Below are 226,117 nucleotides of genomic sequence, written 5' to 3'. Positions count from 1 at the left end.
GCAGGCGTTGGTCAGGTCGGACACCACATGGGAGGACAGCACGACGGTCATCTGCGTCTCGGCCACCGCCACCATCAGGGAGCGCATGACATCGTGCCGGGCCACCGGGTCAAGGTTGGCCAGCGGCTCGTCCATGACCAGCAGATCCGGCCGTTTGGCCACGGCGATGGTCAGCGCGACCTGTGCCTGCTGGCCTCCGGAAAGCTTGCCGACCTTGCGGCTCAGCGGGATGTCCAGTTCCGCCAGCCGTTGCCTGGCCAGGGCGTCGTCCCAGCCCGGATTGAGATGGTGTCCGAAGCGGAGCATCTCAGCGACGGTGAAGCCGTCGTAGAGGGGTTTGTCCTGGGCCAGGAACGCCACCCGCGCGAGGGCCTCCGCCCGCTGCCCGACCGGTTCGCCGAAGACACGCACGCTGCCACGGGTAGGGGCGATCAGGCCGGCGACCAGGTGCAGGAACGTGGATTTGCCCGCGCCATTCGGTCCGACGAGTGCGATGACCCGGCCGGCGGGGACGGACATCGTGCAGTCGCGTAACGCCCAGGTGCCCCGATACCGCTTGGCGAGCCTCACGGCCTCCAGAGCGGTCGGGCTCTTCGCGGGGACGGCGAGCTCACCGCCCCCGCCGCCGAACATCCTCACTGTCCGATCCGCTGTCATGCGATTCCCTCCTGGACGGAGTCGGCGAGGACCGAGGCGAACAGCGCCTCCATATCTCCTTGGTCGAGCCCCGCCTCACGGCAGCCCCGCACCCACTGGGCGAGGTCGCGGCGGAGCCGGGTGTGATCGGCCGTGGATCCGCCGCCCAGGGACCGCCGCACAAACGTGCCCAGCCCGGGCCGGCCGACGACGAGGCCCTCGTGTTCCAGTTCGCGGTAGGCCTTGGCCACGGTGTTCGGGTTGATCGCGAGGTCGCTGACGACCTCTTTGATCGTCGGCAGCCGATCGCCCGGCATGAGCACACCGAGCCGCAAGGCGTGTTTGACCTGATGCACCAGTTGCAGATATGTCGCCACACCAGAGCTTGGGTCGAGGCGAAGCTTGATCACTGAAATACCCTTTTCATATTAGATTAGTAAAAGGGTATTAACGTCCAGGATCTTCGTCAACTCGGCCTCCTGGCCTCGCACGCGGGTCGTCGTGGCCTGAGAGCCCTCGGATTCGGTCCGCTTCAGGCTGCTGCGAGCGTGGACGTTCCGTACCAGAAGATGATCGATCTTCGAGCGGGTGGCGGCGGATGAGAAATGACCTGTGACCATCGGGCGCATCGGCTCGTCCTCTGTGATGTGACTGTCGTTTCAGCCCGGAGGCCCCCATCATCGAGGAGCTGTACCGCGAGTACTGGCCGCTCGTGTGCGGGTTCCTACAGCGGCGGACCCGGGACCCGCACCTGGCCGAGGACCTCGCACAGGAGACGTTCATCAAAGCCACCAGGGCCTTGTTCGGCTGGCGCGGTGAGAACCCGGGCGCGTGGCTGCTCGCCATCGCCCGCAACGTCCTCATTGACCACGCCCGGCGCCGCCGCCTGGAGCTGCCTTTGCCGGATCCCGAAGAGCTGGCGGTACCCGCGCTCAACGTCGCCGCCCTCGATGTCCGCCAGGCCCTTGAGCAGGTGCACGAACAGCATCGCAGGCTGCTCCAGCTGGTCTACATCGAGGGATTCTCGCTCGTGGAGGTGGCCGCGATGACCGGGAAGAGCACCGCGGCGGTGAAGACCGCCATCTGGCGGGCCCGCGCCGCCTTCGCCGACATCTACGGAGATGATGCATGACCGAACAGCCCGAACCACTGCAGATCCCCGAGTTCGACCCCAAGGCGACCCGGCGCGCCGTACGCCGCGGCATTCGCAGAACCGCCACGCTCGTGCTGGGCGTTCTGACGGTCCTCGCGCTCGTGGCCACGCTCGGTTCCACGCTGATCCAGACGCGCGGTGACCGAGAGCGGCGGATGGTCCACGTGCTCGGCACCGCGTTGCAGATCGCCAAACCCGCCTACACCTTCACGTCATGGACGTGCTGCCGGACGGACCCGCTGTCGATGTCCTTCTCGGTCACCGCGGCGCCGATGCGCGCGCACGGCGGGTTCGGCATGCAGAGCCAGCCGGATTTCACCGTACGGCAGAACCTGTTCGGCAGGGTGGAGGATCTGCCGTGGGCGCAGATGACGAACACCACGCTGACCACGGCGTTGTTCAACATGGGGACCTCGCTTCAGAGCAAGCCGGACATCCGGCGGGTTCTGGCGAGGCTGCCGCAGGACATGAACGCGCTTGCCGTGGTGGAGTTCGAGCGGCCGCTCCCAACCGACGCGCTGGTCGGCTTCACGCGGCAGTACAACGCGTGCCCGGAAACGGTGGTATACGAGACTCGACCAGGATCGGTGCCCATCAGCTGGGGCAGCAGCATGACAACATTCTGGGGCGTCGCCCCGCAAAGCGACGTGACCGTGTGCAGTGATGTTCCCCCCGAAGACTTGGCCGCTTTCCGGTCGTGGGTGAGAATCCTGCGGCAGCACGACGAGCCCAACCTGCGCCGGTTCGACCTGAACCTGGCGCGGCTGAGCAAGGCCTCGAGCGAAGGCCTCGCCTACGGATACGTTGATCAACTTGTCACGGTCAAGAAGCTCAGGGAGATCATCGAGGATCCTCGCGTTCGCGCGGTACGGCTGGCCGACGTGACCTTCGACCTCGACCGCCCCTGACGTGCTTCAAGTCCGGGCATAGCCGGGTCGGCGTGGGCGGTGGTGCCGGAGCCGTACGATCCGCCGTCCGGTCGCGAGCACCTGGTGGAGCGCTGGTCGGCCCTGGACGTCACGCGAGGCATACGGCGATCCCCGCCGTATGCCTCGCGATCGGGCCGAGGTGAACCAGGTTCTCCCGGCGGAGCGCTAGGAGACGCGCAGGTCCTTGCGCAGCTCGTGAGGGAGCGCGAAGCGCATCTTCTCCTGCACCGGCTCGACCTCGGTCACGTCGCCGAAGCCGCGGTGCGCCAGCCACGCGAGCACTTCCGCCACCAGCTCCTCGGGCACCGACGCGCCACTGGTGACGCCGACCGTGGTGACGCCTTCGAGCCACTCGTCGCGGATGAACGTGGCGTTGTCGACGAGGTAGGCGGCCGCGGCGCCGTAGTCCTTGGCCACCTCGACCAGGCGCTTGGAGTTGGACGAGTTGTCGGAGCCGACCACGATGACCAGCTCACACTCCTCCGCGATCTCCTTGACGGCGACCTGGCGGTTCTGGGTGGCGTAGCAGATGTCGTCGCTGGGCGGGTCGATCAGGTCGGGGAAGCGCTTCTTGAGCCGCGCGACGGTCTCGTTGGTCTCGTCGACCGACAGCGTGGTCTGCGACAGCCACACCAGCCTGCTGGGGTCGCGCACCTCGACCCGGTCGACCGCGTCCAGGCCGTCGACGAGCTTGATGTGGTCGGGAGCCTCGCCGCTGGTGCCCTCGACCTCCTCGTGACCTTCGTGTCCGATCAGCAAAATGTCGTAGTCCTGACCGGCGAATCTTCTGGCTTCGTTGTGAACCTTCGTCACCAACGGGCAGGTAGCGTCAATGGTACGCAACCCGCGCTGCTCGGCCTCGGCGTGCACGGCGGGCGAGACGCCGTGAGCGGAGAACACCACGATCTCCCCCTCGGGCACCTCCTCGGTCTCCTCGACGAAGATGGCGCCCTTGGCCTCGAGCGTCTTGACCACGTGTGTGTTGTGGACGATCTGCTTGCGCACGTAGATCGGCGCGCCATACTGCTCCAGCGCCTTCTCGACCGCCACCACGGCACGATCGACACCGGCACAGTAGCCGCGGGGCCTTGCCACGAGGACTCGGCGGGAAGAGACAGTCTGGAGCTCCATAGTCCATATGCTACGTGGAACGGCTGACCGGCCCGCGCGTGCGCCTGTGCCTGCGCTTTGCCAGACTGGCCGTCCACACTGACCTCCCAGGGAGACGTGCATGTCCCTAAGCGACGTGATACGCAACATCGCCAAGACTGTCACCAGCAAGGACGCGCTCAAGGAGAAGGCCCGCGACCTGCCGCTCCTGGTCGTCCAGACCACGCTCGGCGCGGCCGGGCAGGCGCTCATGCTCGTGGACCGGGTGAAACACTCGATCAAGGGTGACAAGGAAGAGAAGAAGGAAGACGTCGATTCGCGTCCTTCCGAGACGCCGGTCGTCGGCGCCGGAGAGGAGGCGAAGCCGGCCCGCAAGGAGCCGGTCATCTTCGCCCCCAGGCCGGAGGCCGCGCCCAACGGCACCGCCAAGACCAAGCCCGAACCGGTCATCTTCACCCCGGCGGGCAAGCCCGAGCCCGAGGCGGAGCCCGAGCTGAAGGCGGAGCCGGAGACCAAGCCGGAGACCAAGCCGCAGGCAGAGGCCGAGCCGAAGCCGAAGGCCGAGACCGGGCTCAGGACCGAGCCGAAGCCCGAGCCGAAGCCGCAGGTCGCCGTCGTGGCTGAGCCCGAGCCCGCCGTCGCCCAGCCGGTGGCCGCCGCCGAGCCGGAGCCCGAGGCGAAGCCGAAGGCCAAGCGGAAGCCCAAGCCGAAGGCCCCGCAGACGGCGAAGCTGGCCGAGGCCGTCGAGACGGTCCCGGTCGCGCGGGAGGAGCCCGCTCTGGGCGCGGGTGAGCTGGCCGAGCCGCTGCCCGGCTTCGCCTCGCTGACGGTGGCGTCGCTGCGCGCCCGGATGCGCGGCAAGAACGCCACGCAGATCGCCGGGTACCTCGCGTACGAGCAGGCGACCTCCGGCCGGCCCGAGGTCATCCGCATGTTCGAGAACCGTCTGGCCAAGCTGCACGCGGGCGAATGACGTCCAAGACCACGCCCGAGTCGCCGCTGCCGATCCGCACGGTCCTGCAGATGGTCGGCGGCTGGATCGGCAAGCTGGGCACGGTGTGGGTCGAGGGCCAGATCACCGATCTGAGCGCGCGCGGCGGCACGGTGTTCCTGACGCTGCGCGACCCGGTGGCCAACGTGTCCGCCCGGGTCACCGCCCCGCGCGGGGTGTACGAGGCCGCGATGCCCAGGCCCGCCGACGGCGCCCGGGTGGTGGTGCATGTCAAGCCGGACTTCTGGGTGAACCGCGGCTCGTTCGCCTTCACCGCGCTGGAGATCCGGCCGGTCGGCGTGGGCGAGCTGCTGGCCCGCCTGGAGCGGCTGCGCCAGTTGCTGGCGGCCGAGGGGTTGTTCGGGGCGGAGCGCAAGCGGCGGCTGCCTTTCCTGCCGGGCACGGTCGGGCTGATCTGCGGCCGGGACTCCGCCGCCGAGCGCGACGTGCTGGAGAACGCGCGGCGGCGCTGGCCCGCCGTGCGGTTCACGGTGGAGGAGGTCGCGGTCCAGGGCCCGTACGCGGTGGGCGAGGTGACCGAGGCGCTGGGCAAGCTGGACGCCGACCCCGCCGTCGAGGTGATCGTCATCGCCCGGGGCGGCGGGTCGCTGGAGGATCTGCTGCCGTTCTCCGACGAGACGCTGGTGCGCGCGGTGGCGGCCTGCCGTACGCCGGTGGTCAGCGCGATCGGCCACGAGCAGGACAGTCCGCTGCTCGACCTGGTGGCCGACGTGCGCGCGTCCACTCCCACCGACGCCGCCAAGAAGGTCGTGCCCGACGTGAGCGAGCAGCTCACGCTGGTGCGCCAGCTCCGCGACCGGGGCCGCAGGGTGGTGAGCGGCTGGCTGGACCGGGAGATGTCCTGGCTGGCCGCGGTCCGGTCGCGCCCCTCGCTCGCCGATCCGGTGCGCGAGCTGGAGCGGCATGCCGAGCGGGTCGACGGGCTGCGCGAGCGCGCCAGGCGCGCGCTGTCGGGCTCGCTGGACCGGGCCGGGGACGACCTCACGCACGTACGGGCCCGCCTGGTGGCGCTGTCGCCCGCGGCCACTCTGGAGCGCGGCTACGCGATCGTGCAGCGCCCGACGGGCGAGGTGGTGCGCCGCGCGGAGGAGGTCGCCCCTGGCGACGAGCTCACGGTGCGGTTGCCCGACGACCGCGTCACGGTGCGGGCCGAGCCGTGACGGCCCTGGCGAGGCCGCCGATCCCGGCCTTGACCTCGTCGATGGTCAGCCCGCGCTCGCACTGGTAGGCGATCAGGTGGGCGTTGACCGGGGCCAGCAGGGCGTCGGCCAGGTAGTGGGGGTCGGCGTCCGGCCTGGCCTGGGCCAGCAGCGCGGCCAGGTGGGTGTGGTGCACCCGGTAGGGGCCGCCGAACCTGGACGCGGGTGAGCCCAGCTCCACGAGCTGGAACAGGTCGAGCTGGGAGACGACGCGGTCGACCAGGGCCGTCAGGAAGGCCTCGGCCCGCTCGGCCGGCGCCGCACCGGGGCCCAGCGGCGGCGGGCCGCTGAGGAACGCCTCCTGGAAGCGGCGCTCCCGCTCGTCGATGAGCGCCCACACCAGGCCCGCCCGGTCGCCGAAGCGCCGGTAGACCGTGCCCACGCCGACCCCCGCCTCCCTGGCGACCTCGTCCAGGGAGAGCTGGTCGGCGCCGCGGCAGTCGATCATGCGGGCCGCGACCTCGATGATCTTCTGCCGGTTGCGCGCCGCGTCGGCGCGCTCGGGCTGGGACTGCCCCAACACCGGCAGCTGTCGACCTGCGCGCACGAAAACAGCATACGACCCGGAGGAATTTCCGGTTAAACTCTGCGGTTGTCCGAACCGGAGAAGTCTCCGCTTTCAGGAGGAACCCATGAGCGACTTCAACCAGCAGACCATCGAGGAGTTCCGCGCCAACGGCGGAAAGGTCGGCGGCTACTTCGAAGGCTCCGATCTGCTCCTGCTCACCACCACGGGCGCCAGGTCGGGCCGGCGCGTCACCACGCCCGTGATGTACCTGGAGGACGGCGGCCGGCTCGTCGTCATCGCATCCAAGGGAGGCGCCGACGACAACCCCGCCTGGTACCACAACCTGCGCGCCAACCCCGAGGTCACCGTGGAGGTCGGCACCGAGACGTACGAGGCCAAGGCCACCGTCGTGGACCGCGGGGAACGCGACCGGCTCTACGCCCGCATGGTGGAGAAGGCGCCGGGCTTCGCCGACTACGAGACCAAGACCACCCGCGTCATCCCCGTCATCGCGCTCGAACGGCTGACCTGACCCGCTCGTCGCTGAGCCGCTCGTCAGAAGGGCGCGTCGTCCTGCCCGCCGGGGTCGGCCCTGCGGGCCATCGCGGCCGCCAGCTTGACCCTGGCGCCCTGCAGCCAGTCCTCGCAGACGGCGGCCAGCTTCTCGCCGCGCTCCCACAGCTCGATCGACTGCTCCAGCGTGAGCCCGCCGGCCTCCAGGCGGCGGACCACCTCGGTCAGCTCCTCGCGCGCCCGCTCGTACGAGGGCGTCTTGTCGTCAGCCACAAGCCCACCCTAGTGCCGTCGCACGAGGAAAGGCCCCCGCCTCGGGCGGGGGCCTTCTCACGTGGTTGACAGCAGAACCGGCACCCGTCAAGGGCTGGCCCTTCCACGCGGAGGCTGATGCTAGCAGCGTCCGGACGGCTCAGGTGGCCGGCTTGGGGCCCTGCCGCAGCGCGGCGGCGAGCCGGCCCAGCTCGGTCCAGTCGGCGGTGCCGGTCACGACCAGCGTCACGTCGGGCAGCACGCGGACCAGGGTGCGCTGCTTCTTGTCCTCGCGGAAACGCCGCTCCCACGTCTGGCCGCCCACCTGCTGGGTGCCGACCGACTTGTCGGAGTTGGCCATGCGGTTGGCGAACCCCGCCGCGGGCTTCTCGTCGCTCTGGATGAACATCGCGTGCTCGCGCGCGGCCGTCGCGTAGCCGATGTGCAGGACCTGCGCGCCGTTGTCGCCCTGGGCGACCCGGCTGCTGTTGGGGATCCACCCCTCGGGGTCCTGGGCCGGCGACCACACCGCGTACGGGACCGTACGGGAGAAGTTGGCCACCGTGATGGAGTAGTCGCGCCTGGGGATGTGCTCCACGTCGCCCCGCGGCGTGATGAGCAGGAAGAGGCCGACCCCCGCCAGGCAGACGAGCACGGCTACCACATAGCCGTGGAGACCTTCGGTGAACCGTCGCACACTTGGCGAGGTTACCCGCTGATGGCGTCGGTCGCGGACCCGGCCGGGCGGAGGCGGCCGACGATCTCCAGGACCTCCTCGGCCAGGTTTCTGTCCCCCGACTGGACGATCTCGTTGACGGCCCCGGCGAGCGCCCCCGTCAGGACGACCACGAGCGCGTTCTCGTCGTCGAAGAGGGCGGCGTTCCGGCGCGCCCAGGTGCGGAGCCGGTCGCGCATGACGACCTCGAAGCCGGGCGGCCCGTCGCCGCGCAGGAACAGGGCGGCGAGCTCGCGCTCGGCCAGGCAGCCGTCGAGATAGGCGCGGGCGGCGCTGACGAACACCCGCATCGGATCGGTCTCGCCGGCCTCACGGGCGGCCCGCGCGGCCTGCTTGGTGCGCTGCGTCTGGCGTGACTGGAACTCCTCGAACAGCGTGAGGTAGAGGTCGGCCTTGCCGGCGAAGTGGTGGTAGAGGCTGCCGACGCTGGCCTCGGCCGCGGCCACCACGTCGGTCACGCCCGCCTCGGCGAAGCCCTTGGAGACGAACACGTCCCTGGCGGCGCGCAGCAGGGCCGAACGCGTGGCCGCGCCGCGCTCGGACGTGCGGGCTGTCACGGGCGGTTCCACATCGCTGCTCATGGCTGGCACATTATCCTCCGCTGACCGGGGATACAGGGACAACTACCATCGGGATAGTCGTCACGAGGAGGCCTCACCCATCATGTCCGATCAGACCTCGGTTCCCGAGCCGTTGGCCACGGGAGCGCACGCCCCCGACCGTAACCTCGCTCTTGAGCTCGTCCGCGTTACGGAGGCGGCCGCGATGGCCGCGGCGCGCTGGGTGGGCCGGGGTGACAAGAACGGCGCCGACGGCGCGGCGGTGAACGCCATGCGCCAGCTCATCAACACGGTGTCGATGAACGGCGTGGTGGTCATCGGGGAGGGTGAGAAGGACCAGGCCCCGATGCTGTTCAACGGCGAACAGGTCGGTGACGGCAGCGGGCCCGAGTGCGACGTGGCCGTCGACCCGATCGACGGCACCCGGTTGACCGCTCTTGGCATGCCCGACGCGGTCTCGGTCATCGCGGTGAGCGAGCGCGGGTCGATGTACGACCCGTCGGCCGTGTTCTACATGGAGAAGCTGGTGACGGGTCCCGAGGCGGCCGACGTGGTCGACATCGAGCGCCCGGTGGCCGACAACATCAGGGCGGTGGCCAAGGCCAAGCACTGCTCGCCCGCTGACGTCACCGTGGTGGTGCTCGACCGTCCCCGCCACGAGCAGCTCGTCAAGGAGATCAGGGAGACCGGGGCCCGGATCAAGTTCATCACCGACGGCGACGTGGCCGGCGCGATCATGGCCGCGCGCACCGGCACCGCCATCGACCTGATGCTGGGCATCGGCGGCACGCCCGAGGGCATCATCGCCGCGTGCGCGCTCAAGTGCCTGGGCGGCGTCATCCAGGGCAAGCTGTGGCCGCGCGACGACGCCGAGCGGCGCAAGGCGCTGGACGCCGGGCTGGACCTCGACCAGGTGCTGAGCACGAACGACCTGGTCAGGTCGGACGACGTGTTCTTCGCGGCGTCGGGCATCACCCAGGGCCAGCTGATGGACGGCGTACGCTACCGCGGCGGCGTGGCGATGACCCAGTCGCTGGTGATGCGCGGACGCTCGGGCACGATCCGCAAGATCGAGAGCGAGCACCAGCTGTGGAAGCTGCGCGCCTACAGCGCGATCAACTTCGACACCGCCGGCTGATCAGCGACGCTTGCGGCGGCGGGGCTGCTTGACCGAGACGTCGCCGACGAAGTTGGTGGTGCGGACCTCGACGACCGGCGCGCCGGGCTCCTCCGGCCCCTTGGTGAGCCGCGCGGTCTTGTCCTTGGTGACGCGGACGACCTCGAGCCCTTCGGGCACGCGGATCTCCAGCCCGCCGAAGACCAGGGTGGCGTTGATGACGACGCGCCGGTTCTGCAGGATCGCGTCGCGGAAGTCGAGCTTCGTGGTGCCGAACATGGCGGTGACGTCGAGCTCGGCGGGCACCACCCAGCGGCCGCCCCGCTGCTGCTGCCGGAAGAACGCGGAGACCGGCCTGTCGTCGAGGTTGAGCGGCTGCTCCTCGGCGGGCAGCAGGTCCTCGGTGAGCTTGACCAGCTCGCCGAGCGTGCGGGCCGCGTAGAGGACGCCGAGCCGCTCCTCCAGCTCCTCCAGCGTGAGCCGCCCGTCGGCGTGCGCGTCCTGGAGGACCTGCGCGATGCGCTCGCGGTCGGCGTCGGACGCCCGCAGCTCGGCGGGCTGCGGGAGGTCGTCCTTGCGGGGGCGGCGGGCCGACACCCACTCGTCGGCCAGCCGTTCGCCCGCCTCCTGCAGACGGGGGAGCCACGATCCCGGGCGTTCCTTCACGCCCCCCACGATATCCGGCGGGCCCGGCGTTCGGCCCGATCCCGGCGTCCCGAATCACCGGGCGGGAACGCCGCATCGCGGGGACGGCCGGGCGCCGGTGAGACGGACCCGGCCGAGTGCTGGTGGAGCGGCGATCTCAGGGACTAACCTGACCCAGCCTCACGTTAATTCCCCCCAATTCAGGAGGCCGCCGTGCCGTCTCCGCGTGATCGCCAAGCCCGCCTCGCCACCTTCATCGTGTACGCGGTCCAGGGCCTGTCCTTCGCCACCCTGCTCACCCAGGTCGCGCACCTGCAGGACAAACACGGACTGAGCACCGGGGCGCTGACCGCGCTGCTGCTCATCGTGCCGGTCTTCGCGGGCGTGGGCAGCGTGGCGGCGGGCGCGTTCGCCGCCCGCCTGGGCAGCCGGCTCCTGCTCCGCCTGGCCCAGCCCGCCGTCGCCGTCGCCGTCGTCCTCTCCGGCCTGGCTCCCGGCGTGCCTCTCCTGGTGCCGGCGCTGCTGCTGTTCGGGGTGGCGGTCGGCGCGGTGGACGCGGGCATGAACATGCAGGGCGTCGCGGTCGAGCGCAGGTACGGGCGGGCCGTGCTGAACGGCTTCCACTGCCTGTGGAGCGTGTTCAGCCTGGCCGGAGCGCTGTGGGTGGCGGCGGCGGGCGGCGCGCTGCCGCTGGAGGCGGTCATGGCGATCCCGATGGTGTTCGCCGTCGCGGGCTCGCTGCACGCCGGCCCCCGCCTGTACGCGCCGGAGGAGGAGCGGGCCGAGACCGCCGAGACCGCCGCCGCGACCAGGGTCCCGTGGCGGCCGATCATCCCGCTCTGCCTGGCGATGGGCTTCCTGTACGTGGGCGACGCGGCGGTCTCGAACTTCAGCACCGTCTTCATGCAGGACGAGCTGCTCGCCGACGCCCGGGTGATCCCCCTGGCCTACGCCGCGTACCAGGCCACCACGCTGCTCGTGCGGCTGGCCGGCGACGTCGCGGTCAGGCGGTACGGTCCCGCCACCGTGGTCAGGCTGGGCGGGGCGATCGCCACGCTGGGCTTCCTGGGGATCGTGTTCGCGCCAGGGCAGCCGCTGGCGGTGGTGGCCTTCGGGTTGACCGGGGTGGGGCTGTCGGTGGTGGCGCCGCAGTCGTTCTCGGCCGCGGGACGGCTGGACCCGGCGGGCACCGGGGTGGCGATCGCCCGGGTCAACCTGTTCAACTATGTCGGCTTCATCGTGGGCGCGGCCCTGGTTGGCGGGCTCGCGGACGCGGCGGGCATGCGCGCGGGGTTCGCCGCGCCGCTGGTGCTCGCCGCCGCCATCGTGGTCCTGGCCAAGGGGTTCGAGCCGAAGCCGGTGGCGTCGCGGCCGTGACGCGGGCGGCTCAGGGCGCCGTGACGCCGTCGGCTCAGCGCGGCGGGGCGACCTCGGCCAGGTCGACCGGCCGGCGCTCGCGGCGCGACAGTTCGGCCGCCTCGGCGACGAGCAGCGCCGCCAGCGCGTCGTCGACCGCGCACAGGCCGTCCGCGCCGCGCAGGAACGCGTCCAGCTCGGCCCGGTAGGCGTCGGCGAACCGGGTGACGAAGTCCGGCCAGGGCTCGCCTCCGGGGGTGAGGCCCTCGGTCGAGGTGAGCGGGGCGCGCGGGCCCAGGCCCACGGCCATCGTGCCCCGGGTGCCCGCCAGTTCCATGCGCACGTCGTACCCGGCGCCGTTGTAACGCGAGCCCTGCACGGTGGCGAGCGTGCCGTCGTCCAGGGTGAGCAGGGCGGCGCTGGTGTCGACGTCGCCCGCCTCGGCGAAGAACGCGGCGCCCCGGTTGGCCCCCGTCGCGTACACCGAGACCACCTCGCGGCCGGTCACCCAGCGCAGGATGTCGAAGTCGTGGATGTGGCAGTCGCGGAAGATCCCGCCGGACGGCGGGATGTAGGCGGCGGGCGGCGGCACGGGGTCGGCGGTGATCAGGTGCGCCCGGTGCAGGTCGCCCAGCTCGCCCCGGCGCAGCGCGGCCGCGGCGGCCGCGTACCCGGCGTCGAACCTGCGCTGGAACCCGATCGCCACCCGGTTGCCGCGCGCCGCCTCCAGCACCTCCAGCGTGCCCCTGACGTCACCGGCCACCGGTTTCTCGCAGAACGCTGGGACGCCCCGGCGGCAGGCCTCGAGGAGCAGCTCGGCGTGGGTGCTCGTGGGGGTGGCGATGACCACCGCGTCGGCGTCGAAGGGGTCGCCCGTCCTGCCGTGCGGCGAGGTCCGCACCGGGTCCGCCACGATCAGGTCGTCGACCAGGGGGTGGGCGGCCAGCGTCGCGGCGTGGAACGCGCCGATCCGTCCCAGCCCGAGCAGTCCCACGCGCATGATCCCTCCTCTGCCTGTGTAACCTCTAGATCCCTTTTTGTCCAGACATAAGGACTTTAAGCCCTCGGATCGTCTCCGCCGCGCGGCGCGCCGGCAGCCGGGCGAAGCCGGCCACCACCGCCGGCGTGCCGTCACCCTCGCGCATCGGCCCCACCGGCTCGGCCACCAGGCCCAGCTCCAGGGCCGCCGCCACCACCCGGTCCTCGTCCCAGCCAGGCGGCAGTTCCAGATAGACGTGCAGGCCCGCCTCGATGCCCCGGACCCGGACCTCGGGCAGCTCCCCGGCCAGCGCCTCCACCAGGGCGTCCCGGCGGCGGCGGTACTCCCGGCGCATCCGCCGCAGATGCTTGTCGTAGCCGCCGGTGCGCAGGAAGTGGGCCAGCGCGTACTGCTCGACCACCGGCGAGCCCAGGTCCAGCTCGCCCCGGGCGCGGCGGACCGCCTCGGCCACGGGGGCGGGGGCCACCACCCAGCCCAGCCGCAGGCCGGGTGCCAGCGCCTTGCTCACGCTGCCCGACAGGATCACCCGGTCGGGCGCGAGCCCCTGCAGGCAGCCGACCGGGTCCCGGTCGAAGCGGAACTCGGCGTCGTAGTCGTCCTCCAGGATGAACCGGTCGCCGTCACGGGCCCACGCCATCAGGGCGGCCCGCCGCGCCGGCGAGAGCACCACCCCCATGGGGAACTGGTGGGCGGGCGTGACCAGCGCCGCCTCGGCGCGCCGGGCCCGCAGCGCCGCCACGTCCAGGCCCTCCTCGTCCACCGGCACCCGGACCACGTCGGCGCCCGCGCGACGCAGCAGCGGAAGCTGGCGGGTGCTGCCGGGGTCCTCCACCGCCAGGCGGATCCGGCCGGACCCCGCCAGCACCCGCAGGATGAGGCTCAGCCCTTGGGCCACGCCGCCGACCACGACCAGGTTCTCCGGGCGCACGTCCGCCGCCCTGACCCGCCTCAGGTAACCGGCCAGCTCCTCGCGCAGCTCCGGGACGCCGCCGGGGTCGCCGTAGTCGAGGCCGTCGCCGGGCATCGTCGCGAGCACGTGACGGACCGCGGCCAGCCAGCGCTCGCGCGGGAAGAAGCCGAGGTCGGGCGAGGTCGGCCGGTGGCCGTAGTACGGGGCGCGGTCCGGGCCGCCCGGCGAGGGCTCGGCGCGGTGCGCGGCGGTCGGGGCGACCAGGGTGCCGGCGCCGACGCGGGAGACCAGGAACCCCTCCGCGACGAGCTGCTCGTACGCCTCGACCACCACGCCGCGGGAGACGCGCAGGTCGGCGGCGAGGTCGCGGGTGGCGGGCAGGCGGGTGCCGGAGGCCAGGCGGCCGTGGCGGACGGCGTCGCGCAGCTCGGACGCGATCTGCCCGGCGATCCCCCCAATTTCCCGATTTATCGGCACATGAAGGTCGGCCACAATGGTCCTCTGTTAGAGCGAGCGATTGGACTGTTTGGCAGGACCATTGTGCTCCTAGCCTGGCAGCATGAGAAACCTCGCAGGCATGAGAAACGGAGTCGCAGGCGCCGCCCTGGCCATGTTCTGCGTCGGGACGCTCGCGGGAGTGTCGGACCTGGTCGGGGACTACCCCGTCTACGGCGGGCAGGCGGTGCGCTACGCCTTCGCCGCCGTCGTCCTGGTGGCGGTCACCCGGGTCATGGGCCTGCGTTTCGTCCGGCTGACGGCGCGCGAGTGGCTGCTGCTCGGCGCGCTGGCCCTGACCGGGCTGGCGCTGTTCAACGTGTTCGTGATCGAGTCCGCCCGCGCCGCCGGGCCCGTGCTCGTCGGCACCGTCCTCGGCACCGTGCCGCTCTGGCTCTCCTTCGCCGGCGGCCGTCCCGCGCCGCGGCTGCTCGCCGGGGCCGGCGTGGTCGTGGCAGGCGCGACGCTGGCCACCGGGCTCGGCAGCGGCACGCTGACAGGCCTGCTGTGGGCGCTCGGCGCGCTGGCGGGCGAGATCTGCTTCTCCCTGCTGGCCCTGCCGCTGCTGCCGAAGCTGGGCGCGATCCGGGTGTCGACGTACGCGACCGTGCTGGCGGTGCCGGTGCTGGCCGTGATCGGGCTGGCGCGGGAGGGGTCCGGCATGCTGCGGGTGCCGACCCTGACCGAGGCGCTGGGGTTCGGCTATCTGGCCGTGGTGGTGACGGTGCTGGCGTTCCTGCTCTGGTACACCTCGCTGCCCAAGCTGGGGCCGGGCCGGGCCGGGCTGTTCGCCGGGCTCATCCCCGTCGGCGCGATCGTCACCGGCCTGGTGCTCGGCATCGCCACGCCCTCCGCGTACGACCTGGCGGGGGCGGGGCTGGTGATCGTGGGCATCCTGGTCGGGCTGGGCCGGTCACGCCCCCGTACGTCCGCGCGGATTCCCGCGCCCCCCAGGGGACGGACGGTGACCAGCGACGGCGTACCCTCTTAGCGGATCGAAAGGATGGACATGGCCGACTTCGACTACACCGACCTTCTCCCGCTGGGCGCCGACGACACGGAATACCGGCTGATCACCGCGGAGGGGGTGCGGACGGTCGAAGCGGCGGGGCGGACATTCCTGGAGGTGGAGCCCGAGGCCCTGCGGCTGCTCACGGAGACCGCCGTCCACGACATCTCCCACTTCCTGCGTCCGTCCCACCTGGCCCAGCTCCGCAAGATCGTCGATGACCCCGAGTCCAGCGGCAACGACCGGTTCGTGGCGCTCGACCTGCTGAAGAACGCCTCCATCTCGGCCGGCGGCGTGCTCCCCATGTGTCAGGACACCGGCACCGCGATCGTCATGGGCAAGCGCGGCCGTCACGTGCTGACCGACGGCCGCGACGCCGAGCACCTCTCGCGCGGCGTCTACGACGCCTACACCAGGCTCAACCTGCGCTACTCGCAGATGGCCCCGCTGACCATGTGGGACGAGAAGAACACCGGCAGCAACCTGCCCGCGCAGATCGAGCTGTACGCCGAGGACCCGCACGGCCACCCCGACGAGTACAAGCTGCTGTTCATGGCCAAGGGAGGCGGCTCGGCCAACAAGTCGTTCCTCTACCAGGAGACCAAGGCCGTGCTCAACGAGAAGCGGATGATGGCCTTCCTGGAGGAGAAGATCCGCTCGCTCGGCACCGCCGCCTGCCCGCCGTACCACCTGGCTGTGGTGGTCGGCGGCACGTCCGCCGAGTACGCGCTCAAGACCGCCAAGTACGCCAGCGCCCGCTACCTCGACGCGATCCCCACCGAGGGCTCCGGCTCCGGCCACGGCTTCCGCGACCTGGAGATGGAGGCCAAGGTCTTCGAGCTGACGCAGAAGCTCGGCATCGGCGCGCAGTTCGGCGGCAAGTACTTCTGCCACGACGTGCGGGTGATCCGGCTGCCGCGGCACGGCGCCTCGTGCCCGGTGGCCATCGCGGTCTCCTGCTCGGCCGACCGTCAGGCGCTCGCCAAGATCACCCCTGAGGGCGTGTTCCTGGAGCGGCTGGAGACGGACCCGGCGCGGTTCCTGCCCGAGACCACCGACGAGCACCTGTCGGACGACGTGGTCTCCATCGACCTCAACCGGCCGATGCCGGAGATCCTCGCCGAGCTGTCGAAGTATCCGGTCAAGACCCGCCTGTCGCTCACCGGGCCGCTGGTCGTGGCCCGCGACATCGCGCACGCCAAGATCGCCGAGCTGCTCGACCAGGGCGGCGAGATGCCCCAGTACCTGAAGGACCACGCGGTCTACTACGCGGGCCCGGCCAAGACGCCCGAGGGCTACGCGTCCGGCTCGTTCGGGCCGACCACGGCGGGGCGGATGGACTCGTACGTGGCGCGCTTCCAGGCGGCGGGCGGCTCGATGGTGATGCTGGCCAAGGGCAACAGGTCGGGGCAGGTGACCGAGGCCTGCCGGCAGTACGGCGGGTTCTACCTCGGCTCCATCGGCGGCCCCGCGGCCCGGCTGGCGCAGGACTGCATCAAGAAGGTCGAGGTGCTGGAGTATCCGGAGCTCGGGATGGAAGCGGTCTGGAAGATCGAGGTGGTCGACTTCCCCGCCTTCGTCGTGGTCGACGACAAGGGCAACGACTTCTTCACCGACACCACCGGGCCGGTGCTGACCATCGGCCGGCGAGGCTGAGCCCGGAGACCGGCGCCGGGCCGCGACCGGCGCCGGTCCGACGGGCCTTCAGGCCGCGACCAGCGCGCGGTGGGGGGCGACGACCGAGCCGTCGGGAAGCAGCAGGCCGGTGTCCTCGAACAGCACCACGCCGTTGCAGAGCAGGCTCCAGCCCTGGTCGGGGTGGGCCTTGACCACGTGGGCCGCCTCACGGTTCAATGCGTCAGCACTGGGACAGACGGGGAAGTGACTGCACATTTCGCACCTCTCAGATGGCGCTCCTGGTGGGCTGTGTCTCAGTAGGGCAGCCGGCGCCCCGACGGCGTGCGGAGGTCCAGTGAGTCCGGGGCCGGCCTGCGGGGCCGGCGGCGGACCTGAATCTGGCGCATCGTCCTCACGTCCTCTGGTCTTCGCTCGTCAACCTTCGGGCGGATGCCTCCATTCTGACGACCGGCACCGACAGTTCCGGCCTCTTCCTGAGGAATCCTTCCCGCTGCGTCCACCATGCCCCCGCGTCCTTACCACAGCCTTACAACCTGCTGACGGTGTCGGGCAGCACGCCTTTCAGGAGACCTGCGGGCGAATGGGCCGCCGCCGTAATGACTCATCCTGTCAGGTGACTTGACTTGGATTCGCAACAAATTATCGGCCCGGCCTCTACTGGTCGGTTTACACAAATAGGTAAGCTGCCAGGCATGCGTGCGCCCTCCGGTTACCTTCTCGCCGCGCGCTATCGGCTCGTGGAGCCGGTCGGACGCGGCGGCATGGGCACCGTGTGGCGGGCACATGACGAGCTGCTCAACCGGGAAGTGGCGGTCAAGGAGGTCCGCCTGCCCAAAGTCCTCGACGAGGAGTTGCGCGCCGAGTTGTGCGCGCGCACCGAACGCGAGGGCCGGGCGACCGCGATGGTGGCGCACCCGTCCGTGATCACGGTGTTCGACGTGGTGACCGAGGACGACCGGCCGTGGATCGTCATGGAGCTGCTCCGTGCCAGGTCGCTGGAGCAGGTCATCCAGGTGGAGGGCCCGCTGGAGCCGCGCCGGGTGGCCGAGATCGGCCGCCAGATCCTCGGCGCGCTCCGCGCCGTCCACGCCAAGGGCATACTCCACCGCGACGTCAAGCCCAGCAACGTGCTGGTCCTCGATGACCGCGCGGTGCTCACCGACTTCGGCCTGGCCGCGCTCGAAGGCGACGTCTCCATCACTCAAGCGGGCATCGTGCTCGGCTCGGCCGGCTACATCGCGCCGGAGCGCGTGCTCGGCGCCAAGGCCAGCCCGGCCGCCGACCTGTGGTCGCTCGGCGCGACCCTCTACACCGCCGTCGAGGGCCGGGGCCTGCACGGCAGGCGTACGGCCGCCGCCGCGCTCGCCGCGCTGACCAGTGGCGAGCCCATCCCGATGACCAAGGCCGGGCCGCTCGCGCCGGTCCTGGACGCGCTGCTGCGCATCGACCCCCACACCCGGCTCGACTCCGTACGGGCCTCGCTGATGCTCACCCGGGTCGCGGCGGGCGGTTCGGCGGAGGAGCCGCTGACCCCGCGCCGGCTCCCGCGCCCGGCGATGGCGCCGACCGCGCCCGCTTTCGCCCGCCGGCCCGGGCACCGCGGGCTGCACCGCGCCGACATGAGCACCCCGGCGCTGAGCGTCCCGCCGCAACGGCAGGAACGCCGCTCCGGTGAGGGCGTGCACCGCCGCCGGGTCGAATCCCGGCCGGCGCCATCGGCACCTGCCCGTTTCCTGACGACGGTGATAAAGTTGTTCCTTCCTCGGCGGTTCTGGCCAAGAGAACTTCGCAAGCGAGGGTAAAGCACTTCCCAAGCGAGAATCGATATCGTCTTCTCATGCCGGAACAGCAGACGCACCTGCTCGCGGAGCGGTACGAGCTCCTCGCGCCACTCGGCCGCGGCACCATGGGCACCGTGTGGCGCGCCCATGACCGCGTGCTCGGCCGCGAGGTCGCGGTCAAGGAGATCCGCCAGGACTCGGGCCTCACCGAAGAGCAGCGCGCCGAGCTGCGCGAACGCATGGTCCGCGAAGGCCGCATCGCCTCGCGCGTCAACCATCCGGCCGTCGCCGCCATCCACGACGTGATCGTGCACGCCGACCGGCCGTGGATCATCATGGAGCTCGTCGAGGGCCGCTCGATGGAGCAGGTGATCGACGAGGAGGGCCCGCTGCCGCCCCGGCTGGTCGCGGAGATCGGCGTCGACCTGCTCGGCGCGCTGCGCGCCGCGCACGCCCAGGGCATCACCCACCGCGACGTCAAGCCCGGCAACGTGCTCATCACCGAGACCGGGCGCGTGGTGCTCACCGACTTCGGCATCGCCAGGGCCGAGGGCGACCCGAGGCTGACCAGGACCGGCATGGTCATCGGCTCCCCCGGCTACACCGCGCCGGAACGTGCCAGAGGCGAGTACACCGGCCCCGAGTCCGACCTCTGGTCGCTCGGTGCGACGCTCTACTTCGCCGTCGAGGGCCGTCCCGCGTACGAGCGCTCCACCATCGCCGAGACGCTGGCGGCGCTGCTCAGCGAGAACGCCGATCCGCCCACCCAGGCCGGGCCGCTGCGGCCGGTGCTGGACGGGCTGCTGATCAAGGACCACAAGCGCCGGCTGAACGCCGCCCAGGCGGAGACCATGCTGCGGATGGTCGCCGACACGCCGGCCAGCGAGATGCCGGCGGTCACGGCCGAGACCTTCGCCGACCAGGAGCCCTCCGTGCCCCAAGCCCCCCGTCCCGGCTCCTCTCCGCGGCCGTCCGGCCCGGTTCCGGCCGGCGGCCCCGCCCAGGGAAGCGGGCCTGGCGGCCGTCCCGGCGCCGGTGCGCCGGGCAGCGGCCTCAACCACTTCAGCGCCGGTCCCGGCGCCGGTGACCGGCCGTACCCGCAGGCTCCTGCCGCGCGCGGCGGCTCCCATCCCGCCGGTGCGGGCTCGCCGGGCGGTGACCCGTACGGCGCGGGGCCTTCGGCAGGGACCGACCCGTACGGCCGTGCCGGTGGGGGCGGTGCGTACGGTGAGGGCCGGGACGCGTTCGGCGGACCGCCCACCGGCGGGCAGCCCGACCGCCCACAGGACCCCGAGCGCACCATCAGCATGATGCGCCCCAAGACCCCGCTCCCCCAGCCGCCGGGCTCCCAGGGCACGCGGCAGCACGGCGCGCAGTCCGACGAGGGCGCCTTCGCCACCACCCGGCTGCCCCGCAACCCGCTCGACTCACCCGGCACCCAGGTCTACCCGCCCACCCCTCAGGACCAGCCCGGCCAGCGGCCCCGGCCGGCGCCGCACCCGTCTGGCCCGCAGCCCACGCCGCACCCGGCCCCGCACCCGGCCCCGCATCCGCGTCAGCCCGGTCCCCAGGGCCCGCAGCAGCACGGCCCGCGGCCGCCGTTCCCGCCGCGCCGCCCGCCCGAGGCGAACGACGGGCCCGGCCTGGGCACCGACCTGTTCTCCATCGCCGGCATGGAGCAGCAGCCCCCGAGCAACCGCACCGGCATGCTGGTGCTCATGGGCGTCGCGGCCGCGGCCGCCGTGGTGATCGCGATCCTGGTCGTGGCTCTGCTGACGAACTGACCGGCTTTCCGTGGGTAACACTGGGAGGCATGAGCGAGTATCGCGTTGAATACGACTCGATGGGCGAGGTGCGCGTGCCCGCCGGCGCGAAGTGGCGTGCGCAGACCCAGCGAGCGGTGGAGAACTTCCCCATCTCCGGCCGGGCGCTCGAGCCCTCCCACATCGCCGCGCTCGGCCTGGTCAAGGCGGTGGCCGCCGAGGTCAACGGCGAGCTGGGGGTGATCGACGGGGAGCTGGCCGAGGCCGTCGCCCAGGCGGCGGCCGACGTGGCGGAGAACGAGCACGACGCCCATTTCCCCGTGGACGTGTTCCAGACGGGGTCGGGCACCTCGTCCAACATGAACGCCAACGAGGTCATCGCCACGCTGGCCGAGGAGCGGCTGGGCCGCCCGGTTCACCCGAACGACCATGTCAACGCCTCCCAGTCGTCCAACGACGTGTTCCCGACCTCGATCCACGTGGCGGCGGCCACCGAGGTCTCCTTCCATCTGCTGCCCTCGCTGGAGCACCTGGCGATCGCGCTGCGGACCAAGGCGGCCGAGTTCGACGACGTGGTGAAGGCGGGGCGGACCCACCTGATGGACGCCACGCCGGTCACCCTGGGCCAGGAGTTCGGCGGTTACGCCACCCAGGTGGAGCACGGCGTGGTCCGGGTGCGGCGGGCCCTGGACCACGTGCTGGAGCTCCCCCTGGGCGGCACCGCGGTCGGCACCGGGATCAACACGCCGCCGGGGTTCGCCGAGAAGGCGATCGCCAAACTCCGTGAGGCCACCGGACTCGGCTTCCGTGAGGCGGCCGACCACTTCGAGGCGCAGAGCGCGCAGGACTCCATCGTCGAGCTGTCCGGTCAGCTCAAGGTCGTGGCCGTGTCGCTGAACAAGATCGTCAACGATCTGCGGTGGATGGGCTCGGGACCCCGCGCGGGACTCGGCGAGATCAACCTGCCCGACCTGCAGCCGGGCTCGTCGATCATGCCGGGCAAGGTCAACCCGGTCATCCCCGAGGCCACGGCCATGGTCGCCGCCCAGGTCATCGGCAACGACGCCGCCATCACCTTCGCCGGCGCCTCCGGCTCCTTCGAGCTGAACGTCCAGCTCCCCCTCATCGCCCGCAACGTCCTGGAGTCCATCCGGCTGCTGGCCGCCGTCTCCCGCCTCCTGGCGGACCGCTGCGTCTCCGGCATCACCGCCAACGTCGACCGCCTGCGCGAGTACGCCGAGTCCTCCCCGTCGATCGTCACCCCGCTCAACCGGTACGTCGGCTACGAGGAGGCGGCCAAGATCGCCAAGCAGGCGCTCGCGGCGCGCAGGACGATCCGCGAGGTGGTCGTCGAACGCGGCCACGTCGCCGCGGGCACCCTGACGGAGGCCCAGCTCGACGCCGCCCTCGACGTCCTGTCCATGACCCGGCCCGCCTAGGTCCGGGGGCGGCATCCATGGAGGGCCGCTCGACTGTGTCGCGGGGCCCCCATGCCGCGCGCCGGTGGCCGGACCTTAGGGTCGGGGTCATGGCGAAGGAGCTGACGGGGCGGACCGCGCTGGTGACGGGGGCGGGGAGCGGGATCGGCGCGGCCTGCGCCCGGCGGCTGGCCGCCGGCGGGGCCCGGGTGCTGGTCGTGGACCGCGCGGCCGGCCCGGCCGCGCAGGTCGCCGCCGAGGTGGGCGGCGTGGCGGTGGTGGCCGACCTGGCGGACCCGGGGTTCGTCGGCGCGCTGCCCGGCGAGCCGGTCGACATCGTGGTCAACAACGCGGGGTTCCAGCACGTCTCGGCGATCGAGGAGTTCCCGCCCGAGGTGTTCTCGGTGATGCTCAGGGTGATGGTGGAGGCGCCGTTCCTGATCGCGCGGCGCGTGCTGCCGGGGATGTACGAGCGAGGGTGGGGGCGGTTCGTCAACATCTCCTCGGTGCACGGATTGCGTGCTTCGCCGTACAAGTCGGCTTATACGACGGCGAAGCATGCGTTGGAGGGGTTCTCCAAGACGCTCGCGCTCGAAGGGGCGCCGCACGGCGTGACCTCCACCTGCGTCTGCCCGGCGTACGTGCGGACCCCGCTGGTCGAGGCCCAGATCGCCGACCAGGCCCGGGTGCACGGCATCAGCCCCGAGGAGGTGGTGGAGGACGTCATGCTGCGCCCGGCCGCGATCAAGCGGCTGATCGAGCCGGCGGAGGTGGCCGAGCTCGTGGCCTACCTGTGCGGGCCCGGCGGCTCGTTCGTGACCGGCGTGTCCCTGCCCGTCGACGGCGGCTGGACGGCGCGCTGATGCCCGGGCGCTTCCTGGAGCTGCTCGCCAGGGAGGCGTCGGCGGTCGAGTTCGAAGGGCCCGTCGTCGAGGCCAGGGCCGCCGGCGCCGACCCGGCCGCCGTCGAGGAACTGGAGCGGGCCAAGGTCGAGGCGCTCAAGGTGCGCGGGCTGCTGCGCCGCAGGGCCAGGCGCGAGGCCGAGCTGTCGGCGCTGTACGACACGGCGGGCGACCTGTCGGCGCTGCGCGACCTGGACGCGGTGCTGGAGGCGATCGTGCACCGGGCCAGGCAGCTCCTGGCCGCCGACACCGCCTATCTGACGCTGCACGACCCCGACCGCGGCGACACCTGCATGCGGGTCACCGACGGCTCGATCTCGGCCAGGTTCCGGTCGCTGCGGCTGGCCATGGGGGCGGGCCTGGGCGGACTGGTGGCGCAGACCGCGATCCCGTACGCGACCGCCGACTACTTCGCCGACGACCGCTTCCGCCACGAGGGCCACATCGACGAGGCCGTCACCGAGGAGGGCCTGGTCGCGATCCTGGGCGTGCCGCTGCTGCTGGGCCGGCGGGTGATCGGCGTGCTGTTCGCGGCCGACCGCGCGGCCCGGCCGTTCCACCAGGACGAGGTCTCGCTGCTGGGCAGCCTGGCGGCGCACGCCGCGGTGGCGATCGACAACGCCCGGCTGCTGCAGGAGACCCGGCACGCGCTGGAGGAGCTGTCGCAGGCGCACCGCACCGCCAGGGAGCACGCCGAGGCGGTGGAACGGGCGGCGACCGCGCACGACCGGATGACCTCGCTGGTGCTGCGCGGCGGCGGCATCGAGGACGTGGCGGCCGTGGTGACGGACGTGCTCGGCGGCGAGCTGACCGTCCTCGACGACCTGGGCAGGCCGCTCGCGGGCGACGCCGCCGGGTTCGGCGCCGGGGTGGCGGAGGCGGCTCAGGCCTCGCGCGCGCTCGGCCGTACCGTGCGCAGGGGCGACCTGCGCATCGCGTCGGTGGACGTCGGCGGCGCGCCGCTGTGCACGCTGGTGCTGCGCAGCGACGACGCCGACGAGCGCATCCTGGAGCGGGCCGCGCTGGTCTGCGCGCTGCTGCTGCTGTTCCGCAGGAGCGTGGCGGAGGCCGAGGGGCGGGTACGGGGCGAACTGCTGGACGACCTGATCTCCCGGCCGGACTCCCCGGGGCTGCGCGACCGGGCCCACCGGCTCGGGGTCGACCTGTCGGCGCCGCACGTCGTGGTCGTGGCCCGGCACGAAGGGCAGCGGGAGCGGGCCGCGTTCTGGGCCTCGTCGCAGGCGGCGCTGGGGCGCGGGCTGGCCGCGGGGCGGGGCGACGAGGTGGTGCTGCTGGTGCCCGGCGCGGAGGCCGGGCCGCTCGCCCAGCGCGTGGCCGCCGAGCTGAGCGCCTCGCTGCGCTCCCCCGCGACGGCCGGCGCGGCGCGGGTCGGGCCCGGGCGGGCCGGAGACGTCGCCGCCGCCTACCGGGAGGCGCGGCGCTGCGCGGACGCGCTGGTCGCGCTCGGCCGCCCCGGCGACGGCGCGAGCGCCGCCGAGCTGGGCTTCGTCGGCCTGCTCATCGGCGAGGGCCGCGACGTGCGCGGCTTCGTCGCGGCCACGCTCGGCCCGGTGATCGAGTACGACACGCGCCGCGGCACCGCGCTGGCCGCCACGCTCGTGACGTATTTCGGCACCGGATGCTCCCCCTCGCGCACGGCCGAGGCCATGCACATCCACGTGAACACCGTCACCCAGCGGCTGGACCGCGTCGGCAGGCTGCTCGGCGACGGCTGGCAGGAGCCGGACCGGGCGCTGGAGCTCCAGCTCGCGCTCCGGTTGCACCGGCTCGGCCGCACAGGCGCCGGCGAGAGCGCGGGTTCCGCGCCCCGGTGAGCTGCGCCGGGGGTCAGTCCTTGAGGTAGCGGTGCCGGCCCGCGCGCGCCAGCCGGACCATGCGGCGCGCGCCGGGCAGGCGGCGGGCCAGCCGCAGCCAGGCGGTGTCGCGGCCGAGCGGGAAGCGCCGTTCCGGAGCGACGGCCGTGGCGGGCCGCGCCACCGCCCTGCCGTGCCGCAGCTCCACCGCGAACCGCAGCCCGAGCTCCTCCTCCGCGTCGCGCAGCGTCGCCAGCCAGACGCCGGGCCCCAGACTGTCCCTGCCGGGCATCCGCCGCTTGACCGGCACCTTGGCCACGAGCTGGCCGGCCAGCCTGCCGGGCACGCCCGCTTCGACCAGCGCGGGAGCCGACACCTCGCGCTCGCGCCGCCCGGCCGTGCGCAGCACCAGCTCCAGCGGCGGGCCGCCGCTCGGCGGCACGTACGGCACGGGCAGCACCACCCACAGGTGCTCGCCGAGCAGCTTGACGTCCACCCCCGGCGACACCAGCGCGATCGACTCGGTGAACGAGCGCGGCTCGACGGCCAGCCCCAGCTCCCCCATGTCCGTCCAGCACGGCACCACCAGCCGCGTCCTGGGCCGCTGGGCGAGCACGCCGAGGCAGTTGAGCGGGCCGTCAGGCCGCCGCACCCGGCTCCTGGCCTGGTGCGCGCCGCCGAACATGCGCACGTGGACCTCCCACTGGCCGGGCCGCAGCGGCTCGCCGTGCGCGGCCGCGGTCACGTCCACCCTGGCCTCGCCGAGGATCCGCACCCGGGCGTGCCTGCGCCCGTCCTGGGCCCTGTCCACCTGGTACGCGACCGGCAGGAAATGCACGTCACCGGTGCCGGAGTGGCGCAGGTAGACCTCGATGCGGGCGCGTTCGACGGCGCCGGTGACGTCGAGCACGCTCTCCGGCAGCAGCCTGGCGTCGACGGCGCGCGGCGGCTTCCAGAACAGCCGGTCCCCGTCCGTCAGGAACCGCTCCGGGCGGCCCTCCCCGTTCAGCACCTCCACGCTGAGGCCGAGCACCAGCACGTGCGCGTCCCAGCGGACCTCGGTCAGGTCGGCGCGCAGCCCGGCCCGCCCCGAGGAGTTGGCCAGCATGACGAGCTGGTCCAGCCGCCCGGCCCTGATGAGCGCGGCCACGGCCCTGAGCTGGACGGGCAGGTAGCGGTCCAGCCGCTCGGGGAAGCGCTCGGTGACGAGCTCCTGGACCATGCGGAAGTACGCGCCACGGTCGATCGAGGAGTCGGCGAACGCGGTCGTCAGGAACGGCCGCAGCACCGCCGAGCGGAACCAGTAGGCGTACATGCGGTCGCGCTGACGGCCCTCGCCCACGTACCCGTCGATGTCGCGCAGCAGGGCCCGCAGCTCGCGCACGGCGGTGCGCGGCTCCTCGGCGATCACCTCGCGGGCGCCCAGGTGGCAGCAGACGTGCTCGGCCAGGACCGCGATGACCTTGGCCCGCAGGTAGGCGCGGACCACGAACGCCTGCTCGGCGATGGCGCCGCCGGGGACGGCGAAGCCGAGCTCGTGCTCCTCCAGGAAGGCGCGGCGGTAGAGCTTGTGCGGGGTGAGCAGGGTGAGCAGCCGGTCGCGCAGGATGTCGGCGCGGGCCTTGCTGTGGTCGAAGGCGGTCATCGGCGGCCCGCCGTCGCGCACCAGCCGGCCGGCGAGCACGTCGGCGTCGGCCTCCACGGCCCGCTCGTACATGCGCTCCAGCGCCTCGCGCGCCAGCCGGTCCTGCTGGCCGAGGAGGAACACGTACTCGCCCTTGGCCGCGGCGAGGCCGACGTTGCGGCCGCGCATGGGGGAGCCCGTGTGCGGCAGGTGCAGCACGCGCACGTTCCTGCGCACGGCGGCGATGGTGTCGAGCCGTTCCGCGATCCCGTCCGTGGACCCGTCGTCCACGAAGATCACTTCGTATGCGTCCGCCGGCAGGCTCTGCTCCAGCGCGGAGCGGATGCACGGATCGGCTGAATCACCCGGGTTGTGGACATTGACGATCACACTGACCTTCACACCCATGCGGCCAGCGTGCGTGGTCCTTTCCGCGCGGGCGGGGCGGCTTGCCGATTACAGGAGGAAAGATGGCTTGTTAATACCATCCCCTGGCCTGCGAGTGCCCCCACGCTCCGCACGGGGTGCCGTAGCGGCCCTTGATGTAGCCGAGACCCCACTTGATCTGGGTGGCGGGGTTGGTCTGCCAGTCGGCGCCCGCGCTGGCCATCTTGCTGCCGGGCAGCGACTGCGGGATGCCGTACGCGCCGGAGTAGCGGTTCATCGCCCGCTCGTTCCAGCCGCTCTCCTTGTGCCAGAGGCTCTCCAGGCAGCCCCACTGGTCGGCGCCGAAGCCGAACGAGCTGAGCATCTCCTTGGCGACGGCCTTGTTGGAGCCGGGCGAGGGGGTGCTGCCGGGCGGGAAGTTGGCGGGCGGGAAGCCGTCGCCGCCGGGCGCCTTCTTCTTGATGACGATGGTGTCGAGGGGGTCGTTGTCCTCGCGCCCCTCCTTCAGCCTGTCGGCCTTCCACGCCTGCACGGCGGCGGCCTTGAGCTGGTCGGCCTCGGGGTCGGCGCCGGACATGTCGCCGCTGGCCAGGCGGGCCAGCTCGTCCAGCGAGGGGCCTTCGGAGACCGGGCGGTTGGCGTTCTCGACGGCGCGGTAGGCGACGAACCCTCCTCCGCCGAACACGACCACGGCGGACAGGCCGATGATCACCACTCGCTTGGGGCTCAGCCGCGAACGCTTGCGCGCGGCGCGCTCGGCTTGGCGCGTGGGGCGCTCGCTCACTCTCGGACCTGGGCTCACGGTCCATGAGCTTGCCCTGACTCAGGGGGTGGTCCGCAACCGAAACGGTGGATTCGTTTGGCACTCCCTTGGCTAACCAGCAGGTAAGCCCGCCTTTCTGATACGTGTGATTTTCGTCACACCAAGCTCGTTCACCGCTCGCCGACACTCCGGGGGGCGCGGCCGCTTTTCCGCATGGGGAAAGCGGTCCCGCAGGACATGTGCACCACGTCACAGTTGCGTCACGGAATGCGGGCATACACGACATAGCCCGATAATGTGCCCGTGGCTGGCATCCTCCTCGTCGAAGACGATCCCTCGGTCCGCACAGCGCTCGAACTCGCGCTGGCCCGCCAAGGGCACTCCGTCACCTCGTACACCACAGGCGAGGAGGCGCTCGACCACATCAGGGCCCGCCGCCCCGAGATCGCCATCCTGGACGTCATGCTGCCCGGGATCGACGGCATCGAGGTGTGCCGGCGCATCCGCAAGCTCGACCAGCTCCCCGTGATCCTCCTCACCGCGCGCGGCGACGACCTCGACATCGTGGTCGGCCTGGAGGCGGGCGCGGACGACTACGTGGTCAAGCCGGTCGAGCCGCGCGTCCTGGACGCCCGTATCAGGGCCATCCTGCGCAGGGCCGAGTCCGCCGCGTCCGACCGGATCACGTTCGGCGACCTGGTGATCGACCGGGGCGCGCTCAAGGTCACGCTGAGCGGCAAGGAGATCCACCTGACGCCGACCGAGCTGCGCCTGCTGCTGGAGCTGGTCCGCCACCCCGGGCAGGTGCTCAACCGGCGCTACCTGCTGCGCTCGGTCTGGGACCACACCCACGTCGCCGACTCCCGCCTGGTCGACGCCTGTGTGCAGCGGGTACGGGCGAAGATCGAGCCGAAGCCCGCCGAGCCGGTGTTCATCCACACGGTGCGCGGCTTCGGTTACCGGTTCAGTCCCCCGTGATCAGGCTGCCCGCCGGGTTCCGGGCCCGCCTGGTCTTCTTCTTCACCATGGTCGCCATGGCCGCCTCCGTCCTGGTGGCCACGATCGGCTTCGAGCTGGCCAAGTCGGCGCTGGTCAAACGGGCCGAGGACAGCGCCATCGACCTGGTGACCAGGGAGCTCAACCGGATCACCTTCCCCATCGGCAGGCTCAGGCAGGGCGAGGCGAAGCCCGGCATCCGGGAGCTGGCCGCGCTCGCCAACGCGCTGGACGGGCCCGGACGCAGCGTCGTCATCGAGTACGGCGACCTGCTGCACGCCGAGGGCCCGATGACGCTGGACGACGTGCCCAACGAGCTGCACGGCCGGGCCAAGCGGTTCGTCGTCACCCAGCGCAAGATGGTGAGCAACGAGCTCTGGCTCATCGTCGGCTCCGCCGTCTACCGCGACAACGGCCAGGAGCCCGAGGCCACCGGCCTGCGCGCGTTCGTCTTCTTCCCGATGCGCGACGAGGAGAGCCAGCTCGCCACCCTGCGCACCACGATGGCCCAGGGCGGGGTGGCCATCGTGCTCATCGCCCTGGTGCTGGGGCTGCTGTCGGCCCGGCAGGTGCTGCGGCCCGTCGCCCGGCTCAGCGCGGCGGCGCAGGCCCTCGGCCAGGGCCGCCTGGACACCCGCCTGCCCGTGCACGGCCAGGACGAGCTGGCCGAGCTGACCGCCCGGTTCAACGACGCGGCGGCCGCGCTGGAGCTGAGCGTGTCGGAGCTGCGCTCGCTGGAGGCCATGTCGCGCCGGTTCGTCGCCGACGTCTCCCACGAGCTGCGCACCCCGCTCACCGCGATGACCGCGGTGGCCGACATGCTCTACGAGGAGGCCAACCGGCTGCCCGAGGCGCCGGCGGAGGCGGTGCGGCTGGTGCTGCACGAGATCGAGCGGCTGCGCGAGCTGGTCGAGCACCTCATCGAGGTGAGCCGGTTCGACGCCGGCACCGCGACCCTCCACCTGGAGCCGGTGAACGTGGCCGACGCCGTCCAGGACTGCCTGGATGTGCGCGGCTGGACCGACCAGGTGCGGGTCAACGCCCCCGGCGGCCTCGTCGTCGACCTCGACCCGAGCCGGTTCGACGTCATCGTGGCCAACCTCGTCGGCAACGCGCTCAAGCACGGCGCCCCGCCGGTGCTGGTCAGCGCCAGAGGCACCGAGAACGGCCTGGAGGTGAAGGTGCGCGACCACGGCAAGGGCATCCCTCCCGAGGCGATGCCGCACGTCTTCGACCGCTTCTTCAAGGCGGGCGCGGGCCGCACCCGCAGCCAGGGCAGCGGCCTGGGCCTGTCCATCGCCCGCGCCAACGTGCACCTGCACGGCGGCACGATCTCCGTACGGGCCCAGAACCCGGGCACGCTGTTCACGGTCTGGCTCCCGCACCCATGAGGGCCGCAGCCGTGATCCTGGGCGCCGCGGCGGTGCTGCTCGGCGGCGTCGCCTGCGGCATCCCGCCCACCGGCGTGATCGAGCGGGCCCCGGCGCCCGTCATCGAGGTCCCGCCGCCGTCCAAGACCATCTACCTGCTCAAGGACGGCGAGCTGACCATGGAGCCCGCCGACGTCGGCTCCGCCTCGGTGGAGAGCCTCCTGCGCGCCCTGTTCGCGGCCTCCACCCAGCAGCTCGGCGAACTGGACACCGCCCTGCACGGTTTCGCCTTCGACGGCATCGAGGACTCGCTCAACCCGATCCAGCGCGACGAGGTGAAGCTGCCCAGGACCTCCACCCTGACCGTGTACGTGAAGGGCGAGGGGACGCTGAGCAGGACCGCCATGGCCCAGATCGTCTGCACCGCCCAGCAGGACACCGCCGTGCAGGAGGTACGGATCGTCCTCAGGCACGGAGACCGCGCCCCGAGGACGGAGCGCGGTCTGACGTGCGGCAAGCTCAGGTGAGCCGCTAGATGGTGAGGTCCTCCAGCATCTCCGTCACCAGCGCGGCGATGGGCGAGCGCTCCGAGCGGGTCAGCGTGACGTGCGCGAACAGCGGGTGGCCCTTGAGCTTCTCCACCACCGCCACCACGCCGTCGTGCCGTCCGACGCGCAGGTTGTCGCGCTGGGCGATGTCGTGGGTGAGCACCACGCGGGAGTTGGCGCCGATGCGGCTGAGCACGGTCAGCAGCACGCCGCGCTCCAGCGACTGGGCCTCGTCCACGATCACGAACGCGTCGTGCAGCGACCGCCCGCGGATGTGCGTGAGCGGCAGCACCTCCAGCATGCCGCGGTCGAGCACCTCCTCGATCACCTCGGGTGAGGTGACGGCGCTCAGCGTGTCGTAGACCGCCTGCGCCCAGGGGCCCATCTTCTCGCCCTCGGTGCCCGGCAGGTAGCCCAGCTCCTGGCCGCCGACCGCGTACAGCGGCCGGAAGACGACCACCTTCCGGTGCTGGCGGCGCTCCAGGACGGCCTCCAGGCCCGCGCAGAGGGCCAGCGCGGACTTGCCGGTGCCGGCCCGGCCGCCGAGCGACACGATGCCGATCTCCGGGTCCATCAGCAGCTCCAGCGCGATGCGCTGCTCGGCGGAGCGGCCGTGCAGTCCGAACACCTCGCGGTCGCCGCGCACCAGCCGCACCGACTTGTCGGGCTGGACCCGGCCGAGCGCCGAGCCGTTGGCCGACAGCAGCCGCAGGCCGGTGTGGGCGGGCAGGTCCCTGGCCTCCTCCAGGTCCGCGGTGCCGGAGTCGAAGAGCGACTCGACGTCCTCGGTGGTCACCTGGATCTCGGCCATCCCCGTCCAGCCGGACTCGATGACCAGCCCGGCACGGTACTCCTCGGCCGCCAGGCCGATCGAGGCCGCCTTGACCCGCATCGGCAGGTCCTTGGAGACGAGCACCACGTCCTGGCCCTCGGCGGCGAGGGAGCGGGCCACGGTGAGGATGCGGGTGTCGTTGTCGCCCAGGCGGAAGCCGACCGGAAGGATGGATGGATCGCTGTGATTGAGCTCGACCCTGATCGTGCCCTCCCCGGTGGGCATCGGACCGTCCAGCCGGCCGTGCTCGACGCGCAGCTCGTCCAGGTAGCGCAGGGCCTTTCTCGCGAAGTAGCCCAGCTCCGGATGATGCCGCTTCCCCTCAAGCTCCGTGATGACGACGATCGGCAGGACGACATCGTGCTCCGCGAAGCGGGTCATCGCCGCCGGGTCGGCCAGCAGGACCGAGGTGTCCAGCACGTAGGTGCGCTTGGCGGGACTGGTCGTAGGGTTGCTCGAGGACACTGCCACACGTTCTCCCCCGGGCGCCCGTGCGGGCGGGCACCCTGCAGACGAGGCGGGAATCGGACCGGGCCCGCGTCCCCGACCAGCCGTCGGCGCCGGACTCCGGCCCCCTCGGCTGAGATCGGCGCAAAGGCGGGCCCTTTCCGGAATGTCCGGCCTTTGGCCGGACACTTCCAACGTTACGTCCTGAGTACCAGGATGTCCCGTTAGGAACCGTAACGCCGGTGTCTCGCGGCGTAATCCCGCAGGGCTCGCAGGAAGTCCACCCTGCGGAAATCAGGCCAGTAGGCCTCGTGGAAGTAGAACTCGGAATGAGCGCTCTGCCACAACATGAAGCCCGACAGGCGCTGCTCGCCCGAGGTCCGGATGAGGAGGTCCGGGTCGGGCTGGCCGCGAGTGTAGAGATGCTCCGCGATGTGTTCGACATCGAGACCCTCGACGAGGTCCTCGATGCTCGCGCCCTTGCTCGCCTGCTCTTGCAGGAGTGAGCGCACCGCATCGGCAATCTCACGCCTTCCTCCATACCCAACTGCAACGTTCACAATCAGGCCAGGACGGTGTGATGTCACTTCTTTCGCGTTCTTTAGGACATTGGCCGTGCGATCGGGCAACAGGTCGAGCGCTCCCACCGGGCTGATCCGCCAGCCCTGCTCGACCAGCTCCTGGACCACGTCCTCGATGATGCGCAGCAGCGGCTCCAGCTCGTGGGGCGGCCGGTTGAGGTTGTCGTTGGACAGCATCCAGACGGTGACGACCTCGACGCCCGTCTCACGGCACCACGTGAGCAGCTCGGAGATCTTGTCGGCGCCCTTGCGATGCCCCTTGGCGACATCGGTCATGCCCATGGCGCGCGCCCACCGGCGGTTGCCATCGATGATCACCCCGACATGCCGGGGGATGCTGTCCTTGGACAGCTGGGCCTCCAGCCGGCGCTCGTACAGCCGGTAGACCAGGTCGCGCAGGCTCACGGAGTCCCTCCCCAGCGCTGCCGTTATATCGGTCGGAAGACCTGACAGGCCATTATCACCGCGTTTCACGCGTGCCCGTGCCCGTAACGCGGACCTTGCCCCGGTCTGTGGGTCCACCGGGGCCTCCGGCCTCGTCGATCAGCGCGCGTACGGAGCCCGCCCGCCGGTCTCCTTCCCTCACGACGGCTCACGAACCTCCTGGTCCAGGCCGTAGACGCGGACCGCGGTGCCGCCGAAGACCTGCTCGACGTCGGTGCCGCCGAGCAGCGCGTGCGTCACCTGGAAAACGGTCCGGTAGTCGGACGCCCGCAGCACCACCGGCCAGTCACTGCCGAACATCAGCCGCTCGGGACCGAACCGCTCGACCGCGTAGTCCACGTAGGGGCGCAGGTCCTCCACCGTCCATCGCTCGTGGTCGGCCTCGGTGACCAGCCCCGACACCTTCGCGAACACGTTCGGGTACGAGGCCGCGGTCGCGATCTTCGTGGCCCACGGCTCCCACTCGTGGTCCCTGATCCGCGGCTTCGACAGGTGGTCGACGACGAGCTTCAGCCCGGGATGGCGCTCGGCCACGGTGACCACGTGGTCCAGATGCCGGGGCAGCAGCGACACCACGTCGAAGGCGAGCCCGGCCGCCGCCAGCAGGCCCAGCGACTCCAGCACCCCGTCGCGCACCAGCCAGTCGGGGTCCTGCTCCTCGTGGATCAGGTGGCGCACGCCGGCGAACGCCGGATGCCGCCGGTAGCGGTCGAGGGCGGCCGCCGCCTCGGCCGGGTCGGTCAGGTCGATCCATCCGACGACTCCGGCGATGAACGGGTTGGCGTCGGCGTGCGCCAGCATCGCGTCCGTCTCGGCGAGCGAGTCGGCCGCCTGCACCAGCACGGTCCGGTCCACCCCGGCCGCCCGCAGCTCCGGGGCCAGGTCGGCGGGGGCGTAGGTGCGGTAGAGGACTCCCGACTCGGGGGTCAGCCACGGGTACTCGACGGTGTCGAGGTTCCAGAAATGCTGGTGCGCGTCGACGATCACACGCAGAACCTAGGATGCCCACGCCAACCGGGCAAGACCGCCGGTTTCCGAAGCTGTCGGGTGCGGTACGCTCCCAGGAGCAGCTAGCCAAATTTGGCTAGTGAAGGTCGGGAGGTTCGATGAAGCCGGTGCGGCTGCTGGTCCTGGGCGCGCTGCGCAGGCGCGGGCGCGCCCACGGCTACCAGGTCCGCGCGGATCTGGAGTCGTGGGGCGCGCACGAGTGGTCGACCGCCACCTCGGGCTCGGTCTATCACGCGCTCAAGAGCATGGCCGGCCAGGGCCTGCTGGTGACGCACGAGACGGTCGCCTCCGAGGCCGGAGGGCCGCCGCGGATCGAGTACGAGCTGACCCGGGAGGGCGAGCGGGAGTACCTCGACCTGCTCGGCCGGGCGCTGGCCGACCGCGAGCCGAGCCTGGACGTGCTGGGCGCCGCCGTCGGCCTCATCGAGGACCTCCCCCGGGAGCGGGCCCTGGAGTTGCTGCGCCAGCGGGCCCGCGCCATGCGCGAGTGGCGCGCGAGCATCACCGCGTACCTCCCCGAGGACACGGATCTGGCGACCTGGGGCCCGGTGGGCGAGGTGCTGTCGCTGTGGCTGAGCACCGCCGACGCCGGCGCCCAGTGGACCGACCGGATGATCCGCCGCCTGGAAGAGGGCGCGTTCACCATGGCCGACGAATAGGAGTCCCCCCGATGGCCGACGAGATCGCCATACCGCTGCTTCCCTGCCGCTCCATCGACGAGATGGTCGACTTCTACACGATGCTCGGTTTCCACCAGGCCTACTACCAGGTGCGGCCGAACCCGTACGTATTACTCAAGCGCGAGGATCTCCAGCTGGGCTTCTTCGGCATGCCGGAGGCGTTCAAGCCCGAAGACTCCTACGGCACCTGCGTGATCGTCGTGCCGGACACCGGAGAGCTGTTCGAGGCGTTCGCCGCGGGCATGCGCGCGGCGCACGGCAAGCTCCTGGTCTCCGGCATCCCCCGGATGACCCGGCCGCGCAGGCGGAAGAACGACGGCGACCACTCCGGCTTCGCCGTCATCGACCCCGGCGGCAACTGGATCCGCTTCATGGCCGCCCGCCCCCTGCCGGAGAAGGAGGAGGCCACGAGCAGGCTCGCCACCTCGCTGGACCGGGCGGTCGTGATGGGCGACTCCAACGGCGATCACGAGCGGGCGGCCCAGATCCTGGACGGCGCCCTGGAGCGGGACAAGGACACCGCGTCGGCGGCCGAGCTGCTGGAGGCGCTGGTCTACCGGGCCGAGCTCGCGGTCCGCGCCAAGGACCACGCCGCCGCCGGGCACGCCCTGGACCGGGCGCGCGCCCTCCCTCTGACCGAGGCGGAACGCGAGCGGCTCGCCCAGCCCCTGGCGGCCGTCGACGACCTCCGGGCCGTGCTGGGTCTCTGACCGGGTACGGCGCCTGCGCGGGTGTCGTGGCGGGAAAGTGAGAGCGCCGGCCGTCACGGGGACGACCGGCGCCGGGGAGGGTCAGGTCAGCCGAGGCGGTCGAGCAGCGCCCGGTGCTCCTCCCACAGCTCCTTGGGCAGGTGGGAGCCGAACTTCTCGAAGTGGGCCGGGATCAGCGCCGCCTCCTCACGCCAGACCTCGGGGTCGACGCTGAGCAGGGTGCGCAGGTCCTCCTCGGACAGGTCGAGGCCGTCGGTGTCGAGCGTGTCGGGCAGGAGCCCGATCGGTGTCGGGACGGCCTGGGCCTCGCCGTTGAGCCGGTCCACGATCCACTTGAGCACGCGGCTGTTCTCGCCGAAGCCGGGCCAGATGAACCTGCCGTCGGCGTCCTTGCGGAACCAGTTGACGTAGTAGATGCGCGGCAGCACGACGTCCTCGCGCCGGCCCAGCTCCAGCCAGTGGCCGAAGTAGTCGCCCATGTTGTAGCCGCAGAACGGCAGCATGGCGAACGGGTCGTGGCGCAGCTCGCCGACCTTGCCTTCGGCGGCGGCGGTCTTCTCGGAGGCGACGTTGGCTCCGAGGAAGACGCCGTGCTGCCAGCTCAGCGATTCGGTGACCAGCGGCACCGCGGTGGCGCGGCGTCCGCCGAACAGGATCGCCGAGATCGGCACGCCCTTGGGGTCCTGCCATTCAGGGGCGATGGTCGGGCACTGGGAGGCCGGGGTGGTGAAGCGGGCGTTCGGGTGGGCGGCGGGCTCGCCGCTGCCGGGCGTCCATGACCGGCCCTTCCAGTCGGTCAGGTGGGCGGGCGGCTCCTCGGTGAGCCCTTCCCACCACACGTCGCCGTCGTCGGTGAGGGCGACGTTGGTGAAGATGCTGTTGCCCCAGAGGGTCTTGACCGCGTTGGCGTTGGTGACCTCGCCGGTGCCGGGCGCGACGCCGAAGAACCCGGCCTCGGGGTTGATGGCGTACAGCCGCCCGTCGTCGCCGAAGCGCATCCAGGCGATGTCGTCGCCGATCGTCTCCACCTTCCAGCCGGGGATGGTGGGCTGCAGCATGGCCAGGTTGGTCTTGCCGCAGGCGCTCGGGAACGCGGCGGCGATGTAGCGCACCTCGCCGGACGGCGGGGTCAGCTTGAGGATGAGCATGTGCTCGGCCAGCCAGCCCTCGTCACGGGCCATGACGCTGGCGATCCGCAGCGCGTAGCACTTCTTGCCGAGCAGCGCGTTGCCGCCGTACCCGGACCCGTACGACCAGATCTCGCGGGTCTCGGGGAAGTGGCTGATGTACTTGGTGGAGTTGCACGGCCAGGGCACGTCCGCCTGACCGGGCTCCAGCGGCGCGCCGACGCTGTGGACGGCCTTGACGAAGCTGCCGCGCTCCTCGATGAGCCGCAGCGCGCGCTCGCCCATCCTGGTCATGATCCGCATGGACACGGCGACGTACGCCGAGTCGGTGATCTCCACGCCAACCTGGGAGATCTCGCCGCCGAGCGGACCCATGCAGAACGGCACCACGTACATGGTGCGGCCGCGCATGCAGCCCTTGAAGAGCTCGCCGAACGTCTCGCGCATCTCGTCGGGCGCGATCCAGTTGTTCGTCGGCCCGGCGTCCTCCTCCCGCTCGGAGCAGATGAAGGTACGGTCCTCCACCCGGGCGACGTCGCTCGGGTCGGAGGCGGCGTAGAAGCTGTTGGGCCGCTTCGCGAGCCGGGTGAACGTGCCCTGCTCCACGAGGAGGTTGGTCAGGCGCGTCCACTCCTCCTCAGAACCATCACACCATTCGATCCGGTCGGGTTGGGTAAGCGCGGCTATCTGATTGACCCATGTGACCAATTCGACATTGCTGGTCGGGGCGGGAACTTCCACGGTTACGGACACGACAGCGGCTCCTCCACTCTCTCAGGGCTCGCTCATCATCGACGACGACGACACCGGAAAGCCAATTGGCGTAGACCTCTCGGCTTCGGGCGTCACCGCAGGCAGCGGCCTTGACGATTCGGGGCCCCTACCCACCGCGACCGGCTTTAAAAGAGAATTCTCAGAGCACTGGTATATACCAATCCGAATGGTCTAAACCAATTCCCCAAATGGTTTAGTCCATTCTCAGGAATTGACGTCGGGCCCTTCGGCGCGGACTCGGTCGACATGCTGCAGCGCGTCGCGCAGATCGGCGAGCCAGGTGTCGGTGTTGCGGCCGACCAGGCGGACGCACCAGGCGAGGGCGTCGCTGCGGCTGCGGGCCACGCCGGCGGCGACCAGCGTGTCGAGAACCTGCCGCTCGGACTGCCGCAGCCTCGTCATGACGGGCACGGACAGTGTGGTGAACATCACAGTCCGGCCGGCGCAGGTGACGCCCCAGGAGACCTTCTGTCGGAACCTCCGCTCGGCCTCCTTGGCGATCTCTATCCGGCGCTCCCGCGTCTCCTCGCGGAAGCGGCCGATGAGGCCGTCGACGAGCGCGGCCCGCTCGTCCTCGTCCATGTCCCCGGGCGGCTCGGGCAGGGCGCCGACGACCGCGATCTCCTCGCGGTCCCGGGCGATCTCCGGCGCCCCGGTGAACCAGCCCTCGGGGAGCCGGCCGGTGAACCAGCCGCGCACCTGCGCGGTCGTGTCCGTTGTTTCCATGTAATTACCATTACACAGTTGCGTCGGAAATGCACCCCCGACGCCGCCGCCGTACCGGCGCAGGTGCGGGAGCCCGGGCGGGGGCGTAGTTTACGGAGCGTGGACCTGGATTTCGTCTGCCGCCACGCGGGCCGCCCGGCCACCGCGCTGACCCGCAGAGACGTGGCGCGGGCGCTGCTGGCCGTGCCCTCCGGGGTGGCGCTGGTGGCGCTGCCCGACCTGCGCAGGGCCCTGATGTCCGTCGGCAACCCGCTGACCCTGCCGTTCTGGGAGTCGGCCAGGACGGCGCTGGCCTCCATCGAGTCCGGCGCCGCCACGGTGGGCGACGTCCAGCGGTGGATCGAGTCGACCGGGACCGAGCCGATCCTCATGACGCCGAGCTATTTCGTCTGGCCGGATGAGGACGAACGCGGCCCGGTGGCGCAGGAGATGCACGACCTGCTCGTGGCCCACCTGGAGGAGCGGGTGCGCGCCGGCGAGATCGATCCCGACGCGCTCGCGTCCGGCGACCAGCGGGCCCGCAGGGCGTACGAGGAACTCCAGGAACGCTGGCTGGCCACGCCGCTGCCCGACGGGCGGGTGCCCGGGTTCTCGGTGAGCGACGAGCAGGACGAGGAGATGTTCTCCGCCTGGGACGAGGAGGAGGCGTTCGCGCTGTCGGAGCTGCGCCGCGTCATGGCCGAGCTGACCAAGCAGCCCGAGCTGCCGGTCGCCGAGCTGGACCGGGCCGCCGCCCGGCTGCGCGCGCTCCTGGCCGACGCGGGCTATCCGGGCGACGTGCTGCGGGCCTGCGCGGGCCTCGAAGGGGAGGCGATGCCCGACGACGACGCCGAGCTGTGGCTGACGGTGGCCGCCGGCATCGCCGGGCCGGTCGCCGACCTGCCGGAGGAGGGCCTCCTGCTGGAGGAGTTCGCCGACCTCGACCGCGAGGTCAGCCTGGAGGACGAGATGCTGGCCCATCTCTGCGCCATCCAGCACGCCGACTGGCTCGCCGCCGTCGCGGCGCTGGCCCGGAAGGGGCCTGGCGTGCTGGCCTCGCCCGAGCGGATCGCCCGCCTGATCGCCGAGTCGGAGGACATCGACGTCGACGAGCACGACCCGGGCGACCTGACCTCCACCGAGAGCCTCTTCGAGCCGGTGGTCGCGCTCTGGGCCTGTCTGGGCATCGTGGACGACAGCGGCGTGCTCACACCGCTGGGCTGGTGGGGCCTGCCCCAGGCGCTGGAGCGCGCCTGGTCACCTCGTGACTGAGGGGTCGAGCAGGTCCTGGTAGTCGGGGTGGCGCTCGATGTAGGAGGCGACGTAGCCGCACCGGGGCACGACCTTCAGGCCGGTGTCGCGGGTGAGGTCGAGCGCGTGCCCGATCAGCCGTCCCGCGAGCCCCTGCCCGCTGTGGCTCGGCAGCACCTCGGTGTGGGTGAAGACCACCTTGGTGGGCAGCAGAAGATAGTCGGCGAACCCGACGACCTCGCCGTCGACGAGGATCTCGAAGCGGCTCTTGCCGGGGTTGTCGACGACGTCCTCGGACATCTACTTGGCCTTGTCGTCTTCGAACTCGCGCTCGTGCGGCACCTCGATCTTGCCCATCTGCTTGTTCATCGACTTGACGAGGAAGTAGAGAGCGAAACCGAGGGCAGCCACCACGACGAAGCCGAGCAGGCCCGGGCTGACCTCACCAGCTGCTAGAACCATCACCCCTCCAGTCTGCCATCCGGGGGCCGTGCTCCGGTCGCCGGATCAGTGGCAGGCCGGCGACGCCTCCTCGGCGTGGATGCCGGCGAACAGGTCGTCCTCGGGCAGCTCGGTGTCGACCAGCGAACGGGCCAGGTGGTAGTCCTCGGTCGGCCAGATCTCCTGCTGCAGTTCGCGCGGGCAGACGAACCACCAGCCGTCGGGGTCGACCTGGGTGGCGTGGGCCATGAGGGCCTCGTCGCGGATCTGGAAGTAGTCGCCGCACGGCACCCTGGTCGTCACCTCCCACTTGGCGGGCCGGTCCTCCCAGCGGGCGATCCAGTCGCCGTAGGGCGAGCCCATCTCGCGCGCCCGCATGGCCTCGTGCAGCGCCTCGAACCGGGCCCGGTGGAAGCCCATGTGGTAGTAGAGCTTGAGCGGCTGCCACGGGTCGCCGGTGCCCGGATAGCGGTCGGGGTCGCCGGCGGCCTCGAACGCCTCCACCGACACCCTGTTCGTCATGATGTGGTCGGGGTGCGGGTAGCCGCCGTCGTCGTCGTACGTGAGGATCACATGGGGCCTGAACTCGCGCACGGCCGCCACCAGCGGCGCCGAGGCCACCTCCAGCTTCTGCAGGCCGAAGCAGCCCTCAGGCAGCTCCTCGTCCTCGCTCTCCGGCAACCCCGAGTCGACGAAACCCAGGAAACGCTGCCGCACCCCGAGGATCTCCCGCGCCCGGTCCATCTCGGCCCTGCGCACCTCGGCGATGTCGGCCACGATCTCGGGCCGGTCCATCTTCGGGTTGAGCACGGAGCCGCGTTCGCCTCCGGTGAGGGTACAGACCAGCACGTCAACGCCCTCACGGACATAACGCGCCATCGTCGCGGCGCCCTTGCTCGACTCGTCGTCGGGGTGGGCATGGACGGCCATCAACCTCAACGGTGCACTCACGGGCTCGACGTCTCCTCAGGACAGGGACCGATCAGTCGCCCAGAGAGGTAGTTTCTGCTGGGCGGTCGCGAGGGCATGACCCCCGCGGGCGACAATTGTCTCGGATAACGCCGAGGGAGTGCAGGGAGATTCCACCATGGCCACCAGAGATGTCGGGAACGGACCCGTTCTCGGCACCCCCGACGACTTCCCGGACCGTCCCGAACGCGGCGGCCGCCTCGTCGTGCACGTCGTCATCGGCGTGCTCGTGGCCATCGTCGCGGGCGGGTGGGGCTACGTCATGTGGTCGATGAACGGCAGCGCCAACGGCGCCGTCCCGCAGGTGGTGTCCTTCGCCGTCCTGGGACCGTCCGAGGCCGAGATCACCTTCACGGTGAGCAAGCCCGACGACCGCGAGGCGGTGTGCCGTGTCCGGGCGATGGACGTCCATCACGTGGAAGTGGGCAGCAAAGAAGTAAGAATCCCCCCAGCTGAGGGTACGAAGCAGGTCAAGGAACGCCTGGGCACGAGCGCCGAGGCGACTTCCGTCCACATCCAATACTGCAATCTCGTATAGTGAGACATTTGGGGAAGCGTTCGAGCGGCGGGCTTGTTAGCCTTTCGCAATTCCACCGTACGTGACCTTCAGTGATCTCAGGGCCCCCTAGGCAAGCAAGGAGAACCCGTGGCCGACTCTCGCGATGAGAACGTCACATGGCTGACGCAGGAGGCGTACGACCGCCTGAAGGGCGAGTACGAATATCTCTCGGGGCCCGGGCGCGTCGACATCGCCAAGAAGATCGAGGCCGCCCGGGAAGAGGGCGACCTGCGCGAGAACGGCGGCTACCACGCCGCCAAGGACGAGCAGGGCAAGATGGAGGCGCGGATCTTCCATCTGCGCCAGATCCTCGACAACGCGCGCGTGGGCAAGGCCCCCGCGGCCGACGGCGTCGTGGAGCCCGGCATGACCGTGACCATCCGGTTCGTCGGCGACGACGACGAGGTCACCTTCCTGCTCGCCTCGCGTGAGGAGAGCGGCGCGCCGATCGACGTCTATTCGCCCAAGTCCCCGCTGGGCGCCGCGATCAACGGCAAGAAGATCGGTGACAAGGCGACCTACAGCATGCCGAACGGCCGCCAGAACACCGTCGAGATCCTCGAGGCCGTGCCCTACATCGGCAACTGATGCATCCGGAACGGCGCCGCCGGGCCCCCCAAGGCCCGGCGGAACTCATGCGCGGTGGTTCCGGCATCCGCCAGGACCTCGGCTTCCTGCTGAGGTCCGGCAGGCGCCGTGACCACCGCCGCCTGATCCCGTTCATCGTGGTGACCCTGGTCGCCGTCCTCACCGCCGACGTCCTGCTGCTCGTGGAGCCCCGCGAGCCCGCGGGACCGGCCGCCACCGAGCCCGTACGGGCCCGCCAGACACCCCGGCAGAGCCTCATGGCCGACGCCAGGACCGTGCCGCCGGTGGCGCCCGCCGGCAAGCTCCACAAGCCGCACGTGTTCGTCGTCACCCGCAAGCCGTTCACCCAGGCGCAGTTACGGAAGATCGCCCGCCTGCCCGGGGTGCGCGCCCTGGAGCTGGCCGACGCGGCCAGCGTCAGGCTCGACGGCAAGCGGGTGCAGACCCTCGCCGTCGACCCGTCCACCTTCCGGGCCTACACGCCGAAGGTGACGGCGACCTCAGACCCGCTGTGGAGCAACGTGGCCGCGGGCGACGTCGCCGTCTCGTTCGTGCTCGGCAACGACGGCGGGCTCACCCTGCACCGCAAGATCAACGGCCCGGCGGGGCCGCTGCGCATCGGCGCCTACGCCACCACCGGCTTCGGTGCCGTGGACGCGATCGTGTCCAAGGAGACCGGCCGGGCGCTCGGGCTGCCCCGCGACAACGCGCTGATCATCAGCGCCCCCAGGACCGACTCGGCCAGGCTCCGCGACAGGGTTCTGCGCCTGCTGCCCAAGGGCACCCAGGCGGCCCTGGTCGATCCCGTGCGGCCGCAGGCGCGGGTCAGGGCCCGCGACTGGCCCTCCGGCGCGTTCATGACCGGGGAGCAGCTCACCGCCGCCCTGCGCGCCGCCGCCTCCAAGCTCGGCAGGCCGTACGTGTGGGGGGCTGAAGGACCTGACACCTTCGACTGCTCCGGGCTCGTCCAGTGGGCCTTCGCCCAGGCCGGGGTCAGGATGCCGCGGGTGACGCACCAGCAGTGGGTCACCGGCCCGCAGGTGCCGCTCTCCCAGGCGCACCCGGGCGACCTGCTGTTCTGGCGGCACGACCCGACCAACCCCGGCTACATCTCACACGTGGCGATCTACTGGGGCGACGGGAAGATGCTGCACGCCCCGCGCACCGGCGACGTGGTGAAGATCGCTCCGGTCAGCACCCGCAACCTGGCCGGCGTCGTCCGCGTGAGCCCGCAGGCGGCGGCCCAGGTCCGCTGAATCCCCCGCCCGTCCACGATCAACGTCCGCTCGCGGCGGTAGGGTGGCTGTTGGGACACAGGGGGGTGGTGCCGGTGAACCGGCTCGTCGAGGAGTCTTCGCCCTACTTGCTGCAGCACGCCGGCAATCCGGTCGACTGGTGGCCCTGGGGAGAGGAGGCCATGCGCGAGGCGCGCCGCCGCGACGCGCCGTTGCTGATCTCCATCGGCTACTCGTCCTGCCACTGGTGTCACGTGATGGCCCACGAGAGCTTCGAGGACCCCGGCACCGCCCGGCTGATGAACGAGCACTTCGTCAACGTCAAGGTCGACCGCGAGGAGCGGCCCGACGTGGACGCCGTCTACATGAGCGCCACCCAGGCCATGACGCAGCAGGGCGGCTGGCCGATGACCGTCTTCGCCACCCCCGACGGTCACCCCTTCTACTGCGGCACCTACTTCCCCCGGGCGCAGTTCCAGCGGCTCCTGACCGGGCTGCACCACGCCTGGGTCCACGACCGCGAGACCGTGCTCAAGCAGGGCGCGAAAGTGGTCGAGGTGCTCAACTCCGGCACCGCCCTGCCCAGCGGCCCGCAGCCCACGGCCGAGACGCTGGAGCGGGCCGTCGCCAACCTGCGCGAGTCGTTCGACCCGGTGCGCGGCGGGTTCGGCGGCGCGCCGAAGTTCCCGCCTTCGATGGTGCTGGAGTTCCTGCTGCGCTCGGGCGAGCGCGAGATGTCCGGCAGGACCCTGGAGGCGATGGCCCGCGGCGGCATCTACGACCAGCTCGGCGGCGGGTTCGCCCGCTACAGCGTGGACGCCGGCTGGGTGGTGCCGCACTTCGAGAAGATGCTCTACGACAACGCGCTGCTGCTGCGGGTCTACACCCACTGGTGGACGGCGACCGGCGAGCCGCTGGCCCGGCGGGTCGCGCTGGAGACCGCCGGCTGGCTGCTGCGCGAGCTGCGCACCCCCGAGGGCGGCTTCGCCTCCGCGCTCGACGCCGACAGCGAGGGCGAGGAGGGCAGGTTCTACGTCTGGACCCCCGAGCAGCTGCGCGAGGCGCTGGGTCCCGACGACGGCGACTGGGCGGTCCGGGTCTTCGACGTGACCGGCACGTTCGAGCACGGCACGTCGGTGCTCCAGCTCCCCCGGGAGCCCGACGACCCCGAGCGGCTGGCGCGGGTGCGCGAGCGGCTGCTCGCCGCACGCGAGCTGCGGGTGCGCCCGGGGCGCGACGACAAGGTGGTGGCGAGCTGGACCGGGCTGGCCATCGCGGCCCTGGCCGAGACCGGGATGGTCTTCGACCGGGCCGACCTGGTGGAGGCGGCCACCGCCGCGGCGGTCCTGCTGCAGGAGGTGCACGTCGAGGGCGACAGGCTGCTGCGTACCTCCCGTGACGGGCGCGCCGGGCGCAACGCGGGCGTGCTCGACGACTACGCCAACCTGGCCGAGGGGCTCATCGCGCTCCACGGGGTGACCGGGGAGACGCGCTGGTTCCGGCTGGCCGGCGCCCTGCTCGACACCGTGCTCGACCGGTTCGGCGACGGCACCGGCGGGTTCTACGACACCGCGGACGACGCCGAGCGGCTGTTCCAGCGCCCGCAGGACGCGACGGACAACGCCACGCCCTCCGGCCAGTACGCGGCGGCGGGGGCGTTGCTCTCGTACGCGGCGCTGACGGGCTCCACGCGGCACCGGGACGCCGCCCACGCCGCGCTCGGCACGGTGTCGGTGCTGGCCGGCAGGCACGCCCGGTTCGCCGGGTGGGGGCTGGCGGTGGCCAGGGCCGCGCTCGACGGGCCCGTCGAGGTGGCCGTGGTGGGCCCGCCCGACGACCCCCGCACCCGCGCCCTGCACCGGGAGGCCTACCTGGCGGGCGTCCCCGGCCTGGTGGTGGCGTCAGGCCCGGGCGCCCCGGCCGAGCTCGACGTCGCGCACGGGGCCGCCGTGCCGCTGTTGCGGGGCCGCGGCCTCATCGGCGGCGCGCCGGCCGCGTACGTGTGCCAGGGGTTCACCTGCAAGATGCCGGTGACCACCCCCGAGGACCTGCGCGCCCAACTGCGCCGCTGACCGGTCCGGGTCCCCGCCGCGGCGGGGACCCGGGCCGGACGGCGGTCAGCCGAACGGTGACGGGCGGGCGCCGCTGTTGTCGGCGGGGCCGGACGTCGGCTCGGGCTCGGGCGCCTCGTCGACCGGCGGGCCGCTCTCCTCCTCGGGCGTCTCCATCAGCCGGGCGTTCTCGTCGGGGTCGGGCTGAGCGGGCGGCTCGTCGTCGGTGGGGGGCGGCTGCGTCTCCTCCTGGGTGGGCCGCTGGTCCCACTGCTCCGGCTGCCGCGACGGCGTCTCGTCGCTCCAGTCGCGGTCCTGGTCGCGCGGCTCGCCGTAGCCGGTCGGCCCGGACAGCCCCGACGGGTCGGGGAACTGCTCGACCGGCTTGCCCTCCATCGCCTCGGTCATGAACGCCCGCCACACCTGGGCGGGCAGCTGGCCGCCGAACTGCACCCCGTAGCCGGGCACGGCGACCGTCTCGTTGTCGTCGCGGAACATGTTGACGGCGGTCGCGAGCTGCGGCGTGAACCCGGTGAACCACACCGCCCTGGAGTCGTCGGTGGTGCCCGTCTTGCCCGCCACGGGCCGGTCGTAGAGGCGGGCGGCGGTGCCGGTGCCGTACTGGACGACCTGCCGCATGGCGTACGTGGCGTCGGCGGCGGCCCGTTCGCTGACGGCCTGGGTGGCGGCGGGCTTGACCACGTCCTTCACCCCGTCGGCGTTGGTGACCGACTTGATGACGTGCGTCTCCATATGGACGCCCGAGTTGGCGAAGGTGGCGAAGCCGGAGGCGTTCTGCACGGCGCTGACGGAGGCCACGCCGAGCGGGAACGAGGCGGCGTGCACGTGCGGCCTGAGCTGCTCGGCCGGGATGCCCATGGCCTCGGCGGTGGCGGCGACCTTGCGCGGGCCGACCTTCTGGGCGAGGTCGACGAAGGCGGTGTTGACCGAGTTGCGGATGGCGCTGACCAGGTCGATCTGGCCGTAGGAGCGGCCGCCGTCGTTGGGGATCGGATGCTCGGGGTCGGCCGCCACGCGCATCGGCGAGTTGCCGTTGACCCGGGTGGACAGCCCGAGCCCGCTCTCCAGCGCCGCCGCCAGCGTGTAGGGCTTGAACGTGGACCCGGCCATCACCTTGGCCGAGAACGCGTTGTCGTACTGGGACCTGTCGGGGCTGCCGCCGTAGAAGGCGACCACCTCGCCCGTCGCGGGGTCCACGGCCGCCAGGCCGGTGCGGATCTTCTTGGGCGTGGCGTCCGGCAGGGTGTCCTTGACCGCCCGCTCGGCCGCCTCCATGAGCTTCTTGTCGAAGGTCGTGACGATCTTCAGGCCGCCGCCGTTGATGTCCTCGTCGGTGTAGCCGCGCCGGTTCAGCTCGTCGGTGACCTGCTGGAGCATGTACTGGGCCTGGCCCTTGAGCTGGAACGGCTTCTTGGCCGCCTTCAGCTCGGGGAAGCGCTGCGCCTCGGCCTCGGCGGCGGTGAGCGCGCCGGTCTGGGTCATGGCCTGGATCACCGACCGCCAGCGGGCCTCGACGGCCTGGAGGTCGGTGCCCTCGGGGTCGGCGAACCGGGACGGCTGCTGGATCACCGCGGCCAGGTAGGCGCCCTGGGAGACGTTGAGCCGGTCGACGTCCTCGCCGAAGTAGGCGCGGGCGGCCGCCTGCACCCCGTTGGCGCCCCGGCCGAAGTAGATCGTGTTGAGGTACTGCTCCAGCACCCAGTCCTTCGGCTTGGACTGGTCGACCTTGATCGAGATCATGATCTCTTTGGCCTTGCGGATGACGGAGCGCTCCTGGCTCAGGCCGCTGTAGTAGTTGCGGACGAGCTGCTGGGTGATGGTGGAGCCGCCCTGGATCTGGTTGCCGGTGACGGTGGACCACAGGGCGCGGGCGGTGCCCTTGACCGAGACGCCGCTGTCGTCGTAGAAGGAGCGGTTCTCGGCGGCGATGACGGCCTCGCGCACGTGTGCGGGCACCTTGGCCAGCTCGACGTTCCTGCGGTCGACGCCCTGCCGGGCGATGACGGTCTTGCCGTCGCGGTAGTAGATGACCGACCCCTGGGCCGTCGCGTCCTTCTGCGTGCTGTCGGGGATGGGGGTCATGGCCCAGGCGATGCCGAACAGCGCGGCCAGCACCACGAACCCCGCCGCTCCCCCGATGAGCAGGAACCGGAGCAATCTCCGCTTTCGCAACGCCTTCTTCACCACCCCGTCACGCCTCCCCCGCGTCCAGGCGAAAGTCAAGGGTAAGCGCTCGATAACGGTGCCTCGTCCCTCCCGGCGATGCTACGACTCCCGGGCCGCCCGGCGTGGGACATCGGCGACCAATGGCAACACTCGGTAGGGAACGGGAGTGTCCAGCGCGATGATCGAGGAGGTCCTGACCACGCCCTGGACCTCGACGATCTCGTCGATGACGCGCTGGAGGTCGGCGTTCGTCCGCGCCACCACCCGGCACATGAGGTCGCTGCCGCCGGTGACGGTGTGGACCTCCAGGACCTCGGGGATGTGCGCCAGCCGGTGCGCCACCGGCTCGTGGCCGGCGACCTGCCGGATCTCCAGCAGCACGAAGGCGGTCACGTCGTAGCCGAGCGCCGCCGTCGAGACGTCGGGCCCGAACCCGGTGATCACCCCCCGGGACATGAGCCGGTCCAGCCGCGCCTGGACGGTGCCCCTGGCCACGCCGAGCCGCCGCGAGCACTCCAGCACGCCGAGCCTCGGCTCCGCGGTGAGCAGCGCGAGCAGCCGGGAGTCCAGTTGATCGATCGTCATGATGTACAGATTCTCCGCCGTACGGCCCAGAAGACTGGACAGGTTGTGCACTCATTGAAGCAACTCTTGCGCAACTCGTCCATCGATATCGAGAGTTGTCGGTATGAGTGATGTCTTTCCGGTGAACGGTATGCATGCCGTGGTGTTCGCGGTCGGGAACGCCAAGCAGTCCGCCCACTACTACGCGACGGCGTTCGGGATGAAGCTGGTGGCCTACCGAGGCCCGGAGAACGGCAGCCGCGACGAGGCGGCCTACGTGCTCACCTCCGGCGGCGCCACCTTCGAGTTCCGCGCGTCCATCAGGCCCGGCACGGACCTGGCCAGGCACGTGGCCGAGCACGGCGACGGAGTGATCGACCTCGCGCTCGACGTGCCCGACGTGGAGGCCGCCTACCGGCACGCCGTCACGCACGGCGCCCGCGGGCTGGCCGAGCCGCACGTCCTGGAGGACGAGCACGGCAAGGTGGTGGTCGCCGCCATCGCCACGTACGGGGAGACCCGCCACACGCTGGTCGACCGGTCCAACTACGCCGGCACCTACCTGCCCGGGTACGCGCCCGCGCAGCCCCTCGTGGCCCCGCCCGCCACCAAGACCGGCCGGCTGTTCCAGGCCGTCGACCACTGCGTCGGCAACGTGGAGCTCGGCAAGATGGACGAGTGGGTGGCGTTCTACCGCGAGGTCATGGGCTTCACGAACATGGCCGAGTTCATCGGCGACGACATCGCCACCGAGTACTCGGCGCTGATGTCGAAGGTCGTGGCCGACGGCTCGCGCAAGGTCAAGTTCCCGCTCAACGAGCCGGCCGTCAGCCGCAAGAAGTCGCAGATCGACGAGTATCTGGAGTTCTACGGCGGGCCTGGCGTCCAGCACGTCGCGCTGGCCACCAACGACATCCTCACCACGGTCGACCACATGCGGGCCGCCGGGGTCGAGTTCCTCGACACGCCCGACTCGTACTACGACGACCCCGAGCTGCGCGCCCGCATCGGCACCGTGCGCGCGCCGATCGAGGAGCTGAAGAAGCGCAAGATCCTGGTCGACCGGGACGAGGACGGCTACCTGCTGCAGATCTTCACCAAGCCGGTGCAGGACCGCCCGACGGTCTTCTTCGAGCTCATCGAGCGCCACGGCTCGCTCGGGTTCGGCAAGGGCAACTTCAAGGCGCTGTTCGAGGCCATCGAACGCGAGCAGGAGCGCCGGGGCAACCTCTGACGCCCTCGGGGCCGCCGCTTCCGCCGAGCGGGTGGTGATCAGCGGTTGACGCAGCGTACTCTTCTGGTCACGTATCGGAAGGGGGCTGTCCCGCGCATGGGGTCGATGACACGCCGCGCCGCCGCGCTGCTGACCGCGCTGAGCGTGCTGGGATGCGGCGCGACCGGCGAGCCGTCACAGGGCGCGACCGGGTCCGACAGCGGCCCGACGGACACCGCCGAGCCGGGCGTGGGAGCGCCCGGCATCGGCGACCCCGACTTCCCGCTCGACGGCAACGGCGGCTACGACGTCGCCCACTACGCGCTGCGGATCGGCTACGCGCCGGCCCGCCGGCGGCTCGACGGCGAGGCCACGATCCAGGCCAGGGCCACCCAGGCGCTGTCGCGGTTCAACCTCGACCTGCGCGGCTTCACGGTCGGCGGGGTGTCGGTCGACGGCGCGGCGGCCACGTTCACCCGCAAGGGCGACGAGCTGTCCGTCACCCCGGCCGAGCCGCTGGCGCGCGGGGCGGAGTTCGCGGTCAAGGTGGCCTACTCCGGCACGCCCCGGCCGGTGCGCGGCTCGTCCAACCTCGGCACCTACGGGTTCATCCCGACCGCCGACGGCGCCTTCGTCACCGCCGAGCCCAACGGCGCCAAGACCTGGTTCCCCGGCAACGACCACCCCGCCGACAAGGCCACCTTCGACTTCGAGATCACCGTGCCCGCCGGGGTGACCGCGCTGGCCAACGGCGAGCTGGTGAGCCGCACCGCCGCCCCCGGCGGCGGCACCACGTTCACCTGGCGCGAGGCCCATCCGATGGCCACCTACCTCGCCACCGCCACGATGGGCCGGTTCACGCTGCGGGAGGGCCGGACCGCGGGCGGCATCCGCAGCCTCGCGGCGGTCGACCCGCGCTTCTCCAGCGCGCTCGGCGAGCTCTACAGGCGCTCCGGCGAGATCACCGACCACTGGGTGACGGTCTTCGGCCCCTACCCGTTCTCCTCCACCGGCGGCGTGGTCGACGACTTCTCCGCCGGCTACGCGCTGGAGAACCAGACCAAGCCCATGTACGGCGGCTTCGAGCCGGGTGAGTCGATCATCGCCCACGAGCTGGCCCACCAGTGGTTCGGCAACAGCCTCAGCATCGAACGCTGGGAGGACCTCTGGCTCAACGAGGGCTTCGCCACCTACGCCGAGTGGCTGTGGTCCGAGCACACCGGTGGCGACACCGCCGCGCAGCGCTTCAAGACGGCCCACGCCCGGCCCGCGAACGACCCGATCTGGTCCTACCCGCCGGGCGACGCGCGCCCCGGCGACCTGTTCAACGAGTCCGTCTACACCCGGGGCGCCATGACGCTGCACGCCCTGCGCCGGGAGATCGGCGACCGCGCGTTCTTCACGCTGCTCAAGACCTGGGCGGCGGAGCACCGCCACGGCAACGTGACGACGGAGCAGTTCACCGCGCTCGCCGAACGGCTGTCCGGCAAACGGCTCGGCTCCCTCTTCGACGCCTGGCTCTTCCAGCCCCGCCGCCCGTCGGCCTGACTAGCCGATCGGCTTGTTCCAGAACTCGTCGTCGACCAGCGCGCACGGCCGGACCTCGCCCCGCACGATCCAGCCGCCGTAACGCCAGACCGTCATGCCGTCTCCCGCCGGCTCGGCCGGATCCCGCTCGGAGAACTCCATCACCAGGGTCTGGTCAGCGCCGATCCGCGCGGGGTCGATCGTCAGCTTCCCTCCCTTCGGGTACGACGTCCAGGGCTCGCGCAGGGCGGTGCGGCCGGCGGTGCGGTCGGCGACGATGTCCCCCCGCGGGCCGTCGCAGCGCTTGCCCGCAGGGGCGTACGTGACGTCGGCCCGCACCCCCAGCGCCGCCAGGTCGCGTTCCAGCTGGTCGGCGTCCCGCAGTTCGGCGATCGTGACGACGATGGTGCCGTCGGCGTCCTCGCTCACCGCGTGGGCCGGGCTCGCGACGCCGGCCAGCGTCGGCACGACGAACGCGGCCGCCGCGGCGAGCCCGGCCGCCGCCGCCCCCGTGAGCAGGCGGCGGCCCCTGGTCCGGCGACGCCCGCCCACCCGGTCGGCCAGCCGCGACTGCCTGAACACCCGGCGCCTCTCGGCCGACAGCGTGTTCCGCGCGACCCCGTACAGCCAGCCCAGCTCCGTTCCCAGGTCGGACCGGTAGGTGTGCGCCGAGTCGAGCACCGCCACGAACACCTCGGCCACCAGATCGGCGACCGTGTGCGGGTCGTCGACACGGCGGGCGAAGAAACGGGTGACCGCCTCGACGTGCCGTCGGTAGAAGGCCTCGAACGCCACCGGATCGGTGGCGAACTCCGGCCGCTTGCGAGGCACCGGCTCCGCTCCCTTCGTCGGTCCACACCCCTGCTTGGACGGGGAGACCTGGAGCGTTACAGAGGGATTTTTCCGTACGTGTCGCCCGCGAGAACGAGTGCGGCCGCGCCGATCAGCCCCGCCTCCTGGCCGAGCGAGGCCGGCGCCACCCGCAGGCGGCGGGCGAACCCCATCCGGGCGTGCTCCCTCAGCGCTTCCTCCAGCGGGCCGAACAGCGGCTCCCCGGCCTGGGAGAGGCCGCCGCCGATGGTGACCAGTTCCAGGTCGCACAGGTGGGTGGCGGAGGCGAGGGCGATCCCGAGCGCCCGGCCCGCCCGGCGCATGGCGGCCACGGCCACCTCGTCCCCGGCCAGCGCGTCCGCCGCCAGCATCCGCCCGGTGACGGCCCGCTCCTCCCGATAGCCCTCACCGACCGCGAACCGCCCAGCGGGCGCACGCTCCCCGGTCGGCCCGGGCCCGGGGTCACGCGGGGTCCAGCCGTGGGCGAGGGCCCAGGCGGTCAGGGCGGGGCCGCGGGCGACCGCCTCCAGGCAGCCGTGGCCGCCGCAGCCGCACGGCGGGCCGCCGTCCGGCTCCACCACCACGTGCCCGATGTGGCCGGCGTTGCCGGTGCCGCCGTCGACCAGCCGCCCGCCGAGGATGAGCCCGCCGCCGACGCCGGTCGAGACCACCATGCCCAGCATGTCCGCCACGCCCCGCCCGGCGCCGCGCCAGTGTTCGGCCACCGCCAGGCAGATGGCGTCGTTGTGGACCCGTACCGGCACGCCGGGAAACCGCTCGGCGAGCCGGGCGCGCAGCGGGAAGCCGCGCCAGCCGGGGATGTTGAGCGGCGAGACCACTCCGGAGGGCCACGCCATGGGCCCGCCGCACCCGGCGCCCACGCCCGTCACCCCGTCGGAGAGCGGGTCGATCAGGTCGCACAGCGCCTGCCAGAGCGTCTCGGCGGCGGCGTCCTGGGGCGTGGCCGCCCGCCTGGCCGCCAGGATCGCGCCGTCCGGGGAGACCCGGGCCGCCGCCAGCTTGGTGCCGCCGACGTCGACGGCGAGGATCACGTGTCGGCCGAGGAGAAGACCAGCACCGACGCGGTGAACCCGTGCACGTGGTTGTGCCCGCCCACCGGCCCCACCTCGCCGGCCGCGAAGAAGCCCGCCACCCCGATGGGCCCGAGCGTGTCGCGCAGCGCCAGCGGGTCGTGGTCGGCGCTGCCGAACATGGCCGAGCCGCGCCCGTTGCAGGAGAACAGCAGCGCCCCGTCGACCCGGCCCAGCTCCTGCCGGTGCGCGTCGAGCATGTCGTAGAGGTCCTCGTCGGCGGTGGCCGCGTCACGCACCTGGAAGCGCACGGTACGGCCGACCTCCACGATGTCGCCGATGGCCACGGCCTCGCGCTCCGGGTCGATGCCGATCACGCCGCGGATCAGGAAGTCGCCGCGTTCGTGCCGCTCGGCGTACTCGTCCATGGCCAGCCCGATCTGCAGTCCGGCGGCGACCAGCTCGCGGTCGTCCTCGTCCAGGTCGGTGACGATGTCCTCCAGCCGCGACAGCGCCGGTTGCCCGGCCAGCTCCAGCAGCAGGTTCTCCTCGGCGCGGGTGACGACCATGGTGGGCCCGATCGGCCGGCAGCCCTGGCTGACGACGGTGGTCACGTTGACGGATCCGCTGATCAGGACGCCGATGGCGCCCTCGGTGTAGATCTCGCCGTCGGCGAAGAGCCGTACCGAGCCCCGTCCCTGCACCCCGTTGGCCAGCCCGCCGACCAGCGGAAGGTCGCCCAGCACGTCCACGGAGCGCTCGACGAACGCGTCGGCGGGGAACGAGTACGGGTCCGCCAGGAGGATCGCCACGTGGTCGTCGGGGCTGCGCTCGGGCAGGCCGACCACCACGAACCGGTCCTCCGCGGTGAGCGTCTCCAGCGCGAACGTGGTCAGCTCGGCGCCTTCCAGGGTGGCCGCCCAGGCGCTCACGGACGGGGTCAGCTCGACCCCGGTGTCGCCGCCGATCACTCCGGTGGCGCTGCATCCGATGACGTGCGCTCCGGGCGCCATCCGCATCGCGCGCTCGCCGGCCCGCGCCACGTCGTCGGGATCGTCGCCGCAGATGAAGAAGCAGACCAGGTCGGCCTGCCCGCTGAGCCGTGACAGGGCCTGGTTCACGGCCCTCTCCGCGGCCCCCACCAGGTCGGAGTCCACGGCGAGGCCGTCGGCGAAGCGGCTCGTCATCACTGCCACGCGTCTCGCCTCCCTCTCCTGGTCCAACTACCCTAGGCCCGATTCTCCCCACTAAAGGGGCGAGCACGCATACGAAACGTGACGTAATGGTCGAGATCCGATATCTCCGCCAGATGCGAAACTCTCTGCCGCTTTCCCTCCAGGCAACGTAGTCTCGATCCCGTGCATCTGCCTCGTAATCTGCGCGAGTTGCGAGAGAACGGCCACGTTCATCGCACCGTCAAAGCCGAGGTCCGCGAAAACCTGCTGGCCAAGCTCCGGGCGGGCGAGCCCCGTTTCCCGGGCATCGTGGGCTTCGACGACACTGTCCTGCCCCACCTCGAACGGGCGTTGCTCGCCGGTCACGACCTGGTCCTGCTCGGTGAGCGCGGCCAGGGCAAGACCCGGCTGATCCGCACCGTCGTCGGCCTCCTCGACGAGTGGACCCCGGTCGTCGAGGGGTGCGAGATCAACGACCACCCGTACGCGCCGGTCTGCGGACGCTGCCGGGCCCTGGCCGACGAGCTCGGCGACGAGCTGCCGGTGGCCCACAGGCACCGGGACGAGCGCTACGGCGAGAAGCTCGCCACCCCCGACACCTCCGTCGGGGACCTCATCGGCGACATCGACCCCATCAAGATCGCGGAGGGCCGCCGGCTCGGCGACCCGGAGACCGTCCACTACGGCCTGGTGCCGCGCACCAACCGCGGCGTGTTCTCCGTCAACGAGCTGCCCGACCTGGCCGAGCGCATCCAGGTGTCGCTGCTCAACGTGCTGGAGGAGCGCGACGTCCAGGTGCGCGGCTACAACCTGCGGCTGCCGCTGGACATCCTGCTCATCGCCAGCGCCAACCCCGAGGACTACACCAACCGGGGCCGGATCATCACCCCGCTGAAGGACCGCTTCGGCGCCGAGATCCGCACCCACTACCCGACGTCGGTCGAGGACGAGCTGACGCTCATCCGCCAGGAGTCCACCCCGGACATCGGGGCGGACGTCCCCGAGCACCTGATCGAGGCCATCGCCCGCTTCACCCGCCTGGTCCGCGAGTCCACGGCCGTGGACACCCGGTCGGGCGTGTCCGCCCGGTTCTCGATCGCGGCCGCGGAGACCGCCGCGGCCTCGGCCGTGCGCAGGGCGGCGCTGGCCGGCGAGGAGCAGCCGGTGACCCGGGTCTGCGACCTGGCCCCGGTCGTCCACAGCCTGCGCGGCAAGGTGGAGTTCGAGGTCAGCGAGGAGGGCAGGGAGACCGAGATCCTGGCCCACCTGCTGCGCCGGGCCGTCGCCGAGACCTTCAGGAGCCGTCTCGGGGGCATGGACCTGTCGGCGCTGACCGACCGGTTCGCCGAGGGCAACCAGGTGGAGTCGGGCGAGCTGGTCCCGGCCGGAGAGCTGCTGCGCCGCATCGGGCCGGTCCAGGGCCTGGCCAAGATCATGTCTCGGCTGGGGATGGGCGCGGGCGAGGAGTCGCCCGGTCACGCCGCCGCCGCGCTGGAGTTCGCGCTGGAGGGCCTCTACCTCATGCGCCGGCTCTCGAAGGACGACCTCGACGGCGTCACCGTCTACCGGACATGACGGACATCCCGGTGCGAGTTAGCGTGGATGGGTGATGGCCTACCGCTATGGCGAGTACCACGACGGCCCGGACCCCCTCGCGCCGCCGTACGACGTGCGGGCGGCGCTGGACGAGATGGGCGACGCCATCCTGTCCGGCTCGACCCCGGTGCACGCGCTGCGCGACCTGCTCAAACGGGGCCTGCCCGGGGCCCGCGACCGCCGCGGCCTGGACGACATGCTGCGCGAGGTGCGGCGGCGGCGCCGCGAGCTGCGCGAGGGCGGCCGGCTCGACGGCACGCTGGAGCGGGCCAGGGCGCTCCTGGACAAGGCCGTCGGTCAGGAGCGGGCCGAGCTGTTCCCCGACCCGTCCGACGAGGCCAGGGCGCGCGAGGCCGAGCTCGACTCGCTGCCGGACGACACGGCCGACGCCATCCAGCAGCTGAGCTCGTACGAGTGGCGCTCGGCGGCGGCCCGCCGGACCTTCGAGGAGCTGCGCGACCTGCTGCGGCGCGAGGTCCTCGACAGCCAGTTCAGGGGGCTGCGCGACGCGCTGGCCGACCCCGACCCGGAGGCGATGGAACGGGTCCGCCGGATGATGACGGACCTCAACGACATGCTCGACAAGGACGCCAGGGGCGAGCACACCCAGGCGGACTTCGACGCCTTCATGGCCGAGTACGGCGACCTGTTCCCGGAGAAGCCGCGCGACCTCGCCGAACTGGTCGACGTCCTGGCCCGCCGCGCCGCGGCCACGCAGCGCATGCTGGCCTCGCTGACCCCGCGCCAGCGCGAGGAGCTGGGCAACCTGATGACCCAGACCCTCGACCAGGCCGGTCTGTCGGAGCAGATGCGCCGGCTCGGCGAGGCGCTGCGCGCCCGGCGCCCCGACCTGGCGTGGGACTCCACCGAGCGGATGACCGGGGACGACCCGCTGGGCATGGGCGACGCCGTCACCGCCCTGGAGGAGCTGGCCGACCTGAGCCGGTTGGAGTCGGCGCTGCGCCAGGACTACCCGGGGGCGCGGCTGGACGACATCGACGAGGCCGCGATCCGGCGCGCCCTGGGCCGCTCGGCGGTCGACGACCTGGAGGCGCTCAAGCGCGTCGAACGGGAGCTGGAGGAGCAGGGCTACCTGCTGCGCCGCCGCGGCAAGCTGGAGCTGACGCCCAAAGCGGTGCGCCGGCTCGGCGAGACCGCGCTGCGCCGGGTGTTCGCCTCGCTGGACGCCGGCCGGCGGGGCGACCACGACCAGCACGACGCCGGCTCGGCCGGTGAGCTGACCGGCTCGTCACGGCCCTGGCGGTTCGGCGACGAGCAGCCGATCGACGTGGTGCGCACGCTGGTCAACGGCGTGCGCGCTGGCGGCCTGCGCACCGCCGGCGGCAGCCCGTCGGTCGCGCTGTCGGTGGACGACTTCGAGGTGGCCGAGACCGAGCGGCGCACCGCCGCGGCCGTCTGCCTGCTGGTCGACCTGTCGTACTCGATGGCGCTGCGCGGCACGTGGGCGGCGGCCAAGCAGACCGCGCTCGCCCTGCAGGCGCTGGTGGCGTCCAAGTTCCCGCAGGACGCCGTGCAGATCATCGGGTTCTCCAACTACGCGAGGGTGCTGCAGCCCGACGAGCTGGCAGGCCTCGACTGGGACATGGTGCAGGGCACGAACCTGCACCACGCGCTGCTCATCGCGGGCCGCCACCTGGACCGTCACCCCGACTTCGAGCCGGTGGTGCTCGTGGTCACCGACGGGGAGCCGACCGCCCACCTGCTGCGCAACGGCCATTCGGCCTTCGAGTGGCCGCCGTCGCCGGAGACGCTTGAGCTGACCCTGGCCGAGGTCGACAAGATGACCCGGCGCCGGGCCACGATCAACGTGTTCATGCTGGCGGGCGACGAGCGGCTCAAGGACTTCGTCGACGAGGTGGCCCGCCGCAACGGCGGGCGCGTCTTCTCCCCCAGCGCCGACCGGCTGGGCGAGTACGTCGTCAGCGACTTCCTGAAAGTGCGCCGGGCCCGCCGGCACTAGCCGTGTAGTAGTCGAGCGCCACGTCGAAGCCGTCGCGGCAGTTGCGGTGCGAGCGGTAGCAGGGCCGCCAGGCGGTGCTGGAGCCCAGCCCCGCGCGGGCGTCCGCGAGCGCCGCCGGCACCCGCTCCGGCCGCGGGACCAGCCCGCCGCCGAGGTAGCGGACTCCGGTCAGCTCGGTGCGGCGGCCCGCCTCGCCGGAGAGGAAGCGGCCCAGCCGCCACCCGCTCTCCTCGTCCCACACCAGCCCCGAGCCGTCGGCGAGCCGGATCGTGGCCTCGCGCGGCTCGCAGGGACCTTCCCACCATCCGGCGACCTCGGCTCCGAGCTCGTCGACGACCCGGCTCACGTAGCGGCTCGGCTGGTGAAGCCACTCGTCCGAATACGGCTCGACATGCCTGATGGCCACGGACGGCACCCCCTTGTGCCCTGAGAGTAAGAAAAAAGCAGCGGTCACCAACCCTACCTGTGACGACCGGATGGCATGTCCTTCACATCTAGTCATTACGGGGGATATTCCCGCCCTTTGCGGGGAAGAAGGGGAATCTTATGTTGGCCATGATTGTTTTGATCCTGCTGATGATCGTCGCCGTCACGACCACCGAGCTGACCATGCGCTGCTCCCCTGGGAGCAAAGAGAGTGTCGAGTGCCCTGCCGAGATCGCCGGGGACTAGTCTCTCCCGCATGTCGACCCTGTTTCTTCTGCTGCACATCGGCTTCGCGATCTTCACTCTCGGCGCGCTGACCGCCGCCATGATGACCGCGCCCCGCGCCATCCGGGCCAAGAACGTGCCGGTGCTGCGCAACGTCGCGCGCACCATCCGGATCTACGGCTTCGCGTCGCTGGGCGTCTTCGTCTTCGGCCTGATCCTGGGCATCGTCCTCGGCGGCGGGCTGCTCGGCCAGTGGTACATGTCCGCGTCGATGACGTTGTTCCTCGTCGGGATCGTGCTGCTGTTCATCATCGACCGCGACCTGCACGCCGCGGTGAAGGCCCTGGAGAGCGCCGACACCGGAGACGACGCGCAGGTCCAGAAGGCCAGGATCACCGCCATCGGCGGCCTGCTGGCCCTGATCTGGCTGGTGATCCTGGTCCTGATGGTCGTCTTCTGACGATCAGCCGAGCGCCTTGGTGAGGTCGGCGAGCAGGTCGTCGACCGTCTCGATGCCCACCGACAGGCGCACCAGGTCGTCCGGCACCTCCAGCGGGGAGCCGGCCGCCGAGGCGTGCGTCATCCGTCCCGGGTGCTCGATGAGCGACTCGACGCCGCCCAGCGACTCCCCCAGCGTGAAGAGCTCGGTGCGGCCGCACACCGCGACGGCCTCCTCCGCGCCTCCGGCGACCCGGAACGACACCATCCCGCCGAAGCGCCGCATCTGCTTGGCCGCGGTCTCGTGGCCGGGGTGCTCGGCGAGCCCGGGGTAGAGCACCTGGGTCACCCGCGGGTGCGCCAGCAGCAGGTCGACGACCCGCTCGGCGTTGTCGCAGTGGCGGTCCATGCGTACCCCGAGCGTCTTGAGCCCGCGCAGCGTCAGCCAGGCGTCGAACGGCCCGGCCACCGCGCCCATCGCGTTCTGGTGGTAGGCGAGCTCCTCGCCCAGCCCTCGGTCGGCGGCCACCAGCGCGCCGCCCACCACGTCGGAGTGGCCGCCGACGTACTTGGTCGTGGAGTGCACGACCACGTCGGCGCCGAGCGCGATCGGCTGCTGGAGGTACGGCGAGGCGAAGGTGTTGTCGACCACGAGCAGCGCGCCGTTGTCGTGGGCGAGCTGGGCCAGCGCCGCGATGTCGTTGACGCCGAGCAGCGGGTTGGTCGGCGTCTCCACCCAGACGACCTTCGTCTTCTGGGTCATCGCCGCGGCCACCGCGTCCAGGTCGCCGAGCGGCACCGGGTCGAAGTGCAGGTCCCACCGCTCGTAGACCTTGGCGAACAGCCGGTAGGTGCCGCCGTACGCGTCGTTCGGGATGATCACGTGGTCCTGCGGCTTGCACACCGCGCGCAGGAGGGCGTCCTCGGCGGCCAGGCCGGAGGCGAACGCGAGCCCGCGCACCCCGCCCTCCACCGCGGCCAGCGCCTCCTCCAGGGCGGTCCTGGTCGGGTTGGCCGACCGGCTGTATTCATAGCCACCCCGCAGGCCGCCCACGCCGTCCTGCTTATAAGTCGACGTGGCGTAGATCGGCGGCACCACCGCGCCGGTCACCGGGTCTGGGTCCTGACCAGCGTGGATCGCCAGGGTTTCGAAACCGTTGCTCATACCGCCACGGTAACGGACCCTGCCCGCGCTCCCGTCCTCCGCGGATCTCGCCGTTGACCCGCGAGAGCAGCACGGGGTCGGTCAGCGCCAGCAGCATCCCGACGAGCAGCCCCGCGCCCAGCATCACGAATCCGATCATCACCATGTCGTTCGCCCCCTTCTCGGCACGTCCAGGATCGGGCGCCGGGGCGCCGCGCCGCCTCGGCTGAACCGCCCATCCACGGGCCGGCCACTCGGCCGAACGGTGGATACGACATATCCGACTTGCGGCCTACTCTCGTGGCGTGGGGGAATCCAAACGCGTCGTCTACTGGATCCGGCGGCTGAGCGAGATCGCCATGCTGGGCTGGCTCGGCATGCTGCTCCTGGCCGACCTCGCCGTCGCCGTCGGCGGAGGCGGCCTCCAGTGGCTCGTGTTCGCCTGCGGCGTGGCCGGCGTCGCGGCGGTCGTCCTGCGCCGCCGCCGTCCCCGGGTCGAGACGTACGCGGTCATGCTGTGCCTGTCGTTCGCCGTGTCGCTGCTCATGGGGGCGAGCGGGACCACCGGCGTCCCGGGGGCCGCCGAGACGGGCGTGCTGCTGGTCCTCGTCCTGGGCGTGCTGCGTCACGTCGAGCCGGTCAGGGACGCGGCGATGCTGACCGTCGCCGGGCTGATCGTGCTCATGGCCGAGTCCATCGCGCGGTCCTCCCCCGACGAGTCGCTGGTCTTCTCGTTCCTGCTGTTCGCGGGCTGGTCGTCGGTCGCGGGCGTGGGCGGCTACCTCCGCTTCCAGCAGGAGCGCCGCGACGAGGCCGTGCGCTCCGTACGGCGCGCCGAACGGCTGGAGCTGGCCAGGGAGCTGCACGACCTGGTGGCCCACCACATCACCGGCATCGTCGTGCAGGCCCAGGCGGCGCGCACGGTCGCCGCGGCCAGGCCGGAGGCGGTCCTGCCCGCGCTGGACGCCATCGCCACGGCGGGCGGCGACGCGCTGACCGCCATGCGCCGCATGGTGACGGTGCTCCGCGCGGAGGAGGCGGCCCGCACGCCCGGCAGCTCGCTGGCGGATCTGCGGCTGCTCACCGAGCGGTTCTCGGCGGAGGGGCCCAAGGTGGCGTTCGAGATCGGCTCCGGCCTCGGCGACGGGACCCTGCCGCCCGAGGTGCTCACGACCCTGCACCGGGTGCTCCAGGAGGCCCTCACCAACATCCGCAAGCACGCCCCGCGCAGCGCGTGGGTGGAGGCGGACCTGCGGCGTCACGACGCGGCGGTGGTGCTGCGGGTGCGCGACCACGGCTCACCCGCCGACCCCCGCCTGGCCCGTCTCGGCGGCGGCTTCGGCCTCGTGGGCATGGCCGAGCGCGTCGAGGCCCTCGGGGGCCGCCTGCACGCCGGCCCCACCCCGGAAGGCGCCTGGGAGGTCATCGCCGAGTTCCCTCTCTCCTGACGCGTACGCCCGGGAGAACGCCTCCTCGCCGAGGGCGGCGAGGGCCCTGGCCGTGATCCGGCCGACGTCGTGGCGCTCGCCGTCCGGGAGCGGGGTGCCGACCGCCGCGCGGAGCGCCGCCGCCCTGCCCAGCAGCCTCGCGGCCCGCTCGGCGTCACCCGCCAGCGAGTACGCCCCCGCCAGGCCCTCCAGGGCGAGCGCCTCCGCCCGGGGATCGCCGAGAGCGGCGGCGTACCCCTTCCGGTGCCGCGCCAGCGCCGTCTCCGCGTCGCCCCGCTGCTCGGCGACGAAGCCCAGCTCCGCCAGGAAGAAGGCCGTGCCCGGCGCGCCGCGCACCTCGCTCAGCCAGTCCAGCCACCGCAGCAGCAGCTCCTCGGCGCGCTCGTAGCGGCCCTGCCGCCGGGCGCTCATGGCCAGGCCCAGCTCGGCGTGCTCCTCGGCCGACTTGTACGACTGCTCGACCGCCAGCCGGCGGGCCCGCTCGTGGTAGTCGTCGGCGCGGGCGTAGTCCCCGGTCACCAGCGCGAGCCGCCCGACGGCCGACAGCCGGAACGAGACCTCGGAGCCCAGTTCCTCGGCCAGTTCGAGCGCCTCGTGCCGAAGCCGCTCGGCCTCGGCGTAGTCGCCGCGCATCTGGGCCAGCCGGTCCAGGCCGTCCATCGCCTCGATCCGCCCCCACCCGTCGCCCAGCTCGCGGAAGATCGCCAAGCTCCGCTCGGCGTCGCGGCGCATCTCCGCCAGGCCGCCGCGCCGCTCGGCCAGCTTGGACCGCAACGACAGCGCCGCGGCCACGCCCCACCGGTCGCCCAGCTCCTCGAACGCCCGCAGCGCGCGGCCCGCCGCCTCCTCGTGCGCGGCGAGGTCCCCGTAGGCCCAGCGCACGTGCGTGGGGAACCAGTCCGCCAGCGCCCGCCCCGCCGCGTCCAGGTCCTCGTACGGGACGGGCCTGGCGGGCTCCCCGATCGCCAGCGTCATCCCGGACAGCCACACGGCCGCCCGCGCCCGCTCGTGCCGGTCCGCGGCGGCCCCGGACGAGGCGAGAGCCGCCGTCAGCGAGCGGCGGGCCTCCCCCAGGCGGCCGCGCAGGAACCAGTACCAGGCCAGCGCGTCGGCCGTCCGCAGCGGCTCGGGCCCGGCGAGCGCGCGCCGGAGGTTGGCGCTCTCCTGGTCCAGCCGTTCCAGCCAGGCCCGCTGCCGCGGCCCGCGCAGCTCGGCCCGCTCGGCGAGCCGGGTGTAGTAGCGCGCGTGCCGCTCCCTGACCAGGTCGTCCTCGCCCGCCTCCCGCAGCCGCTCGGCGCAGTAGGCGGCCACCGACTCCAGCAGCCGGTGGCGCGGCCCCGGAGTGACCAGCGACCGCTGCACGAGCCGTGCCAGCACGTCCATCACGTCCACGCCCGGCTCCGCGCAGACCTCCTCGGCCGCCTCCAGCGTGCACCCGTCGGCGTGCGCGGCGAGCCGGCGCAGCACGATCCGCTCGCGATCGGACAGCAGCTCCCAGCTCCAGTCGATCATCGCCCGCAGCGTCCGCTGCCGGGCGGGCGCGTCGCGGGCGCCCGCGCTCAGCAGCCGGAACCGGTCGTCGAGGCGCGCGGCCAGCTCCTCGACGCCGAGCGCCCGCACCCGGGTCGCGGCCAGCTCCAGCGCCAGCGGGATGCCGTCGAGCCGCCGGCAGATGGCGGCCACGGCCGGGCCCGGCTCGATCCCCGCCCGGTCGGTGAACAGCCGCACCGCCGCGTCCTCCGCCAGCGGCGGCAGCACCTTGACGTGCTCGCCCCTGACCCCGAGCGGCTCCTGGCCGGTGACCAGCACGGTCAGTCCGGGAACGGCCCGGAGCAGCGCGGAGACCACCTCGGCCGCCCGGTCCACCAGGTGCTCGCAGTTGTCGAGGACCAGCAGCGTGCGCCGGGCCGCCAGCGCGCGGGCCAGCCGGGGCAGCAGCGGCCCCGACCCGTCGTCCCGTACGCCGAGCGCGCCCGCCACCGCCTCGGCCACGTCCCCTGCGCCGATCAGCTCGACCAGCCACACGCCGCCCGGGTACGCGCCCGGACCGGTCAGGCCGTGCGCCACCTCGACGGCCAGCCTGGTCTTGCCCACGCCGCCGGGCCCGGCCAGCGTCACCAGCCGCCTCTCCCCCAGCAGGGCGCGTAACTCGGCGACCTCGCCGTCCCGGCCGATCAGCCCCGCGACGGGCGCGGGCAGGTTGCCCGCCGTGGCGTCCCGGCGGTCGCGCACCGGACGCCCGAGCAGGCCGGGTTCCTGACGGAGGATGGCCCGGTGCAGGTCGCGCACCTCGGGGGCGGGGTCGACACCCAGCTCGCCGGCCAGCCGCTCGCGCAGGGCCGCGAAGACCGCGAGGGCCTCGCCCTGCCGGCCGTCCCGGTACAGCGCCCGCATGTGCAGGGCGGTGAGGCGTTCGCGCAGCGGGTGCTCGGCCACGAGGGCGGCCAGGTCGACCGGCTCGCCGAGGACCAGCCGCAGCTCGGCCAGCTCCTCCAGGGCGGCCAGCCGCCGCTCGTCCAGGCGGGTGATCTCGGGGCGGGCGAACCCCTCGTCGGCGAAGTCGGCGTACGCGGGCCCGCGCCACAGCGCGAGGGCCTCCGCGAGGCGTCCGGCGCGCTCCCGCGCCCCCTCGGCCGGAGCGGCCAGCCGGGTGAGGAAGAGGTCCGCGTCCACCGTCACCCCGTCCAGGCGGTAACCGGACGGCCCGTGAACCACCAGCGACGGCGCGCCCAGGGCGCGGCGGAGCTGGGAGACGCGGGCCTGGAGGGTGCCGGCCGGGTCGCGCGGCGGCCGATCGCCCCACAGGTCGTCGATCAGGCGGTCCACCGGCACCGGGCCGCCGCCCCGCGCCACCAGGGCCGCCAGCAGCAGGCGCACCTTGCGGTCGGGCACCCTCAGCGGCGCGTCGCCGCCCGAGCACACCTCCAGCGGCCCCAGCACCCCGATCCTCGTCACGTCATGGTCAACCCGTGGCGGACCGTAAGGATTTCCGAAGCGGCCCGTCCCAGGGTGAATCCATGAGCGATGTGACAGTGATCGGCCTCGGGCCGATGGGATCGACGATGGCCCGGACGTTCCTGGCGGCGGGCCACGACGTGACGGTGTGGAACCGCACCGCGAGCAAGGCGGACCCGCTGGTGGCCGAGGGCGCCAGGCGCGCGGCCGAGCCGGTGACGGGCGAGCTGCTGGTGATCAGCCAGATCAGCTACCAGGCGATGTTCGACAGCCTCGGCGAGGCGAGGCTGGACGGTAGGACAGTGGTCAACCTGAGCTCCGGCACCCCCGCCGAGCTCCGGCAGGCGGCGCGGTGGGTGGAGGAGCGGGGCGGCACGCTCATCACCGCCGGCATCATGGTGCCGCCGCCGGGGATCGGGCAGCCGGGCGCGTACACGTTCTACAGCGGCCCCAAGGAGGCGCTCGACCGGCACGCGGGCACGCTGGAGGCGCTGTCGGCGGTGACGTACGTGGGCGAGGACCCCGGGCTGGCGATGATGTTCTACCAGGCCCAGCTGTTCGTCTTCTGGTCGTCGCTGACGAGCTTCATGTACGCCGCCACGCTGCTGGGGACGGCGGGGGTGCGGCCGGACGCGCTGGTGCCGTTCGTCCGGGAGCTCCACGCCGGCCTGGCCTCCGACGGCCCGATGGGCTACATCAAGATCCTCGGCGAGGAGCTGGGCTCGGGCGTCTACCCGGGCGACGACAACAGCCTGCACATGCAGGCGGTCGGCATGGGCCACGTGGTGGAGACACTGCGCGACGCCGGGCTGGAGACCACGGTGCCGGAGGCCCTGCACCGGCTGTTCGCGCGAGCCGACGCCGAGGGGCGCGGCGACGAGGGCATCGGCACCGTGGTCGAGTCGATCAGGAAACCCTAGTGGTTCGCCAGGAAGGCGAGCAGGTCCTGCCGGGTGATGAGCCCGGCGGGCTTGCCGTCCTCCAGCACCACGGCGGCGTCGGCCTTCTCCAGCGCCTCCACGGCCCGCGAGACCGGCTCGCCGCTGCCGATCATGGGCAGCGGTGACGACATGTGGTCGCCGATCGGGTCCTCCGAGGAGAGCTTGCCGCGGTAGAGCGCCTCCAGCAGGTCGCGCTCCACGATCGAGCCCACCACCTCGGCGGCCATGACCGGCGGCTCCTCCTTCATGACGGGGAGCTGGGAGACCGAGTACTCGCGCATGATGGAGATCGCCGTGCCGACGGACTCGTGCGGGTGGGCGTGCACGAACTCGGGCAGCCCTTCGCCCTTGCGGGCCAGCACGTCACGCACCAGCTCCTCCTCGGAGGAGGTGGTGAGGAAGCCGTAGTCGGCCATCCAGTCGTCGTTGAAGATCTTGGACAGGTAGCCGCGGCCGCCGTCGGGCAGCAGCACCACGACCACGTCGTCGGGCCCCGCCGCGGCCGCCACCTGGAGCGCCGCCACCACGGCCATCCCGCACGAGCCGCCGACGAGCAGCCCTTCCTCGCGGGCCAGCCTGCGGGTCATGTTGAAGGAGTCCTTGTCGGACACCGCGATGATCTGGTCGCAGATGCCGGTGTCGTAGGTGTCGGGCCAGATGTCCTCGCCGACGCCCTCCACCAGGTAGGGGCGGCCGGAGCCGCCGGAGTAGACGGACCCCTCGGGGTCGGCCCCGATGATCTTCACCCGGCCGCCGGAGACCTCCTTGAGGTAGCGGCCGGTGCCGCTGATCGTGCCGCCCGTGCCGACGCCGGCCACGAAGTGGGTGATCCGCCCCTCGGTCTGCTCCCACAGCTCCGGGCCGGTGGAGTGGTAGTGGGACTCGGGGTTGTCGACGTTGGAGTACTGATCAGGCTTCCAGGCGTTCGGGACCTCGCGGGCCAGCCGGTCGGACACCGAGTAGTAGGACTCGGGGTGGTCGGGCGCGACCGCGGTCGGGCAGACCACGACCTCCGCCCCGTACGCCCGCAGCACCGCGATCTTGTCCTGCGCCACCTTGTCGGGCACCACGAACAGGCAGCGGTAGCCCCTCTGCTGGGCGACGATGGCCAGGCCCACGCCGGTGTTGCCGGACGTCGGCTCGACGATGACGCCGCCGGGCCTGAGCCTGCCGGCGGCCTCGGCCGCCTCGACCATGCGGACCGCGATGCGGTCCTTCACAGAACCGCCAGGGTTGAAGTACTCGACCTTGGCGAGGACCTGGGCGGGCAGCCCTGTCGAGACCTTGTGCAGGCGGACGAGCGGCGTGTTGCCAATGAGCTCGACCAGGGAATCATGTACGCGCACCGAGGTGTTCACCTTCTTTGCCGAAGCTTGATCAGCCGATCCGTGGCCGGGAACCCGTGAGGGTGGCGGGCACTCGGCTACTTTCAACCCAAACGCTACCGCCGAGGTCGGATGGGGGGACAACGCAGTGGTGTGGGCAGCGGGCGCGGCGCGGGCCGCGCGCAGGATAGCCGCGGCGGCGGCGCTCGGCGGCGGAGGGCTCACCGCGCTCGGAGCCACCGCCTACGGGCTGCTGATCGCCGAGGGACTGCTGGCCCGCCGCACGATCGGCACCCCGCACGGCATGGACGGGCCGCCGTCCGACGGCGTCTACGGCGACTATCCCGGCCCGCCGATCAGGATGGCCATGCTGGGTGACTCCACCTCGGTCGGGCTGGGCATGACCGACCCGGGCAAGACCCCCGGCGTGCTGATCGCCTACGGGCTCGCCGCCGTGGCCGAGCGGCCGGTGGAGCTGCGGGTCGTGGGCAAGTCCGGCGCTCCGTCCGCGGAGCTGGGCGAGCAGGTGGACGCGGCGCTGCCGATGGTGCCGGACGTGGCCGTGATCTTCGTGGGCGCCAACGACGTCATCACCAGGACGCCGCCCGCCACCGCCGTGCGCCACCTGGTCAAGGCGGTGCGCCGGCTGCGCGAGGCGGGCGCGGAGGTGGTCGTGGGGACCTGTCCCGACCTGGGCACGGTCCGGCCGATCGCGCAGCCGCTGCGCTGGGTGGCGCGCCGCTGGAGCCGCCAGATCGCCGCCGCGCAGACGGTCGCGGTGGTCGAGGCGGGCGGCCGTACGGTGGCGTTCGCCGGTCTGCTGGGCCAGGAATTCCACGCAAACCCGGGCGAAATGTTCGGACCGGATCGTTTCCATCCATCTGCCCGAGGTTACGCACAGTCCGCTTACGCGGTGCTACCTTCTGTATGCGCCGCGCTGGGGCTGTGGCCCGAACCACGACCCGAGCCCGGCGAAGGACTGCAACCGATCTACCTTGCGGCGGCGACGGCCGCGGAGGAGCCCGGCACCCAGGTGTCAGCCACTCAGGTCGACGGGCGGTCAACCGGCGCCCACGGCAGGTGGGCGGTGTTGTTCCGCCGTCGTCGGCTCGGGGGGCAGCTCAACGACGCCTAGATCCGGTCACCCTCCGAGCCGGAGCCGTCACTCGCCGTCCCTTTGGAGGGATTTGCCCGTGCTCCGGCCCTTCACCCTCGCCCTCGCCGGAACCCTGACCCTGGCCGCCTGTTCCGGCAGCGACGCCGCCACCAGCGACTACCCGACCTGGCACAACTCCGGCGTCCACGCGGTCAGCCGGATGTCCGCGGCCGGCGGGGTGGTCACCACCACCTCCATGAAGCCCGACGGCACCCTTGAGACCGTCGCGCTCCGCCTGTCCGACGGCACGAAGCTCTGGGCCCACCCCGCCACGATGGCGGGCCGCCTGCCCGGCATGGGCGTCTCCGCCCCCGCCGTGGTCGAGACGGCGGACGGCTCGGCGGTCGTCGCCGCGCTCGACCCGGCCAAGAAGGGCCGCTGGAACGCCGCGGTCATCGCCCGCGACGCCCGCACCGGCGGCCAGAAGTGGACCAGGCCGGTCCACTCGACGTTCGGCCCGCAGCGCTGCGGCCCCTACCTGTGCCTGTCCGAGCACACCGCCCTCTCCTCGGCCCGCGTGGTCGTCCTCGACCCGGCCACCGGCGCGCAGCTCTGGAAGCTGCCCGGCCTCGCCGAGGTCGAGTGGTCCGACTCCCAGCAGGTCGTGATGCTCCGGCTGGCCAAAAGCCCGACGCTGGAGTCGTACGAGCTCAAGACCGGCAAACTGCGCTGGCAGCAGCCGATCGAGCAGGCGCTGGGGCCGGGCATCGACCTGTCGGGCGGCTGGGCGTTCGGCGCCACCGGCGACGACCTGATCGGCTACGTCGCCCCCTACACCAACCCGGAGACGAAGCGGACCTCGGCGTTCGGCCTGTTCTCCATCAAGATCACCGACGGCTCGGTCAACTGGATGCGGCCCTCGGTGGTGCGCGTCTACCCCAGCGGCAGCCCCGGCCACGCCCCCGTGGTGCGGCCGGTCGACCAGCGCGGCGGCTACGGCGGGTTCGCCCGGCTCGACGCCGGCAACGGGCGCGTGATCGGCCAGATCACCGCGGCCGACGTGCCGGGCTCGGGATGGTGGCTGGCGTTCCCCGGCCGCATGGACAGGCTCGGCTTCCTCAAGCACGACCAGGAGGGCGCCGCCTTCGACCTGGTCAGCGGCAAGCCGGTGGCCGTCGAGGAGCAGCGCGGGTGGTCCTTCTGCGTGACCGACCCCAAGCCGCTGCCGCTGCGCGGGCAGGCGCCGGGCTTCTACTCGGTCGCCGCGGTGTGCGAGTACGACCTGGCGACGGGCAAGCGCGTCCAGGCCGCGTCCGCCCCGCCCTCCTGGTTCACCGGAAGCCAGGACGGCTGGCGCCTCTGGCGCGACGAGAAGGGCGGCGTCCACGCCGTCCACGACGGCACCGCGTCCATTCCGGGGATGTACGGCTGACCTTCCCGAAGAAAGGCCGGGTTCCAGGGGATCGGCCCGGCACACCCCGCTCGCCGCGACGCCTTCCGGGCGTCCGGCGGGCGGCTCACGGGAGGGGTCCGGCGAGCTGCCGTCCTCGCCGGCCCCCTCCCGTCCGAGGGCCTTCTCGCGAACGGCGGGGGGCGGGTCCTGGCGTCGGACGAGTATTGGAATATAGTTCTAATACTGTGCCGACAAAGGAGGGGCCATGCCCGAGGCTGTCATCGTCGCTACCGCCCGCTCGCCCATCGGGCGGGCCTTCAAGGGGTCGCTCAAGGAGATGCGCCCCGATGATCTGACCGTCCAGATGATCCAGGCGGCCCTGGCCAAGGTGCCCCAGCTGGACCCGCACTCCATCGACGACATCATGCTCGGCTGCGGCCTGCCGGGCGGCGAGCAGGGCTACAACATGGGCCGCGTGGTCGCGGTGATGCTGGGCCTGGACGACGTGCCCGGCACCACCATCACCCGCTACTGCTCCTCGTCGCTGCAGACCACCCGGATGGCGTTCCACGCGATCAAGGCCGGTGAGGGCGACGTGTTCGTCTCCGCCGGCGTCGAGGCCGTCTCCCGGTTCGCCAAGGGCAACTCCGACTCGCTGCCCGACACCATGAACCCGGTCTTCGGCGAGGCCGGGGCCAGGACCAAGTCCTACGCCGAGGGCGGCAGGACCTGGCACGACCCGCGCGAGGACGACCAGGTGCCCGACGTCTACATCGCCATGGGCCAGACGGCCGAGAACGTCGCCCAGCTCAAGGGCGTCAGCCGCCAGGAGCAGGACGAGTTCGGCGTCCGGTCGCAGAACCTCGCCGAGAAGGCGCTCGCCGACGGGTTCTGGCAGAAGGACATCACGCCGGTGACACTGCCCGACGGCACCGTGGTCAGCAAGGACGACGGCCCGCGCGCCGGGACCACCTACGAGAAGGTCTCGACCCTGCAGCCGGTCTTCCGGCCCGACGGCACGGTGACGGCGGGCAACTGCTGCGCGCTGAACGACGGCGCGGCCGCGGTGGTCGTGATGAGCGACACGAAGGCGGCGGAGCTCGGCATCACCCCGCTGGCCAGGATCGTCTCGACCGGCGTCTCCGGCCTGTCGCCGGAGATCATGGGCCTGGGCCCGGTCGAGGCGAGCCGGCAGGCCCTCGCCCGCGCCGGCATGGCGATCGAGGACGTCGACCTGGTCGAGATCAACGAGGCGTTCGCCGCCCAGGTCATCCCGTCCTACCGCGAGCTGGGCATCGACCTCGACCGGCTGAACGTGAACGGCGGCGCGATCGCGGTCGGGCACCCGTTCGGCATGACGGGCGCCCGCATCACCTCGACGCTGATCAACAGCCTCCAGCACCACGACAAGACGATCGGTCTGGAGACCATGTGCGTGGGCGGCGGCCAGGGCATGGCGCTGCTCCTGGAGCGCCTGAGCTGAGATCGGGCCCCGCCGGCGGGCGGGCCGGGCTCAGCCGTGGAAGTCCGGCCCGGCCCGCCGCGGCGTGATGCGCAGCACCACCCGCCGGTCGCGGACCATGGCCGCGCGGTAGTCGTCCCAGTCGGGATGCTCGCCGGAGATGTCCCGGTAGTAGGACACCAGGTGGTCCATGGCCTCCGGCAGGGAGATGATCTCGGCCGTGCCCTCGACCTGGATCCACTCGCCGAAGAACGCGTCGGTGAAGACGCACAGGGCGACGTCCGGGTCGCGGCGCGCGTTGCGCACCTTGACCGCCGTCTCCCGCGAGCTGATGATGGCGCGGCCCTCGGCGTCGACGCCGACGGTGACCGGCGACATCTGCGGCCGCCCGTCGGCATGCCGGGTCAGCAGGACGGCTCGGTGGTTGCGGGTGAGGAAGTCCCGCGCTCTGTCCAGATCCATAGGGAGATCATCCTACGGCCGGCGTCGTGGAGGAGGTCGCCGTGCCGCCGTCATCCCCGGGTCATGGCTGCGCCCGTGCCGCGGCACGGGCGCAGGTCAGGCGGTGGGGCTCTAGATGAAGCCCATGCGGTTACGGCGGAACCGCTCGTGCTCGTGAACGATCGCGGCGGCGTAGCCGTGTGTGAGCCCGTGCTCGTCGGCAAGCCAGTTGGCCCGCTCGGCGCACCTCAGGAAGGCCGGGCCGTTGTCGATGGCTTGGAACCACTCTGGGAGTTCGCGTCCCGTGATGGCCGGGACTCTTGCGATCAGCTTCGTCTGCGTCTCCGGTGAGTGGTTCAAGGACATGGGCACCTCCACGGATTAAGGTCCTTTGCTTGACACTGCAACACCACTTGCCGAATGGCAAGACCCCAGCGTGCGATCCTTTTGTCACGGCAGGTAGATTTCCGGTCGCACAAAGAGAGGGCCCCGCCGAAACGGCGAGGCCCTCACATGCCGGCGGCGTCAGTCGCTACTGGTGAAGTAGCTGATGAGCCGGAGCATCTCGATGTAGATCCAGACCAGGCTCAGGGTGAGACCGAAGGCGCACTGCCAGGCGAACTTCTCCGGGGCGCCCTGCTTGACGCCCTGCTCGACCGAGTCGAAGTCGAGGAGCAGGAAGAAGCAGCCCAGCAGGATCATGGCCACGCTGAAGACGATGGCCAGCAGTCCGCCGTCGCGCAGGCCCAGGCCGCCCTCGACGAAGAAGCCGGCGATCAGGTTGACCAGGACCAGGCCGAGGGCCGCGACCGCCGCGGCGACCACGTACTTGACCAGCTTGGGGGTGACGCGGATGATCCGCAGCGTGTAGACGGCGAGTGTGCCGGCGAAGGCCATGGCCGTGGCGAGCACCGCCTGGACCACGATGCCGTTGATCTGCGCGTCGAACACGCTGCTCACGGCGCCGAGGAAAACGCCCTGGAAGGCGGCGTAGCTCAGGATGAGCAGCGGGTTGGTGCTCATCGTGAACGAGGCGATCAGGCCGAGGACCAGGGCCACGATGGCGGAGCCGATGGCCACGGCCTCGGGCACGTCGAGGTACCAGGACGCGGCCGCCGCCACGACCAGCGTGCCCAGCGTCATGAAGCCGCGGACCACCACGTCGTCGATGGTCATCGCGCGGTAGGCGGGCTGCGCCGGCGGCGCGTACGACGGGGAGTCGTACATGTTCTGCAACTGCTGCGGAGTCGGGGTCTGGCTGCCCCAGCCCGCCGACTGCGACCTACTGAATACGGGGTTCTTGCTCTGCATCGCTGCCTCCTGCGCCGAGCCTATGGGACCGGGCGGCACCTAGGTCAACCAGCGCTCACATCTATGTAGCTTCGAGACTTCAGCACGGGGAACAACGTACGTCCCCCCGCGGAAGTTCCCGCCGATGTAAAGCCGAAATTCGGCGTATTTCCCGTGGTAGAGAGCAGGTGCCCCCGGCGGGATTCGAACCCGCACCGCAACCCTTTTAAGGGGTTTGCCTCTGCCATTGGGCTACGGGGGCGCCGCAATCATACGAAACGGACCATGCATCCGGTGGGCACAACTTCGCATCACCCGCCACAACTGTGAAGTCTGCGGTGAAGTGATAGTGCTCCGGACACTCTGTCCAGGAAGAGTATGCCGTCCAGATGGTCCAGTTGGTGCTGAATACACCGTGCTTCGAATGCGTCAGCTTCGATGGTGACTGGCTCTCCGCTTCCTGGCAAACGCCCACGTACGGTGATATGCGTTGCACGCCGCACATCGGCGACGAGGTCCGCGACCGAGGCGCAGCCCTCCCGCCCGCCGGCCCAGCGGGCGGCCTCCGCGAGGCGGGGATTGACGACGACGAGCTCTCCTGCCCAGGACCGTGCTCGGGGGTGGCGGCGGGCGTCGAAGGCGATCAGGCGCCAGCTCAGGCCGATCTGCGGCGCCGCCAGCCCGATCATGGCGGGCTCGCGGCGGAGGGTGGCGAGCAGGTCGGCCGCGGCGGTCACGACCGCAGGGGCGGTGGGGTCGACCTGCTCGGCCGGCGACGACAGGATCGGATGGGGCGCGGGCAGCACCGGCCGGGGCGTCCCCCGCACGACGTGACCCGGCGCGAGGCCCGGCACGTGATCCGGCACGTGATCCGGCACATGATCCGGCACGTGATCCGGCACGGGGCCCGTGGGGCCGGGCTCCGTCACCGCGGAGCCGTCACAGCAGGTCAGGCTCGACCGGGCGGAAGGTGATCTCGGAGTCTAACCCGGCCCCGACGGCGGCCAGCCGGCGCATCAGGTCGGCCACGTCCGCCTTCTCCGGGATCTCGACGTCGGCGATGAGCACGTACAGGCGGCCGGAGAGCCGGGTGCTCATCCCGGTGATGTTGCCGCCGTCGGCGGCGAGCACGCCGCTGATGCCGGAGATGATCCCCGGACGGTCGGGGCCGTGCACGGTGAGCACGTACCCGAGGCCGTTCTCCCTGCGGCGGAAGTCCCGGCGCGCCGCGACGGCCGCGGCGGTCACCACCAGGTCCGGCGCGGTCAGGTGCTTGGCCAGCTCGTCGGCGCTCAGGTCGCCCCTGACCAGCAGCATCATGGCGATGTGCCCGCCGAGCAGCGTCATCGTGGAATCCTGGATGTTGGCCCCGCAGCCGGCCAGCGACCCGGTGACCGCGGCGATCACTCCCGGCCGGTCCACGCCCAGCACGGTCACCGCTGACAGCCCCACCCGCTATCCCCTCCCCATCGACTTCGGGCGCCGGAACGCCCCGGCGCTCGCCGGGGCGCTTGCCGATCCGGGATCAGCGGTTCTGGTCGCGGCTCAGTGACGCATCGTCGCCACCGCGGCCCTGAAGCCCTCCCTCGGGTGTTCCATCTCACCCAGGGAGATGGTCTCCCGCTTGAAGAAGAGAGCCAGGGTCCAGTCGACGACGACGCGGACCTTGCGGTTCAGCGTCGGCACCCGCGACAGATGGTAAGTGCGGTGCATGAACCACGCAGGGAATCCGCGAAGCTTGATGCCGTAGACGTTGGCCACACCTTGGTGCAGGCCGAGACCGGCGACCGATCCGACATACTTGTGGCGGTATTCGACCGGCTCCTGGCCGCGCAGGTAACGGATGATGTTGTCGCCGAGCACCCTGGCCTGCCGGACCGCGTGCTGGGCGTTGGGGGCGCAGAACTCGCCCGGGTTCGTCAGGTCGGGCACCGCCGCCGCGTCCCCCGCGGCGAAGGCGCCGGGAGAGTCCACGACGGCGAGGGTGGCGTCGGCCCTGACCCGGCCGCGCTCGTCGAGCGGCAGGTCGCTGGCGTTGACGATCGGGCTGGGCTTGACGCCCGCGGTCCACACGAGGGTCTCGGCGTCGAACGCGGTGCCGTCCGACAGCACCACGTGGCCGCCCTCGCAGGACTCCAGCCGGGTCTCCAGCCGGACGTCGATGCCGCGCTCGCGCAGCTGCTCCAGCGTCCACTTGCCCATCTCGGGCCCGACCTCGGGCAGCACCCGGTCGGACGCCTCGACGAGCACCCAGCGCACGTCGGACGGCTTGAGGTTGCGGTAGTAGCGGGTGGAGTCCTTGGCCATGTCCTCCAGCTCGGCCAGGGCCTCCACGCCGGCGAAGCCCGCGCCCACGACCACGAAGGTCAGCGCCCTGCGCCGCACCTCGGGGTCGTCGGTCGACTCGGCCACGTCGAGCAGGTGGAGCACCCGGTTGCGCAGCGCGATGGCCTCGCCCACGGTCTTGAAGCCGATGCCGATGTCGGTGAGCCCGGGGATCGGGAGCGTACGGGAGATGGAGCCGGCGGCCATGACCACCACGTCGTAGCCGATCTCCCGCGGCTGGCCCTCGGGCGGCTGGAAGGTGACGCTGCGGGCCGCGTGGTCGACCTTGGTGACGCGGCCGTTGAGTATCCGCACCTTGGGCAGCACCCGCCGGAGCGGGGCCACCATGTGCCGGGGCGAGAGGTTGCCCGCCGCGGCCTCAGGCAGGAACGGCTGGTAGGTCATGTAGGACTGGGGGTCGATGATCGTGATGCTGACGGAGCCGTCGCGCAGCTCCCGGCGCAGCCCGCGCTGCAGGCGCAGCGCCGTGTAGAGGCCGACGTATCCACCGCCGACGATCAGAATGTGCTGGTTCACCTGGGGGCCCCATCCCTCGTGGATGCTTGTGAAAGCTTTCACAAGCTTACGTCCATGGTCCCCCGTGGCGCCAATCCCCGCGTGATGGGATGCGTCACACCGCCAGCTCGCCCGCCCTCAGGAAGACCGCGTCGAGCATCTCGGCGGTGACCCTGCCGGTGAACGTGTTCTGCTGGCTCGGGTGGTAGCAGCCGAGCAGCGTGACGGGCGCTCCCCCGTACGAGACCGTCAGCTCGACGCCGTGGCCGAACGGCGGCCGGCTGCGCGGCAGGGCGTAGCCGGCCTCCTTGAGCGCGGGCCACATCGCCTGCCAGGCGTAGCCGCCGAGCGCGACCACGACGCGGACGTCCGCCGCCACCAGCGTCAGCTCGCGGACCAGCCAGGGATAGCAGGCGGCCTTCTCCTCGGGCAGCGGCTTGTTCGCCGGAGGCGCGCAGCGCACCGACGCCACCATCCTGGCCCCGAGCAGCTCCTGCCCGTCGCCGGCGTGCGTGCTGGTCGCCAGCGAGGCCAGGCCGGTGCGGTGGAGCGAGGCGAACAGCCAGTCGCCGCTGCGGTCGCCGGTGAAGATCCGGCCGGTCCGGTTGCCGCCGTGGGCCGCGGGCGCCAGGCCGACGACGAGCACGCGGGGGTGCTCGTCGCCCCAGCCGGGGACGGGCCGCCCCCAGTAGGTCTCCTCCGCGAACGCCCGCCGCTTGACCTGGGCCACCTCTTCGCGCCAGGCCACCAGGCGCGGGCAGGCCCGGCAGACCGACTGCCTGGCCGTGAGCTCCGCCGGTGTGCCGCTGGAGGCCGCGAGGTCGCGCACGCCGGCCGGATCGCGGGCGACCGGGGTGTCGGCGTCCGCCGGGTCGCCGGGCCACCCGGTGCCGGGAGGTACGAAGCTCATGACATCGATGGTGCCCGACCGGGCGGACCGCTCAGAACAGGAGAACCGGGCGGCGTCACGAGGACGCCGCCCGGTTCGGGATCAGCCGGCCGGACACCGCCCGGCCTCACCTCAGCCGGTCGGCCACGCCGCCCGGCTCACCTCGGCCGGTCAGGCGGGCTGCTCGGCCTTCTCGCTCTGCGCGGGCGCCGGAGCCGGGCAGGTCGCGTTGAACTGCGTCTTGCCCGAGGAGGTGGCGCCGGGGCTGACGACGACGAGCTCGATCGAGCCCGCGGTCACCGAGCCGCCGTGGGTGCCGCCGACCGCCCAGGTCACGTCGAGGTTGCCGTCGACCTTGCGCTGCAGCGTGTCGCTGTCACGCTTGCCGTTGACCACCCAGTAGTACTGGACGGTGGCCGGGCCGGTGCTCCTGAGCGTCGCCGTGAAGTCGACGCCCGGGCCCCGCTTGTCCGCGCATATCTCGTTGCGCTGGCCCGTCACCGCGACGGACGAGACGGAGATCGTCGGCTTCGGGGCCTGGCAGGCGGCGTAGGACTGCGAGACGGAGTCGCTGTCCTTGGAGCCGAAGACCACCAGGCGGACCTTGCCGCCGTTCTTCGCCGCACCCGAGAGCGCGCTCTCGGAGAGGTTCACCGTCTTGGAGCCGCCGCGGTGGAAGGTGGTGGAACCGGAGTCGACGACCTCGCCGTTCACCGACCACACCCAGCGGACGCGGTCGGCGCCGCTGGCGCTCACGGTGGCGTGCGCGCTCAGCTTGCAGCCGTCGTGGTTGGTCGCCGTCACCAGGTTCGAGGCGTCGACCTTGACCCGGGGAGAGGGCGCGGGGGTGTACGACTTGCAGTGGACCGAGTAGTGGGCGCGGTTGGAGACCGTGCGGTCCGGGCCGAGCACCTCGAGGACCGCCGAGCCGCGGTGGCTGTGGCGGGGCGAGAAGCCCACGCCGACCTTGCGCGAGTCGTACACCTTGATCTTGCCGTAGTCGGCCGTCCTGCCGTTGACCACCCAGCGGTAGCGGACCCAGGCCGGCCGGTCCACGGAGATCCTGCCGACGAAGTCGATCTTCGAGCCGGGGGTGCAGTAGCCCACGTACTCGGACGGGCTGGCCCAGGCCCGGGCCCGGACCCGCACGTCCTTGTCGGTGCGGACGCCCTTGAGCTCCACGCAGTCGACCGAGAAGTAGCCCTTCTTGGAGACGACCTTGCGCGGGCTGAGGACCTCGAGCCTCTGCCAGCCCTTGACGTCACCCTTGAAGGTGGCCTTCTCGGAGAGCTTGATCGACTTGGTGCCGTTGCCCGACACCTTGACGGTGCTGACCTTGCTCCTGGAACCGTCGCCGTGGAGCCAGCGGTAGGCGAGAGTGGTCTTGCCCTTGAGCTTGACCTTGACCGTGGCCGAGAACGTGATGTTCGCCGGGCACGAACCCTGGTAGTCGCGGTCGGACGCCTTCGGCGTCGAGACCGACACCTTCGGCTTGACCCGCGGCTTGGCGGCGGTGGCCGCCTGCGCGGGACCGGCCGCCAGGCCTGCGACCAGACCGGCCAGCACGGCGGTGGACGCGAGGGCGGCCACCTTCCGCACTAAGACAGAGGACTTCATAGGAGAGTGACTCCATTCCGTGAGAGAAAGAACGCGCACGGGAACGGTTGCCACGCCGACACTCATCTCTGTCCGACCAGATGGCAAAGCCCCCGTTACTGCAAAGATCACTTAAGCACAAGAGTGAATGCGCATTCAATACGTCATGGTCGGAGAAATGTGTTGATTCCGCGACTTATTCGGCTATGGACCAGGCGATTCCGTCCAAAATGTCGTGTTCGCTCACGACGACCTGTGAGAATCCGAACCGCTGGACGATCCGGTCCAGAATGAGGGCGCCCGCCCCGATGACGTCCACCCGGCCCGGGTGCATCACCGGCAGCGCCGCCCGCTCCTCATGGGTCATCGCCAGCAGCCGCCGGGTCACCTCGTGCACCTGCTCACCGGGGACGCGCGCGTGGTGGATCCGTTCGGGCAGGTAGGCGGGCAGGCCGAGCGCGACCCCCGCCACCGTCGTCACCGAACCGGCCAGCCCCACCAGCGTGTGCGCCTCGCGTACCGGCACCTTGTCCTCGACGCGGTCGAGCGCGGCCTCGATGTCGGCCACCATCGCCCCCAGCGCCCCCGCCGACGGCGGGTCGCCGTCGCTCAGGTGACGCTCGGTCAGCCGGACGCAGCCGATGTCGACCGAGAGCGCCGCCTCCGCGTGCTCCGACCCCACCACGAACTCCGTGGAGCCCCCGCCGATGTCGACCACCAGGTAGGGCGGCAGCGGCCCCTGGGGGACCTCGGTCTCCGGAGACAGCCGCACCAGCCCTCTGGTGGCGCCGGTGAACGACAGCTCGGCCTCCTCCGACCCCGAGACCACCTCCGGCTCCACGCCGAAGATCTCCCGGACCCCGTCGGTGAACTCCTGCCGGTTGGCCGCGTCGCGGGTGGCGCTGGTGGCCACCACGCGGGTGGCGGTCGCGCCGTGGCGGTCGATCAGCTCGCGATAGCCGCGCATCGCCGCGAACGTGCGCTCCAGCGCCTCCGGCGCCAGCCGCCCGGTGCGGTCGACGCCCTGACCCAGCCGTACGATCTCCATCCGCCGCTCGACGTCGGCCAGCTCGCTCTCGCCGACGTCGGCTACGAGCAGTCGTACAGAGTTGGTGCCGCAGTCGACGGCGGCTACACGCATGGTCCGTCACTCCACCAGTCGGGGAGGGCCTCCAGCGCCTCCCTGCCGAACGGGTTGCTTCCCGGGGCCGCGAGCTCGTGCGCCACGAGCGCGTGCAGGCACTTGACCCGCAGCGGCATGCCGCCCGCGCTCTGCGTGCCGGGCGGCAGCGGCTCCAGCCCCTCCTCCTCGGCGACCTCGTCGCGCCTGGCCACGTAGGAGTCGTGGGCGGCCTGGTAGGCGGCCGCCAGCTCCGGGTCGCCGGCCAGCCTGCCCTGCATCTCGCGCATCAGCCCGGAGCTCTCCAGCGTGCCGATCGCCGACGCGGCTCGCGGGCAGGTCAGGTAGTAGAGCGTGGGGAACGGGGCGCCGCCGGCCAGCCGCGGCGCGGTCTCCACCACGTCGGGGTTGCCGCACGGGCAGCGGTGCGCCACCCGGCGCAACGCGCGGGGCGGCCGGCCGAGCTGTTTCCCGACGGCCTCGACGTCCTTACTGTCCAACGCTTTCCTTCTTCTCGGTGACCTGCCCGCTGTCCTTGCCGGGGTCCTTGCCGGGGTCCTTGCCGGGGTCCTGCCCGGGGTCCTGCTCGGTGACCTGGCCGGAGGTCTCGTCGGCGGCCCGCTCCGTCGCGCGCCGGCCGGTGCCGCTGTCGGCCGCCTGGACCGACTCCCACAACGTCTGGTACCACGGCGGCTGCTGCGCGGGCCGCGCGGCCGCCGCCTCCCCCTCGCCCGGGTCCTGGTCCATCACCACGAAGCACCGCTCGCCCTCGCCGCAGTAGTGGAGCCGCTCCTTGGCCGTGCGCTTGACCCAGTTGGGGTCGCTGACCTGGCGGCTCTCGGCCAGCAGCCGCTGCCGCTCGGCCTCCACCCTGGCCTTCTCCTCGCGCAGCTCGGCGATGTCGCGGCGCTGCGCGACGTAGGTGCGGACGGGGTAGGCCAGGCTCATCGCGATCGCGCAGACCACCACCGCGAGGATCGCGGCCCGCCCCGTCAGCTGCGGTCTCTTCGCCACGCCAGAAACCCCCCTTCGCGTACGAACCGCCCGCGGCGGCGACGTTCCGCCGCGGGCTACCCGAAACTAGCGCCGGAAACGCGGGAACGCCGCGCGACCCGCGTAACGGGCGGCGTCGTCGAGGAGCTCCTCGATGCGCAGCAGCTGGTTGTACTTCGCCACCCGGTCGGAGCGGGCCGGGGCGCCGGTCTTGATCTGGCCGCAGTTGGTCGCCACCGCCAGGTCGGCGATCGTGGTGTCCTCGGTCTCGCCGGAGCGGTGGCTCATCATGCACCGGTAGCCGCTGCGGTGGGCCAGGTCGACCGCGTCGAGCGTCTCGGTGAGCGTGCCGATCTGGTTGACCTTGACCAGCAGGGCGTTGCCGGTGCCCTCCCCGATGCCGCGGGCCAGCCGCTCGGGGTTGGTCACGAACAGGTCGTCGCCGACGAGCTGCACCCGGTCGCCGAGCGCGGCGGTGATGGCCTTCCAGCCCTCCCAGTCCTCCTCGTCGAGCGGGTCCTCGATGGACACCAGCGGGTAGTTGTCGACCAGGTCGGTGTAGAAGGCGACCAGCTCCTGGGCCGACAGGCCCTTGCCGTCGATCGTGTAGACGCCGTCCTTGTGGAACTCGGTGGCCGCCACGTCGAGCGCCAGCGCCACGTCGTCGCCGGGGGTGTAGCCCGCCCGCTCGATGGCCACCAGGATCAGGTCGAGCGCGTCGCGGTTGGACGGCAGGTTGGGCGCGAACCCGCCCTCGTCGCCGAGGCCGGTCGCGTAGCCCTTCTCCTTCAGCACCTTCTTCAGCGCGTGGTAGACCTCGGTGCCCATGCGCACCGCCTCGCCGAACGTCTCCGCGCCGATCGGCGCGATCATGAACTCCTGGATGTCGACGTTGGTGTCGGCGTGCGCGCCGCCGTTGAGGATGTTCATCATCGGCACCGGCAGCAGGTGGGCGTTGGGGCCGCCGAGGTAGCGGAAGAGCGGCAGGTCGGCGCTGTCGGCGGCGGCCTTGGCCACGGCCAGCGAGACGCCGAGGATCGCGTTGGCGCCCAGCTTGGCCTTGTTCGGCGTACGGTCCAGATCGATCATGATCTGGTCGACGATGCGCTGGTCCTCGGCCTCGACGCCGTGGATCTCGTCGAAGATCTCGTCGGTCACGGCCAGCACGGCCTTGCGCACGCCCTTGCCGCCGTAGCGCTCGTCGCCGTCACGCAGCTCGACGGCCTCGAACTGGCCGGTGGACGCGCCGCTGGGCACCGCCGCCCGGCCGGTGCTGCCGTCGTCGAGCACCACGTCCACCTCGACCGTGGGGTTGCCCCGGGAGTCGAGGATCTCGCGAGCGTAAACGACCTCGATGGTAGCCACGGGATGCGCTCCTGAATCGATAGGCAATATGCGTTCGGCATTTAATGCGTTCAGAGCCTATCGGTTGAGGGCATCACGACCGGCGCGACTCCCAGGCCCGCACCCGATCGCGGTAGGCCCGCGCCGCCGCCCGCAGCTCCGCCTCCGGGTCCACGCCCGCCGCTCGCGCCCGCCTCACCAGGTCGAACAGCTCCCGTGCGACCCCCTGGCCGACCGCGGCGGCCAGGCTGTCCGGGACGCCGGAACGCTCGGCGCGGCGCAGCAGCTGCGCGGCCAGCGACAGCGCCGGCTGCCCCATCGGCACCCCGTCGAACAGCGACTCATCGCCCCGGGAGGCCCGCTCCGCGGCCTTGATCGCCTCCCAGTTGTCGTTCACCTCGTCGGCGCTCTCCGCCCTGACCGAGCCGAACACGTGCGGGTGGCGGCGCACCAGCTTGTCCACGATGCCGGCGGCCACGTCGTCCATGTCGAAGCCCTCGGCCACCCGCGCGTGGAAGACCACCTGGAGCAGCAGGTCGCCGAGCTCCTCGCGGAGCGCGGCGTGGTCGCCCTCCTCGATCGTCTCCAGCACCTCGTACGCCTCTTCGAGCAGGTACGGGACGAGCGACTCGTGGGTCTGCTTGCGGTCCCACGGGCATTCGGCGCGCAGCCGGTCCATCACCCGTACGAGATCGAGCACCCGCGCGCCCGGCAGGTCGTACGAGCCGGGCACCACCTCGATCAGCGGCGGGTCCTCCAGCGCCAGCGCGGCGTGACCGAGCCCGCGCATGAACTCCTCGTCGCCGTCGCCGGCGAGCCACACCACGGTCTCCCCCGCCGCCGCGCGCCCGGCCAGCGCGCGCGGGTCCGGGGTCACGATCTCGACCTCCACCCCCGCGTCGGCGAGGTACGGCAGCTGCGGATGGTCCGGCGAGCCCGTCAGCACCGGGCCGGACCGGAGGGCCTGCCAGGCCTGGTGGCTGAGCAGGCCCGGCGGGACGCGCGGCGAGGTGGTGACGACGACGAGCGGCATGTCAGCCCTGCTGCTCCTGCTCGGCCTGGACCGGCTTGCCGAAGCGGCCCGGGTCGACGAAGCCCCGATCCGGCTGGAAGGTGCCGTAGCGGGGGCTGAACACGGTCTTGACCGCGTTGTACTCCTGCTGCCACTTCATCGCGGCCTGCTGGTTCTCCCGGCCGCCGAACTTGTCGATGACCTTGGTGGCGCCCACCTCGGCCCTGACGTAGTCGCGGGCGTCGGCCGGCGAGACCCCCTTGGAGAGCAGGTTCATCTGGGGGTCCTGGTACTGGCCCGGGTCCTTGAGCGCGGTGTCGATCTCCGCCTCGCTGACGGTGACGCCGTGCTTGGCGGCGACCTGCTCGTAGCGCAGCTGGTTGGTCATCCGGAACAGGACGAACTGCGTGATGGGCACGCCCAGCTGCTCCGACTCGATGTTCGCCCTCTTGAGTGCGGCCTCGAACTCCCGCACGTTCTCGGCCAGCTCACGGGAGGAGATGCGCTGATCACCGACGACGGCCGCCGCGCCGGCCTCGACGGGGGTAGAGCAGGCGGTCAGCCCGAGGAAGCTCACCCCGGCTGCCGCGGCGGCCACAGCCACTCGTATCGACTTCACGTGCGTGTCCCTTTCCGACAAAAACCGCAGTCAGCTTACCGGCGCCGGCTCGAGGAACATCGCCTCGACCAGATCGCCGCACCATTTGAGCAGATCCAGGTCACGCAACGGCTGCCCGCCCAGCGGCTTCGTCTTGGGCACCGGCACCAGCAGCGTCTCCGCGGCCTGCTTGTAGACCGACTTCTTGTAGAGCCGGTCCAGCCGCACCTGCTGCGACTCGCGCAGCCGCGCCGGACCGAACTTGATGTACTGCCCCTGCAGAGTGACGTCCGTCAGCCCCGCCTTGCGCGCCCTGATCCGGAACGCGGCCACCTCCAGGAGGTTCTCCACCTCGACCGGCGGCTTGCCGTAGCGGTCGGTCAGCTCGTCGCGCACCTCGCCGATGTGGATGGGCTCGGCGATGGCCGCGATCCGCTTGTAGGCCTCCAGCCGCAGCCGCTCGGAGGTGACGTAGTCGTGCGGGATGTGCGCGTTGATCGGGAGCTCCACCTTGACGTCCGCCTGCTCGGGCCGCGCCTCCACGCCTTCGAGCTTGGCCTTCTGCTCCTGCACCGCCTCGGCCATCAGCCGGACGTACAGGTCGAAGCCCACGCCCGCGATGAAGCCCGACTGCTCGGCCCCCAGCACGTTGCCGGCGCCGCGGATCTCCAGGTCCTTCATCGCCACGTACATGCCCGCGCCCATCTCGGTGTGCTGGGCGATCGTGGCCAGCCTCTCGTGCGCGGTCTCGGTCAGCGGCTTCTCCGGCGGGTAGAGGAAGTAGGCGTAGCCGCGCTCCCGGCCCCGGCCCACCCGGCCGCGCAGCTGGTGGAGCTGCGACAGGCCGTAGGTGTCGGCCCGGTCCACGATCAGCGTGTTGGCGTTGGGCACGTCCAGCCCGGACTCCACGATCGTGGTGGACACGAGCACGTCGTACTCGCGTTCCCAGAACCCGACCATGATCTTCTCCAGCTGGTGCTCGTTCATCTGCCCGTGCGCCACCGCGATCCGCGCCTCGGGCACCAGCTCGCGCAGCCGCGCGGCCACCCGGTTGATCGACGCCACCCGGTTGTGCACGAAGAACACCTGGCCGTCGCGCATCAGCTCGCGCCGGACCGCCGCCCCGATCTGCTTCTCCTCGTACGGGCCGACGAACGTGAGGATCGGGTGACGCTCCTCCGGCGGGGTCAGGATCGTCGACATCTCGCGGATGCCGGTCAGGCCCATCTCCAGCGTGCGCGGGATCGGCGTCGCCGACATGGCGAGCACGTCCACCTGCGTGCGCAGGTGCTTCATGGCCTCCTTGTGCTCGACGCCGAACCGCTGCTCCTCGTCGATGATGATCAGCCCGAGGTCCTTGAACCTGACCTCCGGGCTGAGCAGCCGGTGGGTGCCGATCACCACGTCGACCGCGCCGGTGCGCAGCCCGTCCAGCGTGCCCTTGACCTCGGCGTCGCTCTGGAACCGGGAGATCGGCTTGACCGTGACGGGAAAGCTGGAGAACCGCTCGGCGAACGTCGACATGTGCTGCTGCACCAGCAGCGTCGTCGGCACCAGCACCGCCACCTGCTTGCCGTCCTGCACCGCCTTGAACGCCGCCCGCACCGCGATCTCGGTCTTGCCGTAGCCGACGTCGCCGCAGATCAGCCGGTCCATCGGGACGCCGCGCTCCATGTCGCGCTTGACCTCGTCGATCGCCTCCAGCTGGTCGGCGGTCTCCGCGTACGGGAACGCGTCCTCCATCTCGCGCTGCCACGGCGAGTCCGGCGCGAACGGGTGGCCGGGCGAGGCCATGCGGGCCGAGTAGAGCCGGATCAGCTCGCCGGCGATCTCCTTGACCGCCTTCTTCGCCCGTGACTTCGCCTTGGCCCAGTCGGCGCCGCCCATCCGGTTGAGTGTGGGCGACTCGCCGCCAACATAACGGGTGACCTCGTCGAGCTGGTCGGTCGGCACGTACAGCCGGTCGCCCTTGGCGTACTCGATCACCAGGTACTCGCGCGTGGCGCCCTGGACCGTGCGGCGCACCATCTCGACGTAGCGGCCCACGCCGTGCTGCTCGTGCACCACGTGGTCGCCCACCTTGAGCTGGAGCGGGTCGACCATGTTGCGGCGGCGCGACGGCAGGCGGCGCATGTCCTTCGTGGACGCCTTCTGGCCCACCAGGTCGAGGTGGGTGAGCACGGCCAGGCCCGGCGTGACGAACCCGTGCTCCAGCAGCCCGGTGGTGACGTGCACGACCTTCGGCTCCGGCGCCTTGTCCACGTACCGCTGCAGGCGGGCCGGCACGTCGACGCCCTTGAGCAGCTCCACCATGCGCTCGGCCGACCCGAGACCCTCGCTGATGAGCACGACCGCCTTGTCGTCGGCCAGCCAGCCCTTGATGTCGTCCAGCGCCCTGCGGGTGTCGCCGCGGTAGGCCTCGGAGTCGTGCGCGGCCAGCTCCACCCCGGAGCCGAACGGCGCCATCGTCCACCACGGCTGCCCGAGCACCTCGGCGTGCCCGCGGATCTCCTCCAGCGTCCGGAACGCCGCCGCGCCCAGGTCGATCGGCGCCTCGCCGCCCGCCGCCGCGTTGATCCAGGACGCCTCCAGGAACTCCTGCGAGGTGCGCACGAGCTCCTCGGCCCGGCTCCTGATCCGCTCCGGGTCGCAGACGAACACCGCCGACCTGACCGGCAGATGGTCGATCAGCAGGTCCATCTCGCCGGCGAGGGCGGGCGCGAACGCCTCCATGCCCTCCACCGGCGTGCCCTCCGCGAGCTGGTCGAGCACCTCGGCCAGCGCCGGATGCCGCTCCGCCAGCTCCCTCGCCCGCTGCCGCACCTCGGCGGTCAGCAGCAGCTCCCGGCACGGCGGCGCGAACAGCCCGTCCTCGGCCGCCTCCAGCGAACGCTGGTCGGCCACCTTGAACCAGCGGATCTCCTCGACCGTGTCGCCCCAGAACTCCAGCCGCAGCGGGTGCTCCTCCGTCGGCGGGAACACGTCCAGCAGCCCGCCGCGCACCGCGACCTCGCCGCGCCGCTCCACCATGTCGACCCGGTGGTAGCCGTTCTCCACCAGCCGGGCCACCACCTCGTCCAGGTCGGCGTCGTCGCCCGCGCGCAGCCGGATCGGCTCCAGGTCGCCCAGCCCCTTGACGACCGGCTGCAGCAGCGCCCTGATGGGCGCCACGACCACGCCGAGCGGCCCGGCCGCGCTGTCGCCCTTCACCGGGTGCGCGAGCCGGCGCAGCACCGCCAGCCGCTGCCCCACCGTGTCGGAACGCGGCGACAGCCGCTCGTGCGGCAGCGTCTCCCAGGCGGGGAAGACCGCCACGGCCCCGGGGTCGACGAGACCGCCCAGCGCCGCCGCCAGGTCCTCCGCCTCCCGTCCCGTCGCGGTGACGGCCAGCACCGTCCGCTGGTCGTGCCCGGCCAGCGCGGCCACGCCGAACGGCCGCAGCGCGGCGGGCGCCACCAGTGACACGTCACCGCCCCGCTCCAGGGCGGCGGTCAGCTCAGGGTCGGCGGCGACAAGGTCAAGCAGTCCGGAAAGACTCATCAGTTAGCCCCACGATGGCAACACGACTACCCCCGGCCATGCGGAGCGCGGGGGTGATGGACTCCAGCCTACTTGCCGCCCGCCGCCCGCTCACGCCCCCGGGCCCCGCCTCAGGCGTCAACGGGCGGGACCGAGGCGGGCGTAGGCCGACGGCGGCATGCCCATCACGGCGGTGAAGTCGCGGGTCAGGTGGGCCTGGTCGGCGTAGCCCAGCTCGGCGGCCAGGGTGGCGAGGTCGAGACCGCGGTAGACGCGCTCCGCCGCCTCGTGCAGCCGGAACCGGCGGATCACCCATTTGGGGCCGATGCCGACGTAGTCCCTGAACAGGCGCTGCAGCGAGCGCACCGACCGCCCCGAGCGGGTGGCGAGCCGGTCGACCCGGGTCAGGGTGACGTCGTTCTCCGCCATCAGGACCAGGGCCGCGGCCTCGTCCGCGAGCGGGTCCCGCACGGGCCCCAGATCCAGCAGGAAGCTCTCCACCAGCGCGATGGCCGCCGCCGTCTCGGGTTCGGCCAGGACGCGGTCCACGAATGCCGAGCCCGCCGTCCCGTACAGCTCGCCGATCTCCGCGAAGCGGCCGGTCAGCTGGTGGACGGGGCCGCCGAGGAAGGTGCGGAAGCCGCCGGGAGAGAAGCGGGCCCCGAGGGCGCGGCCACCGCCCCGCATCGTGTACGAGAACCCGCCGTCGATCACTCCGGCGATCCGGTGGAAGTCGTGGGTGATCGTCATGTTCACCGTCGGGTGCGAGACGATGCGCTGCTCGTACGGCTCGGCGAGGTCCCACGTGACGACCCAGAAGTGATCCAGGTACGGGGCCAGGGCGGTGGACGGCGGGTGCCGGGCGAAGTCGAAGGCGGCCAGGCCGGCGTACGGGTCGACCCACCCGCGCAGTCGCGTTTCTCCAAGCCTTCCGTGGGCGGGCTCCGGCATCATCGCTGCCATGGACGACATGATGCCGCTGATGACGCGCGCCACCGAACAGACCGCCGGCCTGGTGCGCGCGGTGCCGCAGGAGCAGCTCGGGCTGCCGACCCCGTGCGCCGAGTTCGACGTCAGGGCCCTGATCAGCCACCTGGAGTGGGTGGCGGCGATGTTCGAGGCGCTGGCCCGCCACGAGACGCCCGCCGATCAGGGGCCGTACACGGGCGACTTCCCCGAGCGGGCGCGGCGCACGCTCGCCGCGTGGTCGCGGCCGGGGGCGTGGGAGGGGGTGAGCGAGGGCATGGGCCTGCCGATGACCGCGCTGGCCCACATGTTCCTCGTCGACATGGTGACGCACGGCTGGGACCTGGCCATGGCCACCGGCCAGGCGTACGAGCCGGACCCCGAGGCGGTCGGGCGGGGGCTGCGCTTCACCGAGGAGATGGCGGAGATGGGCAGGAAGCGCGGCGTGTTCGGGCCGGCGGTGGAGGTCGGGGACGACGCCTCGCCGCTGGATCGCCTGCTCGGCCTCACCGGCCGCGATCCGGCCTGGACCCCCTGATCCGCTTCCCCTTCCACCGAAGGTGCGCCACTATCCGCGCTCGTGTGGTTACTGTGGGTCGCATGTCAGACGTGCGGGCGGTCGCCCGGGGTGGCGATCTATTCAGTCAGCGGATCCGCGAGCAGTGGGCCGGGCAGCTCGGCCGGCGGCTGGACGTGCTGGTCGCCGGGTGCGCCCACGGCGAGCCGCTGTCGCTGGAGCGGATCGAGACGCGGGTGTGCGGGGTGGACGAGGACCTGCCCGCGATCCGCCGGGTGGTGGAGGAGCGCGCCGACCTGGTGACGTGGTCGCTGGGCGACCTGCGGTCGGCGCCGCTGCCGCCTCGCTCGTACGACGTCATCCAGCTGCTGTTCCTGCTGGAGCGGATCCAGCACGCGGAGCTGGTGTTCGACCGGTTGCTGCAGGCGCTGCGGCCGGGCGGGCTGGTGCTGCTGCGGATGCGCGACCGCGAGTCCGCCTACGGGCTGCTCGACCGGTTGACGCCGTCGTGGGTGCGGCGGCCGCTGTGGCGGCACCTGGTGACCGAGGGCGCGCCGGGGCCGCTGCCGGCCGTCTACGGCCCGCTGGCCTCGGCCGACGGGATGCACGCGTTCTGCCTGGCCCGGGGCCTGATGGTCACCGACGAGGAGCGGGCGACGAGCGGGCCGGCGATGGGCCGGGTGGGCGCGGCGGCGGTGGCGGTGACGGCGCGGCTGACGGGAGGGCGCTACCCCGCCACGCACGACGAGATCACCATGGTGATCAGGAAGCCCCAGTACCACTTCGCCCGGCTCATCTAGCATCCCCCGCCCGTCGGCGGGTAGGGTTGCCTACCCTTGCAGTCGGGATAGTTGGGATCAACCGTGGAGTGGACGCCGGACCCGCGCGAGCTGGCCGACCTTGAGCTGCTGCTGTCGGGGGCGTTCCGGCCGCTGACCGGTTTTCTCGGCCATGAGGACGTGCACGCGGTGACCGAGCGCGGCACCCTCGCCGACGGCACCCCGTGGCCCGCGCCGGTGACGCTCCACCTGCCCGAAGGCGCCGGAAGCGAGGTGACGCTGCTCGACCCCGAGGGCGTCCCGCTCGCCACGCTGACGGTGACCGAGCACGGTCCCGGCGGTCTGGCCGCCGGCCCGGTCAAGGGGCTGGGCGCGCCGGAGCACGGCCCGTTCGCCCGCCTGCACCGCACTCCGGCCCAGGTACGCGACGAGCTGGGCGGGCGTCCCGCGCTGGCCGTCACGATGCGCGGCCCGCTCGACGACCTGGACGAGGTGGCGGCCACCGCCAAGGAGCTCGACGCGGTGATCCTGCTGATGCCTCTCTCGTACGGGGAGGACGGCCCAGGCGTGGTCAGGGCGGCGCTGCGGGCCAGGGACCGGCTGCCGGCGGGCACGCTCGTCGTCCCGGTGCCGCTGGCGCCGCGCGAGGAGCCCGAGATCGACCTGGAGCTGCGTGAGCACGTCGCGGCCGCCTACGGCGCGGCCGAGCACCTGGCGGGGCCCGAGCCGGTGCGCATCCCCGGGCCGCCGCACCGGCGCGGGCTGGTGGTGTTCTTCACCGGCCTGTCCGGGTCGGGCAAGTCGACGATCGCCCGCGGGCTCCGCGACGCGCTGCTGGAGCTGGGCAGCAGGACCGTCACCTACCTCGACGGCGACGTGGTGCGGCGGCTGCTGTCGAAGGGCCTGTCGTTCTCCAAGGAGGACCGCGACCTCAACATCCGCCGCATCGGGTTCGTCGCCGCGGAGGCGGCCCGCCACGGCGGCCTGTCCATCTGCGCGCCGATCGCCCCGTACGCGGCGACCCGCGCCGAGGTGCGGGAGATGGTGGAGTCGGTCGGCGCCGACTTCCTGCTGGTGCACGTGGCCACGCCGCTGGAGGAGTGCGAGCGGCGCGACCGCAAGGGCCTGTACGCCAAGGCGCGGGCCGGGCTGATCCCCGAGTTCACCGGCGTCTCCGACCCCTACGAGGAGCCGGACGACGCCGACCTGGTCCTCGACACCACGCACCTCTCCGTCGAGACCGCGGTCGATCAGGTCCTGGGCACGCTGCGCAGCGGAGGGTGGGTGCGTTGATCGACTTCCCCCTGGTTCTCGGGTCGTTCCTGGTGGCGATCGTGGTGGGACTCACCGGCATGGGCGGCGGCGCGCTCATGACGCCGATGATGATGCTGTTCTTCAACGTGCCGCCGCTGGCCGCGGTCTCCAGTGACCTGGTCGCCTCGGCGGTGATGAAGCCGGTGGGTGGTTTCGTCCACCTCCGCCACGGCACGGTCAACCTGCGGCTGGTCGGGTGGCTCTGCCTGGGGTCGGTGCCGACGGCGTTCTGCGGGGTGTTCGTGGCGCGGGCGTGGGCGGTGGGCGACGGGGTGAAGTACGCGCTCGGCGTGGCGCTGCTGCTGGCCGTCGCGGGGCTGGCCGCCAAGACGCTGATCGGCGACAGGGGCGGCACGGCGCACGCGAACGAGGTCCGCGTGCGCCCGATTCCGACCGTACTGGTCGGTATGGTAGGCGGGTTGATCGTGGGCGTGTCGTCCGTCGGCTCCGGCTCACTGATCATCGTGGCGCTCATCGCGCTCTACCCGGCGCTCAAGGCCAACCAGCTCGTCGGCACCGACCTCGTCCAGGCCGTGCCCCTGGTCGTCTCGGCCGCGATCGGCCACCTCCTGTTCGGCGACTTCCAGCTCGACCTGACCACCTCGCTGCTGATCGGCTCGATCCCCGGCGTCTATCTGGGCGCGCGGATCTCCTCCCGCGCGCCGGGCGGCCTGATCAGGGCGATGCTCGCGATCGTGCTGCTGGCCTCCGCGCTCAAGCTGCTGAACGTCGGCAACACCCTCACGCTGGTGGCGCTGGCCGTCGCCACCGCCGTGATCGCGATCGGCTGGCGGTGGCGCGTCAGGGCCGCGGCACGCGCGTCGAGCGGAAGTGCGGATCTCTCGCGAGCGCGGTGAACGCCTTGTCGGCGGCCTCGTCGGTGTCGAACCTGGTGTCGCCCCTGGGCGCGTACGGCGAGTCGAAGTAGACCAGCGCCTTGATCTGCGGGTAGCGGCGGATCTGGTGGCGCACCGACTCGAAGAACGCCCGCTTGAACGCCGGGTCGTCGGGCCGTTCGAACACTCCCCACTCGGCGACCATGACCGGCTTGCCGGGGAAGCGCCACTGCATCCACCGGTAGAAGCCGGGCCACTCGCCGAACTCCTCCCGCGTCTTGTTGACCAGCGTGCCGAAGTCGTGCACCCGGTGGTCGGCGTACGGGTCCATGGCCACCCAGTCGACCACGTCGTCACCGGGGTACAGCTCCTCGAACCAGGGCTGGACCGCCCAGTTGGGCGCGCCCATGTAGGTCATGACGGTGACCGCGTTCTTGACGCCCTTGTGCCGCAGCCTGAGCACGACGTGCCGGAACATCGCCGCGTAGTCCTTGGCCCGCATGCCCGAGCCGGCGCCGGGGTCGACGTCGTTCTCCGGCTCGTGGTGGATGGTGAGGAAGAACCGCTCGGGGAACGTCCGCCTGAGGTGGTCCGCCAGCCGGTCGATCCGGCCGTCGACGGCACCGCGGGCGATCTCGGCCCAGGTGCGGGTGAGCGACGGCTTCCAGTTGATCAGCAGCAGCCGGGGGCGCTCCGGGTCGCGGGCCAGCCGGATCTCCTTCTCCGTCGGGAACAGCTCCTTGCCCCGGTGGTAGACGTGCACGATGTCGGCGGGCGCGCCCATCCGCTTCTCGGCGCCGGCCACCGCCTTCTCCACGTCCAGGCCGGTGAAGATCTCCGGGGCGATGCCCCACCAGGCGCCGCATGACGGGATGAGCCCTCCGGTGACCTCGCACGCGGGCGAGGGGACGGGCAGCGGCCGGGCGCCGGCGGGCGCGGGCTCCTCCGGGTCCTCGGCGGCGCCCCGGTCCCCCGGGGAACAGGCGGCCAGCGTGACGGCCAGCGTCATCGCCATTCCGAAAAAAGCCGCTCTATACGGAAATGCCCGTCGCGCCAAAATCGTCGACCCCCTTGTTTTCGAGAACCCCCGCCCTCTGCAACCTGAACCTTGCCATGCCATTCCCCGAACTTCAGCCAGAGCGGAAGTCCTAGCAGCTCAAACCCCTGCCAGCCGCCCCGACAAATGCCGAAAAATCACTTAATAAAGGCACGATACCTGGCCCGTATCCGAGAAAATCTTGCGGATCGCACCTGGCCGATAACCGCCGCCCTTATAGTGGGCGCACACCATGGCGCGTGACGCAGAGTCGTCAGTAAGCGACTATCCGCACACACTTCAGGGGGACTCGCCTCATGAGCCAGCCGCCGGATCACCCGGCCCGCCGCTCCGGCGCCGAGCTCGGAGACCACCTCGCCCTGCTCCGCCGTCGCTGGCTGCTCCTGATGGGCTGCCTGCTCGCCGGCGGCGCCACGGGCCTGGGGCTCATGCGCCTCACCCCGCCCTCCTACACCGCCACCAGCCACGTCCTGGTCAGCCCGGTGGGCATCGGCGAGCCCGTCAACCAGGTGACCAGCCGGCAGCGCGAGCAGCTCAACCTCGACACCGAGGCGCAGATCGCCCAGTCGGCCGTCGTCGCCGCCAAGGCCGCCGAGCAGGTGGGCGGCGCCGAGCTGGAGCCCGCCGTGGTGTCCGTGCCGCCCAACTCGGCGGTCCTGACGATCTCGGTCACCGCCGCCGACCCCGGTGACGCCGCGCTGCAGTCGCGCGCCTACGCGCAGGCCTACCTGGCGCACCGCACCGAGAGCGCGACCGCGACGATCACGGCGCAGCTGCGGCTGGTGCTGGGCAAGCTCAGACAGGCGGGCGAGGCGCTGTCCGCGGTGATCGACGAGCAGCAGACGCTGACCAGGGGCAGCGCCGAGCACACCCGCGCGACGCACCGGCAGAACGTGCTCGCCCGCCAGGTCGCGAGCCTGACGCAGAAGTACGACACGCTCAAGACGCTCGCGGTGACCCCCGGCCAGATCATCAGCGCCGCCGCCCCGCCCCAGGAGCCGAGCGCCCCCAGTCTGCCCCTCCACCTGGGATCGGGGCTCATGGCCGGGCTGCTCGCCGGCGTGGCGGCCGCCCGGCTGCGCGACCGCCTCGACACCCGGCTGCGCACCCCCGCCGACGTCGAGCGGCTGACCCGGCTGCCCGTGCTGGCCGACGTGTCGCGGCCGCTCGACCACGGCACGCTGCACGAACTGTCCTCCGCCGTGCTCGCCTCGTGCCCCGGCAAGCGGCTGCTGGTCAAGTCCGTCCCGCCCGGGCTCGGCGGCGCGCAGGTGGCCGTGCCGCTGGCCGCCAACGTGCCGCTGACCGTGCTCGACGGCACCGACGTGGGCGATCTCGCCAGGGCGGACGCGGCGCTGGTGCTGATCGGCCTGGGCGGGGCGGAGGCCCCCGACGTGACGGCCGCCGTACGGCTGCTGAGCAGGCACAGCGTGCCGATCATCGGCGCGGTCACCACGACGGACCTGGCGCCGGCGCCCGTCCGGCCCCCGCGCGGGCAGCACGCCTCGCTCGGCAAGCTCGTGGCCAGCGGCGAGTTCGAGACGAGCATCACCACCGCCAGGACCACGCCCATGCGGCCGATGCGGCGCCCACGGGACCCGTCGACGTGAGAGGCCCGGCCTGGCCCGTCGCGGCGCTGCTGCTCGGTTACCCGCTCTGGTGGGCGCTGGGGTTCGGCGGGCTGTCGGTGGTCGTGCTCGCCGTGCCCATGGCGGTGATCCTCTGGCGCCGCCGGCCGGTCCGGGTGCCGCGCGGGTTCGGGCTGTGGGTGCTGCTGATCGCCTGCTACCTGCTGAGCGGTCTGATGCTGGGCGAGATGCCGCCCGGCACCTACGGCGAGCTGGCCGCGGGCCGGCTGGTCGGCTACGCGATGCGGCTCGCGCTGTACGTGTCGGCCCTGATCCTGCTGCTCTACGTGGGCAACCTCACCGAGCGGGAGCTGCCCCAGCTGCGGCTGGTGCGGATGCTCGGCGTGCTGTTCCTCACGGCGGTCGCGGGCGGGCTGCTCGGCGTGCTGGCGCCCGGCTTCTCCTTCACCTCCCCGCTGGAGCTGGTGCTGCCCGACTGGATCGCGGCACACCCGTTCGTGCAGAACCTCGTCCATCCGACCGCGGCGCAGACGCAGAAGGTCCTCGGCCACGCCCTGCCCCGGCCGGAGGCCCCGTTCGAATGGGCCAACGCCTGGGGCGGCAACCTGTCGGTGCTGCTCATCTGGTTCGTCGTCGGCTGGTGGGTGTACGGCTCGCGCCGCCGCAGGGTGCTGGCCGTGGCGGCGGTGGCGGTGGCGGCCGTGCCGATCGTGTACTCGCTCAACCGGGGCCTGTGGATCGCCCTCGGGCTGGCCGGCGTCTACCTCGTGTTCCGGGTGGGCGGCCGGACCAGGACGGCGCTCTGCGCGGGGGCGGCCGCCGCGGCGCTGGCGTTCGCGCTCAGCCCGCTCGCGCCCCTGGTGGCCCAGCGGCTCGACAGCCCGCACTCCAACGACATCCGCGCCTTCACCGTCGCGGCCACCGTCGAGGCCACCCGCCACTCCCCCCTCATCGGTTACGGCAACACCCGTCGCGCCCTGGGCAGCCACCGCTCGGTCACCACCGGCAAGACCGCCTGGTGCCCCGGGTGCGGTCATCCGCCGCTGGGCAGCGACGGGCAGCTCTGGCTGCTGCTGATCTCGCAGGGGGTCACCGGGGCGGTGCTCTACGCGGCGTTCTTCGCCGGGGCGATCCGCCGCCACTGGGCCGACCGCTCGCCGATCGGCCTGGCCGGGGTGCTGGTGATGTGCCTGGTGCTGTTCTACATGCTCATCTACGACGGCCTCGTCACGCCGCTGAGCCTCTACGCGATCTCGTTCGCGCTGCTGTGGAGGAACTCCTCATGAACGACGCCCGCGCCCGGCTGCGTTACCTCGCCGGCACGCTCGACCTGCTCTACCCCGGTTCGGGGGCGCCGCGCGCCTACACGCTGCTGCCGCACGCCCGACTGCCGCGCCGCCTGGCGCCGCGCCGCTGGTGGCATCCCGGCCGGCGGATCACGCTGGCCACGCGGGGGTCGATCGCCGAGCACCTGGGCGAGGTGTTCGGCGCCCCGGTCGAGGTCACGCTCCGGGTGCGGCCGGCGCGGCGGGCCAACCGCAAGCCGGTGCTGGAGGCGCGCAGCGGGGGCGAGCCGCTCGCGTACGTGAAGATCGGCGACACCGACCGGACGCGCGCGCTGGTCGCGCACGAGGCCGCCACGCTGGACCGGCTGGCCGGGCGGGCGCTGAAGACCGTCGTCGTGCCGTCGGTGCTCCACCACGGGAGCTGGCGCGGCCTCGGCGTGCTGGCGCTGTCGCCGCTGCCGGTCCGCAGGGGCCGGGTGCCGGCGGAGCTGCTGCTGCGCGCGGTCGAGGAGATCGCGGCCACCGGCGAGCCCGGGGGGCCCGGGGGGCACGCCTGGCACGGCGACCTGTCGCCGTGGAACCTCGCGCCCTCCGGTGACGGGCGGCTGCTCGTGTGGGACTGGGAGCGCTACGAGCTCGGCGTCCCGTACGGGTTCGACGCCCTGCACCACCTCTTCCAGCGGGCGCTGCGGCGGATGGACCCGGCCACGGCGGCGCGCTGCTGCCTGGCCCGGTCAGCGCGGACGCTGGCCCCGCTCGGCCTGTCGGCGGCGCAGGCCAGGCAGACGGCGCTGCACTACCTGATCACGCTGGCCGACCGGCACGCCGCCGACGGACACGAGCCGCTCGGCCCGCCGGACCGCTGGCTCAACCCCCTCGTCGACTATCAGGAGGCCTTGCTGTGAAGACCGCGAAGCAGGCGGCGCTGTCGGTGTCCAGGACCACCGGGCGGATGACCTCCGCCGTGCGGCTCCTGCCGTCGTTCCTCATCATGGGCGCGCAGCGGTGCGGCACCACCTCGCTCTACAGGGCGCTGGCCCAGCATCCGCTGCTGTACAAGCCGGTGTTGCGCAAGGGCGTGCACTACTTCGACACCGCGAGTTACGGGCACGGGCTGGCGTGGTACCGGGCGCACTTCCCGATGAGGATCGGCACGGCGCTGCTGATCCGCCGGTTCGGAGGGCTGCCGCAGGCGTTCGAGTCGTCGCCCTACTACCTGTTCCATCCGCTGGCCGCTGAGCGCATCGCCGCCGATCTGCCCGGGGTGAAGCTGATCGTGCTGGTGCGCGACCCGGTGGAGCGGGCCTGCTCGGCGCACGCCCACGAGCTGGCCCGCGGGTTCGAGACCGAGGAGTGCTTCGAGCGGGCGCTGGAGCTGGAGGAGGAGCGGGTGGCCGGGGCCGGGGAGCTGTTCCTGGCCGACCCGCACGCCGCCCACCACGGGCACCGCCACCTCGCCTACCTGGCCCGGGGGCGCTACGCCGACCAGCTCGAACGGCTGGAGCCGCTGTTCGGCCGGGATCGGATCATGGTCATCGACAGCCACCGGTTCTTCCACGACCCCGAGCCCGTCTACGACCGGCTGCTGCGCTTTCTGAGGGTGCCGCGGTTCGGCTATCCCGGCTTCTCCCGGCACAACTGGCGGCCACGGCCCAAGCAGCTGCCCGACTCGCTGCGGCTGCGGCTGATGGACCGGTTCGAGGAACACGACCGGAGGCTGGTCCGCTGGCTGGACGGTGAACCGTCGTGGCGGCGCTGAGACGGGTCGCGCGGAGCGGACTGGCGGGGGTCGCCGGGGCGGCGGCCGGGGCGCTGTCGCAGTTCCTCCTGGTCGTGGTGGTGACCCGGGTGTATCCGGTGGCGGTGGCGGGGGCGTTCTTCACCGCGGTCGCGCTGGCGCTGATGGTGGCCGGGGTGGCGAAACTGGACGCGGGGAACGGGCTGGTGTTCTTCATCGCCCGAGCCAAGACCTACGGTTATCGCGGTATTTCGGGATATGTCAGGGCGGCGCTGGTGCCCGTGTCGGTCCTCGCCACCGTCGCCGGCGTCCTGCTCTGGCCGGCGCTGGGCGGGCTCGCGCTCGTGCTGCCGGCCATGGCGGTGACCGACGTGCTGCTCGCCGCCTGCCGGGGCTTCGGCGCCATGCGCCCCACCGTGCTGCTGGACGGCCTGCTGCTGCCGCTCTCCCAGCTCGCCCTCGTCGCGGCCGTGGCCGTGGCCGGGCTCTCCGCCGCGTCACTCCCTCTCGCCTGGGCGCTGCCGTACCTGCCCGTCGCGGGACTGGCCGCGCTCGCGCTGCGCGGCCGGGCGCCGCGCACCCCGTACCTGCCGGGGACGGGGCGCGACCTGTGGCGGCACACCGCGCCCCGGTCGGCGGCGGGCGCGATCCAGGCGGTGTTCCAGCGGGTGGACATCGTGGTCGTGGCCGCGCTCGGCGGGCCGGCCCAGGCCGCCGTCTACACCGCAGCCACCCGGTTCAAGGTCGTCGGCCAGCTCGCCGGCCAGGGCCTGGCCCAGGCCGCGCAGCCCCGCCTGGTGCGCGCGCTGGCCGCCGGCGACCTGACCAGGGTCAAGGAGCTCTACCAGGTGACGACGATGTGGCTGGTGCTGGCGACCTGGCCGATCTGGGTCGGGTACGCGGCGCTCGCGCCGTGGCTGCTGCGCGTGTTCGGCCCCGGCTACGACTCCGCCGTGCCGGTGGCGCTGGTGCTCTCGGCCACGATGATGGCGGCGACGGCGTGCGGCATGGTGGACGTGGTGCTGACCGCGGCCGGCCACACCACCTCCAGCCTGCTCAACCTCGTCGCCGCCGTCGTCTGCACGCTCCTGCTGGACCTGGCGCTCATCCCGGGGCAGGGCGCGCTGGGCGCCGCCTTCGGCTGGTCGGGTGGCGTGCTGGTCAAGAACGCGCTGCCGCTCTGGCAGCTCCACCACCGCTACGGGCTGCGCCCGTTCGGCCGCCACAGCCTGGCCGCGCTCCGCCCGCGCACCTGGGCGGCGGCGTGACGGTCCGCCCTCCGGTGCTGGTCACCGGGCTGCCCAGGAGCGGGACGAGCTGGGCGGGCAAGATGCTGGCGGCCGGCGGCGAGCTGGTCTACGTGAACGAGCCGCTCAACCCGCAGCACCCTCCCGGCCGCTGCCCCGGCGTCCTGCGCGCCCGGGTCTCCCACCGCTTCCAGTACATCTGCGACGACAACTCCGCCGCCTGGCTGCCCGCCTTCCGCGACACGGTCGCGCTGCGCTACGGCTGGGCGGCCGAACTGCGCGTCAACCGGGCCCCGTACGACCTGGCGCGCATGGTCCGCTACGGCGCCGCGTTCACCCTGGGGCGGCTGGCGGGGCGGCGGGCGTTGCTGGACGACCCGTTCGCGGTGCTGTCGGCGGCCTGGTTCGCCGAGCGGCTCGGCTGCCGGGTGATCGCCCTGGTGCGTGACCCGGTGGCGTTCGTGGCGAGCTGGCAGCGGCTCGGCTGGACGATCTACTTCCACGAGCTGCTCGAACAGCCGCTGCTGGTCCGCGACCATCCCGAGGTGCTGCGCCTGCGCGCCCTGGTCGGCTCGCAGGACCGGGTGGCCAAGGCGGCGGCGCTGTGGCGGGTGACGCGCACGATCCTGTCGCGCCTGCCCGGCGTCCGGGTGGTGTCCTACGACGAGCTGGCCGCCGACCCGGTGCCGGGATTCCGCGATCTGTACGGGTACGCGGGCCTGCGCTGGAGCCGGGCCGCCGAGCACCGCGTCGTCCGGGCGTGCACCGGCGGCCCTCCCGGTGCCGGCGGCTTCGCCTGGTCGGGCCTGTCCCGTACGGCGTTCCGGCCCATGGACTCCCGCCTCGCGGTGTGCTCCGGCTCCCGTGGCCTCTCCGAGAAGGAGATCGCCCGGGTCAGGGAGCTGACCGCCGCCGACTCCTGACGGGGGCCCGGCCGCCCGCGGACCGGCGGCGGACCGCGCTCGCCGCGAGCAGCCGCACGGCGAAGGGCAGGTCGTCCACGAGATAGCGGCGGGCCAGCCGCCGGGGTTCGGTGACCAGCCGGTGGAGCCACTCCAGCCCGCCGCGGCGCATCCAGCCGGGCGCCCGCGACACCGTCCCGGCCGCGAACCCGATGGCCGCCCCGCACCCGAGGAACCACGCCCGGGGCAGATCCCGCCGCAGCTCGGCGATGAGCAGATCCTGGCGGGGGAACCCGAGCCCGGCGAACACCAGCGCCGGCCGCGCCGCCACGACCTTCCGCCGCACCCGTTCCCGCCCCGCCTCCGTCAGGTCGAACCCGTAGGGCGGCGCGTCCACCCCGCACACCTCCAGTCCGGGATGGCGTCCGGTCAGCTCGCGGGCCGCCGCCTCGGCCACGCCGGGCGGCCCGCCCAGCAGGTAGACGGGCCGGCCGCGCCGCGCCGCCATCCCGCTCAGCGACCAGATCAGGTCGGCCCCGGTCACCCGCCCCGGCAGCGGGGTCCCCTGGAGCCGCGCCGCCCACACCAGCGGCATCCCGTCGGCGACCACCACCTCGGCCCCGGCCACCAGCTCAGCGAGCCGGGGGTCCCGCGCGACGGCCCGGCAGATGTCCACGTTCGGCGTCACGATGCGCCCCCCGCGCCCGGCCGCCAGCTCCGCGGCCACCCACGCGACCACCTCGTCCTCCCCGACTGGATCGACGGCGACGCCCCCCACGACCACCCTCGGGCCGCGGGTCTCCGCGCGAGTGCGCGTACGGGGAAGAGGACGGGCGGTCAAATCCCGTGCCCCCGGTGGTGGAGGAGCGACAGGACCACGGAGGCGGGGAGCAGACCGGTGGCGACGGCCAGGGCCAGGGGGGCGCGCGGCTCGGCGGGGCGGGCGGCGATCGTGCGGGCGGCCCAGCGGGCGGCGGCGCGGCGGCGGCGCAGCGCGGCGTGGGCGAAGGCGAGCTGGCCGTAGACGCGGGCCGCGCCACGCGGGTCGTCGGCCAGCTCCGGGTGGCGGGTCAGCATCCACTCCAGCCCGGCGATCCGGTCGGCCCAGCGGCCGGCATAGTGGGAGCCGCCCCACCGGACCCGGACCAGCGGGCGGTCGGCGCAGGCGATGGGCCGGCGCTTGGCGGCGCGCAGGGCGAGGTCCCAGTCCTCGTTCTGCCCGCCGGGCGCGCTCTCGTCCACCCAGATCGCGCCGCGCCGGAACAGGAACGTCGAGGAGTGCACCATCACCATCCGCGACCGCACCAGGTCGGCCGCCGTCACCGTCGCGGTCCCGGCCGTACGGGGGACCACGCGCCCGCCGTACTCCACCTCGATGCCGCAGCTGGCGAACCACGCCCCCGCGTCCATCGCGGCCACCTGGGCGGCGAGCTTGCCCGGCAGCCACACGTCGTCGTCGTCGCAGAAGGCGACCAGGCCGGTCGCGCAGGCGGCGATGCCGGTGTTGCGCGCGCCCGGCAGGCCGGGGCTGAGCCGGTTGGGCAGGACGCGCACCGGCAGCCCGTCCACCTGGTCCGCCACCGCCAGGGCGTCCACCCCGTCGGCGACCACCACCACGTCGCGGACGTGCTCCTGGTCCAGCACCCCCCGCACGGCCTCCCGCAGCCACTCGGCCCGGTCCCCGCGGGTGGGGATCACCACCCCCACGGAGGTGTCCGAGGCGGTCACGCCGCGCTCCCGTACCCGTAGCGGGCTCGGAGCGGCCAGGTCAGGGCGGCGACCAGGCTCTGCTGGCGGCGGGGCAGCCCGAGCCGCCAGCCGTCGTCGCGGGAGAGCTCGATCGGCCCGACGCCGAACCGCATCGGGTTGCCCGAGGCGGTGTGCGCGCTGGTCAGGTGGGCGGTGGTGCCGCGCAGAAACGGCAGCCCGGACGGCGGCAGGCCCAGCTCGTCCGCCAGCGCCCCGAGCGTGTCGCCCGGCGCCGCGATCAGGTCCTCGTAGCGGACCCGGGTGACCTGTGCGCCCCGGCGGGCGAGCGCCTCCAGGGCGAGGTTCTGGGCCGTCCAGTGGACGGCGGTGCGCCCGGGGGGCCAGCGCGTCATCGGCCGCCCGTCCTCCGGACGCTCGACCGTCTTCGCCCACGAGTGGGCGACGGCGCGCGGCTCGCGCACGACCTGCACGACGTGCGGGTCCACCCCGCCGGCGAGCAGACAGTACGCGAGCGAGGCGTGCTTGCTGGAGTCGACCACCGAACCCGCCCCCGCGACGTCGGCCGCGGCCCGATAGAGCGTGCGGTAGACCTCGACGTACTCGGGCAGGTCGGCGTGGGCGCGCCCGAGCCTGCGGGTCCGGTCGACCCGGCGGCGCAGCGTCACCACGCGACCGGCCAGCGCCGGCGTCCACCCGCCGAAGGCCCGCTCCCCCACCTCCCGCCAGAACGGGCAGTCGGGGAACGCCCGCCCGCAGCCGCACGGCTCACCGGCGAGGACCCCCCGCTCCCACAGGTGGACCACCTCGCCGAGGGGCGCCACCCCGGGCAGCTCGCCGAGCAGCCGTTCGAGCAGGGTGGTGCCGCTGCGGCCGAGGCCGCCGAGAAAGATCACACGAGGGGTCACGGACGGCGCTCCACACGTCGCGGGACACGGAACGCCGAGACTCTAACACGGAGCGTAGTCAATCGATCGCGAAACGTAAAAGGATCTACCTGACGACTGACCGGTTTCCGCCCACCGAGCGCGTGGAGTCCGGGACGACCGGGTGATAGGGGACGGCCCCGGAAACCAGAGAACGGCCGTGCGCGGACGGATGCCGGAAGGCGGCTATCGGCGTCCTCCGCCGCGGGCGGACGCGCCCTGCCTCCACTCCTCCACAACCCGCTGGAGTGCCTCGCTCACGAGGGCGACGAGTTCGGCGGTGGCCTCGAAGCGGGCACCCGCGGGGGTCGCGGCACCGAGGATCTCGCTCCCCCGGCGCGACGCGGCCACCAGGGCCCCGTTCATCTGCACCGACGCGACGAGGGACTGGAGGTACATGTCGTCGTCGACGACATAGCGTTCGCGGCGCTCACCGGGGACCCGCTCACGCTGCACCATCCTCTGCTGTTCGAGGAAGGTGACGGCGTGCGAGATCGACGCTGGGCTGACGCGGAGCCGTTTGACCAGGTCGGCGGCAGTGAGGGCGCCGGAGTCGGTGACGTAGAGGCAGGCCATCACCCTGGCCGCCATCCGGGGCATACCCTGCTCGACCAGGAGATCGGTGAAGGACCGCGTGAAGTCCTTGACCACGCGCGGATCGCGCCCATGGCCGACGTCCGGGATCGGCGGCTCGGGAGAACGCTCCTGCTTGTGCCGGCGCGAACGACGTCGCGTGGCCTCGTCCGCCCGGTCGGCTCCGTAGCCGTCCGGCCCGCCGTTCCTGGCGACCTCCCGCATGATCGTCGAGGCGGGCCGCCCCAGGCGCCGCCCGATCTCCGCGTATCCGAGCCCTTCGGCCAGCCACGCGGCGATGTGCTGTCGATCCTGACCGGTCAGTCTGCTCCCGGGCATGGGGCTTGACTCCCTCCATCGGCCTGCACGCCAGGCGCCCTGACCCTGCACAGTATGCATTCGCCTGCACGTCATTGCAATTCGCGCCTCGATCCGACATTGCATTCAGCATCACACTCATTGCAAAATCGGTCCAATAACCGCGATATACAGGCAATACAGACCTTCCTCGTTCGTTGACGGATATATGAATGCAATGTAGTGTCGCAGTCGTTCAGGGATTCCCGAACATTGGTGAGCAGCGGTCCGCAGGGCTCACGGATGGATACGGCCAAGGAGGCTCATCATGGAAAACGGCAGCTTCTCCGCCGCAGGACTGCGCAGGCTGCGCGACGTGCTGACCGGACATGTCGAGTCCGGCAAGATCCCCGGGCTGGTCGCCCTGGTCAGCCGTGGCGATGAAACACACGTGGAAGCGTTGGGCACGATGCGGCATGACGGCGGCGCGCCGATGAGCCGGGACACGATCTTCCGCATGGCGTCCACGTCCAAGCCGGTCACGATCGCGGCGGCGATGGTGCTGCTGGACGAGTGCCGGCTGCGGCTGGACGACGTGGTGGACCCGTGGCTGCCCGAACTGGCGAACCGCCAGGTGCTCAAGCGGATCGACAGCCCGCTGGACGAGACCGTGCCGGCCCGTCGGCCGATCACCGTACGGGACGTGCTCACCTCCACGTTCGGCCTCGGCATGGACATGACGGCGCTGGGCACCCCGATCCTGAACGCGATCTTCGAGCGGGGCCTGACGCCGAACCTGCCGGTAGAGGTGCCCGAGCAGGACGAGTGGATGCGCCGCCTGGGCGAGCTGCCGCTGATGCACCAGCCCGGCGAGCACTGGCAGTACCAGATCAGCAGCGACCTCGTCGGCGTGCTCGTATCCCGGGTCACCGGTCAGTCGTTCGAGGACTTCCTGCGCGAGCGGATCTTCGAGCCCCTCGGCATGAAGGACACCGGCTTCCACGTGCCCGCCGACCAGCTCGACCGGTTGCCGGACCTGTACGCCCCCGACCCGGCCAGCGGCGAGTTCCTCATCTGGGACGAGGCCAAGGGCGGCCGGTGGAGCACGCCTCCGGCGTTCCAGGGCGGCGGCGGCGGGCTGGTCTCCACCGCCGACGACTATCACGCCTACTTCCGGATGCTGCTCAACGGCGGCACCCACCAGGGCAGGCGGATCCTGTCCCGGCCCGCCGTCGAGCTGATGACCACCAACCGGCTGTCGCCAGAGCAGAACGCCGCCCGCACCGCCCTGGCCGTCAACAACGTCCACATCTCCTTCGGCCAGGGCCAGCAGGGCGGCTGGGGCTACGGGATGGCGGTGCGCACCTACCGCGGCGACTACGCGCCCATCGGCCAGTACGGCTGGGACGGCGGAGCCGGCACCTCCGCCTACGCCGACCCGGCCAACCAGCTCACCGGCATCCTGCTCACCCAGGTCGGCTACTCGGTCCCGAACCCGGCACACCTGATGAACGACTTCTGGACCACCCTCTACCAGGCCATCGACGCCTGAACCGGTGGCGCTCCCGCAAGCCCTCTCAACCGAAAGCCCGGGCCCCTTCGGACGAAGGGGCCCGGGCTCGGAGCGCGGATCAGCGGGCGTCGATGATCATGCCGGCGCCCACCGTGCCGTTGGTGGACTCGTCGATCAGGATGAACCCGCCGGTGAGCCGGTTGCGCGCGTAGTCGTCGACGAACAGCGGCTGGGTGACCCGCAGCGTGACGCGGCCGATCTCGTTGAGCCCCAGCGCGGTGGCCTCCTCGTCGCGGTGGAGCGTGTTGACGTCCAGCCGGTACTGCAGGTCGCGGACCAGCGCGCGGGCCGTGCGGGTGGTGTGCTTGATGGCGAACTTCGAACGCGGCCCGAGCTTCGTCCCGTCTCCCATCCAGCAGATCATCGCCTCCAGGTCCTGGGCGGCCTGCGGCTGGTTGTTGGGCCGGGCGATCATGTCGCCGCGTGAGATGTCGAGGTCGTCCTCGAAGCGGAGCGTCACCGACATGGGCGGGAACGCCTCCTCCACCGGCCCGTCGAAGGTGTCGATGGCGGCGATCCTCGTGGTCAGCCCGGACGGCAGGTGGACGACCTCGTCGCCCGGCTTGAGCACCCCGCCCGCCACCTGGCCGGCGTAGCCGCGGTAGTCGTGGAAGGCGTGGTCGGTGGCCTTCTTCGGGCGGATCACGTACTGGACGGGGAAGCGCACGTCGACCAGGTTGCGGTCGGAGGCGATGTGCACGTTCTCCAGGTGGTGCAGCAGCGAGGAGCCCTGGTACCAGGGCGTGTTCTCGGAGCGGGACACCACGTTGTCGCCGTGCAGCGCCGAGATGGGGATGAACGTCAGGTCGCTCACGTTGAGCTTCGAGGCGAAGGCGGTGAACTCCTCGCGGATCTCGTCGAAGCGCTCCTCCGAGTAGTCGACCAGGTCCATCTTGTTGACCGCGAGGACGAGGTGCGGCACCCGCAGCAGCGAGGTGAGGAAGGCGTGGCGGCGCGACTGCTCCAGCACGCCCTTGCGGGCGTCGATCAGGACGATCGCCAGGTCGGCGGTGGAGGCGCCGGTCACCATGTTGCGGGTGTACTGGATGTGGCCGGGCGTGTCGGCGATGATGAACTTGCGGCGCGGCGTCGCGAAGTAGCGGTAGGCCACGTCGATGGTGATGCCCTGCTCCCGCTCGGCGCGCAGGCCGTCGGTGAGCAGCGACAGGTCGGTGTACTCGGTGCCGCGGTCGCGGGAGGTGCGCTCGACGGCCTCCAGCTGGTCTTCGAAGATCGCCTTGGAGTCGTACAGCAGCCGCCCGATCAGGGTGGACTTCCCGTCGTCGACGCTCCCGGCGGTAGCGAAGCGAAGAATGTCCATCAGAAGTAGCCCTCTCGCTTGCGGTCCTCCATCGCGGCCTCCGAGGCGCGGTCGTCGGCCCTGGTGGCCCCGCGCTCGGTGATCCGGGTGACCGCGATCTCCTCGATGATCTCCTCGACCGTGGCGGCCTTGGACTGGACGGCGCCCGTGCAGGTCATGTCGCCCACGGTGCGGTAGCGCACCACGGTCTCGAACAGCTGCTCGTCCTCGCCGCGCTGGACCACGTCGGTGTCGGGCAGCAGCATGCCGTCGCGTTCGAAGACCTTGCGCGTGTGGGCGAAGTAGATCGAGGGGATCTCGATGCCCTCGCGCCGGATGTAGTCCCAGACGTCGAGCTCGGTCCAGTTGGACAGCGGGAAGACCCGGATGTGCTCGCCCTTGCGGATCCTGGCGTTGTAGAGGTTCCACAGCTCGGGCCGCTGGTTCTTCGGGTCCCACTGGCCGAAGTCGTCGCGGAAGGAGAACACCCGCTCCTTGGCCCTGGCCTTCTCCTCGTCCCGCCGGGCCCCGCCGAAGACGGCGTCGAACTCGTGCTCCTCGATGGCGTCGAGCAGCGGGACGGTCTGGAGCCGGTTGCGGGAGGCCCGCCTGCCGGTCTCCTCCGTCACCCGCCCGGCGTCGATCGCGTCCTGCACGCTGGCCACCACGAGGCGGGCGCCGAGCTCGGCGACCCTCCGGTCGCGGAACTCGATCACCTCCTCGAAGTTGTGCCCGGTGTCGACGTGCATCAGCGGGAACGGGATGGGCGCCGGCCAGAACGCCTTCTCCGCGATGCGGAGCATGACGATCGAGTCCTTACCGCCGGAGAACAGCAGACAGGGTCGCTCGAATTCGGCCGCCACCTCACGCATGATGTGGATGGCCTCGGCCTCGAGTACGTCGAGCTGCGACGTCGTATAGTCGCGCTGGAGCATGAGGGTGTTCCTCCGGCGGTTCAGCGGTGCAGGTCCCGGATCCCGTCGAGCAGGGATCTTGCCAAGTCGGGTAGGGAAACCAGGATATCCGGTAGTGAGGGGTCGGCTTGGTTGTACGTGGGGGGCGCGCCGTCGATGCGGCTGGCGTGCGCCCCGGCGGCGAGCGCGACGGCCACCGGCGCGGCGGAGTCCCACTCGTACTGGCCGCCGGCGTGCACGTAGGCCTCGGCCTCCCCGGTGAGCACGGCGGAGATCTTCGCGCCCGCCGAGCCGATGGGCACCAGATCCGCGCCGACGAGCTCGGCGAGCCGCCGCACGAACTCCGGCGGGCGGGTGCGGCTCACCGCGATGCGGAAGCGGCCCTGGGGGACGGCGAGCAGCTTGGGCGGGTCGGCCGTGGTGAGCGTGCGCCCCTGGGCGGGCAGGGCCACCGCGCCGGCGGTCAGCCGACCGCCGCCCTCGCCGCCGCCCTCGCCGCCCTCCCCGTCGCGCTCCCAGAGCGCGACGTGGACGGCCCAGTCGGAGCGGCCCTCCTCGGAGAACTCGCGGGTGCCGTCGAGCGGGTCGACGATCCACACCCGGTCGGCGCGGAGTCTGCGCGGATCGAGCCGCTCCTCGCGGGTGGCCTCCTCGGACAGTACGCAGTCGTCCGGCCGGACCCGGGCCAGGGCCTCCATCAGGAACTCGTGGGAGGCGCGGTCGCCCTTGGCGCGCAGCGCGCCGGCGTCACCGAACCCCTCGCGCTCGCGGACCCCGAGGAGCAGAGCTCCCGCCTCGGTCGCCAGGTCGGCTGCGACGGCGTGGTCGTCGCGGTTCGTCATCAGTATGCTCCTTGCCCACGTGCGACGGCCGACCAAGTCTTCCACAGGATCTGCAGGTCCAGCATGAGCGACCAGTTCTCCACGTAACGAAGATCGAGCCGGACGGATTCCTCCCACGACAGATCGGACCGGCCGCTGACTTGCCAGAGCCCGGTGAGCCCCGGCCGGACGAGCAGCCGCCTGCGCACGTCGTCACCGTAGCGGGCGACCTCCTCGGGCAGCGGCGGGCGGGGCCCGACCAGCGACATGTGGCCGCACAGCACGTTGATGAGCTGGGGCAGCTCGTCGAGCGAGTAGCGGCGCAGGTAGCCGCCGAGCGGGGTCACCCGCGGGTCGTTGCGCAGCTTGAACAGCGGGCCGTCGCCGTCGCTCACCAGCGTGAGCTTCTGCCGCTCGGAGCCGCGCCGCATGGTGCGGAACTTCAGGATCGTGAAGAGGCCGCCGTCGCGCCCGACCCTCGTCTGACGGAACAGCGCGGGTCCCGGGCTGGTCGCGCGCACCGCGATCGCCAGCCCGGCCATCACGGGCGCGAGCAGCACCAGCAGCGAGGCGGCGACCATGCGGTCGAACACGTTCTTGACGAGCTGCCTGGCGCCGGCCATCTCGGGGTGCTCGACGTGCAGCAGCGGCAGCCCGGCGGCGGGCCTGATGGTGGTGCGCGGCCCGGCCACCTCCATCAGCGCGGGGGCGACCACCAGCTCGGTGTGGGTGGCCTCCAGCCGCCAGGCCAGCCGGCGCAGCGCCGTGCCGTCCATCTCGGGGCAGGCGAGCACGGCCACGGTGTCGGCCCCCACCTGGTCGACGACCAGCGGCACGTCGCTGAAGTGGCCGGCCACGGGCACCTCCGCCACGTCGTCGGGAGAGGCGCCGTCGGGCAGGCAGGCCGCCACGACGTCCAGCCCGTGGTAGCGCTCGAACCGGAACAGCCGCACCAGCTCGTCGATCGACGGCCCGTGGCCCACGGCCACCACCCGGCGCATGCACGCCCCGCGGGCCCTGCGCCGGTACAGCCGGCGGCGCAGCGCGTACCGGAACACCAGCGTCAGCAGCGTGACCAGCGGCAGCGCGAGCACCACGTAACCGCGGGCGACGTCGGCCTTGGTGAGGTACGAGCCGACGGCCAGGGCGGCGGTGAGCCCGACGCCGCACCGGACGACCGTGCGGAACTCCTCGGAGCCGACACCGATCATGCGCGGCTCGTACGCCCGGTTGATTGCCACCGAGCACACCCAGACTCCGGGCAGGACAGCGCTCAGCAGCAGGTACGGCAGCGCGTAGGCGGTGACGTCGCCGAACCGGAAGCAGAAGGCGGCGGTCGCGGCCAGGACGCCGGCGAGCAGGTCGGCGGCCAGTGCGCGCAGCTGGCAGGCGCGCACCCAGGGGGGCACGCGGGGGCCGGTCCGCCAGGCCGCGGGCGCGCCGGCTCCGGCGACGGTCAGCTGTCCCTCGCTGCGAGGTCCCTCTCGCACGAGCGCCTCCACGTGACCGACATCAACAGACAGTCACCAGAGCGTAGCGGCGGGTGCGCGCCGGCAGCCGGTGAACGTCCCTATGCGGCGTTCAGCGAGGAGGGCCGGAAATTTTGAGATCCGCCCGATGGAAGTCGTTCTGCGTGGCTTCGAGGCCGCGTTCCATCAGCGACTCGGCCACGTCGGCCGCCCGGTCGACGAGAAAGGGCAGGTCCTTGCGCTCGGCCGTGGCGAAGTCCTTCAGGACGTAGGCGGCGGGGTCCATGCGGCCGGGCGGGCGCCCGATGCCGAACCTGACCCGCAGGTAGTCGCGGGTGCCGAGGCTCTTGGTGATCGACCTGAGCCCGTTGTGTCCGTTGTCGCCCCCGCCCAGCTTGGCGCGGAGCGCGCCGTACGGGACGTCGAGCTCGTCGTGCACGACGATGATCCGGTCAGGCCCGATCTTGTAGAAGTCGGTGAGCGCCTTGACCGGCCCGCCGGACAGGTTCATGAAGGTCAGCGGCTTGGCCAGGACGGCGGCCCGCGTCTCCAGCACCTCGGCGCGGCTCTTGTGCGCCTTGAACCGCGCGCCCGCCCGGGCGGCCAGCTCGTCGAGCACCATGAAGCCCGCGTTGTGCCTGTTGCCCGCGTAGCCGGGACCGGGGTTGCCGAGCCCGACGATCAGCCAGCGGTCCATGCGTTCCTCCAAGCGGGACGGGGCGGCCGGCGTCGCCGGCCGCCCCGTCGCCGGACGTCACTCGGCGGCGGTCTCGGCGCTCTCGCCCTCGGCGGCGGGGGCCTCGCCCTCGGCGGCGGCCTCCTCCTCCTCGGCGGAGGGCTCCTCGGTCGGCTTGGCGATCACCTGGATGACCACGGCCTCCGGGTCGGCGGCCAGGGTGGTGCCCTTCGGCAGGGCGACCTCGCCGGCCGTGATGGAGGAACCGACCTCCAGGCCCTCGACGTCGACCTCGACGCCGGTCGGGATGTGGGTGGCCTCGGCCTCGACCGACAGCGTGGTCAGCTGCTGGTCGAGCAGGCCCTCGGAGTTGACCTCGCCGGCCGTGGTGACCGGGATCTCGACCGTGACCTTCTCGCCGCGCTTGACCAGGAGCAGGTCGACGTGCTCGACGAAGCCCTTGATCGGGTCGCGCTGGACGCCCTTGGGCAGCGCCAGCTCGTCCACGCCGTCGCCCTGCAGGCGGATCAGCACGTTGGGGGTGCGCAGCGCGAGGAGGACCTCGTGGCCGGGCAGCGTGAGGTGCTTGGGGTCGATGCCGTGGCCGTAGAGGACGGCGGGCACCTTGGCGTCGCGACGGATCTTGCGAGCGGCGCCCTTGCCGAACGTGGTGCGCGGCTCGGCGGCGATGCGGACTTCGGACATGACATCTCCTAGGGATGCAGAGATCGGATTACTGCGCTCCCCCTCACCCGCCCTAGCGGAAGGCGTTACGAGCGCAACTTGCTCAGTCTAGCAGCGTTATTCCGCCGGACTTCGCTCGGAAGATCTTGACGGGGGTCCTCGCTGAGCTGCGGATCAGCGTGTGCCGAGCCTCGCCCGTCAGGTGTCGCCCTCGAACAGGCTCGTGACCGAGCCGTCGGTGAAGATCTCCGTGATGGCGCGGGCGATGAGCGGCGCGATCGACAGCACGGTCAGCTTGTCGAACAGCTTCTCCTGCGGCAGCGGGAGCGTGTTGGTGACGATGACCTCGGAGATGCGGGAGTTCTTCAGCCGGTCGACCGCGGGGTCGGAGAAGACCGCGTGGGTCGCCGCGACGATCACGTTGGTGGCGCCCTGGTCGTAGAGGGCGTCGGCGGCCTTGCAGATGGTGCCGGCGGTGTCGATCATGTCGTCGATCAGCACGCAGGTGCGGCCGCGCACCTTGCCGACGACCTCGTTGACCTTCACCGAGTTGGCCACGTCGAGGTCGCGGCGCTTGTGGATGAAGGCCAGCGGGGTGCCGAGCGTGTCGGCCCACCGCTCCGAGAGCCGCACCCGGCCGGTGTCGGGCGAGACCACGGTGGTGTTGGCCAGGTCGAGCCGGTTCTTCAGGTGGCTCTCCAGCACCGGCATGGCGAAGAGGTGGTCGACCGGGCCGTCGAAGAAGCCCTGGATCTGCGAGGTGTGCAGGTCGATCGACATCAGCCGGTCGGCGCCCGCGGTCTTGAACAGGTCGGTCATCAGCCGGGCGGTGATGGGCTCACGTCCCCGGCCCTTCTTGTCCTGCCTGGCGTAGCCGAAGAACGGCATGACCACGGTGATGCGCTTGGCGGAGGCCCGCTTGAGCGCGTCGACCATGATGAGCTGCTCCATGATCCACTGGTTGATCGGCTCGGTGTGAGCCTGGATCACGAACGCGTCGCAGCCTCGTACGGATTCGAGGTAGCGGGCGTAGATCTCACCGTTGGCGAAGTCGGTCAGTTTGGTGGGGGTGAGGGAGACGCCGACGTGCTCGGCGATCTCCTCGGCCAGCGCCGGGTGTGCCCGGCCGGAGAAGAGCATGAGGTTCTTCTCGCCGGGTTGTTTGATGCTGGTCATGAGCCATTCTCCCGCTGTTGCCTCTCGGCCAGCGCCCGCTCGGCGGCGGCGGCCGATTTCGTGCCCGCGCGCCTGCGCAAGACCCATTTCTCGATGTTGCGCTGTCGCGCTCTCGCCACCCCGATCGCGCCGGGGGGCACATCGCCGTCGATGACGGAGCCGGCCGCCGTGTAGGCGCCGTCCCCGATCGTCACCGGGGCGATGAGCATGGTGTCGCAGCCCACGAAGGCGCCGTCGCCGACGGTGGTGCGGTTCTTCTCGACGCCGTCGTAGTTGACGAAGACCACGGCGGCGCCGATGTTGGCGCCGGCGCCGATGTCGGCGTCGCCGGCGTAGGTCAGGTGGGGCACCTTGGAGCCCTCGCCGACCGTGGTGTTCTTCATCTCGACGAAGGTGCCGGCCTTGGCCCCCCGGCCGAGCACGGTGCCGGGACGCAGGTAGCAGTAGGGGCCGACGCTGGCCTCCGCGCCGATCTCGGCCTGGTCGGCGACGGTGTTGCGGACGACGGCGCCGGGGCCGACCCGGGTGTCGGTCAGCGTGGTCGCGGGGCCGACCTCGGCGCCGGTCTCGATGACGGTGCGGCCGTGGAGCTGGGTGCCGGGGTGGACGACGGCGTCGGCCTCGATCACGACGTCCACGTCGACCCAGGTCGTGGCGGGGTCGACGACGGTGACGCCGGCGCGCATGTGGCGCTCCAGCAGCCGCCGGTTGAGCACCTGGCGGGCGAAGGCGAGCTGGACGCGGTCGTTGACGCCCTCGACCTCGTTGTGGTCGGCGGCGACGTGGGCGCCGACGCGGTGACCGTCGGCGCGCAGGATGGACAGCACGTCGGTGAGGTACTCCTCGCCCTGCGCGTTGTCGGTGGAGACGCGCTTGACGGCGTCGGCCAGCAGGTCGCCGTCGAAGGCGTAGATGCCGGAGTTCATCTCCTTGATCGCGCGCTGCTCGGGGCTGGCGTCCTTCTCCTCGACGATCTCCATGACGGCGCCGCCGGCGTCGCGCACGATGCGGCCGTAACCGGTGGGGTCGGGGACCTCGGCGGTGAGCACGGTGACCGCGTTGCCGTCGGACTCGTGCCGCCGCAGCAGCTCGGCCATGGTCTCGGTGCGCAGCAGCGGGACGTCCCCGTACGTGACCAGGACCGTGCCGGAGATCGCGCCGACCTCCTCCAGGACGGTGCGGACCGCGTGGCCGGTGCCGCGCTGCTCGCGCTGGACGACGGCGCGGGCGTCGGGGCTGGTCCTGGCCAGGTGGGCGCCCACGCGCTCCAGCGCGTGGCCGATGACGACGACGAGCCGCTCGGGCCCGAGGTCGCGGGCCGCGGCGAGCATGTGGTCGACCAGGGCCCGGCCGCACAGCTCGTGCAGGACCTTGGGGGTCTGGCTCTTCATCCGGGTGCCCTCGCCCGCGGCGAGGACGACGACTGCTGCCGGGCGCGGCACACTCACGGACTCAGGCTCCCTGTGGATCGGCTGATCTGGGGCGAAGCGTGGCTACCGCACGGCCGTCCCCCCGACACCGTGAGAATACCTGCCCGCTGTGAGCGGACCCTATCGGGGATCGGCGGTACAGCTCCCGGAAGAGGACTCGAACCCCTACAAAGTGGACCAAAACCACTTGTCCTGCCAATTAGACGATCCGGGATCGATCAGACGGCAACGCGCCTGACATCCCTACGATACCGACCCCGCGGCCGAACGCGCTCCCCGAATAGCGTCCGCGTGCGTGGGCAGAGACTCACCCGGCGGCATCCGTGCGCCTTGTCCCCTTCCTAACTTACGATTGCGTAGGTTACGGTGGCGTAGCCGAGGACATTCGTCCCAGAAAATCATGAGAGGTAGCCCATGACCGTTCTCGCCGAGCGATCAACCCCAGGACCAAAACCCGAATTCGAACCCGAGCCCCGCACCAAAGCCGAACTCGTGAGCTTCGGGCTCGTCGTCGGGCTCCCCCTCGTCGCGATCGCGGCCGCGGTGCCCTTCGCCTGGGGCTGGGGCCTCGGCTGGACCGACATCGTCATCGCGGCCGTCTTCTACGTGGTCTCTGGGCTCGGCGTGACCGTCGGCCTGCACCGCTACTTCACGCACGGCTCCTTCAAGGCCAAGCGGCCGCTGAAGATCGCCCTCGGCGTCGCCGGCAGCCTCTCGCTGGAGATGTCCGTGCTCGACTGGGTGGCCACCCACCGCAAGCACCACAAGTTCTCCGACAAGGAGGGCGACCCGCACTCCCCCTGGCGCTTCGGCCCCGGCTTCAGGTCGATGTCCAAGGGCCTGCTCTTCGCCCACATGGGCTGGCTGTTCGACGCCGAGCGCACCAACCGCGAGAAGTACGCCCCGGACCTGTGCAAGGACCCGGACGTGATGAAGCTGCACAAGTGGTTCCCCGCGCTGGCCCTCACCTCGATCCTGCTGCCCGCGGTCATCGGCGGCCTGGTCACCTGGTCCTGGCAGGGCGCGCTGACCGCCTTCTTCTGGGGCTCGCTGGTCCGCATCGGCCTGCTGCACCACGTCACCTGGTCGATCAACTCCATCTGCCACGTGTTCGGCGACGAGGCCTTCGAGGTCCGCGACAAGTCGCGCAACGTCTGGTGGCTGGCCATCCCGTCCTTCGGCGAGTCCTGGCACAACCTGCACCACTCCGACCCGACCTGCGCCAGGCACGGCGTGCTGAAGGGCCAGATCGACATCAGCGCCGGCGTCATCCGGCTGTTCGAGAAGCTGGGCTGGGTGCACGACGTCCGCTGGCCGTCGCCCGAGAGGCTGGCGGCGAAGCGGATTGCCTGATAATTCGGCTGCGGTGGCCGACGGTTCGTCTGCCACCGCCATTATGGAACCTGTGACCGAATCCCGATCGCGCAGGCGCATGACCGGCAGAGAGCGCAGAGAGCAACTGATCTCGATCAGCCGAACGCTGTTCGCCGAGAAGGGGTTCGACGGGACCTCCATCGAGGAGATCGCCGCGACGGCCCGGGTGTCCAAGCCGGTGGTCTACGAGCACTTCGGCGGCAAGGAGGGCGTCTACGCCGTGGTCGTCGACCGGGAGATGCAGAAGCTCCTGGGGATGATCACCGAAGCGCTCGCCGCCAGCCACGCCCTGGTGAAGCTGGAGCGCGCCGCCCTGGCGCTGCTGCGCTACATCGAGGAGAGCAGCGAGGGCTTCCGCATCCTGGTCCGCGACTCCCACGCGGCCTCCGGCACCGGCACGTTCGCCAGCCTCATCAGTGAGATCGCCAGCCAGGTCGAGGACGTCCTGGCCGACGAGTTCGCCGGGCGCGACTACGACCCGAAGCTGGCGCCGATGTACGCGCAGATGCTCGTCGGCATGGTGGCGCTGACCGGCCAGTGGTGGCTGGACGCGCGCAAGCCGGCCCGCGAGGAGGTCGCCGCCCACCTGGTCAACCTGGCGTGGAACGGCCTGACCGGGCTCGACCCGCAGCCCTCCCTCTCGCTCGCCACGCGCCAGCAGGCGCAGGTCATCAGGTCGCGGCCCGGCGAGTGGGTCAACGACAAGGAGCTGCGCGAGCTGGAGAAGGCGCGCGAGAAGGAGCTCAAGGAGGCCGAGAAGGCCCGCCAGCGCGAGCTGAAGGAGGCGGAGAAGGCCAGGCTGCGCGAGCTGAAGGAGCGCGAGCGGCAGCTCAAGGAAGCCGAGAAGGAACGCGAGAGGCTGCTGAAGGAGGCCGAGAAGGCCCGCGAGCGCGAGGAGCGGCTGCGCCAGCGCGAGGCCCGGCTGGCCGAGCGCGCGGCCCGGCTGGAGCAGGGCGAGCCCTCGGAATAAGTCCTGGTGGGACACCTGACGTTCCGTTCGACGTCGGCGGGCATATTCCAGGTATGTCCGTCGAGCCGGTCCACTCCGACAACGACCTGCCGCTCCCGCAGGAGCGGTTCCTCAACCGCGAGGAGAGCTGGCGCGGGTCCGCTTCCTGGCCATCTTCGGCAGCAACCTGGACGAGTTCTTCCGCGTACGGGTCGCGGGCCTGAAACGGCGCATGGCCACCGGCCTGCTGCTGCGCACCAAGAGCGGGCTCAAGCCGAGCGAGGAGCTGGCCAGGATCGCCACCGTGGCGGACGGCCTGGCCAAGCGGCACGTCGCGGTCTTCCACGAGCGGATCCGCCCGCTGCTCGCCGCCGAGGGCATCGAGATCGTCCGCTGGGACGAGCTGGGCCGCGAGGAGCGCACGGGGCTGCGCAGGTTCTTCAAGGAGCGGATCAGGCCGGTGCTGACGCCGCTGGCCGTGGATCCCGCGCACCCGTTCCCGTACATCTCCGGACTGAGCCTCAACCTGGCCGTCGTGGTGCGCAACCCGGTCACCGACCACACCGTGTTCGCCCGGGTCAAGGTGCCCTCGCAGCTGCCGCGGCTGGTGGAGGCGTCCGCGAACCGGTTCGTCCCGCTTGAGGACGTCATCGCGGCCCACCTGTCCCAGCTGTTCAAGGGGATGGAGATCGTCCAGCACCACGTGTTCCGGGTGACCAGGAACGAGGACCTGGAGGTCGACGAGGACGTCACCGAGAACCTCATGCAGGCGCTGGAGAAGGAGCTGCGCCGCCGCCGGTTCGGGCCGCCGGTGCGGCTGGAGGTCGAGGACACGATCTCCCCCGAGGTGCTCGACCTGCTGGTGGAGGAGCTGGAGCTGGCTCCGCACGAGATCTACCGGATCCCCGGCCCGCTCGACATGACCGGGCTGCACGCGATCGCCGACCTGGACCGCGGCGAGCTCTCCTACCGCCCGTTCGTGCCGGCCGAGGTGATCAACGCCGCCGACGACGTCTTCTCGGTGCTGCGCGAGTGCGACGTGCTGCTGCACCACCCGTACGACTCGTTCGCCACGAGCGTGCAGCGCTTCGTCGAGGCGGCCTCCGCGGACCCGCGGGTGCTGGCGATCAAGCAGACCCTCTACCGCACCAGCGGCGAGTCGCCGATCGTGGACGCCCTCATCGACGCGGCGGAGGCCGGCAAGCAGGTCGTGGTGGTCGTGGAGATCAAGGCCAGGTTCGACGAGCACGCGAACATCTCCTGGGCGCGCAAGCTGGAACGGGCCGGCTGTCACGTGGTCTACGGCGTGGTGGGGCTCAAGACCCACTGCAAGCTGGCGCTGGTCGTGCGCCAGGACGCCTCCGGCGAACTGCGCCGCTACTGTCACATCGGCACCGGCAACTACAACCCCAAGACGGCCAGGCTGTACGAGGACTTCGGCCTGCTCACCGCGGACCCGCTGGTCGGCGAGGACGTCACCGACCTGTTCTTCCACCTGACCGGCTACTCCCACCACTCCGCCTACCGCAGGCTGCTGGTGGCCCCGCACTCGTTGCGAGCCGGGCTGCTGGCCAGGATCGAGCGCGAGGTCGCCCACCAGCGGGCGGGGCGTCCGGCGCGGATCAGGATCAAGACGAACTCGCTGGTGGACGAGCCGATCATCGACGCGCTCTACCGGGCCTCGCGCGCCGGGGTGCCGATCGACCTGTGGGTGCGCGGCGTGTGCACACTGCGCCCCGGCGTCCCCGGCCTGTCGGAGACGATCCGGGTGCGTTCGGTGCTGGGCAGGTTCCTGGAGCACTCCCGGGTGTACGAGTTCGGCCTGGGCCGGCGGTCGGAGGTGTGGATCGGCAGTGCCGACCTGATGCGCCGCAACCTGGACCGCCGGGTGGAGGCCCTGGTCAAGGTGACCTCGCAGCAGCACAGGACGTACCTCGTCGAGCTGATGGACCGGGCGATGGCCGACACCACGAGCACCTGGTGGCTCGACGGCGACGGCACCTGGGTCCGCCACCCGGGCGAGGACCTGCAGAGCCACCTGATCGCCGCGCGCCGCTGGAGGAGCGTTGACGACTGACCAGGTCCTGGCCGCCGGAGCGGTGATCTGGCGCGGCGCGGAGCACGACCCGGAGGTGGCGCTCGTCCACCGCCCCCGCTACGCCGACTGGACCTTCCCCAAGGGGAAGCTGAACCCCGGCGAGCACGTGATCGCCGCCGCGCTGCGCGAGGTGCGCGAGGAGACCGGCCTCGACGTGGTGCTCGGCCGCGCCCTGCCGCCGACCCGCTACGTGGACCGGTCGCGGCCCAAGCGGGTGGACTACTGGGTGGGCCGGGTGGCCGGCGAGCACCCCTTCGTCGCCGGTGACGAGGTCGACGCGCTGCGCTGGGTCTCACTCGGCCGGGCCCGCGAGCTGCTGACCTACGAGCGGGACGTCGGCCTGCTGCGCGCGCTGACGGCCGCCCCGCTCGCCACCGTCCCCCTGGTGCTGGTCCGGCACGGCTCCGCCGGGTCGCGTCAGGACTGGCGGGGCGCCGACTCGCTGCGCCCGCTCGACGCCGAAGGGCGGGCCCAGGCCGCCGCGCTGGCCACCGTGCTGCCCGCGTACCGGCCCGCCGTCCTGCTGAGCTCGCCCAGTCTCAGGTGTGTCCAGACGCTGGCCCCGTACGGCGCCGACGTGCGGCTGGAGCCGCTGCTCAGCGAGGAGGAGCAGGACCCGCGAGAGACCCCCGCCCTGGTCGCCGCGCTGGTGGGGCCGGCGGCGGTGTGCAGTCACGGCGAGGTGCTGCCCGCGCTCATCGCCGGGCTCAGCGGCGAGGAGGTCCGGCTGCGCAAGGGCGCGCTCGCCGTGCTGCACCGGGTGGGCGGGCGGGTGGCCGGCGTCGAGACGTACGGGCTATAGCGCCTTCCCGGCCCGCGCCGCGGCCTCCGACCAGACCCGCGGGAAGTCCTCGTGCGCGCGGTCGGCGGCGGCCCGCTCAAGGCCGGCCAGGACGCCGTAGGTGAAGGTGTCCTCGCCCGCCTCGCGCGCGGCGCCGGCCTCCCTGGCGAGCGTCTCCTGGGCCACCACCCCGTCCTGACGCGCGCCGAGCGCCTCCTGCACGGCCTCGGCCGACTCCGCCAGCTCGGTCATGCGCGCGCCCAGCGTGTCGCGCAGCGCTTCGGCGGTGTAGCGGGCGCGCTTGGCCGCCTTGCGCACGTCGTGCATGGCGGTCGCGCGCCGCTCCGGGTCGTCGACGGCCCGCGCGGCGTCGTACGCCTTCACGACGCGGTCCCAGGTCGCGGCGGCGAGGCGGCCGAGCCGCGCCCCGGCCGGGTCGGCCGCCGCCTTGCCCAGCTCCGGCCGGGACACCAGCGCGTCGAGGGCGTCGAGCAGCGCGTAGTAGCGGTCGCCGCCGAGCGCGTTCCTGATCGCGTCGTAGCCGCGCTGCTCGCGTCTGAGCAGGTCGTCGCCGAGCCTGTCGTGGACGGGGCCGACGACCAGCCCGGCGGGCAGCCCGGCCAGCTCGCGGGCGAGCCTGGCCCTGATCACCTCCAGGTCGCGGACCTCGCCCAGGACGCCGCCGAGCCGGCGCAGCTCTTCCTGGATCCCGGCGGTGTCCTTGACCACGGACCTGAACGCCTTGAGCGCGCTGCGCAGCCTGCGGGAGGCGACGCGCATCTGATGGACCGCGTCCTCCTCCTCGCGGCGGACCCGCGGGTCCTGGGAGAGCAGGGCCGCCACCTGGCCCGCCAGGTAGGCCAGGACGGCGTGGCCGGCGGTGCCGGGCTCGACGTCGGCGCGCGGGATCGGCGGCGGGGCGAGAAGCTTGGCGAGCTTGCTGGTGGCCGGCGACGGCGCGGCGCCCGCCTTCCTGAGCCGCTTACCGGTCTTGGCCAGCAGCTTCTCGTCGCCCTCCCGGAGCTCCGCCTCGACCTCGCGCCAGCGCGTGACCGTCGGCTCCGCGCCGAACACCGTGCCCTTGACCCGGTCGTCGGCGATCTCCACGAGCTCGCGGTCGCCGTCCTTGAGCAGGGTGACGCTCCTGCGGGTGTCGAGCTCGGCCACCACGCCCAGCTCGGCGCCCCGGGTGTAGGCGCGGACCAGCTCGGCCAGCTCGGCGGGCACGGTCTTGGTGCTCCGGGTCAGCGGGACCGCGATCTCCTGCTTCACCCCCTTGGCCTTGGGCAGCTTGAGGTGCCAGCCGGGGTCCGCGCCGCCGCGCCTGCGTCTCAGCGTGACGCCGCGCCTGGCCAGCCGCAGATCAGGGGTGTCGTAGTAGAGGGCGACGAGCTGGAAGCTCTTCGGGCCGGCGACCTCGGCCAGGCCGCTCAGGTCGGGCAGCCGGAAGTCGGCGGGAACGTCGAACTTGTCCTCGATCTCGATGCCCACGACACCTCGCAATGGTCGGATCCCGGACGATAATCCCACTTTACGACGGCCCGTCACATGGCCTGGAGCAGCTCGATCCTGTTCCCGACCGGGTCCTTCACGTACACCCGGCGGAATCCGGGGAGCAGGTCGTCCGGCTCGGCGTCCGGGAGCAGGGCCACGAGCGCGTCCAGGTCGTCGACCAGGAACGCCGGGTGCGCCTTGCGCGGCGGGCGGAAACCCTCCTCGATGCCGAGGTGGATCTCCAGTCCGGGGCCGCGGAACCAGACGCCGCCCCGCTGGGCCAGCTCCGGCGGCTTGGGGACCTCGCGCAGGCCGAGCACCCCGGCGTAGAACGCGCGCAGCTCGGGCTCGGCGCCGGGGGGCGCGGCGAGCTGGACGTGGTGCAGGCCGGTGATCACCGCTGCGCCACCGCGAAGACGCGGCGGAACGGGAACGGCGTCCCGTACGGACCGGACGGGTAGGCCCGCGCCAGCCGTCCGGCCAGCTCGGCCGTGAACCGCTCGCGCTCGCCCTCGTCCAGCCGGTCGAGCACGGGCCGCAGCGCGGTGCCGCGGACCCAGCCGAGCACCGGGTCCTCGCCTCGCAGCACGTGCACGTACGTGGTCTCCCAGGCGTCCACCCGGCAGCCGAGGCCGCTCAGCAGGTCCAGGTACTCGATCGGGTCGCCGGCGGGCCTGCCCCGGTCGTGGTCGCCGAGCCGGTCGGCCCAGGCGGGGGACGCGCACAGCTCGCGGATGGCCCGGTGGCTCGGGGCGTCGTGGTTGCCGGGCACCTGGAAGGCGAGCCAGCCTCCGGGGCTCAGCGCCTCCACCCACCGCTCGATGACGGCCCGGTGTCCCGGCACCCACTGCAGCACGGCGTTGGAGACGAGCACGTCGACCGGCCTGTCAGGATGCCAGGTGGTCACGTCGGCGACGGTGAACGTGACCTCGCCGCCCCGCTCCCGCGCCTTGGCGACCATGGCGGGCGAGGAGTCGAACCCCAGCACCTCCGCCTCGGGCCAGCGCCTGGCCAGCGCGGCGGTCAGCTCGCCGCTGCCGCATCCGGCATCGACCACGTACGCGGGGCGCTCGGCCCGTACTCTGGCCAGGAGTTCGAAGAACGGCCGCGATCGCTCGTCCCCGTACCGGGCGTAGGCGTCGGGGTCCCACATATCTCTTGACATAAAGATAATTGATATCGAGCTATTTATCTCGATGTCAAGACAGTACACTCAGGGCCATGACGGAAGCGCAGGACGAGGTCGACCGGCTCGTCGCGGCGTGGCGGGCGGAACGACCCGATCTGGACGTCGAGCCGCTGCAGGTGCTCTCGCGGATCTCCCGCCTGGCCAAGCACCTCGACCGGGCCCGGCGGGCGGCGTTCACCGAGCACGGGCTGGAGCCCTGGGAGTTCGACGTGCTGACCGCCCTGCGGCGGACCGGCCGGCCGTACGAGCTGAGCCCCGGCGCGCTGCTCCGCGCCACCCTGGTCACCTCCGGCACCATGACCAACCGCATCGACCGCCTCGCCCAGGCGGGCCTGGTGCGGCGCCGCCCCGACCCCGAGGACCGGCGCGGCGTCCTGGTCTCCCTGACGGACACCGGGCTGGCCCGCGTCGACGCCGCCTTCACCGACCTGATCAGGCGCGAGCACACGCTGCTCAGCAGTCTGGACGCCGACCAGCAGCGCGCCCTGGCGGGGCTGCTGCGCACGATGCTGGCGCCCTTCGACAGCTGACTTGCCTTCACACTGATGTGAGGGTTTCACCATGGCCGCATGCCCGCGCAGACCTCCACCACCGTGCCCGGCGCGCGGCCCGCGCCCGCGATGCCGTGGCCCGCGCTGCTCGCCCTGTCCGCCGCCGCCTTCACCGCCGTCACCACCGAACTGCTGCCCGCCGGACTGCTGCCCGCGATGAGCGCGGACCTGGGCGTGTCCGGGGCCAGGGTCGGCTTCCTCGTCACCGGGTTCGCGGTGACCGGCTTCCTCACCGCGATCCCCGTCACCGCCGCCGTGCGCGGCCTGCCCCGGCGACCCCTGCTGGTGGCCGTCCTGTGCGGGTTCGCCCTGCTCAATCTGGTCACCGCGGTGTCCTCGGCCTACCCGCTGACCTTCGCCGCCCGGCTGCTGGCCGGGGTGATGGGCGGCACGCTCTGGGCCATGCTCGTCGGGTACGCCGCCCGGATGGTCGCCCCCGAGCGGCGCGGCCGGGCCATCGCCGTCGTCTCGGCCGGCATCACCCTCGCCCTCTGCGCGGGGCTCCCCGCGGGCGCCGCCGTGGCCGCCGCGATCGGCTGGCGGGCCGCCTTCGCGGCGCTCGCCGTGCTCGCCGGGCTCCTCGCCCTCTGCGTACGGTGGCAGGCCCCCGCCCTGGCCCCCGAGCCACCCGCGTCACGGACCCCGCTGCGCCGCGTCGCCACCCTGCCCGGCGCCCGCACCGCCCTGGCCGTCACCGTGGTCGTCATCCTGGCCCACCATGCCGTCTACACCTATCTCGCCCCGCTCGCCGGGCCCGCCTGGACGGGCGTGACGCTGCTGGTCTTCGGGCTGGCCACGGTCGCCGGCGTGTGGGCCACCGGCGTCGTCATCGACCGCCATCCGCGCCGCGCCCTGCTGACCGCGCTGGCCATGACCGCCGTCACGATGGCGGTGCTCGGGCTCACCGGACACCCCGCCGCCCTGCTGGGAGGCGCCGTCCTGTGGGGGGTGGCCTTCGGCGGCATCCCCACCCTCCTGCAGACCGCCCTGATCAACGCCACCGGCGCGGCCAACGCCGACGTCGCCACCTCCATGCAGACCACCGTCTACAACCTGGGGATCGCGGCGGGCTCCTTCGCCGGCGGGCTCGTCCTGGACGCCTCGGGCGCCGCGGCCCTGCCGTGGACCGCACTCCCGCTCCTGGCCGCCGCCCTCCTCACCGTCACCCTCGCCCACCGCCACGCCTTTCCCCGCTGACGCCCGCCTCAGTGCTCGGGGTGCAGGGACGAGCCGATGTAGAGGGCCGCGAGCATCGTGAACAGGTACGCCTGCAAGAACTGGATGAAGATCTCGAAAGCGGTCATCACGATCGTCATGGCCACACCGAGCACCCCCAGGGTGAGACCGGGCAGGGTAGGCCGTTCGATCATGAACCAGAAGCCGACGGCGCTGAAGAACGCCAGCAGCGTGTGACCGGCGAACATGTTCGCGAACAGCCGCACGGCATGCGTGAACGGCGCGGTCACGAAGAAGTAGACCAGTTCGAGCGGCGCGTACAGGGTGATCGCCAGAGGCTTGGGCAGCCCCGGCGGGAACATCATGCCCTTGAGGTAGCGGGAGAACCCGTGCCGGGTGAAGGCCACGTACAGCTTGATCAGGTAGACGACGGCGGCCAGCACCCACGGAAACGACGCGTACGCGGTGACCGGGAACTGCAGCACGGGGACGACCGCCGTGAGGTTCCAGACCAGCGTCAGCAGGAAGAGGCTGAACAGCAGCGGCATCCAGCGGTCGGTGTCCTTGCCCAGGTACGGCCGGGCGATCTGGTCGCGCACGAACAGGTAGGCGTACTCCCCCACGTTCTGCACCCCGCGCGGCACCAGCTTCGGCCGTGAGAACGCCGCCCAGGCGAACGCGCACACGACCACCACGCCGACGACCGCGAGCAGCACCGGCTTGGTCAGCCAGTACGGCGCCCCCTGCCAGAGGGGCGGGAAGTCGAACAGGTCCTCGGGCGTCGGGGCCCGGAAGTCAGGGGATGCCACGCACACTCCTTCGACACGGGAACCGGGTACGGTGTACTCAGTTGTACGGTCGAGGGTAACCAGCTCGGTACGCTGTACGCAATATGGAGAACGTGTGGATGCGGTCCGACCAGCCCGCTCGCGGGCCGCGGCCCGCCTTCAGCCGGTCCCAGCTCACCGAGGCGGCCGTCCGGGTCGCCGACGCCGAAGGGCTCGACGCCATCTCGATGCGCCGCCTCGCCACCGAGATCGGCTCCGGCACGATGTCGCTCTACCGGTACGTGTCCGGCAAGGACGAGGTGATCGACCTGATGGTCGACGCCGTCGCGATGGAGTTCCTCCCGCCGGACGTCCCCAGCGGCGACTGGCGGGCCGACCTGCGCGCCCTGGCCGTACGGACCCGCCAGGCGACGCACCGGCACCCGTGGATGGCCCGGGTGACCGCCACCCGGCAGTCCGCCGGCCCCAACGGCGTGCGGGCCTTGGACAGGTCACTGGCCATGGTCGACGGGCTGGGCCTGAGCGTCGACGCCATGCTCACGGTGGTCGGGGCGGTGATCGCGTACGTCAACGGGTACGTGGCGGCGGAGCTGGGCGAGCTGGAGGCCAGGCGGCGGACCGGCCTGGACGTCCAGCAGTGGATGGCCCGCCAGGCCCCCTACATCACGACGCTGGTCGAGAGCGGCGACTACCCGCTCTTCGCCCGGGTGGTCAGCGAGAGCGGGCGCGAACTCATGGACCCGGACGAGCGCTTCGGCTACGGGCTGGACCGCCTGCTCGACGGCATCGCCGCCACCCTCCCCCCGGCCAGGTGATCACGGCACTAGCCGTGGATCATCGACATCAGCAGGTCGTGGGTCCCGGCGTCGGCGGCCGCCACGAGCCCGCGGCCCCCCTGCCCGATCGGTTCGCCGTCGATCCCGGTGACGACGCAGCCGGCGGCTCGGCACACGGCGATACCGGCCGCGAAGTGCACGCTCCCGGCCAGGTCACTGCCATCGGTGACGTACGCGGCGCGCTTGCCGGCCGCGACCCAGGCCAACGCCAGCGACGTGGACACGACCCGCGGCCGGAACCGCTCGGCGAATCTCGGGTGCGCCAGCAGGTCCACGGCGCGGAATCCGGGCGCGTGCGGGAACGGCGGATCGAGGTTGACGTCCACCAGGTGACTGGCGGGCGTGGGCGCCAGCCGTGTGTCCACCTCTCGGTGCCGTAGCCAGGCGGTCTCACCGTCGGTGAGGTAGAGCGCGTCGCTGAACGGGTCGGCCACCGCCGCCGCCCCGTCGCGCAGCGCCACGTTGACAGCCACCAGCATGGCGCCGACGGCGTAGTTCAGCGTGCCGCACAAGGGATCCACCAGCCACTGGCGCGCAGCGGCGACCGTGCCCTGCTGCCCGCCTTCCTCGCCGAGCACCGCGTCATCGGGCCGAGCAGCCCGGATGACGCCGACGATCGCCTGCTCGGCCGCCACATCCGCGGCGGTGGCGAAGTCCCCGTCGCCCTTGTCGATCCGGGAGAGCTCCCGGCCGTACATGTCGCGCACCACGTCCGCGCCGGCGCGCGCCGCCGCTGCCGCGATCCCGGCATCGTCCAGAGTCGCGTACGAGTCGATCATGGCCTGCACACTATCGGGCCGACCCCGGCGAGACCATGCGGCCGGCCCTAGTCACCGAGGCGGTCGGCGAGCTCCAGCCATGCGGTCTCGACGGTCTCCTTCTGGGCCAGGAGGTCGCGGAGCCGCGCGTCGAGGCCGCCGAGCTTCTCGTAGTCGCCGGCCGCGCCCGCCATCTCGGCGTGCAGCCCCGCCTCCTGATCGGCCAGCTTGTCGAGCTGCCGCTCCAGGCGGTTGAGCTCCTTGCGCAGCTCCCGCTCCTCCTTGGCCGACAAGCCCTGCGGGGCGGCGGGCGCGGACGGCGCCGGCCGGTCGGCGGGACGCTCGGCGACGCGCGCCGTCAGGGCGGTGCCGGCGGCGCGGCGCTCCAGGTATTCGTCCACGCCGCCCGGCAGGAGCGCCAGCTTGCCGTCGCCCAGCAGGGCCACGCACCGGTCGGTCACCCGCTCCAGGAAGTAGCGGTCGTGGGAGACCAGGATCAGCGTGCCGGGCCAGCCGTCGAGCAGGTCTTCGAGCTCGTTCAGCGTCTCGATGTCGAGGTCGTTGGTGGGCTCGTCGAGCAGCAGCACGTTGGGGTCGTCCATGAGCAGCCTGAGCAGCTGCAGCCGCCGCCGCTCGCCGCCCGACAGGTCGCCGATCACCTTCCACTGCGCCTCGCCCTTGAAGCCGAGGCGCTCCAGCAGCTGGGAGGCGGTCCACTCCCTCTTGCCGACCTGGACGTACTTGCGAATCTCCTCGACCGTCTCCAGCACGCGCCGGGACGGGTCGAGCTCGGCCAGCTCCTGCGACAGGTGGGCCAGGCGGACCGTCCGGCCCTCGACGACCCGGCCGGAGTCGGGGGCGACGGTGCCGGCGAGCAGGCGGAGCACCGACGACTTGCCGGAGCCGTTGACGCCGATGAGCCCGACCCGGTCTCCGGGGCCGAACTGCCACGTGCAGTGGTCGAGCACCTTCGGACCGGCGCCGGGGCCGCCCGCGTGGAGGGTGACGTCCTCCAGGTCGTAGACGGTCTTGCCGAGCCTGGCGGCGGCGAACTTCAGCAGCTCGACGGTCTCGCGCGCCGGCGGCTCGTCGGCGATCAGCGCCTGCGCCGCCTCCACCCGGAACTTGGGCTTGGAGGTGCGGGCGGGCGGGCCGCGGCGCAGCCAGGCGATCTCCTTGCGCATGAGGTTCTGGCGGCGTTCCTCGGCGGCCTGGGCGATGCGCGCCCGCTCGGCCTTGGCCAGCACGTAGGCGGCGTAACCGCCCTCGTAGCGCTCGACGCGGCCGTCGACGACCTCCCACGTGCGGGTGGAGACGGCGTCGAGGAACCAGCGGTCGTGGGTCACCACGGCCAGCGCGCTCTTGCGGCCGGACAGATGACCGGCCAGCCAGGCGATGGCCTCGATGTCGAGGTGGTTCGTCGGCTCGTCGAGCATGATCAGGTCGTGGTCGCCGATGAGCAGCCGGGCGAGCGCGGTGCGCCTGCGCTCGCCGCCGGACAGGTCGCCCGCCTTGGCGTCGAGGTCGAGGTCGCCGATCAGGTTGCCGAGGATCTCACGGACGCGCTGGTCGCCGGCCCATTCGTGCTCGGCCATGTCGCCGAGGACGAGGGCGCGCACGGTCAGGCCGGGGTCGAGCAGATCCTGCTGGGAGAGGAAGCCGACGCGCAGGCCGCGGGTGTGGGTGACGCGGCCGCTGTCGGGGGTGACGTCGCCCGCGATCACGCCGAGCAGGGTGGTCTTGCCGCCGCCGTTGCGGCCCACCACGCCGATGCGCTCGCCGTCCTCGATGCCGAGGGAGACGTCGGAGAGCAGCGGCTTGGGCCCGTAGGCATGGGAGACCGACTCGAGGTTGACCAGATTCATCGCATTCCCAGGGTATCGGCTCGGAACGAGCGTGACGCCCGGCGCGAACGAAGCCCCGGCTCCGACCAGAACGCCGGACCGCACATGGGACCGGGGCAGATGAGCGTGCCGCCAGGCGCGTTCGACGCATACGGACATGACGCCGGACCTGTTCGGCTCAGACGAGCGTGGCGCCGGGTGCGGGGCCTTCGGCGACGACGGCGGCGCGGGTGCCGGGCGTCGTGGTGAGCACCCCGGCCAGCTCGGCGGCGTGCGCCGGGTCCCCGGCCAGGAAGGCGCAGGTCGCGCCGGAGCCGGAGACGATCGCGCCGAGGGCTCCCGCGTCGCGACCGGCGCGGAGGGTGCCGGCCAGCGGCGGATGGAGGGCGAGCGCGGCCGGCTCCAGGTCATTGACGAGGCGGCGGCCCAGCTCGGCGGCGTCGCCGTCGCGCAGCGCCGCCAGGAGCGCCGGATCGGCTCGCGGCTCGGGGACGGGCGAGCCCTCCCGCAGGCGGTCGCACTCCTTGTAGACGTGGGCGGTGCTGAGCCCGGCGTCGGCGATCGCGAACACCCAGTGGAAGGGGCCGCCGACGGGCAGCGGGGAGAGCCTCTCACCGCGACCCGTGCCGAGCGCGGTGCCGCCCATGAGGGAGAACGGGACGTCGCTGCCCAGCTCGGCGCCGATCTCCATCAGCTCCTCGCGGGACAGCCCGAGCCCCCACAGCTCATCGCACGCCACCAGGGCCGCCGCCGCGTCGGCGCTGCCGCCCGCCATGCCGCCCGCCACCGGGATCGTCTTGTGGATGACCAGCTCGGCGCCCTGGTCGCAGCCCGCCCGCGCGGCCAGCGCGCGAGCCGCCCTGACCGCCAGGTTGCCGTCGTGCAGCGGCACCTCGGCGGCCCACCCGCCGGTCACCGAGACCGTGATCGAGCGGGACTCCCTGGCCACCACCTCATCGAAGATCGACACGGCGTGGAAGACGTTGACGAGGTCATGGAAGCCGTCGGCTCTGAGCGGGCCGACGGACAGCTGCACGTTCACCTTCGCGGGCACCCGTACGGTCACCGAGCTCATCGATCTTCTGCCACTTCCGTCACTGCGGGGGTCGAGGACACTCCATCGTATCGGCCCCGCTCCCGCCGGTTCCCGCACGACGGCGAGGGCCGCGTCCGATGAAACGTCCGGCCTGACGTCCTGGTTCGTCCGGCGGTGCCTGGGCTGGAGAAGATCGACGAGAACGGGGACGGCGACGTCGACTGGCGGCTGTGCTACTGACGGCGGTCGACGCGCGGGACGTACCCGGTGGAGAGCGGACCGCCCTCTCCACCGGGACGCACCCCGGCGTCACCCCGGGCGGACCGCGCCGCGGTAGACCGAGCGGAAGTAGGGCGAGCGGAGAAACCGCGCGACCTTGACCACGTCGCCCGTCTTGGGCGCGTGGACCATGAGGCCGGCCCGCAGGTAGAGGCCGACGTGAGTGGGGTCACCGGCGCCGCCGCCGAAGAAGACCAGGTCGCCCGTACGGAGGCCGGACAGGGGGACGCGGCGGCCCTGCCGGAACTGGGTGCCGGTGTAGTGGCCGAGCCGGACCCCCGCCCGCCCCCACGCGTAGAGGGTCAGGCCGCTGCAGTCGAAGCCGACAGTGCCGGCTCCCCTGCCGACGCCCCGGGTGGGACCCGAGCGAGAGCCGCCGCCCCAGGAGAACGGGGTGCCGATCCGCGCCAGAGCGGCGGCCGCCGCGATCCCGCCCCTGGTGCGGCGTCTCGATCTGGAGGCACCACTCGGCTCGGCGGCAGGAGCGGCCTCGACGCCGCCCACGTCAGGACGACTCCCCGGCACCGGCAGCCGGCCCGCCTCGAGCCGGCCGGTCACCTCGGCGGCCTCGGGCGGCTCGGCCTCCCTGAGGAGCCGGCACAGGAATGTGGGGTCGAAGAAACCGCTGCCTGGTGTGGGACAGGGAACGGCGGCATGCGCGGGGACGGGCACGGAGACGAGCCCACCGGCGAGCGCGAGCCCCATCAGGCGAATCCGTGACTTCATGGTCGGCCTCCTCGTGATCGGGGAGGCCAGGATCATCCGCACGGCATGCCCGCCAACGCGCCGAACCGGGTTCTGGGGAAAACGAAGGTTATCCACAGCCAGCGGGCATGACCGCCCACACAACCCGCTCCCCCGCGCTGGTCAGTTCCGTCCCCCAACATCCGTGAACGAGGGAGTCCACCACCCATAGGCCCCTCCCGGACTGCTCGTGAAGCTCTGGAGTGCGCGGCATGGGGATGGTGGGAGCGCCGCCCGGATCGGTGACCGCCAGACGCCAGTAGCGTCGTGCGCCCTTCACGGTGAGTTCCAGACTCAGCCGCACCCACAGGGCGGCGGGGACATGGACGACGGCATTGGTCACCAGCTCGGAGGCGATCAGGGTCAGATCGTCCAGAGCAGGATGCGCCGGCCCCATCCACTCCTGGAGTTCCTCCCGGGCCAGCCTGGGGAGCCGGTCCAGCGAGGGGATCTCCCTCCGCGTCCAGACCTTGACGCCCGAGTACGGCAGCTCTTGCACGGTCACTCGCATGGTCACCTCGGAATCTCGGGCGTACACCTTTCGCTCGGAGCTGTACGCACCCGGCTGCGTCCACGTCCCGGGGACGGCTTGAATCGCCTCCCAGCATGGAATCCATTCCTGTGGCGCGCCGCCCTGATCGGCCGTACCGTTCCTTACAGTGAGTAGGCAACTCCGATAAGTGACCATCCCTTGCGAAAGGACGCGATATGGCGCAAGACAGAGAGGCGTGGAAGGAGTTCGCCAGGTTGCAGCGCCAATACCGGATGGAACAAGGGCTGAGCCAGGAGCGCCTCGCGGACAAGGTGGCCTACAGCGAGAGCGCGGTGGGGCACGTCGAACGTCTCATGCGCAAGCCGACCGAGCACTACACCCGCGAGATAGAGAAGGCACTGGGGCTCGACGGACAGCTCATGCGACTGGTGCCGGCGATACACGGCAACATGATGGGGCCGAAATGGTTCCGGGAATGGCCCAAGGTCGAAGCTCTGGCGCACACCATCCGGATTTGGGAGCCGCTGCTTATCCCTGGCCTGCTCCAGACGGAGAGCTACGCCAGACAGGTGTTCCTCGGAGAACCAGGGGCCGTCGAGGAGGAAGCCGAGAAGGCCATCCGCTTCCGCTTGCACAGGCAGGCTGTCTTCGCGCACCCCCGCCCTCCCCTGTACTCGGCCTTGATCGACGAGAGCGTCCTTCATCGCCCCGTAGGCGGGAGTGAGGTGATGCGAGAGCAGTTGGGCAGGATTCTCGATGTGCTCCATCCTCCGTACATCACGGTAAGGATCGTGCCTCTCTCAGCGGGGCTCACGATTGGCTGCCTCGGCGCCTTCGAAGTGGCCACGCTCCAGGAAGGAGGACCCGATCACGCCTATCTGGAGAGCGCGGAGGAGGGAAGGGTGACGAATCGCGTGACAACAGTACAAACGCTTATGGTGCGGTGGGAAGCCCTCTCCAGCATGGCGAACCCCGTGGACAAGAGCCGGGAAACGATTCGCGAGGTGATGTTGAGTTATGGCTGACGCAGATGGTCTGGCCGTGGGTGTGTGGACCAAGGCCAAGGCATCCGGAGGGAACGGCGGAAGCTGTGTCGAGGTGATGCGGCGACCCGATGACAGCGTCCTCCTCCGGGACACCAAGGACCAGGGCAAGGGACCCGTCCTGGCCTTCAGGCCGGACGAATGGCGGGCTTTCCTGGACGGGGTGTCCAAGGGCGAGTTCAACCTCCCCTGAGTGACTCCCCTGCAACACCGATCAGGGCTTGTGTTCGGCGATGCGGGCGAAGGCGTGGATGTCCAGTTGCTCGCCCCGTACCGAAGGGTCCACCCCCGCCGCCCGCAACGCCCCTTCCGCCGCCGCCGGGCTGCCCGCCCAGCCCGCCAGGGCGGCGCGGAGGGTCTTGCGGCGCTGCGCGAAGGCGGCGTCCACCACCGCGAAGACCTCCTCGCGCGGGGCGGTCGTCGGCGGCGGGTCGCGGCGCACCAGGGAGACCAGGCCGGAGTCGACGTTCGGCGCGGGCCAGAAGACCGAGCGCCCGACCGGCCCGGCCCTGCGGACGTCGGCGTACCAGGCGGCCTTGACCGACGGGATCCCGTACACCTTGGAGCCCGGCGCGGCGGCGAGCCGGTCGGCCACCTCTGCCTGCACCATGACGAGGCCCTTGCGCAGCGACGGCAGCGCCTCCAGCAGGTGGAGCACCACCGGAACCGCCACGTTGTAGGGCAGGTTGGCCACCAGCGCGGTGGGGGCGCGGCCGGTGAGGTCGTCGGGCGTGACCTTCATGGCGTCGGCGTGGATCACCGTGAGCCTGTCCGAGAGGCCCCGTTCGGCCACCGTCAGCGGCAGCTGGGCCGCCAGCACCGGGTCGATCTCGACGGCCACCACGTGGCGCGCCTCCGGCAGCAGCGCGAGCGTGAGGGAGCCGAGGCCGGGGCCCACTTCGATGACCACGTCGTCGGAGGTCACCTCGGCCACGCGGACGATGCGGCGGACGGTGCCGGCGTCGATCACGAAGTTCTGGCCTAGCTTTTTCGTGGGGCGCAGATCTAGCTTGTTCGCCAAAATACGTATTTCTGCTGGGCCCAGAAGCCTCATCATCCTATAAGTGTCGCGCATCGAGGACCCTGCGATGGCGCGTGGGGGCGGGTGAGGGGAGTATGAGTGGAACAGGAAGGGACGTCTCTCATGGAGCCAACGGGCGCCGCCCCGCTTCGCCCGACGGACTTACGGGAGATCGGACCGTACCGGCTGCTCGGACGGCTGGGCGAGGGCGGCATGGGGACCGTCTTCCTCGCCCGCGCGCCGACGGGGCGGTTCGTCGCCGTCAAGGTGGTGCGGGCCGAGTTCGCCAACCAGGAGGGCTTCGCGGCCCGCTTCCACGCCGAGGTGGACAACGCCCGGCGGGTGGCCTCCTTCTGTACGGCGCAGGTGCTCGACAACGGCAACACCGGTGACGGCCGGCCCTACATGGTCACCGAGTACATCGCCGGCACGCCGCTGTCCGACCAGATCTCCAGCTTCGGCGCGCTCGACCCGGGGCCGCTGCACGGCGTGGCGCTGGGGGTGGCGGCGGCCCTCGCGGCCATCCACGTGGCCGGGCTGGTCCACCGCGACCTCAAGCCGGCCAACGTCATCCTCTCGCTGTCGGGGCCGCGGGTGATCGACTTCGGCATCGCCAGGGCGCTCGACAGGGAGACGGGGTTCACCATGTCCGGGGAGCTGCTGGGCAGCCCCGGGTGGTGGGCTCCCGAGCAGGTACGCGGTCAGACGGTCTCTCCCGCGGCCGACGTCTTCGCCTGGGGGTGCCTGGTGGCCTACGCGGGCAACGGGCGTCACCCGTTCGGCCGGGGCGACCCGATCACGCTCGCCACCCGGGTGCTGCACAGCCGGCCCGACCTGGGCGCGCTGCCGGCGCCGCTGGACGAGCTGGCGCGGCGGGCGACGGCGATGGAGCCGGAGCAGCGGCCCACGGCCCAGGAACTGCTCATCGCGCTGGTCGGCGGGAGCGCGCCCGCCCCGGCCGCGTCGGCGAACCCGCCGACCCTGGTGGCGACCGACCTGATGGCGGAGTGGGAGCCGCCCAGGAACGTCCTCGACGAACCGGACATCACGGCGACCTTCACCACACCGCCGCCCAGTGACACGATGGTGGACCGGGACCCTTCGGGGAAGGGGCGCGCGGGGTCGATCCCGCCCCGCCGCCGGGAGGGTCCCCCCTCGCACGAGTCCCCCGCGCCGTCCCGGGACGACCCCTCGCCGGGCGGCTCCTTACCGGGCGGCCCAGCGCCCGATCGACCGTCCGACCCCGGCACGTCGCCGGACGCCCCTCCCCGGCCCGAACCGGCGAGCAGACCCGGACCAGGCGTCCCGGCCGGACAAGGCTTCGCAGCCGGACCCGGCGTCCCGGCCGGACCAGGCGTCGGGGCCGGACCAGGCGTCGGGGCCGGGCCCGCGCGCGGCCACGAGCAGGACCGCGCCGCCGAACCGAGGTCGGTGACGGAGCCGACCAGGCGGGAGGACCCGGCCGCGCGGGACGAGCCGACCCGCCGGCAGCCCCCCGCTTTCCTCCAGGAACGACCCACACCGACCATCCCGCCCCCGGACAACCCGCCGACCGACCCGGCCTACCAGCGTCCGCGGGGCACCCGGTGGCTGATCGCCGCCGCCGCCGCGCTCGTGGCGATCACCGTCACCGGGGCCGTGCTCATCGTGACCTCGGGCCGCGACTCCGCGCCCCGCACCGCCGCGACCGGTTCCCCCGCCGCCGCCACCGCCGATCCGGCGCGGCCGAACGGCGTCGGCCGGCGGTTCACGCTCGGGCCGGCGTTCGACGACCCGATGCTGATCGTGCCGGAGGCGCCGCGGTGCGGGCTGCGGGAGTACGAGGGCAGGACGCAGGCCGAGGGCCAGCTGTGCCTGGTCCGCTGGGTGCTGGTGAACCCCGGCGGCCGGCCCAAGGAGATCGGCGACGCCGCGGTGAGCCTGCGCGACGACCGGGGCAGCCGGCACGACGCGCTCACCGGCGAGCCGGACGTCGCGGCCATCGCGCCGGGCGACCGGCTCGACGGGGTGTTCGTCTTCGACCTGCCGCCGTACCGCGAGCCGGTGGCGCTGCTGGCGACGATGAAGAACGGCGAGCGGATCGAGGTCGCCCTGTGAAGATCCGGGCGATCCTGTCGGCGCTGGTGCTGGCCGCGACCGCGCTGATAGCCCCGCACGCCGCGGCCGCCGCCTGCGCCGGGCCGCGCGACTTCGACGGCGACGGCGTGGACGACGTGGCCGCGGGCGATCCGTTCGCGGCGGGCGGGAAGGGCGCCGTGCACGTGATCTCCGGCGACAAGGCGATCCCGGTGACCGTGCAGGGGCTGGCGGAGGGTGACGCGTTCGGCTGGTCGGTGCGGCTGGCGAAGGTGGACGCCGACGCGTGCGCCGACCTGGTCGTGGGCGCGCCGTACACGGACGTGGACGGCGCCGCCGACGCGGGGGCCGCGTACGTGATCTACGGGGGCGGCGTGGCGAGGCAGGAACGGCTGGTGGCCGAGCAGCCGCAGCGGGGCGCCCGGCTGGGCTGGGCGGTGGCGGCGCGCGGCGACCTCGTGGTCATCGGCGCGCCGTACGAGGACGACGGCGACCTGACGGACGCCGGGGCGATCCACGTGCGCAAGGGCGACAGCGGCGGGCTGCGGCGGGTCACGCAGAGCACGGTGGAGGTGCGGGGCAACAGCGAGGTCGGCGACCAGTTCGGCCACTCCCTGGCTGTGGGGCCGGGGAACGGCGTCGTGGTCGGCGTGCCGTACGAGAACGACGACGGCCAGGGCCGGCAGGTGGATTCCGGCAAGGTCGACTCGGGTTCGGTGGTGGTCATCCAGGACGTGCTGGCCACGGAGATCGTCAGCACGAAGCTGGACTCGCCCACGGACAAGGCGGGCGACAAGTACGGGTACGCGGTGGCCTGGGTGGACGGCGCCGGGCCGGCGGTGGGCGTGCCGGGAGCCGGGTACGTGCAGCTGTACGACGCGAAGCCGGCCCCGACGGCCCGGGTGCGGCAGGAGGGCCCGGGGGCGTTCGGGTTCTCGCTGGCCGCCTCGGACGACGGCAGGCTGGCCATCGGCGCCCCGTACGGCGGCGGCGTCCGCGTGGTCAGGGCCGAGGACGGCAAGGACGAGCGGCGGTTCCCGCCCGCTGACGGGCTGTTCGGCTGGTCGGTGGCGTTCGGCGGCAACAAGCTGTTCGCGGGCCTGCCGGACGCGGCCCCGGGCGGGACGGTCACGGTCACGGCGCGCAACTCCGACAGGCTGCGCCCGGTGCGGCCGTCCCAGGGGACCGACTTCGGCGCCTCGCTCGGCTGACCGGACCTAGGTCAGCCGAACAGGTGGGCGCCGCAGCTCGGCCACTGGCCTTCCCACCGGCCGGCGAACCGCTGGTAGAGGAGTTGTGCCCGGTACGTCTGCTCCTCCGCCGGCCAGGCGTTCGGCAGCCCGGCGCCGCCGACGAGCTGCCACATCGGCAGGCTGAACTGGTACAGGCCGTAGTAGGGCCCGCCGGGGTTGTAGGCGGCGGGGTCGCCGCCGGACAGGCACCGGGCCAGCGCGTCCCAGTCGAGCCCCATGACCGCCTGCTGGACCGGGAGGGTGCGGGGCGGCAGCACGGTGATGACCGCGCCGTCCTCCGGGAAGGTCCGCGGCGGCGGGCTGACCTGCCGGCCCGGCCCGACGTCCACGCCGGCGCTCCTGAGCACCTGCCTGACGGTCCTGCCGGTGGTGCTCACCTCGCGGCGGGACCCTTCGGCGACGATGACGACCCTGCGCCGGGTGTAGAAGGTCAGCTCCATGCCCGACAGCGGCACCGGCTCGTACCGGGGCGTGGACAGGCTGCCGTCCACAGTGGCCAGGTCCAGCTCGGCCAGCGCGTCGTGCACGGTGGTGGCGGTGACCACGCGGCGGCTGGTGTGGCCGTCGACGGTCAGGGTGAGGGGCCGGGCGCGGCGGACCTCGATGCGCACGCCGTCGGCCAGCGGCGCCTGCTCGCCGGGCCGTACGAGGTCGCCGGCGTCCAGGGGGACGCCCTGGTCGGCGAGGAGTTCGCGGACGGACGCGGCGAAGCTGCGCACCTCCTGCCGCTCGCCGTCGACGATCAGCACCACGTCCTTCGCCAGGCCGCCGAGGACCGCGATGGCGCCCGTGGCCAGAGCGCCGGCCAGGCACGCCAGCGGGGTCCACGGCGAGCGCCACGGGATGCGGGGGCGCGGGGCACGTCTCTTTCCACGCACGGGTGACCTCCGGCACGTCTCCTGAGGCGCCCGACAGTAACGACGGCGGCCGGGCCGCCGTCGTCCACTTCACCGGGACCTGGTCACCACTCGCCGAAAACCGTGACTCCGTTGGCGTTGATGACCGTGCACAGCTCGTCCGGATGGACGCCCTTGACCTCCGCGAGGCAGCGCAGGGTGATCGGGATGAGGTAGGGGGCGTTGGGCTTGCCGCGGTGCGGCACCGGCGGGAGGTAGGGGGCGTCGGTCTCGACGAGCATCAGCTCGGCGGGCGCCACGCGGGCGGCCTCGCGCAGCGCGCTGTTCTTCTTGTACGTGACCGGCCCAGAAAATGACATGAAATATCCGGCGTCGGTGCATTTCTTGGCCATCTCGGCGTCGCCGGAGAAACTGTGGAACACCACCACCGGCGGCGCCCCCTCGGCCGCCAGCACCCTGAGCACGTCGTCGTGCGCCTCGCGGTCGTGGATGACCAGGGCCTTGCCCGTACGCTTGGCGATCTCGATGTGCGCGCGGAAGCTCGCGTGCTGGTCGTCCCTGGACGCCCAGTCGCGGAAGTAGTCGAGCCCGGTCTCGCCGACCGCGCGCACCTCCGGCCGCCCGGCCAGCTCCTCGATCTCGGCCAGCGTCTCGGGGGTCGCGGCGTGCGACTCGTTCGGGTGGACCGCCACACCGGCGTAGACGTCGGCGTGGGCGGCGGCCACCTCGGCGTTCCACCGCGAGGACGGCAGGTCGTAGCCGATCGTCACCAGCCGGGTGACGCCCACCGCGCGGGCGTCGTCGAGGATGCCGCTCACACTGGCCGAGGCCGCCTGCGCGGCCAGGGCCACCGGGTCGCCCGAGGACGCCTGCCGGTCGCCCACCATGATGTCGAGATGGCAGTGGCTGTCGAAGACCGGCGAGGCGAGCGGCTCGGGCGGTGCGGGGAGCTTGGTCACGGGATCAGCCTTCCAGCCGGGCCAGTTCCTCGTCGACGACCTTCGGGTCGAGCTTCTTGAACAGTGGCACGGGGGGCGCCAGCGGGGTGCCGGGCTTGATCGGCCGGTGCTCCCAGCGGGCCGCGCCGTGGTAGTCGCCGGTGATCACCGGGTAGGCGGCGCCGCCGTCCTCGTCGACCTCGCGGATCTCCGGCATGCCGGACCAGACGCCCTCGCCGCCGAGCATCGCGTAGACCTTGTCGGACGAGCCGGGCAGGAACGGCGTCAGCATCGTCTTGGCGTCGTCGACCACCTGGAGCGCGACGTGCAGGATGGACTTCTGCCGCTCCGCGTCGCCCTTGAGCTTCCACGGCTCCTGCTCGGCGAGGTAGCGGTTGGCGTCGCGTACCACGTCGAACGCCTCGGTGATGGCGTTCTTGAACCGGGAGCGGCCCAGCTCGGCGCCGACCGGGCCGAACGCGTTGCGCGAGCGCTCCAGCAGCGCCCGGTCGGCGTCGGTCAGGTCGCCGGCCTCCGGGATCGCGCCGAAGTTCTTCGCCGCCATGGAGATCGACCGGTTGACCAGGTTGCCCCAGGCGGCGACCAGCTCGCCGTTGTTGCGGTTGACGAACTCCTGCCAGGTGAAGTCGGTGTCCTGGTTCTCGGGGCCGGCGACGGCGATGTAGTAGCGCAGCGCGTCGGCGTCGTAGCGGGCCAGGAAGTCGCGCACGTAGATGACGACCTGCCGGGAGGAGGAGAACTTCCGGCCCTCCATGGTCAGGAACTCGCTGGAGACCACCTCGGAGGGCACGTCGAGGGCGCCGAGCGAGCCCGGCCTGCCGCCCCTGTCGCCCTGGCCGTTGTAGCCGAACAGCATCGCCGGCCAGATCTCGGCGTGGAAGACGATGTTGTCCTTGCCCATGAAGTAGTAGCCGCGGGCGTCGGGATTCTGCCACCACTGGCGCCAGGCGTCGGGGTCGCCGGAGCGCCTGGCCCACTCGATGGACGCCGACAGGTAGCCGACCACCGCGTCGAACCACACGTACAGCCGCTTGTTGGCCTGGTCGCTCCAGCCGTCGAGCGGGATCGGCACGCCCCAGTCGAGGTCGCGGCTGATGGCCCGCGGCTGCAGGTCGCCCAGCAGGTTGAGAGCGAACTTGAGCACGTTGGGCCGCCACTCGCCCTGCTTGGAGCGCAGGTAGGTGCCGAGCACCTCGGCGAAGGCGGGCAGGTCGAGCATGAAGTGCTCGGTCTCCACGAAGACCGGCGTCTCGCCGTTGATGCGGCTCACCGGGTTGATCAGCTGGATCGGGTCGAGCTGGTTGCCGCAGTTGTCGCACTGGTCGCCGCGCGCCCCGTCGTAGCCGCACAGCGGGCAGGTGCCCTCGATGTAGCGGTCGGGGAGGGTGCGGCCGGTCGACGGGGAGATGGCGCCCATCGTGGTCTTGGGGAAGATGTAACCGTTGTCGTGGAGACCCTTGAAGATCTCCTGCGTGACGGCGTAGTGGTTGCGCGTGGTCGTACGGGTGAACAGGTCGTAGGAGAGCCCCAGCCCGGTCAGGTCTTCGGCGATCACCCGGTTGTAGCGGTCGGCCAGCTCCCTGGCCGTGACGCCTTCCTTGTCGGCCTGCACCTGGATGGGAGTGCCGTGCTCGTCGGTGCCGGAGACCATCAGCACCTTGTTGCCCGCCATCCGCTGGTAGCGGCTGAAGATGTCGGAAGGCACGCCGAACCCGGAGACGTGCCCGATGTGGCGGGGGCCGTTAGCGTACGGCCACGCGACGGCGGTCAGAATGTGCTGGGACATAGGTCCAAGCCTACGGGCCGCCGCCGCACGTCTCGAACCGTTAGTGGGTGGGCGCGGACGTCTGCTCGCGCGTGAGGGCCTCGGCGGCCTCCTCCGCGGCGCGGGCCGCCACGTCCACCGGGGTCTCGCGGGTGCGGCGGATGCCCAGGATGCTGACGAACAGCGACGCGAAGATCGTCTGGAAGCTCATGACGAGCGCGGTGGCCGCCGGGACCACGATGCGCAGCGACTCGCGCGGGTCCAGCGCGCCCCAGCTGCGCACCTGCCAGTGGACCAGCGACATGACCAGGCCGACGAGCCCGGCCAGCGCGAGCAGGCCGCCCACGACCAGGCCGCGCTCCAGCGTGACCATGCCGATCAGCTTGCGCACCCGGCGCGACTCGGGCAGGAACCCCTCCTCGGCCGCGTACACCTTGGTGAACAGCGCGAACAGCGCCGACTGGAAGCCGATCACCACCGCGGCCGACGCGCCGACGAGGGTGTCGACGTCGAACGCCAGCTTCCCGATCTGCACCGGCCCGAACGTCAGCGCGGTCCCGGCCACCAGACCGATCATCATCAGCGCGATGCCCGGATAGAAGAACAACCACTTGGGGCTGTAGAGGAGCAGGAAGCGCAGGTGTCGCCAGCCGTCGCGCCAGGAGCGCAGGTGGGGCGGGCGGGAGCGGCCGTCGGGCGAGAGCGTGGTGGGCACCTCGCGCACGTCGTAGCCGGCCAGCGTGGAGCGCACGACCATCTCGCTGGCGAACTCCATGCCACCGGTCTGGAGCCCCAGGTTGAGGATGGAGTCGCGGCGGAAGCCGCGCAGCCCGCAGTGGAAGTCGGCGATCTTGGACGGGAAGAACAGCCGCCCGACGAACGAGAGCACCGGGTTGCCGAGGTAACGGTGGAGCGGGGGCATGGCGCCCGGGGCGATGCCGCCCTTGAACCGGTTGCCCATCACCAGGTCGGCGCCGTCGCGCAGCTGCTCCACGAACGGCATCAGGGAGCCGAAGTCGTAGGAGTCGTCGGCGTCGCCCATGATCACGTACTTGCCGCGTGCGGCCCGGATGCCGCCCATCAGCGCGTTGCCGTAACCCTTCTCGTCGACGTGGACCACCCGGGCCCCGGCGTCGCGGGCGAGCTGTTGTGAACCGTCGGTGCTGCCGTTGTCGGCGATCAGCACCTCACCCTCGATGCCGTGCTCCTCCATGCAGGCCAGGGCCTTGCGCACACAGACTTCCACGGTCTCGGCCTCGTTGAGGCAGGGCATGACCACCGTCAGTTCCACGTCTCAACCCTTCAGTTAAGGCACTCACAGGCACACCATCATGCCGTGTGCCCGGCAATGGTCGCGGCATGTCAGTCAAACGACTGGCATTCTTTAGAGCATGGTGAGCGTCGCGGAGGGCACGGCTGTGGACCACTCCGCCCCAGGTCGGATGGCGCGCGTGCTGGCTCTGCCGCGCCGTCATCGCGTGTTCGCCGCGGCTTTCGCCGCCGGTGCGGTGCTGCGGGTCATCACCATGCTCGGCTACGGCCCCGCGATGTGGTTCAACGACTCCTACGAGTACGTGTCGGTGGCGCTGCACCCGCGGCCCCACCCGATCAGGCCCGACGGGTACGGGTTCTGGCTGTGGCTGCTCAAGCCTTTCCACAGCTTCGCCCTGGTGACCTTTACCCAGCACCTGATGGGGCTGGCCACGGCGGTGCTGATCTACGCGCTGCTGCGCCGGAAGTTCGCTCTGCCCAAGTGGGGGGCGACACTGGCCGCCGCGCCGGTGCTGTTCGACGCGTACCAGATCCAGCTCGAACAGCTCATCATGTCCGACACGCAGTTCACGCTGCTCGTCGTGGGCGTGATCACGCTGGTGCTGTGGCACCGGCGGATGTCGTGGCGGGTGGGCGCCGTGGTCGGCCTGCTGCTGGCCCTGACCTGGCTGACCCGTTCGATCGGGCTGCCGATCCTCGCGCTCGTGCTGATCTACCTGCTCATCAGGCGCACCGGGTGGAAGACGATCGTGGCCGTCCTGACCACCTGCGCCGTCCCGGTGGCCGCGTACATGGGCTGGTTCGCCGCGGCTCACGGCAAGTTCGCGATGACCAACAGCGACGGGCTCATCCTCTACATGCGCACCGCGATCTTCGCCGACTGCGAGAAGATGAGCATCGACCCCTACAAGGAGGTCGAGCTGGTCCTGCTCTGCATCAACGACCCGGTCGGCGAGCGCAAGGACTACGCGCAGTGGTACCTCTGGGGTCAGGGCAGCGGCGACGGCGAGGGCACCGGCGAGGTGCTCCACCGCTGGGGCACCGGCAAGAAGTTCACCGACATCACCAACGAGGCGGCGAGCGCGTTCGCGACGCGGGCCATCACCTCCCAGCCGGGCGACTACCTGCGGGTGGTGGCCCGCGACTTCCTGCGCAGCTTCCACTGGGCCCGGCCGCGCTTCCCCGACGCGGCGACCTACAACATGTACGAGTTCAAGCCGTACTACGAGCTCGACAGCACCGGGAACCCCAAGCGGCTGCCCAACTGGCCGTCCTACCAGGGCCGCACCGACACCGACGCGTTCGCCTACGAGCAGGGGCCGCCGGAGACGCGCATCGTCTCCCCCTGGGCGGAGATCATGAGCGGCTACCAGAAGGTGTTCTACCTGCGGGGCATCATGCTGGGCGGCATCATGCTGATCGGCCTGTACGGGATCGCGGTGCGCTGGCGCACGCTCGGCGGGCCGGTGATCCTGCCCTGGCTGGGCGCGTTCGGGCTGCTGCTGGCGCCGGCCGCGACGGCCGAGTTCGACTACCGCTACGTGCTGCCCGCCGTGCCGCTGGCCTGCATCGCCGCGGCCATCACGCTGCGCCGCGGCCTCACTTGGGAGCGGAGGTCACCCACGAGCCCATCAGCATCCGAGCCCACCACTCCGACTGCGTCACCGTCTCCGCCGACAGCACCGGGTGAAGCCACCAAAAGTTGATCAGGACGACCAGCGCGAACGCGCCCACGGCGGCCGCCCCGGCGGCCCGGCGCGGAGGAGGCGCGGCGGCCTTGCCGAGCAGCAGCCCGGCCATGAGGGTGGCGGCCAGCGCCATGAACGGCACCAGGGGGACCATGTAGAACAGGTACATGGTCCGGTTCTGCGTGATCGCGTAGTAGAACCAGGGCAGCCAGCCGGCCGCGTACGCCAGCAGCACCGCCCCGGCCCGCCAGTCGCGGCCGGAGAAGTACCAGACGAGGCAGCCCAGCAGGGCGAGCGCGGACCCGTACCACAGGGCGGGGGTGCCGACCCCGATCACGGCCTGCGAGCAGGCGTCGGCCCCGCACGCGGAGGACGGCAGGCCGGTCGGGTAGTGGAACGACACGGGCCTGAAGAGCACGGGCCAGGTCCACGGCTCCGACATGTACGGGTGGTAGTCGTCCAGCCCGCTGTGGTAGCCGAGCACCTGGACGTGGTACTTCAGCCACGACCGGACCGAGTCGACGACGAAGAAGATCGGCCCTGACGAGGTGGCCTGGTCCCAGCCCCGCCCCCAGCCGGCGTCGGTGACGAACCAGCCGGTCCACGACAGCACGTACGGGACCGCGGGCAGGGCGGTGAACGCGACCGCGGCCGGCGGCAGGTCGTGCGCGATGGCCCCCCGGTACGGCTCGCGCAGCCCGATCGCGCGCCTGGCCCCCAGGTCCCACGCGAAGCTCAGGACCGCGAACGCGATCAGGAAGAAGACGCCTGACCACTTGACCGCGCACGCCGCGCCGAGGCAGACGCCGGCGGCGATCCGCCACGGCCGCGCCCCGAGCCACGGCCCCTGGGGGGACAGCGGTGAGGTCTCGTACCAGTCGACCAGCCGCTCGCGGGCCCGGTCGCGGTCGACGACCAGGCAGGCGAAGGCGGCCAGCACCCAGAACATGAGGAAGATGTCGAGCAGGGCGGTGCGCGACAGCACGAAGTGCAGCCCGTCCAGCGCCAGCAGCAGCCCGGCGAAGCAGCCCAGCAGCGTCGAACGGGTCATCCGCCGCGCCACCCGGGCGAGGACCAGGATGGACAGCGTGCCGACCACGGCCGCCGCGAACCGCCAGCCGAACGGGGTCATCCCGAACAGCCACTCGCCCGCGCCGATCATCCACTTGCCCAGCGGCGGGTGCGCCACGTAGGAGGCGCACTGGTCGTAGTCGGCGCACTGGCGGAAGATGTCGAGGTTGCCGGCGACGAGGCGCCGGTCGGCGACGGGGTCGTCGGAGTCGCCCAGCGTGGCCCTCTCGGCCCCGTAGAGGAGCAGCGCGTACGCGTCCTTGGCGTAGTACGTCTCGTCGAACACCACCGCGTGCGGCCGGCCGAGGTCGGTGAAGCGGAGGATGCCGCCGAAGACCGCGACGATGATCGGCCCCAGCCACCCCCACAGCGCGCTCTCCCGCATCGGCGGGACCAGGCTGTGGCGCGAAACCCCCCAGTTCGTCACGATGGGCACACTATGGGGTCGCCGAACGCCTGTGAACCGCGTCGTACAGCTCGCGCTTGGGCACGCCCGCCGCCCTGGCGACGTCGGCGACGGCCGTCTTGCGCTGCTCGCCCGCCGCGACCCGCCGGTCCACCTCGGTCACCAGCGCGGGCAGGTCGGCCTCGGCCGGCGCGGCGGTGTGCCCGGCGACCACCACGGTGATCTCGCCCTTGACGCCCGCCTCCGCCCAGTCGGCCAGCTCGCCCAGCCCACCGCGGCGCACCTCCTCGTACGTCTTGGTCAGCTCGCGGCAGACGGCGGCCGGGCGGTCGGCCCCGAACGCGTCCGCCATCGCCGCCAGCGACCCGGCCAGCCGGTGCGGCGCCTCGAAGAACACCATCGTGCGCTCCTCGCGGGCCAGCGCCTCCAGGCGGCGGGCCCGGTCGCCGGCCTTGCGCGGCGGGAAGCCCTCGAAGCAGAACCGGTCGCTGGGCAGCCCGGAGACGGCCAGCGCGGTCGTCACGGCGCTCGGGCCGGGCAGCGCGGTGACCGTGACGCCCGCCTCGACGGCCAGGCGGGTCAGCCGGTAGCCGGGGTCGGAGACGCCCGGCATGCCCGCGTCGGTGATCACCACCACCGTGCGGCCCTCCCTGAGGGTCTCCAGCAGCTCCTGGGCGCGGGCGGCCTCGTTGGCGTCGTAGTAGGACACCACCCGGCCGCCGATCTCCACGCCCAGCTCGCCGGCCAGCCTGCGCAGCCTCCTGGTGTCCTCGGCGGCCACCACGTCGGCGCCCGCCAGCGCCTCGCGCAGCCGCGGCGACACGTCGCCCGCCTGTCCTATCGGCGCGCCCGCCAGCACCAACCTGCCCTCACCAGTCATCCGGCCATTGTGGCAGTCCGGGTCAGGTCCGATTGAGCCGTGTTTCTTGGTGGACACCCGCCCGAGCCCCGTACGATGGCCGAATGGCGGTGACCGATTTCCCGTACCAGACCTCCGGCGATCCGGGGTCTGGCGAGAGCAGTCCCCGCGCGCTGTCCGTGCGTGACCGGGTGGTCCCGCCGATGCGCGGCAGCGTGCTGTGGGGCTGGATCGGCCCCCTGCTCGTCACGGTCTTCGGGGGCGTCCTCCGCTTCGTCGGCCTGGGGCATCCGCACGCGGTGGTCTTCGACGAGACCTACTACGCCAAGGACGCCTTCTCGCTGATCACCTGGGGCGTCGAGCGCACCACGGTCAAGGACGCCGACAAGGCGATCCTGGCCGGCGACACGGACGTCTTCCAGAAGTGCGCCGACGGCGCCCTCGACCAGTGCGCCTCCTACGTGGTCCACCCGCCGCTGGGCAAGTGGATGATCGGCGCGGGCGAGTGGCTGTTCGGGATGACCCCGTTCGGCTGGCGGTTCGCGGCGGCGGTGGTCGGCACGCTGTCGATCCTCATGCTCGCCCGGGTGGCGCGGCGGATGACCCGTTCGACGCTGCTGGGCTGCTTCGCCGGGCTGCTGCTGGCGCTGGACGGGCTGCACTTCGTGCTGTCGCGCACCGCCCTGCTCGACATCTTCCTCATGTTCTGGGTGCTGGCCGCCTTCGCCTGCCTGGTCGTCGACCGCGACCGGGCCCGCGAGCGGCTGGTCGACTGGTACGAGACCTCACCGCTGTCCCCCCAGGGGCCCCGGTTGGGGGCGCGGCCGTGGCGGATCGCCGCCGGGGTGTGCCTGGGCCTGGCGATGTCGGTCAAGTGGTCGGGGCTGTTCTTCGCGGTCGCCTTCGCCGCCATGTCGGTGATGTGGGACTTCGGGGCGCGCCGCGCCGTCGGGCTGCGCGACCCCTACCGCGGCGCGCTGACCAAGGACGTGCCCAACGCGCTGGCCGGGCTGGCCGCCGCGCCGTTCGCGGCCTACATGGTCACCTGGGCCGGCTGGTTCGCCAACGCGACCGGCTACGGCCGCAACTGGGACCAGGCCGTCTCGTCAGGGCCGATCTTCTTCGTCATCGACTCGGCCCGCTCCTGGGTGAAGTACCAGTGGCAGGTGTTCACCTTCCACGAGGGCCTGGAGACGTCCCACCCCTACATGTCCGAGCCGTGGACGTGGCCGCTGCTGCTGCGCCCGGTGGCCTTCCACTACGAGGGCGACAGGACCGGCTGCGGGGCCACCACCTGCTCGGAGGCGGTGCTGGGGGTCGGCACGCCGCTCATCTGGTTCGGCGGGCTGGCCGCGCTGGTGGCGCTGGTGGCGTGGTACTTCGCCACCCGCGACTGGCGGGCCGGGGCGGTGCTGCTGGCCTACGCGATGGGCTGGCTGCCCTGGTTCTACTTCGCGATCGCGAGCAACCGGACGATGTTCCTGTTCTACGCGATCCCGATGGTGCCCTTCATGATCCTGGCGATCACGCTCTGTGCCGGATGGATCATAGGCCCGGCCGCGGTGGGCCCCGATGGCAGGCCCACGTCCCGGCGGATGTACGGGGCGCTGGCGGTCGGCGCGTTCGCGTTGTTCACGCTGATCAACTTCTGGTGGCTGCATCCTGTACTGTCGGCCGAGCTGATCCCCTACATGGAGTGGAAGGGAAGAATGCTCTTCAGCGAACGATGGATCTAGTCCGGTCACCGTCCATTACATAGTGATTTCGTAGGGTAGTCGCTGTGCTAGACCCAATACGCACGGGATTCGGTCATCGTCAGGGCTGGGGTCCATACGGCAAACTTCGAGGCATGAGTGCACCGGACGTCGCCGCGCTGCTGGCGGAGTTGGAGCGGTCCGAGCCGGACCTCGCCGACGAGGCCAGGACCGCGGTCGAGTGGCTGACCGGCGGCGAGCCGCTGGAGACGGTGACGCAGCTCGATGTCTGCGAGTTCCTCTGGTACACCCTGCCGCTCAAGGTGGGGGGTGACCACGAGCGGCTGGCCCGTTCGCTGGGGCGGCTGCTGAAGCTCGGCGGTCTCGAGCGCTACGCGGCGCTGTGCGTCTCACCGACCACGGCCCGGATTCTGCGCACGTACGCGCGAGAGGGCGAGGACGCCGGCACCCGCGCCTACCACCACGCGCTGGAGGAGACGGGCGTGCTCCCTCCGGACGTGCCCGAGCTGCAGTGGAGCATGATCATGGGGCCGGAGGAGCTGGGCGCCCACGTGGCCTGCTCCGCGGCGCTGGAGCTGGCCATCCTGGCCGGCGAGAACGTCGACCGGGTGGCGCTGACCCGCCGCTGGCTCACCGAGCCCCGGGCCGACCTGGGCGGCGACAGCTGGCTGCACCGGGTCCAGGGTGAGCGGCTGAACCGCTGGGTGCTGGGCCGCGGCCCGGCCAGGCGGAAGCTGGCCCAGCCGTTCGAGGTGCGGCTGCACGCCCCGGTCACCCCGCAACCGCTCCCGGCGCTCCACCGGCTGCTGTCGGTCGCCGCCGCCGAGGGCACGCTGCCCTTCCGGCTGGCGCCGTCGCCCGAGGCGCTGCGGCTGCGCGAGCTGGCCGAGCACGAGCTGGGCGCGCTGAGCCGCGACGGCTCCCGGCTGACCGTGACCGGGTTCGGGCGCAAGCTGCTCGCCTCCCCCGAGCTGATGTGGGACGCGGTGACCAGGCTGCTGCTGGCCCGGGGCGACGAGTTCGAGCTGTCGGTGCGGGAGGCGGCGCTCATGCTGCTGGCCGACGGCGTGCTGATGTCCCCCGCCCAGCTCCGCGAGAAGGTCGCGGAGGTGGTCGGCGGCGAGGGCTGGCACGCCGCCTCGGGGCCCGAGGACGTGGCGGCCGCGCTGGTGCGCCTGATCGACCAGCTGGCGGCGCTCGACCTGGCCTTCGCCGACCCGCTGGCGGTGCGGCTGACGTGGGCGGGCCAGTTCGCCGCCCTGGCGGCGCTGCGCGCGCACGCGCTGCGGCCGAGGAAGTACGTCAACGCCGCCTGATCGATCACCGGCTTCCCGCGGGGGTCCGGCGGCGTGTTGACTGAGGGCATGGCGACGATCCTGGTCCTGGGCGGCACCGGCAAGACGGGGCGGCGGGTCGCCGCCGCCCTGCGCGCCCGGGGCGCCCGCGTGCGCGCGGCCTCCCGCCGCGGCGAGACGCCCTTCGACTGGCACGACCACGACACGTGGGAGCCGGCCCTGTCGGGCGTCTCGGCCGCCTACCTGGTGGACTCCCAGGGTCCTGAGGCGGCGGAGCTGCTGGCCGCGTTCGCCGGGGCGGCGGTCGCCCTCGGGGTGCGGCGGCTGGTGCTGCTGTCGTCCCGCGACTGGCCCAAGCTGGGCGACGACCGCCTGCTGGCCTCGGAGCGGGCGGTCAAGGCGTCCGGCGGCGCGTGGACCGTCCTGCGCCCGACCTGGTTCGCCCAGAACTTCAGCGAGGACCCGATGCTCAGCGAGCCGGTCGAGGCCGGCCGGGTCGAGCTGTCCGCAGGCCACGGGCTGGAGCCGTTCGTGCACGCCGACGACATCGCCGACGTGGCGGCCGAGGTGCTGCTGCGCGACGGCCACGCCGGGCGCACGTACGAGCTGTCGGGGCCGAGGCTGCTGTCGTTCGGCGACGCGGTCGCCGAGATCGCCGCCGCGACCGGCCGGAAGATCGCTTATGTGCCGGTCCCGCCGGAGGAGTACGCGGCCCGGCTCTCCGCCCGCGGCTACGCGGCCGACGAGATCGCGCTGGTGAACCGGCTGTTCGCGTCGATCGCCGCGGGCGTCAACGCCCACCTGTCCGACGGCGTCCGGCAGGTCCTGGGCCGCGGCCCGCGCGACTTCGCCGAGTACGTCAGAGCCACGTGGTGACGGGCCTCACCGCAGCGTCAGCCGTACGAGCGAGTCCCGCAGCAGCGTGGGCCGCGACGAGATGAACCGGTGCAGGGTCCGCGAGCCGAACGCCACCCGCTGGGCGCTGCGCCGCCGTTCGGCGTCGTAGGCCCGCAGCGCCCGCGGCAGGTCGGGCTCGCCCGCCACGTGCCGGGCGAGCGCCTCGGCGTCCAGGATGGCCGTGCACGCGCCCTGCCCCAGGTTGGGCGTCATGGCGTGGGCCGCGTCTCCCACCAGGGCGACCCGGCCGGCGACGAACGAGGGCAGCGCCGGATACAGGTGGCGCATCTCGTAGCGGATCCAGGTCGCCGGGTCGGTCTCGGCGAGGAGGCGCGGGATCGGGTCGTGCCAGTCCCGGAACGCCGCGCGCAGCTCGTCGGCGGTGTCGGCGCGCGGGGCGGTCGCGTACCAGTTGGTGCGGCCGGGCTCGATCGGGGTCATGCCGAACATGCGGCCCTCGCCCCACGTCTCGCCGTACGCGCCGGTATCGAAGCCGGCGATGCCGATCCAGACGACGGAGCCGACGCGCCGGGGACCGCTGCGCCGGCCCAGGACGGCCTGCCGCACGGCGCTGCCGATGCCGTCGGCGCCGACGACGAGGTCGTGGCCGTCGAGCAGCTCGCGCACGCCGGTGACGGCCGTGCCGAACCGCAGCGGCACGTCGCCGAGGGCGCCGAGCAGCGCGTCCAGCAGGTACGGACGGGAGATGAGCAGCTCGGGCCGGCCGGCCCTGCGCTCGATGCGCTCCAGCGGGAGGCGGCCCAGAGGCTCGCCGTCCGGTCTGCGGATCCGGGCGTCCCGGTACGGCACGGCGCGGGCCCGCATCGCCTCGCCGACGCCCAGGCGGTCGAGCGCGGCCTGGGCCGTGGGGTGGATGCCGAAGGCCGTCCCGTACCTCTCCAGCTCGGCCCGCCGCTCCAGCACCGACGCGCGCCAGCCGGCCCTGCGGAGCCCGATCGCGGCGGCGAGCCCGCCGACGCCGGCTCCCACGATCACCGCTGTCTTCGTCATGACCACTCCTTCACCACATCTGTGGTACCACGTTTGCGGTAATACTACTCCGGGACGTGGTAGCGTGCGCGGGTGAATCCGGAGCGACGGGACCGCCTGCGCGACGCGGCCATCGAGGTGCTCGCCGCCGCCGGCGGGCGCGGGCTGACGCACCGCGCGGTCGACGCCGAGGCCGGCGTGCCGGCGGGCACGGCGAAGAACTACTACCCGACCAGGGAGGCGCTGCTGGCGGGGGCGGCCGAGCGGTGCCTGGAGCGCTACCACGAGGCGCGGCGGGCCGCCGCCGCTCCCCCCGGCGACCGCGAAGGGCTGGTGGCGCTGCTGCGATCGCTCCTCGCGGACGTCGCTGGCCCCGGCCGCGCCCGCCTGCTCGCCTACCTGGAGCTGCAGGCCGAGGCCGCGCGGCGGCCGTGGCTGTCCACCGTGCTCGACCCGATCGCGGCCGCCGACTTCGCCGCGTTCGAGGCGGCGCAGCGGGCGGCCGGGCTGCCGGTCACGCCGGCACGGGCCGCCGCCGTCACGCTGGCCATGCACGCGGCCATCCCCCACCTGCTGGCGGGCGGCCCGGCCACGCTGGCGGCGGCCGGGCTGGACGATCTCGACGCGTTCGTCCGCGGTGTCCTGGAGTCGGCCTATCCGGCGGGCTGAGCGTCGCGGTGCTGCTCTGCTCGCCGTCCGCCCCGGCGAGCACGTGCTGGAGGTCGGTTACGACCCCGGCGGGCTGGAGACCGCCCTGCGCGAGTCGTTCGGCGAGGTCACCCGTCACGAGCTGCCCACCCTGACGGTGTCCCGGGCCGTTCGGGCCGCCGCCCGGCTCACGGCGGCGGAGTGCCGCCGCGCGCCCGGCTCCCGCGCGGCAGCCACCGCACGACCAGCCACAGCAGCGCCGCCGCGACGCCCACCAGCAGGTACTCGATGGCGGGCACGCGCGCCACCTCCGTCACCTCGCCGAGGCCGCGCACCGCGTACACGGCCAGCACCGCGCCCGCGTAGCAGGCGGCCAGGACCCACCGGGTGGCCGCGCCGAGGCCGAGCCCGTGCATCTGGGTGAGGACGAACACGCCCAGGAAGCCGAAAAGGAACATCGGCCACGCCCCGTCCGGGCCGGTGTTCATGAAGGCCACCAGCGTGCCGTGCGCGGCCACCAGGAGCTCCAGGGTGAGGGTCCACCAGCGGTTCGTGTGCGCGCGGGTGAGGAAGAGGCTGCCCTGCAGCAGGATCAGGAACATGTAGAAGAACCCGACCAGGTGGCCGCTGGTCGTCTCCATCGGGTGGTACCAGAACGTGTACACGGCGGCCCAGCTGAACAGGTAGCCGTGGTAGCGCCGGGCGAAGGAGGTGACCTCCGCCGAGATCGGCGCCGGTCTGCCCGCGAACAGGCCGCGCCGGCGGTTCTCCATGAGCAGCACGACGATCAGCAGGAGCACCACGGAGGCCTGCGAGCTGAAGATGGACACGTCCTGCGCCAGCCCGTCGTAGAACACCTGGGTCTGCGCCTGGTGCAGCAGGACGAAGTCGAAGTTGACCGCCAGGGCCACGACGTTGACCCGGTGCAGGCCGCCGGTGTAGCGGCGGACCCGGGTCTGCGCGTAGTAGATCAGCCCCCAGAGCGTGACCTGGTGGGCGGCGTAGCAGAGCCAGGCCGACAGCCGTGTCCACACGGTCGGCTCGGGCAGCTTCCAGTAGTACCAGGACGCCCCCTGGTCGGGGAGCGGCTCCAGGCCCGTCAGCCGCTGCCCGGCCAGCCAGACGAGCCCGGTGAGCACCGCGCTTGCGCCGACGCCCCAGGCCAGTGCGGTGTTCGCGCGCATGGTCCGTGTCCCGGCAGCCACGTTGCCAACGCCTCCAGAATCAGGGGGAACGCGTCATGCGGGGACGCGATCTCCGGCACGCTCCACCGTACGCGCCCCGAGGGCGGCCCACAGCGCGACCGCGATGTAGAGGATCTGCTCGGGCACCCGCAGCCACAGCGGGCTGACGTCCTGACCGGCCAGCGCGGCGTACACGTTGGCGGGCAGGAGCAGCACGAACAGCACCGCCAGCGACAGCCCGGCGGCCCGGCGGGTGCCGGCCAGGACCAGCCCGGCCGCGCCGAGGAGCTCCAGGACGCCGGTCGCGTACACCATCAGGGCCGGGAACGGCACGAACGGCGGCACCATCGCCACCAGGTCGGCGTGGTTCGTGGTGAAGGCACTGCCTTCGGGGGCGAAGTGGGCGCTCGCCGTGACCACGAGGAACAGCGCGAGCCCGTGCGCCGCGCTGACCTGCCAGGTCGCGAACCGCCGCACCCCGAACGCGCCCAGCAGCCGGAACGCGAGCGTGGCGATGATCAGAACGAGTGACATGCGGACTCCTTTAGATAGTGGCGCTATCCAGCAAGTGGATAGTGCCACTATCTTCATTGGATCGTCAACCGAGGTGCACAATCGAGCATCGCTCGTAACCCTCGAAAGGCATCCGCGATGAAGGGCACCTTGGCCGTCCTGGCGTGACGTCAGACCTTCGCGAGGAAGTCCAGGGTCCGCTCCAGGAGGAGCCCGGCCGCCCGCTCGTCGTAGGAGGGCAGGCTCCGGTCGGTGAACAGGTGCTCCTCGCCCGGGTAGAGGAACAGCTCCGCGTCCTGAGCCGACTCCACGAGCGCGCGGGCCGCCTCCAGGTCGCCCTCGCCCGCGAAGAACGGGTCGCCCTCCATGCCGTGGACCTGCACCGGCACGTCCTGCGGCCAGGACTCGCCGAACTCGGTGACCGGCACGCAGGCGTGGTAGAGCAGCGCTCCCCTGGCCCCGGCCCGGGTCTGGGCCAGCTGCTGCGCCGGGAACGCGCCGAGCGAGAACCCGGCGTAGACCAGCTCGCCCGGCAGCCACGCGGCGAACGACCGCGCCCGCTCGACGATCGCGTCGAACCCGGCCTCACGCGCGTAGCCCAGGCCGTCGTCGAGCGAGGCGAAGACCCGCCCCTCGTACAGGTCGGGCACGTGGACGGTGTGGCCCGCCCGCCTCAGCTCCTCCGCGAACTCCCGCACCCCGGACGTCAGCCCGTGAGCGTGGTGGAACAGCAGCACCTCAGCCATGTCTCCCCTTTCGCCGCCCCCAGCATGCCCTGCGGCACGGACAGTTCCGGGAGTCAGCGGGGGCCGCGGAAGGTCCGCCGGTAGGTGTCGGGGGCCACGCCGACGGCCCGGGTGAAGTGCCGGCGCAGCGTCGCCGCCGTGCCCATCCCGGTACGGGCCGCGATCTGCTCCATGCCGGCGTCGGTGGTCTCCAGCAGTTCCTGGGCCCGGTGCACCCGCTGGGCGTGCAGCCAGTGCAACGGGGTCATGCCCAGCGCGCGGTTGAAGTGGCGGGTGAGGTTGCGGGGGCTCATCCCGGCGTGGCTTGCCAGGTCGGCCACGGTCAGCGGCTCGTGCAGCCGGGCCAGCGCCCACTGGAGGACGTCGGCGAGCCCGTACCGCCCCGCGTCGTCCGGCACCGGCGCCGTCACGTACTGCGCCTGCCCGCCGGCCCGGTGCGGGGGCACGACGAGGCGGCGGGCCAGCGCGTTGGCCACCGCCGCGCCGCGGTCCTTCCTGACGACGTGCAGGCACAGGTCGAGCCCGGCCCCCTTGCCCGCCGAGGTCAGGACGGACCCCTCGTCGATGTAGAGGACGTCGGGGTCGACCCGGACGCGGGGGTACCGGGTGGCGAGCAGTTCGGCGTGCATCCAGTGGGTGGTCGCCCGCCGCCCGTCCAGGAGCCCGGCCGCGGCGAGCACGAACGCGCCGGTGCAGAGCGCCACGATCCTGGCCCCGCGCCCGTGGGCGGCGCGCACGGCCTCCACCACGTCGCCCGGCGGCCCCGTCTCCACGTCGCAGGCGGCCACCACCACCGTGTCGGCGTCCGCGACCGCGTCCAGCCCGTACGGCGTGTCGACCCGCAGCCAGTCGCCCACCCGGCCCTGGCCGGGCCCGCACACGCGGAACTCGTACCACGGGTCGGGCGGGTCGGCCAGCTCGGACCGGTCGACCCCGAACACCTCGCAGGCCGCGGCGGCCTCGAAGAGCATGGCCCCCTCGTACAGGGCGAGCGCCACGGTATGCATGTCCGGAAGTGTACGCATACCGCCCTTACGGACGCCCGCCCCGATCTCCGGGGACGCGGTTCAGTCGGTGCCGAACTCCATCGCGGCGCGGTCGAGCAGCTCGTCGTCCGCGACGTCGCCGCGCGAGGCGATGGCCTCGGCGCCGCCCTCCGGCATGTCACCGATCAGCTCGGTCGCAGGCGCCGGGGTCGCGATGAGCGCGGAGTGGGAGGTGCCGACCATGCCGAGGCTCGCGTACTGCTCCAGCCTGGTGCGCGAGTCGGCGATGTCGAGGTTGCGCATGGTGAGCTGGCCGATCCGGTCGACCGGGCCGAACGCCGAGTCCTCCGTGCGCTCCATGGACAGCTTGTCCGGGTGGTAGCTGAAGGCCGGGCCGGAGGTGTCCAGGATCGAGTAGTCCTCGCCGCGCCGCAGGCGCAGCGTGACCTCGCCGCTGACCGCGGTGCCGACCCAGCGCTGCAGCGACTCGCGCAGCATCAGCGACTGGGGGTCGAGCCAGCGGCCCTCGTACATCAGCCGGCCGAGCCGCCGGCCCTCGGTGTGGTAGTACGCCAGCGTGTCCTCGTTGTGAATCGCGTTGACCAGCCGCTCGTACGCCGCGTGCAGCAACGCCATGCCGGGCGCCTCGTAGATGCCACGGCTCTTGGCCTCGATGATCCGGTTCTCGATCTGGTCGGACATGCCCAGGCCGTGCCGGCCGCCGATGGCGTTGGCCTCCATCACCAGGTCGACCGCGGTGGCGAACTCCTTGCCGTTGATCGTCACCGGGCGGCCCTGCTCGAAGGCGATGGTCACGTCCTCGGCCGGGATCTCGACCTCGGGGTCCCAGAACCGCACGCCCATGATCGGGTCGACGGTCTCGATGCCGGTGTCGAGGTGCTCCAGCGTCTTGGCCTCGTGGGTGGCGCCCCAGATGTTGGCGTCGGTCGAGTACGCCTTCTCGGTGCTGTCGCGGTAGGGCAGGTCGTGGGCGAGCAGCCACTCCGACATCTCCTTGCGGCCGCCCAGCTCGGACACGAAGGCGGCGTCGAGCCAGGGCTTGTAGACCCGCAGGTGCGGGTTGGCCAGCAGCCCGTAGCGGTAGAACCGCTCGATGTCGTTGCCCTTGAACGTCGACCCGTCGCCCCAGATCTGCACCTCGTCCTGGAGCATCGCCCGCACCAGGAGGGTCCCGGTCACGGCGCGGCCGAGCGGCGTGGTGTTGAAGTAGGCCCGCCCGCCGGAGCGGATGTGGAACGCGCCGCACGCGAGCGCGGCCAGCCCTTCCTCCACCAGCACCGCGCGGCAGTCGACCACCCGGGCGACCTCGGCACCGTACGCCAGCGCACGCCCGGGCACCGAGGCGATGTCGGGCTCGTCGTACTGGCCGATGTCGGCCGTGTAGGCGCAGGGGACCGCGCCCTTGTCACGCATCCACGCGACCGCGACGGAGGTGTCGAGACCACCCGAGAAGGCGATGCCGACCCGCTCGCCGATGGGCAGAGAGGTGAGAACCTTGGACATAAGAGAAGAGTATGCATTGAGACGCATGGTCATGCAAAGTCAGCCTCCCAAGTGACCCTTCATCCCGTGATTCAGGACGTTTAGAGGGCCTCCCAGTGGAGTGAGCCGGAGACCGCCTCGGGTTTCCAGTAGCCGACCGAGCCGCCGCCTTCCAGCGCGTCCGCGGTGGCCTTCAGCAGGGCGTGATACGAGCGGATCCGGGTCCCGGCCGGCTGGAAGCGCATGTCGCCCTCGTGATCGGTGGTGCCGACGTCACGCCGCGCCGAGTCGACCACCAGGTGGTTGCCGCTCCCGTCGGCGGCGAAGGGGATCATCCGCCCGTCCCACCAGTCGCCCCGCGGGTCCCCGGGGAGGTCCATGTCGTCGACCTCGCAGAGCATCCGCCAGGTGTCGCGGATCGCCCTGGTGTCATACGCCCAGTGGCCCAGCAGGGCCAGCCCGCCGTTGTGACGCAGCAGCGAGGCCTTCAGGTCGTCGGGGAAGCGCAGGCCCATCTGCGCCTCCGCCACCGCGATGGTCCCGGCCTTGGCGGGCCCGCCCAGCCTGCGGTGGCTCCTGGGCGCGTTGGCCTTCAGCCAGGCCTCGATCCGCCGCCATTGCCGGTTCACGGCCCTGGTCACCTTCGGGTCGGGCCTGCGCACGCGCGGGGCGGCGTTTCCCGGCCGGCAGTCGGCGTCGGGAGGCGGCGTGTGAACCTCGTCCGGCGCCGGGACGGGACCCTCCGTCTCGACCCCGCACCTGACATCGGGACCACCGCACGAGACGTCCGTGGTCATCGTCCGCGCGACCCCGTCGTCCCCGGGGAAGACCGCGGACTCCAGCAGGTGCGTACCACCCGCCAGCACGACGAGCACGAGCGCGGCGACGCCCCAGCGGATCACCAGGCGGCGGGTGGCCCGGTCGAGCGGCGGCCTCGACTCCCGGGGCTCCAGGAACCGCGAGACCGCGGGACGGTCGAGCACGGAGGGCCGGTGCGCGTACCGCCGGAGGTCCTCGGCGGTGGGAGTGCCCAGGATCGGCGCGGGCGGCCACGCCGCCACGACCGGCTCCTCCTCGGGAGGAGCCGGCACGCCGGACGGCTCAGCGCGGCGGGACCGTGCGAGCAGCGCGATCCCCACCGCCGCCACGACGGCAGCGAGAAGCGCGAGCCACACCCCACGAGACGTCATTAATCGCCGCACGCCCGGCAGAGTATCCGGAATCAGCCCGTACGGTGATCGAACTGCAGACCTCACCCGGCCCACGCACGACCGATCGGCTCAGCGGCCCGCGGCGCGCAGCAGCCGGAGCTGCCCGATCTCCGCGACGTTCTTCATCAGCTCCGCGTTCACCCACCCGACCAGGTGGGCGACCGTGTACCCGCTGTCCTCCGGCCAGGGGAAGGACGCGGCGGCGTCCAGGTCCGCCTCGGTGAACCGGTCCAGGGCGGACACCCACTCCTGGCGAAGCCCGCGAAGCCACGCGACGGCCACGTCCCCGTCCCCCGGCCAGGAGATCTCCTCCCGCTCCCGGGGCGTTCGCCCCTGAACGTGGTCCAGGGCGACGCTCCACCACCAGCCGAGGTGCCAGCTCACCCAGGCGATCGTGGGCACGGGCACCGGCTCGGGCTCGGTCTCCGCCCAGTCGGGCACCCAGACCCCGTCCTCGGTCCGGCGCACCGTCCAGCAGGTGGACGCGGGCTCCCACAGAAAGTCCTCGGGCCGCAGCCGCTCCAGGTGGTAGTCGAACAAGGACCAGGCCAGGTCGAACTGCCAGCGCAGCAGGTCGTCGCGGGTTACGGACATCACTCGTCTCCTCGTGTCAAGAAAACCATAACGCTCTCCAAAATTATAGTGCCTTCCATTTTTGCATTAGACTCCGCCTATGGAAGGACTGCGGGAACGCAAGAAGCGGCAGACCCGGCAGCGCATCTCCGACACGGCCGTCGGTCTCTTCGTGGAGCGCGGGTTCGAACAGGTGACGATAGCCGAGGTCGCGGCGGCGGCCGAGGTGTCGGTCAACACGGTCTACAACTACTTCGACGCCAAGGAGGACCTGGTCCTGCCGCCGGAAGAGGCCTCATCACAACGGCTGGCCGAGATCGTCCGGCGGCGCCGGCCGGGCGAGTCGGCCGCGGGCGCCGTGCTCGCGCGCCTGCGCGAAGAGGTCCGCAACAGGGAACGCCAGGTCGGCCTCTCCCCCGGGTTCGGCCGCGTGCTGGAGATGATGCGCGCCGCGCCCACGCTGACCGCCCGCCTGGAGGACCTCGGCCGCCAGATGACGGACGCCCTGGCGACCGTGCTGGCCGAGGAGACCGGCGCCCACCGGGACGACCCACTCCCGCGCGTGGTCGCCTGGCACCTCGGCTGCCTGCACGCGCTGGTCATGACCGAGATCGGCAGGCGGACGTCGGCGGGCGAGCGCCCCGACGCGATCGCCGACGCCGTGCTGACCCTGCTGGACGTCGTGGAGAGCCTGCTGGGCGACCGGGTCCTGCGCTATGCCGTACGCGAGGAAACGCCATGTGGAGAGTGACGATCAGAGGCAAGTTCCGGGGCCTGGACGACGCCGCGCGGGCCGTCGTGCTGGCGGCGGGTGGCACCGCCTACACCGACGCCGGCACGTTCACCCACGACGCGACCGTCTCGGTCTTCACCTTCCGCTGCCAGGTGCCCGCCGGACCGGACGACGAGGACGACGCAGCCCTGCGGGCGCTGGCCGCGCTGGAGGCGTACGGGTGCCCGTACGAGGTGCTGAAGATCGCCGTCACGGACCTGCGCACCATCCGCGTCCGCCATAAAGGCCGCACCGGCTCCGCGGCGGAGCAGGCGGACACCGCGACGACGCCCGTCCGGGACCCGGACTCCTGCCCTTCACGCGCTTCGGGTCGGGTCCGCCAGTCGGGGCACGTCGGGGAAGGAGCCGTCGCCGAACAGGATCCGGGCCGCCGCGGCACGGCCGGCGCGGCCCCGCAGCGCCGCCACCGCCGTCTCGGCCACGGCCGGTGAGCGGATACCGGCGAACGCCCGGCGCAGCAGCAGCCGCCCCCGGAACCGGCTCCGCAGCGCGCCCCCGTCGTACCGGTTCAGCACGCTCTCGTCGCCCGTGCGCAGATAGCCGGCGGTCACCGCCGCGGCCAGTTCGGACAGGCGCAGGCACGGGTCCAGCCCGCCGGCCGTCAGCGGGGAGACCGCGCCCGCCGCGTCCCCGACGAGCAGCCCGGCGGGACACGCGAGCCGCCGCAGCACGCCGCCGACCGGGATCGGCCCGCCCCTGCGCTCGACCGGACCGGCCGGGGCCGGGCGGCCGGGCGCGTCCGCGGCGAAGGCGTCCAGCAGGCGGCGCACGCCGGGCAGCGTCGCCCCCGGATGGCCGGCGACGCCGACGTGCGCGTGCCGGCCGTCGTCGACGACCCACCCCAGGTACCCGGGCGCGATCCGGGGGTCCAGCACGCAGTGGAACATCGGGACGTCCGGCCCCGGCGCGATCGGGTGGGCGAGCTCCGCCCCGACCAGGAACCGCCGGTTGACGTCGAGGCCGAGGTCGCGGGCCACCCGGGAGCGCGCGCCGTCAGCGCCGACGACGAACCTGGCCGCCACCGGCTCCGCCCCCGCGAACCGCACCAGGCTCACCGGAACGCCGCCGTACCGGCCCGGTCCCGCCGACACGCCCGCGTACCGTACGCCCAGGAGAACCCGCGCCCCGGCCGACTCCGCGGCCTCGCGCGCGTGCCCGTAGACCGCCGCCATGTCGGCCACCCGGTACTCGTCCCGGTCGCTGGTGAGCCGGATAGGGGACCGCCGCGACGGCGGATACAGCAGCACGTCGCGGATGCCGGGCCCGAGCAGCTCGTCCGGCAGGTCGAAGTCGTCGAGGGTGCGCCGTACGAAGATCCCCGTCGTGCGGATGCCGGCCGTCAGCGACCTGCGGCGGTCGACCACGATCACGTCCAGGCCCCGCAGCGCGAGCAGGCGGGCGGTGTGCAGGCCGGCCAGGCCCGCGCCCACGACGAGCACGTCCACTGTCTGCATGCTCCGCGACGTTAGGCGCGATCCTCCGCCTGTTCGACGGTTTGCACGCTAACCGCCGCATACATCTACACCGCCGCCACATTCCCCCGACCGGCGTCAGCGCGGCAGCGACCGGTCGTCCCCGTCGAGGGGCACCTTCTCGCCCCCGTACGCGGCGGACAGCCGGGCCCGCACCGCGCCCGTGGTGAGCACCGGGACGGGTTCCTTGCCGCGCAGGTGCGCCTCGGCGTCCTCCGACAGCGGCGTGTGCCGCTCGGTGAACGCGCCGCCGGGCAGGCGGACGATCACTCCGCTGGGCACCCCGTGCCCGACGAGCCGCGCGTCGGCGCGCTGCAGTCCGAGGCAGATCCGGTAGGTGACGGCGTAGGCGAGCACCGGCCCGGCGATCACCAGGACGCGTCCGGCGACGGTGATGGCGTTCAGGCTGACGTGGAAGGTGGCCGCGAGCTCGTCGTTGGCGCCCAGCAGCCACAGCACGCCGTAGAAGACGACGGCGGTCATGCCGATCGAGGTGCGGTGCGGGTGGTTGCGGGGACGCTCCAGGACGTGGTGCTCGCGGTTGTCCCCGGTGATCCACCGTTCGGCGAACGGGTAGAGCAGCATCCCGGTCAGGACGAGGCCCAGCGGCACCAGCGCGGGGACGACCACGCTCAACGGCACCGTGCCCGCGTGGGCGCCGCCGAAGAGGTTGACCTCCCACGCGGGCATCAGCCGCAGCGCCCCTTCCAGGAATCCCAGGTAGAAGTCGGGCTGCGAGCCGGCCGAGATGTCCGCCGGACTGTAGGGGCCGTACAACCACACAGGGTTGATCTGCGCGAAGGTCCCCAGACCGGCCACCACCGCCAGGGTGAACAGGAAGAACGCGGCGGTCTTCGCCATGAACGCCGGATACAGCGGAGCGCCCACCACGTTCGTGCGGGTGCGGCCCTTCCCCGGCATCTGCGTGTGCTTCTGCACCCACATGAGCACCAGATGCACGGATATCAGCGCCAGCAGCACCCCCGGGATCAGCAGGATGTGCAGCGCGTAGAACCGGGAGACGACGTCCTCCCCCGGGTACTCCCCGCCGAACAGCAGGAACGTCAGGTACGTGCCGGCCAGCGGCACCGACATGAGCACGCCCTCGGTCACGCGCAGACCGGCGCCCGACAGCAGGTCGTCCGGCAGCGAGTAGCCCGTCAGTCCCTCCAGCAGCGCCAGCGCGAACAGGGTGACCCCGATGACCCAGGTGAGCTCGCGCGGCTTGCGATAGGCGCCGGTGAAGAACACCCGCAGCATGTGGGCCATCATGCCCGCGATGAACATCAGGGCCGACCAGTGGTGGATCTGCCTGATGAGCAGCCCGCCGCGCACCTCGAAGCTGATCTCCAGCGTGGAGGCGTACGCCTGCGACATCCGCACGCCCCGCAACGGCGCGTACGAGCCGTCGTAGATCACGTGCTCCATCGACGGCTGGAACCAGAACGTCAGGAACGTGCCGGTGAGCAGCAGGATGACGAACGAGTAGAGCGCGATCTCACCCAGCAGGAACGACCAGTGATCGGGGAAGATCTTGCGCAGGTTGCGGTTCACGAACCGAGCCGCTCCGAGCCGTTCGTCGAACCACGAGGATGTCCGGGCGATGGCGCCGGTTCGCATGCTTCGCTCCCTGTCTGTCCGCTTCATCAGCAAGACGGGCAGAAGCGGGAGATTGTGACATCAGACGGGAATGTCACAGGTACGGGAGCGCGGGCGTCCTAGAGAGAGACCCCCGTACGTACGAGCACGCGAGGTGATCCATGGCCACGTCCTCACACCTCGGGCCCGGCTCCTGGCGGATCGTCCTGGAGGCGACCCAGGCGAGGCTGACGACGAGCGGGCGCGGCGGCGTCCGGCTCCGGTACGCGCCCCGCGTCGGCGGCTCCTTCTACCTGCGGCCCGACACGACCCTGGCGGGCTTCGCGCTACGCCTCCCGCTGCCTGCCGAGCTGCTCTGGGAGTCGGCGGACCTGGACCGCGACGGCCATGCGTGGCTGCGGCTCGGAGACCGGGAAGTGCGCTCGCCGGTCACGGTCGTGTGCGCCGCGATCCCCGGCGCGCGCCCGTACGTGAAGATCGTGCTGGAGACGGTGTTCCGGTCGTCCAGCCTGGGCCTGCCCGGAGTGTCCTGGCCGCGGCCGGTCACGCTCCGGCTGTTCACCGAGATCCGCCCGGCCGGCTCCGGCTGACCTCCATGGTCATGACCGAACCCGCCTGCCTGGCCGCCAACCGTCCCGCGACATCTACGGGATGCCGATGCTCAACCTGTTCTGTCTCGGGATCGCCGCGTTCATCGCGTGGGGCCGCTTCGGCCCCAGGCCCTTCACCGCCTGACCCGACCGGGGGGTGAGCGTGAGCGAGGCCGAGGACGCGGTCCAGGAGACCTGGGTACGGTACGCGTCCACGCCGGCCGAGCGAGATGAGCTACTTGACCACCCGTCCTGTCGTCCGCTGTCCATCCAGAGGCACGGCGAAGCAGTACACGGTCCGGTGACGGGGCCGGCCCTCCCGCAGCGGCGCCAGTGCCCACAGGCCGACCTGTTCCGGCTTCATGACGCGCATCCTGGGGAGGCAGCCGTTCTCCGCCAGCCGCCGCATGTCCGCGTCCGGATAGGGCCCGTCGGGGAGGTACGTGGTGGCGTACCCCGCCGAGTGCGGCACGTCGCAGGGACGACGGTCGTCACGAACGTCTCGGGCAGGGGCTCGACGCAGTCGGCGGGCCTGAGTTCGGTGGCATGGAACTGTTCCCCGCCGGGGACGGAGCTCTGCCGCAGCGGCGCCGGCGTAGCGGCCTGGGCCGACCCGGACGACGCCACCGGCTCCGGACCCGCCGTGCAACCGGCGACCCCGATGGCCAGGCACACGACCGTCAGCGCTGTGCGGATCATGCTGGGAGGCTGGCAACCCAGATCACACCGGTATCACGAACACCATCCCACGCCGGAGACGGGGGTAACGTCCCGGCCATGACCGAGGCCGCATACCTTGCCGCCACCCGTCTGGCCTACGACACCGTCGCCGCAGACTACGCCGCGCACTTCCGTGACGAGCTCGACGCCAAGCCGCTCGACCGCGCCATGCTGGCGGCGTTCGCCGAGTACGCGCGGGGGCCGGAGGCCGGTGAGGTGGCCGACCTCGGCTGCGGCCCCGGCCGCGTCACCGCCCACCTGCGGTCGCTCGGGGTGAACGCGTTCGGCGTCGACCTGTCGCCGGAGATGGTCGCCGTCGCCCGGCGGAGCCATCCCGGCCTGCGGTTCGAGGTGGGCTCGATGACCGCGCTGGACCTGGCGGACGAGTCCGTCGGCGGCGCGGTCGCGTGGTACTCGACCGTCCACACCCCGCCGGAGCTGCTGCCGGTGGTGTTCGCCGAGATCCATCGGGTGCTGGCTCCGGGAGGCCGGCTGCTGATCGCGTTCAAGGCCGGCGACGCGCACCGCCACGCCGACCGGGGGTACGGCCACAAGCTGTCCCTCGACATCTACTGGATGCCACCCGAGCGCGTCGCCGGGCTCCTGGGCGCGGCGGGGCTCGTCCTGGAGGCTCGGCTGATCCGCGAACCCGACGACAGCGAGAGGCCGCGCTCCGGGCAGCAGGCCTTTCTGCTCGCCCGCAAGCCTCCCCATGTCACCAGCGAGGAAGCCGTCTCGTCTAGAGAGTGAAGGCACATCCTCGAAGGAGCGCAAGACATGGACCTCGCGTTGTGGACAGCCGCCGGACTCCTGGCGGCGGTGGCGTTGGCCGGCGGCATCACCAAGACGTTCGTGCCCAGGGAGAAACTGGCCGCGGCCCCCGGCGGGGGATGGACGGGAGACGCCAGTGCCGGCTTCGTCAAGAGCCTCGGGGTGCTGGAGCTCCTCGCCGCGGTGGGCCTGATCCTGCCGGCCGTGCTCGGCATCGCGCCGGTACTGGTGCCGGTGACCGCGGTCTGCTGGGTGTTGCTGATGATCGGTGCGATGATCACTCATGGCCGGCGGGGGGAGTACGCGCTGTCGATGCTGAACGTGGTCTATCTCGGCATCGCCGCGTTCATCGCGTGGGGCCGCTTCGGTCCGGAGTCCTTCACCGGCTGACCGGGAGGTCGACGGCATGAGCAGAGCCGAGGAGTTCCAGCGGTTGCGCCCGCTGCTGTTCTCGATCGCCTACCGGATCCTCGGCAGCGTGAGCGAGGCCGAGGACGCGGTGCAGGAGACCTGGGTACGGTACGCGTCCACACCGGCCGCGCCCAGGTCGGCCAGGGCCTTCCTGTCGGCGGCGGTGACCCGGATCTCGATCGACGTGCTGCGTTCGGCCCGGGTCCGGCGGGAGGAGTACACCGGCACGTGGCTCCCCGAACCGCTGCTGCACGACCCGTACGAGGACCCGGAGCGGTCTGCGGAACTGGCCGACTCGGTGTCGATGGCGGCCCTGCTGCTGCTGGAGCGGCTGTCCCCGCTCGAACGGGCGGTCTTCGTGCTGCGGGAGGTGTTCGACTTCGGCTTCCCCGAGATCGCCTCGGCCGTGGGCCGCTCGGAGGCGGCGTGCCGCCAGCTCGTGGTGCGGGCGCGCCGCCACATGGCCGCCGGCCGGCCCCGCTTCCAGGCGGACCGCGCGGAGCGGGAGGAGCTGGCCTCGCGCTTCCTCGACGCCCTCCGCGAGGGCGACGTCGCCGCCCTGCGCAACCTGCTGGCCGCCGACGTGTCCCTGGTCGGCGACAGCGGCGGGCGGGCCCCGCGACTGGCCGGATCCGTCACCGGCGCCGCGAGGGTGGCCCGGCTGCTCGCCGCTGCCTTCCCCCGGATGGCCCGGATCGGCGTGACGGGCGAACCCCGCGAGGTCAACGGCCAGCCGGGCGCGATCTTCCGCGACCCGGACGGCAAGGTACTTCAGGCCCTCGCGCTCGACGTGCTCGACGGGCAGATCCAGACGATCCGCGCGGTCATCAACCCGGACAAGCTCGGGCATGTGGGGCCGGTGGCGGACGCCTGGGCGATCGACCGCGCCGTACGCCGGCACATCCGCCCCGCGACCCCGCGCCGCGACTCCTGAGGGGTCCTCCGCTTCAGGACGCGGGCGCGAGCTCGCCTCCTATACCCGTCTCGTTGCCGTCGGGGTCACGAAAGACCCATTTGCCGACGTCGCCGTGCTGCTCCCTGTCCACCGGCCGCAGCCCGCGCCCCGCGATCCGGTCCACCTCGGCCTCCGGATCGTCCACCCAGATCAGGCACACGCCGCCTCCGGCGCGGGCGGAGTCCTCGACGACGTACACGTACCGGTCCTCCGCCAGCTGCCACACCGCCTCGGCCTCGTGGGGCCGGAACGACGGTCCCGTGCCGAGGAGCCTGGTGTACCACTCCACGGCGCTCCCGCAGTCGCGGACCGGGATGCCCGCGAAGATGCCCACTGCCACTGTCGGATCTCCTTTCCGCCCGGGTCGCCTCATGAAGCGCTCGGTCCAGGCGAAGCGCATATGTCAATGATGCGCCTATTGATGATCACATACATATTTCTCGATCGAACTCGGCGATGAGCAATGAGTTACCGGAAACCTGTACAAATACGGGCGTATCTCCGCATTTCATCCACCCTGCCGCCGAATGATTACACCGATTCGAGAAATATGCGAGTGGCGCAGAGGCAGATGGCCACTCGCACCCTTGATTTCTCCGTATCATGCCTCACGTGTCCCCGCAGCATGCCTCGATCAAGCTGTCACCTCTCCGGCAGTCGCTGAGTATCGGCTGGGCCCTTATTCCCTTATTGACTTTCGGCCTGGGAACGATCTTCGTCATCGGATCTGCCGCCGCCCGGCTGGAGCGGCAGAAACTCTGGTTCGCGACGAGCGGCTATTTCCTGTACTTCGTGTTCGTCATGATCCTCGCCCCCGGGGCAAACCCCCCTCCGGAGGACCAGCCACGTGACACGATTGCCATGGCGCTCTACTTCGTGGGCATGTGGGCCGGCGGGACGGTGCATGCGTTCTTCCTCCGCAAGGAAGTCTTTCTTCCCAAGCCGAGGAGCGCGGAGAAGAACGATCACGGCACTTCGCTCAGAAGCCCGACGGACAGATCGCCTGTCCAGACTTTTGCGCCCACGGCCGGAAGAACTCCCTGGTACAAGGACGCGGTGAAGATCAGCCTTTATGCCTTGCTCACCTCGGTGCTCATCGGGGTGATGACCTTCGGGAGAGATCTCCTCGACTTCACGCTCCTGAGCCCGAAAGCACCCGTCACGGACGACACGGTCCTGGACTCTTCTCCTGAGCCCAGCCCCAGCCTGCCGGTCCACTACCGGGGCGGCCTCAGGGTCGGCCGGGAACCCAAGGACCTGGACCGTGATCCGCCGGAGCGTGCGGGCTGGAGCCCTCAGAACGACATCGCCCGATGGTCTCACCCGGTTGTGCACATGAACAGAGGCGCCCTCATCGCTCCCTGGCTGAGAGACGGCACGCCCCGGTTCGGGGACTGCCGGGAGCCGGCTCGCGCCGAAGGGGTGGGGAGGATCACCTTGGAGCACGGAGGGCGCTACTGCATCAAGACGACCGAGGGCAAGTCCGCCTACTTCTCCGTGACGGAGGTGTCCCGGGAAGGGTTCGCGGGCGACCTGATCGTCTGGGACGAACCCACCTGACCCCGGACGGGTCCGGACGTCACGGTCATCGCACGGCACCCGCGTGCAGGGCTTCCCGCGTCCACCGGTGCCGGGGTTCGGTGTGCAGTCGCCAGTAGTGCTCGGCGATGTCCTCCGGGTCGAAGTCGGTGCCGGCCGCCACCGGGCCGGCCACGGTGACGCTCGCCACGTGGACCCCTGCCGGGCCGTACTCCTGGTCGAGCAGCGTCACCAGGGTACGGACGCCGGCCTTGCCCAGGGAGAGGCTCACGTACTGCGGCTTGGGCTCGGGCATGCCGCCGGTGATGAGGATGGTTCCATGGCCGCGCGCCGCCATGGCGGGTGCGACGTGGGCCGCGGCGTTGAGCGCCCCGACCACGTTCACCGCCCAGGCCTCCATGTGGCCGCGTACCGACAGTTCTCCCGGCGCGTCCGCCTGGATGATCGCTGCGTTGTACACGAGGACGTCCGGCACGCCGTACTCGTGGGCGGCCGCGTCGAGGGCGGCGTTCAGGCCGGCCTGGTCGGCGCTGTCCGCCTTCAGCGTGACGACCGGGACTCCGCTGGGAGCGACCGCCTCGGCCGCGGCACGCAGCGTCCGGTCGCTTCGGGCGATCAGCGCGACCGGCAGCCCTTCCGCGGCGAACCTGCGGGCCACCGCCTGCCCGATTCCCGGACCCGCCCCGATGATCACAGCACCCGACATCCCCGTACTCCTCGCCTCCGGATCAGTGACATTCGGGACGGTAAAGCATCACATCTATGTGAAGGTCAAGAGTACGGATCGGAACCGCCGTCAGATCAGCAGGAGAGTCTTGCCCAGGGCGCTTCGCGACTCGATCGCGGCGTGCGCGTCCGCGGCTCGCTCCAGGGGGAAGGACTGCCCGATGATCGGCAGGATCCGGCCCTCCGCCGCCTCCGCCATCACCCGCTCGGCCCAGCCTCGGATCTTCGGCCCGAAGCCGAAGAGCTGTTCGATCCCGATCACCTCGACGCCGCGCCTGCGCGCCTGGGCGGGATCGAGCTCCGTAACCTGGCCGCTGGAGGCGCCGTGGACGGAGAACCGGCCGCCGGCCGCCGTCACCTCGAACGCGGCCCGGCCGATCGCGCCGCCGACCCCGTCGAACACCACGTCAGGCCCCGCACCACCGGTCACCTCACGTACCCGCTCCGCCCAGTCCGGGTCCGAGTAGTCGACCACGGCCTCGGCGCCCAGCTCACGGACCAGGTCCAGCTTGCGCGCACCGCGGGCCGCCCCCACGACCCTGGCGCCCGCCGCCCTGGCCAACTGCACCAGCAACGTGCCGACCCCTCCGGCCGCCGCCTCGACCAGCACCCACTCCCCGGCCCGGATCCCGGCTCCTTCGACCAGCCCCAGCGCGGTGCTGCCGTCGGTGTGCAGGGCGACGGCCTCGCGCAGCCCCAGCCCGTCCGGCACCGGGATCAGATTCTCCACCCCGGCCACCGCACGCTCGGCGAAGCCGCCGCTCTGCCCCAGGTCGGCGACAACACGCCGTCCGGACCAGCCCGGATCCACCCCCTCACCGACCGGGCCCACCTGGCCGGCGACCGTACCGCCCGGCACGTACGGCAGGGCGGGCCTGCTGTGCCACTCGTCGACGCCACGCCGGATCTGCGTCTCGACGAAGGTCATCCCCGCGACGGACACGTCGACCACTACCTGTCCCGGTCCGGCGACCGGGTCCGGCGCCTCGCCCGGAACCAGGACCTCGGGCCCTCCGAAACGCGTCACCCGCACCACTCGCACGTCAACCGCTCCCCTGCTTGTCCGGTATCGACGTGGAGCACTCTTCACCCTCAACCGAAGTTGAGGTCAACCCGGTGGAAGGCCTCCCCGTGAGGAACCGTGGAGGATCCGGCCGTTCTGGTCGGGGATCTGGCCGAGCTTGTCGACCTCCTGGGCCAGCCCCGACAGCACGGCCCGCAGCTGCACCCGGGTGACGTCGGCGAAGGTGCGCAGGTAGGCGATCTGCCGCTCCAGCTCCTCGGCCTCGGCGCCGTGCACGCCGCCGTGCGACCGGTAGGCGCCGACCGCCCGTTCGGCGGCCTCCTCCGCCTGCCGCTGCGCCTCCGTCAGGATCACCTCGTACTGCTGGCGGGCCTCCCCCACGATCCGCCGCGCGTAGTTCTCCGCCTCCGCGATCTGGACGTCGGCGGTCTGCTGCGCGCGGGAGAGCATGTTGATCGCGTCGACGCTCAGGCCCTGCTGGGGGACGGCGTGCTCGGTGCTGATGCCGTGCTCCTTGTACCACTGCTTCATCCGGTCGATGTACGCCCGCAGGTCCGCCTTCTCCTTGTCCCCGGCCGCCATGTCGTCCGCGACCCGGTACAGGAACGAGCGCACCTCGTCCTCGCTGTAGCCGCGGCGCCCGAGCGTGGTGCGGGAGAACTGCTGCTTGCGTACCCGATCCGGGGTGATGGGCTGGCGTTCGTGCGCCGGGCGGTCTCCCCGCGGCATCTCTGCCGTCATGACTCCCCACCTTTGTCGGTCGTGAACTCGTCGAAGTGGATCTGTTCGGAGGGCACGCCGGCGTCCAGCAGTCGTCCGACGGTGCCCTGAGCCATCTCCTCGGAGCCGCAGACGAAGACCTGCTGTCCACGCCAGGCCTGCAGCGCGACGTCCACGGCGTTGCCGCGGGTGCCGCGGTAGTAGGGGTCGTTGGAGACGGCCGGGACCACGGTCAGCCAGGGGTGCTCCGCGGCCATCTTGGACAGCGCCTCGACGTCGTACAGCTCCCGGGACGTCCGGGCCCCGACGACGAGGTCGACCTTCCGCGACGGGCCCTCGTAGACCACCTGTTCCACCAGCGCCTTCAGCGGCGCGAGGCCGGTGCCGCCCGCGATGAGCAGCAGGTCGCCAGGGGTGTCGGAGGAGAGCTTCAGCCGCTCGCCCACCGGCGCTCCCACGCGCAGGACGTCGCCGCGTCGCGCGCCCATGACCAGAGCGGCGCTCAGCACGCCACCGTCGACCATGCGCACGTGCAGGTCCACGGTGTTGTCCTGGCGCGGCGCGTTGGCGAAGGAGTAGAAGCGCCAGACGCGTGAGCGCATGGGGTGCGAGATCGACGCCGACTGACCGGGGCGGTAGGGGTAGTGGTAGTTCAGCCGGGCCCGGATGACCGCGATGCCGAGGGCGCGGGGCTCGTGGCTGATGATCTCGCCCTCCCACCAGGGTGGGACGGTCTTGGACGCGTCGGCTGCCGCCTCCGACATCACCTGGGCCACCAGTCCGTACGCCTTCGTCCAGTCCTCGGCGAGTGCGGGCGTCCACCGCTCGTTCAAGAAGTGCTCCAGGGTCGCGAGCAGCGCCCTGCCGACGGCCGGGTAGTGCTCCGTCACCACGGCGAACTTGCGGTGGTCCCTGCCGAGCTGCTGGAGGAACGGGACCAGCTCCTCCACCTGGTCGACGTTGCTGACGATGTGCCCGAGCGCGCCGACGAGCCGGTCGCGCTGGTGTGCCATCGACACCGGGAACAGGTCCCTTGTCTCGGGGTTCATCAGGAACAGGGCCGAGTAGAAGAACAGCGGCACCTGGTCGCCCGACCGGGCGACGAGGCGCCAGCTGTCCTTGAGCGCTTGCGCGTCCACTCAGTCGGCCGTCTCTGCGGGCTCGGCCACGATGGACGACTCCACCTCGTTCAGGGTCAGCACGACGTGCCGCAGGACCTCGTCGCTCACCCCGGCCCCCCGCAGCACGGAGACCAGGATCTCGCCGACCTTCGCGTAGTGCTCGGCGGTGATGTCCAGGCCGCGGTGCGCCTCTGCCAGGTCGCGGCCCTCGTACGGGTCGGGGCCGCCGAGTACGGAGCACAGCAGCACCACCATGTGCCGCTTCAGCCTCGGCAGGTCGATGCCGGCGAAGTACGGCTTGAGGTCGGCGTCGTCGAGGACCCGCACGTAGAACAGGTCGACGACGTCACGGACAGCCGGCGCGCCGCCGACCTGGTCATAGTAGGACAGCGAGGTTGTCACAGAGCCTCCAAAAGGACTATGCGTCGCAGGACCGGCTGACAGTGCTCGGGATTCCGTGCGGCCACGACGCGGGGCATGGTGAAGGGACGCGCCCTGGCGCCCGCGAGATGAGGTGGGGTGATGGTCGTGGATCTCCTGCCGTCACCCTTCCTCAAGGCCGGAGCACCAGGACGGATGCCGTGGCACGGGGGCGCGGTGGGGCACCGCCTCAGATGCCTGGCTTACCCAAGCACGCCTCCTATGCCACATGAGCACACTTTAGGCCATTTTTGACCCATGCGCCTCGCCATTGGTCAACTCCTTTGTCCGACCACGGCCCGGCCTCGACGTCGAAACGGGCACGGTCAGCCGCTCCACGATGAGCCAGTTCAGCGTGAGGTAGAGAAGGAGCACCGAGGTCGAGTCGCCGGGCAGGCCCGAGGCGGCGTGGTGGCCGATGCTGGCGTCGAGGTCCTCGCGGATGCGCCGGGTCAGCACGGCGCCGGACGAACCTCTCCCGCCGCCCGACCGCCGCCCCTCGCCGCGCCGGGTACTGAACGCACCGGCACGGCCTCGATGCGCCCAGCCGACCGCCGTCCGCTCATCACCCGGACCCGCACCATCCACGCACCGATCGCCTGCACGGCGACACCGTCCCGGCCGCCCTATGTGCGGATCATCAGGATCGCCTGCCCGGCCTGGCCAACGCCGCTCCACGAACCCGGACTCCGCCGATCAACAGCACGACCGCGCTGCCGAAACCGACCATCGGAAGGAGACGCCACACCATCCACGGGACGTTTCCCTCCCACCCTCCGCAGGTGAGCAACAGGAAATACGAGAACGCCATGAACGCCCAGTGAAGCGCAACCACCGCCACGACCAGGGCCGCCACCAGCCCGACCACTGTCCCGAGCCACCGCTTCGACGAGGCGGCGACCACACCAGACAGCAGAACGCTCACCATAGGCAGAGCGTTCAGAGCCAGATACCGTCCGTACGTCGACTCCACGTGCTGCCGGAGATCGAGCCACGTTTCTTCCAGGTCGTACCACAACTCCGCCAGGCCCAAAGGAAGAGGCCCATAGCCCGCACAACCCACCGCTCCATCGCCCGCGAAGAGCGCCGGCAGCCATAGGGCTAAGAAGCTCAGCAGACTGGCCACGAACGCGGCCAGCCACCATCGAAGATGGCGCCACCGGGACATGGCCCGCCTCCCTCGCAACGATGATCGGGAGCAGCCATTGTTCCAGCAGACTCCTGTGCCCGGCCACTGCACGCGTTGCAGACGGGGATCTCACGGGTGGTCCGCTCCTGATGAGCCGCGTACGCCGTCAGGCGCTCTGGAGGCCGACACCGTCGTGGACCTAAGGCATCACGCCTCCCGGATGCTGACAGCGGCGCGGCGGTGACGGGGGACCTCGATCTCGTCGAGCAGCGCCACCGCGAGCGACGCCGGTCTCGTCCGTGACGTCGCCCGCCACCACGCGTACGTCGGTCAGATCGCCGTGGCTTGCGGGGTCACGCACCACGGCGGTGACCCGGTGCCCACGCCGGTGCGCCTCGGCGACGATCTGCCTACCGGCTCTGCCGCCCGCCCCGAAGACCACGATGTTCATCGTGCATCCGGAGGCCGTGCCGGCGGCCAGTGCCGCGAGCTCCGGCGCTCCGGGCAGCACCATGCCGAGCACCAGGGCCGTCGCGGTGTTGTGCAGAATGAAGAAGGCGTGCAGATTGCCCCGCGTGGTCGCCGGTTCCCAGCCCGCGCTGGCCGCGTACAGGCCGATCGGCGGGCCGCCGACCCCGCCGACCACGTTGAGCGGCGCGCTGGCGGCGCCGACGGCCACGGCTCCCTCGGGACGGCGCAGCCGTCTCCAGCGCACCCCCGTCGGCCAGGACGCACACAGCGATGACCACGCAGGCGCCCGCGGCCAGGCGCCGGCCAGCGGGTGTCCACCCCCCGCGCAGCGCCAGCGCGGCCAGTGGGGTGCACACCAGCGCGGGCACCAGCAGCCGGGCCACCTCGCCCGTCCGGGCGTGGCGGCCGTCGCGCAGCAGCGGCACGACGGAGGAGAGCACGGCGAGCGCCAGCAGGTGCTCGCCGGTGAGGAGATCCGGGGTCAAGGCCCTGCCGGCCGGTCGAGGGCGTAACGGCGCTGGAACCACACAGCCGTCGCCATCAGCACGGCGGGCACCACGGTGAAGCCCGCGAGCAGCGCGGCCATGGCCGCACCCAGCAGCAGTCCCCAGCGGAGCATGCCGCCCCGGTGCCCGCTGCGGCGCGCCTGCCGGTCGGACAGCGAGCCGAGTCACGGCTTTCGCGCGTGGCGCGCGACGACGCCGGCGGCCAGCTCGGCCCCGTCGAACGCGCCGGAACGGACGCGGCCGGCCAGGGTACGGGCGATGATCCGGTCGGTGACCGAGGGCAGGTGCCGCGCCAGGAACAGCTCGACGGCGCCACGACGGGTGGTCGCCAGGTCGCGCCGCGCGCGGCCCAGCGCGGCGCGCAGCACCGTGTCGACCACGCCCTCCAGCGGCTCGTAACTGCTCATGCCCTCCAGGGACAGGCCCGCGGCGGCGGTCGAGTCATGGATGGGACTGCGTACCGCCGACGGGTAGACGCAGGTGACGGTGACGTGGGTGCCGATCTCCAGCCGCAGCGCGTCGGCGTATGCGACGAGCGCTCGTTTGGAGGCGCCGTACGCGGCCGCGAGGGGGAGCTGCATGACGGCCATCCGCGAGGAGAGCATGACGACCCGGCCGCGGGACTGGACGAGGGCGTCCACGCAGGCGGCGGTGACGCGCCAGGCGCCGAGCAGGTTGATGTCGAGCTGGCGGCGTACCTCGGCGCCGGGCGGCAGCTCGGCCGGGGCCGGCCCGCCGACGCCGGCGTTGTTGATCAGCAGGTCGAGGCCGCCGAGTTCCGCGATGGCGGCGGCCACGGCCTCGGGCACGCCGGCGTCGTCGGTGATGTCGCAGGCCAGGACCTGGACCGGGTCATCGGCGCGCGGGGCCAGGTCCAGGCCGATGACGTGGGCGCCGAGCCCGGCCAGGCGGACGCTGATCGCCCGGCCGAACGTGCCGGACGCGCCGGTGACGATGACGCGCAGGCCGCGGGCGTCACGGCGGTGGCCGGGCAGGTGGCCGGAGGAGGTTCGGGACGTGCTCACGCGGTGGTCTCCTCACGGCGGGCAGGGGTGAACGGGCGGGCTCCCCGCAGCAGCCGGATGCGGCCGGCCTTCATCTCGCGGGGCAGGGCGGCGACATAGCGGTCGAAGTCGATCCGCATGATGGGACGCCTGTCACCCCATCGCTCGGTGGCGGCGCGCAGGGCGCGGGCGACGGCGCGCCGCTGCTCCAGGGGCGTGGGCAGGGCGTAGCGGCCGGACAGGTGGGCGGCGACCAGTTTGGCCTGGGCCTCGACGACGGGCAGGGCGGCGCCTGTGGACTGCATGAGCCCCACGAAGGCCAGGCTCGGGTCCTGCAAATGGAAGACCCGCTGGTACAGCGGCAGCCGCTCCGCGTCGTCGCCCACCCAGCGGGAGGTCAGGAAGGGGATGGTCACGCGGTAGCCGGTGGCCCAGACGATCACGTCGACGGGGTCGGACGTGCCGCCGGTGAAGACGACGCGGTCGCCGTCGAGACGGTCGATGCCGGGCCGTGCGGTCACCTCGCCGTGAGTGAGGCGGTGCAGGATGGTGTCGCTGATCGTGGGATGGTTCTGGAAGAGGCCGCCGGAGGGGGCCGGCAGGCCGTAGCTCTGCGGGGTGCCGACGGCCAGCCGGAGGAGGGTCTCGGCGATGCGCTGGCGCACCCGCCACGGCAGCGCCGACATGGCGGCGCCCGTGGCATCCGCGGGCCGGCCGAACAGGTACTTCGGCACGACGTGCACGCCATGGCGAGCCGAGAGCAGGACCGGGCCGCGGGCGACGTTCGAGGCGTCGACGGCGATGTCCATGGCGGAGTTGCCCATGCCCACCACCAGCACCCGGCGGTCCCGGAAGATCTCGGGGGTGCGGTAGTCGTGGGCGTGCAGCTGAGTGCCGTCGAACGTGCCGGGGTAGCCGGGCTCGGGCATCCGGGGATCCCAGTTGTGGCCGTTGGCGACCACGACCGCGTCGTAACGGCCGGCCTCTCCGGAATCGGTCGTCACGACCCAGGGGAGTGCTGTGCCCTCGCGCTCCACGCGCCTCACCGTACTGCCGAATCGCAGGTGCGGGGTGAGGCCGAAGGTCTTCGCGTAGTCGGCGAGGTAACCGGCCACGTGGTCGGCCGACGGGTAGTCCGGCCACTCGGCGGGCATCGGGAAGTCGGCGAACTCGGTGCGGCCCTTGCTGGTGTTGAGGTGCAGCGAGGCATAAGCGGGTGACAGGCCGCTGCTGTTGTCGCGGACCCACAGCCCGCCGGGCCGGTCGCCCTTCTCGTACGTGACGACGTCGAGGCCGACGTCGAGCAGGGCCTTGGTGGCGGCGAGCCCGGCCGCTCCGGCGCCGATCACGGCAACCCGGCACGAGGGGGTCATGGGTGAGGTTCTCCTGGAAAACTCGGCTACGTCAGAGGGCGTGGCGAGCGAGGGCTACGACTCGCCGTGACGGTGGAACCGCCGCGTCATTCTCGCGGAGGGCTTTGTGGTGGTCTCCAAGGCTACGGCTGGATCGGCGGGCGGACCATGGTGCTCCTCACGTTTTTGCCGCCTTCGGTTGTGGCGGATCACAATTTCAAGGGAGGATCGCGGGGTGGACTCCGGTGACGACTGGACCCCCGTGGTCGACCTCATCGAACGGGTCGTCGGCGACGCCGACCTGATGTCGTCGGTCGTGGCCGGCGTGCGCACGATGGTGCGAGAGGTCGCCGCCCTGCCGTCGGCCGACATCGCCGGGCACACCCGCGCGCTGCTCGTCGCGGCGACCCGGGCGCTGGCGGCCAGGCGCGGTCCGACGGAGGCGGAGCTGTCGTTCGTGGAGGAGCTCGCCGTGACGCGGGCCCGGCAGGGCGTGCCCGTCGAGGCGGTGCTGGGGGCCATCCACGTGGCCGAGCGAGCTATCTGGGCGCGGGCCCGCGAGGTGGCGGGCGCGGCCGGGGTCGGCGCCGAACGCCTGCTGGACGCGCGGGAGCTGTACGACGACTGGGCGGAGGTCGTACGGGCCAGGCTGATCGCCGCTCACCATGCCACGAAGGCCGGGCAGGGCCCGCGAACGCGGGACCGGGAGGCCGCCATCCTGCGGCGACTGCTCGACGGGGGTTCGGCCGGCGCACTGGCCGCCGCCGAGGCGGGACTGCCCGTCGCGGGCGGGCTGTGGGTGCTGGCCGCCCGTCCGGGCGAGGCCGCCACGGGGCTGGAGCGTTCACTGCGCGATCAACTGCCGGTCCTGTGCGCGGTCGTGGACGGGCTGCTGGTGGGAGTGCTCGGCCGGGAGCCGTCGAGTCGCGTCGCCAGGGCCGGGGTGGTGGCAGGGCTCGCGGGCCCCGCCGAGCCCGAGGAACTCGCCGCCGTACGGCGTCTCGCGGTCGCCGCGCTGACCGCGGGCGAGTCGACGGGCCGGACCGGAGTCATCCACGTCGCCCGCGTACCGGCGCTCGCCGCGGTGGTCGACCGGGCCGACCTGGCCGCGGTGCTGCTCGACCACCACCGGCCGGCGTGGACGGCGCTCGGCGCGCGGGCCGAGCCTGTGGCCCGTGCGGTGTGCGCCTGGTTGGAGGCCGATAGGGACGTGGACTTGGCGGCCGAGAGGCTGTTCGTGCACCCCAACACCGTGCGCAACCGGCTGCAGCGCTTCGCCGAGGTCACCGGGATCGACCCGTCCGCCACGTTCGGCGGGGTGGACGCCTGGTGGCTGTGCCGCGCCTGGCTGGCCCAGGCCTGACTCTCGCGGGTGGAGCGGTTCATTGCCGCCCACCGGGAGACCGGCGGTTCCACCTGCTTGGCTCCATCCACGCGACCTGGAACCAGGCCGACCTTCACCCCCGGCGCTACAGCATGCCCAGCAAGGTGGGGGCGGCGTTCATGGCGCCGTGGACCACGAGGACGGGCCACATCAGGCGGTATCGGCTCCACAGATAGCCGAGGAACAGCCCCTGCACTCCCTGGTTGACGAAGGCCGAGGAGAGGTCTGTCGGAAGGTGTCCCGTGCCTTGGATGCCGACATGCCAGGCGGCCCAGAGCAGAGAAGTCAGCACGATGGCGGGCCAGCGGCCGATGAGGTGCTCCCATCGGGTCTGCAGCCAGCGCCGGTAGAAGACCTCTTCGAGCAGGCTGTTGACGCTGAACACCACGACGATGGTGAGCACCAGCGTGACGAGATCGACTCTTGCCGCGTAGTCGCTGGACGGCACGGCCAGCGGACCCGTGTAGGTGAGAACGAGCCAGGCGGCCACCGGCGCGATGGGGCCGTAGTGACGCCAGGCCGCGGGCCGCTCATGGAGGTGGCCGCGATCCGTGGAGCCGCGCCGTGCCCACCAGAACAGCAGTGCGGGTACGGCGAGCAACAGGATGAGTTTCAACACCGTGTGGGCAGGTTCGCCGCCGCCTGACAGCCATAACCCCGCGGCGAAGAGTACGGCTGAGACCAAGAGGAGGATGGCGTGGAGGTGAAGAAGGCGGCCGCGTGCCTGTGGGACGTCAGGGGTGGTCGCCCTCGGCGGCAGCAGCCGTATGAGGACCAGTCCGGTGAGGGCCGGGATCCAGCGGTGCCACATGGGCACGGTGTCGGTGTGGTCGGCCGAGTAGCGGATGCCGGTGCTGTCGTTCAGTGCCAGCCATAGTGCCGCTCCGGCGATCAGGGCCAGGCCGGCCGCCAGGACGCCGAGGCCCAGCCTGGGGTGATGCAGGGATGCTTTATTTAGCACACTTGTACTTTAAAGGAAACCGTACAGATGTGCTGTAATAGACGGCATGCCGAAGATCGTGGACCACGAGCAGCGGCGCGAGGAACTCACCCGGATCGTGTGGGGCATCATCAGCCGGGACGGGATCGAAGGCGCCACGGTCCGCAAGGTCGCCGAGGCGGCAGGCGTCTCGGTCGGCGGGTTGCGCCACTATTTCGACAACCAGCGCGGCCTGCTCAGCTTCGCGGCGCAGGCGGTCGCCAGAAGCGTCACCAAGCGCATCACCGGCCACCTCGATGCGGACCTGCCCGGCATGCGGCGCGCCCAGCTCATCCTCGAAGAGCTTCTTCCCCTCGATGACGACCGCCGCGTCGAAGCGGACGTATGGCTGGCGTGTCTGGTGCGCTCCCAGGTGGACGAGTCACTGGCGGAGATGCGCGACGCGAGCTGGTCGGGGGAACGCCACATCTGCCGCCTGGCGATCGCCTCTTGCCATGGCCTGCCGCTGCCCGATCGGATGGGACAGGAGTTCGCCGACACCGGGCTGGAAGGTCAGGCCATGCGCCTCCACCTGTTCGTGGACGGCCTGACGCTCCAGACGGCGACCTTCCCCCGCAACTTCACGCCCCGAGCCATCCGCCGGATCGTGCACGACGAACTGCGCCTCATCGAGGCGCAGCCCCCGTCCCAACCAGGCTGACAGCGCATCCATGAGCTTGTGACAAGATCGCAGAATGCTGCGACTCACCGATTTCATCATCGACTGCCCGGACACGATGAAGCTGGCGGCCTTCTACTCCGAGGTGACCGGCCGCCCGGTCAAGGAAGGCAGCCACGAGGACTGGGCCGGCATCAAGTTCGGCGAGGTCGAGCTGGCCTTCATCCGGGTGGATGACTACCGCGCTCCGCAGTGGCCCGACAGCGAGCACCCCAAGCAGTTCCACCTCGACTTCGAGGTGGACGATATCGAGTACGAGCAGCACCGCGTCCTCGACCTCGGCGCGACGCTGCAGCAGGACTTCATCGGCCCGAACGGCTACGGCTGGCGGGTCTACACCGACCCGATCGGCCACCCGTTCTGCCTGTGCCGCAACAAGGGCGTCATCTGGACCGACCAGGGCCTCATCTGACCCGACACGGCCCCCTTCGTCCGGTCCCAGACTCACCATCGATCACCGTTACGTCGTGGCCGGTTCCGGAACGACACCCCACATGAACGCGGAGCTCTTCAGCAGCTGCTCCGTCACCCTGATCCCGGTCAGGTGCTCGACGAGCAGGAAGGCCGGCCCTTCGTAGAGCCGGGGACCCGATGGGTACAGCCTGTCGATCTCCGCCATCGTGTCGACCAGTTCGGCCGGGATCTCCGTCAGATATCCCTCATCGCCACCCCAGGCGCATCGGATCTCGCCGTCCTCACACCAGTAGAAGTAGTCCAGGTACTTGATGGCGAGTGCGGCTTGAGAGACGAGGCGAGTACCCCCGGAGAGCCTGGTGATCACGTCTTCGCGGGTGCCGAGCCAATCGGGGTCGAAAACGAACGTCCAATCACCGATGGAGGCGACGCCGAGAGGCCCAGAGTGCGAGTAGTAATCCGGGTCGTCAGGGAAGGGGCCCGGCGTGAAGTCCTCCCATCGGCCGCCGAGGCGGGCGATCACCTGTTCAGGTGCGGCACGGATGTAGATGAAGCTGTACAACTCCTCGGCGTATTCGCCGCAGAGCCAGGAGATATCGGGGGGCTGCATGGTCATGTCGTCATGCTGCCAGCCGGAACCGACAGACCCCGGACGTCACCAGACGATGGGCTGGGCACGATGCGGCGTGACGCACCTCCGCCAACGTGAACTCCGAACTCCAGTGAGCCACCCCCTCTCGTGTGATCAAGGACGCGCCAGCCTGACAGCGAGGAAGCACGGCTCCTGGTGCAGCCCGTGGGCGGCCTCGTTTGATTCCCGCGGCTCAGGGACCGGCGGTGGCTCGATCAGTTGTTCCAGGACGGACCCGGCCGTCAGCAGCCGGGTCCGTCGAGACCAGCCGGGGCCCGAGAAGTGTTGTCCTCACCTCCCTTGGCCAACCCGAATCTGTCGGCCTCCCACGCCATCCTTGATCACGCCCGCATCCCGTACGTGCCCTTCAAGGAGCGCCATGGCCGTCAGTGACGAGTACTTCCTGCTGCACGATGCAGCCGAGAACGGCTCGCCCGAGGCGGTCACCGAACTGGCCCGGCACTTCCCCGATATCGACTTCCTTGACGATGACGACGAGGAGTACCCCGGCCGTACCGCGCTCTGGACAGCTGTCTTCGCCAATCGTCCCGACAACGCGCGCGCTGGTGGCAGCCGGGGCAGACCCATGGCGGCGAATGATGAACGGTTGGTCCCCCGGACGGCTCAGCCTGGCCGGCCCCACCCCCGCTCTGTTCAGCATCCCGCCCGGAGCGGCCGGTCTGGCTCCAGCCGAGACCGCCGCCGTGACCGAAGCCAGACGTCTGATAGCCGCACTGGGAGATCTCGGCTATTTCGGGCTGAGCATGACCTGCGTGGCCGACCGCACCGCGGCTGAGGTGGCACGGCGGCTGGAGGCTGTACCAGCCGACGACGAGGATGTGGCAGCGATCACCGATGATCTCGGGCCGCACCTCGACAGGCAGATCGTCGTCGGCGTCACGGAGGTGCCTGGCGGATGCGTCGTCAGCCAACCATGGGGATACCTACCCCACACACAAGAAGTCCTCAGGCGCTTGTCACAGGCACCCTCTGCTACGGCATGTACGACAACCCCAAGGGTGGCCATCACGGGACGGTCTTCCGGGACGGCGTCATGGAGGAAGGAGACACCCACCCGGTGGTGGCGGCGTATACCCGGACGACCCCACCGAGGAAATCCTCGCCGCCTATCTCTACCACCACCACGCCGCGGCCTACTGCTGTGCCCGTACAAGCTTGCGCCTTACCGACGCCAGAGGGATCACCGGTCCACCCGACATGTGGCTGAGACTCCCCGAACGGGACTGGTGGAACTGATCAAGCGGCATGGCAAAGACGCGGCCCCGTGATCTAGGCGATTCCCGCCAAAAAATTTGATTACATTGGTAATAGCCATACGAATAGGGCCACAATCAGAGCGAAAAGCAACAGCAGAGCTCGCGCGGCGAGGCAGGAGTGGCTGTGATGGATCAGGATGCCCGTGACCTGATGGTACGTCTGCTTCGTGGGATTCCATCTGCGAGCGAGAGCGGTGTCCCGGCCGAGCGTCTGTGCCGTGACGCAGGGGTGGAAAAAACCGTGGCAGTCGTCCTCGGCCCAGCATTCGCAGGCTTCCTGCGGGCCTTCGGCGCAATCACCGAAGACAATGGTCTTGTCAAGGCGGTCAGTCCCGCGTCGTTTTTCTTCCTGCGCAGCCTCGCCGAGTACTTAGACGCCGGACACCCGATTTTCTTCAACTGGTCCAGGCCCCGGACCACAGAGGCTCCGTACTCCGGTCAGGAGGTGCTGGCCGGCCCACAATTCCTTTACCTCATGGAGCAGCGGCGAACGGCGGTCAATGCCGCTGCCGCACCGCTGCGCAGCGTACGAGCCGCGCAGGTGGTGATCAAAACCGTCGTCGGTGGCCGTGACGTCCGATACCTCGTGCACTATGACCCCGTCGCCAACCAGTATCAGCTCCCGGGAGGTCGCCGACGGCACGACGACCTCACCATCCAAGACGTGGCAATCCGTGAGCTGGACGAGGAGATCCCAAAGTTCGATTTTACGGCGGGCATGGACCAGCTCGTGGAGCTCGGCGTGGCGCAGGTCACGCAGGTGTCCCGGAGCACGGGGGTGAACACGCTGTACGAGATCACGATCTTCCAGCTCGTGACCATCCGGAACTCCGTCCCCCTGGCCCCCGGCGCCCGCTGGGTGAGCGAAAAAGCCCTGCTCTCGCCCCAAGCGAAGGTGGACGGTGTCACCTTCAACATGACCGCCCTGCGCATGGTGGCCCGGTCTCTCCCTGGCGGGCTGAGCCAGCTACCGTCCGGTTTCCAGGAAGCTCGGCCGAGACGGCTGTTGCGCATCGTGCGAAACAGACCCTGGGAAGCCGCCGGGGTCATCCTCGGCATTCTCGGCATCGTGGTCTCCGTCATCGAGTACCTCTTCACCTAAGGCGGTGAGAACGTGGCGCCGGAACCTGACGAGAAGCGCATGCCCGACTCGGCCCGGAGGCGATTCAACCGCTGGTGCCGGGCCGCCGGATACGACATCCACCGCCAGCTGAAGCTGAACGGAGGACGCAGCGGCGCAGAGGTGTACGTCGTCCATCGGTCGGACCCGGAGGGATCGTCGCGACAGCTCGTTCTCAAATTCTCCGCTGAAGGTTCAGAGGAGATCCGGCGCATCCGACACGCCGTGGTACTCTCCCCCGCCTCATTCGTCAGCCGCCATCTGGTGGGAGTGGGTCGAGATTTCGTTCGGCTCACCGGTGGCTGGTGGGCGATATTCAATCTCGTCGCGGGTGACGACCTCGACAACTCCCGGACCCTCGCCGTGCTCCTCGGAGAGCCGAATGCGGCCGAGATCTGCGGCAGAGTCGTCGCCTCCATCCTGGGTGACTGGAACGAGCGTGTAGAGATCCGGGAGGAGACCGTGAGCGACCACTTGCGCGGGATTCTCGGCAGGAAACTGTTGCCGAACAGCGAGTTGCACCGATGGGTCCGCGAGAACGGCCGGCTTTCGGCCGCCGTCGAACCGGTCACGGAGGGTCGGGGCGAGCCCTCCGATCCCTTGGAGCTCCTTACCAGTGGTCATCGGGAACCCATACTGAGCGGAAACGCACATGGTGATCTTAACGTGCGTAATGTCCTAGTTCCGGGAACTCCAGCGGAGGCGGAGCGCTACCAGCTCATCGACTACGGAGACTTCTCGCCGGACGCCCCACTTGCCCGGGATCCAATGCACCTGCTGTTGTCGCTCGCTGCCGAGTGGCTGAGCGGAGGAATGAGCGATTCCACAGACTATTGGGCACTGATTCCCGTGATCGTCACCCCGGGAATCGCCCGAATCCCCCCTCACCTGGAAGCACACCGGAAGATCAGCGCCGCCGTCCACGACGCGGGACGGACATGGGCGAGGACTCACGGCTGGGAAAGCGCATGGGCGACACAGAGCCTGCTCTCCCTGGTCGCCTGCGGACTGCTGTTCGCGGGACGGAACCTCGACCACCTCGCCCGGATCGGCCTGCCGAACCCGCGAAACTGGTTCTTCGAGGTGGCCTCCATGGCCACCCGTGAACTCCGAGGGCACTGCCCCCGCGCATTTGAGCGGACCGCTCCGCCTGCTTCAGCGTTCACCCGTGATGGCCGCGGTACGGACCGCTCCCCCGACAGGGCCCGCCTGGAGGCTCGGGTCACCGCACGGCTGAGGGACCTGCTTCCTCCCAGTCAGCAGCGGATGGGGAATCTCGGAACACTCGCCAGACTCATGAGCTGGGTCCTTCATGAGGACGAGGAGCTCTACGCAGCCGTTCCTTGTCGTTACCGCAGTTCTCAACAGGGAGCGGCGCTGTTCATCGCCAGCGACAGGTCGCTACACATCGCCGAAATGGAAGGGTACGACGTCGCCGTTTCCACCGTCATCGAGTACCGCTCCATCACCGATCTCGGGATCACTTCCGGGCGACGCCTCTATCTGTTTCCAGGGCGCACCATCGAAATTCACGCAGGTTTGGACGTCTATCGTGTGAAGGACATAATACCTTGGCAGGGGGAGGCTATGCTGGCGACCATAAGGGAATCCCATGATAACTATAAGTTGCGAAACGGTGGTCAGGATTGAACCCACCTCCGTCTCAACCATGCTTCCCAGCACACCTACATCCGTCCGGCGGTAGGTGTTCACCCAATTCCGAGCGTGGTCTCATGGATGCCGAGTTCCTTGGCCACATGCGCCACCGGCCGCGGGCCGTCCAGCACCATGCGGACGGCTTCGTCCTTGAACTCCTGGCTGAATCGTCGGTTACGCCCCGCCACAGCTTTCCCTTCCGGTTCTCCCTCAACCTTAGCTTGTTCTTTATCCACCAGACCGTTGCGCTCGTCTGGACTAACGAACAACGCCTTTGGGTGGTCGACCTGCTCAACTCCCCGTTGCGAGGTCTTGTGGTTCAACTCGTTTGAGCGACGCGCTCATCCACACGAGCCCACCCCGCGACCGATTCAACCCCGGGTGGTCCAGTCGACGCGTAGTCACCCGAAACAACACCCAAGCGGTACGATGCGAACACCGAACCGGGCAGCTGGCCGTACCAGCAGCACCAGCGGGCAGGACTTCTCCGTCAGGGGGCGTGGCCGTACCGCGCCCACCAGCGGTTTTCCACGTACCTCACGTTGATGGAGAACCCGTCATGACCTCTGCCGTCCCTCGCGCCTTCCACTGCGAGCACACCCGCGCCAAGAGCAGGGTGCACGCTCTCGTCGAGCGCTCCGGCCAGCCCGCGACCCTGCATGCCGTACTGACCTGCACCGACCCCGCCGTCGCTCAGCACGCCGCCTACCTTCTCTCCTCGGTGCTGGAGAACGGCTTGGGCCCCGCCGCCCGCGCTGAGTCGGAGCGGATCGCAGCGGCTCTGCCCGACGCGCCCGCCGCCTCCTTCCGACGCACGCTGGCCGACGTCGTGAACGGGACCTGGGCCGACACCCCCGAGCTCGCCGCCACGTGGGAGTCCCTGCGGCGGGGCCGCGGCGACTCGGCCGGCCTCGGTGGCGACCTTGAGAGCCGCACGCCGGGCGACGCCCGCCTCGACGCCTTCCCAGGGCCGGTCGTACGCACGATCAGCCTGCTGGAGGTGCACGTCCACGACCCGGCTCGCCTTCTCGCGGCGGCCACCGCGACGGGCTGGAGGCCGTTCGACGCCGAGGACCTCGACGAGGACGACAGACAGGACGTCGTCGGGGCCGTCATGCACTTCGTCAACGGCCCGGAGTTCCTGCCCGGCGCCGACCAGCTGATGGACGTCGTGCAGGCGCGGCTGCTGCGCGTCGACAGGGGTGATGAGGTGAGCGACTGGAGCACCGCGCCCGTGACGGCGAGGTTCGACACGGGAACGAGGTCCGACCCCGGCGGCCGGGCCGACTGATCGCTACCTCACAGGCACGTCGGCGCGGCCGAGCACGAGATCGCCTCGGCTGCGCCGGGTTGTTCACACGCCTAACTTGTTCTTCATCGTCCGGATTGTTGGAGTGCTGCGAGGGTGCGGCCGCGTTTGACGGTCTTGCCGACGTCGTAGCGGGGCGCGGGCCGGCGGTTGGGGATGCCGGGTGGGCGCCCTGGGCCGGGTCTGGAGGGTTTGGGTGCGCTGGCCGGTTGGGCGAGGAGCGGACGCAGGTTCCGAAACCCGCGCCGGACCCGGGCGGGAGTGAGCTGGCCCCGCGCGGCTGCTTTCTCCCACGGGTGACGCAGGTCCTCGGTCAGCGGGCGAGCCAGGCGCAGCTGGGTGTGAACGATGAGCAGCAGCCAGGTCCAGCGGTCGGCGGCTTGGGCGGCGCGGAGCTTGGGCCGGGTCCAGCCGAGGGTCTGTTTCCAGAAGCGGTAGGTGTGCTCCAGGTCGAATCTGCGCAGGAACGCCTGCCAGCAGCGGTCCACGTCCGCGCTGGTGGCGCCGGTTTTGGAGGACCAGAGCCAGACTGGTGGGGCGTCCCGGTCGCCGGGCAGGTGCTCGACCTTCAGCCGGATCAAGGTGCCCTCGATGAGGGGCAACTCGCCTTCGTGATCGAGCCAGGCCGCGCGATGCGTCAGCCGGGGATGCAGCCGGTCCCAGGCTCTGGTCTCGGCCTTGCCGTAGTGAGTGGTGTCCGTCGCGGTGGTCACCGCCGGTTCGGGCCAGGTGGCGGGATCAGCCAGGGCGAACTCGCCGCCGTGCTTGGGCGGTCGGCCGCCCTTGGGGTCATAGCGTCGTGGTGGTGCGGGCAGGCGCAGCACCCGGTCGGAACGGATGCGCCCGAGCAGTTCGACGGGCAGGTCACGCAGCACGTAGGCCAGGCGGGTGATGTCGTAGCCGGCGTCGGCCACGATGAGCACGTCCGGATCTCCGCTGAGCCACTGGCCGGAGGCGATCAGCCGCTCGATGACGCCGCGCAGTTGGGCGGCGGTGACGGCGGTGGCGTCGTCGGCCGGCCCCAGTCGCACCACGTCCAGCGGCGCCGTCCATGACGTGCGGCCCATCTCCAGCGCCGCGACGAAGGAGTACGGCCAGCCCGGGATGAACGGCGAGGCGCTCTTGGCCCGGCCGTACACGTGGCAGAACAGCCGCTCGGCCGAGCAGGGCGCGTCCGAGCGCAGCCACGGTGACACATCAACCGCCAGCACGATCCGCCCGTCCGGCCAGCGCGGTAACGGCAACTTGGCCAGCACCTCGCGTAGCTGTTGCACGTCGATCCGGCCGTGGTTGAGCCCGCCGTACAAGGCGCCGTGCCCGCGCCGGTACTCCGGCGACAAGGTCAGATTCACCGGCGAGTGCACCGGTCCCGGCGCGCACAACAGCGCGTCGGCCAGCTCGAACAGCGCGTCGGCCAGCTCGAACAGCGCATCGGCCCGCCTGGTCAGGCAGGCGTAGACGTCGTTCCGGAACCGGGACAGCACTCTGGAGGACTCGACATCGGAGACATCGTTCAGCAGACTCACCCTCACGGCCTTGTAGTGATCAGTAGCGACTCGACACCGCACATGATCACTCAAGGCCGTCTCACTGTCCGCGAAACGATCAACCCGGCACTCAGCAGAACAATCCGGAGGATAAAGAACAAGCTTAGTGCGTGTTTGAGAAGATCATTCATGTTCGGCGTGGCGGCGTGACGACGAGCACTGACACTGCCAAGGTGGCCCGATGCCCCCGGATCGCTACCCCTCGGACCTGACCGATGCGCAGTGGGAGCTGATCGAGCCGTTATTGCCTGAGCCGAACACCGGCGGACGTCCGGAGAAGCACCCACGCAGAGAGATCGTCAACGCCATCCTGTACGTGGTCCGCTCGGGCTGCCCGTGGCGCTACCTGCCCACCGATCTGCCGCCCTGGCAGACCGTGTACTGGTACTTCCAGCAGTGGGAACAGGCCGGCGTCACCGAGGCGTTGCTGACCGAGCTGCGCGTCAAGGTCCGCCGCCAGGCCGACCGCGCCGATGAGCCGACCGCATCGCCTTGGCGCAGATGTGGGCAAGAAACCCATCGTCCCGGCTTTTTAAATTCATGATAGTCTATTGTATGAGGGTGTTGATGAGCGGCAGATTGCACTAGCTTTAAAATATGTCAAGGAGCAAGCCGAGCAGAATGATTTTCAGTATTTAGTTTTGCTCAACAGCGATAACTTGCCAGCTGAGGATCTTAGCCGGTTCGGGTTTAATTGGCGTCCTTACATTCGGCGGGTTTTACACGACAGGGATCCGGCGGCGACATTGTTGGGATTCCGTTTCTAGATCTACAGGCTTGATGTTCGCTATCGTTACGGTAATACCGACATATCCATCTCGTCTGCCCTTGATCTCCACCGCAGAGCGGTAGCAGGGCCACCTTTGAAGTTCATCCCGTCTGCCGTCGACCCACCGCGGAGCGACAGCGGGCCGGCGACGGAGGTGCAAGCCCGGCTTGATGTGTCCCTGCGCCTGGGTGCCTTCCACAGTCATTGGACGCCCAACGGTCACGGCCGGGCTTGCGGCGGAGGAGGCGGTCTGCTGAGCTTGCCTGGGTCGACGGCAGACGGGATGGGCCCCACGCCAGCCACCCCACCACCGGCACGGCCGAGTGACGCCATCTCGGAGCCGGAGCGCCCCCGCCGGAGGCACGTAGTAAGGCCAGCACCGTGATTGCCTTCGCGTGCGCTGACCAGCTCGACCCCGTGTGCAGAACCGTGCGCCCCCAAAAGCGGCCCTGTCCTCGTCCGCGCCAGCCGACCGGCGTTCTGCGGGTCGGGCATGGAGCCCCAGTGGAGTGCCCGGCCCGCGTCGCGTCGGCGGCGCGTGCGGCCCGGTCAGGGCCGCTTTAATGCCGACGCCTGGACACCCTGTGAGCTACGACACAGCTTCGTCTCGCTGCTCTCCGACGACGGCGGCCTATCCATAGACGAGATCGCAAAACTGTGCGGACACGCCAGCACAACAGTGACCGAGACCGTCTACCGTCACCAGATCCGGCCCGTGATCCAAACCGGCGCGCTGACCATGGATCGCATCTTCGACGACCTCACGGACGCCTAGCCGCGCGTTAGCATGTCACTCAGTTTGTCACTCAGAAGATCAAAAGGCCACTCCCGATCACCGGAAGTGGCCTTTGACCTGGGTGGAGATGAGGGGATTCGAACCCCTGACCCCTTCGATGCGAACGAAGTGCGCTACCGGACTGCGCTACATCCCCAAGACCTCGACCAGATTAGCAAACTCCCGGCAGTCCTCGCGCCACAGTATTCAGTCCCCCACCGCTCGCCGAGGCGGTTCGGCGTACTGGTCGAAGAGGACGTCCCCCTGCGCCCCGGTGAACTCGATGACCTCCGCCTCTCTGGCCGCCAGTTCCTCGGCGCGCCGGCGGGCGCGGATGCGGCGGGCGCGCTGGCGGGCCTGGAGGGCGCGCTGGCGGCGTTCGCGGTCGACCTTGACGGCGATGCGCAGGAACACGAGGTAGAGCAGCATGACGGCGCCTGACGGGGCGACGCCCCACCAGGGCATCATCCGTACCGCGGCTGTGATCACCGAGGCCAGCACCAGCAGGACCGTGAAGAACAGCAACCGCCGGCGGCGCGCTACGATGATCGCCCGGCGCCGGACGCGGAACTGGCGCGGGTCGACGCGTTCGATCTCCACCGGCTCCTCGTCGGGCGCGGTGGTGAGGTCCGGGATCTGGTGTTCGCCGGTGTAGTGCTCTTCGAGTTCGGCCAGTTCCGCCAGGTTGGACTTGTCCCGGCGCAGCCACATGGGCACTAGCACGCAGAGCCACATGACGACGATGGCGAGGTAGAGGAGGGCGCCGCTCATGGGCACCTCCGGGCAGCACGAAAGCGCCTGTCGGCGTCGGGCGCTCTCATTGTGCTCACGTCACGCACCGTAAGACCGCGTGTCACTGATTGACGAGCATTCGATGCGGTGTGTCGCGAGATCGTCAAACCTCTTCCACGGAGGACCGTGCGCGACGCCACTGCACGAGCAGGCCGCCAGGGACGTCTTCTGCGGTCAGCGCGTAGCAGATGTGGTCGCGCCAGGCTCCGTCGATGTGGAGTTGGCGACGTCGAATGCCTTCTTCCCGGAACCCGAGTTTCTCAACCACTCTACGGCTGGCGTGGTTCTCGGGGCGGATGTTCGCCTCGATCCGGTGCAGGCCGGTGGTGAAGAAGCAGTGGTCGACGGCCATGGCGAGGGCGGTCGGGGTGATGCCGCGGCCGGCGAGCGCGCCGTCGATCCAGTAGCCGACCTGGGCGGAGCGGGCCGAGCCCCAGACGATGGCGCCGACGGTGAGCTGTCCGGCGAAGCGGCCACGGTAGGTGATCACCCAGGGCAGGGCGACGCCCTGCCGGGCCTCGCGGCGCAGGGTGCCGACCATGGCGAGGTACGGGCCGAGCCCGGTGCGGAAGAGAGGCGTCTCGGGGTTGCTCGGTTCCCAGGGGCGCAGCCAGTCGGCGTTGCGCACCCGGGTGTCGCGCCAGACGCGTACGTCGCTCAGCCGGAGCGGCCTGAGGCACACCGGGCCCTCGGTCAGCGTCGCAGGCCAGCCGCGTAGTCGATCCACAGGCTCATCATCCCCCTAACGGGCGCGCTGCCGCCACGGGGTCGGCTGCTGCGGATGGCACGAGTGGGTCAGCGGGGGTGGTCGCCGCCGCGGATCTGGTCGACGGCGTGCTTGAGCACGGGCGCGAGCACGGCGATGCCGTCGCGGACGCCTCCGCGGGAGCCGGGCAGGTTGACGATCAGGGTGTGTCCGGCCTGGCCGGCGAGGCCGCGGGAGAGGATGGCGGTGGGCACCTGGTCGCGGTTGGCGGCGCGGATGGTCTCGGCGATGCCGGGGATCTCGCGGGTGATCACGCGGGCGGTCATCTCCGGGGTGAGGTCGGTGGGGGTGAGACCGGTGCCGCCGGTCGTCACGATCACGTCGTACTCCTGGGCGACGCCGTCGCGCAGGGCTGCCTCGACGGGCTCGCCGTCGGGGACGACGACGGGACCCTCGACGGTGCAGCCGGCCTCGGTGAGGAGGGAGACCAGCAGGGGGCCCGAGGTGTCGGCGTAGACCCCGGCGGAGGCCCGGTTCGACACCGTCACCACCAGCGCCCTGATCACGGCCGCCTCCACTCGCCGGTCTTGCCGCCGGTCTTCTCCTCGACCCGGAGGTCGGTGATCACCGCGGCCGGGTCGGCCGCCTTGACCATGTCGAACAGCGCCAGCGCGGCCGTCGAGACCGCCGTGAGCGCCTCCATCTCCACGCCGGTGCGGTCGGCGGTCTTGACCCGGGCGGTGATCGTCACCCCCCAGTCGGCCACGTCCAGCGTCACCTTGACCCCGTGGAGGGCGATGGGGTGGCAGAGCGGGATGAGGTCGGGCGTCCGTTTGGCGCCCATGATGCCGGCGATGCGGGCCACGCCGAGCGCGTCGCCCTTGGGCACCTCGCCGGACCGCAGCAGCGCGACCACTTCGGGGGACAGCAGCACCCGGCCGGTGGCCGTCGCGGTGCGGGCGCTGACGTCCTTGGCGGACACGTCCACCATGCGCGCGGCGCCGCTCTCGTCGATGTGCGTCAGCTCGCTCACAGCCTGATCACCTCCACCTGCTCGCCCGTGGGCACCTCGGTCACGTCCTCCGGCACCACGATGAGCGCGTTCGCGGCGGCCAGGGCGGCGAGCTGGTGTGATCCCTGGCCGTGCACGGGCGCGACGGAGCCGTCGGAGCCGAGCATCCCACGCAGGTACGACCGTTTGCCCGCCGGGGAGCGCAGCGGCGCCGTGGTGCGCGCGGTGACGGTCGCGGGCGGCCCGGCGGTCAGCCCGCGCATCTGGTCGAGCGCCGGCCGGACGAAGAGCGTGAACGAGACGAACGACGAGACGGGGTTGCCGGGCAGCGCGAAGATCGGCACCTGGTCATCGCCGACGGTGCCGAATCCCTGGGGCATGCCCGGCTGCATGGCGACCTTCTCGAACCGTACGGTGCCGAGCGGGCCGAGGGCTTCCTTGACCGGCTCGTACGCGCCCATGGACACGCCGCCGCTGGTGACGACCACGTCGGCGCGCAGGAGCTGGGCGTCGAGGCGTTCCAGGAACACGGCCGGGTCGTCGCCCACGGTGGGGGCGCGGAAGCCGTCGGCGCCGGCGGAACGGGCGGCGGCGGTCAGCGTGAAGCTGTTGGAGTCCCAGATCTGGCCGTGGCCGAGCGGCTGGCCCGGCTCGACCAGCTCGGCGCCGGTGGCCAGCACCGCGACGCGCGGCCGCGGCCGGGCCAGGACGCGGCGGCGGCCGACGCCGGCGATGATGCCGAGCTGGGCGGGGCCGATGACGGTGCCGGGTTTGAGCACGGCCGCGCCGGCCCTGACGTCCTCGCCGGCCCGGCGGATGGCGTTGCCCTCGGCGGCGGTGCGGTCGATGCGGACCGAGACGGTGCCGCCGTCGGTCCACTCGACGGGCACGACGGTGTCGGCGCCCGCGGGCAGCGGGCCGCCGGTCATGATGCGGACGGCGTGGCCGGGGCCGACGGCACGCAGCTCGTCGGCCCCGGCGGCCACGTCGTCGATCACGGGCAGCGTGACCGGGACGTCCGCGATGTCGATCGCCCGTACGGCATAGCCGTCCATGGCGGAGTTGTCGAACGGCGGCAGCGGGACCGGGGAGGTGATCTCCTCGGCGAGCGTGGCGCCGAGCGCCTGTTCGAGCTCCAGCTCCAGCGGTGCAAGGGGGCGCACCGTGGCGAGGATGTCGGCCAGGTGTGCGTCAACCGACTTCATCGAGGAACTCTCGCAACCAGGGCAGGAAGTCGGGCGCCAGGTCGGGCCGGTCCGCCGCGAACCTCACGACGGTGCGCAGGTAGTCGAGCTTGTCGCCGGTGTCGTAGCGGCGGCCGCGGAACAGCACGCCGTGGACCGGCCCGCCCGTGTCGGTCTCGCGGCCGGCGAGGGTGCGCAGCGCGTCGGTGAGCTGGATCTCGTCGCCGCGGCCGGGCGGGGTGTTCTCCAGCACGGTGAACACCTCGGGGTCGAGCACATAGCGTCCGATGATCGCCCAGTTGGAGGGGGCCTCCTCCACCGGGGGCTTCTCCACGAGGTCGACGACCTTGACGACGTCGTCCTCGCCGGTCGCCTCGATGGTCGCCACCCCGTACAGCGAGACCTGCTCCCTGGGCACCTCCATCAGCGCGATGACGCTGCCGCCGAACGTCTTGCGCACCTCGATCATGCGCTGCAGCAGCGGGTCGCGCCGGTCGATGAGGTCGTCGCCGAGCAGGCAGGCGAACGGGTGGTCGCCGACGTGCTGCTTGGCGCAGAGGACCGCGTGGCCGAGCCCCTTGGGCTCGCCCTGGCGCACGTAGTGAAGGGTCGCCAGTGAGGCGGGCTCGCGGACCTGGGACAACCGATGTTCGTCGCCCTTGGCCTCCAGCACGTCCTCCAGCTCGTACGCACGATCGAAATGGTCCTCGATCGACCGTTTGTTCTTGCCGGTGACCATCAGCACGTCGAGCAGGCCAGCGGAGGCCGCCTCCTCGACGACATACTGGATGGCGGGCTTGTCGACGATGGGCAACATCTCCTTGGGTGTCGCCTTGGTCGCCGGAAGGAACCGGGTGCCCAGACCCGCGGCGGGCACCACGGCTTTCGTCACAGGGTCGAAGTCAGCCATGCCCATGACCCTAGTGGAGGTACCTGTGGACAAGCTGCACCTGCGTCGTGAGCTGCTCGCGGCGCGCGACTCGCTCACCCCCGAGCAGCTCCGCTCGAACGCCGCCCGGATCCGCGAGACCCTGCTCGACCAGCCGTGGGTGCAGATGGCCGGGCTGGTGGCCTGCTACTGGTCGGTCGGCTCCGAACCGGACACGCACGGGCTGGTGTTCGCGCTGTGGAAGCACGGCACGACCGTGATGCTGCCGGTCCTGCGCGAGGACGACGACCTCGACTGGGCGGTGTACGACGGACCGGATACTCTGGCGCCGGGCCGGTTCGGCCTGATGGAGCCGGTCGACACGCGGCGCGGGGTCGACGCGATCCGCACGGCCGCGCTCGTCATCACGCCCGCGCTGGCGGTGGACCGGCGCACCGGGGTGCGGCTGGGCCGCGGCGGCGGCTCGTTCGACCGGGCGCTGGCCCGGGTCGGGCCCAACGTGCCCGTCGTCGCGCCGCTGCACGACGGCGAACTGCGGGACGACGTGCCCGCCGAGCCGCATGACCGCCCGGTCGGCTTTGCGATCACCCCTTCGGGTCTCATTAAACTTAGCTAGACATATGTGACTAGAGGGGTGCGAATGACGCTTGATGACTTGCTCCTCGTAGGCGCCGTCATCGTCATCGCAGCCATCGTCTCGGTACGCATCGCGCACCGCAGCGGCCTGCCCAGCCTGCTGGTCTTCCTCGGGTTCGGGCTGGTCCTGGGCGAGGCGGGGTTCGGCATCCCGTTCTCCGACCCGAACCTCGCCAAGGACATCGGCTTCCTCGCGCTCGCCGTGATCCTCGCCGAAGGCGGCCTGACCACCAACTGGAGTCACGTCCGCCGGTCCGTGCCGCTCGCGCTGATCCTCGCCACGGTCGGGGTCGCGGTGAGCATCCTGGCCGTGGCCATCCCGGTCAAGCTCCTGCTCGGCGTCGACACGATCACCGCCCTCATCCTCGGGGCGGTGCTCGCGCCGACGGACGCGGCCGCGGTCTTCTCGGTCCTGCGCCGGCTTCCCCTGCCGCCCAGGCTGGCGGGGATCCTGGAGGCGGAGTCGGGGTTCAACGACGCCCCGACGGTGCTCGCGGTCGTGCTGCTCAGCGGCGCCGCCCAGCACATGCCCAGCCTCGGCTCGTTCCTCCTGGAAACCGGGAGCGAGCTCGCCATCGGCGCGGCCGTGGGCCTGGCGATCGGCCCCGCGGGCGCGTACGCCCTGCGCCGCATCGCGCTGCCAGTCTCGGGCCTGTACCCCATCGCGGTGCTCGCGCTCACCCTGCTCTCGTACGCGGGCGGCGCCCTGTTGCACGGCTCCGGCTTCCTCGCGATCTACTTGACCGCGCTGATCCTGGGCAACTCCAAGCTGCCGCACCGGGCCACCACCAGGGGGTTCGCGGAGGGCACCGCGTGGCTGGCGCAGATCGGGCTGTTCGTGATGCTGGGCCTGCTGGCCAGCCCGAAGGAGATGCCCTCGGCGATCGTGCCGGGACTCATCGCCGGGACGATCATGGTGGTGCTGGCGCGGCCGCTGTCGGTGCTGGTCAGCGCGCTGCTCGGACGGCTGTTCGGGCAGGACTGGGTGACCTGGCGGGAACAGGTCTTCCTCTCGTGGGCCGGGCTGCGCGGCGCCATCCCGATCGTGCTGGCCACCATCCCCTGGGCCGCCGGGGTGGAGGGCTCCAAGACCATCTTCAACGAAGTGTTCGTGATCGTCATCGTGTTCACCCTGCTCCAGGGGCCGACCCTGCCGTGGGCCGCCCGCGTGCTCAAGGTGAGCGCCCCCGGCGAGGCCCACGAACTCGACGTGGAAGCGGCCCCCCTCGAAGAACTGAACGCCGACCTGCTCCAGGTCACCGTGCCGCCCGGGTCGCAGCTGCACGGCGTGGAGATCTTCGAGCTGCGGCTGCCGCGCGACGCCCAGGTCACCCTGGTCGTGCGCGAGGGCCGATCGTTCGTCCCCACCGAGACCACCCGGATCAGAGCCGACGACCAGCTCCTCCTCGTCACCACCGCCGCCACCCGTGAGCAGGTCGAACACCGGTTACGCGCCGTCAGCCGCCGCGGCAAGCTGGCCGGATGGTACGGGGAGCGGGGTTTGGAATAGGCGTTTGGCGGCATCGGTTACCATTAGCAGTCGCAAGACTCGAGTGCCAAAGCTTGTAAGGAGGAGCGCGTGCCGACCTACCAGTACGCCTGCAACGACTGCGGTGAGCAGCTCGAGGTCGTTCAGAAGTTCAGTGACGACGCGTTGACCGTGTGCCCCGCGTGTGAGGGCAACCTGCGCAAGGTGTTCTCGGCGGTCGGGATCGTGTTCAAGGGGTCGGGCTTCTACAAGACCGACAACCGCTCGTCGTCGAGCTCGTCCTCGTCGTCCTCGTCCTCTTCCTCGAAGTCCGACAGCTCGTCGTCGGCGTCCGAGTCGAAGTCGGCCGGCAAGCCCGCCGAGTCGGCCCCCGCCCCCGCCGCCGCGTCCAACTAGCGCACCAGCCGCACGCCCGGGTGGTCGACCGCGACGACCGAACCTCCGCCCCGGCCACCCTCATCGCGTGAAGCCGGCGTGCGCCTTGCGACGGTGAGCACCATCGCGACCGCCCTGCCGCCGCCCCGGGCGACTACCGCGGCCGGTCAGCCATCGCCCCGAGCAACTCCGGCGCGACCCGATCGAGCAACTGTTCCAGCTGCGGATGCGGCCCCCAGTCGGCGATCAGCCGGCTCAACGCCTCACGGGAGATCCGCAGCAGCCGCAGCGCGGCCTCCTGCCCCCGCTCGGTGAGCCGCAGCATCTCACCGTCCGGCGAACGCTCCAAAAACCCGTCGTCGACGAGCCGGTCCGCGTACGGTCTGCCCCGCTCCCTGGTGACCCGCGCCCGCTCCGCCAGCCCGGCTGCCGAGACCCAGCCCTTGCCACCCAGCCGGGCGATGATCCACACCCCTCCCGGCCGCATGCCCTCCAGCCCCGCCAGATCGCCCAGCTTGGCGTAGTAGCCCCTGCGCAGGTCGGCGTCGGCCAGCCGGACCAGCCCCCGCTCCACCTCCTCCAGCGACGACCGCTCCGCGGACGTCGCGCCCAGCCCTTCACCCAGGTCGGTCGCCTTCGTCGTCTCCCTGAGCCGGTACTCGGGGATGAACCAGGAGAACAGGAACGCCACCAGCATGATCGGCGCCGCCACCCGGAACACCAGCGCGATCGAGTCGGCGTACACCTGGAGGAACTCGGCCGCGACGCCGGGCGGCAACCGCTGGATCGTGGTGGGGTCCTGCTGCACCCCGGCGGGATCGAACCCGGGCGGCAGCGGCGTCCTGGCGAGCACCTCGCGCACGTCCTGGGCGAGCCGCCCGGTGAAGACGGCCCCGAGCACCGCCACCCCGAACGAGCCGCCGATCGACCGGAAGAACGTGGCCCCCGACGTGGCCACCCCGAGGTCCTTGAACGCGACCGCGTTCTGCACCACGATCACCAGCACCTGCATGACCATGCCGATGCCCACGCCGAAGACCAGCAGGTAGAGCCCCAGCCTGAGCATGCTGCTCGTCTGGCCGAGCGTGGACAGGAGGAACATGCCGACGGTCGCGATCCCCGTGCCCGTGATCGGCAGGAAGCGGTATTTGCCGGTCTTCGAGATGATCCGCCCGCTCACGATCGACAGCGTCAGCGTGCCGGCCATCATCGGCAGCAGGTAGACCCCCGACAGCGTGGCGCTCACCCCGTGCACCACCTGCAGGTAGAGAGGCAGGTACGTGAGCGCGCCGAACAGCGTGAACCCGACCACGAACCCCACGGCCGACGTCATCGCGAACGCCCGGTTGCGGAACAGCTCCAGGGGCAGCACCGGCTCGCGCGCCCGGCGCTCGGCCACGACCCAGCCCGCCAGCAGCGCGACCGCCGCCACCGCGAGCCCGACGATCACCGGACTGGCCCATGGGTAGATGGTGCCGCCCCAGCTGGCCATCAGCACCAGGCACGAGGTGGCGCCGCCGAGCAGCACCACGCCCGCGTAGTCGACGGTGTGGCGGGTGCGGGAGCGGTCGGAGGGCAGCACCGAGGTGATCACCAGCAGCGCGATGACGCCAAGCGGCAGGTTGACGTAGAAGACCCAGTGCCACGACAGCTGGTCCACGAACAGGCCGCCCAGCAGCGGCCCGATGATGCTCGCCACGGCGAAGACGCCGCCGAAGTAGCCCTGGTATCTCCCCCGGTCGCGGGCCGAGACGACGTCGCCCACGACGGCCTGGGCCAGCACCATCAACCCGCCGCCGCCGAGCCCCTGCAGGGCGCGGAAGGCGATCAGCTCACCCATGCTCCCGCTGAGCCCGCACAGCGCCGAGCCGGTCAGGAAGATGACGATGGCGCTGATGAACAGCCGCTTGCGGCCGTACTGGTCGCCCAGCTTGCCCCACAGCGGCGTGGACACCGTCGAGGCGAGGATGTAGGCCGTCACCACCCAGGACAGGTGGTCCAGCCCGCCCAGGTCGCCGACGATCGTGGGCAGCGCCGTGGACACGATGGTCTGGTCGAGCGCGGCCAGCAGCATGCCGAGCATGAGCGCGATGATGATCAGCCCGACGTCCCGTTGCCGCATGCGTCGATCGTACGCTCCGTGCCGCATCGATTACGCTCGGCGTCCGGTCTTCATCCACAGCCCGAGGCCATCCCCGGGCCCTCGTCCACAGAACCCGTTCCACCCCCGCTCCCCCCTCCACCCGCCCGCTACTCTCGGCGCCATGGTCATTCGCGCAGACATCGGCGTCCTCGGCGGCTCCGGCTTCTACTCCCTGCTCGACGAGGCGGAGGAGGTGGAGGTCTCCACCCCCTACGGCCCGCCCAGCGACGTCGTCACGGTGGGCCGGATCGGCTCGCGTCCGGTGGCCTTCATCCCCCGCCACGGCCGAGACCACCGGTTCCCTCCTCACCGCATCCCCTACCGCGCCAACCTGTGGGCGCTGCGCTCCCTCGGCGTCCGTCAGGTGCTCGCCCCCAGCGCGGTCGGCTCGCTGAAGCCCGAGCTCGGCCCCGGCGCGATCGTGGTCCCCGACCAGCTCGTCGACCGCACCTCCGGCCGCGTCCAGACCTATTACGACGACAGCGGCGCGGTCCACGTCTCCTTCTCCGACCCCTACTGCCCCTCGGGCCGCGAGGTCGCGGTGGCCGCGGCCCGCGCCGGCGAGTGGCCGGCCACCGACGGCGGCACCCTCGTGGTCATCGAGGGCCCCCGCTTCTCCACCCGGGCCGAGTCCCAGTGGTTCCAGCGCAACGGCTGGACCATCGTCGGCATGACCGGCTTCCCCGAGGCGGTGCTCGCCCGCGAGCTGGCTCTCTGCTACACCTCGCTGTCCCTGGTGACCGACCTCGACGCCGGCGTGGAGTCCGGCGACGGCGTCACCCACGAAGAGGTGCTCGCGTTCTTCGCCCGCAACGTCGCCCGCATGCGGACCCTCGTCGCCGACACCGTCCAGTCCCTGCCGGAGGAGCGCACGTGCTCCTGCGGGTCGGCGCTCGACGGCATCACCCTCCCCTTCGAGCTCCCATGATCCGCGCCTGGCTGCGGCGGTGGGAGCGGCGCCGCCGCCTCATCGCCGCCGTCCTGGCCGCGCTCGGCGTCCTGTGCGGCTATCTCGCGCTGCGCCCGCCCGCGGGCCCCGCCGTGCTGGTCGCCGCCCGCGACCTGTCCCCCGGCGTGCTCCGCCCCGGCGACCTGCGTCCCGCGTCCATACCCGACCCGCCCGACGGCGCTCTCCGCACGGGCGCCACCGGCCGGGTCCTGGCCGCGCCCATGCGCCGCGGCGAGCCGCTCACCGACGCCCGCCTCCTCGACCAGCTGCGCCTGCCTCCCGGCATGGTCGCCACTCCCGTACGCGTCTCCGACCCCGACACGGTGACCCTGATCTCCCCTGGCTCCCGCATCGGCGTCCTCGCCGCCGGCGACGCCCAGGCCGCCTCCCTCGTGGCCGACGACGTGACCGTGCTGACCATCCCGGCGGCCGAGGACGACCACGGCGCCCTCGTCGTGCTGGCCACCACCCTGACCCAGGCGGAGGCCCTGGCAGGCGCCCAGGCCTCGGGCCACCTGTCCATCACCATCAAACCCGCCTAGACCACCGAGTCGATCTTGGGATCGTACTCCCAGTGCCACGGCTCGAACGGGCTCCTGTAGGCCCAGTCCGGGTGGTACCACCCGTACTTCTTCCCGTACTTCTCCAGCCAGTTGAACTCCGCCGACCTGAACCTCTCCACCCCGCCGCACAGGTCGACGGCCAGCCCCAGCCCGTGGTTGCTCTTGCCCGGGACGGCCGCGAACCCCGGCCGCCGATAGTAGATCGACTGCTGCTCCGCCAGGCTCCGGTACGCGTCGGTCACGCAGATGGGCCTGCCGAACTGCCTGCGGTAGGCCTCGTTCAAGCTGACGAACGCGATGGCCGCGTCCGCGCGCAGGCTGAAGCCCTTCTGCTGCAGCGGGCAGAGCATGGTCCTCGGGATCAGCCCGTTCGGATAGTCGTTGGCCGTCGCGGCCCGCAGCGGGTTGCACCCGAGCGCCGCCTTCTCCACCTTGTCGATCTTGATACCGAGCTTCACCAGCGCCTGGGTCAGCGACTTGACCACCTTGTCGGACTTCTTCCTCAGCAGATCGATCTCGGCCGCCATCTGCGCCTCAGCCAGCAGGTTCCCCGCCCGCATCTCCTGCGCCTCGGCGGCCAGCCGCTGGGTGTGCAGGGTCAGCGTGCTCGTCTCCTCCACGGCATGCTGGCGGATGGTGACCATGTGGTTGACCATGGCCAGCGCCCGCAGAGTGTCGCTGTCGGAGTCGCCCGCCATGAACGACGCCGCCCCGTCGGCGCCCACCGGCTGCTGGTAGAGCATCTCGGCGAGCCGCGACACCGGCTGCCGCACCTGCGCGAGCTGCCGCTCGGCCACCTCAAGGGCGCGCAGCTTCTCCTTGAGCTCCTTCTCGGCGGCCGCGAACTCGGCGCGGCGCTTCTCCAGCGCCCTGGTCGCGTCCTCGAGCTCCTGAGCGGAACGCTGCGCTTCCTTGCGCAGCTCGGTGAGGTTCTTGGGATCCCCGGTTTCCGCGACGGCGCCGGAGGTGGCCTGGGCGACCGCCCGCTCCGCCGGCTGCCCGACCTGTTCGGCGGCCTGAGCCTGCCCGGCCACCGGCACGCTCGCCAGGGAGGCCATCGTCATGACAACCGCGATCAGACCTGCTGACCGAGGGGCTGGCACGTTCGACTCCTCCGCTTTGCAAACTCGTGACGCGGGTCCGGCACGCACGTTACTACAGCCCTCCGAGTGCCCGGACCGAACTCTGGAGAGCCGTTATGACACGAACGACGCTTTTGCCCCTCCTAGACGACCACTGCCCTTGTCTGTCAGTACGCGGCCGACGGCCCCACGGTTCTGTGCCAGGCGAGATTCGGGCAACAATGATCCAGTACGCCGACGTACCACTCGGCAGAGCAGCGGCGGAACCACGAGCGGAGCCCCTGACACGGCCCCCGCGAGCCTCCGAAGCCCGGGACCGCCGGGTCGGCGAGACTTCAAGACAACAGCCCCGGCCACACCATCGACGCCGAGACCGCAGGCGCTCAAGGACGCTCAGGAATCCTCGCGTCCAGCCCCGACCGCCCGCACCAGTCAGTCACGAGGCACGAAATTCGCCGCGACCTTCCGCTCGTGCTCCTGGCACTTCTCCCACAGCCACGTGTCCTTCCACTCCGCCGGACACCCCTCCACGTCCGGCGACGGCTCACCCCGCACCGGCTCCCCCACCTCGTCATCCCGCGTCCGAGCCCGACGCTGAACCCGAGGCTGAACCTGAGGCCGAACCCTACGCTGAGCCCGAGGCTGAACCCGAGGCGCCACCACAGCCGTCACCACCGGCGCCACCGCGACGACCGGAGCGGCGACCACCCGCGGCGGCACCCGCGCCGCGAACGCCCGCACCGGACGAGCCGGCACAGGCACCACCACAGGCCCGAACCCGGCCGGCCTCTCCCCCGCCTCCACCTCCCGCCGCTCGCCCGCCTGCTCGTACCGCCCCACGTCCCCCGCCAGCAACCCCCCAGCGAAGATCGCCGGCGCCAGCAGCGCCGCGAACAGCACCACCGGCCGCCGCCGCGCCTGCCTCCGTCGCCTCGCATCCACACCAGGGACGGTATCCACGCCGCCCATCAGCCACAGTGATCGCTTGCCAGGCCTTTACCGCAGCTCACACCACCCATAACCCGCGCTCCCGCAAGTCAGGGGGCCAGGTGGCACACGGAGCGCCGGACTTTCGCTAGGCTTGGTCTGTCCGCCTCCGTAGCTCAGGGGATAGAGCACCGCTCTCCTAAAGCGGGTGCCGCAGGTTCGAATCCTGCCGGGGGCACTCACCTAGATCGGCATTCCAGGCCCCTGACCTGCGGTTTCACAGCCGCAGGTCTTTTGTTTTGTATCCTTCGTAGGCAGCAGTCGGTGCCCGCGTGCAGCCGTAAGGCCATGATCAGGGGATATACGCGGGATGATCTTAAGAGCGTTTCCCCAGGTCAAACGATGATTCCGGAGCCCGGACGTCCGGCAACCCACTACGCCCGGCCCGGTCACCGCACCAATACGGCCGCTGATCGTGCCCAATACGTGCGTAAACACCGACTGCAGGCACGATCACCTGCCAGCGCGCTGGCCACCCCGGTGACAACGGTGCTGACTGGCAGCCATCTGCCTGCATTCAGTTCGGAGCAAGAACCGCTATGTCACCGGCTCCAGATTGAACGCCGGCTACTGGCTCAGATCGACGAAAGGGAGCAGCGGACCGAGCTCGTAGATGGCGGGCGTTGATATGCGCCGACTCACCTGGTTCAGCGAGAGCAGAGGCGACGCTGAGTAGACAGGACCAGCGGTGGTCAGCAGGGCCATGGGCCCAGTGGCCAGCCGCAACGGGCCTGCAACCGTAGCCGACCGTGACGTCCTACAGGATGCTCCATGCCACGCCGAGCATGGCCCGGTCACGCTGCTGTCGCCGTTCCTCCGCATATAGGACGACACAGACCTCATCGTGTTGTACGACGGCGCCGCAGAAGGCGGCGAACTGCTCGTACGGCTGCGGGCGAAAGTTCCCACTGGACAACCGACGTACGCACTCACGCGCGGCACACCGCAATACCGGCACGGTGCACGTCCTCCCTTTGACGCTGAGCGCTCGAGCAAGTACGCGAAATCGGCCTGAGCCCGCCGCTTGGCCTCGCATACGCATTGGAAGCGAGCCCCGACACTCCTGGATCTTGCTTCTGCGCACCCGCAGTGCGCAGTTGGACGCTGGGCCATGCACTCCTAGGCTCATCCTGCACAGAGCACGTTCTTATGGCGGAGAGGAGGCCATCACCCATGTCATATCCGCCGATGGATAAGGACAAACTGCTCACACGAGCCCAGATCGCCGAGCTAGCGGGTGTCAGCAGGTCGATCATCACTATTTGGGAGAAGCAGGAGGCCGATTATCCCTCGCCTCGGCGTTTGGGCGGGCAAGAGTACTTCCGACGGCCGGAAGTCTTGCGCTGGCTGGACCGGAGGGTGGTCCCGCCCGAGCTGCTCACGGCCGATGAGCCTGCCGGTATAACTTACGGAAACCGAGCCCGAAAGAAGGAAGAAGCAGGGAAGCCCCTGGCCGCGACGGCGAAACGCCGTCACAGCGCCAGTTCTCCCTACCGCGTCCCAACCGGCGCAGTCGACGAACCCCGTCCCGAGAACCAGCAGATCGTGAACGAGTTGCTGGGTATCTTCGTCGATCGGATCCGTGGCGCGGCCAGCGTACTCGACTATCTAAACCTACTGGCCTGTCTCCACTATCTCCGCAGTACTGCTGCCGACCGGTTCGAGATTCTTGCTGCCCGGGCTCGCACCCTCACTAGCCTCGACGAAACTGCCCAACTGCTCCGAGACATCGGCCGCGAAACCGACGAGGACATACGCAGCACCAGAGGGCACGCGAGCATGCAGGAGGCGCTGCAGCGCCTCGAACCACGAACTGCCCGTGATCTGCGTCATGTTGTGGACGCCATGAGCCGCCTCGACGAGGACGTGTTCGGGCTATTCCTAGACGAGTACGAGCGCCAGGCCACATTGGGCAGCGGTGAGTTCTTCACTCCTCGTGCAGTGGTCCGAGTGATGACGCGGCTGGCGTGCTCCGAGTTCGGTCCTGGAAAGCCAGAGTCCGTCTACGACCCGTACGCCCGCGACGGCGGGTTCCTCATCGAGGCGAGCGCCGCCTGCGCTTTGGACGAGGAGGGCCTGCCACGGGAGGAAGCGGTGCGGACCTACGGTGAGACCCGGCGTGCCGACACCTGGCGACTGGCAACAATGAATCTTCTTCTCCACGGTGTCTCACCGACTCTCGACCTCAAACGCACAGCCCCTTGGGACAACAGTCCTGGGCATGCTCCGCCGGGACCCTTCGACATCGTGCTCACCAACCCACCCTTCAACATGAGCGACCCCGGCCGCGGAGAGCGCAGCAACGGGCAGTGGGCGTACGGGGCTCCGCCCCTCGACAACGACAACTTTGCCTGGGTCCAACACTGTCTCGCATCGCTACGCGAGGGGGGTCTGGCCGGCATCATCATGCCCAATAAGGCGGGGAACTCAGGTCACAAGGCCGAGCGGACCGTCCGCCGGAATCTAGTGGAATCCGGAGTCGTCGACTGTGTCATTGCCCTGCCAGCCCAACTGTTCACCGGCACCGCAGTACCTGTCTCCGTCTGGTTTCTGCGCCACCCCGACACTCCTTGCGACAAAACGCTATTTCTCGACGCGCGGCACATGGGGGAAAAGAGCGGCTCACGCCGGGTTCTCAATGCCGTAGACGCCGAGAGTATTTTCTCCGCCTACCGTGCTCACAGGAATCCACGAGAGGCCGTACCCTCCCTCGGAGCGACGGCTGCGGAGCAGCAGGTGTCCGGTGCCCTTGTAGACAGGGACGAACTGCGGCGGAGCGACTACTCGCTCAACCCGCTTGACTATGTCGAGCGCCAGCGGGGCAAGGACAACGACCGTGAGCACGAGCTTAAGGCTGCCTGGAGAAGCCTTGACCATGCCGAGCAACGCCTCCGGCATACCCAGGATGCCGCCACTTGGCTGTCGTCCGTCAGGATCCTTGAATCGTTGCCTCGAAGGACCCGGCCGGCTTCCGTGTTCGCCCTCGACTCGTTGTGCGAAATTCAGGCCGGACCCTCCTATTCAAAGCTGGGTAAGGCCCACCGCAGTGCAGGCGGATTGGTGCCAGTCGTGTTCCCTCGGCATCTGAGGGATCGACATATCAGCGACGAGAAGGACGAGCTCGTATCGGAGGAGACAGCTCACCGGTTGGAGAACTTCAAGCTTCGAGAAAAGGACATCGTATGTGTCCGCTCGGGTGCGATCGTCCCACCGGCTCTGGTGCAGGAGCACCAGGTCGGCTGGCTGATGAGTCCAAATGTCATCCGACTCCGGGTACTCAAGGAGCAGGAGTGCCGGGTGCTTCCAGAATACCTATTCCACTATCTGTGTCTGGACGAGTCCGTCGCTTGGATGCAAGACCGAGCCGCGGCCACCGCAGCGCCATCGCTCCGGACCGGGTCCCTCGGGTCTCTAGGGATCCCGCTGCCCGAACCCACCGAGCAGCTGGAAATCGTGACCATGCTGAACGGCTTGGACGAACTGGATCGCGCACACAACACCGTGGCCGCCTCTCTGCGGCACAGCCGTATCGCACTAGCTGGCGTGCTCCTGAACCCGGCCGAGCCCGCCCCCGACATCCAATCTCGCGTCCGATTCGAGAAGAAGGCCTCCCTGTGAACACCCCCCAACAACCGCCCGCTTCAACGCCCCCACCAACATCTGCCTCCGAGCCAGCGAACAGTACCTGGATTCCCTGGCTGCTGGTCATGGTGCTATTTTCCACCCTCGTCGCGACGTGCGTTGGCTTCCTCAAAGCTCTCGACGGCAGCCCGGCCACCGCTACCATCCTCTCCGCAGGTGCCGCTTTCGGAGGGGCTGCGCTGCTCTGCCTGGCAGTTGTACCCGTTGTACAGCAACTTCGGCGACGCTGGTAGGAAGGGATAACCTCAGGGCTCCTTTTCATGGCGCCCAAGACACCTGCTACGCCGAGCGAACTGCGATATTTTGCCCAGCCGTGCGAGGCTGGGAAACGACGTCTGCGATCACCTTAAAACTCAGTCACCAATCCGTACCGAGACCCTGAACAGGTGACGAGGGCTTGTACGTGCGTTGCTTCCGTCTGCAATGGCAAGCGTTTCCGGGTTGGAGCTAGCAACCCACATACCAAGAAGCACGTCACAAAAGTAGTGCCCGAGCTTGATAGCAACATGCCGAATATCGCTGTATCGAACGGTGAAAGATCCCGCGTTCGGCTTGCCCCGGCCATGACGCAACGCTAGTATCATCTTCGCAGGAACGACATATACGACGCCACTTTGTGCAATTAGCCAATACACGGCGGTCGCACTGCAGCGCAGCAGCTCTTCGAGCTGACCAATAGCGATGGCCCAGGAGTCTGAACCTGGGCCAGGCTTACGCAACGGCTTCGACTTCTTTATCTGAACCAGGTCACCATAGGTGATCGTGGCGTGTGCGGGCACTTGAATTGAGACAACCACACCGATATCGGCACCAATCTTCTTCTCCTCATTCTTTCGCACTATCCGCCGTTCGACCTCGATCTTCGGGCTGGAACCTACCACCCCAGCCAGAATAAGCGCGGCTTTCATCCCATCTATATTGTCGGATAGTCGCGCCAGCAGGCTCGGTGTGAGATATTCCTCTTCAGCAGCGCCATCTGCTGCAACAATATCAGCGAACTCTTGGACGGCCCGATCCGCCGCCCCGCGGATCAGACTTTCAACATTTGCATCCCCTAGCCAAGTGGACGACGGCGCCTCAAGAGGGCGGGGAAACAAGTTCCGACGCTCGTCTAGCAGCTTCGCCGCAGCGTTTAGCAGCCAGTCTTGGCTTATGACAGGTTCGCGCCCAGTTGCTAGCGTCTGGATCCCTCGCGCCCTTAAACTTATCCTACCAAACGACAATGCCTCGATGTCTCTAAGATCGTCATCAATTCTCGAATAGCGTTCCCTAAGCCACAACGTTAACGCGACATCGAGGTCATTAAGGGAGGGCCCTACAGTCAAAATCCAGGGAATAGAACGAGCCCAACTATCCGGGTGTGCAGCCACCTCCCGCTCGAGCGCACAGAGCCGTTCGTTTCGCTCGACTTTATAGCCATGCGACAGGGAAGCTATCATCGCCAAGATATGCCAAAGCACTGCGATCTGAGAGGCCTGTGGGGCTAGGGTAGCTTTTATGCTGAGGTCAGAATCCTCCATGCTTGATGACTTCCAGCTTGCAAGTCCTAGGTCGCGCCTCGTGTACTCAGCGTCTATCAATCCTTGAGCAATACCAAACACCGTAGGCAAGCTATCTGCGGCTAGCTGACCAAGCAGCCGATCGAGCGACAGCACCTGACGCACTACATCAGGCATCCATTGCTGGGTGAGCACATTTTCGGACCACGCGTGCAGGAGTGCAATCTCAAATTGCCGTGGGCTGGCGCGGAGAAAAGCCTTCAAGGCATCGGCCGTGGCATTGTCTTCGCCAGCGGGATCCAGCCTATCGAGGGATCGGTAGCCAATCTCCGACAGTAGCCGTACAATATCTTTTCGATCAGCCATATCTTTCACAGACTCAACAGTTTGAATGTCATCAAACCTTCATGGCGCAGATACGATACCAACTGTACCTCTTGAGGCCCTTACCTGGCTCGGAATAGACGCTCTCTACCGCATAGTGTCGACACGTCCGGACGCGACGCCGTTCAAATCAGCCATCCCCTTCGCTACTCGACCGCCACGCAGAGGGCCAGCAGCAACAGCGCCACCGCGATGCTGACGGCCTTCACCGTTGTGCTGGTATGTGCGCCCGGCGCCTTGACCTTGGCGGAGTCGAAGTCCTCACCGTCGCCAGCGAACGTCTCGTGCACCGGCGCAACCTCGGCTTTGAGACGCCCAGAGCGACACGACCAAAACGGTGCAGGACCCGCATCTGAAGAGCGGGAGCGTCTTACGGTCTGCCAGCTACAAATATGGCCCTGACCAGCTCGAACACCTGTCGTGCGGCGAGCCGCCAAGAGGCCCACGCCGGAGAGCTCAATACGTGTCGAGCAACACCCACATATCACCACATCCATAGACAAATCAAACTCGTAGTTGCTGGAGCTCTCCTAAAGCGGGTGCCGCAGGTTCGAATCCTGCCGGGGGCACTCACCTAGATCGGCATTTCAGGCTGCTGACCTGCGGTTTCACAGCCGCAGGTCTTTTGTTTCGCCACCTTCGATAGGCAGCGGACAGTGCCCGCACGCAGCCATACGACCATGATCAGGGGACATACGGGGGATGATCTTGGAGGCATTCCCCCAGGTCAACCTCTGATTCCGGGTCATCCACGCAGCGACAACCCACTACGACCGCCTCCGCCCGCGGGCGACGCAGCCGTCGATCGTGCCAAATACGTGCATACAACCGGGAACGGCAACCGGTCATCGCCATTGAGGGCGTCGTCACTCTCCTGGGCTATGCCCTGGCCGCGGACCATCGCGATCGGGCAGCCACCACGCCAGATCCTTCCCGCTGGAGGGCCGGCACTCAGCCAACCGGGCGATGCCGCCGGCAGGGCGGGCTCGTACACCACTCCCGTGGAGGCAACCGATCCCCGTGCGAGGGGTGTTCCGACAGGCAGGACTCTGAGGTCTCTCAGGTGCAGGTCGGTCCCGCGCCCATAGGTGCCACGCTGCCTGACGGCTATCGCAGGTCAGCCCTGACTACACACCCGCATGCCCGTGCTCAGATGCTTCCTGATGAGGACATAGAGACAGAAGCGTTCCCACGTTCCCAACGAGACACCAGTACGCTTGGGCTCAAGCCTTCTTGGTCATCAGAGCGTTCCCCGGGAGATCCGGCCGGACGCCCGGTGACGGCCAGCCTGGCATCCGCCCCTCTCTCGAGGTGGATCCCTCCATGGCCGAGCAAAGATGATAAGGGAGGCCCAGTGTCCGACGGGCACTCGCACAACCCCCCGGAGCCATCCGAGGGCGCCGATCACGAGGTCCAGCCGGCGCCGCGCAAGCGGCGGGTGGATCGGTGGACCGTCATTCAGGCGGTTACCGGTCTGCTGCTCCTGGCCTGTGCCGTGTGGGAGGCTGTGAAAGGGTAGCGACCCCAACTGGCGACTCGATTGAGCCGCCAGCCGGGGCCGCCGGAGAGCGGGAGAGGTCCGCGTAGCTCCAGGTCTGCCAGGGCCTGAAGCGGGTCTCTCCCGTTTCTTTCTTCGTCGAACGTAACGATCTGCTAGTGACCCGTCACGTGACGAAACCACTGTGAGATTACCGAGGTGTTAGCCCACAGGTGACGCACACCACGGATCCTCACCCAAAGCGCTCGTGGCAATCGCTATTCAAACCATGATTTGCCTGTATTACCTACGCCAGCATGGCACGGAAGGGTAGCGCCAAGGCAATCAACCGCACAACGCGACGTCATCTAATGCGTAGTCTATCACACTTCGTCCGTTTTTTACACTTTGCTACTGTTTTAGCTTTCCCCAACATCAGAACAGATGATGAAGTCTTGATTCTAACTTGCTTTCGCCCACTGTTTAGATCCATGCGGAGTTAGCGATTCGGCCAAATCAAGCGATACCTCGATAGCTAGCACAGAAGCCCATTCAAACGCCACGATCGGCCTAAATTGCGATAAGCCAGACGCGACACTGCTGAAAATGCGTCTAAATTGCCTTAACTCATGGATACGGCAAGGCTTTAGGGACACTCTGAACGGAGACAAAGTACCCTCCGCACGACACCGCCAGCGTAGGGATGGCAGCTCCCAGTACACGCTGCCACAAAACCCATGCTTGACCTATATTGCCATGCGCGTGAGTTTCGTGGACACGAACTCACGCGCATGCTTGGGCAAAAACTTGCCGCCGGGGGGGTGCATCGATGATCGGGGCAGCCGCTTCCTCGATCGGGCCACGAGCTGCGAAAACGGGGCCTCTGCAGGCCGCCTCATGTTGCTTAGCCGCCCGTGAGGAGTCAGGAGTCGCCTCGCGCTGCGCGCCGCCGCTGCAACGCGGGGCAGCCTGGCTGGGGCGATCTTCCATACCGATCACGGGAGCGCAGTACACCTCGGCCGAGTTCGCCAGAGTCTGCGCCGAGCTCGGCGTGCGCCAGTCCATGGGAGCCGTCGAGTCCAGCGCCGACAACGCCGCGGCGGAGGCGTTCAACGCCACGTTGAAACGCGAGACGCTGCAGGGCGCCAAAGGCTGGTCCTCAGCGCGCGAGGCCCGCCTGGCCGTCTTCAAGTGGATCCCCGCCACAACACCCGCAGGAGACACTCCACCCTCGGCTACCTGAGCCCGATCGACTACGAGCAGCAGACCATCGATAAGGTGCTGCTCGCCGCATGACAACCGGTGTCCACACTGCGGGGCGAACCCCGCCCATGACCTCGCCTGGCAAGACGACTACCGGCGCTGGCGGCCCATGGTCGAACGCGCCGTGGCCTGGCTGGTCGCCCGAGGCAACCGCCGCCTGCGTTACCGCGGCACCGCTACCAACGACCGCTGGCTCCACCACTGCACTGCCGCCCTCAACCTCCGCCGCCTCGTCAACCTCGGACTCACCCACACCAGCGGCACCTGTATCCTCGCCGCGATACACCCATGACAAGAGGGTGACCCGCCCATGCCGACTCACCCACCAAGATCTTCAGGACATTCCTAGAGTTCGTCCGTTTGGCGAGACCTCCGATAGGCGTTCAGGTGCAATTCGCAGCTGGGACCAGCGTCGGCCGATGCTGTCAACCACGGAGTACTTGATGTCCTCGATGCAAGGGTCACTGGGCCCGCTGCCTCCCCATGTGCACCGGTCTCGGCTGGCCCGACCCGGAGGGAAGTCATTTGGGTCCCAGGGCTTGATGTCCTCGATGTCCATGAGATGCCCTTTGCGGCTTATGGCAAGCGACTGGAGCTAACGCTGGCGCTTAGCCCGACGGCGAACTCTTCCCCCGATACGTGCCAATGCACCCATCCTTCTCATGGAGTAGGAGATCTACATCAGCCTGGGCCGGCTAGAGATGAGACCTCTTTGTAGCCTTTACCGGCTCTGACCCCCGGAAGGATGTCGTCACCGAACCTCTGCCCCACACGCCGAACACGGCGTGCGCGCCTGGCACCAGCGAAGAGCCCGTCCAACCAATCCGTTTCAGTACCAACCTGGCGAGAGCCTGCGCGCCAGGGAAAGACCAACAAGCGGACCAACCTGCGGCACGCCGAAGAGCCGCATCGAGCGAGCCCCCCTAGACGCTCGAAGCACTACCCTCCATCCCATAACTGCCTTCTCACGATCAAACATGACCTAGCGAACTGTCCGCATAAATCCGCCTGGAGCGGAGCCGAATTGCACATCTACATTGTCTGCGTACGGTGACCGGGTTACCTTCGAGCCGTTGACCTGTATGTATTGCAGAATCGCGAGGTGCGCTGTGGCACGAGGTTCTGGCTCGTCGAAGCCATATCGGGATTGGGAAGCCGAACGCCGGAGACAGGAACGCGTTGCAGAGCAGGCGCGGCAGAAACGCGAACGAGAGCGCAAGGCCGAGGAGCAACGACGTCTCCAAGCAGAAGTATCTGCTCGAGACGCCGAAGCCGCCGAACGTACACACCAGGTCGAAGTGCATGTGGAGATGCTGGAGACACTGCTGCGTTCCTCGCTGGACCGCGACCCGCGCGTCCAGCTCCCCTCCCTGCGTCAGCGCGCGGACGTTCCGCCGCTGGACCTGGGTCCATACGCCGCGCCGCACCCCACCCCTGTGTGGGAGCCCCCGGCGCCCCCTAGGCGGTTGCAGCGTGCATTCGGTGGCGTCCAGCGGTACGAGAACGCCCTGCGCCAGGCCGAAGCGGACTTCGCGCGGGCACAAGCCGAACACCAACAGCGCGAAACGCAGCGGCAGCAGGAGGTGATTACTCGTAGGCGCGTTCACCAGCAGCGAGTGGAAGCGGCCGAGCGCGCCGCCGCTGAGAACAACGCTCGTGTTGACGCAATGCAGGTCGGGCTTCGCTCTGGGGAACGGCATGCGGTCAGTAACTACATCGAGCTTGTCCTGCAGGCCTCCCCGTACCCTGAAGACTTTCCCACCGAACGCAGAGCCGGCTACGTGCCCGAGTCCTCACTGCTCGCCGTCGAGTGGTACCTGCCTCCACCGGAGATCATCCCCGAGCACAAGCTCTACAAGCACGTCAGGAGCCGCAAGGCCGTCGAACCCGTCGCTCGGTCCGTCACGGAAACCCGGCAGCTCTATCAGCGCATGATCGCGCAGATAGCGCTCCGCACCCTGCGCGAGGTCTTCGACGCCGATCCCAACCAGCTGATCACCACGATCGTTTTCAACGGCCTGGTCCGCACCATCGATCCGGTCACGGGTCAGCAGATCGAGCCCCATCTCATCACCCTGCGTGCCACCAGGGAGCAGTTCTCGGCCTTGATTCTGAACGAGCCGCGCCTCAAGCCCGTCGAGTGCGTACGCCGGCACTTCCACGCTGATGTCTCTCCACACCCTGACGAGTTGGAGCCGGTCAAGCCTGTCATGCCGTTCAACATGGCCGACCCTCGCATCGTCGATCCCGTCGACATCATCTCCGATATCGACAAACGTCCGAACCTGCTGGACCTCACGCCGAAGGAGTTCGAGGCATTCATCCAGAACCTGTTCACCAAGATGGGCTTCGACACCAAGCTGTACCAGGCCAGCGGCGACGGCGGCGTCGATTGCGTCGCTTACGCCGCCCGCTCCGTGGCAAGCTCAAAGATCGTTGTCCAAGCGAAGCTATATACGAAGACCGTACAACCCACACATGTGCGCGACCTGTACGGAACCATGCAACACGAGGGCGCCACAAACGGGATCATGATCACAACGTCCGGCTACGGACCCGACAGTTACAAGTTCGCCAGCGGCAAACCCCTTGAACTGATCGACGGTGCCGGGCTGCTGGCCCTCTGCCACGAACACAACATTCCAGCTCGCATCCTGTCCCAGGGGAAGCAACCCTGACAATTGAGGGCATTCGCTATTTATCACCATAACCGGCTGGCGACCGGCAACGAGAGTCAGCTCACCGACCTGTCGTGCGTGACCGCCTCATTGATTAGCGCCTCAGACAGTGTTAATCGTGACGTCCGCCCGAGAGCTTTCGTCTACCCTGTCGTAAAAGCATGTCTTCGGAAAGGAACCGGAGTGGCGAAAACGTTCGAGAGCGGCGAAATTCCGCTGGCGGACCTACTCAACCAGGCGCACCAAGGAATACTGCAACTGCCCGATTTCCAGCGTGGGTGGGTTTGGGACGACGACCACATCGTGAGCCTGCTGGCTTCGGTCTCTCGCTCATTCCCAATCGGCGCCGTGATGACGCTGGAGACCGGAAACGCGGACGTGCGCTTCCAGCCTCGGCCACTCGAGGGAGTCCCAAGTTCTGCGGCCGCAGGAGAACCGAAGTACCTGTTGCTCGACGGGCAGCAGCGCACGACCTCGCTCTACCTCGCGCTCCGTTCGGCAGCGCCGGTCCCGACTCGGGATACCCGCAAGAAGGACATCGAGCGTTGGTACTTCGCGGACATCGATGCGTGCATTGACCCTGACGCCGACCGAAGTGATGCCATCCTGTCGCTGCCAGCAGATAAGCGACGAGTCGATACCCGCGGCAACGTCGTACTCGACGCCTCAGCGACCAGGGTGCAGGTACGGGCCGGCAAGGCGGGCCTCTTCCCGCTCGACATCGTGCTCAATCCAGCTGCTACCACCGATTGGCAGCTTGCCTACTTAATGGCGGGAGCGCCAGAGGAGCAGGTGAAGATCTGGAAGAGATTCCAGGAGGCGCTGATCCTCCCGTTCCTTCAATACAGCGTTCCGCGGATCGCGCTTGATCAGAAGACAACCAAGGAGGCCGTCTGCCAAGTCTTCGAGAAGGTGAACACCGGCGGCGTCGAACTGACGGTCTTCGAGCTGCTGACGGCAACGTACGCCGCGGAGAACTTCCGGTTGCGTGACGATTGGGAGAGGCGGCAGGCGGTCTGGGTGGACGAGCCGCTGCTCGCGGACCTGGACGCCACGACCTTCTTGCAGATCGTTACGCTGCTCTGGACTCGCAGTCGCTGGGAGGAGCGCACTCGCGACCGTGTTCGCAGTGACCGCGTCCCGGCGGTGTCGGCCAAGCGCCGCGACATGCTGTCGCTGCCGCTGAGCGAGTACTGGCGCTGGGCCGATGCCGTCACCCATGCCTTGCAGGGGGTAGTTCGGTTCCTGCAGCGTGAGCGCATCTTCCGCGCCCGAGATCTCCCGTACAGCACCCAACTCGTTCCCTTGACGGCGATTCTCACGTTGCTCGGTGAGGCCGCGTTCACACCGGAGCCGACCGCGAAGTTGCGTCAGTGGTACTGGTGTGGGGTATTCGGCGAGTTGTACGGCGGCACCACGGAAACACGCTTCGCCAACGACCTGCAGGACGTGCTCGCCTGGGTTCAGGACAACGGCGAGGAACCACGTACGGTACGCGAGTCGCAGTTCCAGGCTGAACGACTGCTCGGGTTGCGCACCCGCAACAGTGCCGCTTACAAGGGTCTCTACGCGCTCGTGATGAAGCGGGGCGGTCGCGACTTCCGTACCGGCGAGACGATCGACGCGAAGGCGTACGCCGCCGACTCGATCGACATCCGCCACATCTTCCCTCAGAAATGGTGCGCAGCGAACAGCATCGACAGCGCTTATGCCAACTGCATCGTCAACAAAACCGCCATCGACGGGCAGACCTGGGGATACATGGGCGCGAGCGCGCCGAGCAAATACCTGACCGCGATCGAGGCCGGCGTGCCGGTGAGTCCTCAGGACCTGGACGCCATCTGCAACAGCCATGACATCGACCCGGTCGCGCTCCGTCAGGACGACTTCGGCGCCGTCTTCGACGCACGCTTCGAGCGACTGATTCGTCAGATCGAGGATGCCACCGGCCGGCCGGTAAACCGAGGTGACGGCCAAGACAGCCCCTTCTCCGTACACCGCGGTGCCGCCGCGCTGGCACGCGGCATCGAATCGTTGATCAAGGCTGGGGAGAGCAAGGTCGTCGAGTTCAAGTCCACCGGCCGCAAGAACCTGGACACCGGTCAGAAGGATCAGGCGATGGAGTGGGCGATCATCAAGACGATCGCCGGTTTCATGAACGGTCACGGTGGGACGCTGCTCGTCGGCGTTCAAGACGATGGGTCTGTGCTAGGTCTGGAAGAGGATCTGACAGTCTTCTCCAAGAAGAACACCGACGGCTGGGAGCAGTGGCTGACCGGCCTGCTCATTCAGACGTTCGGAAAAGCCGCGACGGCCAACGTGACCGTCGCGTTCGGCATCATCGACGGACGTACGGTTGCCCGCATCAACGTCGCGCCTGCCTCAGCGCCGGTGTATACGACCCGGACGAAGACGGGGGCGAAGGGAGCGGTCTTCCTCGTTCGGCTCAACAACACGACGCATGAGCTCGATGGGCCAGAGGCCTCCAAGTATCAGCACGACCGGTGGTTCAAATAGTCGCGGCCGGAAGCATGCGTTCGGAGGCGTCGCCGTCCAGGCCGACGAGCGATCTACCCGCTCTATCTGTCGTTTGGATCAGGCGCCTCCGACGACGTGTTTCACCTTGCGGCTACTGCCAGCTAAGTGGACTGCGACAGCGCTACTTTCGCGAAAGCACCCGCGGCTGAAGAGCGGGACCGCCTTGCAAGGCTCCCGCCGGGAGTATCGCTTTCACCAGCGCAAACACCCGCCCAGCGATGGACAGCGGGGACGTCCTTGCTCAGGAGCCAATGCAGGCCGAGCAACCATCACATATAGCCCGTTAGCAGAGAAAACGGACACCGTTCAACTTGAGCTCTCCCACAGCGGGTGCCGCAGGTTAGAATCCTGTCCGGGCACTCACCTAGATCGCCATTTCAGGCACCTGACCTGCGGTTTCATAGCCGCAGGTCTTTTGTTTTGCACCCTTGATAGGCAGCCGCCGATGCCCGCATGCAGCCGTAAGACCATGATCAGGGGACATAAGCGGATGATTTTGAGCTTGCTTCCTCAGGTCAAAGCAGGATTGCGGGTCGCCCAAGCGTGCGGCAACCCACTCAGGCCATCCGGCTACCGGACAACGACAGCCGCTGATCGCGTTATATATGTGTGCAAATCCGACATTGTGGCGCGAAACCCACCTGCACCGTGAAGGGGCGGCGCCGGATGATGGGCGAGACGTGTTCGTCGCCGGCACGCGAGGCAGTCCGGACCTACCTCGTCGCCTGCCCACGCCGACCCGGACGCCGACCAGCGATCGATCACTCGGCGGGCTGCCTTGAACGGGATAAGGAATGATCACTGGCACGCACGGGACAACCGCTCACATCGGCTTCTTACGGTGGTTGCGGGCAGGTCTGGCGCTGAAGAGCGATTCGAGCTGGCCGTATTGGCTGTCAGCGATGCTCAGGAACGCCGCCACCATCTCAGGATCGAAGGACGCCCCCGATTCCTGGTTCATGACTTCAAGAGCCGCTTCGATGCTCCTCGCCGGCCGGTAAGCACGTCCAGTGGCGACGGCGTCGAACACGTCGGCCACGGCGATCACGCGAGCGCTCTCCGGGATCTCCCTGCCCGCCAACTCCCTGGGATAACCGCGGCCGTCGAACCGTTCGTGGTGGTGAAGAATGCCCTCCAGGGCAGCGTCGGAGAGGAGGAGCCGAGCGGATGGTTCCAGGAGGTCGTCGAAGAGTTCCACCAGTCCCGCGACAATGCTCACACCGCAGCTCGTGTGCGATTGGATCAGCGCGTATTCCTCCTGGGTGAGAGCTCCGTCTTTGTGGAGGACAGTACCGGGAACTGCGAGCTTGCCAATGTCGTGAAACAGTCCAGCCAGACGTACGGCGTCCAACGTCTCAGGCCGCATCCCCATTCGGTTGCCGATCATGGCGGCCAATCGGGAGATGCGTTCGCTGTGCTGGCGTGTGTGGGGGCTTTTGATGTCCAGCGCCGTCATCAGCATCTCGGCCACATCATCGGCGGTCACTTCTCCGTGGGGCCGCTCCGGTGACCGGACGGTGCCGAAGCGGTCGGCATCGGTCCGGGCCCGCCACAATGCGGGCGCGTCCTGTGGGCGTCCCTGTGCGATCAGCAGGCCAGCCATCCGGACGGTGGATGCTCTGTCGCCGGGGTCTGTGTCGGCCTGCCTGCGTGTAAGTTCCTGTTCTGCTCGGTTCTGTTCGTCGAGAAGGCCGGCCAGCGTCGTTCTTGCGGAGCCCTCGCCTGCATCGGCCCTGGCGCGCCACAGCGCCAGGGCGTCACCCGTTCGACCTTGTCCGACCAGAAGTGTGGACAGAAGCCCGGTCGCCTGCTCGTTACCAGAGCGAATGGCGTGCTGGTACAGAGCTTGAGCATCCTGGTACAGGAGGCGATGTTGTGCGGCGTGGCCGACGCGGGTCTGGTCACCGGGGTCGGTGAGATAGTCGACCAGCGCCTGCCAGCAGGTACGCGGCACCTCCGCCAGGTGTCGTTGCTGTCCGGCATGTTGCTGAAGGTAGTCGGCCACCTGGTAGCCGGTGATCTGTCCCATGGTGGTGGAGCCGGCTACCGGGGCGAGGGCGGCTGCGGCGCCGTTCAACGTTCCGGTGGCGTACGCGAGGGCGGTCTCGAACCAGTCGGGTGGGGCTGCAGCGCGCTGGCGAACGTCGCAATATCCGGGTGCCGCGGCGCGCAGCAGGTCGGCGCTGAGCGGGGACACGACGCCGAGGCGCGTGGTGTCGATGGCGGCGTTCAGCACCGCGGCGGCGTAGGGATCCGCGCCGCGCCATCGATTCACCAGTTGTGGAGCCGCAGCGATGATCTGGGTGAGCCCGTAATCCCCGGATCGCAGGGCCAAGGCGATCCGCTGGTCCCCGGAGGTCGCCACGGCTTCGGCGCGCTCGCGCTCTGCGAAGCTGAAGGAGCCCGGCAGGTGAACCACGTCGGCCAGATCAAGTAGCTGCCGTTCAGCGGCGTAGAGATCTGGCTGCCCTGGGCCCGGCATCGCGGTGTAGGCGGTATATCGCTCGGGCCAGATGGTCGCGATCAGCACCGCGCCTGACTGAAGCAGGGCGCGGACGGTGGCGGCGCTCAGGCCTGCCGAGCCGCCCAAGTACCGCTGCAGCTCGTCCAACCACACGACCAAGCGTGCGGTCACCTGCTCGGCAGCCTGGCGGACCTGCCCGGCGTCAGCGGGATGAAGTAGCCACCAGTGCGGTAACACCGCTCGAATCGCCTCGTATGCGCATCGGGACTTTCCCACCGACGACTCACCCACCAGCAGCACCATGCCGCCTCGGTCCGAAGCCTTCGCCAGCAGGTTCCGGACTCCACGTGGGGCAGTGTCGGTGTCGCGAAGAATGTAGGCGGGGAGGTTGCCAGTTGCGCCCGGAGCGTCGATCGCAGCATGCACACCCAGCAGACGCGGGTCGGCCTGAGTCATCCGGATCAGGCCGGCAGCACCAGGGGCATCGGCGGTCAGCGCGCGCTCCCGCGCGGCTTGCCACGCCCTCCACTGCTCGCGGGGAACCGCACAGGCACGCAGGAACACCTCCAGCGTCTCCCGGCTGGCCCTGCCCTTGTTGAGCAGATCCGACAATGTCGAGCTCGGTAGCCCTTCCTTCGGCCGGTCGCCGGGGTTGGCTGCTTTGTCGAGGTCGGCGTACGAGCGGCCTGCCCTTAAGGCACGTAGCGCGGATATCAGCTCGGAGAGGGTGTGCACCTGGCTGGGGTCTGGCATCTCAACGTGCATCAGTGATACTCCTCCCCTCCTGAATCCCCTCCAGTGGCAGAGTCCTTCGGCCACTGACTCGGACAGCACCGGACTGATTCCACCCCATCGTCGGTGCAGCCCCAGTGGCCGTCCAGCCTGCACACCCGGTTCGCCCTGCGTGGTAGTGCCTCCGCCGTGTTCCGTATCCGATGCCGGACCCCTCTTCCTGCTCTGACCATGAGAGCTACCAACGCATATTTCGGGAGAAACCGATGGAGTTTCTGGCTGACCTCATTCCACTGGCCGTCGCCGCCCTCAACCTGGCCAGCGTTCTCATCAATCGCAAAAGCGCCCGCCGCCACCGACATCCGGCACATGGAGAGGACAAAGGCGGCTGTCAATCCCTGGGATGCGCTTGGATGTGGCATCGGACAGCAGGCCGTCCAAAGCGATGAGCGGCTTCATGGCCCTCCGTCTCTCCCGGCGAATTCGTCCTGAGGGGCGAAAGCTCCTGATCAGCGATCGAGCCACACCCCAGGATCAGCAAGAATCGGCCGTCGGTGCACCTTCCATAATGAGTCCGCATGTCTCGCGGACGAACAGCGCCAAAGCGTGACATCGTCGGATTCGTGGCGGGCGAGACAGCCGGTTTAGAAGAAGCCCTCAGCCGCGTGGTGCGGCTGGCGGGCGACCACATCGGCGCGCTCGACTCCACAATGCGTCACATGGCGGCCCACGCCTGGGTCGGTGGTGGCGCGGTCCCCTTCACTCAAGCCGCCCACGACCAGCGCACTCGGCTCCAGAGGGCCTTCGAAACGGCCGCAGTGCAGATCGCCGAGCGCATCCGCGCCCTCGGCGGCCACGCGACCACGCCGCCGCTGACAACCTCGCTTCCCGTCGTCACATCCACGCGCGGCGGCTACGCGGAGATGAACGTGGAGGCGATGACCCGCATGGTGGCCGACCTGGAGCGCGCCGGGCACGAACTGCCCACCGCAGGAAGCCTGCTCTCCGCGGCGCTGGCCTCCGCATGTGTCAGCGCCGCACCCGCCCAACAGGTCGCGGGAGTAGGCGCCTGGGCCACCGGACAGGCCACCGACCTGCGCAGGCGGCTGACTGTACTTCAGCAGCGCCCTGACGGCGGCCTGGCCAACGCGGCCGTGCTCGGCTTCGGGCTCTTCGGCGGCTCCGCTCCCGACCCGAGCGGCCTCGGCACCATGCTCGCCACCGCCGCGAACGGCGACCCCTCGGCCTTGCAGAAGGCGGTGGAGGCGCAGAACACCGGCAAGGATCCGACTCTCGCCTCCCGCGTCAGCGCCTGGTGGCAGATGCTCGACCCTTCCGTCCGTCAGCGGCTTATCAACGCCACCCCGCATTTGATCGGCTCGCTGAACGGTGTACCCGCCGCCACCCGCGACAGCGCGAACCGCGCCCACCTGGGCTTACGCAAGAGCGCTGTCGCCGAGCGGTTGGCGGAGCTTCGCCTGCTGGAGGAGGGGATGAAGCGAGGCGCGCGGCAGTCCTATATCCGCATGGAGATCAATGCGTTAGAAGCGGAACAGCGACAGATTAGCGCGGTCGAGAAAAGCCTGGCGATGGGCGGAGTGAACGGCCGCCCGCCGGCGCTCCTGCTCCACTTCGAACTTGGCGGACTCGGCAAGGCGGCCATCTCCTTCGGCGACCCCGATAAGGCCGGCTCGGTGGTCACCTCCGTGCCGGGTACGGGCAGCAAATTAGAAGGGATCGGCGGTGACGCGGCCCGCGCCGCAACCCTGTGGGACCAGGCCAACGTCTCCTCCCCCCGTACGAAGACCGCTTCGATCATCTGGCTCGGCTACGAGGCACCACAACTCGACCCGGGAATCCTCTGGGCCGACACCTCCGTGGCATCGCCCAACCTCGCCCAGGCCGGGGCGGGCTCACTGGCCAGTTTCCTCGACGGTCTCCATGCCACGCACCAGCCGGCCGGCACACCGCGATTCACCGTGCTGGGCCATAGCTACGGCAGCGTGGTGACCGGTATGGCCGCACAGGCTCGGAAAGGGACGTTCGCCGATCAGCTCATTCTCGTCGGCAGTCCCGGGACGATGGCGGCCCGGGCGAGCGATCTCGGAGTCAAGCAGGTCTGGGTAGGCGAATCACCGCAGGACCCCATCGCAGACTTGGGCCATCTTCCAATCAGCGGCGGGCGGAACCCCATCTCGGGCATCTTGAACCCTTGGCTCCCGAATGGCGCGGGCCCTTTCGGCACCGACCCCAGCAACATCGCCTTTGGCGCCAATCGCTTCGTCGTCGATCCCTCGCCGGCCGGTTTCACCGGCTACGACATTGCGGCACACTCCGGCTACTGGGCACGACGCTCCGCCTCCCTCAGAAACATGGGATTCATCATCAACGGTCAGTACGATGACGTGGCAAAGCTGCCGATGCCGAAACAGGCACCGACTCCGACACCCCACCTGACACCGTCACCTCCGTCACGCCCTGCTCAGGACCCGATGTCCCCGCCGTCGCCCACCCCGCAGTCCTCACCCATGCCGACGGGAGACTAGATGTTTCGCACCGTCCGGTTGGTAACCGCAGCACTGATTCTCGTCGCCGGATGCGCGCCCGGTGGAGCCCCGGGAGGAACCATGGATCCATCGGCCGACAAGCCCACGATCACCAAGGCGCAGGCGCTCACCCGGATTGGGCAGCTCATCGACGAGACAGTCGCCGTCATCCATCCCAAGCCTCAACTGGACCTGTATCAGCCAAGTCTCAACGACGGTATCTGCCCCGACCGGCAGGACCCTGGCTCCGCAGATCGGATCGAGGTCAGTCGCGAGTATTACCTGCGGGGACTGCCCACCACCGAGGACGCGCTCAGGAAAGTGATCGCCGAGGTGAAGGTGTATTGGCAAAAGCAGGGGCATTACATCGCGGTCGAGCACGAGAACGGCCTGCAGCTCTACGGGCACTCCCGCCCCGACGACTTCCTCATCACCATCGGCCGGGAGGCCGACAACGTCCTCACCCTTGGCGCCACCTCCACCTGCCTCTGGCCCAATGGAACTCCCGAGGCCTCGCCGCCCCCCTGACACCAGCCGTGATCATGTGTCAGCATGTCACCTTGGTCAGCAGGGCTGATGCATGCCGATGTCCATCACACGCGGCACGCTCCGCTCCGCCCCTGCGCACTACGCCCTGTTCATCCTGAGCCTGGACTGGCCCACCATGAGCCCCGCCACGTGCTGGGTCAGCGACCATGCTGCTTTCGGACAACGATCGGCAACCGACCAGCTTCTGCCATTCATACGCTGTCCGCGCCCAGACATATCGTGATCCAATGACTTTATCTGACCTGGATCGCGAGATGGTTCTCCTGGCCATCGAGGAGTACGACCGGCTGGGCCGCGACACCTTCCTTGAGCGGTATGGCTACAGCGAAGCCCGTCACTACTTCATCCTCCACAACGGACGCCGCTATGACTCCAAGGCGATCGCCGGCGTGGCCCACCGAGGTGTCGATGGGCATGTGCTTCGCCCCTCAGAGTTCTCCGGAGGTGCTGCAACGGTTGGCAGAGTCCTCAGCCGTCTCGGATTTCTCCTCGACGCACGCCAAGACGCGTCACCTGCCGCCCGGCTACTGGAGAAAATCCAAAATCTCGACACCGCCGTCTCGAACGGCCGTCCCAAGCGTCACCAGCCCCTCACCCTCCTATGGGCACTCGGCCGAGCGGCCCGCCGAGCAGAGCGCCTTGTGCCCTGGGATGTCGCACGGGCCGACATCGGTGCCCTCATCAGGCAGTTCGGGTTACCGGGCGACCGGCCCAATCCTGAATATCCGGTGCTCAAGCTCACGCACTTCGGATTATGGACGATGCCTGACTACCCGGAACCGCCTCGCCCCAGCGGCAGCCCGCCCCTGGCATGGATGAGCCGGAACCAACCAATCTCCGGGCTTCGCGAGTGGGTGTACGACCTCGTGATGGAAGAATCGACGGTTCGGGCTCAAGCGAGTGCGTACCTCTTGGAGAAATACTTCCCGAACGAGGACCAGAACGCCCTGCTCATACGTGTCGGCCTGGCCGACATCGGCGAACAACCGCCCACATCACCCGGCGATCCTCGTACACCGGAGCGCCGCTCGACCACGGTCAGGCGCATCATCCGGGACAACGCACTCTCGCAGCTGATTAAGGCCCTGCACGACCACACCTGCCAGATATGCGGAGTCAGACTGCTCCTGCCTGACGGCCCATACGTCGAAGGGGCGCATATTCGGCCGCTCGGCAGCCCGCATGACGGCCCCGATGTGGCCGGCAACCTGCTATGCCTGTGCCCCAATGACCACGTGCTCTTCGATCAGGGCGCGATCGTCATCGAGGACGACCTCATGGTGATCAATCGACTCACAGGCGACCCGCGTGGCGTCCTACGAACTGCTCCTGGGCACGACGTCAATCAGAGATATGTGACATACCACCGTAACCTGTACTGAACCTCAGCCTGAGGGGACTACGAGTAAATGATCACGACCGGAACGGCCAGCGAACCCGCAAGAAGAAAGCCACCCCTGGATGGGCTACACCCCTCACTCTCAGCAACCCTGATCAAGTCCGTGACCTGTCGAAGGAGCACGAGACGGAGTCACACCCAATTCGGCATGTGGGGAAGCCCCGATCGGCGGCAGGGACAATGCCGTCCACGCCGAGAGTGCGCCGCGTGCGACGGCGGCACCAGCTTGGCCGGAGCCGCCGTCGCTCCGGTGCATCAATCGGTCAGCACACCGGCGATCTTCGAGTTGATGTGGTCCTGCTGGCCGTCCATGCATTTGGCGTACACCCTGAGCAGGACCTCCACGCTGTGACCGGCACGCTTCGCGACCTCGACAGCAGGTACGCCTGCGTTCAGCCACAGCGACACCGCCGCATGGCGAAGGTCGTATGGCCGAGCTGCCAGGGACGAGCTGATCTGCTCAGGCGTAAGGACGAGCTTTCGGGCCTCCTGCCAAACGTAGGAGTGCGCTGAGCTGGAGTAGGTGCCGCCCCTGCCCGTGTGGAAGATCCTTCCGTCCTTCGCCGTGCCATACTCGGCGATGTGCTCGCGGAGGATGGCGACCAGGACGGGCGGAATCGGGATCTCTCGTGTCTCCTTGTCTGCCCGATGCTTCAGGCTCCGGGATTCGTGGGTCTCGCCTGAGTTGGTCCAGCGTTTCGTGCCCTGGGGCCGCGCCTTCTCCAAGACGATCACGCCCCAGCCGGATTCGGGCAAGGTGCAGTTCCTCTGTCGCAGATCCGCAGCCTCTTCAGGACGCAGCGCGGCGTAGTAGATGCAGGCGAAGAGCGCCTTGAGGCGTGCGCCCCGGTTACGCCCGACTTTGGGGACGGCGTCGAGGAGTTGCCGGGCCTGGGCGGGGTTGACGACCGTACGCGGGTCGATGACCGTGACGGCTTTGGGTGCGGTCCATTTGATGGCGTCCAGCGGATTGCTGTCGAATATCTTCTGTTCCACGGCATGCTCAAGCAGGTGATGGAGGACGGCTCGCTTGCGGCGCACTGTGTTCGCCCCCGCCGGGGAGCCGGCGAAGGTGACCGAGATGGCCTCCAGGGCAGTGCGCAGGACGTGCGGCTCTCCTAGAGCTGGTAGAGGCAGGGAAGCACGTAGCAACCAGGTCAGGGTCGCGGTTTGGCCTGCGGTCAGTTCCAGCCGTCGGTTCTGTGGGAGAAGTGCGTGGTTCCTGAGCACCTCTCGTAGGGCCTCGGGTGTGGGACGGCGAGGCAGTTCTTTCACCAGGGCAGGGATCAGCGATAGCAGCGCGTATGCATCTGTTTCTCGCGTCCGAGCCGCCGAGGTGTTCCAGCGCCGGAGCACACAGGACTGGGCGAACTCCAAGAAGGAAGGCCCGATCGATTCGGCCTTCAGCATCGACACCGGTAGACCGGTGGCAACGTCGAACTCCTCCCCTACCTTGACCGCTTGCCGCATGTCGGACATGAAGGCGGTGGCCAGTCCTTTGCTCCGGAAGCTCTTGGACTTCTCCTTGCCTGCGATGCGCCACCGGACGACATAGGCGGGCGTGTCCCGGTCGGAGCGGTGCTGGATACTGCCGAGTTTCACGTCGTAGGTCGTTCTCATGCCGCTTCCCGCCTCGACTCGATCCAGGCGTTGAGATCGCTCCGCCAGACGCGGAGCTCAAGGTTGGGAAGTTGGATGCACACCGGCGCCTTGCCGAGCTGGCGCCAGCGGTAGAAGGTGCGGCGGGAGACTCCTCCCAGTTCCTTGAGGACCTGCGTGACCGTCAGCAGTTCGTCGTTTCTGCTCATCGGCCACCGCCCCTGGCGGAGGTAGCCGCCCCGCCAGTCTTCTGTGCGGGGCAGCCATCGTCTGCTGGGTCGTGGAGGCGATCGAGTGATGTGAGTACGGCATGTGACCAGGCAAGGTGGTGCAAGATGAATTCATCCTCTCCAGTGAGCTGGGGTGGATGGCCTCGGCCTGGCGAACGTCTTGGCGGATGTGTGGCCAGGCTGGGGCCTCTATTACGTATGTGCCGCGTTCTCGATGCCGTCAGCTTGTATCGGTTGCTGAACTGGCTTTGGTGACCGTAGCCAGCGGCATGCGATGGAGCCTCCCCTCGCGTACTGATCGACGTATCGAACGCTTTCCTGTGGCCCGACGGTTTGCTGTGGTGATCACAAGGAATAGCGGGTGTCTCACACTATTGGGCACGTGACATGAATTCGCGCCTCCAACGCGGACGTCAAGTCGGCCAGCTCGGCGCGTTCGTGGTCATTACGCCTCGCCGAACCGCGGTCGCCCTACTGCGCCGAATAACGTGCGGGGGAGGTTAGGTGGGCTCTATCGCCTCATACGGGAATTGCGAGCTTGAGCTCCTGGCGCGAAGGATTAGAAGGTCCTCGTGAGCTGCAGCGCAAATAGGCTGCCCTTTTTCCTGACTCTTCCACGCTTCCAGCATCTGGAAGAACGATGCCCGGTTCACCAGCCGACCCTCACGTACCCCACACAGCAAGGCAGCCAAACGGTGTGTGAGCACCAGGCCGGCTGCTTCTGCGGTCTCGATGACCTGACCGGGGAGGTCGACGAGTTGCCCGTTGACCCGGATCGGTCGGATAGTGATCGCGATGACTCCACCGGGTCTCAGTAGTTCCTTGCACCCGGCGAGGATCTGCCCGAAGCCCTCCATCAGTTGGGGCAGCCGTTGGTGGGCGAGATTGCCCTTGTCCGTGGAGTACCGGTGATTCGACTTCTTCACCGGTCCGCCGCCTTCCCGGCTCCCACAGCGGACGTGGCCGTGCGTCCTCGTCCCGTACGGCGGAGAGGTCAGCACCAGTTCCGCCATGCCCCGCAGGTCCCCCAACACCGTCGCGATGTTCCGTGCGTCACCGCACGCCACCCGGGCGAAGCCCGCAGCGCCCTGAGAACGCGCATGCTGGACGTTGGCCGCGGTGAGACCGGCGAAGTCCGCCTCATACTCCATCCCCGCGGCATGCCGCCCCAGGTGCACCGCCTCCACCAACGTGGTCCCGATGCCGCACATCGGATCCACCACCAGTTCCCCCGGCTCGGTGAATGCGGAGATGACCTGCGACGCGATCGACGGGAGCATCTTTCCCGGATGCCTGATCGACTCCGGGACGTACCGGCCACGCCGCTGAACCTTGGCCTGCAACTGTCCTGTGGTCAACACCGACGGCAGAAAGTTCTCGTTCATCGGGACCTTCCGTCGGCACGGGCGAATAGGCACACGTCCGCATGCACCGACACGACCGGCGGCAGTTCCATCGCCTGAACAAGGCGGAGCTGCGCCAGCTCCGCCGGGTCCGACTGCACGACGAGCATGTCTCCCTCGATCGGGACGCGGATCGCGATGACGTGCTGGATGTAAGGGAGGCCAGCCCTCTTTGCTCGCCGTATGATCGTCGGCGCCAGATCCACCAGTCTTCCCCGCTGGTGCCGCGCCGTCGTGATCACTGCCAAGTGGCCGCCCGGCGCGAGAACATGACGCGCAGCCTCCAGGAATCGTCCGAGTTGCGGCATCGAGAGCACCGGCTGTGGCGTCCTACATGGTGGGCAAGCCTGCGACGACCTGGCAGCCGGGCCTCCTTCCTCTAGACCGGTGGGAAGGGCCGCAACGAGCAACTCAACTCGCCCCTCAAGACCGAGCAGCGCCTCCCGTAGTTCGTGGGGTCCATGCGGGCGCAGCCTCACCGATAGCCGCTGATCTGCCGTGAGTTCCTGCCGCAGACGACCTGCGAGGTGCTGCGCGACCGGTAGCCGCGGAACACACCCGATTCCCAGGCGCCCCATCTCGGCCGCAGCGACCAGAACCGTCTCGCTCGTGGCGAAGACATCTGCGACGACGCCACCCGGACGAGTACAGGCCTCGATCAGATGCCGTGCCAGCTCCCGTCCTACAGCTTGGCGATGCCAGGTGCCTACCGCCGGCTCGGAAGCACGTGTGCTGTCTGTTGCGGTGGGCGTACCAGGCGGGGTATCGGAACACAACCACACTGACAACGGCACCAACCGCCTTTCGACTGTTCGAGAGCCGTTCGACGGCGGTCCTTGGTTCTTGCTCATCTGCAGTGACCCAGGACGGTCGCCTGTTCCCATGCATTGAAACACCGGCTAGCTGGCATTGATTGGAACCGCTAGCTGCCCCTTGAACGAGGTGTAGCCGAGGGCTCTGAGGCATTACGCTCACGTCAGTGGGGACGTAGATAGCACCAGCGAGTCAGCGCCACGGCGAACGTGGTCTCGCTTGGAAGCTGCGTCGGAGCCAGGCACGATGCACCTCGCGTCCCACCGAACGGCGAGGCCTCTCTCACCGATGGACGAGGCCGCGCTGAAGGCGTGAACTTCCTTTGCACGTCGGCGGCTCGATGTTTAGCGACTGCAATGGCCGGGGACGCATCGTTAAAAACACCTCCTAGCCGCTTTGGCTACCAGTTTTTTGAGGACCTGCACGAGGGCGGGGGCCCTGCGGGACCTCAAGAACTCCGGTGAACGAAGTGGCGGGAGCGGCTGTGATCGTCATCAACAACACCTGGCAGCGCGTAGCCCTGGCAGCGCTGCTCATCGCACCAGTCATCTTGATCGTCATCTTGATGACTCCGGCCCTACTTGTTCTACCGTTCTTCGCGACGGGTCGAGAGTTCATCCTGAAGCTGTTCGACAAGATGACGACCTGGGCACGCGTCGTGTTGCCAAAGGCAGAGGCGAAGTGATCAGTCAGCCATGGTTCGCTGCCACTTCAGCAGAACGCACGTCGCTAAGGGTCTAACTCCACTACCCGTGGCCGTGGACCTACATTTCCCCGTGCGGCTCTTAGGAATCATGCTGGACGCTTCGACTTGCGACGCCGACACTCCCCTAAACGAGTTGCACCGCATGCGTACTTTCCGCCGAATTGTACGGGCAGAGTTACAACTTACCTGCTTCAGGGACCTTCGCTCTCGGCTCGGTTGCCCTTCTGTGTGACCCTCTGCTTGTCTTGCAATCGCCTACGTATCACGCTGCCCGGCCACGTGCTTATCGCGTGAGGTTCGATGTTCTCGGCGGCCATGGCGAGCGCGTACCCGCGACGCAAGGAGTCGCCAGGCGGTGGCACAGTGTTGTACTGGCTGTAATCCGTAGCAGGCACGTCCCATACCAGGATCCGCCACTCGGTGTCGTACTCGTCCTCGAACAGGTAGTAGTCCACAGCGCCTGGAACAGAGGCCACTAGGTAATCCAGATAGGCGTTGAAGGTGGCGCGGCCGAAGCTGCGCGGAGTTCCTGAGACGTTGTCCACCACTCCACGTCCTGCCGCCACATCGTCGCCAGACGCCTCGTAGGAAACCCATGACCAGACTCTGTCTTGGGTCTCCCGCGTCTGGATCACGAAGGCGTATTGCTTCTCAGCTGGGGCCATGCTTCGAGTTTGGCCGCCGGCGGCCAATAAATCGCCAGCCACCGAAGGAATACCTATACGGGTAACGGCATCGTGGCGCTGGAGTAGCGTGCGCACGCCGACGTCGGCGCGCACCCGCCTGCACCCCCTCGTTACGCCGAATGTGACTGCTTGGCCAGAACTTTGACAACCTACGCAGCGAGACGGGCAGCGGCAGGTCAGTTATGGTCTGGCGGGCTTGGCGAAGATCTTGAACACGTATTTCAACTTTCTCGTCGCCCCTGGTCAGAGGCTCAATGGGAAACTCTGCGGCGGTTCATGGTGTCCACGCTTCTGCCCTTGGTGCTCGGAGTTCCTCCCACCCGGTGGTCGAGACCTGAATCGACCGACTCGGCCTGACCAACGGGGGACACCATGTCCATCGATCTACAAGGCAGCACAGCATCGAAGACCTTCCACCAGAACGCCCTGAAGGCGGCGGACAAAGCATTTCAACTCCTGATCACCGGTCCAAACCCACTCTCGGTGGATGCCCGCTCCATCGGGCACGGGGCTCCTCAACGTCCGATCGATCTGGGTGAGCTCAAGACGTTGCTGCTCTCGTCGAAAGCTGACGATGAACTGAAAGACACCGTCTGGGCGCATCTCGTACGACGCTCACGCGCCGGCGGTCCCGCCTGGGTGATCGGGTGTGTGGGGGTGGCGATGCCGGGGCTGAAGAACCTGGCCGCGCGGACCACGCAGGGCTGCCCCGCGCACGTGGTCGACGACATCGTCTCGGAGATGGTGACGTACTTCGTCGCCCAACTCCGTCGGATCGATCTCGATCCGCCGAACATCCTGCCTCGGCTGCTGCTGTGGGCGAAGAAGGGCGCGCTTCGGGTCCGAGCGCGGGAGCTGGCCTCCATCGAGATCTGCGCCGACCTACCCGAGCCCGTGGCGCTGGACACCGAGCCGTTCATGGTGCTCGCCGAGGCCGTCCGGTGCCGGATCATCACCTCGGATGAGGCGAAGCTGATCAACGCGACGCGCCTGGAGGGGCAGGCGTTGCGGGCGTACGCGGGGCGGCTCGGGGTGCCGGCGGATCGGCTGTACAAGCGGCGGCGGGCGGCCGAGGCGCGGCTGGCGCGGGCGATCGAGGAGGGTCAAGTCTCGGTCAGCTGTGACGGGCCGGCTTCCAATCTCGCCTGCTGAATCGGTGGTTCATCCATGTCAGCCGTGGTCACGGCTCGGGGCGGGGTTCTGGGGGGCGGTTGCCCGTTCCCATCGAGCCCATCGTCCCTCGTCCTTTGAAGGAGGACACCCATCCCGGCCCGTTCCGGGCTTGTGATCGCGGCTGGCGGCCCAGCTCAGGACCTCACGTCTCGGGGAGCCATGTCATGAAGTCGTTTCGGCCTTGTCCGTTGTTCGTTGTCCGGGTTCCAGCGGGTACGAGCTGGGTCCGGCGTGGTGTCGCTTCAGTGCTCTGGACGGCCGGTTGCATGGTGGCCGCGCTGACCGTGCCGGGGGTCGCCGAGGCGATGACCAGGCTGGCGTCCGCCTCGCTCGACCAGGTCATCACGAACCTGCGGAACGTGGTGATCGGGCTGCTGGTGGGCCTGGCCACGCTGTTCTTCACCATCGGCGGGGTGCGTTACATCCTGGCCGGAGGTGACCCCGGGGAGGTCGAGGCCGCCAAGAAGACGCTGCGGTACGGGGCGCTCGGGTTCGGGGTGGCGATGCTCGCTCCGGTCCTGGTGGAGCTTCTTCAGCGGATCGTGGGGGCCTGAGGTGGCGGCCCTGGCTCGCCTCCGAGTCTTCGGGCTGTTCGCTCTGCTGGCTGTCGGTGCGGCGGCGCTCGTCTCGGCGATGCTCAGCGGGCCGGCGGTTGCCGCGCCTGCGACGCCCGTACCGACTCCGACGCCTTCCGCAACGCCCAGCCCGGCGCCGTCGCCTTCAGCCGTGACGCCGCCGGCGTCGGACTGCGGCTTCATCGACGTGGCGTGCAAGACCCGGCAGGCGGTGGACGAATGGTTCACGCATCTTGTGGAATCGGCGACCAAGCCGGTGTTCGAGATGCTCGGATCGACCGTGCTGGCGACGCCGGAGCTGGACTCCCCCGAGATGGCGCGGGCCAAGCAGTTGTGGGAGCTGTCGCGGACGATCGCGAATACGTGCTTCGTGCTGCTGGTGACCGTCGCGGGCGTGATGCTCATGGTCGGGCAGGCGATGCCCGGCGGGGTCTCGGCGCGGGAGCTGCTGCCGAGGCTCGTGTGGGCGTTTCTGGCCGCGAACCTGAGCCTGATCGCGATCAAGTACGGGATCACTTTGGCCAACGGGCTGAGTCAGGCGTTCCTGGCCGACGGAGCTGATCGGATCGATCCGGAGTTGGTGTTCGACGCGATCAAGAAGGCGGTCCTCGCGGGGATCGTCCTCAAGGGCGTGTTCTTCGCGATCGTGGCGCTCGTGGTGGTCGTCCTGGCGGTCGGCGTGCTGTTCACCTACATCGTCCGGATCGCGCTCACCATGGTCCTGATCGTGGCGGCGCCCCTTGCGTTGATCCTGCACGCGCTGCCGGTCACCGAGGGGATCGCCCGGCTGTGGTGGCGGGCCTTCGCCGGGCTCCTGGCGATCCAGGCGTGCCAGTCGCTCGTGCTCGTCACAGCGCTGCAACTGCTGTTCTCCGCCAATCCGGCCGACGACGACTCCTTCTGGATTCCGAGCACGGCGGACATGACCGACCTGCTCATGGCCATATGTCTGCTGTTCGTCCTGCTCAAGATCCCTGGATGGGTCGCGCGGACCATCTGGCAGGCGGGCAAGCCTCGCGCCCTTTCACGGCTGGTGAAGTCCCTGGTCGTCTATCGCGGGCTGAACATGCTGCTCGGTAAGGGGGCCGGTGCCGCCCGCGCGGCGCATCGTCCCAAGCCGCCGAATCCGCCCACCCCGCCGAGCAGAGGCGGAGGCGGCGGGCCCAGTGGTCCTCCTGCTGGAGGTCCGGGCGGTGGTCCCGGTAGGCGGGGGCCGAACGCGGGCGGGCCGTGTTCGGGGGCGCCG

209 protein-coding genes, 4 tRNA genes and 5 pseudogenes (2 of these 218 running past the window's edge) are annotated in these 226,117 nt (G+C 70.6%); 95 read left to right on the top strand and 123 right to left on the bottom strand.

Translation table 11 applies throughout. The annotated features are described in order from the left end of the window. Window positions 1–657, bottom strand: the 5' portion of a protein-coding gene (locus ACQEUU_RS30785) for an ABC transporter ATP-binding protein (protein ID WP_433072597.1). The gene continues 306 nt to the left of window position 1, outside the view; the window shows 657 of its 963 coding nt (coding positions 1–657); it begins with the start codon at window positions 655–657; the stop codon falls past the left edge of the window. After that, on the bottom strand, window positions 654–1,046 hold the full coding sequence (locus ACQEUU_RS30780; RefSeq protein WP_397142007.1) for a GntR family transcriptional regulator: 393 nt from the start codon (window positions 1,044–1,046) through the stop codon (window positions 654–656). The genes ACQEUU_RS30785 and ACQEUU_RS30780 overlap by 4 nt, the downstream gene beginning before the upstream one ends. 266 nt (window positions 1,047–1,312) lie before the next feature. On the opposite strand from ACQEUU_RS30780, the gene ACQEUU_RS30775 reads away from it, so the two are divergent. Together ACQEUU_RS30775 and ACQEUU_RS30770 are read left to right on the top strand one after the other, a co-directional pair. After that, window positions 1,313–1,768: an RNA polymerase sigma factor gene (locus ACQEUU_RS30775; RefSeq protein ID WP_433074422.1), complete on the top strand. Its 456-nt coding sequence runs from the start codon at window positions 1,313–1,315 to the stop codon at window positions 1,766–1,768. After that, the gene (locus tag ACQEUU_RS30770; RefSeq protein ID WP_433072596.1) at window positions 1,765–2,697 is read left to right on the top strand and encodes a hypothetical protein; all 933 of its coding nucleotides are present in this window, start codon (window positions 1,765–1,767) and stop codon (window positions 2,695–2,697) included. Before ACQEUU_RS30775 ends, ACQEUU_RS30770 begins: the two co-directional genes overlap by 4 nt. A 186-nt stretch (window positions 2,698–2,883) precedes the next feature. Here the strand turns inward: ACQEUU_RS30770 and ACQEUU_RS30765 are convergent, their stop codons facing one another. Then, on the bottom strand, window positions 2,884–3,849 hold the full coding sequence (locus ACQEUU_RS30765; RefSeq protein WP_433072595.1) for a 4-hydroxy-3-methylbut-2-enyl diphosphate reductase: 966 nt from the start codon (window positions 3,847–3,849) through the stop codon (window positions 2,884–2,886). A gap of 100 nt (window positions 3,850–3,949) precedes the next feature. On the opposite strand from ACQEUU_RS30765, the gene ACQEUU_RS30760 reads away from it, so the two are divergent. Both ACQEUU_RS30760 and xseA read left to right on the top strand, forming a co-directional pair. Then, window positions 3,950–4,801, top strand: a complete 852-nt coding sequence (locus ACQEUU_RS30760) for a hypothetical protein (protein WP_433072594.1) — start codon at window positions 3,950–3,952, stop codon at window positions 4,799–4,801. After that, window positions 4,798–6,000: an exodeoxyribonuclease VII large subunit gene (gene xseA, locus ACQEUU_RS30755; RefSeq protein WP_433072593.1), complete on the top strand. Its 1,203-nt coding sequence runs from the start codon at window positions 4,798–4,800 to the stop codon at window positions 5,998–6,000. Before ACQEUU_RS30760 ends, xseA begins: the two co-directional genes overlap by 4 nt. Here the strand turns inward: xseA and ACQEUU_RS30750 are convergent. Continuing rightward, window positions 5,978–6,586, bottom strand: a complete 609-nt coding sequence (locus ACQEUU_RS30750) for a TetR/AcrR family transcriptional regulator (RefSeq protein ID WP_433072592.1) — start codon at window positions 6,584–6,586, stop codon at window positions 5,978–5,980. The two genes, xseA and ACQEUU_RS30750, sit on opposite strands and share 23 nt — an antisense overlap. An 85-nt stretch (window positions 6,587–6,671) precedes the next feature. Between ACQEUU_RS30750 and ACQEUU_RS30745 the strand changes: the two genes are divergently transcribed. After that, window positions 6,672–7,079: a nitroreductase family deazaflavin-dependent oxidoreductase gene (locus tag ACQEUU_RS30745; protein ID WP_433072591.1), complete on the top strand. Its 408-nt coding sequence runs from the start codon at window positions 6,672–6,674 to the stop codon at window positions 7,077–7,079. 23 nt (window positions 7,080–7,102) lie between these two features. On the opposite strand, the gene ACQEUU_RS30740 is transcribed toward ACQEUU_RS30745, so the two are convergent. The 3 genes from ACQEUU_RS30740 to ACQEUU_RS30730 form a co-directional block, all read right to left on the bottom strand. Further along, window positions 7,103–7,333 carry an exodeoxyribonuclease VII small subunit gene (locus ACQEUU_RS30740; RefSeq protein ID WP_433072590.1) on the bottom strand — a complete coding sequence of 77 codons (231 nt, stop codon included), beginning with the start codon at window positions 7,331–7,333 and terminating at the stop codon, window positions 7,103–7,105. A gap of 139 nt (window positions 7,334–7,472) precedes the next feature. Then, window positions 7,473–8,009 carry a DUF4245 domain-containing protein gene (locus ACQEUU_RS30735; RefSeq protein WP_433072589.1) on the bottom strand — a complete coding sequence of 179 codons (537 nt, stop codon included), beginning with the start codon at window positions 8,007–8,009 and terminating at the stop codon, window positions 7,473–7,475. Between the two features lie 11 nt (window positions 8,010–8,020). Beyond that, window positions 8,021–8,629 carry a TetR/AcrR family transcriptional regulator gene (locus ACQEUU_RS30730; protein WP_433072588.1) on the bottom strand — a complete coding sequence of 203 codons (609 nt, stop codon included), beginning with the start codon at window positions 8,627–8,629 and terminating at the stop codon, window positions 8,021–8,023. Between the two features lie 82 nt (window positions 8,630–8,711). Between ACQEUU_RS30730 and glpX the strand changes: the two genes are divergently transcribed. Beyond that, complete coding sequence (glpX, locus tag ACQEUU_RS30725; RefSeq protein WP_433072587.1) at window positions 8,712–9,746, top strand: class II fructose-bisphosphatase; 1,035 nt, start codon at window positions 8,712–8,714, stop codon at window positions 9,744–9,746. Here the strand turns inward: glpX and ACQEUU_RS30720 are convergent, their stop codons facing one another. Continuing rightward, window positions 9,747–10,391, bottom strand: a complete 645-nt coding sequence (locus ACQEUU_RS30720; RefSeq protein WP_433072586.1) for a DUF1707 SHOCT-like domain-containing protein — start codon at window positions 10,389–10,391, stop codon at window positions 9,747–9,749. A 192-nt stretch (window positions 10,392–10,583) separates the two neighbouring features. Between ACQEUU_RS30720 and ACQEUU_RS30715 the strand changes: the two genes are divergently transcribed. Beyond that, window positions 10,584–11,747: an MFS transporter gene (locus ACQEUU_RS30715; RefSeq protein ID WP_433072585.1), complete on the top strand. Its 1,164-nt coding sequence runs from the start codon at window positions 10,584–10,586 to the stop codon at window positions 11,745–11,747. 34 nt (window positions 11,748–11,781) lie between these two features. Here the strand turns inward: ACQEUU_RS30715 and ACQEUU_RS30710 are convergent, their stop codons facing one another. Further along, window positions 11,782–12,726 (bottom strand): Gfo/Idh/MocA family protein, encoded by a 945-nt coding sequence (locus tag ACQEUU_RS30710; protein ID WP_433072584.1) that lies wholly within the window; start codon window positions 12,724–12,726, stop codon window positions 11,782–11,784. A 25-nt stretch (window positions 12,727–12,751) separates the two neighbouring features. Beyond that, window positions 12,752–14,128 carry a PLP-dependent aminotransferase family protein gene (locus ACQEUU_RS30705; protein WP_433072583.1) on the bottom strand — a complete coding sequence of 459 codons (1,377 nt, stop codon included), beginning with the start codon at window positions 14,126–14,128 and terminating at the stop codon, window positions 12,752–12,754. 85 nt (window positions 14,129–14,213) lie between these two features. On the opposite strand from ACQEUU_RS30705, the gene ACQEUU_RS30700 reads away from it, so the two are divergent. Continuing rightward, window positions 14,214–15,122, top strand: a complete 909-nt coding sequence (locus ACQEUU_RS30700) for a DMT family transporter (RefSeq protein ID WP_433072582.1) — start codon at window positions 14,214–14,216, stop codon at window positions 15,120–15,122. An 18-nt stretch (window positions 15,123–15,140) separates the two neighbouring features. Further along, entirely contained in the window at window positions 15,141–16,796 is a 1,656-nt protein-coding gene (locus ACQEUU_RS30695; RefSeq protein ID WP_433072581.1) for a fumarate hydratase, read from the top strand. Window positions 16,797–16,844: 48 nt separating this feature from the next. Here the strand turns inward: ACQEUU_RS30695 and ACQEUU_RS30690 are convergent, their stop codons facing one another. Further along, entirely contained in the window at window positions 16,845–17,033 is a 189-nt protein-coding gene (locus ACQEUU_RS30690; protein ID WP_433072580.1) for a DUF5999 family protein, read from the bottom strand. Between the two features lie 437 nt (window positions 17,034–17,470). On the opposite strand from ACQEUU_RS30690, the gene ACQEUU_RS30685 reads away from it, so the two are divergent. The 5 genes from ACQEUU_RS30685 to ACQEUU_RS30665 all read left to right on the top strand — a co-directional run bounded on the left by ACQEUU_RS30685 (window position 17,471) and on the right by ACQEUU_RS30665 (window position 24,477). After that, entirely contained in the window at window positions 17,471–18,580 is a 1,110-nt protein-coding gene (locus tag ACQEUU_RS30685; RefSeq protein ID WP_433072579.1) for a serine/threonine-protein kinase, read from the top strand. Window positions 18,581–18,615: 35 nt separating this feature from the next. Then, complete coding sequence (locus tag ACQEUU_RS30680; protein WP_433072578.1) at window positions 18,616–20,343, top strand: protein kinase domain-containing protein; 1,728 nt, start codon at window positions 18,616–18,618, stop codon at window positions 20,341–20,343. Between the two features lie 29 nt (window positions 20,344–20,372). Continuing rightward, complete coding sequence (locus tag ACQEUU_RS30675; RefSeq protein ID WP_433072577.1) at window positions 20,373–21,761, top strand: class II fumarate hydratase; 1,389 nt, start codon at window positions 20,373–20,375, stop codon at window positions 21,759–21,761. An 89-nt stretch (window positions 21,762–21,850) separates the two neighbouring features. Further along, window positions 21,851–22,603, top strand: coding sequence for an SDR family NAD(P)-dependent oxidoreductase (locus ACQEUU_RS30670; protein WP_433072576.1), 753 nt, complete (start codon window positions 21,851–21,853; stop codon window positions 22,601–22,603). After that, window positions 22,603–24,477 carry a helix-turn-helix domain-containing protein gene (locus tag ACQEUU_RS30665; protein ID WP_433072575.1) on the top strand — a complete coding sequence of 625 codons (1,875 nt, stop codon included), beginning with the start codon at window positions 22,603–22,605 and terminating at the stop codon, window positions 24,475–24,477. The genes ACQEUU_RS30670 and ACQEUU_RS30665 overlap by 1 nt, the downstream gene beginning before the upstream one ends. Before the next feature lie 13 nt (window positions 24,478–24,490). Here ACQEUU_RS30665 and ACQEUU_RS30660 read toward each other — a convergent pair whose 3' ends face one another. Together ACQEUU_RS30660 and ACQEUU_RS30655 are read right to left on the bottom strand one after the other, a co-directional pair. Further along, window positions 24,491–26,488 (bottom strand): glycosyltransferase family 2 protein, encoded by a 1,998-nt coding sequence (locus ACQEUU_RS30660; RefSeq protein WP_433072574.1) that lies wholly within the window; start codon window positions 26,486–26,488, stop codon window positions 24,491–24,493. 70 nt (window positions 26,489–26,558) lie between these two features. Continuing rightward, the gene (locus tag ACQEUU_RS30655) at window positions 26,559–27,251 is read right to left on the bottom strand and encodes a lytic transglycosylase domain-containing protein (RefSeq protein WP_433072573.1); all 693 of its coding nucleotides are present in this window, start codon (window positions 27,249–27,251) and stop codon (window positions 26,559–26,561) included. A 282-nt stretch (window positions 27,252–27,533) separates the two neighbouring features. Between ACQEUU_RS30655 and ACQEUU_RS30650 the strand changes: the two genes are divergently transcribed. Genes ACQEUU_RS30650 through ACQEUU_RS30640 form a run of 3 tightly spaced genes read left to right on the top strand, consistent with a single transcriptional unit; the run spans window position 27,534 to window position 30,123 of the window. Further along, window positions 27,534–28,208, top strand: coding sequence for a response regulator (locus tag ACQEUU_RS30650; protein ID WP_433072572.1), 675 nt, complete (start codon window positions 27,534–27,536; stop codon window positions 28,206–28,208). Then, complete coding sequence (locus ACQEUU_RS30645) at window positions 28,205–29,617, top strand: ATP-binding protein (RefSeq protein WP_433072571.1); 1,413 nt, start codon at window positions 28,205–28,207, stop codon at window positions 29,615–29,617. The genes ACQEUU_RS30650 and ACQEUU_RS30645 overlap by 4 nt, the downstream gene beginning before the upstream one ends. After that, the gene (locus ACQEUU_RS30640; RefSeq protein WP_433072570.1) at window positions 29,614–30,123 is read left to right on the top strand and encodes a hypothetical protein; all 510 of its coding nucleotides are present in this window, start codon (window positions 29,614–29,616) and stop codon (window positions 30,121–30,123) included. The genes ACQEUU_RS30645 and ACQEUU_RS30640 overlap by 4 nt, the downstream gene beginning before the upstream one ends. A gap of 4 nt (window positions 30,124–30,127) precedes the next feature. On the opposite strand, the gene ACQEUU_RS30635 is transcribed toward ACQEUU_RS30640, so the two are convergent. From ACQEUU_RS30635 to ACQEUU_RS30625, 3 genes are all read right to left on the bottom strand, one after another. Further along, a complete protein-coding gene (locus ACQEUU_RS30635; protein WP_270156531.1) occupies window positions 30,128–31,447 on the bottom strand; it encodes a PhoH family protein in 1,320 nt (439 codons plus the stop codon). Between the two features lie 200 nt (window positions 31,448–31,647). Then, window positions 31,648–32,409, bottom strand: coding sequence for an isoprenyl transferase (locus tag ACQEUU_RS30630; protein WP_433072568.1), 762 nt, complete (start codon window positions 32,407–32,409; stop codon window positions 31,648–31,650). Window positions 32,410–32,586: 177 nt separating this feature from the next. Next, on the bottom strand, window positions 32,587–33,435 hold the full coding sequence (locus ACQEUU_RS30625; RefSeq protein ID WP_433072566.1) for an amidohydrolase family protein: 849 nt from the start codon (window positions 33,433–33,435) through the stop codon (window positions 32,587–32,589). Window positions 33,436–33,554: 119 nt separating this feature from the next. Here ACQEUU_RS30625 and ACQEUU_RS30620 point away from each other — a divergent pair, with 119 nt between their 5' ends. Together ACQEUU_RS30620 and ACQEUU_RS30615 are read left to right on the top strand one after the other, a co-directional pair. After that, on the top strand, window positions 33,555–34,115 hold the full coding sequence (locus tag ACQEUU_RS30620) for a PadR family transcriptional regulator (protein WP_433072564.1): 561 nt from the start codon (window positions 33,555–33,557) through the stop codon (window positions 34,113–34,115). Between the two features lie 11 nt (window positions 34,116–34,126). Beyond that, a complete protein-coding gene (locus tag ACQEUU_RS30615; protein WP_433072563.1) occupies window positions 34,127–34,846 on the top strand; it encodes a VOC family protein in 720 nt (239 codons plus the stop codon). 86 nt (window positions 34,847–34,932) lie between these two features. Here ACQEUU_RS30615 and ACQEUU_RS30610 read toward each other — a convergent pair whose 3' ends face one another. Together ACQEUU_RS30610 and ACQEUU_RS30605 are read right to left on the bottom strand one after the other, a co-directional pair. Beyond that, on the bottom strand, window positions 34,933–36,726 hold the full coding sequence (locus ACQEUU_RS30610; protein ID WP_433072562.1) for a phosphoenolpyruvate carboxykinase (GTP): 1,794 nt from the start codon (window positions 36,724–36,726) through the stop codon (window positions 34,933–34,935). Between the two features lie 225 nt (window positions 36,727–36,951). After that, window positions 36,952–37,473, bottom strand: coding sequence for a hypothetical protein (locus tag ACQEUU_RS30605; protein ID WP_433072560.1), 522 nt, complete (start codon window positions 37,471–37,473; stop codon window positions 36,952–36,954). A gap of 99 nt (window positions 37,474–37,572) precedes the next feature. Between ACQEUU_RS30605 and ACQEUU_RS30600 the strand changes: the two genes are divergently transcribed. Continuing rightward, complete coding sequence (locus ACQEUU_RS30600; protein ID WP_433072559.1) at window positions 37,573–38,724, top strand: hypothetical protein; 1,152 nt, start codon at window positions 37,573–37,575, stop codon at window positions 38,722–38,724. Here ACQEUU_RS30600 and ACQEUU_RS30595 read toward each other — a convergent pair. From ACQEUU_RS30595 to mca, 3 genes are read right to left on the bottom strand one after another with little or no spacing between them, the layout of a single operon-like run. Further along, on the bottom strand, window positions 38,710–39,003 hold the full coding sequence (locus ACQEUU_RS30595; protein ID WP_433072558.1) for a GNAT family N-acetyltransferase: 294 nt from the start codon (window positions 39,001–39,003) through the stop codon (window positions 38,710–38,712). The genes ACQEUU_RS30600 and ACQEUU_RS30595 overlap by 15 nt on opposite strands. Next, window positions 39,004–39,165 carry a hypothetical protein gene (locus ACQEUU_RS30590; protein ID WP_270159359.1) on the bottom strand — a complete coding sequence of 54 codons (162 nt, stop codon included), beginning with the start codon at window positions 39,163–39,165 and terminating at the stop codon, window positions 39,004–39,006. Window positions 39,166–39,210: 45 nt separating this feature from the next. Then, window positions 39,211–40,095, bottom strand: a complete 885-nt coding sequence (mca, locus tag ACQEUU_RS30585; RefSeq protein ID WP_270159360.1) for a mycothiol conjugate amidase Mca — start codon at window positions 40,093–40,095, stop codon at window positions 39,211–39,213. 136 nt (window positions 40,096–40,231) lie between these two features. Here mca and ACQEUU_RS30580 point away from each other — a divergent pair, with 136 nt between their 5' ends. The 4 genes from ACQEUU_RS30580 (at window position 40,232) to ACQEUU_RS30565 (ending at window position 44,567) form a co-directional block, all read left to right on the top strand. Beyond that, window positions 40,232–40,651, top strand: a complete 420-nt coding sequence (locus ACQEUU_RS30580) for a DUF4307 domain-containing protein (RefSeq protein ID WP_270159361.1) — start codon at window positions 40,232–40,234, stop codon at window positions 40,649–40,651. Window positions 40,652–40,759: 108 nt separating this feature from the next. Then, a complete protein-coding gene (gene greA / locus ACQEUU_RS30575; protein WP_433072557.1) occupies window positions 40,760–41,260 on the top strand; it encodes a transcription elongation factor GreA in 501 nt (166 codons plus the stop codon). A gap of 47 nt (window positions 41,261–41,307) precedes the next feature. Continuing rightward, window positions 41,308–42,516, top strand: a complete 1,209-nt coding sequence (locus tag ACQEUU_RS30570) for a C40 family peptidase (protein ID WP_433072556.1) — start codon at window positions 41,308–41,310, stop codon at window positions 42,514–42,516. Between the two features lie 74 nt (window positions 42,517–42,590). Beyond that, a complete protein-coding gene (locus tag ACQEUU_RS30565) occupies window positions 42,591–44,567 on the top strand; it encodes a thioredoxin domain-containing protein (RefSeq protein ID WP_433072555.1) in 1,977 nt (658 codons plus the stop codon). 45 nt (window positions 44,568–44,612) lie between these two features. On the opposite strand, the gene ACQEUU_RS30560 is transcribed toward ACQEUU_RS30565, so the two are convergent. Together ACQEUU_RS30560 and ACQEUU_RS30555 are read right to left on the bottom strand one after the other, a co-directional pair. Continuing rightward, on the bottom strand, window positions 44,613–46,739 hold the full coding sequence (locus tag ACQEUU_RS30560; RefSeq protein WP_433072553.1) for a transglycosylase domain-containing protein: 2,127 nt from the start codon (window positions 46,737–46,739) through the stop codon (window positions 44,613–44,615). 93 nt (window positions 46,740–46,832) lie between these two features. Then, entirely contained in the window at window positions 46,833–47,318 is a 486-nt protein-coding gene (locus ACQEUU_RS30555) for an Lrp/AsnC family transcriptional regulator (RefSeq protein ID WP_433072552.1), read from the bottom strand. Between the two features lie 130 nt (window positions 47,319–47,448). On the opposite strand from ACQEUU_RS30555, the gene hppD reads away from it, so the two are divergent. Both hppD and ACQEUU_RS30545 read left to right on the top strand, forming a co-directional pair. Continuing rightward, a complete protein-coding gene (gene hppD, locus ACQEUU_RS30550; protein ID WP_433074419.1) occupies window positions 47,449–48,531 on the top strand; it encodes a 4-hydroxyphenylpyruvate dioxygenase in 1,083 nt (360 codons plus the stop codon). A gap of 96 nt (window positions 48,532–48,627) precedes the next feature. Further along, a complete protein-coding gene (locus ACQEUU_RS30545) occupies window positions 48,628–50,058 on the top strand; it encodes a M1 family metallopeptidase (RefSeq protein WP_433072550.1) in 1,431 nt (476 codons plus the stop codon). Here ACQEUU_RS30545 and ACQEUU_RS30540 read toward each other — a convergent pair whose 3' ends face one another. The 3 genes from ACQEUU_RS30540 to ACQEUU_RS30530 are packed head-to-tail and all read right to left on the bottom strand — an operon-like array spanning window position 50,059 to window position 53,086. After that, entirely contained in the window at window positions 50,059–50,868 is an 810-nt protein-coding gene (locus ACQEUU_RS30540) for an RNA polymerase sigma factor (protein ID WP_433072549.1), read from the bottom strand. 56 nt (window positions 50,869–50,924) lie between these two features. Further along, window positions 50,925–51,920, bottom strand: a complete 996-nt coding sequence (locus ACQEUU_RS30535) for an ROK family protein (protein WP_433072548.1) — start codon at window positions 51,918–51,920, stop codon at window positions 50,925–50,927. Further along, window positions 51,917–53,086 (bottom strand): FIST signal transduction protein, encoded by a 1,170-nt coding sequence (locus ACQEUU_RS30530; RefSeq protein ID WP_433074416.1) that lies wholly within the window; start codon window positions 53,084–53,086, stop codon window positions 51,917–51,919. Before ACQEUU_RS30530 ends, ACQEUU_RS30535 begins: the two co-directional genes overlap by 4 nt. Window positions 53,087–53,257: 171 nt before the next feature. Here ACQEUU_RS30530 and ACQEUU_RS30525 point away from each other — a divergent pair, with 171 nt between their 5' ends. Beyond that, window positions 53,258–54,649, top strand: coding sequence for a sigma 54-interacting transcriptional regulator (locus ACQEUU_RS30525; RefSeq protein WP_433072547.1), 1,392 nt, complete (start codon window positions 53,258–53,260; stop codon window positions 54,647–54,649). A 34-nt stretch (window positions 54,650–54,683) separates the two neighbouring features. Further along, window positions 54,684–56,651 (top strand): vWA domain-containing protein, encoded by a 1,968-nt coding sequence (locus ACQEUU_RS30520; RefSeq protein ID WP_433072546.1) that lies wholly within the window; start codon window positions 54,684–54,686, stop codon window positions 56,649–56,651. Here ACQEUU_RS30520 and ACQEUU_RS30515 read toward each other — a convergent pair. Beyond that, window positions 56,611–57,057 carry a DUF6292 family protein gene (locus tag ACQEUU_RS30515; RefSeq protein WP_433072545.1) on the bottom strand — a complete coding sequence of 149 codons (447 nt, stop codon included), beginning with the start codon at window positions 57,055–57,057 and terminating at the stop codon, window positions 56,611–56,613. The two genes, ACQEUU_RS30520 and ACQEUU_RS30515, sit on opposite strands and share 41 nt — an antisense overlap. A gap of 276 nt (window positions 57,058–57,333) precedes the next feature. On the opposite strand from ACQEUU_RS30515, the gene ACQEUU_RS30510 reads away from it, so the two are divergent. Continuing rightward, the gene (locus ACQEUU_RS30510) at window positions 57,334–57,762 is read left to right on the top strand and encodes a hypothetical protein (RefSeq protein ID WP_433072544.1); all 429 of its coding nucleotides are present in this window, start codon (window positions 57,334–57,336) and stop codon (window positions 57,760–57,762) included. Between the two features lie 3 nt (window positions 57,763–57,765). On the opposite strand, the gene ACQEUU_RS30505 is transcribed toward ACQEUU_RS30510, so the two are convergent. After that, a complete protein-coding gene (locus ACQEUU_RS30505; protein ID WP_433072542.1) occupies window positions 57,766–58,905 on the bottom strand; it encodes a cystathionine gamma-synthase in 1,140 nt (379 codons plus the stop codon). 338 nt (window positions 58,906–59,243) lie between these two features. Between ACQEUU_RS30505 and ACQEUU_RS30500 the strand changes: the two are divergent. After that, a pseudogene (locus ACQEUU_RS30500) lies at window positions 59,244–60,266 on the top strand (sensor histidine kinase); the annotation flags it as partial. Here ACQEUU_RS30500 and ACQEUU_RS30495 read toward each other — a convergent pair. Continuing rightward, complete coding sequence (locus ACQEUU_RS30495; protein ID WP_433072541.1) at window positions 60,183–63,287, bottom strand: BTAD domain-containing putative transcriptional regulator; 3,105 nt, start codon at window positions 63,285–63,287, stop codon at window positions 60,183–60,185. The pseudogene ACQEUU_RS30500 and the gene ACQEUU_RS30495 overlap by 84 nt on opposite strands. 62 nt (window positions 63,288–63,349) lie before the next feature. Here ACQEUU_RS30495 and ACQEUU_RS30490 point away from each other — a divergent pair, with 62 nt between their 5' ends. Then, window positions 63,350–64,207 carry an NAD(P)-dependent oxidoreductase gene (locus ACQEUU_RS30490; RefSeq protein WP_433072539.1) on the top strand — a complete coding sequence of 286 codons (858 nt, stop codon included), beginning with the start codon at window positions 63,350–63,352 and terminating at the stop codon, window positions 64,205–64,207. On the opposite strand, the gene ACQEUU_RS30485 is transcribed toward ACQEUU_RS30490, so the two are convergent. Further along, window positions 64,204–65,574 (bottom strand): cystathionine beta-synthase, encoded by a 1,371-nt coding sequence (locus ACQEUU_RS30485; protein WP_433072538.1) that lies wholly within the window; start codon window positions 65,572–65,574, stop codon window positions 64,204–64,206. The two genes, ACQEUU_RS30490 and ACQEUU_RS30485, sit on opposite strands and share 4 nt — an antisense overlap. Window positions 65,575–65,701: 127 nt before the next feature. Between ACQEUU_RS30485 and ACQEUU_RS30480 the strand changes: the two genes are divergently transcribed. The 3 genes from ACQEUU_RS30480 to ACQEUU_RS30470 all read left to right on the top strand — a co-directional run bounded on the left by ACQEUU_RS30480 (window position 65,702) and on the right by ACQEUU_RS30470 (window position 69,525). Then, on the top strand, window positions 65,702–66,688 hold the full coding sequence (locus ACQEUU_RS30480) for an SGNH/GDSL hydrolase family protein (RefSeq protein ID WP_433072537.1): 987 nt from the start codon (window positions 65,702–65,704) through the stop codon (window positions 66,686–66,688). Between the two features lie 58 nt (window positions 66,689–66,746). Beyond that, the gene (locus ACQEUU_RS30475; protein WP_433072536.1) at window positions 66,747–68,081 is read left to right on the top strand and encodes a PQQ-binding-like beta-propeller repeat protein; all 1,335 of its coding nucleotides are present in this window, start codon (window positions 66,747–66,749) and stop codon (window positions 68,079–68,081) included. A gap of 226 nt (window positions 68,082–68,307) precedes the next feature. After that, window positions 68,308–69,525, top strand: a complete 1,218-nt coding sequence (locus ACQEUU_RS30470; protein WP_433072535.1) for an acetyl-CoA C-acetyltransferase — start codon at window positions 68,308–68,310, stop codon at window positions 69,523–69,525. A gap of 30 nt (window positions 69,526–69,555) precedes the next feature. Here the strand turns inward: ACQEUU_RS30470 and ACQEUU_RS30465 are convergent, their stop codons facing one another. From ACQEUU_RS30465 to ACQEUU_RS30385, 17 genes are all read right to left on the bottom strand, one after another. Continuing rightward, the gene (locus ACQEUU_RS30465) at window positions 69,556–69,966 is read right to left on the bottom strand and encodes a PPOX class F420-dependent oxidoreductase (protein WP_433072534.1); all 411 of its coding nucleotides are present in this window, start codon (window positions 69,964–69,966) and stop codon (window positions 69,556–69,558) included. Window positions 69,967–70,077: 111 nt separating this feature from the next. Further along, window positions 70,078–70,311 carry a DUF4287 domain-containing protein gene (locus tag ACQEUU_RS30460; RefSeq protein ID WP_270157308.1) on the bottom strand — a complete coding sequence of 78 codons (234 nt, stop codon included), beginning with the start codon at window positions 70,309–70,311 and terminating at the stop codon, window positions 70,078–70,080. Window positions 70,312–70,470: 159 nt separating this feature from the next. Further along, window positions 70,471–71,256: a Bax inhibitor-1/YccA family protein gene (locus tag ACQEUU_RS30455; RefSeq protein WP_433072532.1), complete on the bottom strand. Its 786-nt coding sequence runs from the start codon at window positions 71,254–71,256 to the stop codon at window positions 70,471–70,473. A 168-nt stretch (window positions 71,257–71,424) separates the two neighbouring features. Then, window positions 71,425–71,497, bottom strand: a tRNA-Leu gene (locus ACQEUU_RS30450). Between the two features lie 49 nt (window positions 71,498–71,546). Next, a complete protein-coding gene (locus ACQEUU_RS30445; RefSeq protein ID WP_433072531.1) occupies window positions 71,547–72,137 on the bottom strand; it encodes a peptide deformylase in 591 nt (196 codons plus the stop codon). A gap of 37 nt (window positions 72,138–72,174) precedes the next feature. Beyond that, the gene (locus ACQEUU_RS30440; protein ID WP_433072530.1) at window positions 72,175–72,687 is read right to left on the bottom strand and encodes a glycine cleavage system protein R; all 513 of its coding nucleotides are present in this window, start codon (window positions 72,685–72,687) and stop codon (window positions 72,175–72,177) included. A 93-nt stretch (window positions 72,688–72,780) separates the two neighbouring features. Beyond that, on the bottom strand, window positions 72,781–74,097 hold the full coding sequence (locus ACQEUU_RS30435; protein WP_433072529.1) for an NAD(P)/FAD-dependent oxidoreductase: 1,317 nt from the start codon (window positions 74,095–74,097) through the stop codon (window positions 72,781–72,783). A 94-nt stretch (window positions 74,098–74,191) separates the two neighbouring features. Beyond that, entirely contained in the window at window positions 74,192–74,986 is a 795-nt protein-coding gene (locus ACQEUU_RS30430) for a uracil-DNA glycosylase (RefSeq protein WP_433072528.1), read from the bottom strand. Window positions 74,987–75,136: 150 nt separating this feature from the next. After that, on the bottom strand, window positions 75,137–76,564 hold the full coding sequence (locus ACQEUU_RS30425) for a hypothetical protein (protein ID WP_433072527.1): 1,428 nt from the start codon (window positions 76,562–76,564) through the stop codon (window positions 75,137–75,139). Window positions 76,565–76,757: 193 nt separating this feature from the next. Continuing rightward, window positions 76,758–77,702: an exopolyphosphatase gene (locus ACQEUU_RS30420; RefSeq protein ID WP_433072526.1), complete on the bottom strand. Its 945-nt coding sequence runs from the start codon at window positions 77,700–77,702 to the stop codon at window positions 76,758–76,760. Beyond that, entirely contained in the window at window positions 77,693–78,181 is a 489-nt protein-coding gene (locus ACQEUU_RS30415) for a DUF501 domain-containing protein (protein WP_433072525.1), read from the bottom strand. The genes ACQEUU_RS30420 and ACQEUU_RS30415 overlap by 10 nt, the downstream gene beginning before the upstream one ends. Further along, window positions 78,171–78,695 carry an FtsB family cell division protein gene (locus ACQEUU_RS30410; RefSeq protein ID WP_433072523.1) on the bottom strand — a complete coding sequence of 175 codons (525 nt, stop codon included), beginning with the start codon at window positions 78,693–78,695 and terminating at the stop codon, window positions 78,171–78,173. The genes ACQEUU_RS30415 and ACQEUU_RS30410 overlap by 11 nt, the downstream gene beginning before the upstream one ends. Window positions 78,696–78,761: 66 nt before the next feature. Next, entirely contained in the window at window positions 78,762–80,039 is a 1,278-nt protein-coding gene (gene eno, locus ACQEUU_RS30405) for a phosphopyruvate hydratase (RefSeq protein WP_433072522.1), read from the bottom strand. A 73-nt stretch (window positions 80,040–80,112) separates the two neighbouring features. Beyond that, a complete protein-coding gene (locus ACQEUU_RS30400) occupies window positions 80,113–81,051 on the bottom strand; it encodes a MazG family protein (protein WP_433072521.1) in 939 nt (312 codons plus the stop codon). Between the two features lies 1 nt (window position 81,052). After that, the gene (locus ACQEUU_RS30395; RefSeq protein WP_433072520.1) at window positions 81,053–81,649 is read right to left on the bottom strand and encodes a SurA N-terminal domain-containing protein; all 597 of its coding nucleotides are present in this window, start codon (window positions 81,647–81,649) and stop codon (window positions 81,053–81,055) included. A gap of 30 nt (window positions 81,650–81,679) precedes the next feature. Beyond that, window positions 81,680–85,168 carry a transcription-repair coupling factor gene (gene mfd / locus ACQEUU_RS30390; protein WP_433072518.1) on the bottom strand — a complete coding sequence of 1,163 codons (3,489 nt, stop codon included), beginning with the start codon at window positions 85,166–85,168 and terminating at the stop codon, window positions 81,680–81,682. Between the two features lie 117 nt (window positions 85,169–85,285). After that, complete coding sequence (locus tag ACQEUU_RS30385; RefSeq protein WP_433072517.1) at window positions 85,286–86,110, bottom strand: AraC family transcriptional regulator; 825 nt, start codon at window positions 86,108–86,110, stop codon at window positions 85,286–85,288. Between ACQEUU_RS30385 and ACQEUU_RS30380 the strand changes: the two genes are divergently transcribed. The 4 genes from ACQEUU_RS30380 to ACQEUU_RS30365 all read left to right on the top strand — a co-directional run bounded on the left by ACQEUU_RS30380 (window position 86,109) and on the right by ACQEUU_RS30365 (window position 89,580). Then, window positions 86,109–86,651, top strand: coding sequence for a TIGR03086 family metal-binding protein (locus ACQEUU_RS30380; protein ID WP_433072516.1), 543 nt, complete (start codon window positions 86,109–86,111; stop codon window positions 86,649–86,651). The two genes, ACQEUU_RS30385 and ACQEUU_RS30380, sit on opposite strands and share 2 nt — an antisense overlap. Window positions 86,652–86,713: 62 nt before the next feature. Continuing rightward, window positions 86,714–87,430, top strand: a complete 717-nt coding sequence (locus tag ACQEUU_RS30375) for a class I SAM-dependent methyltransferase (RefSeq protein ID WP_433072515.1) — start codon at window positions 86,714–86,716, stop codon at window positions 87,428–87,430. Window positions 87,431–87,493: 63 nt separating this feature from the next. Further along, window positions 87,494–88,702, top strand: coding sequence for an adenylyl-sulfate kinase (cysC, locus tag ACQEUU_RS30370; RefSeq protein WP_433072514.1), 1,209 nt, complete (start codon window positions 87,494–87,496; stop codon window positions 88,700–88,702). Further along, window positions 88,699–89,580 carry a sulfite exporter TauE/SafE family protein gene (locus tag ACQEUU_RS30365; protein ID WP_433072513.1) on the top strand — a complete coding sequence of 294 codons (882 nt, stop codon included), beginning with the start codon at window positions 88,699–88,701 and terminating at the stop codon, window positions 89,578–89,580. The genes cysC and ACQEUU_RS30365 overlap by 4 nt, the downstream gene beginning before the upstream one ends. On the opposite strand, the gene ACQEUU_RS30360 is transcribed toward ACQEUU_RS30365, so the two are convergent. Continuing rightward, on the bottom strand, window positions 89,525–90,568 hold the full coding sequence (locus ACQEUU_RS30360; RefSeq protein ID WP_433072512.1) for a glycoside hydrolase family 26 protein: 1,044 nt from the start codon (window positions 90,566–90,568) through the stop codon (window positions 89,525–89,527). The genes ACQEUU_RS30365 and ACQEUU_RS30360 overlap by 56 nt on opposite strands. 344 nt (window positions 90,569–90,912) lie before the next feature. On the opposite strand from ACQEUU_RS30360, the gene ACQEUU_RS30355 reads away from it, so the two are divergent. From ACQEUU_RS30355 to ACQEUU_RS30330, 6 genes are read left to right on the top strand one after another with little or no spacing between them, the layout of a single operon-like run. Continuing rightward, window positions 90,913–92,226, top strand: coding sequence for a hypothetical protein (locus ACQEUU_RS30355; protein WP_433072511.1), 1,314 nt, complete (start codon window positions 90,913–90,915; stop codon window positions 92,224–92,226). Further along, window positions 92,223–93,491, top strand: a complete 1,269-nt coding sequence (locus tag ACQEUU_RS30350) for a hypothetical protein (RefSeq protein ID WP_433072510.1) — start codon at window positions 92,223–92,225, stop codon at window positions 93,489–93,491. Before ACQEUU_RS30355 ends, ACQEUU_RS30350 begins: the two co-directional genes overlap by 4 nt. Then, complete coding sequence (locus tag ACQEUU_RS30345) at window positions 93,488–94,396, top strand: hypothetical protein (protein WP_433072509.1); 909 nt, start codon at window positions 93,488–93,490, stop codon at window positions 94,394–94,396. Before ACQEUU_RS30350 ends, ACQEUU_RS30345 begins: the two co-directional genes overlap by 4 nt. A 47-nt stretch (window positions 94,397–94,443) precedes the next feature. Further along, window positions 94,444–95,250 carry a sulfotransferase domain-containing protein gene (locus ACQEUU_RS30340; protein ID WP_433074413.1) on the top strand — a complete coding sequence of 269 codons (807 nt, stop codon included), beginning with the start codon at window positions 94,444–94,446 and terminating at the stop codon, window positions 95,248–95,250. Further along, window positions 95,238–96,497 carry a lipopolysaccharide biosynthesis protein gene (locus ACQEUU_RS30335; RefSeq protein WP_433072508.1) on the top strand — a complete coding sequence of 420 codons (1,260 nt, stop codon included), beginning with the start codon at window positions 95,238–95,240 and terminating at the stop codon, window positions 96,495–96,497. Before ACQEUU_RS30340 ends, ACQEUU_RS30335 begins: the two co-directional genes overlap by 13 nt. Beyond that, the gene (locus tag ACQEUU_RS30330; RefSeq protein WP_433072507.1) at window positions 96,494–97,399 is read left to right on the top strand and encodes a sulfotransferase; all 906 of its coding nucleotides are present in this window, start codon (window positions 96,494–96,496) and stop codon (window positions 97,397–97,399) included. The genes ACQEUU_RS30335 and ACQEUU_RS30330 overlap by 4 nt, the downstream gene beginning before the upstream one ends. Here the strand turns inward: ACQEUU_RS30330 and ACQEUU_RS30325 are convergent. The 4 genes from ACQEUU_RS30325 to ACQEUU_RS30310 all read right to left on the bottom strand — a co-directional run bounded on the left by ACQEUU_RS30325 (window position 97,371) and on the right by ACQEUU_RS30310 (window position 100,923). Continuing rightward, on the bottom strand, window positions 97,371–98,156 hold the full coding sequence (locus tag ACQEUU_RS30325) for a WecB/TagA/CpsF family glycosyltransferase (protein WP_433072506.1): 786 nt from the start codon (window positions 98,154–98,156) through the stop codon (window positions 97,371–97,373). The genes ACQEUU_RS30330 and ACQEUU_RS30325 overlap by 29 nt on opposite strands. A gap of 59 nt (window positions 98,157–98,215) precedes the next feature. Beyond that, a complete protein-coding gene (locus ACQEUU_RS30320; RefSeq protein WP_433072505.1) occupies window positions 98,216–99,106 on the bottom strand; it encodes a glycosyltransferase family 2 protein in 891 nt (296 codons plus the stop codon). After that, window positions 99,103–99,993, bottom strand: a complete 891-nt coding sequence (locus ACQEUU_RS30315; protein ID WP_433072504.1) for a sulfotransferase — start codon at window positions 99,991–99,993, stop codon at window positions 99,103–99,105. The genes ACQEUU_RS30320 and ACQEUU_RS30315 overlap by 4 nt, the downstream gene beginning before the upstream one ends. A gap of 204 nt (window positions 99,994–100,197) precedes the next feature. Beyond that, window positions 100,198–100,923 (bottom strand): helix-turn-helix domain-containing protein, encoded by a 726-nt coding sequence (locus tag ACQEUU_RS30310; protein WP_433072503.1) that lies wholly within the window; start codon window positions 100,921–100,923, stop codon window positions 100,198–100,200. Between the two features lie 286 nt (window positions 100,924–101,209). On the opposite strand from ACQEUU_RS30310, the gene ACQEUU_RS30305 reads away from it, so the two are divergent. Continuing rightward, window positions 101,210–102,433 carry a serine hydrolase domain-containing protein gene (locus tag ACQEUU_RS30305; RefSeq protein WP_433072502.1) on the top strand — a complete coding sequence of 408 codons (1,224 nt, stop codon included), beginning with the start codon at window positions 101,210–101,212 and terminating at the stop codon, window positions 102,431–102,433. A 79-nt stretch (window positions 102,434–102,512) separates the two neighbouring features. On the opposite strand, the gene cysN is transcribed toward ACQEUU_RS30305, so the two are convergent. The 9 genes from cysN to ACQEUU_RS30260 all read right to left on the bottom strand — a co-directional run bounded on the left by cysN (window position 102,513) and on the right by ACQEUU_RS30260 (window position 111,138). Beyond that, a complete protein-coding gene (gene cysN / locus ACQEUU_RS30300) occupies window positions 102,513–103,775 on the bottom strand; it encodes a sulfate adenylyltransferase subunit CysN (protein ID WP_433072501.1) in 1,263 nt (420 codons plus the stop codon). Continuing rightward, on the bottom strand, window positions 103,775–104,689 hold the full coding sequence (cysD, locus tag ACQEUU_RS30295) for a sulfate adenylyltransferase subunit CysD (RefSeq protein ID WP_433072500.1): 915 nt from the start codon (window positions 104,687–104,689) through the stop codon (window positions 103,775–103,777). Before cysD ends, cysN begins: the two co-directional genes overlap by 1 nt. 20 nt (window positions 104,690–104,709) lie before the next feature. Next, window positions 104,710–105,510 (bottom strand): 3'(2'),5'-bisphosphate nucleotidase CysQ, encoded by an 801-nt coding sequence (locus ACQEUU_RS30290; RefSeq protein WP_433072499.1) that lies wholly within the window; start codon window positions 105,508–105,510, stop codon window positions 104,710–104,712. Beyond that, window positions 105,510–106,979, bottom strand: coding sequence for a sugar transferase (locus ACQEUU_RS30285; protein ID WP_433072498.1), 1,470 nt, complete (start codon window positions 106,977–106,979; stop codon window positions 105,510–105,512). Before ACQEUU_RS30285 ends, ACQEUU_RS30290 begins: the two co-directional genes overlap by 1 nt. Window positions 106,980–107,070: 91 nt before the next feature. Further along, window positions 107,071–107,655: an aminoacyl-tRNA hydrolase gene (pth, locus tag ACQEUU_RS30280; protein WP_433072497.1), complete on the bottom strand. Its 585-nt coding sequence runs from the start codon at window positions 107,653–107,655 to the stop codon at window positions 107,071–107,073. A 57-nt stretch (window positions 107,656–107,712) separates the two neighbouring features. Next, window positions 107,713–108,339 (bottom strand): 50S ribosomal protein L25/general stress protein Ctc, encoded by a 627-nt coding sequence (locus ACQEUU_RS30275; RefSeq protein WP_433072496.1) that lies wholly within the window; start codon window positions 108,337–108,339, stop codon window positions 107,713–107,715. A gap of 177 nt (window positions 108,340–108,516) precedes the next feature. Then, a complete protein-coding gene (locus tag ACQEUU_RS30270) occupies window positions 108,517–109,494 on the bottom strand; it encodes a ribose-phosphate diphosphokinase (RefSeq protein ID WP_433072495.1) in 978 nt (325 codons plus the stop codon). After that, window positions 109,491–110,942: a bifunctional UDP-N-acetylglucosamine diphosphorylase/glucosamine-1-phosphate N-acetyltransferase GlmU gene (glmU, locus tag ACQEUU_RS30265; protein ID WP_433072494.1), complete on the bottom strand. Its 1,452-nt coding sequence runs from the start codon at window positions 110,940–110,942 to the stop codon at window positions 109,491–109,493. The genes ACQEUU_RS30270 and glmU overlap by 4 nt, the downstream gene beginning before the upstream one ends. 124 nt (window positions 110,943–111,066) lie before the next feature. Further along, window positions 111,067–111,138: transfer RNA gene (locus ACQEUU_RS30260), tRNA-Gln, on the bottom strand. A 200-nt stretch (window positions 111,139–111,338) separates the two neighbouring features. On the opposite strand from ACQEUU_RS30260, the gene ACQEUU_RS30255 reads away from it, so the two are divergent. The 4 genes from ACQEUU_RS30255 to ACQEUU_RS30240 all read left to right on the top strand — a co-directional run bounded on the left by ACQEUU_RS30255 (window position 111,339) and on the right by ACQEUU_RS30240 (window position 116,147). Further along, a complete protein-coding gene (locus ACQEUU_RS30255; RefSeq protein ID WP_433072493.1) occupies window positions 111,339–112,277 on the top strand; it encodes an acyl-CoA desaturase in 939 nt (312 codons plus the stop codon). A 43-nt stretch (window positions 112,278–112,320) separates the two neighbouring features. Beyond that, window positions 112,321–113,268, top strand: coding sequence for a TetR family transcriptional regulator (locus ACQEUU_RS30250; protein ID WP_433072492.1), 948 nt, complete (start codon window positions 112,321–112,323; stop codon window positions 113,266–113,268). 127 nt (window positions 113,269–113,395) lie between these two features. Beyond that, the gene (locus tag ACQEUU_RS30245) at window positions 113,396–115,324 is read left to right on the top strand and encodes an RNA degradosome polyphosphate kinase (RefSeq protein WP_433074410.1); all 1,929 of its coding nucleotides are present in this window, start codon (window positions 113,396–113,398) and stop codon (window positions 115,322–115,324) included. After that, window positions 115,314–116,147: an NUDIX hydrolase gene (locus ACQEUU_RS30240; protein WP_433072491.1), complete on the top strand. Its 834-nt coding sequence runs from the start codon at window positions 115,314–115,316 to the stop codon at window positions 116,145–116,147. Before ACQEUU_RS30245 ends, ACQEUU_RS30240 begins: the two co-directional genes overlap by 11 nt. Here the strand turns inward: ACQEUU_RS30240 and ACQEUU_RS30235 are convergent. The 3 genes from ACQEUU_RS30235 to ACQEUU_RS30225 are packed head-to-tail and all read right to left on the bottom strand — an operon-like array spanning window position 116,142 to window position 118,773. Next, window positions 116,142–117,617, bottom strand: a complete 1,476-nt coding sequence (locus ACQEUU_RS30235) for a CHAD domain-containing protein (protein WP_433072490.1) — start codon at window positions 117,615–117,617, stop codon at window positions 116,142–116,144. The genes ACQEUU_RS30240 and ACQEUU_RS30235 overlap by 6 nt on opposite strands. Window positions 117,618–117,670: 53 nt before the next feature. Further along, complete coding sequence (locus tag ACQEUU_RS30230; protein WP_433072489.1) at window positions 117,671–118,018, bottom strand: glyoxalase; 348 nt, start codon at window positions 118,016–118,018, stop codon at window positions 117,671–117,673. Next, window positions 118,015–118,773, bottom strand: coding sequence for a trans-aconitate 2-methyltransferase (locus ACQEUU_RS30225; RefSeq protein ID WP_433072488.1), 759 nt, complete (start codon window positions 118,771–118,773; stop codon window positions 118,015–118,017). The genes ACQEUU_RS30230 and ACQEUU_RS30225 overlap by 4 nt, the downstream gene beginning before the upstream one ends. Before the next feature lie 68 nt (window positions 118,774–118,841). On the opposite strand from ACQEUU_RS30225, the gene ACQEUU_RS30220 reads away from it, so the two are divergent. Beyond that, the gene (locus tag ACQEUU_RS30220; protein ID WP_433072487.1) at window positions 118,842–119,339 is read left to right on the top strand and encodes a MarR family winged helix-turn-helix transcriptional regulator; all 498 of its coding nucleotides are present in this window, start codon (window positions 118,842–118,844) and stop codon (window positions 119,337–119,339) included. Window positions 119,340–119,378: 39 nt separating this feature from the next. After that, window positions 119,379–120,557, top strand: coding sequence for an MFS transporter (locus ACQEUU_RS30215; RefSeq protein ID WP_433072486.1), 1,179 nt, complete (start codon window positions 119,379–119,381; stop codon window positions 120,555–120,557). An 8-nt stretch (window positions 120,558–120,565) separates the two neighbouring features. Here ACQEUU_RS30215 and atpB read toward each other — a convergent pair whose 3' ends face one another. Next, on the bottom strand, window positions 120,566–121,345 hold the full coding sequence (gene atpB, locus ACQEUU_RS30210) for a F0F1 ATP synthase subunit A (protein ID WP_433072485.1): 780 nt from the start codon (window positions 121,343–121,345) through the stop codon (window positions 120,566–120,568). An 83-nt stretch (window positions 121,346–121,428) separates the two neighbouring features. Here atpB and ACQEUU_RS30205 point away from each other — a divergent pair, with 83 nt between their 5' ends. Beyond that, window positions 121,429–122,139 (top strand): TetR/AcrR family transcriptional regulator, encoded by a 711-nt coding sequence (locus tag ACQEUU_RS30205; RefSeq protein WP_433072484.1) that lies wholly within the window; start codon window positions 121,429–121,431, stop codon window positions 122,137–122,139. A gap of 8 nt (window positions 122,140–122,147) precedes the next feature. On the opposite strand, the gene ACQEUU_RS30200 is transcribed toward ACQEUU_RS30205, so the two are convergent. The 5 genes from ACQEUU_RS30200 to ACQEUU_RS30180 all read right to left on the bottom strand — a co-directional run bounded on the left by ACQEUU_RS30200 (window position 122,148) and on the right by ACQEUU_RS30180 (window position 127,326). Next, the gene (locus ACQEUU_RS30200) at window positions 122,148–122,939 is read right to left on the bottom strand and encodes an inositol monophosphatase family protein (protein ID WP_433072483.1); all 792 of its coding nucleotides are present in this window, start codon (window positions 122,937–122,939) and stop codon (window positions 122,148–122,150) included. Window positions 122,940–122,986: 47 nt separating this feature from the next. After that, complete coding sequence (locus tag ACQEUU_RS30195; RefSeq protein WP_433072482.1) at window positions 122,987–124,783, bottom strand: ABC-F family ATP-binding cassette domain-containing protein; 1,797 nt, start codon at window positions 124,781–124,783, stop codon at window positions 122,987–122,989. A 157-nt stretch (window positions 124,784–124,940) separates the two neighbouring features. Beyond that, window positions 124,941–125,837: a 4-(cytidine 5'-diphospho)-2-C-methyl-D-erythritol kinase gene (locus tag ACQEUU_RS30190; RefSeq protein ID WP_433072481.1), complete on the bottom strand. Its 897-nt coding sequence runs from the start codon at window positions 125,835–125,837 to the stop codon at window positions 124,941–124,943. Window positions 125,838–126,107: 270 nt separating this feature from the next. Then, a complete protein-coding gene (locus ACQEUU_RS30185) occupies window positions 126,108–126,803 on the bottom strand; it encodes an NlpC/P60 family protein (protein WP_433072480.1) in 696 nt (231 codons plus the stop codon). Window positions 126,804–126,891: 88 nt separating this feature from the next. Next, on the bottom strand, window positions 126,892–127,326 hold the full coding sequence (locus ACQEUU_RS30180) for an ATP-binding protein (protein ID WP_433072479.1): 435 nt from the start codon (window positions 127,324–127,326) through the stop codon (window positions 126,892–126,894). Between the two features lie 203 nt (window positions 127,327–127,529). On the opposite strand from ACQEUU_RS30180, the gene ACQEUU_RS30175 reads away from it, so the two are divergent. Further along, complete coding sequence (locus ACQEUU_RS30175) at window positions 127,530–128,339, top strand: helix-turn-helix domain-containing protein (RefSeq protein WP_433072478.1); 810 nt, start codon at window positions 127,530–127,532, stop codon at window positions 128,337–128,339. After that, the gene (locus ACQEUU_RS30170) at window positions 128,332–128,550 is read left to right on the top strand and encodes a DUF397 domain-containing protein (RefSeq protein WP_433072477.1); all 219 of its coding nucleotides are present in this window, start codon (window positions 128,332–128,334) and stop codon (window positions 128,548–128,550) included. Before ACQEUU_RS30175 ends, ACQEUU_RS30170 begins: the two co-directional genes overlap by 8 nt. Before the next feature lie 21 nt (window positions 128,551–128,571). Here ACQEUU_RS30170 and rsmA read toward each other — a convergent pair whose 3' ends face one another. Beyond that, window positions 128,572–129,411, bottom strand: a complete 840-nt coding sequence (gene rsmA, locus ACQEUU_RS30165) for a 16S rRNA (adenine(1518)-N(6)/adenine(1519)-N(6))-dimethyltransferase RsmA (protein ID WP_433074407.1) — start codon at window positions 129,409–129,411, stop codon at window positions 128,572–128,574. 90 nt (window positions 129,412–129,501) lie between these two features. Here rsmA and ACQEUU_RS30160 point away from each other — a divergent pair, with 90 nt between their 5' ends. Next, complete coding sequence (locus tag ACQEUU_RS30160; protein ID WP_433072476.1) at window positions 129,502–131,475, top strand: protein kinase domain-containing protein; 1,974 nt, start codon at window positions 129,502–129,504, stop codon at window positions 131,473–131,475. After that, window positions 131,472–132,665 carry a hypothetical protein gene (locus tag ACQEUU_RS30155; protein ID WP_433072475.1) on the top strand — a complete coding sequence of 398 codons (1,194 nt, stop codon included), beginning with the start codon at window positions 131,472–131,474 and terminating at the stop codon, window positions 132,663–132,665. The genes ACQEUU_RS30160 and ACQEUU_RS30155 overlap by 4 nt, the downstream gene beginning before the upstream one ends. 11 nt (window positions 132,666–132,676) lie before the next feature. Here the strand turns inward: ACQEUU_RS30155 and ACQEUU_RS30150 are convergent, their stop codons facing one another. The 4 genes from ACQEUU_RS30150 to ACQEUU_RS30135 all read right to left on the bottom strand — a co-directional run bounded on the left by ACQEUU_RS30150 (window position 132,677) and on the right by ACQEUU_RS30135 (window position 137,579). Further along, a complete protein-coding gene (locus ACQEUU_RS30150) occupies window positions 132,677–133,585 on the bottom strand; it encodes a ubiquitin-like domain-containing protein (protein WP_433072474.1) in 909 nt (302 codons plus the stop codon). A gap of 83 nt (window positions 133,586–133,668) precedes the next feature. Next, complete coding sequence (locus ACQEUU_RS30145; RefSeq protein ID WP_433072473.1) at window positions 133,669–134,523, bottom strand: TatD family hydrolase; 855 nt, start codon at window positions 134,521–134,523, stop codon at window positions 133,669–133,671. Between the two features lie 4 nt (window positions 134,524–134,527). After that, window positions 134,528–136,309, bottom strand: a complete 1,782-nt coding sequence (metG, locus tag ACQEUU_RS30140; protein WP_433072472.1) for a methionine--tRNA ligase — start codon at window positions 136,307–136,309, stop codon at window positions 134,528–134,530. Window positions 136,310–136,349: 40 nt separating this feature from the next. After that, a complete protein-coding gene (locus ACQEUU_RS30135) occupies window positions 136,350–137,579 on the bottom strand; it encodes a glycosyltransferase family 2 protein (protein ID WP_433072471.1) in 1,230 nt (409 codons plus the stop codon). A gap of 100 nt (window positions 137,580–137,679) precedes the next feature. Here ACQEUU_RS30135 and ACQEUU_RS30130 point away from each other — a divergent pair, with 100 nt between their 5' ends. Next, window positions 137,680–139,266 (top strand): hypothetical protein, encoded by a 1,587-nt coding sequence (locus ACQEUU_RS30130; protein ID WP_433072470.1) that lies wholly within the window; start codon window positions 137,680–137,682, stop codon window positions 139,264–139,266. On the opposite strand, the gene ACQEUU_RS30125 is transcribed toward ACQEUU_RS30130, so the two are convergent. Both ACQEUU_RS30125 and rsmI read right to left on the bottom strand, forming a co-directional pair. Further along, a complete protein-coding gene (locus ACQEUU_RS30125) occupies window positions 139,160–140,746 on the bottom strand; it encodes a dolichyl-phosphate-mannose--protein mannosyltransferase (RefSeq protein WP_433072469.1) in 1,587 nt (528 codons plus the stop codon). The genes ACQEUU_RS30130 and ACQEUU_RS30125 overlap by 107 nt on opposite strands. A 10-nt stretch (window positions 140,747–140,756) precedes the next feature. Beyond that, the gene (rsmI, locus tag ACQEUU_RS30120) at window positions 140,757–141,605 is read right to left on the bottom strand and encodes a 16S rRNA (cytidine(1402)-2'-O)-methyltransferase (protein WP_433072468.1); all 849 of its coding nucleotides are present in this window, start codon (window positions 141,603–141,605) and stop codon (window positions 140,757–140,759) included. Window positions 141,606–141,688: 83 nt separating this feature from the next. Here rsmI and ACQEUU_RS30115 point away from each other — a divergent pair, with 83 nt between their 5' ends. The 3 genes from ACQEUU_RS30115 (at window position 141,689) to ACQEUU_RS30105 (ending at window position 145,470) form a co-directional block, all read left to right on the top strand. Next, on the top strand, window positions 141,689–143,320 hold the full coding sequence (locus ACQEUU_RS30115) for a dolichyl-phosphate-mannose--protein mannosyltransferase (RefSeq protein WP_433072467.1): 1,632 nt from the start codon (window positions 141,689–141,691) through the stop codon (window positions 143,318–143,320). 113 nt (window positions 143,321–143,433) lie between these two features. Beyond that, complete coding sequence (locus tag ACQEUU_RS30110; protein WP_433072466.1) at window positions 143,434–144,615, top strand: hypothetical protein; 1,182 nt, start codon at window positions 143,434–143,436, stop codon at window positions 144,613–144,615. Between the two features lie 48 nt (window positions 144,616–144,663). Next, window positions 144,664–145,470, top strand: coding sequence for an NAD(P)H-binding protein (locus tag ACQEUU_RS30105; RefSeq protein ID WP_433072465.1), 807 nt, complete (start codon window positions 144,664–144,666; stop codon window positions 145,468–145,470). Window positions 145,471–145,476: 6 nt separating this feature from the next. Here ACQEUU_RS30105 and ACQEUU_RS30100 read toward each other — a convergent pair whose 3' ends face one another. Continuing rightward, a complete protein-coding gene (locus ACQEUU_RS30100) occupies window positions 145,477–146,502 on the bottom strand; it encodes an FAD-dependent oxidoreductase (protein ID WP_433072464.1) in 1,026 nt (341 codons plus the stop codon). 72 nt (window positions 146,503–146,574) lie between these two features. Between ACQEUU_RS30100 and ACQEUU_RS30095 the strand changes: the two genes are divergently transcribed. Further along, on the top strand, window positions 146,575–147,150 hold the full coding sequence (locus ACQEUU_RS30095; RefSeq protein ID WP_433072463.1) for a TetR/AcrR family transcriptional regulator: 576 nt from the start codon (window positions 146,575–146,577) through the stop codon (window positions 147,148–147,150). Window positions 147,151–147,317: 167 nt separating this feature from the next. Here ACQEUU_RS30095 and ACQEUU_RS30090 read toward each other — a convergent pair whose 3' ends face one another. From ACQEUU_RS30090 to ACQEUU_RS30060, 7 genes are all read right to left on the bottom strand, one after another. Continuing rightward, the gene (locus ACQEUU_RS30090) at window positions 147,318–148,313 is read right to left on the bottom strand and encodes a hypothetical protein (protein ID WP_433072462.1); all 996 of its coding nucleotides are present in this window, start codon (window positions 148,311–148,313) and stop codon (window positions 147,318–147,320) included. A gap of 54 nt (window positions 148,314–148,367) precedes the next feature. After that, a complete protein-coding gene (locus ACQEUU_RS30085) occupies window positions 148,368–148,847 on the bottom strand; it encodes a DoxX family protein (RefSeq protein WP_433072461.1) in 480 nt (159 codons plus the stop codon). Window positions 148,848–148,996: 149 nt separating this feature from the next. Continuing rightward, window positions 148,997–149,572 carry a dienelactone hydrolase family protein gene (locus tag ACQEUU_RS30080; protein WP_433072460.1) on the bottom strand — a complete coding sequence of 192 codons (576 nt, stop codon included), beginning with the start codon at window positions 149,570–149,572 and terminating at the stop codon, window positions 148,997–148,999. Between the two features lie 53 nt (window positions 149,573–149,625). Next, entirely contained in the window at window positions 149,626–150,579 is a 954-nt protein-coding gene (locus ACQEUU_RS30075) for a helix-turn-helix domain-containing protein (protein WP_433072459.1), read from the bottom strand. A 60-nt stretch (window positions 150,580–150,639) separates the two neighbouring features. Further along, the gene (gene argG, locus ACQEUU_RS30070; protein WP_433072458.1) at window positions 150,640–152,082 is read right to left on the bottom strand and encodes an argininosuccinate synthase; all 1,443 of its coding nucleotides are present in this window, start codon (window positions 152,080–152,082) and stop codon (window positions 150,640–150,642) included. 80 nt (window positions 152,083–152,162) lie between these two features. Then, window positions 152,163–153,236: an SMI1/KNR4 family protein gene (locus ACQEUU_RS30065; RefSeq protein WP_433072457.1), complete on the bottom strand. Its 1,074-nt coding sequence runs from the start codon at window positions 153,234–153,236 to the stop codon at window positions 152,163–152,165. A gap of 105 nt (window positions 153,237–153,341) precedes the next feature. Then, window positions 153,342–153,866 (bottom strand): DinB family protein, encoded by a 525-nt coding sequence (locus ACQEUU_RS30060; protein WP_433072456.1) that lies wholly within the window; start codon window positions 153,864–153,866, stop codon window positions 153,342–153,344. Window positions 153,867–153,945: 79 nt separating this feature from the next. Here ACQEUU_RS30060 and ACQEUU_RS30055 point away from each other — a divergent pair, with 79 nt between their 5' ends. Continuing rightward, on the top strand, window positions 153,946–154,596 hold the full coding sequence (locus tag ACQEUU_RS30055) for a TetR/AcrR family transcriptional regulator (RefSeq protein ID WP_433072455.1): 651 nt from the start codon (window positions 153,946–153,948) through the stop codon (window positions 154,594–154,596). Beyond that, window positions 154,584–154,808, top strand: a pseudogene (locus ACQEUU_RS30050) (DUF6204 family protein); the annotation flags it as partial. The gene ACQEUU_RS30055 and the pseudogene ACQEUU_RS30050, both read left to right, overlap by 13 nt. 126 nt (window positions 154,809–154,934) lie before the next feature. On the opposite strand, the gene ACQEUU_RS30045 reads toward ACQEUU_RS30050, so the two are convergent. Then, window positions 154,935–156,092, bottom strand: coding sequence for an FAD-dependent oxidoreductase (locus ACQEUU_RS30045; RefSeq protein ID WP_433072454.1), 1,158 nt, complete (start codon window positions 156,090–156,092; stop codon window positions 154,935–154,937). A 96-nt stretch (window positions 156,093–156,188) separates the two neighbouring features. Next, a complete protein-coding gene (qcrB, locus tag ACQEUU_RS30040; RefSeq protein WP_433072453.1) occupies window positions 156,189–157,730 on the bottom strand; it encodes a cytochrome bc1 complex cytochrome b subunit in 1,542 nt (513 codons plus the stop codon). Window positions 157,731–157,870: 140 nt separating this feature from the next. On the opposite strand from qcrB, the gene ACQEUU_RS30035 reads away from it, so the two are divergent. Further along, complete coding sequence (locus tag ACQEUU_RS30035) at window positions 157,871–158,299, top strand: hypothetical protein (RefSeq protein ID WP_433072452.1); 429 nt, start codon at window positions 157,871–157,873, stop codon at window positions 158,297–158,299. Between the two features lie 235 nt (window positions 158,300–158,534). On the opposite strand, the gene ACQEUU_RS30030 is transcribed toward ACQEUU_RS30035, so the two are convergent. Then, entirely contained in the window at window positions 158,535–158,771 is a 237-nt protein-coding gene (locus ACQEUU_RS30030; RefSeq protein WP_433072451.1) for a hypothetical protein, read from the bottom strand. Window positions 158,772–159,076: 305 nt separating this feature from the next. Between ACQEUU_RS30030 and ACQEUU_RS30025 the strand changes: the two genes are divergently transcribed. The 3 genes from ACQEUU_RS30025 to ACQEUU_RS30015 are packed head-to-tail and all read left to right on the top strand — an operon-like array spanning window position 159,077 to window position 161,135. Next, window positions 159,077–159,769 carry a class I SAM-dependent DNA methyltransferase gene (locus ACQEUU_RS30025; RefSeq protein ID WP_433072450.1) on the top strand — a complete coding sequence of 231 codons (693 nt, stop codon included), beginning with the start codon at window positions 159,077–159,079 and terminating at the stop codon, window positions 159,767–159,769. A gap of 27 nt (window positions 159,770–159,796) precedes the next feature. Continuing rightward, a complete protein-coding gene (locus ACQEUU_RS30020; protein ID WP_433072449.1) occupies window positions 159,797–160,180 on the top strand; it encodes a DoxX family protein in 384 nt (127 codons plus the stop codon). A gap of 16 nt (window positions 160,181–160,196) precedes the next feature. Continuing rightward, complete coding sequence (locus ACQEUU_RS30015) at window positions 160,197–161,135, top strand: RNA polymerase sigma-70 factor (protein WP_433072448.1); 939 nt, start codon at window positions 160,197–160,199, stop codon at window positions 161,133–161,135. Between the two features lie 13 nt (window positions 161,136–161,148). On the opposite strand, the gene ACQEUU_RS30010 is transcribed toward ACQEUU_RS30015, so the two are convergent. Continuing rightward, on the bottom strand, window positions 161,149–161,496 hold the full coding sequence (locus ACQEUU_RS30010; RefSeq protein WP_433072447.1) for a VOC family protein: 348 nt from the start codon (window positions 161,494–161,496) through the stop codon (window positions 161,149–161,151). A 272-nt stretch (window positions 161,497–161,768) separates the two neighbouring features. Between ACQEUU_RS30010 and ACQEUU_RS30005 the strand changes: the two genes are divergently transcribed. Then, a complete protein-coding gene (locus ACQEUU_RS30005) occupies window positions 161,769–162,716 on the top strand; it encodes a hypothetical protein (protein ID WP_433072446.1) in 948 nt (315 codons plus the stop codon). A 25-nt stretch (window positions 162,717–162,741) separates the two neighbouring features. On the opposite strand, the gene ACQEUU_RS30000 is transcribed toward ACQEUU_RS30005, so the two are convergent. The 11 genes from ACQEUU_RS30000 to ACQEUU_RS29950 all read right to left on the bottom strand — a co-directional run bounded on the left by ACQEUU_RS30000 (window position 162,742) and on the right by ACQEUU_RS29950 (window position 171,189). Further along, a complete protein-coding gene (locus tag ACQEUU_RS30000) occupies window positions 162,742–163,401 on the bottom strand; it encodes an SDR family NAD(P)-dependent oxidoreductase (protein WP_433072445.1) in 660 nt (219 codons plus the stop codon). Window positions 163,402–163,491: 90 nt separating this feature from the next. Further along, window positions 163,492–164,463, bottom strand: a complete 972-nt coding sequence (locus tag ACQEUU_RS29995; RefSeq protein WP_433072444.1) for a zinc-binding dehydrogenase — start codon at window positions 164,461–164,463, stop codon at window positions 163,492–163,494. A gap of 66 nt (window positions 164,464–164,529) precedes the next feature. Further along, window positions 164,530–165,186, bottom strand: a complete 657-nt coding sequence (locus ACQEUU_RS29990) for a DivIVA domain-containing protein (protein WP_433072443.1) — start codon at window positions 165,184–165,186, stop codon at window positions 164,530–164,532. Further along, window positions 165,183–166,304 (bottom strand): globin domain-containing protein, encoded by a 1,122-nt coding sequence (locus ACQEUU_RS29985; RefSeq protein WP_433072442.1) that lies wholly within the window; start codon window positions 166,302–166,304, stop codon window positions 165,183–165,185. Before ACQEUU_RS29985 ends, ACQEUU_RS29990 begins: the two co-directional genes overlap by 4 nt. Beyond that, on the bottom strand, window positions 166,305–166,688 hold the full coding sequence (locus tag ACQEUU_RS29980; protein ID WP_433072441.1) for a group I truncated hemoglobin: 384 nt from the start codon (window positions 166,686–166,688) through the stop codon (window positions 166,305–166,307). Between the two features lie 258 nt (window positions 166,689–166,946). After that, a complete protein-coding gene (locus ACQEUU_RS29975; RefSeq protein ID WP_433072440.1) occupies window positions 166,947–167,165 on the bottom strand; it encodes a hypothetical protein in 219 nt (72 codons plus the stop codon). A 181-nt stretch (window positions 167,166–167,346) separates the two neighbouring features. Beyond that, entirely contained in the window at window positions 167,347–167,874 is a 528-nt protein-coding gene (locus ACQEUU_RS29970; RefSeq protein ID WP_433072439.1) for a hypothetical protein, read from the bottom strand. A gap of 160 nt (window positions 167,875–168,034) precedes the next feature. Then, the gene (locus ACQEUU_RS29965; RefSeq protein WP_433072438.1) at window positions 168,035–168,514 is read right to left on the bottom strand and encodes an NAD(P)H-binding protein; all 480 of its coding nucleotides are present in this window, start codon (window positions 168,512–168,514) and stop codon (window positions 168,035–168,037) included. Between the two features lie 273 nt (window positions 168,515–168,787). Next, window positions 168,788–168,925 carry a hypothetical protein gene (locus ACQEUU_RS29960; RefSeq protein WP_433072437.1) on the bottom strand — a complete coding sequence of 46 codons (138 nt, stop codon included), beginning with the start codon at window positions 168,923–168,925 and terminating at the stop codon, window positions 168,788–168,790. A gap of 51 nt (window positions 168,926–168,976) precedes the next feature. Then, on the bottom strand, window positions 168,977–169,837 hold the full coding sequence (locus tag ACQEUU_RS29955) for an SDR family NAD(P)-dependent oxidoreductase (RefSeq protein WP_433072436.1): 861 nt from the start codon (window positions 169,835–169,837) through the stop codon (window positions 168,977–168,979). Beyond that, window positions 169,834–171,189, bottom strand: coding sequence for a flavin-containing monooxygenase (locus ACQEUU_RS29950; protein ID WP_433072435.1), 1,356 nt, complete (start codon window positions 171,187–171,189; stop codon window positions 169,834–169,836). The genes ACQEUU_RS29955 and ACQEUU_RS29950 overlap by 4 nt, the downstream gene beginning before the upstream one ends. Window positions 171,190–171,403: 214 nt before the next feature. Here ACQEUU_RS29950 and ACQEUU_RS29945 point away from each other — a divergent pair, with 214 nt between their 5' ends. After that, window positions 171,404–172,531 (top strand): helix-turn-helix domain-containing protein, encoded by a 1,128-nt coding sequence (locus ACQEUU_RS29945; protein WP_433072434.1) that lies wholly within the window; start codon window positions 171,404–171,406, stop codon window positions 172,529–172,531. A 106-nt stretch (window positions 172,532–172,637) separates the two neighbouring features. Here ACQEUU_RS29945 and ACQEUU_RS29940 read toward each other — a convergent pair whose 3' ends face one another. Then, window positions 172,638–173,513, bottom strand: coding sequence for a lysostaphin resistance A-like protein (locus ACQEUU_RS29940; protein WP_433072433.1), 876 nt, complete (start codon window positions 173,511–173,513; stop codon window positions 172,638–172,640). Window positions 173,514–173,559: 46 nt separating this feature from the next. Between ACQEUU_RS29940 and ACQEUU_RS29935 the strand changes: the two genes are divergently transcribed. Further along, window positions 173,560–174,192 (top strand): TetR/AcrR family transcriptional regulator, encoded by a 633-nt coding sequence (locus tag ACQEUU_RS29935; protein WP_433072432.1) that lies wholly within the window; start codon window positions 173,560–173,562, stop codon window positions 174,190–174,192. Between the two features lie 34 nt (window positions 174,193–174,226). Next, the gene (locus tag ACQEUU_RS29930) at window positions 174,227–174,622 is read left to right on the top strand and encodes a VOC family protein (RefSeq protein WP_433072431.1); all 396 of its coding nucleotides are present in this window, start codon (window positions 174,227–174,229) and stop codon (window positions 174,620–174,622) included. Between the two features lie 48 nt (window positions 174,623–174,670). Here the strand turns inward: ACQEUU_RS29930 and ACQEUU_RS29925 are convergent, their stop codons facing one another. Next, window positions 174,671–175,240 (bottom strand): DUF6461 domain-containing protein, encoded by a 570-nt coding sequence (locus ACQEUU_RS29925; RefSeq protein ID WP_433072430.1) that lies wholly within the window; start codon window positions 175,238–175,240, stop codon window positions 174,671–174,673. A 1,419-nt stretch (window positions 175,241–176,659) separates the two neighbouring features. Here ACQEUU_RS29925 and ACQEUU_RS29920 point away from each other — a divergent pair. Continuing rightward, window positions 176,660–177,634 (top strand): hypothetical protein, encoded by a 975-nt coding sequence (locus ACQEUU_RS29920; RefSeq protein ID WP_433072429.1) that lies wholly within the window; start codon window positions 176,660–176,662, stop codon window positions 177,632–177,634. Between the two features lie 39 nt (window positions 177,635–177,673). Continuing rightward, on the top strand, window positions 177,674–179,302 hold the full coding sequence (locus tag ACQEUU_RS29915; protein WP_433074518.1) for a hypothetical protein: 1,629 nt from the start codon (window positions 177,674–177,676) through the stop codon (window positions 179,300–179,302). 45 nt (window positions 179,303–179,347) lie between these two features. Here ACQEUU_RS29915 and ACQEUU_RS29910 read toward each other — a convergent pair. After that, a pseudogene (locus tag ACQEUU_RS29910) lies at window positions 179,348–179,442 on the bottom strand (hypothetical protein); the annotation flags it as partial. Between the two features lie 425 nt (window positions 179,443–179,867). Between ACQEUU_RS29910 and ACQEUU_RS29905 the strand changes: the two are divergent. Next, the gene (locus ACQEUU_RS29905) at window positions 179,868–180,599 is read left to right on the top strand and encodes a hypothetical protein (protein ID WP_433072428.1); all 732 of its coding nucleotides are present in this window, start codon (window positions 179,868–179,870) and stop codon (window positions 180,597–180,599) included. Between the two features lie 83 nt (window positions 180,600–180,682). Here ACQEUU_RS29905 and ACQEUU_RS29900 read toward each other — a convergent pair whose 3' ends face one another. Beyond that, entirely contained in the window at window positions 180,683–182,143 is a 1,461-nt protein-coding gene (locus ACQEUU_RS29900) for an NF041680 family putative transposase (RefSeq protein WP_433072427.1), read from the bottom strand. Window positions 182,144–182,345: 202 nt separating this feature from the next. Between ACQEUU_RS29900 and ACQEUU_RS29895 the strand changes: the two genes are divergently transcribed. The 3 genes from ACQEUU_RS29895 to ACQEUU_RS29885 all read left to right on the top strand — a co-directional run bounded on the left by ACQEUU_RS29895 (window position 182,346) and on the right by ACQEUU_RS29885 (window position 183,708). Continuing rightward, window positions 182,346–182,708 (top strand): IS5 family transposase, encoded by a 363-nt coding sequence (locus tag ACQEUU_RS29895; protein WP_433072426.1) that lies wholly within the window; start codon window positions 182,346–182,348, stop codon window positions 182,706–182,708. A 7-nt stretch (window positions 182,709–182,715) separates the two neighbouring features. Continuing rightward, a complete protein-coding gene (locus ACQEUU_RS29890) occupies window positions 182,716–182,931 on the top strand; it encodes a DUF2326 domain-containing protein (RefSeq protein WP_433072425.1) in 216 nt (71 codons plus the stop codon). Between the two features lie 495 nt (window positions 182,932–183,426). After that, complete coding sequence (locus ACQEUU_RS29885) at window positions 183,427–183,708, top strand: tyrosine-type recombinase/integrase (protein ID WP_433072424.1); 282 nt, start codon at window positions 183,427–183,429, stop codon at window positions 183,706–183,708. Window positions 183,709–183,791: 83 nt separating this feature from the next. Here ACQEUU_RS29885 and ACQEUU_RS29880 read toward each other — a convergent pair. The 7 genes from ACQEUU_RS29880 to galU form a co-directional block, all read right to left on the bottom strand. Beyond that, window positions 183,792–183,865: transfer RNA gene (locus ACQEUU_RS29880), tRNA-Ala, on the bottom strand. Window positions 183,866–183,915: 50 nt separating this feature from the next. Beyond that, window positions 183,916–184,479 carry a divisome protein SepX/GlpR gene (sepX, locus tag ACQEUU_RS29875; protein ID WP_433072423.1) on the bottom strand — a complete coding sequence of 188 codons (564 nt, stop codon included), beginning with the start codon at window positions 184,477–184,479 and terminating at the stop codon, window positions 183,916–183,918. Window positions 184,480–184,603: 124 nt separating this feature from the next. Beyond that, window positions 184,604–185,227: a GNAT family N-acetyltransferase gene (locus ACQEUU_RS29870; RefSeq protein WP_270152658.1), complete on the bottom strand. Its 624-nt coding sequence runs from the start codon at window positions 185,225–185,227 to the stop codon at window positions 184,604–184,606. 68 nt (window positions 185,228–185,295) lie between these two features. After that, window positions 185,296–185,772, bottom strand: coding sequence for a MogA/MoaB family molybdenum cofactor biosynthesis protein (locus ACQEUU_RS29865; protein ID WP_433072422.1), 477 nt, complete (start codon window positions 185,770–185,772; stop codon window positions 185,296–185,298). Further along, complete coding sequence (gene moaC, locus ACQEUU_RS29860; protein ID WP_270152654.1) at window positions 185,769–186,239, bottom strand: cyclic pyranopterin monophosphate synthase MoaC; 471 nt, start codon at window positions 186,237–186,239, stop codon at window positions 185,769–185,771. The genes ACQEUU_RS29865 and moaC overlap by 4 nt, the downstream gene beginning before the upstream one ends. Then, complete coding sequence (gene glp, locus ACQEUU_RS29855) at window positions 186,236–187,423, bottom strand: molybdotransferase-like divisome protein Glp (RefSeq protein ID WP_433072421.1); 1,188 nt, start codon at window positions 187,421–187,423, stop codon at window positions 186,236–186,238. Before glp ends, moaC begins: the two co-directional genes overlap by 4 nt. Beyond that, the gene (galU, locus tag ACQEUU_RS29850; RefSeq protein WP_433072420.1) at window positions 187,410–188,312 is read right to left on the bottom strand and encodes a UTP--glucose-1-phosphate uridylyltransferase GalU; all 903 of its coding nucleotides are present in this window, start codon (window positions 188,310–188,312) and stop codon (window positions 187,410–187,412) included. Before galU ends, glp begins: the two co-directional genes overlap by 14 nt. 25 nt (window positions 188,313–188,337) lie before the next feature. Between galU and ACQEUU_RS29845 the strand changes: the two genes are divergently transcribed. From ACQEUU_RS29845 to ACQEUU_RS29835, 3 genes are all read left to right on the top strand, one after another. Next, window positions 188,338–188,907: a 5-formyltetrahydrofolate cyclo-ligase gene (locus tag ACQEUU_RS29845; protein ID WP_433072419.1), complete on the top strand. Its 570-nt coding sequence runs from the start codon at window positions 188,338–188,340 to the stop codon at window positions 188,905–188,907. A gap of 24 nt (window positions 188,908–188,931) precedes the next feature. Beyond that, window positions 188,932–190,437, top strand: a complete 1,506-nt coding sequence (locus ACQEUU_RS29840) for a potassium/proton antiporter (protein WP_433072418.1) — start codon at window positions 188,932–188,934, stop codon at window positions 190,435–190,437. 69 nt (window positions 190,438–190,506) lie between these two features. Beyond that, complete coding sequence (locus ACQEUU_RS29835) at window positions 190,507–190,812, top strand: FmdB family zinc ribbon protein (protein ID WP_433072417.1); 306 nt, start codon at window positions 190,507–190,509, stop codon at window positions 190,810–190,812. A gap of 133 nt (window positions 190,813–190,945) precedes the next feature. Here ACQEUU_RS29835 and ACQEUU_RS29830 read toward each other — a convergent pair whose 3' ends face one another. Continuing rightward, complete coding sequence (locus ACQEUU_RS29830) at window positions 190,946–192,913, bottom strand: MFS transporter (RefSeq protein WP_433072416.1); 1,968 nt, start codon at window positions 192,911–192,913, stop codon at window positions 190,946–190,948. A 142-nt stretch (window positions 192,914–193,055) separates the two neighbouring features. On the opposite strand from ACQEUU_RS29830, the gene ACQEUU_RS29825 reads away from it, so the two are divergent. Continuing rightward, window positions 193,056–193,862 carry an S-methyl-5'-thioadenosine phosphorylase gene (locus ACQEUU_RS29825; protein WP_433072415.1) on the top strand — a complete coding sequence of 269 codons (807 nt, stop codon included), beginning with the start codon at window positions 193,056–193,058 and terminating at the stop codon, window positions 193,860–193,862. Further along, window positions 193,859–194,425 (top strand): SAF domain-containing protein, encoded by a 567-nt coding sequence (locus ACQEUU_RS29820; protein WP_433072414.1) that lies wholly within the window; start codon window positions 193,859–193,861, stop codon window positions 194,423–194,425. The genes ACQEUU_RS29825 and ACQEUU_RS29820 overlap by 4 nt, the downstream gene beginning before the upstream one ends. On the opposite strand, the gene ACQEUU_RS29815 is transcribed toward ACQEUU_RS29820, so the two are convergent. Beyond that, complete coding sequence (locus tag ACQEUU_RS29815; protein WP_433072413.1) at window positions 194,422–195,510, bottom strand: D-alanyl-D-alanine carboxypeptidase family protein; 1,089 nt, start codon at window positions 195,508–195,510, stop codon at window positions 194,422–194,424. The two genes, ACQEUU_RS29820 and ACQEUU_RS29815, sit on opposite strands and share 4 nt — an antisense overlap. 1,110 nt (window positions 195,511–196,620) lie before the next feature. Between ACQEUU_RS29815 and ACQEUU_RS29810 the strand changes: the two genes are divergently transcribed. Both ACQEUU_RS29810 and ACQEUU_RS29805 read left to right on the top strand, forming a co-directional pair. Beyond that, window positions 196,621–196,693 (top strand) — tRNA-Arg (locus ACQEUU_RS29810). 995 nt (window positions 196,694–197,688) lie between these two features. After that, on the top strand, window positions 197,689–200,133 hold the full coding sequence (locus tag ACQEUU_RS29805) for an N-6 DNA methylase (RefSeq protein WP_433072412.1): 2,445 nt from the start codon (window positions 197,689–197,691) through the stop codon (window positions 200,131–200,133). 377 nt (window positions 200,134–200,510) lie between these two features. Here ACQEUU_RS29805 and ACQEUU_RS29800 read toward each other — a convergent pair whose 3' ends face one another. Both ACQEUU_RS29800 and ACQEUU_RS29795 read right to left on the bottom strand, forming a co-directional pair. Continuing rightward, entirely contained in the window at window positions 200,511–202,031 is a 1,521-nt protein-coding gene (locus tag ACQEUU_RS29800) for a hypothetical protein (RefSeq protein ID WP_433072411.1), read from the bottom strand. 155 nt (window positions 202,032–202,186) lie between these two features. Then, window positions 202,187–202,330 (bottom strand): hypothetical protein, encoded by a 144-nt coding sequence (locus tag ACQEUU_RS29795; RefSeq protein ID WP_433072410.1) that lies wholly within the window; start codon window positions 202,328–202,330, stop codon window positions 202,187–202,189. Window positions 202,331–204,453: 2,123 nt separating this feature from the next. Here ACQEUU_RS29795 and ACQEUU_RS29790 point away from each other — a divergent pair. The 4 genes and pseudogenes from ACQEUU_RS29790 to ACQEUU_RS29775 form a co-directional block, all read left to right on the top strand. Further along, window positions 204,454–204,813, top strand: a pseudogene (locus ACQEUU_RS29790) (transposase); the annotation flags it as partial. After that, window positions 204,791–205,072, top strand: coding sequence for a transposase (locus ACQEUU_RS29785; protein WP_433074404.1), 282 nt, complete (start codon window positions 204,791–204,793; stop codon window positions 205,070–205,072). The pseudogene ACQEUU_RS29790 and the gene ACQEUU_RS29785, both read left to right, overlap by 23 nt. Before the next feature lie 1,018 nt (window positions 205,073–206,090). After that, window positions 206,091–207,458, top strand: coding sequence for a restriction endonuclease (locus tag ACQEUU_RS29780; RefSeq protein ID WP_433072409.1), 1,368 nt, complete (start codon window positions 206,091–206,093; stop codon window positions 207,456–207,458). 183 nt (window positions 207,459–207,641) lie between these two features. Further along, entirely contained in the window at window positions 207,642–209,975 is a 2,334-nt protein-coding gene (locus ACQEUU_RS29775) for a GmrSD restriction endonuclease domain-containing protein (RefSeq protein ID WP_433072408.1), read from the top strand. An 844-nt stretch (window positions 209,976–210,819) separates the two neighbouring features. Here ACQEUU_RS29775 and ACQEUU_RS29770 read toward each other — a convergent pair. Continuing rightward, on the bottom strand, window positions 210,820–213,225 hold the full coding sequence (locus ACQEUU_RS29770) for an HD domain-containing phosphohydrolase (protein ID WP_433072407.1): 2,406 nt from the start codon (window positions 213,223–213,225) through the stop codon (window positions 210,820–210,822). Window positions 213,226–213,522: 297 nt separating this feature from the next. Continuing rightward, the gene (locus ACQEUU_RS29765; protein ID WP_433072406.1) at window positions 213,523–213,651 is read right to left on the bottom strand and encodes a hypothetical protein; all 129 of its coding nucleotides are present in this window, start codon (window positions 213,649–213,651) and stop codon (window positions 213,523–213,525) included. 164 nt (window positions 213,652–213,815) lie between these two features. Between ACQEUU_RS29765 and ACQEUU_RS29760 the strand changes: the two genes are divergently transcribed. From ACQEUU_RS29760 to ACQEUU_RS29750, 3 genes are all read left to right on the top strand, one after another. After that, the gene (locus ACQEUU_RS29760; protein ID WP_433072405.1) at window positions 213,816–215,738 is read left to right on the top strand and encodes an alpha/beta hydrolase; all 1,923 of its coding nucleotides are present in this window, start codon (window positions 213,816–213,818) and stop codon (window positions 215,736–215,738) included. Window positions 215,739–215,819: 81 nt separating this feature from the next. Further along, window positions 215,820–216,266 carry a hypothetical protein gene (locus ACQEUU_RS29755; RefSeq protein WP_364194502.1) on the top strand — a complete coding sequence of 149 codons (447 nt, stop codon included), beginning with the start codon at window positions 215,820–215,822 and terminating at the stop codon, window positions 216,264–216,266. Window positions 216,267–216,433: 167 nt separating this feature from the next. Continuing rightward, complete coding sequence (locus ACQEUU_RS29750) at window positions 216,434–217,669, top strand: HNH endonuclease (protein WP_433072404.1); 1,236 nt, start codon at window positions 216,434–216,436, stop codon at window positions 217,667–217,669. Window positions 217,670–217,941: 272 nt separating this feature from the next. Here ACQEUU_RS29750 and ACQEUU_RS29745 read toward each other — a convergent pair whose 3' ends face one another. The 5 genes and pseudogenes from ACQEUU_RS29745 to ACQEUU_RS29725 form a co-directional block, all read right to left on the bottom strand. After that, window positions 217,942–219,306: a tyrosine-type recombinase/integrase gene (locus ACQEUU_RS29745; RefSeq protein WP_433072403.1), complete on the bottom strand. Its 1,365-nt coding sequence runs from the start codon at window positions 219,304–219,306 to the stop codon at window positions 217,942–217,944. After that, the gene (locus tag ACQEUU_RS29740; RefSeq protein WP_364194510.1) at window positions 219,303–219,494 is read right to left on the bottom strand and encodes a helix-turn-helix transcriptional regulator; all 192 of its coding nucleotides are present in this window, start codon (window positions 219,492–219,494) and stop codon (window positions 219,303–219,305) included. The genes ACQEUU_RS29745 and ACQEUU_RS29740 overlap by 4 nt, the downstream gene beginning before the upstream one ends. Before the next feature lie 521 nt (window positions 219,495–220,015). Continuing rightward, window positions 220,016–220,900, bottom strand: coding sequence for a TRM11 family SAM-dependent methyltransferase (locus ACQEUU_RS29735; RefSeq protein ID WP_433072402.1), 885 nt, complete (start codon window positions 220,898–220,900; stop codon window positions 220,016–220,018). Then, window positions 220,897–221,235: a hypothetical protein gene (locus ACQEUU_RS29730; RefSeq protein WP_433074515.1), complete on the bottom strand. Its 339-nt coding sequence runs from the start codon at window positions 221,233–221,235 to the stop codon at window positions 220,897–220,899. The genes ACQEUU_RS29735 and ACQEUU_RS29730 overlap by 4 nt, the downstream gene beginning before the upstream one ends. Window positions 221,236–221,484: 249 nt before the next feature. Continuing rightward, window positions 221,485–221,769, bottom strand: a pseudogene (locus ACQEUU_RS29725) (DNA methyltransferase); the annotation flags it as partial. 446 nt (window positions 221,770–222,215) lie between these two features. On the opposite strand from ACQEUU_RS29725, the gene ACQEUU_RS29720 reads away from it, so the two are divergent. Then, on the top strand, window positions 222,216–222,416 hold the full coding sequence (locus tag ACQEUU_RS29720) for a hypothetical protein (RefSeq protein WP_433072401.1): 201 nt from the start codon (window positions 222,216–222,218) through the stop codon (window positions 222,414–222,416). 212 nt (window positions 222,417–222,628) lie between these two features. Here ACQEUU_RS29720 and ACQEUU_RS29715 read toward each other — a convergent pair whose 3' ends face one another. Beyond that, window positions 222,629–223,216: a hypothetical protein gene (locus ACQEUU_RS29715; RefSeq protein ID WP_433072400.1), complete on the bottom strand. Its 588-nt coding sequence runs from the start codon at window positions 223,214–223,216 to the stop codon at window positions 222,629–222,631. A gap of 279 nt (window positions 223,217–223,495) precedes the next feature. Between ACQEUU_RS29715 and ACQEUU_RS29710 the strand changes: the two genes are divergently transcribed. The 3 genes from ACQEUU_RS29710 to ACQEUU_RS29700 form a co-directional block, all read left to right on the top strand. After that, window positions 223,496–224,275, top strand: a complete 780-nt coding sequence (locus ACQEUU_RS29710) for a hypothetical protein (protein ID WP_433072399.1) — start codon at window positions 223,496–223,498, stop codon at window positions 224,273–224,275. A gap of 266 nt (window positions 224,276–224,541) precedes the next feature. Further along, on the top strand, window positions 224,542–224,850 hold the full coding sequence (locus ACQEUU_RS29705) for a pilin (RefSeq protein ID WP_371249786.1): 309 nt from the start codon (window positions 224,542–224,544) through the stop codon (window positions 224,848–224,850). Window positions 224,851–225,022: 172 nt separating this feature from the next. Continuing rightward, window positions 225,023–226,117, top strand: the 5' portion of a protein-coding gene (locus ACQEUU_RS29700) for a hypothetical protein (protein ID WP_433072398.1). Its footprint extends 324 nt past the window's final position; the window shows 1,095 of its 1,419 coding nt (coding positions 1–1,095); it begins with the start codon at window positions 225,023–225,025; its stop codon lies off the right edge, out of view.

It is taken from the genome of Nonomuraea sp. CA-218870, assembly GCF_050936535.1.
GTDB lineage: Bacteria > Actinomycetota > Actinomycetes > Streptosporangiales > Streptosporangiaceae > Nonomuraea > Nonomuraea corallina.
The sequence above is the reverse complement of the archived record's forward strand: the minus strand, read 5'-3'. Positions and strand labels throughout refer to the sequence as shown.

Bases quoted from the DNA above. Each gene is read 5' to 3' on its own strand.
- ACQEUU_RS30770 (WP_433072596.1), top strand. From the start codon at position 1,765: ATGACCGAACAGCCCGAACCACTGCAGATCCCCGAGTTCGACCCCAAG.
- ACQEUU_RS30765 (WP_433072595.1), bottom strand. From the start codon at position 3,849: ATGGAGCTCCAGACTGTCTCTTCCCGCCGAGTCCTCGTGGCAAGGCCC.
- ACQEUU_RS30760 (WP_433072594.1), top strand. From the start codon at position 3,950: ATGTCCCTAAGCGACGTGATACGCAACATCGCCAAGACTGTCACCAGC.
- xseA (WP_433072593.1), top strand. From the start codon at position 4,798: ATGACGTCCAAGACCACGCCCGAGTCGCCGCTGCCGATCCGCACGGTC.
- ACQEUU_RS30745 (WP_433072591.1), top strand. From the start codon at position 6,672: ATGAGCGACTTCAACCAGCAGACCATCGAGGAGTTCCGCGCCAACGGC.
- ACQEUU_RS30730 (WP_433072588.1), bottom strand. From the start codon at position 8,629: ATGAGCAGCGATGTGGAACCGCCCGTGACAGCCCGCACGTCCGAGCGC.
- glpX (WP_433072587.1), top strand. From the start codon at position 8,712: ATGTCCGATCAGACCTCGGTTCCCGAGCCGTTGGCCACGGGAGCGCAC.
- ACQEUU_RS30710 (WP_433072584.1), bottom strand. From the start codon at position 12,726: ATGCGCGTGGGACTGCTCGGGCTGGGACGGATCGGCGCGTTCCACGCC.
- ACQEUU_RS30700 (WP_433072582.1), top strand. From the start codon at position 14,214: ATGAGAAACGGAGTCGCAGGCGCCGCCCTGGCCATGTTCTGCGTCGGG.
- ACQEUU_RS30695 (WP_433072581.1), top strand. From the start codon at position 15,141: ATGGCCGACTTCGACTACACCGACCTTCTCCCGCTGGGCGCCGACGAC.
- ACQEUU_RS30690 (WP_433072580.1), bottom strand. From the start codon at position 17,033: ATGTGCAGTCACTTCCCCGTCTGTCCCAGTGCTGACGCATTGAACCGT.
- ACQEUU_RS30685 (WP_433072579.1), top strand. From the start codon at position 17,471: ATGCGTGCGCCCTCCGGTTACCTTCTCGCCGCGCGCTATCGGCTCGTG.
- ACQEUU_RS30680 (WP_433072578.1), top strand. From the start codon at position 18,616: ATGCCGGAACAGCAGACGCACCTGCTCGCGGAGCGGTACGAGCTCCTC.
- ACQEUU_RS30675 (WP_433072577.1), top strand. From the start codon at position 20,373: ATGAGCGAGTATCGCGTTGAATACGACTCGATGGGCGAGGTGCGCGTG.
- ACQEUU_RS30670 (WP_433072576.1), top strand. From the start codon at position 21,851: ATGGCGAAGGAGCTGACGGGGCGGACCGCGCTGGTGACGGGGGCGGGG.
- ACQEUU_RS30665 (WP_433072575.1), top strand. From the start codon at position 22,603: ATGCCCGGGCGCTTCCTGGAGCTGCTCGCCAGGGAGGCGTCGGCGGTC.
- ACQEUU_RS30660 (WP_433072574.1), bottom strand. From the start codon at position 26,488: ATGGGTGTGAAGGTCAGTGTGATCGTCAATGTCCACAACCCGGGTGAT.
- ACQEUU_RS30640 (WP_433072570.1), top strand. From the start codon at position 29,614: ATGAGGGCCGCAGCCGTGATCCTGGGCGCCGCGGCGGTGCTGCTCGGC.
- ACQEUU_RS30620 (WP_433072564.1), top strand. From the start codon at position 33,555: ATGAAGCCGGTGCGGCTGCTGGTCCTGGGCGCGCTGCGCAGGCGCGGG.
- ACQEUU_RS30615 (WP_433072563.1), top strand. From the start codon at position 34,127: ATGGCCGACGAGATCGCCATACCGCTGCTTCCCTGCCGCTCCATCGAC.
- ACQEUU_RS30605 (WP_433072560.1), bottom strand. From the start codon at position 37,473: ATGGAAACAACGGACACGACCGCGCAGGTGCGCGGCTGGTTCACCGGC.
- ACQEUU_RS30595 (WP_433072558.1), bottom strand. From the start codon at position 39,003: ATGTCCGAGGACGTCGTCGACAACCCCGGCAAGAGCCGCTTCGAGATC.
- ACQEUU_RS30590 (WP_270159359.1), bottom strand. From the start codon at position 39,165: ATGGTTCTAGCAGCTGGTGAGGTCAGCCCGGGCCTGCTCGGCTTCGTC.
- ACQEUU_RS30580 (WP_270159361.1), top strand. From the start codon at position 40,232: ATGGCCACCAGAGATGTCGGGAACGGACCCGTTCTCGGCACCCCCGAC.
- ACQEUU_RS30570 (WP_433072556.1), top strand. From the start codon at position 41,308: ATGCGCGGTGGTTCCGGCATCCGCCAGGACCTCGGCTTCCTGCTGAGG.
- ACQEUU_RS30555 (WP_433072552.1), bottom strand. From the start codon at position 47,318: ATGACGATCGATCAACTGGACTCCCGGCTGCTCGCGCTGCTCACCGCG.
- hppD (WP_433074419.1), top strand. From the start codon at position 47,449: ATGCATGCCGTGGTGTTCGCGGTCGGGAACGCCAAGCAGTCCGCCCAC.
- ACQEUU_RS30545 (WP_433072550.1), top strand. From the start codon at position 48,628: ATGGGGTCGATGACACGCCGCGCCGCCGCGCTGCTGACCGCGCTGAGC.
- ACQEUU_RS30530 (WP_433074416.1), bottom strand. From the start codon at position 53,086: ATGACGAGCCGCTTCGCCGACGGCCTCGCCGTGGACTCCGACCTGGTG.
- ACQEUU_RS30520 (WP_433072546.1), top strand. From the start codon at position 54,684: ATGGCCTACCGCTATGGCGAGTACCACGACGGCCCGGACCCCCTCGCG.
- ACQEUU_RS30510 (WP_433072544.1), top strand. From the start codon at position 57,334: ATGTCGACCCTGTTTCTTCTGCTGCACATCGGCTTCGCGATCTTCACT.
- ACQEUU_RS30505 (WP_433072542.1), bottom strand. From the start codon at position 58,905: ATGAGCAACGGTTTCGAAACCCTGGCGATCCACGCTGGTCAGGACCCA.
- ACQEUU_RS30490 (WP_433072539.1), top strand. From the start codon at position 63,350: ATGAGCGATGTGACAGTGATCGGCCTCGGGCCGATGGGATCGACGATG.
- ACQEUU_RS30470 (WP_433072535.1), top strand. From the start codon at position 68,308: ATGCCCGAGGCTGTCATCGTCGCTACCGCCCGCTCGCCCATCGGGCGG.
- ACQEUU_RS30465 (WP_433072534.1), bottom strand. From the start codon at position 69,966: ATGGATCTGGACAGAGCGCGGGACTTCCTCACCCGCAACCACCGAGCC.
- ACQEUU_RS30460 (WP_270157308.1), bottom strand. From the start codon at position 70,311: ATGTCCTTGAACCACTCACCGGAGACGCAGACGAAGCTGATCGCAAGA.
- ACQEUU_RS30455 (WP_433072532.1), bottom strand. From the start codon at position 71,256: ATGCAGAGCAAGAACCCCGTATTCAGTAGGTCGCAGTCGGCGGGCTGG.
- ACQEUU_RS30430 (WP_433072528.1), bottom strand. From the start codon at position 74,986: ATGAGCTTCGTACCTCCCGGCACCGGGTGGCCCGGCGACCCGGCGGAC.
- ACQEUU_RS30420 (WP_433072526.1), bottom strand. From the start codon at position 77,702: ATGCGTGTAGCCGCCGTCGACTGCGGCACCAACTCTGTACGACTGCTC.
- ACQEUU_RS30400 (WP_433072521.1), bottom strand. From the start codon at position 81,051: ATGCCGCTCGTCGTCGTCACCACCTCGCCGCGCGTCCCGCCGGGCCTG.
- mfd (WP_433072518.1), bottom strand. From the start codon at position 85,168: ATGAGTCTTTCCGGACTGCTTGACCTTGTCGCCGCCGACCCTGAGCTG.
- ACQEUU_RS30380 (WP_433072516.1), top strand. From the start codon at position 86,109: ATGGACGACATGATGCCGCTGATGACGCGCGCCACCGAACAGACCGCC.
- ACQEUU_RS30385 (WP_433072517.1), bottom strand. From the start codon at position 86,110: ATGGCAGCGATGATGCCGGAGCCCGCCCACGGAAGGCTTGGAGAAACG.
- ACQEUU_RS30375 (WP_433072515.1), top strand. From the start codon at position 86,714: ATGTCAGACGTGCGGGCGGTCGCCCGGGGTGGCGATCTATTCAGTCAG.
- ACQEUU_RS30360 (WP_433072512.1), bottom strand. From the start codon at position 90,568: ATGACGCTGGCCGTCACGCTGGCCGCCTGTTCCCCGGGGGACCGGGGC.
- ACQEUU_RS30355 (WP_433072511.1), top strand. From the start codon at position 90,913: ATGAGCCAGCCGCCGGATCACCCGGCCCGCCGCTCCGGCGCCGAGCTC.
- ACQEUU_RS30345 (WP_433072509.1), top strand. From the start codon at position 93,488: ATGAACGACGCCCGCGCCCGGCTGCGTTACCTCGCCGGCACGCTCGAC.
- ACQEUU_RS30340 (WP_433074413.1), top strand. From the start codon at position 94,444: ATGACCTCCGCCGTGCGGCTCCTGCCGTCGTTCCTCATCATGGGCGCG.
- ACQEUU_RS30310 (WP_433072503.1), bottom strand. From the start codon at position 100,923: ATGCCCGGGAGCAGACTGACCGGTCAGGATCGACAGCACATCGCCGCG.
- ACQEUU_RS30305 (WP_433072502.1), top strand. From the start codon at position 101,210: ATGGAAAACGGCAGCTTCTCCGCCGCAGGACTGCGCAGGCTGCGCGAC.
- cysN (WP_433072501.1), bottom strand. From the start codon at position 103,775: ATGGACATTCTTCGCTTCGCTACCGCCGGGAGCGTCGACGACGGGAAG.
- cysD (WP_433072500.1), bottom strand. From the start codon at position 104,689: ATGCTCCAGCGCGACTATACGACGTCGCAGCTCGACGTACTCGAGGCC.
- ACQEUU_RS30290 (WP_433072499.1), bottom strand. From the start codon at position 105,510: ATGACGAACCGCGACGACCACGCCGTCGCAGCCGACCTGGCGACCGAG.
- pth (WP_433072497.1), bottom strand. From the start codon at position 107,655: ATGGACCGCTGGCTGATCGTCGGGCTCGGCAACCCCGGTCCCGGCTAC.
- ACQEUU_RS30275 (WP_433072496.1), bottom strand. From the start codon at position 108,339: ATGTCCGAAGTCCGCATCGCCGCCGAGCCGCGCACCACGTTCGGCAAG.
- ACQEUU_RS30270 (WP_433072495.1), bottom strand. From the start codon at position 109,494: ATGACCAGCATCAAACAACCCGGCGAGAAGAACCTCATGCTCTTCTCC.
- ACQEUU_RS30255 (WP_433072493.1), top strand. From the start codon at position 111,339: ATGACCGTTCTCGCCGAGCGATCAACCCCAGGACCAAAACCCGAATTC.
- ACQEUU_RS30250 (WP_433072492.1), top strand. From the start codon at position 112,321: ATGGAACCTGTGACCGAATCCCGATCGCGCAGGCGCATGACCGGCAGA.
- ACQEUU_RS30225 (WP_433072488.1), bottom strand. From the start codon at position 118,773: ATGTGGGACCCCGACGCCTACGCCCGGTACGGGGACGAGCGATCGCGG.
- ACQEUU_RS30220 (WP_433072487.1), top strand. From the start codon at position 118,842: ATGACGGAAGCGCAGGACGAGGTCGACCGGCTCGTCGCGGCGTGGCGG.
- ACQEUU_RS30215 (WP_433072486.1), top strand. From the start codon at position 119,379: ATGCCCGCGCAGACCTCCACCACCGTGCCCGGCGCGCGGCCCGCGCCC.
- ACQEUU_RS30205 (WP_433072484.1), top strand. From the start codon at position 121,429: ATGGAGAACGTGTGGATGCGGTCCGACCAGCCCGCTCGCGGGCCGCGG.
- ACQEUU_RS30200 (WP_433072483.1), bottom strand. From the start codon at position 122,939: ATGATCGACTCGTACGCGACTCTGGACGATGCCGGGATCGCGGCAGCG.
- ACQEUU_RS30195 (WP_433072482.1), bottom strand. From the start codon at position 124,783: ATGAATCTGGTCAACCTCGAGTCGGTCTCCCATGCCTACGGGCCCAAG.
- ACQEUU_RS30190 (WP_433072481.1), bottom strand. From the start codon at position 125,837: ATGAGCTCGGTGACCGTACGGGTGCCCGCGAAGGTGAACGTGCAGCTG.
- ACQEUU_RS30185 (WP_433072480.1), bottom strand. From the start codon at position 126,803: ATGAAGTCACGGATTCGCCTGATGGGGCTCGCGCTCGCCGGTGGGCTC.
- ACQEUU_RS30175 (WP_433072478.1), top strand. From the start codon at position 127,530: ATGGCGCAAGACAGAGAGGCGTGGAAGGAGTTCGCCAGGTTGCAGCGC.
- ACQEUU_RS30170 (WP_433072477.1), top strand. From the start codon at position 128,332: ATGGCTGACGCAGATGGTCTGGCCGTGGGTGTGTGGACCAAGGCCAAG.
- rsmA (WP_433074407.1), bottom strand. From the start codon at position 129,411: ATGAGGCTTCTGGGCCCAGCAGAAATACGTATTTTGGCGAACAAGCTA.
- ACQEUU_RS30160 (WP_433072476.1), top strand. From the start codon at position 129,502: ATGGAGCCAACGGGCGCCGCCCCGCTTCGCCCGACGGACTTACGGGAG.
- metG (WP_433072472.1), bottom strand. From the start codon at position 136,309: ATGTCCCAGCACATTCTGACCGCCGTCGCGTGGCCGTACGCTAACGGC.
- ACQEUU_RS30130 (WP_433072470.1), top strand. From the start codon at position 137,680: ATGGTGAGCGTCGCGGAGGGCACGGCTGTGGACCACTCCGCCCCAGGT.
- rsmI (WP_433072468.1), bottom strand. From the start codon at position 141,605: ATGACTGGTGAGGGCAGGTTGGTGCTGGCGGGCGCGCCGATAGGACAG.
- ACQEUU_RS30115 (WP_433072467.1), top strand. From the start codon at position 141,689: ATGGCGGTGACCGATTTCCCGTACCAGACCTCCGGCGATCCGGGGTCT.
- ACQEUU_RS30110 (WP_433072466.1), top strand. From the start codon at position 143,434: ATGAGTGCACCGGACGTCGCCGCGCTGCTGGCGGAGTTGGAGCGGTCC.
- ACQEUU_RS30105 (WP_433072465.1), top strand. From the start codon at position 144,664: ATGGCGACGATCCTGGTCCTGGGCGGCACCGGCAAGACGGGGCGGCGG.
- ACQEUU_RS30100 (WP_433072464.1), bottom strand. From the start codon at position 146,502: ATGACGAAGACAGCGGTGATCGTGGGAGCCGGCGTCGGCGGGCTCGCC.
- ACQEUU_RS30090 (WP_433072462.1), bottom strand. From the start codon at position 148,313: ATGCGCGCGAACACCGCACTGGCCTGGGGCGTCGGCGCAAGCGCGGTG.
- ACQEUU_RS30085 (WP_433072461.1), bottom strand. From the start codon at position 148,847: ATGTCACTCGTTCTGATCATCGCCACGCTCGCGTTCCGGCTGCTGGGC.
- ACQEUU_RS30080 (WP_433072460.1), bottom strand. From the start codon at position 149,572: ATGGCTGAGGTGCTGCTGTTCCACCACGCTCACGGGCTGACGTCCGGG.
- ACQEUU_RS30075 (WP_433072459.1), bottom strand. From the start codon at position 150,579: ATGCATACCGTGGCGCTCGCCCTGTACGAGGGGGCCATGCTCTTCGAG.
- argG (WP_433072458.1), bottom strand. From the start codon at position 152,082: ATGTCCAAGGTTCTCACCTCTCTGCCCATCGGCGAGCGGGTCGGCATC.
- ACQEUU_RS30060 (WP_433072456.1), bottom strand. From the start codon at position 153,866: ATGTCCGTAACCCGCGACGACCTGCTGCGCTGGCAGTTCGACCTGGCC.
- ACQEUU_RS30055 (WP_433072455.1), top strand. From the start codon at position 153,946: ATGGAAGGACTGCGGGAACGCAAGAAGCGGCAGACCCGGCAGCGCATC.
- ACQEUU_RS30045 (WP_433072454.1), bottom strand. From the start codon at position 156,092: ATGCAGACAGTGGACGTGCTCGTCGTGGGCGCGGGCCTGGCCGGCCTG.
- qcrB (WP_433072453.1), bottom strand. From the start codon at position 157,730: ATGCGAACCGGCGCCATCGCCCGGACATCCTCGTGGTTCGACGAACGG.
- ACQEUU_RS30035 (WP_433072452.1), top strand. From the start codon at position 157,871: ATGGCCACGTCCTCACACCTCGGGCCCGGCTCCTGGCGGATCGTCCTG.
- ACQEUU_RS30025 (WP_433072450.1), top strand. From the start codon at position 159,077: ATGACCGAGGCCGCATACCTTGCCGCCACCCGTCTGGCCTACGACACC.
- ACQEUU_RS30020 (WP_433072449.1), top strand. From the start codon at position 159,797: ATGGACCTCGCGTTGTGGACAGCCGCCGGACTCCTGGCGGCGGTGGCG.
- ACQEUU_RS30015 (WP_433072448.1), top strand. From the start codon at position 160,197: ATGAGCAGAGCCGAGGAGTTCCAGCGGTTGCGCCCGCTGCTGTTCTCG.
- ACQEUU_RS30000 (WP_433072445.1), bottom strand. From the start codon at position 163,401: ATGTCGGGTGCTGTGATCATCGGGGCGGGTCCGGGAATCGGGCAGGCG.
- ACQEUU_RS29990 (WP_433072443.1), bottom strand. From the start codon at position 165,186: ATGACGGCAGAGATGCCGCGGGGAGACCGCCCGGCGCACGAACGCCAG.
- ACQEUU_RS29970 (WP_433072439.1), bottom strand. From the start codon at position 167,874: ATGTCCCGGTGGCGCCATCTTCGATGGTGGCTGGCCGCGTTCGTGGCC.
- ACQEUU_RS29960 (WP_433072437.1), bottom strand. From the start codon at position 168,925: ATGCTCCGCTGGGGACTGCTGCTGGGTGCGGCCATGGCCGCGCTGCTC.
- ACQEUU_RS29950 (WP_433072435.1), bottom strand. From the start codon at position 171,189: ATGACCCCCTCGTGCCGGGTTGCCGTGATCGGCGCCGGAGCGGCCGGG.
- ACQEUU_RS29935 (WP_433072432.1), top strand. From the start codon at position 173,560: ATGCCGAAGATCGTGGACCACGAGCAGCGGCGCGAGGAACTCACCCGG.
- ACQEUU_RS29930 (WP_433072431.1), top strand. From the start codon at position 174,227: ATGCTGCGACTCACCGATTTCATCATCGACTGCCCGGACACGATGAAG.
- ACQEUU_RS29925 (WP_433072430.1), bottom strand. From the start codon at position 175,240: ATGACCATGCAGCCCCCCGATATCTCCTGGCTCTGCGGCGAATACGCC.
- ACQEUU_RS29920 (WP_433072429.1), top strand. From the start codon at position 176,660: ATGGATCAGGATGCCCGTGACCTGATGGTACGTCTGCTTCGTGGGATT.
- ACQEUU_RS29915 (WP_433074518.1), top strand. From the start codon at position 177,674: ATGCCCGACTCGGCCCGGAGGCGATTCAACCGCTGGTGCCGGGCCGCC.
- ACQEUU_RS29905 (WP_433072428.1), top strand. From the start codon at position 179,868: ATGACCTCTGCCGTCCCTCGCGCCTTCCACTGCGAGCACACCCGCGCC.
- ACQEUU_RS29895 (WP_433072426.1), top strand. From the start codon at position 182,346: ATGCCCCCGGATCGCTACCCCTCGGACCTGACCGATGCGCAGTGGGAG.
- ACQEUU_RS29885 (WP_433072424.1), top strand. From the start codon at position 183,427: ATGGAGCCCCAGTGGAGTGCCCGGCCCGCGTCGCGTCGGCGGCGCGTG.
- sepX (WP_433072423.1), bottom strand. From the start codon at position 184,479: ATGAGCGGCGCCCTCCTCTACCTCGCCATCGTCGTCATGTGGCTCTGC.
- glp (WP_433072421.1), bottom strand. From the start codon at position 187,423: ATGAAGTCGGTTGACGCACACCTGGCCGACATCCTCGCCACGGTGCGC.
- galU (WP_433072420.1), bottom strand. From the start codon at position 188,312: ATGGCTGACTTCGACCCTGTGACGAAAGCCGTGGTGCCCGCCGCGGGT.
- ACQEUU_RS29840 (WP_433072418.1), top strand. From the start codon at position 188,932: ATGACGCTTGATGACTTGCTCCTCGTAGGCGCCGTCATCGTCATCGCA.
- ACQEUU_RS29830 (WP_433072416.1), bottom strand. From the start codon at position 192,913: ATGCGGCAACGGGACGTCGGGCTGATCATCATCGCGCTCATGCTCGGC.
- ACQEUU_RS29825 (WP_433072415.1), top strand. From the start codon at position 193,056: ATGGTCATTCGCGCAGACATCGGCGTCCTCGGCGGCTCCGGCTTCTAC.
- ACQEUU_RS29820 (WP_433072414.1), top strand. From the start codon at position 193,859: ATGATCCGCGCCTGGCTGCGGCGGTGGGAGCGGCGCCGCCGCCTCATC.
- ACQEUU_RS29815 (WP_433072413.1), bottom strand. From the start codon at position 195,510: ATGACGATGGCCTCCCTGGCGAGCGTGCCGGTGGCCGGGCAGGCTCAG.
- ACQEUU_RS29805 (WP_433072412.1), top strand. From the start codon at position 197,689: ATGTCATATCCGCCGATGGATAAGGACAAACTGCTCACACGAGCCCAG.
- ACQEUU_RS29780 (WP_433072409.1), top strand. From the start codon at position 206,091: ATGCTGGAGACACTGCTGCGTTCCTCGCTGGACCGCGACCCGCGCGTC.
- ACQEUU_RS29770 (WP_433072407.1), bottom strand. From the start codon at position 213,225: ATGCACGTTGAGATGCCAGACCCCAGCCAGGTGCACACCCTCTCCGAG.
- ACQEUU_RS29765 (WP_433072406.1), bottom strand. From the start codon at position 213,651: ATGAAGCCGCTCATCGCTTTGGACGGCCTGCTGTCCGATGCCACATCC.
- ACQEUU_RS29755 (WP_364194502.1), top strand. From the start codon at position 215,820: ATGGATCCATCGGCCGACAAGCCCACGATCACCAAGGCGCAGGCGCTC.
- ACQEUU_RS29750 (WP_433072404.1), top strand. From the start codon at position 216,434: ATGCTGCTTTCGGACAACGATCGGCAACCGACCAGCTTCTGCCATTCA.
- ACQEUU_RS29745 (WP_433072403.1), bottom strand. From the start codon at position 219,306: ATGAGAACGACCTACGACGTGAAACTCGGCAGTATCCAGCACCGCTCC.
- ACQEUU_RS29740 (WP_364194510.1), bottom strand. From the start codon at position 219,494: ATGAGCAGAAACGACGAACTGCTGACGGTCACGCAGGTCCTCAAGGAA.
- ACQEUU_RS29735 (WP_433072402.1), bottom strand. From the start codon at position 220,900: ATGAACGAGAACTTTCTGCCGTCGGTGTTGACCACAGGACAGTTGCAG.
- ACQEUU_RS29710 (WP_433072399.1), top strand. From the start codon at position 223,496: ATGTCCATCGATCTACAAGGCAGCACAGCATCGAAGACCTTCCACCAG.